We start from the raw sequence: 230686 nt of genomic DNA on the forward strand, positions 1-230686 counted from the left end.
CTTTTTTCATTTTTGCAATCTGTGTGTTAAAGGTAAGAAATTGTCTGCACACAGATCGGGTATTCGCCTACCGCGGGTTCCTCAAATTCCCCGTGCGATTTCTTCTAAATCACACAGAGAATTTCGAGGTATAACTTTAACTTCGTAAGTAGTGAAACCAACTTACACAGTTTTTGTCATAGTCCCTTAGAAATATAGTTGAGATATTATATTTGATACTGGTAGATATTAGCTTCACGATTTTGATCTCTTTTTTCTTCCTTATTTACTTTAACCTCTCTTCTCTCTCACTTCTAAACCTGAATATCTAAACCAATTGCCTCTTGGCGTACCATTGACAGATAAGAGTAACCGTCATTCTGAGCGAGGAACGAGCGAAGAATCTCCCATAGTTTAGGAGATTCTTCGGCTTCGCAGACTGCGCCTCAGAATGACGTAGTAAAAAGATGTCTTTGCCTTTCTGTAAATGCCAAATTTTAAAATCTGAGCATGAGGCGTAATTTTTTCATTAACCTTTCTGTACTTTTTCGTAAATGTTCAATACTCGGCATGACAAGGAAATGCTTCTTTCTATAGCTTACCGACTGGAATTGGATAGCTTTTGGGATACAATTTAATTCGAATGCAGATTTCCTCTCGCTTCTCGCTTCTAATTTATCTTCTCTAAATCCAGCCCCCCTGCATCAAAATCAACAAAAGCGCCTGCTGAATAGCCAAATGTCCATCCTTGTTCACCCACCATTCATCCAAACTATGGGCTCCGCCTCCTTCTCCTCCACGGCCAATGGTCACTGCGGGAATGCCCAATGAAAAGGCCATATTGCTGTTCGTAGAACCGGAACTCAGGACAGGATCATTCCCTGAAAGGTGCTTGGCTATGGCCATGGTCCGCTGAATCAAAGGGGAATCAGGGTCTGCCAATCCACTGGGTCTGTCCCCAACTTTTTCAATATCCACGGTCAAAGCTTTGCCTCGACGGATAATGGCATTTTCTTTTTCCAATCCTTCCTGTATGGACTCCAAAAACAATTGATTGATGCCCTGGAGTTTTTCCTGACTTTCTGAACGCATATCCACCAGCATCCAGGATTCATATGGAATAGAGTTTACCGAGGTACCTCCGCCCAATACAGATACACTATAGGTGGTTTTAGGTCCTTCTTTGGTAAAAGCATCTGCTTTAGGCACAAAGGCAACCACCGCCTGGGCCAAAGCATTGTGTGGATTTCCTATCCCAAATGCCCCATAAGAATGCCCTCCGGGCCCTTTGAAAGTCACCTTATATCTTAAGGAACCAATTCCCCCGTTCACGATATCTTCCAGTCCTCCACCATCAATGGCAATATGGGCCGCTAATGGATGTGCACCCTCCCTAAATAAATACTTCATACCTTTCAGGTCTCCCAGACCTTCTTCTCCAACAGTTCCTGCAAACCAGATATCGTCTTTGGTGCGGATATTTTCATGGACCATGGTTTTGAGTAAAGCCACTACAATAGCCAGGGACCTGTTGGCATCTGTAATACCGGGAGCAAATAAGGTATCCCCTCTTTGCTTGACGGTTACATCGGTGCCAAAAGGAAAAACTGTATCCAAATGCCCTTCCACCAAAAAAGTCTTTTGGCCTTTGGTCCCCTTCCTAAGCCCTATCACATTTCCAACCTCATCTGTCCAGACAGAATCTGCTCCCGCATCCCTTAGCATCTGGGCAAAAACCTTTCCTTTTTCTTCTTCATGATGCGAAGGCGATGGAATTTCGGTCAGGGTAATCATGTCCTGCACGGTTTGTTCATCGATACGAAGGATATAATCAAAAGCCTTTTTTACAGCAGGATCTTGCACCAAAGTTTCTACCTGGTCTTTATAGGATTGCTGAATCACCTGGGCCTGTACAGAAATGGAAATAAGTACACCGAAAGCACTCAATGCGAGGAAATTGATTTTCATAAGGGTTTAATTTGGGGTTTGAAATACTCAAAAAAATAGGTTTATGGCAATACCGTTTGTCAACTTATCCTTTTTCTGAGCTAATGAGATTCATCTCAAGGGAAAATTTGTGAAAAATCAGACAAAACTCTTGACTTAGTTAGTTTTTTTTTAGTTTAATCGAACTAAATCTTTAACCAAAATTTAATAATTATGAAAAATTTATTTTAAGCCTCCCTTCTGACAGTAATGATGTCAGCTGGTATTTGTTTTTCAAGTAATAGTGCATGCGATGTTGATCCAGTTTCAGGATGTCTAATATGTGCTTTCAAAGCAGTTCCTAATAACCCAGGAGCATGTAGAGGAACAGGTGGGGACTGTCCTGATATTCGGTGTGGGGGTTCCCAACAGTAAATCAATCTAAATTATAATCAACTTGTTAATTAATTTTCAAGTTGATTATAATTATTTCAAGATTCTAAAAAATATAGTATATGAGGGTCCTATTTATCTACATTTTGATTATTCCATTATTATTAATCTCATGTGATAATTCCACAATTTCCAAAAATCCGGAAAATCAATTCTTGATTAAATCTAAATCAGTTAAATTTCCACTAGATGAAGTATCCAATTATGAATTTTACATCTATCAGACTGTGGGCGATTCCTTATTGATTTTGAATCAAATCAACTATTCATTGGACATCTACAGTTTATCTGAACAAAGCCTTATTGGCAGAATCAACATTGATAGAGAGGGAATGAATGGAATAGAAAGACTCAATACGTTCTATTATTTTAATCAGGATTCAATTTTTTTATTTTCACAATTTCTTTTGAAGAATTCTCTTATTGTAAATGTAGAAGGGAATATCATAGATAGAGTTAGGCATAATGAATTTAACAGTGACGTGGATGGCTTAATCAACCACGTGGGGACGCCTTCCATGCCAAACATAATATTTGATAATGAATTACACTTTTCAGTCTTTCAATTGACAAATGAAAGTATTGAGAATGATAACTTTATCCATGAACATAGTCTTGATTTAAAATCAGGAAACTTTAAATCATATACTTATATAAAAAAACCTTCCTTCATGCATAACCAAAGGTGGATTGATGAGACCTTTACCAGAATAAAAATTGATAAGGAAGAATGGTTTTTTTCTTGGAATCTATCAGACACAGTTTATTATATCAAAGGGGAAAATGGAGTTTTAATTGAATCAAAAGCAATCCCTATGAATGGAGGCATTAGCACCAACCCAAAACCTGTCCCAAAAGAAAATTATGATGGAAAATGGTTGGAAATGTCATTAGAAGAATATGTATATGGAAAAATTCTATTGGATAAAAACAAAAATATTATGCACAGGCTGAGGTATGTTCCAACAGTCAAACCTAATTTACCAAAAAACTATTCCAATAATCCTTATTTGATAAAGAATTTTGAAATTCTTACTTACAGGCTTGATGGTGAATTTTTAGGTACCACAAGAATCAATTCCGGAACTTATGATCCAAGACTTTTATTTCTCGGCCCAGAAGGCATTTACATACCAAGAATTCATCCCAATTATAAAAATCTAAATGAAGATGAAATAGTATATGATGTATTCAGTGCAGAATAAAATTTCATTTGCTTTAATATTCTTGTTGTTATCCTGTATTGGAAAGCCCAAAAAAACAAATCCGGAACTTGAAAATGTAGTCAAATCGGCTTCCCAATTTGCTATCATTGATCTGGACCGCTGTAATTCCTGCTTTTCAGAATACACTGACAAATTGAATCTTAGCGCAAACGACTCATCTACTCTGGTTATTGTGCTTTCAAATTCCAAGAAAAAAGCCATGCTATTTGGTAATGAAAACAAGATTAAAGTTCTCTGGGACAGTACGCGTTACTTTGAAAATTATTTGGAAAAAAGCAGTTATTATTTCCAAACCAATTCTTCCAAAAAATGAAATCAGCAAAATATTACGTTTGGTGCATCTGTCTTTTTTGCCATCTGATTTTTCAATCTTCCTGCGAAAATCAAAAGGAATCATTTTATGATATTGAGCAAACATTAAAGATTGAAAAAATCAGAAACCCCAATGAACTGCTTGTGTCTTTTCATCAAGATGCTTTTTTTGTCCTCCACAACTTCCGGACACAGCTGGATATATACAGGGATAACAATTTGGATTCAGCCATTCAGCTGGTCGAGATGAAGCAAACTAATGCAGGATTTGAAATCAAAGGGCAATATGTTTCCAAATTAAATTATTTCGACTCGGAGACTCTTGCGATTTTAAAAATCTCCCCAAATGAATTTCATTTTATCGATACTGAAAATCCCTATAATGTCAAAGTATTAACCATAGACACTCCCTCGACCGAATTCATTTCAGATTTTACAAAATTTGATAAAAATCACCTCATTATTGGCACCTTTGAATTCGAAAAACTGAATCAATCCAAAATTTATCTATACAATATTAAAAATCAAACCTCAAAACTCCTGTTTGAAGAAACCTTGGCACACCCTGTTGCGGAGTATATCAAAGTGTTTGTAAAAGACAACAAAATCCATCTTTTGAATCCATTCCATCAAATGCTCCTAACTATGGATAAAAAAGGGAAGCTGCTTTCAAAAAGAAAATTCTCAGTACCTGAAGAAATCAACTATAATTTCACAGAAAACAAGCGGTATGCCACTATGGAGGAATACGCTAAAGCAGAGGTTGATCTACAAGAATACACCAGAGTAATGGATTTTACACTTTACAATGATCAGCTTTATTTAATTATAACCCAGCATTCAGACAGGAAAACATTAAGCAGACATTTGATAAAATGTGCTCTTGATGATACGCCTACAGCAGCATTAATTGATATCCGGCATATGCCCGTTCATTTTGGGCCAAACAACCATTTATTTAATTATTTTGAAAAAGACAGTTTACAATACATAGAAATCACACCACTAAGTTCAGTCTTTTAATAAATTCAAATGGAATGAATTCAAGTCCTCACAAAAGTTTTCTGGAAAAGCTATTATTTCTGTATCTTCCGATATGAAATTTCGCTTCACCTTCCTGATTTTACTTTTAGCTTTGGAAAGCTCCGCACAAAGTCTTTTTAACGGAAAAGACCTCAGCTGTTGGTACATGGATGTACCTGAACTGGACAAAGATTCCTCTTTAAGGAAGCCTTTTATCGTACGGGAGGGGATGTTGGTAAGTCTTGGGACACCATTAGGACACCTTATTACGGAAAAAGAATATGAAAACTACCGCTTGGAAGTAGAATACCGCTTTCCGGGAGCGCCTGGGAATTGTGGCATTTTGGTGCATGCTTCTTCCCACCGATTCCTCTATGACATGTTTCCCAAATCCATAGAAGTACAGATGATGCATGAAAATGCCGGAGATTTTTGGGTAATCGGTGAAGACATTCAGGTTCCGGACATGGAAGCCCGAAGAGGTCCAAGAGAGAACTGGGGAGTAACTGAAGGAAAAGGCCGGAGAATTCTTAACCTCACAGACGGCTCAGAAAAACCTTTAGGAGAATGGAACCATATGCTGATCGAATGCAAAGGAGATGAGGTCAAAGTTTGGGTAAATGGCGACCTGGTCAACCATGGTTTTGGAGCCACCGCCACCAAAGGCAAAATCGCTATTCAGGCAGAAGGAGCAGAAGTGGAGTTTAGGAAGTTGGAGTTGACAAAACTTTAACATGCCACAAAGGCACCAAGTCACAAAGATCCGAAAAGAAAAGACCTTAGTGCCTTAGTGCCTTAGTGTCTTTGTGGCAAAAAAACAAAATTCCTTTAAGGCTTTTCAAAATAATGCCGTCACCTGCATCCTTCCGATATGCACCAGTCTGCCTAATCCTTCGGAGTTTCTACCTTCATAGACCATATTCATCTGTAAACCCTCTCCTATTTTCTGCAGCCAATTCAAAGACCAGGTCACATTATTCCCAATCGTCAAAGCCTGTAACATTTCATAGCCTGTGGGGGTATTGGGCTGACCATTATAGTCGATATAAATATACCTGAAGTTGGCATTGATCGTGGTTTTAATCGCCTTGGCAAATCTAAAGTCAAGACCTGCTTGATGGATCTCCGCCCTTTCATTGAACTCTGTATTGGCCTGATTCACCTTATCCATGTATTGGTACATGATGGTTGTCCTAAACACACTGCTCGGTTGGTAGGCGAATTCCGGCCCGTAACCATACTGCTGAATGGCATAATTGCGGTTGTCCAAAAAATCTGAATTGGCTATCCTATTCCCGGTTTGCCCTATCAAGCGTAAGTTGAGATTTGGATTGATATTGTAACGCGTATTCAACCGCCAATCCTTTTGTATCATATCATCAAATCCTCCCGCCAACAGCTGCTTATTTTGACTATCAAATACCGAAACATCAAAACCATACTTGGCAGAAGAACGGTTAAAGAAGAAAGAAGAACGGATCACCTGCCTGACCGAAATCAGGTCCTCATCCGCAAAGCCCCCCACAAAAGGATTGATCCTGTCCCAAAATTCATTGGAAGTAATCTTCTTCTCAATACTCAGGCTTGTAGTATTGGAAAATTTCTGCAAAAACTGCTTTATTCCCCCTTCTTTTCTCCAGGAATCAGGAAATCTTGCATTGAGGCGATAATTAAAAATTGTTGTATAAGCCTGTACAAACTCAGTGGTAGGCACAAATACCTTTATAAAATTTTTCTCTTCCGGATTGAAAGCCAGGTAAAACTCATTCAACTGCTGAATCCCATCTCCATTGTCATCTCTCCAGGTATGGGTACCTTCTCCTGTAGGTACAGGAAGGAAGACAAACTCCCTGCGGAATTCCCTGCCATTACCCAAGGCATAACTGAGTTCGTTTCGTATAGCTCCTTTGGCCATGGTTCCCAAGTAATCCACCTTTCCCAAAACAGTGGTTTCCTTTTCTCCATCCAGTCTTAAAAACTCCAATTCCCTGTAAGTAAAACTTGCGCTAAGGTCATGCCCTTTGAACCTCCTCTTCAATCCAAACATGGTCTGAAATGCTTCTGTATCAGGAGCCAAAACACCATTCACAGGAAAAAGATCTTCCCTAACTGAAGCATTGATAAAAAAAGAATAAGGCAAAGTATCGTTACTGTTAAGATAGGCCATATGCTCCACAAAGTTCATGGCGGTACTCACCACCGAATCCGTCTCGATATTTCTGACCGCATTTCTATCCAGCATCAGTCTGTAACCGGGAGCCAAAATTTTTGATCTATACTGAACATCACCGGTGTACCTGACCCAGTCTGAATTTAGGTTACGGACATCAGAATCCAGCACAAAAAGCTCATTTTTAAGAAATATCCTTTTTGCCAATTGCTGGTTGAATTTGGCCATATGCTGGGTTCCGGACTGAATGGCTCCACGGTTCCTAAAATTAAAGCGATAGCTCAATTCATTATGCTGGTCCTTCATGAACCCGAAACCGGCATTAAAGATCCGCTCATGTCCAGCTTCAAGCATATCTTCTCTGCTCAAGCTCCAGTCCCGGTCAAACTCTATATACCGTAACCGGTCAATGAAGCTGAAATTATCCGAGTTATATTCAAACTCCGTCAGGGCATTGAAGCGGTAACCTTTTAACTTTTCCAGTGGCCTATTCTCAGAAATGAACCCTGACTTGATACCAAAGCCATTATTCGTCTCATTGTCAATTTCTGAAAATAGGTTTTGATCCACATTGGAAAAAGCCATTTCCGTGTAAACCTGCTCATATGAACTGAGCCTTACCCTCGCCCCTGTAGTAAACATCTGTTTTTTGTTGGGAGCCGGAAGGGGAGATAAAATGGAATAATTCCCCTGGGGAACACCATTGATCCTTGGTCTGAAAACAAATACCGGCCCATTGGCCAATTGCCTGTCCCTTACATAATCCCCGTTGCCTTGGCCCACTTCCGAAAATCCGATAGCAAAATGGGCCTGTTCCGGGTCTGTCGAATATTCATAGAAAACAATGGGGTTACCCTGATCATCTACATCTACCACTCTCCTGTACAATACACGGTTTGGATCAAAAGCTACCGAATCCACCCTTGGAACGGCAGCTGACTCTAAGTCATTTCCGACGGAGGCCAGCAGTCTTTTATCCGCATCGCTGAATTCAAAAAAAAGCGGCCGGTTCCTATTGTCCATCTCCCTATAAAAATTCCAGTAAAGGCTTACCTTGTCGGTTTCCTGTATATGGTTTGCGGTAAGAATAGACCTGGTAAAATTCCTTTCAGCATATTCATAATCGATCCGGATCCTACTGTACTGGGTAATGAGCACATTAGGCGTAAAGGTGATTTCACCCTGATTGTAATCAATCACATAATCATAATTGAAGCCCCTCTGTAGCTGCTTGCCATCCAGAAAAACCCTTTCGGAATTGGCCATGATGATCACAAAGCGCTCGTTCTGAGGCCCTGGTATCCGGTATGGCCCAAGAGTACCCTCTGACACTTCCAGATTAATTGAGGCAAATTTCCCTTTGGCTACCGAAGCTGACCCTTGGGTAGAGGCTCTCCATTTATCTCCTATGGTATAGTTAGTAGTCAATTGTGCACCTTGCACGTTTTTATAATAGCGGAGAAATTCCGACTTGCGTTGTTGCAGGACCACATCTCCAGCGGCAAGGTTGAAGCGGTCATTGTAAAGCTCCACCAAAACATTGTCAAAATCCTGCAACTGCTGTGTATTACCTTCAGGCTGAAAAGGCACATTTTGGTCAGTAATGCTGGCCCTAATATTTAGATTCTCGGAAAGTTCACCGTTCATTTGCAGATTCAATGAAGAATTAACGAATAAATTCTGCGTATTACCGAATGAAATCCCTCTGGTAAGGTTTCCGGACTTGTTGAGGTTGGTAGAAGGGAACAATTCTTCCCTAAAATCAAACAAGGGAGAAGCAGCCATCCTCCTATCTTTGAAATAGGCCATGGAATCATAATCTGCCATCAAAGTTCTCTTTGCGACCCTCTCGTGGAAAGCAAATGGAATGGTCCGATAACATATCACCAAAGAAGCTGGGACATGACCATCAGGTAAATGTATTTTGATTGTACCCGAACTGAGGTGATAAGAAAAATCATAATTTATATCAAGACTGTCATACACCCTGATCGATTCTTCCAAAACAGTTAATGAATCGAGCACAAAAGCCTGGACAGTAATTTCCGCGGAAATAGTCTTACAGGTTTCAGTCTGGGCGATTGCCCAATTGCTGAAATTTACAAGGCATAAAAAGAATACGAAAATGGCACTACCCCTAAGCATAATCCGGCACAAAATACGTACTAAGGTAATTTTTATGAATGAAGAAATAAAATCGGGCAGTTGGACAATAAAAAAATTGAAATAATCCCTTGAAAAAATCAGTTTACAAGATCAAAAGATAAGAAAAAAGATGTCCCTTTCCCCAACTCTGTTTCAAACCATATCCTTCCACCTGCCGTTTCCACCCCCCTTTTGGCAATTGCAAGCCCAAGCCCTGAACCTTCAGATTTAGTGCTGAAATTGGGAATAAAAATCTTTTCTTTTAGGTCTTCAGGAATTCCCTTTCCATTATCCTTTATTTCCAAAATCACCTGACCGTCCTTCTCCTTTAAGAACACCTTGATTTCGGATCTAGCCGGTTCTTCAACTGCCTGAATTCCATTAATGATCAGATTTGAAATTACCCTGCCAAACAGATGGTCATCACCCAATATCTTGAGTCTATCAGAATGGCTCAAATCTTCAAAGCTTATCTTCCCTTTTTCTCTGTTTTTGAATAACTCTAAGGTATCCTGGACAACTTTACGGAAGTCCATCAACTCATTTTTTGGAAGCGGCATCTTGGCAAATGTAGAGAAAGAGGTAGCTATATCACTCAAAGTGTCAACCTGGTGGATCAATGTTTCCACTGGTTTTTTTAGTTTTTTCGGATCTTCAAGTTTCCCTTCTGACTGCAATCTCAGGAGATGTTGTAATGTCAGCTTCATTGGAGTTAATGGGTTCTTGATCTCATGGGCTACTTGTTTGGCCATCTCTCTCCAAGCAGATTCTTTTTCTGTACTCGCCAGAATGTTCTTACTGGCCTCCAGCTTGAACAACATATTATTATATTCGTTGACCAAAAGCCCAATTTCATCATTAGCGGGCCAATACATTGGCTCGTTGTTTTCCAATCCTGTAGCTTTCAGTTTTTGGGTCAAAAGTTTGAAGGGAAATGTCAAGTTCCTAGAAACAAAATAGGAGACGAAAAGAAACATTATGAACACCAACACAAAGATGTTCAAGATATTACTGAGCACATCAGCTATCAATAAATCCAATTCACTTTCTGACTCAAAAAAGGGAATAGCAACAATGGCTTTAATTTCCTGGCCGTCTGAGGATCTAACTGCTGCATAAACAGTCTTATAATTTAACGAGCCCACCTTTTCATTCAAAAGCACCAAGTTATTTTGACCTTCTACTACCTCAACAATAGCTCTTGGATTAATGAATTTGGTAAGAATTCTCTTATCAAAGATATTGGGCTGTGAGCTGGCCTTCAGTAACCCTTCTTTTTCATATACATTGATTTCCAGATTGGTCGTACCTGCAAGACTGTTGACAGCTTCATAAAAATCATCCCTATCAGCTACGCCGGCTAATTGCTTTTCCATTATGGCTGCCAAGTTATCTTTTATTAAAGTAGCCTTTTGAAAATACTGCCTATGCAGCTCCTCCTGGTACGAATTGGTCAATAGCCCTAAAATAATGGCAGATATGATCAAAATTGGGAAAAAGAAAGCGAAATTAAGGTACATCTGCAATTTGGTCGCATAATTGAAATCAAAAGTTTTAAGCCCTCTAACCAAAGCATAAACCACCAGACTGAATAAAGTCAAGAGAATAAATGAAAGGAAAAACAAAGAGATGTCTGCCAAAATATAATATACTGGGTAGATGGGTGAAGATACAATTATGGCCTTATCTTCATTTTTAACTCCCAAATGATGGTATTTCTTTCTATATATACCTGATTTATATAAGCCCGAAAGTTCAATTAATTCATAAAAATCAGCTGCTCTATAATTAAAAACTCCTACTGCATATTGAAGAACTCCATCTTGGAAAAGGGCATAATTGTAATTTTTATCATTCAAGGTAGCCATATAATTCCTGTCCATGAGAAGTTTGGGGAAAACCGCTCCAGGAAGGATCCTTAATTGTTTCAATTCAAGATAGGCTGTTCCTATAAAAACATCATCTTTGTAAAGTGGGATAAATGCAAAGTATTGGTTACTGGCACTTTCTTCATTGCCTTTTATGAAATAAAGGTCTCTTACAGAAGTTGCAAAATCGCTTTTTACATAATTATAGCGAACAGACTCCAAGGATTCCTCATCATTTCTAATCAAAATATTATCCCCTGCAACATTAAAAACCTTAACTTTTAAAGCATATTGGTCAAAGTAAGGCGTCATATGTATCCTTCGGATCTTTCTTTCTATGGGTTCTTTAGATTGAAAAGGATCTGTTATAGCATTTTTAATAAAGAGATCCTCACGGATTCTATTCATTATATCGGATAGGAAAAACTCCGCCATAACGTCATTTTCAATCAATTGCTGGGTACCAAATCTGGTTTTGGATTGTAATTGCTTTTTGAGATAAACATCGTGCACTGCAATACCGGCAATGATAGCTGTAATCAGACATGCAAAAAAGAATGTCAAAAAGGTGTTTAATCCCAGCTTAAAAATATTCTTATGAAGATCGAAAGAAATGATGGAAACCAAAAAAATGATGTGTGCCAAAAAAGCCAATAAATGAACCCAATTGATCCATGCCAGCAGAATGATAATTGGAGAGGCAAAAACTACAAGGACTTTCAAAGCATAGGTCTTTTCTTCTAAGCCTTCATTCAAGACAAGGCTTAGACCTAATATTGAGAAAAGTACATAGGCTCCGGCACCAAAGAAAATAATCAATAAACTTATACCCTTGAGATAATCCAATGAGGGAAGACTAAGGATATTAAGTTCCCATTGTGAATTACTTAATATATCGATATACAAACCATAAAATGCAATCAGCAGGAGCAAGGCAACCGTATAGAGCAAAACATAAAAAAACCATTTGCTGAACTTTTCCTGGACCTTTTTAAACTTTACCAAAAACCCCTCTTTCCTGAACAATCCCAAAATCAAAGCCAGGATGACTGCCAAGCAGACCACATTGAGTAAGAGATCCCCTAAGCTTGGATTAAACCAGGAAGATGCATATTTGGTGGAATCAAATAGTTCATAGTCGAAATAACCTTGGGGAAAATCAAAAAACAGCATAAACCCTCTAATTGAAATCAGAGTCCCTGCAGTGTACAAAATTGCTAAACTTTCTTTCCCTTTATACCATATAGTCCTCACAAAGCCATATCCCAAAATCAGAATCAGAAAAAGCAATGAAAAGAAAAAGACTAATATGGTAAGGTTGTTGGTTTGTTCAATTGGCTGATATCCTTGTTCAAACCTTATTGAAAAAAGGAATTCTCCTTTATCACTTTCAAGATCAAGAAAACCTTCCTCTCTGGTAGGTGAGAGACTCAAAAAATCATTACCAAAAAATTTTTTATTGAATCCTGTCTGTAGGAATTCATTCTGGATCTCCCTTTTGAAGAATAACGGATGTAGCTGTACCAACCAAAACCCTTTTTCATTCCTTGTAAATCTCCTGACTTTTGAGAAGTAAATCCCTTGCCTATCCTCATAGTAATAAGGGTTAGTCATGCCTCTTACCAGATCAAAATCCGGCAATAAAGTAAAATCTGACCAGTAAATGAGCTCACCGTTTTCCCCAAAAATATAATAAGGATGACTGGAGTTAATGCTCATTTTTGAAAATGAAAAAGGATCCTCAGGCCTGTTTTGCATCAAAAGATCTATGAAATCCTTATCAAACTCCTGCAATATCAGGTTGAGCTTTTGTTTGACTGAATAATAGTATTTCTCTGAGCTTCCCTGCTCACTAATGAAAAAATTAAGGGCAAGCAATAAGCCAATACCCAATATTGCCAAGAAAAGGAAAGTTCTTTTTTTCTTTAACATAGGAAGAATAAAAGTAAAAAAGCAAAATTGGATAACCAACTTTGCCTTCTTATATCAGAATTTATCTCCTTGGAAAATAAATTTTGTTTTTCGTTTTTTAGCTGCCCTATACCATAAAAAGCCTATAATAGCAGCTATAAGATAAGGCATCGCAAACAAGTATAGGATACCGGCATTTAGCCCTGCCCCTATACTAGTCTCTCCATTACTTACATTATTTTCAACGGTCGCCCTACACATAGCACATTGGGCCAACAAATCAATGGCATTTGCAAATAATACAAGTGCCAATGTTAAGAAAATATGTTTGATATACTTCATTACTATTAGAAACGTTCCCTTTTACCATTGGGTTTAGAAGTTGTAATACGGGCTGATCATCAAATAAACAACAACCCCTGTAATGGTTACATACAACCAGATAGGATAGGCAAATTTAACAATTTTCCTGTGCTTCAACCTTTGATCTGTGTATCCATAATAGTAAGCAAGTAAAATTGGAAAAAGTGCAATTGCTGCCAAAATAATATGGGTGATCAAAATAAAATAATAGACAGGTCTGATCCATCCTTCTCCACCAAATACAGTACTTTCTGCACTTGCATGGTAAATCACATAGGAAACCAGAAATACTGCTCCCAAGGAAAAAGCGACGGTCATAGAAGTCCGATGATACGCAATATTATTATTTTTAATGAATACCAAAGCGGCTATCAAGGCAAGAGTTGCCGCTGAATTGATAACTGCATTTAGATGAGGAAGAAAATAAACCCAATTGCTGGATAACTCTATTTTTGACGGCATAAATAAAAGGACCGCAACTACAATAGGTACAGCAATAGAAATCACGGTAATCAATCTCAGGATGCCTTTGCTTTCAGACTGCTGAGCTAATCTATTATTTTCCATGCAATAAAATTTTTGTTTCTAAAATCAATCTGTCCACTTCATCTCTATTGGTTCCACTATAATACCCTCTTATCCTTCCAAGTTCATCTACCAAAATAAATTTGTCACTGTGGACAAAATCATCGGGCTGGCCAAATCCATCGATAGTTGGAAGAATAAATCCGCACCTTGCCAGATTATATATCTCATCCTTATTCCCTGTCAGAAAGAACCATTTATCCGGTGTAGCATTATGGCGTTCAGCATACTCCTTCAAAACTTCAGGCGTATCATTTTCAGGATCTATTGATATAGAATAAATCTGAACAAGAGCCTCATTTCTGAAAGCGTCATTCACCCTTTCCATTTCATTGGACATGACAGGACAAATGCTTGGGCAAGAAGTGAAAAAGAAATCAACTATTGTAATTTTTCCTTCCATTTCTTGCCTCCCTCTCTGTCCATTATCTTGACTGGTTAAAAGAAATTCAGGAATATAATGCTGACCTGATTCATTTAACTCACATTCCAGAAAAGGGTTTTCAACCCCGTCTTGAAATAAAACTGGAATATCATAATGATTGGTGCCAAAGGTTTTTAAAAACACTATAATAAGCACCGGTATCATCAAAATACAAACGAGAACTAGCCCTTGCAGAAATCTAATCGTACGCATAATTATCCTTACATCTAAACAAAAAATAAGGTTGAAGATTCACTCTCCAACCTAATTTTTTTCTCTTTTTATGGAAGAATTACCACCTTAAAAGGAAAATATCAGTTCCCTCTCTCATCAAAGCGATCACTAGCCAAACCAGAAATATCAAAGGCACTATGATGGAGTAGAAAAGCGGCTTAGCTTCTTCACCCAAGTGCATGAATTCCATCATGATATATTTTGCCTTCCAAATTGTCAGACCGATAAAGATCAAGTACAACAGGATACCTCTGTCCAAAGTGAAAGCGAACACAAATTCTATGGAGGTCAGGATCAAGAGGATGAAAGCAGTCTTCCAAATCTTCTTGATCTTCTCTTCGTTTCTTGGGATAACCTCAAGCGTAGATTTATTTTCGTGTGAAGCCATTTTATTGTCGTTTAATTTCTTTAGATCAAATAGAAGAATGTAAATACGAATACCCAAACAAGGTCTACAAAGTGCCAGTAAAGACCGATCTTCTCTACCATCTCATAATGACCTCTTCTTTCATAAACTCCTACAGCAGCTTGATAGAAGGCAAGGAACAAAAGGAAAACACCAATAGTAACGTGGAATCCATGAAAACCGGTGATAAAGAAGAACAATTGAGCAAATGCAGCTGGACCATACTCATTAATAAAAAGATTTGCTCCATAAACTGTTTCGGTAACAACCTGTCCCATCTTATTGACAAAAGTCAAAACAGAACCTCCATCAGTACCGTGTATAAAGTGGGTCCATTCCCAAGCCTGACAGCTTAAGAAAGTTATACCGCCTAGTATTGTCCATAACAACCACTTCACTACATCCTTTCTATCATTTCTATGCCCTGCTTCTACTGCAAGTACCATAGTAACGGAACTCATAATCAATATGAAGGTCATTAGACCTACGAAGGCCAGTGGAATATGTACTCCATGGAAAAAAGGGATGGCATCAAAAACCAATTCGGGCACTGGCCAATATTCATTGGAGCCAATGAAGGCATCTTCAGGGCCCAAATATCCAGGATAGCTGACCCTAATGGCAGCATAAGCAATCAAAAAGGCGGCAAAAGTAAAGATATCGGAGAGTAAGAAAAACCACATCATCAGTTTTCCATAACTGGCTTTGAGTGGCTCATTACCACCTCCCCAGATTCCTCTTTTAGGGCTTACGCCCACAGCAGTTGCAGTCGTTGACATATTGTTTGATTTAACTTTATTTTAAGTTTAATGATTCAATAATAAGAACATAAAGAGATAAAGCCAAAGCCCTCCTAAAAAATGCCAATAAGTAACACACATCTCCATGGCATTCATGTTTTTGGAATGAACTTTATATCTAAAGGACGAAATTAATACAATAATTAGAAATATCACACCACTGATTAAGTGGATTGCATGTAATCCAGTGAAAACATAAAGGAATGATCCAGCAGGATTTCCTACAAAGTAGACATCTCGATCCACCAATGCAACCCAGCTGTACCATTGGCAAACAAGAAATACCAACCCAAGAAGTACAGTTAAAAACATTCCTCCTTTTAGTTTTTGAAAATCATCTTTTTTGGCGGCTTGATAGGCAACATGTAATGTCACACTACTCAGTACTATAATAATTGATGTATACCAGAAAATAGAAGGAAGCTCAAATTCCAACCAATTGCCTTCAGCTTGCCTGACAATATAGGCACTTGTCAAAGAGGCGAATATCATCACCACTGACACGATGAAAAGCCAAAGGGCAAATTTCTTTGGGTGCATGGAGATGGGTTGCTCAGCTCCCTCTACATATGCGAATTTTTCTTCCATAATTAAATTTTATCCAACATATAAGCGATTTGGACAATCGGTAAATAAAGAAACGATCCAAACATAATCTTTAGAGCAGATTTTCTGGAACAATCTCTCATCAAGGAAAAGGTCTGCGCCAGAAATAACACACCACAAACTGTAGCCACAATCCCTGAATTAATGCCTGTAAGTCCAAAATAAGTAGGTAGCAAGCCCAATGGAAGTAGAAACAAGGTATAGATCATGATCTGAATGGCGGTATTGAGATCTTTCTTTCCACCACTAGGTAGTAATTTAAACCCAGCTCTTTTGTAATCCTCATCGCTTACCCAGGCTATTGCCCAGAAATGAGGGAACTGCCAGATAAACTGTATACCAAATAGTATCAGCGCCTCATGACCGATTATGCCTGTAGCAGCGGTCCAGCCCAATAACGGAGGCATAGCACCAGGAATCGCACCAATAAATACGGCAATTGGACCAACACGTTTCAATGGAGTGTACACAAAAATGTACAATACCATACTTAAAACACCCAGAGCGGTTGTCAGGGGATTGGTGAAAAACCAAAGAATAGCCACTCCTAACAGTCCTGTCAAGAAAGTAAACCAATAAGCTTCATTTAAAGAAATCTGATTCAATGGTAAAGGCCTGTTTTGCGTCCTTTTCATTAATTTATCCAGATCTTTTTCCAGAATTTCATTAGCCGCACCTGATGCCCCGGTAATTAGAAAACCACCTGCTACCAAGGCAAAGAAACTATTCCATGAAAAGAAGGTTCCCGAATCCCCAAGTATAAAGCCAAAAGCCGCTGAGAAGGTAACCAATGCAGATAGCCTGAATTTGATAAGCTCATAATAAGCCTTAGCCCTTAAAGATAGGACATCAAATAAAGATGCTTCGTAGCTATTTAAAGTTCTCATGAACTGATTTTTTCAACATTTAACTTTTTCTGATCATTGAGCAATAATAGGATCACGAACTGTATTCCTATAATCAATGAACCAAACAATAAATGAAGGGGCTGAATAAATGCAGGAATAGCAAAATATGCCATACCAACCCCAGTAATAATCTCAAATACAATTACCCCAAATAAGACCTGTGACCATTTAAAAAGGCTAACGTTCCTTAGGGTGTATTTATATATTTTGTAGAGAAAGACCAAATGAATACCAAACAGGAGAATTGAATAGGAACGGTGAATAAGAAAAGGAATACCTAACATTGAAATCCACTCTTCACGCATCAGATTCCCCATTTGAAATGCAACATGATCGATTTCTTCTCTAACCTGGGTCCCAAGCACTATTTGTATCAACATTAGTACAAAACCGACCAACATGATATTGAATAAGCTATTAGGCCTATCTGTCTTGTATTTTACCGTGTAGGCAAGCCTATATGACCGGTAATGGATATACAACAATAGGCAAACGATTACCAAAGCCAACACCATATGTAATGAAATCATCCATGGAAGGAGATTGGTAGAAACAACAATCGAACCTATCCAAGCCTGAAACAACACAAGCAATAAATTAAATATTGCCAAGAGGGGAATCCATTTATCTGCTTTCCATAGAGGAAATGATCGGATCATGGTAATCAATACCAATAAACCAATCACTGCACCGATCAATCTATTTACATATTCGATCCATGTCTTGACGGCATTGAACTCCTCTTCAATCAGAATTGAAGGATCATTTTTAACCTCCTCTGCCTTTCGAGCAAATCCAAGCTTATCCAGTTGAGCTGCAAATCTCTCATTCTTAGCTACTCTTTTGGCTAAGTATATCTCCTGATAATCATTTGGGAGCTGATCCACATGTGTAGGTGGAACCCAGCTCCCAAAACATTTAGGCCAATCAGGACATCCCATACCTGAAGCGGTACTTCGGACGATCCCCCCGACCAATATCAGAAAATAAACACCTATCACAGTGATTAAAGAAATCCTGCGAAAGCTGCTTATCGTATTAAGATTCTTTTGATTCATTGGCTACCAAATCAGTTTCTTCATCGGCTATAATTTCTTTCTCCAATTTAACTAGCTCTTGCTCATGTGGCAAATTGGATTCAGGAGTAGCAGACAAAGGAACTGTCTGAGGAATGAAGTCCTCTTTAGCACCTGGTTTGGAATAATCGTATGGCCATCTGTAAACCGCTGGAATTTCGCCTGGCCAGTTACCATGTCCAGGATGAAGCGGTGTAGTCCATTCTAGTGTATTGGATCTCCAAGGGTTTAAAGAAGCCACACGACCTCTAAACATAGAGTAGAAGAAATTGAACAAGAAGATAAACTGGGCAGCAAAAGTAATGATCGCGGCGGCAGATACAAACATGTTCAGATCAGTGTACATATTGGAGAATTCAAAACCTGTCCAAGAATAATATCTTCTAGGGAATCCGGCAATACCGATATAGTGCATTGGGAAAAACACCATATATACGCCGATGAAAGTCAACCAGAAATGAACATAACCCAATCTGGCATCCATCATTCTACCAAACATCTTAGGGAACCAGTGGTAAATACCTGCTACCATTCCAAAGAAGGAGGCAGATCCCATTACCAAGTGGAAGTGTGCTACAACAAAATAGGTGTCATGCAACTGAATATCAATAGCAGAGTTACCTAGAAATATACCTGTAAGACCTCCAGAGATAAAGAAAGAAACCAAACCTATAGAGAACAACATACCAGGAGTAAACACAAGGTTACCTCTCCATAAGGTAGTCAAATAGTTAAATACTTTAACAGCAGAAGGAATAGCAATGATCAAAGTAAGGAACATGAAGATAGAGCCCAAGAAAGGATTCATACCGGACACGAACATATGGTGAGCCCATACCACAAATGAAAGTATGGTAATACCCAACATAGAAATGATCATAGCTTTATATCCGAAGATCGGCTTTCTGGAGTTTGTGGCAATGATCTCTGAAGTTATACCTAGTGCTGGCAACAAAACAATGTAAACTTCAGGGTGACCTAAAAACCAGAATAAATGCTGATAAAGAACCGGGCTACCTCCAGTATTTGGCAAAGCTTCACCGCCTATATAGATATCTGAAAGGTAAAAGCTTGTACCGAAACTTCTGTCAAATACTAAAAGCAATGCGGCAGAGAACAATACTGGGAAAGACAACAAACCAATGATTGCGGTCAGGAAGAAAGCCCAGATAGTCAAAGGAAGTCTTGAGAAAGACATACCTTTTGTTCTGAGGTTAATAACTGTAGTAATATAGTTGATACCTCCTAACAAAGAAGATGCAATGAAGAAGGTCATTGCCACCAACCACAAAGTCATACCCAATCCTGAACCCGGCATAGCTTGCTCAAGCGCAGAAAGAGGCGGATATACTACCCAGCCACCAGAAGCAGGTCCTGTTTCAATAAACAGGGAGATGAACATGATTACGCTGGAAACAAAGAACAACCAATAAGAAAGCATGTTCATGAAACCTGAAGCCATGTCACGTGCTCCGATTTGAAGTGGTATAAGGAAATTGGAAAATGTACCACTCAGTCCTGCTGTAAGCACGAAGAATACCATGATGGTACCGTGCATTGTTACTAAAGCTAGGTAGAATTCTGGATCAAGAGCACCATCAGGAGTAATCCAACCCCCAAGAACAGGCCTTAACCATTCTAATTTCATGTCAGGGAACCCTAGCTGCAACCTGAAGATCAATGATAACAAACCACCAATAATCGCCCAGAACATACCGGTAACCAAAAATTGTTTACCGATCATTTTATGGTCTGTAGTGAAAATATACTTGGTGATAAAATTATCGTGATGCTCATGATCATGATGATCATGGCCTGTAGCACTATGTGTAGCTGTGTGAGCTGTTGCCATATTTTGATAATTTAATTACTTATATTCGCTGATAGTAATCTCAGCTAATTCTTTTAATTCCGCAGGAAGGTCAGCCACTAAAGCAGGGTTATTGACAATGTAAGGCTTTTGATCAGCTAACCATTTTCTATATTCTTCCGGTTCTACAACCCTGATTTCTTTTCTCATAGAGAAGTGCCCTCTTCCACAGATTTCGGTACATGCAATCTCATAAACAAACTCAGGATCGTTCAACTCAGCACGCATTTCCTCAGTAGTCTTGGTCGCAGTAAACCAGAATCTGGTAGGCATACCCGGAACAGCGTCCATTTTCAATCTCATATGTGGAGCAAACACAGAATGCAATACATCTCTTGCCCTGATTTTAAATAATACAGGTTCTCCTTTAGGAATTACAACTACAGGAGAAGAGAAATCATCAAGCGCATTTTTATCTGAGAAATCCACGCCTGAAATATTGCTTGAATTGATTAACCTGTAATCATGCTCCCCTAATACATTATCCATACCTGGATACCTAACCTCCCAAGCAAACTGATATCCCATGATTTCCACAACGTGAGAATTTTCCGGTGCGGGTGCAGTTATATCTGACCAAGCTCTCCAGCCACCAATTACCAATAGGGCCAAAACTACTGCAGGAACGGTAGTCCAAATCAGTTCAAGTTTATTATTCTCAGGGTAGAAAGAGGCTTTTCTATCCTCTTTATATTGATATTTATAAGGGAACCAAAACAGAAGGACATGGGTAATGATAAAAACAATACCAGTCACAGCCATGGTAATCCAGAACAACTCATCTGTAATGACACCATGTTCTGAAGCAACTGGAAGGTTATAATTATCAAATTCTTTGATAGAATACCAGAACATCAGAACAGTCGCTCCAACCAGGAACAAAACGAACATGATGGCGTTAACTTTGTTGCTTCCGGTAGCGATTTTTTTATCGCTTCCTTTGACAACAGAAACTAAAGTCTGTATCCTGTACACCATCCAAATGATGGATAATAACAACAGGATACCAACAGCTATAAGAAATCCGTACATAATGTTAACTTTTTCGGATAATTAAATGTGATGATGATAACTTTCTTCCAACATAGGATGGTTTTTAGCAATTAGGGGCTTTTTGGCTAAAGCACCTAAAGCAACGAGCGTAAATGCTGCACCATAAACCAATAACATACCAATTTCCATCAAACCAAACCCACCATTATGTCCCAACGTTCCAGGCTGAACCATTAAGAAGAAGTCAAACCAATGACCTAATATAATGATTGAGCAGACAACTTTAAGGAAGATCGCATGTCTTTTTGCATCTCTAGTCATTAAAACTAAGAATGGCAGGAAGAAGTTTAAAACTAGATTTACAAAAATAAACGGGCTATACACATCACTCTGCAATCTCTCTACAAAATAAACTGACTCTTCCGGAATATTAGCGTAATAGATCAAAAGGAACTGCGAGAACCAGATATAAGTCCAGAAAATAGAGAAAGCAAATACAAATTTACCCAAATCATGGATATGGTTCTGATTGACCATTTCAAGATATCCTTTTTCCTTAAGAAAAACCACTACCAAAGTAATAGCGGATAGTCCAGCTACAAACCAAGATGCAAACACATACCAGCCGAACATGGTAGAGAACCAATGCGTATCGATTGACATTACCCAGTCCCAAGCTGAAATTGATGAAGAAACAGCAAAGAAAATAATAAACAAAGCAGACCAAGTTCTTAATTTCCTCCAATAACTTGTTCCTCCCTGAATATCTTCTTCAAAAGCCAAGGATTTTAGCTTGTTGAAGAAAAATACCCAGAAACCAAAAAACAAAACCATCCTAAGGATATAGAATATAGGAAATGAGCCATTTTCCATTGGCCAGTAAAAGAAAGCACCTTTCCCATCAATCAGTTTGTCGTACTCAGGGCTATCCTTATCAAAAATGTAGCTATGTGTCCAATGGAAAAGGTCATGATTAGCAACAAAGAAAGTTACAATCATCAATCCTGCAGCAAAAGGCAACCAATTACCAAAAGATAACGGAATCCTCAAGATCGCAGTAGACCATCCAGCTTGAGCCGCGTACTGCAATGCAAAGAAGAACACACCAATGATAGCTATCCCTGTGAAGTAAACGTTATTTATCCACAGGTTAGCAAATAACCTCTGATACCAGTGAAATTCATGTCCTCCAGATTCATTAGCATGATCATGGCCACCGCCCAACATAGCAGTAATAATTCCGAAAGCTAGGATAACCGCTCCTATTACCAAAACGGTCATTATTGACTTTTTCAGCGATGCCGTAAAGTCAAATTTTTGATCCAAATTATAGTTTGAAGTACTATGTGCCATGATTATTGTTTCTGAATTTCTTGTTTGACATAGTGGACAATTTTCCATATCCTCTCTTGGGAAATCTGTGATCCATGAGCTCCCATCCTACCTTTACCTTTCATGATGACATGAAAGATATGGCCTTCAGGAAGATCGATGTAGGCACCGCCTTTAAGATTGGCAACACCACCTACAATTTCACCAGCTTTGCCGTCACCTTCACCATTGGCGCCATGACAGGCAGAGCAATACTGATAATAAAGAACTTTTCCTTCTGCAAGTACCTGATCAGTAAGTTCAATTGGATTTTGGATTTTAGCAGCTTCCTCCAATTCAAATGCCTTGAGTCTATAAGGAAGTGAACCATCTTTTGTCCTTGGAACTGTACCTTCCACAGGCTCCCTCATATTCATACCATGAGGATTATTGATATTGCTGTTAAAGAATTCACCTTTTCCGTCCTCTCTGTTGGAAAGCCAAGAACCTTCCTGTTCGTTTTGGATCTGAGTCAGAGGTTCGTAAGCAACAGAATTATACATCTGAGGAGCATATTCATAACCAGGATGATCTCCGGAAGCACCACAGGAAGCGAGTCCAATCGAGAATCCTGCAATTGCGATTACGTATATAGAATGAGTTATTTTCATGACTTCTATTTACCTATTCAAAACTTTTTTTATTGACTTCTGTAGCACCTGAACTTTTCAGTACCTCAGCAATTTTTCCTTCTCCCAAAGAAGCATTAGTAGCTAAGTCTATGGCCATCACATGCTTATCATCAGTAATCCTCAAATCGAAGATTCTGGGTTGACCCCAAGGCTTAAGGTTGCTGGAAATCATAAATACTCCCACCATTCCAAATGCTGCCAGTAAAACTGTCAATTCAAAGGTAACAGGAATGAAATCCGGAAAAGCAGCATGATCCTTACCTCCAATAATCATTGGCCAGTCAAATTTCATCATATAGAACTGCATGGTCAATGCCAGTATGGTACCTAAAAGCCCAAAAAGGAATGCTGCAATAGGCAATTTGCTTCTTTTATAACCCAAAGCTTCATCAAGACCATGGACCGGAAAAGGTGAGTAAACTTCATGGATTTTAACTCCACTTTCCCTCACTTTGGAAACCGCTTCTAACAATACATCCTCATCTTCATATACACCGAGGACAAAGTTTTTATCTCTTTCCATGTTCTTATTTATTTACTTTTTCAGATGAAGATTTAACAATGGATTTTACTTCTGCCATGTTGATTACAGGGAAAAACTTAGCAAACAACAAAAACAAAGTAAAGAATAAACCGAAGGTAAACAGGTAAACCCCAATATCAGACCAAGTTGGGGAGAACATTGCCCAAGAAGATGGCAAGAAGTCCCTGTGCAATGAGGTTACAATGATCACAAAACGCTCAAACCACATACCTATATTCACTACAATAGACAAAATGAAAGTAGCCACAATAGAGGTTCTGATTTTCTTGATCCAAAATAATTGTGGAGAAATCACATTGCAGGTCATCATTGACCAATACGCCCACCAATAAGGTCCAAAAGCCCTATTGACAAAAGCATACTGCTCTGCAGCCACACCTGAATACCATGCTATAAAGAATTCTGTAATGTAGGCGATACCCACAATTGAACCGGTAATGATGATTACGATATTCATCAATTCAATATGTACAATTGTAATGTAATCTTCCAACTTAAATACTTTCCTGGTAATGATCATCAAAGTCAATACCATAGCAAAACCGGAGAAAATCGCACCGGCCACAAAGTATGGAGGGAAGATTGTTGTGTGCCAACCTGGAATTACAGAGGTAGCAAAGTCAAAGGATACGATAGTATGTACAGAAAGTACAAGAGGCGTAGCCAAACCTGCAAGGATAAGTGCTACTGATTCATATCTGCTCCAAGTTTTTGCAGCCCCATCCCAACCAAATGCTAATGCACCGTAGATGGCCTTTCTAATTCCTGTAGCCCTGTCTCTGATAGTTGCAAAATCTGGAATCAAACCAATATACCAGAAAACTAAGGATACAGAGAAATAAGTTGAGATCGCAAATACGTCCCACAAAAGTGGTGAGTTAAAGTTAACCCACAATGAACCAAAGGTATTTGGCAAAGGAAGTGCCCAATAAGCACCCAACCAAGGACGGCCCATGTGAATAATTGGGAACATAGCAGCACAAATTACAGCGAAAATGGTCATCGCCTCAGCAGCTCTGTTAATAGCCATTCTCCATTTCTGTCTGAACAATAAAAGTACTGCGGAAATCAAAGTACCGGCGTGACCAATACCGACCCACCATACGAAGTTGGTGATATCCCATGCCCAACCGATAGTCTTATTGAGCCCCCACATTCCGATACCTTCCCAAAGAGTGGCCACCAAGGCAAGCCCTCCCAAGACAAGTACGCCCACTGAGACCAAAAGAGCAAGGAGCCAAGCCATACTTGGCTTGCCCTCCACTTGTCTAGAGATATCATGGGTAACATCTTTTAAGGTTTTTCCGCCTGTAATAAGCGGCTCGCGTACGGATGAAGTAACCTGCATATCTTATTATATTAATTTTTACGCTTCTGATTTATCCTTATTTCTGATTTTGGTGAAATACCATACGTTTGGACTAACGTTGATTTCTTCCAACACGTGGTAGGCTCTTTCTTCATTCACTTCTTTCACAGCAGAAATAGTGTCTTCCTGAATTTTAAGCATCTGAGTGATCTTGCTATTTGGATCATTCATATCACCGAATACAATCGCATCGGTAGGACAAGCTGTAGCACATGCAGTGTTGATGTCTCCATCCTGTACTTTTCTACCTTCTTTTTTAGCAGTCAATTTACCGGACTGAATTCTCTGAACACACATTGAGCATTTTTCGATAACACCTCTTGCTCTAACAGTAACATCAGGATTCAGTACCATTTTACCCAAATCATCGTTCTGGGCTACGTTCACTGCCGCGAAATCTTTATTATCATGGTATTTGAACCAGTTGAACCTTCTGACTTTATATGGACAGTTGTTGGCACAATACCTTGTACCTATACATCTGTTGTAAGTCATTTGGTTAAGACCCTCGGAAGAGTGGGTAGTAGCAGCCACTGGACATACAGTCTCACAAGGAGCGTTGTTACAATGCTGGCACATCATCGGTTGGAATGTAACTTCAGGATTGTCTGCTGCCTGTTCCAATTCTTTATTGGAACTGGCTCCTTCAGGAGAGGAATAATACCTATCAATCCTGATCCAGGCCATTTCTCTCCTATTGAGAACTTCCTGCTTACCTACTACAGATACGTTATTCTCAACCTGACAAGCAACAGTACATGCGCCACAGCCGATACAAGAGTTCATATCAATAGCAAGGCCCCAGTGATGTTGACTGTACTGATGGCCCTTCCAAAGAGAAATTTTGGATGGTTTTACGAATTCACCTTCCTTATAAATCTGAGGTTTATATCTACCGGCACTTGCATCTTGCTTGTAATCAGCCAGGGTAGCTTCCTGAATGACAAACTCCCTGCCCATATAGGTATGGTGAGTTTGAGTCTGTGCAATTTTATAAGTGTCCGTAAGTAGCTCAACACTCACTCCCTCAGTAACATCAAAATTCACAAAACCTTTTGAACTATCTAACAGATCGTAAGCATTTACACCAAGACCATTAGCAACTCTTCCAGCTTTACTTCTACCATAACCTAAAGCCAAACCTACTGTACCTTGGGCTTGACCAGGCTGTACCAATACTGGAACAATCAAAGACTTATCACCAACAGTAATTTTTGCCTTTCTGGTTGCACCTTCAACCATTTTTAGACCATGTTCATTAGCCCATTTTTGAGATACGGTAAGGTAATTATCCCAAGTGGCTTTGGAAATTGGGTCAGACATTTCCTGCAACCAAGGGTTGTTGGAATGAGAACCATTACCTATACCAACTTTTGTATATACTGCCAGTTCAACACCGGCATTATCTGCTTTGTAGGATTTAGCAACAGCTGAAGCTGCAACAGCCACATCTGCATTTCCGCTGATTGCGGAAGATGTCGAAGGGGTGGAATATACACCATTAAACAAAGACCTATCCCAGAACTCTTGAAAATTAGAAATCTCAGATTGAGTACCCATTAAGCTAGATCTCCAGTTTTCTTGCAAGTAATCATAGTAGTTAGTACTGATTCCTGCCCAAACCAAGAAGGATTCTTGCGCTTGTCTAGTATTGAAAAGTGGTGAAATAGTGGGCTGAGATAAACTGTATTCCCCTTTTCTTGGATTAAAGTCATTCCAGGATTCTAAGTAATGATGATCTGGAGCGACGTATTGAACCAAAGAGGCTGTTTCATCCATTGTACCATTGGTAGCAATTGAAACTTTTGCCTTAGAGATAGATTCTGCGATTTCAGCTCCCTTAACATAGTCGTAAACAGGATTACAGTTAAAGAAAACTACTGCTCCCACACGGCCACCTTTAAGGTCAGTCACAAACTGGTTCATTTTCGCATCATCACCTTTCCTGAAGTGAGATGGTCTGGAAAAATCAACAGTTACACCATTGTTTTCCAACAAATCATTAATGGCATTGATTACCACCTGAACATTTGGATCATTGGATCCAGATACTACTATTGATTTACCTCTATTTGCCCAAAGTTCTTTTGCAGCTTTTTCTAAATATTCAACTTCTACAGCTGGAGCTGAAACAGTAGTTGCTCCTGCTTGTTTGGCAACGGCATTGTACAAAGCCAATATCGCCAAACCGCTTTGGGAAGGCTTGATAGGAGTCCTGTAGTCAGCATTGGCGCCAGTTAGGGACAAATTGGACTCAAACTGGAAGTGACGGGACATTACTGGCTTCTCTTTGGTAATCTTCCTGCCTTGTACATATTGTTTGGCAAATTCGATTGGAGAAATCCAGGTTCCCAAGAAATCAGCTCCAAAACTTACTATTACAGTCGCTTTGGAGAAATCGTAAGTTGGCAATATGGCAGAACCGTATGTCATTTCAGCAGCTTTGGTAATACCATAACTGGAAACCGGGTCATAAGTAATTACCTCTGCTCCACCAAATGCAGCAGAAAATTCCGCTAATGCCTTTTCTGTAGAAGGAGAGATTATTGTATTAGTAATGACTTTAACAGATCCTGCAGAAGCTAATTTAGATTTAACTTCTGCATCTAGGGCTGCCCATTCGGACTTTTCGCCGTTGATGTATGGATCACTAAGTCTTTGCTTGTCATATAAGGAAAGTACGGAAGCCTCTACAATGGCGTTAGTTCCCCCTTTTGTAATTGGAGAAAGCTCATTTCCATCGATTTTTATTGGTCTTCCTTCTCTGGTTTTTACAACTATTGATGCATAATCACCGCCTGAAGCGAAAGTGGAAGCATAGTAGTTGGGGATAGATGGATTAATATCCACCGGCTTATTTACATAAGGTATGGCCTTTCTAACTGGAGCCTCACAAGCGGCCAATGAAGCCGCTGCCAAACTGAAACCCATCACTTTCAGAAAGTCTCTTCTTGAGGAACCATCCAAATTAGATGGACCCTCAGGAAATTCTCTTTCAGCATTTCTAACAAACGACTCATCGTTTGTCAATTCTTCTAACCCTTTCCAGTAGGTCTTTTTATTTTCTTTCATTGTATATTCAAGAAAAGTAAGTTCTGAATTGATTTAAATTAATAGTGACACTTGGCACACTCCAAACCCCCAATATCCTTCACTTTCAAAGCATTCTTGGAGCCGCTGTGCAATTGTACAAGCTTGTCATAGTACTCGTTGCCTTCTGTACGAATGCTTGTCTGTCTATGACAGTCTATACACCATCCCATAGTAAGTGTACTGTGCTGATAAACTACTTCCATCTCCTCAATAGGACCATGACAGGTCTGACATTCAACACCACCTACAGCTACGTGCTGTGCATGGTTGAAATAAGAAAGATCAGGAAGGTTGTGTACCCTAACCCATTCAATAGGTTTGTTTTCATCTACAGCTGCGTAGATTTTAGCGATTTCAGGAGAAATACCATCCTTACCACCTACATTTTGAATATGCATATGACAGTTCATACAGATGTTGGCAGAAGGAATATTTGCGGATTTACCGATTTCCACTCCAGTATGACAATACTGGCAAGGTATTTCATATTGTCCGGCATGCAATTGATGTGAGAACGCAATAGGCTGCTTAGGAGCATAGCCTTGTTGCACACCAATAGTATAAAGCTCGTCAAGTGCCGTTTTTACTACCAATGCCACAACCAATGCAGTTATTATAATAACAAATGCATCAGATCGGAAGACTTTCTTGAAATCCGATTTTTGGTTGATGAATTCCTGATCAGCTTCATCAAGTGGCTGGGTCTTTAGGTATTTGGTTAGAATTGAAATGATCAATCCCAACACTATAAGGATCAACAACAAAACAATCACGAGGACCGCCAAGATTATCGTAAGATATTCGCTTGGAATACCTGCTCCTCCTGCGGCAACAGACCCTTCACCCCCGGCAGAAGCCACAGCAGCATCCGCCTTGTCACCATATTCTACGTAAGCCAGCAAGTTCATCAAATCATCATCTGATAGGAACTCATGGTTTGGCATAACCAACTGGTTGAATTCGTTGTAAATGGCCACAGCCTGTGCATCACCAGATGCAATCAAAGCTTGCGAATTACGGATGAATTTTTTTGTCCAGTCAATGGATCTCCGGTCAGTCACACCTCTTAGGGCTGGACCTACACTTTTTTGGTCTAGTTTGTGACAGGTTTTACAATTGGCATTGAAAATTGATTTTCCGGCCGCAATTGCTTCTTCGCTATCTGACACTTCGGGATTAGCCGCAAAGACCTGTGTCCCTAGCATGAGGAAGAATAGCATCAGAAGGGTGCTAAGCTTCAACGGAACACTTGTTAATGAGCGCTTGATCGACATATTTATTACTTATTAAACAGTTTGGTGCACGTTTTTTGATAAACACTGCAAATGTACTACCCCAATTCAATTTTTCAAACTTGAACGGAGTAGCTCCAAAAAAAGTTTGCAATAAGGTTTCAATTATATAATCAACTGCTTTTCAGCTTTTTACAACTCATTTCTTGAGCCTAATAGCAATTTAGAATCGTTATAAATAAAATATTATTTGGTGTTTTCTACCAACGGACAGCTACCTACATAAACGGGGCAACATTTTGCATAAAAATTGTTGATAGAAGGAATAAGGAAGGCTTATCAATAACGGATGATTTTGAACTACCTTCCTGAAAACTAAAAGTAGAAAATCACTTTTAATTCCAAATTAATAAACAGACGGGTAGCTGAGGATTAGCAACAAGCCAACGAGGCTTGTCCAGGTGGTTCAACGCCATCTTTGGTCTTGATTTATATCCCAATTTTTTTTGCATTAATTATTTAATTTAAATTAAAATCTACATTTGGGATTTGCTTTGGTTTTTAATATGTCTACATTTGCATTCCGATTACAAAATGGTCGCGTGGCCGAGTGGCTAGGCAGAGGTCTGCAAAACCTTGTACAGCGGTTCGAATCCGCTCGCGACCTCCACAAAAGCATCTCAAAAATGAGATGCTTTTTTATTTTTTTATCCTCCATTCTGCTTTCTAAATTGCCCAAAATCCCTCCACTTGTCATCTGTTCATATCCGCTTTTGGTATATTTTATTGTCATTTTCGCAATATTTGATTAGCTTAAGTTTTCATCAAAAGGGTGGAAAATGACTAAATCAATTGTTTTAGCTGTAAATGGAACAAAAAAAACCATCAATGTAGATCCCGAAGAACCTCTTCTTTATGTACTCAGAGAGGAATTTGGTCTAAATGGCCCCAAATTCGGCTGCGGTCTTCACCAATGCGGTTCTTGCCTGGTACTTGCTAATGGACAAAGCAGTTATACCTGTCGTATACCCTGTTCGGACTTTGAAGGGAAAAAAATCGAAACTATTGAGGGGCTCTCCAAAAAAGGAAAATTGCATTCTTTACAACAATCATTTTTTGAGGTTCAGGCAGCCCAATGCGGCTATTGTGTAAATGGAATGTTGATCAGCGCCTTAGAATTACTCAGAAAAAATCCCAATCCAAATAACCATGAAATAAGAGAGGCTTTGAATAAAGTGATTTGCCGATGTGGTACCCACAGCCGATTTATTAAAGCAGTCAAAAAAGCTGCTGACTCCCAATCAAAATTTTAGGCTATGAAAATTTCAAAAGTTGATAGAAGGGCATTTTTGAAAACCACAGGACATTTACTGATCGGTTTCAATCTCTTCCCATTGGTCAACTGTAGTCCCTACGAAGAAGATTCCAATTTAACAAAGCCTTACAATGGAATCCCTGTTCGGCCTCATGCAGGAAAAGACCTTATAGACTCCTGGATTAGACTGGATGCAGAAGGGCATGTTACGGTCTTAACAGGGAAGAAAGAGTTGGGACAGGGAATCAGAACTGCTTTGATCCAAATTGCTGCAGATGAATTGGAAGTGGATATAAAAAGGTGTCATATTATCAATGGAGATACTGGACAAACTGCCAACGAGGGCTACACTTCAGGAAGCAACTCCATTGAAGGGAGTGGCATTGCTATCAGGCAGGCTGCTGCGGAAGTAAAATTCTTTCTTTTGCAATTGGCTTCAGAAAAACTGCAGGCACCATATGAAAACTTAATGGTGAAGGATGGCTGGATTACCTCACCTGATAAGAAAAAAACCAGCTATTGGGATTTGGTTAATGGAGCCTATTATGAAAAATCCATTACCGGAAAAGCACAGATACTGGATATCAATAAACACAAATATGTAGGAAAACCAATTCCAAGGGAAGATATTCTCCATTTGGTCAAAGGAGATGCACATTTCGTGCATGACCTGAGACTACCAGGAATGGTCCATGCAAGGGTATTGCACCCGCCAAGCTATGGTGCCAAACTTATTTCCATAGATTCAACAGCCGTAAGAGCTCTAACAGGAGTACTCAAGCTCCTGATAGATGGAAGTTTTATAGCAGTAATTGCAGAAAGGGAATATCAAGCTTTAAAGGCTTGGGAAAAACTCAAAGAGGTAACAGTCTGGGAAAAACCAACTATAAACCCCGTTCCTGACCGATTGTTTGCCGATATGCGCAGCAAGACCCAAAAACCGGAAATCATTCAGGAAACCCCAAATATTTCTAAGCAGCTGACCATCTCCCCTATCCGGCTTAAATCCGTCTATCAGCGTCCTTACCAAATGCATGGTTCTGCAGGTCCTTCCTGCGCCTTGGCAAAATGGGAAAATGACCAACTCACCGTCTGGTCACCTACCCAAGGTGTCTATCCATTACAGGCTACATTAGCAGATCTTTTTCAAATGGATAGCGAAAAAATCAGATGTATAGGAATACCAGGATCGGGTTGTTATGGTCATAATGGCGCAGATGATGTCTCTGCTGAAGCTGCCTTGATTGCAAAACACCTGCCGGGGAAACATGTACGTCTGCAGTGGATGCGGGAAGATGAGCACCAATGGGAACCTTATGGTTCAGCGATGATCATGGAACTGGAAGCTGGGGTCTCGAAGGAAGGGTTGATTCAGGTATGGGACAGCAAGATTTGGTCTGATTCACATAGCACGCGACCTCGGGGAGAAGCAGGACATTTTGTTTCAGCCCGGCATTTAGGAAACCCTTTCCCATTTAGAAAAGGTGGATTTTCTGGAGGAGCTTACAGGAATGCTACACCTTTATATGATATACCGGATGTTAGGCTTCAGCTTTTTAATTATGATGGACCTTTGAGGTCCTCTGCCCTCAGGGGTCTTGGAGCATATGCCAATATATTTGCATTGGAATCTTTTATTGATGAACTCGCTAAGGCTTCTGGCGTTGACCCATTTACATTCAGGATCCATAACCTAAAGGATGAAAGGGCTATTGCTGTTTTGGAAAAATTGAAAGAAAAAACCAAATGGAATGCATTGGAGCGATCAAAAAACAAAGGGTATGGAATTGCATTTGCCAAATATAAAAATTCCGCTGCCTATTTTGCGGTGATGGTCGAGGTGGAAAAAATCACTGAAAAAGAGGCTTTCAAATTGAAGAGAATGATCGGTGTGATTGAAGCCGGACAGTGCATCAATCCTGATGGTCTCATCAATCAGACCGAGGGGGGTATGATACAATCTGCCAGTTGGACCTTAATGGAATCAATCAAGTATGATGAAAAAGGAATATTAAGTAAAGATTGGAACAGTTATCCAATCCTGCGGGCCAATGATATACCAGGGGTCGAAGTACATGTCATCAACCGGCCAGAACTCCCTCCTTTGGGTGCTGGGGAAGCGGCCCAAGGGCCAGTGGCGGCAGCCATTGCCAATGCTGTATTTGATTGTACTGGAACAAGGGTTAGGGAATTGCCCATTACAGCAGAAAAGGTAGAAAGGTAGAAAGAGGTTTCAAAAACCTCAAAGGTTAAAAAAAAGTGGCTGCCTTACGACAGCCACTCATTGTATTACTCACAAGATACTCGTCTTGCTTCTTGAGTCTTGAGTCTCGCTTCTCGCTTCTAGTCCCTTACTTTTTCCCGCCTTCCATCTTCTCTTTCAACTCCGCCAAAGCATCAATATCACCGAAGGTGGATTTCTCTGCAGCAGCAGGAGCATCAGCAGGAGCAGCAGCTTGCTTTTTCCCTTTTTTGGGAGCAGCCGCAGCCTTTGCTTCTTCCTTGAAAGTAGCAGTATGGGAAAGAACAATTCTCTTATCGTCCTTGGAGAATTCGGTCACTTTGAAGTCCAAAGATTCACCTACCTCTACCTGAGAACCATCTTCTTTTTCCAAGTTTTTGGAGGTAGCAAAGCCTTCCAATCCGTAAGGAAGTTCAAGCACAGCACCTTTATCATTCTTGGAGTTTACAGTACACTTGTGAACTGAACCTACTGGGAAAACAGTCTCGAAAGTATCCCATGGGTTTTCTTCCAACTGCTTATGACCTAGAGCAAGTCTTCTGTTTTCTACATCAAGTTCCAAAACAATCACATCCAACTCATCTCCTACTTTCACAAACTCAGATGGATGCTTGATTTTCTTGGTCCAAGATAGGTCAGAAACGTGTACCAATCCATCAATACCTTCTTCAAGTTCAAGGAACAAGCCAAAGTTGGTCAGGTTTCTTACCACACCTTTATGCTTGGTACCTACGGCATATTTGGTCACCATGTCACCCTTAGTCCAAGGATCTTCTGTCAATTGTTTAATACCCAATGACATTTTTCTTTCGTCCTTGTCCAAAGTCAATACTACCGCTTCGATTTCATCACCTACTTTTACGAAGTCAGCTGGATTTCTCAAGTGCTGAGACCAGCTCATTTCAGAAACGTGGATCAAACCTTCAACTCCAGGAGCCAATTCCAAGAATGCTCCGTAGTCAGCTACGTTAACGATTTTGCCTTTAACTCTTGAACCTACTTCCAATTCTGCAGAAAGTGCATCCCATGGATGAGCAGTCAGCTGCTTCATACCCAAGGAAATTCTCTTCTTGTCATCATCAAAGTCAAGTACTACCACCTGAACTTTGTCATCCAAGCTTAATACTTCCTCTGGATGGTTGATTCTGCCCCAAGAGATATCAGTAATGTGCAATAGACCATCTACACCACCCAAGTCGATGAACACACCGAAATTGGTCATGTTTTTGATCACGCCTTCCAATACTTGACCTTTCTCAAGGTTGTTCAGGATCTCAGCTTTTTGCTTCTCAAGATCCTTCTCGATCAAGACTTTGTGAGAAACTACTACGTTATCGTTAGTGTGGTTGATTTTAACCACTTTTACTTCCATTTTCTTACCTACATAGACATCAAAATCTCTGATAGGCTTCACGTCAATCTGAGAACCTGGCAAGAAAGCTTCCACACCGTAGATGTCTACAATAAGACCACCTTTGGTTCTTCTTTTTACCAGACCTTCAATTACGCTATCATTAGCCAGGGCGTCTTCGATATCACTCCATGCACGTACCATTCTGGCTTTCTTTCTGGAAAGCACCAACTGGCCCAAAGCATTTTCCTGCTCTTCGATGAACACATCTACTTCATCTCCGATTTTAAGGTCAGGAAGATCACGGAATTCTGAGGCAGGAACTAATCCATCAGACTTGAAACCGATGTTAATGATAATATCTTTATCATTGATTCCTACAACAGTACCTTTGATCACTTCTTTCTCAGTGATTTCATTCAAGGTTCCTGCATAAAGAGCCTCCATTTCAGCTCTCTTGTCCTTGGAATAACCTTCACCAAATCCTCTGGTGTCGAAATCGTCCCAGTTAAACTCTTTTTGTTTTGACATAATATTGATTAACCCTGATTTTCAACAATCCTAGGGTCATCGGATTGAGGTTTTTTAGTGAATGATAAAGTCTCTGATTTTCAAGCCATGAGACCCCGTTCACCCGAACGGACTGCAAAGGTAAGGAATTTTCAAAAATATCAATAACCCTGCTCTTGAAATTCGCAATTTCGGGAATCGATACAATGGATTGCCATTCCGCTTTTTTCAAATCGATCTTTATGATTCTCCCTTCTTCCACAAAAACACCGGCAAGGCCAAAAACACACCAACCACACTAAAAACCAAGCCACCTATAGTTCCGATAGCCAGGGAAAACCAAAAAATCTCATTTTGCCCTTCCATGATAAAGGGAATCAATCCAAAACAGGTAGAGAGTATTGTCAACATAATTGGCACAGCTTTTCCCGCTACTGCTTTGAGGATGTTCCTGTTGTAAAGCCCTTGCCTTCGGTTATTCAGGTCATTGACTATAAAGATGGCTGCATTCACCGCCAAGCCTCCCAGCATCACAAAAGCAGCATAGCCGCCCTGATCAAAATAGAAATCAAAAAGAGAGAAAATCAAAAAGAGTCCAATAAAGGAGATTGGGATTATCAAAATGATATAAAAAGGCTGTTTGAGGTTTTCAAACAATACCGAGGTAATAAAGAAGATCCCTACAATAAGCACCAGAATGAGACTATATTGTCTTTTCGCCTTCTCCCAATTCCAGGACCAGGTCTGCTTGGAAGCGGAATAACCGATGGGCATGATAGCCTTCATTTCCTCTAAGACCTCATCCAGGTATTCATTGCCGAATTTGGCGGAACCCATGTATTCAAAAGCGACCAAACGGATATATTGCCTGTCCTCCTTGTGAAGGGAATTGGTGGTAGTCTCTTTAGTCAGGGAACCAAAATTACTGATCTTGAATATACGATCTTCACCGGTAATGAGACTATTGGATTCCAGATCATATTTCGAGTATCTGGCTGAAGCTCCTTCCCTCACCACCAAACCGTAATTTTTATCCTCCATGGTCAAAAATACCGATGGACCTGTAGGTTTGGACACATCATTAAGGGCAGCAATAACCTGGTACTGATTCGTCCCTCCAAGTGCCATATTGCCCTGATCCAGACGAAGGACATATTCTTCTGTTTTTTCCTCATTCCAACCAAGACGCTCATTGGTATTTACCTCCTGAATCCTGCGATGTTGTAAAAGTTTCTCGGCCAGGATCTCTGCCTGCCGTTCCAGTTCATCATAATTATAGCCTTTCATAGTAACTCGGAAAGTGGGAATCCCCTCCCCTCCTGCCCCTGTAAAGAAGCCCTGTCCCACCCCATAAATTGTCCACCTAGCGCCAGACCAATCGGTGGACTTGACCGACAACCTTCCTTTCAACTGATAAGGAAGGGCAGATTTTTCGTAGGCCTCCTTAAAGGTGATCACAATCTGGGCATACTGTCCTGACTGCACCCAGGTTACAAATTGATCAATCCCCTCCACCCCTTTCAGATAGCCTTCAAATTCCCGCATGATAAAATCCATCTGATCCAAGGTATTTCCAAAAGGCAAACGTGCCGAGACATACAACCTGGTCTTTTCAGCTTCTCGATAAGACGATTTTTCAAACACCCCCCTTACAAACATCCGCAATGATCCTCCCAAATATTTATCTACATGTGGCCGGATTTCTTCCTGATATAGGGTACTTCCAATGGTCTTATTGTACCATTCCTGCCCCTCCCATTTGTTGGGCAGGAAAAATACCGGAATCCCGAAAAGTAGAATCAAAAGGGCAACAAAAGTCTTTCTATAGTTGGCAACAAATCCAATACCTCTCTGAAAAATACGAAAACCCTTAACCCTCCTCCTCAACTGGGACACATTAAGCACCCTACCTTTTTTAGCTTTCTCTCCAAAGAGCAACTGGTACATGGCCGGGGTAAAAAGCAAGGCTACCAATAAAGATACCGCCAGCATCACGGCCACCACCACAGAAAACTCTGTCAGGTTTTTGCGGTCATCCTCCGGAAGGAAAAACACGATCATCAAAGCCGCAATGGTCGTCAAAGATGCAGCCAATAAGGCAAGAAAAACTTTCCTGTTCTTGTGCTTGTGCAGGTGATCGATCATGATGATGGCATTGTCTACAATCAGACCAAAGGAAATGGTCAATCCAGCCAAAGAGTATAAATGGATATCCACTTGCATCAAATAGAGGATAATCCCTGTAATGCTCAGATTGACCACAATCCCTAAGAAAAGGATACTCAGGTAGCGCAGGTTTCTGTTCATCAAAAAAATAAAAACAATCAGGATAAGAATAGAAAGACCGGACCTTTTATAAATCTTATTGAGTTCCTTCTCGAGAAATTCCGTATCATCATTCTCCAGGCGCACTTCAAAGCCTGCCGGCAGTAGGTCCTTAGCACTCTCTATAGCGGCTTTAATATTTTTAGCTAAAAGAACCTTATTTACCCCATCTCTATTGATGATGGAAAGGGTAACCGAGTTTTTTCCGTTGATGCGGTAATAAGAAGTAGCTTCTGCTTCTTCAAGTGTAAGTTGAGCGATATCTTTCAGGAAAATTTCCTTACCCTCACGCGTAGTGACCAACAGATTTTCCAATTGGCCAAGGCTATTGAGTGACCTGTCCACCTGGATAAATAGTGTTTCCTCTCTGGTATTGATAAGGGCACCTGGATAAGACATGCCAAAGGCTCCCCTGATTGCAGATTCCAAGTCTTGCCTGTTCATCTTGAGCGCCTGCAGTTTTTTGATATCATAGGTCACAAAAAGCTGCAGGTCATTGGCACCGCGGATGGTCACTTCCTCAATTTCCTCAAATCGGTTGAGGGTGGATTTAAGTACATCTTCAGCGATTTTTTTGATCTCAAAAGAAGCAAAAGGCCCATTGACAGAGTAAGTAAGAATGGGGGTTTTTTGGTCACTTCTTCGCTCTTCAGACTGGGTGACCAAGGGATAAGAAACTTTGGAATCCAAAGAAGGATAGACCTGCCGGATTATAGAAGCCACTTCAAATTTCTTGAAGTCCATATCCGTGTTTTTATCAAAACGTAAGGTAATAGAGCCCCTGTCGTAATTGGATACCGACTTTATCTTTTTGAGGTCTGCCAATTGGGAGAGCGCTCCTTCCAAGGGGGAGGTAGCCAGTTTTTCCACCAATTCAGGACTGGATCTAGGTACAGAATAACTCACCGTCAATACCGGTTCACGCTCCCGCGGATTCAGGTCCACGGAAAGCCTGGGCACCAAAGCAAATCCGATGATGCTGAGTACTATGAACGCTATGATAATCCTGAATGGTGACATTTTTTTTTGAGACTGTTAGATGCGAGAAGCGAGAGATAAGAATCAAGAAGCGAGAAGCGAGATCGTGAACTGTTACGTCACCCTGAGCAAAGCGAAGGGTCTCCTCTAGAAAACACGTCACCCTTAGAGTAGCAAAGTGTCTCCCCTTCTGTATCCGTCACTCTGAACAATGTGAAGACTCCCCAAAAGCAAAGGGGATTCTTCACCTCCGCAAGCTGCGGTTCAGAATGACGTAAACAACCGTCACCCTGACGAAGGAAGGGTCTCCTATAAATAGGAGATGCTTCGACTCCGCAAGCTCCGCTGCCATTGACAGATAAGAGTAACCGTCATTCTGAGCGAGGAACGAGTGAAGAATCTCCAATAGTTTAGGAGATTCTTCGACTCCGCAGGCTCCGTCTCAGAATGACGTGGAAAACAAGATGTCATTACCTTTCTGTAAATGCCAAGTTTTAAAATCTCAGAATGACGTAAACACCCGTTACTCTGACGAATGGAAAGCCTGCCCCGATCCTTCCGGGGAGCCTCCCAAAATAGAGGAGATCCTTCACTACGTTACCATTGACAGATTACAGTAACCGTCACCCTGAGAGAAGCGAAGGGTCTCCTATTTATGGGGGATTCTTCACCTCCGCAGGCTCCGGTTCAGGATGACGGATCAAGTGATGTCATTGCCTTTCTGTAAATGCAAGATTTTAAAATCTCAGAATGATATAGCATCACCAATTCATCACTTCTTCTCCAAAGTCCTTCCAACTTGGATTTATTTTATTTATCAAATCAATTTTCTTCTTTCTTGTCCATCCCTTCAATTGTTTTTCTCTTATGATTGCTTCTTCTATTGCATGAAAACCTTCATAATAAATTAGTTTTCTAAGGTTATATTTAGTCACAAATGAATTTCGATTCAAACCATTTAGATGTTCATAAAGACGCCTTTGTAAATCATTAGTTACTCCGATATACAGTGTTGTATGATGAGCATTTGTTAAAATGTAAACAGCACCGCCTTTTTGCATTTATAAGTCTAATTTTCTTTGGTTAAAATCACTACACGTCACTCTGAACAAAGTGAAGAGTCCCCAAAAGCAAAGGGGATTCTTCACCTCCGCAAGCTGCGGTTCAGAATGACGTAACCCATCGTCACCCTGACGAAGGAAGGGTCTCCTATAAATAGGAGATGCTTCGACTCCGCAAGCTCCGCTGCCATTGACAGATAAGAGTAACCGTCATTCTGAGCGAGGAACGAGTGAAGAATCTCCAATAGTTTAGGAGATTCTTCGACTCCGCAGGCTCCGTCTCAGAATGACGTGGAAAACAAGATGTCATTACCTTTCTGTAAATGCCAAATTTTAAAATCTCAGAATGACGTAAACACCCGTCACTCTGACGAATAGAAAGCCTGCCCCGATCCTTTCGGGGAGTCTCCCAAAATAGAGGAGAGCCTTCACCTCCGCAAGCTGCGGTTCAGGATGACGGAAACAGCAGTCAGTCCGAAACCAGAGGAGATTCTTCGCTTCCCGCAATTCTGAGGGACAGGCAGTTCTTCACTCATAATGATTATTTTTCACATAATTAATCACTCAATTTCTTTAACCCCTTCAAGCCTCAATTTTGTAGTTTTCACTTGTCAGGAGTTCTTAGTACTTGGTTCATTGTACTTGGTACTTGGTACAATTATATCTTATCTCTTGTTTCTCTTTTTTCAACTTACTTCTTACTACTTTCTCATTACACCGTCTCGTTTCTCGCTTCTCGTCTCTCGCATCTCCCGACAAACCAATACGCCAATGGCACAAAGTACAATGCCGTGAAGGTACCAATGGTAAGGCCGCCGATGACTGAAAAGACCAATGGCCGCTGCAAATCCGCTCCTAATCCTGAACTGAACACCACAGGCAACAAAGCCAGAATAGTTGTTACAGAAGTCATCAAAATGGGTTTCAACCTGATTTCCCCTGCTTCAAACAAGGCCCTGTCCAAAGCCTCCTTCACAGAGTGCGTCGAGGCATATTTTATTCTTAACCTGTTGATGGTATCTATTTTCAAAATTGCATCATTGACCATGATGCCCAACATCACCACCAGGCCAATGGCCGACATCACATTCAAACTTGTTCCTGTGAGCAAAAGCACCAAAAAGGCTCCTGCTATGCCCAATGGCAAAGTGAAAATAACGATCAATGGCTGTACAAAGCTTTCAAACTGGGCTGAAAGGATAAAATACAGCAACAAAACCGCCACCAATAAAATACCTACAAGCTCACTGATGGTCTCCCGATCCTTAAAATACTGACCAAAGAAAGACACACTCAGGTTCCTGTCAGCTCCCCATCGGAAAATATCAGAATTGTAAAACGTAGGATTATCTGATGTAAGCAGGACAGATTGATAAACTCCCCCCTTGTCTGCAGTGACGAACTTATACTGGTTCTCATATTCAAAGCGGATAAAATTGTGGAGCGCGTATTCTACCCCATCTTTTCCCTTAATGGAATTATTTCTCAAGATGGCCTCAAAATCCCTCTTCTCAGCACTGAGTTTGATGGGGGTGATTTCACCAAATCTTTTGATATCGGTGATGGTGAAAGCACCAAACAACCTCCTGACCTGTTCCAAGAGCTCATTGACCTGAATACCATACAACGCCATTCTGGAAGGATCCAGTCGGAAAACTACAGAAGCCTCCTTTTGCAGGCTAGGTCCACGCTCGAACTCTTGGGAAGGAAATTCAAGCAACCAGGCATCCATCCTGTCTTCCTCCACAGGCCGTTTGGTGGTCAAATCCTTCCATCGCACCTCATAATAAGGCAAATTGGAAGCAAATAACTGATCAAAAGCATTGGGAGCATCTGAAATTTCCACTTGTGCATTGGGATAACTTGATTTGAGGAGGGATTGCAACTTAGCCATCTCCTCAGCTTTGGATGCCTGGGTTTCAAAAAGAAAATACAGGTTTGCCTCTTGCAATGAACTTTCTCCATCAAATAAAATAAACTGCCTTACCCCAATATCTGCCTCAGCCTTTTCATAAGTCCCCTGCATGCTTTCCAATATGACCAGAACCCTGTTTTTATTTTGCTCCACCCCGATAGGTTCATTCCAATCGATCCTCACAACTGCGTCAAATTTCTCTATGGGCGGCAATCCCTGAACCTGCAGCAAATAGGCCAACGACAAGCCTGCAGGAATCAAAAGCAGAAAAAACCCAAAACTAAGACCTCGTTTGGAAAATATCTTTACATACAAGCGCTTATATCCTTTCAGAACCGCTTTGAAAAAACGGCTGTCTTCCTCAGGTAATCCTTCCTGGGATTTCTTGTGGAAGAAAAAATGATACAACATGGGAAGCAGAATAAAAGCCACCAATAAGGACACACTAAGGATGGCCGCCACCGACACCGCCTGATCAAAAAACAAGGCCCCGGAAATTCCACTCAGGAAAACCAATGGTACAAAGACAGCCAAGGTAGTCAATACTGAACTGACCAAGGCGGACATTACCTCATTTACCCCTTCTGCGCAGGCATCAAAAATGGCTAAGCCCTCTTTTCTTTTACGGGTAATGTTGTCCAATACAATGATGGAATTATCAATGAGCATCCCCAAACCCAAGGCCAGCCCGGAAAGGGAAATGACATTGATCGAAAGATCGAATATATAGAAAACCAAGAAACTGATCAGCAGAGAGGAAGGCAGAGAAATCCCAATGATAATGGGTGTTCTGTAATTGCCCATAAAAATGAATAGTACCCCAAAAGCAAAAATCCCCCCAAACAACAAAGAAGTCTGCAGGTTACTGATGCCTGCATTAAGGAGAACCGACTGGTCCTGTGTCAGCGCAAAATCCACCTGCGGATAATCCTCCCGAAAGATGTCTATGGCTTCATATATTTTGGGCAACAATTCATTCATCTTGGCCGCCGCCTGTTTGTGCACGGTTATCACCAAGCCCTCCTCTTCCCCGAATAAATGAAAGCCCATCACTTCATTGACCTCATATTGCACCTTTGCTATTTTGCCCAAATCGACAGTGACTCCTTCGGAAGAAGTCACCGGTAATTTCATGATGTCTGCAGGATTATCCACACGTGTTGCCAAGCGCAGGTAATAGCGGAACTGCCCATCTTCCACAGAAATTCCCGGCAGTTCTTCATTGCCAAATTGGATTGCATTGATCACATTTTCCTCAGACATCCCCAAAGCCCTGAGGGCAGCTTTATCGGGGCTGACTGTGATGATCCGTTCTTTCTTGCCATTGATATCCACCAAGGATACCCCTTCCAATTGCTCCAGTCTTTTTTTGAGCACATTTTCAGTGAGGAGACTGACTTCAGTAAAGTCAAAACCCGCTTTGGGAGTTACCTGAACTCTTACCACCGGAATATCATTGGTATTGACCCGAATGACCTGGGGACGGCTTAGATCGGAAGGCAAACTGTTTGTGAGCCTGTCAATTTTTTCGTTGACCTCTATGTAAGCCAGGTCCATGGGCGTATCATAGTCAAAAACCAGGCGGATGGACCCCACCTCGGCGCCCGCTTTGCTGTCCATATCCTCCAGCCCATTGAGCGTCATCAGGCTTTCCCGGATTGGGGAAAGCACATTTTGCTCTATGGCCTCGGGCGAAGCATTGGGATAGTTGACTTTGATGACGATTTGGGGAACATCAATAGGAGGTAAAAGTGAAATGGGCAAGGTTCGGAAAACAATCACCGAAAAGACCATCAAAGCCAAAAAGGTCATAAAAACAGCAATCGGTCTTGCTAATAAAAATCTTACCATGGCTTTACTCTTTGACGATTTGTACAGGTGCCTGATGGGCCAATTGCAGATTATTCGAAGTGATGACCGTCATGCCTGCCTCTATTCCGGAAAGCACTTCCACTTCCCTGCCATTGTCCTTACCTACCTCCACATAATTCCATTTGGATTCATTGTTTTCAATGGTAAATACCACTGGACGGTTGGAACGATACACGAGGGCTTCTTTGGGGACCACCAGGGAATTGTTCTGTGGGGCACGGATGATGGCCCGGGCATTCATGCCGGGAAGCAGGCCTTTGGCCGCACTGACCAGAATCGAAACCTGAACGAGTCCGTTCTCATCTACCTTGGGATTGATGCTTCTTACGGTCCCGGTCAAATCCGGAAAACTTCCGCCAACAGGATAGATTTCAGCCTTTTGCCCTAAAGAGATCAAATTGATATCTGACTCCAAAACCTTCACTTTTAGCTCCAACTGGCCTGTATTGATGATTTCAAACAATTCATCCCCTGCATTAATCAAAGACCCGGTCCTCACTTTTAAATCAGCAATTCTTCCTGATATGGGCGCCTTGATGGTAGATTTCTCCAAGTCCATTTCGGCTTCTTTAAGATCAAGCTCAGCAGCATATAAGCCACTTTTTACTTTTAGATAATCTTCAATTTCTTTTTTCCTTTTTCCGTCATTTCCCTGAAATACTTCCGAAAAACTGAGGGCTTCAGATTGGTAATTTACCTCTGCACTTTTAAGGGCAATTTTGGCTTTTTCAAATTTAAGCTGACTCTCCCTGAGGTCCAATCGGGCCAAAACTTTTCCTTTTTCTACAAAATCACCCTCCCTTAACTTCGAAAGTTCCAATATTCCAGTGCGCTCGGCATTGATTTTAATTTGCTCCAAGGCTTCCATTTTCCCAGTAGCATTGATAAGATAATCGAAAGATTTTCGCTCTGCTTGGGCCACCCGTACAGGTGTGGCGGATACTTCGGCTCGGAAGGATTCCAAAGGCTGGTCCTGACTTTTACCTTCCTCTTCTTTACAGGAACTTAAAAACAAAGCTGAAATCAATAAAAAAAGCTGAAATCTATGAACTCCCATTTTGCTTATGATTAAGAATCCTTAAATAACTAATTTTTTAACTAAAATTCAAAGTCTAGGCTTTGAAAAATTAAGGATTTTAGAAAAATTATAGCATTGATATTATAAGCTCCATGGAATTGAAAATCTATAATCAAGATTGTCATCTTCCCATATGAATTTTATTTCTTTGAATCAATTGAAAAGAACGGCATGCACTTTGCGCAACCTATTTCAAATAAATCTTTTAATTTTGAACTGACTTTGTAAAACTAAAACTTGAAACTATGAAAAAACTACTTGCATTACCCATTCTCTTTTTGGTCATGATGTCTTTGAACCAGGCAAAGGCACAGGAAGTTGGTTTGAGGTTCGGAGATGTTTTAGGAAACAATGTGGCCATTGATGGTATTTTTGCCTTGGGCAAATACAGCAGGGTACATGCTGATTTGGCCTTTGGCAACAGAGGTGTCGGCATGGAGGCGCTGTGGAACTTTATTTACAGGCCTTTGGGAGCTGAGGCTTTCCACTGGTATGTAGGTGTGGGTCCATCCTTGTTGATCGGAGACCCTTTTATTCTTGGTGTCAGTGGTGAAATTGGTTTAGAATACAAATTCAGAGAAGTGCCTTTGGTACTAGGTCTTGACTGGAGGCCAAGAGTCGACATTGTGGAAGTTACTGATTTTAGGCCAGGTGGATTTGGTTTAAATATCCGCTATGCTTTTGGCAGATAAATCAAAAGGCCTTTAATGCAAAAAAACCTGGTTGTAAAGACAGCCAGGTTTTTCTTTAATTCGCAATTTTCATAAAAAAACTTTGCGATTATTTTTTAATTCATTGCCAGTAGGGTAGGTTCCAAGATGAAATTCGGACTGAGGGAAAAAATACAGGGTCTTTCAAAAGGGATTGGATTTTCGTAAAGTCGAAGTCTAAGGTCTTCCGGTTTTTCGTCCTGAAAATGTTCCAACAAAGAAATGATGGTTTCTTCATCCGGTACCTCAACCCTCACTTTGACGATGCCGTCTCTGACCATATCCAGTTCCTGCGCGGCAGCTTTGGAAAGATCAATAATCCTTTTAGAAGATTGGGGAAGACGGTCATTTACTTTCACCCATACTTCTTTCCCATTTTTAAGGTTGGTCACTTTCAACATGGTCCCAAATGGAAGGTATTTATGCGCGGCAGTCAATTCTTCCATATTGTAAACTTCCCCACTTGCTGTTTTTCTTAAGTGGAACTTACGGGCATAAAAACTTGCTACCCCTTCCTGGATTTTCAAACGCTCTTCAACAGGCGGCAAAGAATCATTACTTCCCGCAAAAGCGGCAAATTGAAGAACAAAAACCAAAATAAGTGCAATTAATTTCATGACCTGCGAAAAAGCAATTCACGTACCAAAAACAATCCGTTAACCGGGATTTAATGAATTTTAACAACCCCTCAAGCTTTTTAGAAGTTTGAAGATAGTGAAAATAAATGGGATATAAAAGCATACATTAAAACCTAAAACACTTCTTTTTCAACTGATTAATCAATTCATTTATTTAAAAATTATTATTTGTTACCTAAAATCCCATCCTAAGAAATAAAGAAATAATTAAAAGATACAAAAACATATTTTCTAAGTTTCTATTTAAAATCGGCAAAAGAAATCTTCGGAATCTAATTTAAGAGATTTGACAAAAATCTATCCTTTTTTATTGATTGCCTTCATCGCATCGGTGTGGATTGCATCCTGCCCTTCATCCAGTACAATGAGTAAGTAACGTAAGTCTCCAAAACACAACCTTGCCTCAGCCATTTTTAGGAAATTACTAGCCACGACCAAATTTGAGCTCCTCGAACTAGATAATCCTAATGTGAAACTCAAAGCACAAATTGTCAAAATTAAACTGATTCTTTTCATAATTTTTTATTTAACTAACTAGAATTCAATTATCAATAATCTTTCTCTAAAATCTTTTTAGTTCTAAACTAAAAAACCCTAATCTGATTCCAATAGAATCTTTAGGTTCATTTTTAAAATAACTGGAAAATCCATGTCTTGAAATTTATTTTTTAACTGGATTATTTCAGTCTTGTAACTCTCTAATACAGGCTCATCAGATAAATCGAGCAGTTTAAATAATGGAATAATAAAATAAACAGAATTGCCTTCCACAGCCATGGGACCGGATAAAAAAGAAGTTAGAGGGCTTTCCCTTGTTAGATAAGTTCTATTATTTTGTTTATCAAAAACCCCTACCCTGAAATCAACTATTTTTTGTGAGTTTTTATTTTTTTCCTTGTTCCACCCAAAATAAAGATGGTTTTCTGATTCCTCAAAAAACCGAGTTGGAAATGAAAGTTCTCCAGTGGCTAAGGTTTCGAAAAAGCTATTTAATTGATGTTTTTTATCTTGTGGCCAAATTGGTTGAGAACTTAGGAATTGATACTTGGGAAAATGTTCATCCTGATTTATCTCGTAAATCACTGAATTTGCAGGTTCTTGATACAAAATCCCTCCCTCATAGCCCTTAGTAATGTGACCTGAAATATTTTTGAGGATTATTGGAAACACATCTTTTGGAAAAGGAAAAAGTCTCTTTATGCTTTTCCCTGCACTATCCAACAGCTCAAAATTTGAAAATTCTTCATTAAAGTAGGTTATAGACATACCAATTTTTCCTTTTCCATCAACAGAAAGCATATCAGATTGATTTTTAAGTTTAATTTTTCTTTTAAAATTTCCTTCCAAATCAAAAAATGCCAAGCTTCGTTCTTCAATACTAATAAGAAGTAATTCCCCACTTGCTTCACTTAATGAAAAATCAGCTATATCGGGCAACTCATCAGGCCCACTTCCAAATTTTCCAATTTTTGCAATTTGATAACCATCATTTGACGTTTTTATCAACGTTCCAAATTCCTTGTCCAATAAATAAAAATTTTCCTCTGAAACTTGAAGCCTGTAGATGTCAACAAGAAAATTTTTCTCTTCTATGTTTATTGGTATAATTTCCTTTAGTTCAAATAAACTTTCAATGGGATATTCTTCATGGACATTTACAGTATATTTAGGTAAAGGTTCCGAATTTTTATCTTTTCGGTCTTCATACCTCTTCCCATAACACCCTTGAAAAAAAATTACAATCAGTGTTAACAACAGATACTTCGTGAAAATATTTGATCTGTAATTTCCCTTTCCTAAACCACAAAAAGTTGCTTTCATGCGTCTGCTTTTTTGCACCTAACTATCTGACATCCCATACCAGAAGCTGAACACTCGGTTGCATACATTAAGGCCTCAGGACACCATTTAGGAGTCGGCATCTTCGAATAATTTGTTTGAGCAACTAATTTCTCGCCACTCTTTGAATAGAAAAAACTTAATGTAAAGTTCAGCCCTACTACTAATACTATCATTGCCAATTTTTTCATCATTTCAAAAATTTATTTTCCATTTCGCACCAAGCAGGGCAGGATTACATTCCCTAAAAAGTAATGCTTTCGGAATACCTTAACTTTTCAGACTAAATTTACCCCCCCCCCCGAAATTAAAAAACAAGTTTTCACTAAGTTTTTTTATCAAAATCAAAAATCATCAGACCGCAAAATCTCTAAAGGAATGAAATAGTAATCCAATTTTTCTTCATTGGATTGGTTTTTTGATTTTATAAATAAACCATCAGGATATGAGATAAAAAAAGGACTCATATCAGGGGCCAACCTGTTTAAATGGATTTCTTGGATTTTTTTGCATTTGGAATCAAAAATCTCAAGAAAAAAGTCTGCATTGGAATAGTCTTGATTGATTACTGGCCCTCTCACTAACCTACAAAACCCACCTTCACTCCCAAATTTTTGAATTGCACCAAACTCTACATCTGCTAAAACTTCATCCATAGCTTCCATAACTTTCAAAATGTCAGGATTATTTTCAAGACGAACGTCAACCGTTTTGCTGCTTGGAAACAATTCTGATCCGTTACTAATTTTCTCATATTTGCCTGTATTGCTGTTTAAAATGAAAAAGTCAGCGGAATAATTGAAAGAAATAATCAATTCTTGGTCTATTACATGAATGTACGGAAGCCTTTGATTGGCAATGTAAGTTCCTTGATCGTCAATTAAAATTTGAAATTTTTTAAGCTCCTGGACATCTACCGGATGGGAAATCAGTTCAAGTTCTCCAATCCTTAGATCGAGCTTACATAAAAGCAGTGTATTATCCGCACCGTCAAATACAAAAAAATATAACAGGTCATTTCCTTTATCAAAACTGCTTTGAATCCTTCCAAACAAATTATCAGTTAACCGACCAATGACAAAAGGCCCACTTACTAATGGTCCAATCATCTTTGGAATATTGTAATAAGCAAGATTTGACCCTTCATTTTTTGTAATCACTGCATTGTTTGAAACAAATACTTGATGAGTATCTGTATAAAAAAAGCTCTCAAAATCATTAATTGCCCCAGGTCCTTCTCTTTCCAAATCAATCCCTCTCATCAAATAAAAAAAATCTTTTTCCCTTTTCAAGGTATCAAGACCATGCCGGTAAGGGTTGTAAACAATCACATGGTGATCACCAAAATTATAATAAGTGGGGGGCCAAATCGTATGAGAAGATAAGCCCGTAGCGCCAAAATCAAAACTTCTCTTTTTTATATCCTCCTGAACATCAAAATAGTTTGGCAATTTACCTTCACAGCTTAGCAGATAAACTATTACTAAAAAACAAAGAGGCATTCTCATGACTTAATGCTTTGGTTTTTCAAATACAGCAAAGGCGCCTTCTTCAAATTGCACATAAATCATTTCTCCATCAACTTTTATTCCTTGGGGCAAATACTCCTCTGACTCAGAATGGAATGGCAAATGATATGAATGAAGGTACTTACCGTTAGTCGCGTCATATAAATCCAAGGAAAACGAATCTTTCCCCAAGTTTTTATACGGGACCCCCGAAAGCAGATAAATATATTTACTGTCTACATCAAAATCGAATACGGCTGTTTCAAAAGATACCACCCTTATCATATTTCCTGCCGTCTGTATGTTCCTTCTTGGTACCCGATGGATCATTTCTCCTATGAATTCAAGCCTGTCTTTATTAAAGCAAAGAAATTTGGAATTACCCATTAAAAAATAATAGATTTTATCCCGAAACACTTTTATGCGCCCGTCATAATGCATCCCGGCAGCATCAATTGGGAAAAAAAGTTCATTGATAAATTCAATACTTTTTGAATTCCCCTTGTAATCAATAATTCGGAAATCTAAACCCTGTTTTTTACTTGTAATGAAGAGGTATTCTTCATTACCAATTTTTAACATCTTGTAAATAGCACTCTTCACCTTAAGATTATCTTTCAACTCAAAATTCTGATTAGCAATTGAATACCTTTTCACAGCAAGGGTTCCAACATCAACTATATCGAGATTTCCCTTTTGGTAAAAGAAGTTGATTGGATTCAATAGCTCATTGGGCCCCTCCCCATTTCCAATAGGATATTTTGCAAGAATCTCGCCATTGGCTGAAAGCCGATAAAAGTCCTTTGAAAAAAGTTCCAAAACATAGATCTCTCCTCTTTCAACTGAAAAACCCAAAGGCTCCCCAAAGAAAACAAAACTGTTAATTAGTTTAAGGGTATCAAGAAAATCCCTTTCTTTTAAGACTATAAGATCTTCATTCTGAATATTTATAGGGTAATTGTTTGGATCAATCTCTTTTCTGCTACAAGCTAGAATGAAAACCACAAAACAAACCAAAAAGACATAAATTTTACCAACCATATTAGATCAAATTAAATAACGACTGTCCCTGAAACCCAGGGACAGCCATTTGTGGTTAAAATCTAAAATTATTGCGTAGGTATGCTCCTGTTTGTATAGTGAGTTACTTCCCACTCATAAGCTCCCCACAGAATTGATTTTTTTTCTGTACAGCACATATCCCTACCTCCAGGGCATACATTTACATTGCAACCACCAGAGGCAAAGGCGAAAAATGGAGCTGAAATCGCCAAAAACAGAACCATCAATAAACTCATTAATTTTTTCATAATTTATAAAATTTAATCCCCCCTTTCACACCATGTAGGGCAGGGATACCTTCCCCAAAAAGTAATGTTTCCGGAATACCTTCACTTTTCAGAATAAAATTACCCCCCCCTGAGATTAAAAAGCAAGTTCTCACTAATTTTTTTTTATTAACAAGATAAATTATTGAAAAAGAGTCATAACCAATCATAAAATGAAGGCGATAAAACAAGAAAAATTAATTTCACGGATATTTATCAAAATATTAGGTGGATGTCTAAAAAGCTCACCCTTAATGTCGATGAAACAATAATCGAAAAGGCTAAAGCCTATGCCCATCAGACGGGAAGGAGTCTTTACGGTCTTGTGGAGAATTATTTAAGAGATTTTGTAGCCCGCGAGCAACCAAATAGCCTTATTGATGAAAAAATTTCCAGGCTTTCGGGCAAAATTAAACTCCCCGAAAATTTCAATGAAGAAGAGACATTAAGATCATTCCTTGAAGAAAAAAGCATTTAAATTGAAAATCCCTTTGTGCCTTCCTGGCTTTGTGGCCAAAATTCCATAAAACTTTTCGACTCCGTGCCTTTCTGGCCAAATAATCAAAACACTTCGCGCCTTTGCGCCTTTGCGTGCAGATTGCACATTTTTGACCAACCCATAATAACTTCGTGCCTTCGTGACTTTGTGGCTAAACCATCAAAAACACTTATTTTTAAAACATGAAAATACTCCATACCGCAGACTGGCATTTAGGCAAAAGGTTACAGGAATATTCCCGATTGGAAGAACAAAAGGAAGTCCTCCAGGAAATCGTGGATATTGCTGAAAACGAAGACGTGGACCTTGTCCTGCTCGCAGGGGATATTTTTGACAGCTTCAACCCCAATCATGAAGCGGTCGAACTCCTGTACAAAACCCTCAAAAAACTGTCCAACAATGGCCAAAGACCCATCATCGCCATTTCAGGCAACCATGACTCTACCCAGTTTATCGAAGCTCCCGACCCCTTGGCCAGGGAAATGGGCATTATCTTCTACTCCAAATATGACAGCCTGATTCCTACTGGAACACTCGACAATGGCATACAAATCCTGCAGAGCGAAACTGGATTCATACAACTGAAACTTCCTAAATATGAATTCCCCCTGAGAATTTTACTGGCACCCTATGCCAATGAACTCCTGCTCAAAACGTATTTGGGAGATGGGGATAGGGAAAAGGAGTTTCGGCAACTCATGGCTTCCAAATGGGAAGCACTTGCCAACAAATATTGCGATGAGAAGGGTGTAAACCTGTTTGTAGGTCATTTCTTTTTTACCAAGGAGGGCGAAGCCATGGAGACCGAACCCGAATCGGAAAGGCCCATCCTCCACGTAGGAGGCACACAGGCACTTTACACACATAACATTCCCAACCAAATCCAATATGCAGCATTGGGCCACCTCCACCGCTACCATGCTGTGGCAAAAGAACCCTGCCCAATCGTCTATTCCTCCTCTCCCCTTGCCTACTCCTTTAGCGAAGCAGACCAGGAAAAGCAAGTAGTACTGATTGAAGCCCTACCCGGAAAAGCTGTGAACTATCGCCCCATCGCACTTAAGAAAGGAAGACCGCTTTACAGAAAAACTTTCCACAATCTGGAATCTGCTTTGGAATGGCTAGGAGAAAATCCTTACTGCTTTGTGGAACTGACCTACGTCACTGAAAGTGCCATCGATGCCTCCACCAGAAAAGCCCTGATGAAAGCCCATGACGGAATAGTCAACCTGATCCCCCAGATCAAAAATCCTCTTGGACAGGAAAACCTTAGTCTCAAAGTAGAAGACCTGGAAAAAGACATGCTAAGCCTGTTCAAGATGTATTACCAAAGCGAACGGGGACTGGAACCCAATTCCGATCTGCTCGACCTCTTCAAAGAAGTCATCAGTCAGGAATAAATCAATTGGACAACCCAAAAATCAAATTAAGAATGTCAACTGAAAGAAATTGATATTGGTTGATATTGGATATTAATAGATATTTATTCAGGAAGAGCACATGACCTTACCTGAATTTACCCTCTAGAAAAATTGTGATTAATTATGTAAAAAAATATCCTAATATCCTAATATCTCAATATCTATTAATATCTGTCCCAAAAAGCCAAAAACCATCAAAATCATCAACCACATTTTTAAAAGTTAAATCATGATCCCCCTCCGACTCGAAATAGAAGGACTATACTCTTACAAAGAAAAACAACTCATCGACTTCACTCAGCTAACCGCTGCCGGGCTTTTTGGTATTTTTGGTGCTGTAGGCAGCGGCAAATCTTCCATTTTGGAAGCCATATTGCTCGCACTTTACGGCAGTACCGAAAGGTTGTCCGATCGTGGTGAAAAAAACAGCATGCTCAACCTGCAATCGGAGGCTTTGTTGATTACTTTTGAATTCCTTTCAGGAAAAAATAATTCCCAGACCTATCTCGCCCGCTACTCTGCAAAAAGAAACCCAAAGAATTTTGAGGATGTCAAGCCTGCTGAACATACTTTTTATAAAAAATCTGGAGAGCAGCTGGAACCCATTTCCGAAGGTGCAGAGCAGATTTTGGGCATGAAAAAGGAACATTTCAAGCAGACGGTAATCATACCACAGGGCAAGTTCCGGGAATTCATTGACCTTACCCCCGGCCCAAGGGCCGAGATGATGAAGGAACTGTTTGGTTTGGAGCGCTTCGACCTAGCGTCCAAGACAAGTACCCTCTTGAAGATTACCAGAGAAGAAAAAATCCGTCTGGAAACCCAGTTGCAGGGCTTGGAAGAAATCCATGAGGAGCTATTGAAAGAAAAGGAAATCCTGTTGAAAGCCACCCAAGAGGAAATCCTCCAGCAAAAAAGCACCCTTGAATTAGCAGAACAACTTTTCAAAAAACAGGAGATCCTGAAGGAAAAACACCAGGAATGGAAAAACTTCCAAAGCGAATGGGAAAGTTTGGAGGCCAAAAAACCGGAAATCGAATCCAAGAAAAACCAGTGGAAAGACTTCCTCAAAGCCAAAACTTACTTAAAACCAGTTTGGGAGCAGCTACAGGACCAATATGTAGATGCTGAAAAAAACAGGGTAAGCATAGATAATTGCAGCCGATTCAGGGACAATTACGCCGAAGAAATTCTGGAACATGAAAAAGAGCTCCAGGATCTGAAAGAAAAAGCCGATCAGAAATCTGTCCGAGAGGCCAAAATCCGGGATTTGCAAAAAGTCATTGAGGTCAAGGAGCTGGAAATAGACCTTTTCCATTTGGAGCAGGCCATGGATAACCTCCAGCCAGCACTCGTGGCCAGAAAAACAGCTCTGCAGCAGATAAGCTCGGGCATACAAAACCAGGAAAAAGAACTGGAAAACAGCGGCACGACGGATAGCTCCATGCTTGCTGATTGGAAAAGTGCAGGCAAAGAATGGCAGCAGTTGGGCAGTACTGTCCAGAAAAAACAGGAAGAAAAGACTGCCCTGATGAAGGAAATCAGCCATTTCGAAGAAAAAATCCATGCACTTCAGCGAGGACTGCCAGGAGAACAGGAAAACTTTGATAAGGCGATCGCTACTGCCAAGAACCAACTGCAGCAGTTGGAAAATGAAAAAGACATGCTGGGCAAAAAAGCCGGCCTAGCCACCCATGTGCATCTTTTGGAAGAAGGCAAAGCTTGCCCTTTGTGCGGATCTTTGTCCCATCCCGATCCACTGGAGGCTGAAAAAGAAAGTCAGGCCCTTTCTTCACTCCAAGAACAAATCCAAAACCTTAAAAAGCACCTGGATCACCTACAAACCCAATCCCTACAGCATAGGGAATACAGCATCCACCTCAGCAACTTCAGGGTCCAAAAGGACAAACTGGCCGAAGACTTGGACCAAATGGAAAACCAACTGCAGCTGCTCAGGCAACAGCTTACCCTGCAGGGTATCCCTTCCCAAGAGGAGTTGGCCCGAAAAATCTCCGAAACCGAAAACGCTATCCGAAAAAAGGAGGAAAGTCTGGAAAAACTCAAGGACTTAAGATCCCAATGGGAAAAAGAGAGGGGACTTATGGAAGATGAGGAAAACCGTTTAAGGGCTGCCGAAAATGAAGTGGTAGGAGTCCGAAGCAAAATACTGTCCAAAAAAGAAGAAATCAAGGATCCTGAATTCAGTAAAGCATTCTATCCAAGGCCCAAAGAAAGTATACTACAGGCCATCGAAAAAGTGGAATGGGACATCAAAGAAACCGCCTTCAAACTGGAAGGTAAACTTAAGGTGATCCAGGAAACCAAGAACAAACAAGCCACCAACCTGGCCAACCTTGAAAACTTCGAGAAAAACCTGAAAGAGAACCTCAATAAAATCAAAGACTTGGAGGCTAATTTTGCAAACCTCAAAGTGAAACACGGATTTTCGGACCAAGAGGCTTTGATCGCACTTTTCAACCATTCTCTGGATGCGGACAAAGTGGATACCGAGATCCGTCAATTTGAAGACAGGAGACTTCTGGTGAAAAGCAAACTTCAAGAACTGGAAGGCTTGGAAGGGCTGACCACATTCAGTGAGGAGGCTTTTGCCAAGAGCTGGGAGGCATTGAAGGAAAGCCAGGCACATTTTTCACAAATTCAGAAATCCCAAGCCCTTTTGGAACAGGAAATCAAAACCATCCAAACTAAATTGACAGAAAAAAAGGGCCTACAGGGGCTATTTGCCAAAGTGGAAAACAGGGAATCCGACCTCAAAGAACTGGAAAGGCTATTTAAGGGCAGTGGTTTTGTAAAGTATGTGAGTGCCATTTACCTGAAAGAGCTCTGCCATACCGCCAATGTGCGTTTTATGAAGCTGACCAAAAACAGCCTCAGTCTGGACATCGACGACAACAATACCTTCTGGGTGATAGACTACCTGAACGGGGGCAAAAAGCGCCTGCTGAAAACCCTTTCCGGTGGGCAGACTTTCCAAGCTTCCCTTTGCCTTGCTTTGGCATTGGCCGAAAAAGTCAAGTCACTCAATCAGGCTGATCAATCCTTCTTTTTCTTGGACGAAGGTTTTGGAGCACTTGACAAAAATTCCCTCAGGGTCGTATTCGAAACCCTCAAATCCCTTCGCCACGAAAACCGAATTGTAGGTATCATCTCCCATGTGGAAGAATTGCAGCAGGAAATCGGCGTCTATGCCAAAGTAGAGCTGGATGCGGATAGGGGGAGTTTGGTGGGATATTCTTTTTAGAAGCGAGACGTGAGAAGCGAGAGTTTAGAGGCGAGAAGCGAGAAATAAAGAAACAAGAAACAAGAGGCAAGAATCAAGAAGGGAGAAATCGGAGGAAAGTGGGATGTCGGAAGGCATGACCTAAATCTTGACCCGGTAAATTATTGAAGGGTTGGAATATGACATGGGAAAAGGGGAAGTGCCGTAGGTACGCCCGACAAGAAGACGAATCTAGAAAGGCAGATTTCAGCAAAGGACTGATGGGCCGTCCCGTAATAGCCTAGGGCTCAGCCCTGGGAATTACCAGATAACCCAGGGGTCTGAAGGACCGATCAAAAGGGATAATTTGAAACGGAAATTTCCAAAAATTAAAAATTAATATAAATAAGTCCCGAGATCTGGCTGATCAGAAAAAGCAAGAGGTAAAGCCTTTTGTCCATCTCAAAACGATAGACAATAAAAACGGAAAGAATCAACAAAAATGTCGTCACATAAAGTAGCATGTGTTTGAATCCCGTATCAAACAACAAAACAACCTGAATAGAAAGTAATATGGCTATACCCCAGAATACTGCCGCATAGGAAAATTTAGTACTACTTCCGGAAAGCATATTTTTTACAGCCCCAATTGAAAAACAGAAAACAAAACCGGTTAGACCTATAGCCACCGGCATAGTTCCAAATATTCCAATTAGAAATAGAAATGTGCTCAGAATGGAAAAGACAAAATAAACGGAAAGAAAATTTCTCGAGGTTAAATAATTCATGCTTCAAAATCCTGAAATTAACTGAGATCTACAAACAATACTTCAAAAATTAGTTTATTTACAACGTTATCGGGTAAGTAGAACAAATAAGTAAGAAATAAAAACCTGACCAAAACATGAGGACAATAAAATTACTGTTGGTTTTAACATTACTGCAAGTATCACTAAAATCCTGTAAGCAGCCCTCTGAAGAGACTTCAGCTTCAAATTGGAGTTTGGTCTTGGTGGATTCATTGCAGGTGGAGCATTTGGGAGAAATGATGCTTTTGGACATTTCTCCTAACCATGAGCTATTTCTAACTGCTGACTATCAGAAAAACACCTACTTCCTGATCGACAAGAAAGGCGAAATATTCAGCGAAATAAACAAATCTGGAGATCGGCCTGATTCCTTTGGTTATGCTTTTTCAAAAATGTCATTCTGGGATGATCATATGGTTTTTGTTATCGGATCAAAAGGTCTTAAGTGGTACGATCTGAAAGGGAATGAAGCCAAATTTGTTCCTTTCAATCCTGATTACTCATTGAAGGGAATCTTACGAAATACAGGGAGCGGGCCAATCCTTCTAAAAGATAAGGAAAATACAAAAATCCTTTACCGGGGAGGTGCTGTTAAAGGAAAGCGAACAGCGCCTGGCTATTTGGAAAAAATCAGAGGAGGCACTTTGATTGATCCTGAGACTTTTGATTTGGAGCATATTTTCCCCTTGGAAAAAGATTCACGGTTTTTTGATGGAAAATACTATGATGATGGAGACTTATATTCCCGTATTGTACTGGGAGAAGATTTTATCTATGTCACCTATGATGCCAATCCTGTTTTGTATGCCTATGAAAAAACCTATCCCTATAAATTATCTTTTAAAAAAGAACTTAAACTGATCAACGTGAACCTAAGTGATGGTATTCCGGCCGAATATGTCGATTGGGACCTTTTTGTGGAGCCTTCCAAAGGAGGTATAAGAAGTCTTCAAGTGGACAATAAATATGTTTACCTGATGTATTTCGAAGGGTTGCCAAAAGAAAGAATTATCGAAATTGACCAACTATACGATATAGATGAAAATAAAGCCCAAGCCGAAGAAGAAGCCGAAGTCTACAAAAGGGAAAAAAGAATGAAAGTGTTCACTTTGGAAGGGAATGAATTGACAGATATAAAACTGCCCGATTTTCTGGACAGTTATTTGGGATTTATTGCAAGGGATGGCTTTCTGTATTTCAACAGAGCAGCAAACAATGAAACCGAGGAGGATTTTTATACTTTATATAAACTTCGGTTGGAGCAATAAAAAAAATACTCACTCCATTAAGAAAATTTACTCAATATATTGAGTAAATTTATAAAAACACAATTTATTAATTGATTATCAATAAGTTAAACAAATATTTTTAAGCAATATTAACCAAAAAAGACAGCCAATAGGGCTGTCTTTTTTAAAATAAATCCAATACATCCATTTGTAAAAACTCCTGCCAAGGAATCCCACCTGTGCCTATCACTAATGCTTTGTCAGGGTTGAATTTTTCTTTGAAAGCAATCAAACCTGTCAATCGCCCTGTATGCCCGGATTTTACTTCCAGCCCGATGACTTTTTTCTTGTATTCCAAAACAAAATCCACCTCGTCATTCCCCTCCTTCCAGTAATAGAGAGAAAGCTTTTTGTCTTTAAATACCTGATTGACCAAATGTGCTCCCACAGCCGACTCTACCCACCTTCCCCAAATTTTGGGGGATTCCAGTAGCGTATCCAAACTTTCATCGGATATCCCGGACATGATGGCGGTATTATGGACCTGAAATTTGGGGCTTGAAGCACGCTTCCTTACCATATTGGGACTGTATTTCTCAAGTCCACCAAGAAGTCCTGCATCATTAAGGAGTTCAAGGTAATTTGCCAAAGTGGTGGTGTTGCCCGCTTCAGTCAATTGTCCCATGATCTTGGTAAAACTCAACACCTGACCCGAATAGGAAGAGCCCAACTCAAAGAGCCGCTTCATCAGGGCAGGTTTATCCACGCGGGTCAACATCAGGATGTCTTTGGAAATGCTGGTTTCCAACAATGCGTCACGGACATAGCTTTTCCATCGGTCTTCATCATCTTTTAGCGTGATGGCTCCCGGATAGCCCCCAAACCATACAAATTCCTCAGCTGTCAAACCAAAAGCATCCTTCATTTCCCTGTAAGACCAATGTCCCAAGTAAGTAGCCTCAAATCTTCCAGCCAAGGACTCTGTCAGCCCCTGCTGCAGCATCAGACGCGAAGAACCCAATAGTACCAAGCGGATATCCTGCTCATCGGCACTGTCTTTATCCCACTCTGCCTTGACCTGCTCGCTCCAATTATCAATTTTCTGAACCTCATCGATCACCAACAAAAATGGTTGGTCAGCCTGCTTTGCCTGTTGGAACCTGGCTGCTTCCCATTGTTGGGCAATCCACAACTTATCACTTGCCGGGACAGCATCCGCGGCTACCAATTGCGCAGGGTATTTAAGCTCCCTCATCACCTGTCGGACCAAGGTTGTTTTCCCTACCTGTCTAGGACCATATACCACCTGTATAAACCTCCTAGGTTCATCTTTGAGTCTCTTGAGAAGTATTTTTTTATCTACCCTTTGATAAGACATACTATTGAAAATTAATGAATTGCCAATTTAATCATTCAATTACGTAATTTTACTCATTTTATTGAGTAATTTTTCATTTTATGAGTTAAAATATTGATATACAGATATTTACAAAATAATTTTTAGATCCAAAAAGTAGAGAAAGTTCTATTTAATAATATCCTTCAAATAGTTCAAGGCGTTAAATCTTGACCCAATCACCATAAGCTTCAAACCACTCAACATCCTTAACGTAATCGTAACTATTTGAAAACACTGGTTTTGGTCAAATCTTCTATTTTTATTGAAAAATTCAAAACCCAATGAAAAAGCTCCAAATCCTTTTAATAGCCCTGCTATTTACATCCATAGCATTTGCCCAAGAAAAAGTTAGTGGTATAGTATATGAAGACAGCAATAAAAACGGAAAAAAAGAAAGGAGAGAAAAAGGCATCCCTGGTGTAGCTGTTTCCAATGGAATCCAGGTGGTGCTTACTGATGATAAGGGGAAATACGAAATCCCGATTGCTGAACACCAATCCCTTTTTGTTATCAAACCATCTGACTATGACCTCCCCCATTATGAAAACAATATCCCACAGTTTTATTATATCTATAAGCCGAATGGTTCACCATCAGGCCTGAAGTATCCTGGCGTTGCACCTACTGGACCATTACCAAAATCGATTGCTTTTGGCTTATATCCTTCTGAAAAAGAGTCATCCTTTACTGCTCTGATTTTTGGAGATCCACAACCATATAATGAAAGAGAATTGGAATGGTTCTATGAAGGAATAGTGAAAGAGGTAGAAGGTATTCAAGACATTAGCTTTGGCGCATCCTTGGGGGATCTAGTAGGGGATAGGCCTGACTTTTTTCCAGCATATAAAGACATCATCGGCAAGGTTGGGGTGCCTTGGTTTCAGGTAATGGGGAATCATGATATGAATTTTGATGTCAGTACTGATGAGTTCAGTGATGAATCCTTTACAGCTTCCTTTGGCCCCGCCACTTATGCCTTCAACCATGGAGATGCTCATTTTATCGTCTTAGAAAATATTCTTTACCCAGATCCAAGAGATGGACAGGGCTATTGGGGAGGTCTTAGAAAGGATCAGCTTGCTTTTGTAGAAAACAACTTGAAATTCGTCCCAAAAGACAAGTTAGTGGTCTTATTGATGCATATTCCACTTTTTGAAGAAAATGGAGATAGTTTCCGGGATACAGATCGGGAAAAGCTTTTGGAACTCATCTCCCCATATGCAAATACCCTGTCTCTTTCGGCTCATACCCATTATATGAAACAGACTTTTTTCGATAAAAAAGATGGTTTTCAAGGTGCTAAACCCCATCACCACTTCAACATTGGTACTCCATCAGGAGACTGGTACAGTGGAAAAATATTAGCAGATGGAACTCCTGCTTCCACCATGCGGGATGGTTCTCCAAAAGGATACTTGTTTTTGGAAATCAATGGCTCCGAATATTCCGCTCGCTATAAAGCTGCCGGAAATTCAGCAGATTACCAGATGCAGATCCATGCCCCAAAAGTATTAGTGGAAGGGGTTCGTACCACTGCACAAATTGTAGCCAACTTTTTTACCAGTAGCCCCTCCGATAAAGTCCGCTATAGAATAAATGAGGGAGATTGGAAATCTATGGACAACTTGGAAGGAACAGACCCCAGCTTTTGGTTAGAGGTTATGGAATGGGACACGACAGAAAATTACTTGCCCGGGAGAAGACCATCCAATCCTGCTTTAACGGACCACCTTTGGAGAGCCTCCATGCCAAGCAATCTTTCATCAGGAGAATACATTATTGAAGTTGAAGCTACGGATATGTTTGGAAACAAACACACAGCCAAGCATTCGTTCCAAGTCATCAAACAGCCATAAAAAAATATCCAGGTAGAAGTTCCTGCCTGGATATTTCAAAGTTGGATTAGTATTGGTTTTTACTTTAAGATATTTTCATTCACCCAGTCAATTTCCTCTTGGCGGATGGTATGATTAGTATCTGGAAAGATCAACTTTTTTACATTAGCCCCCATTTTCTCGAATTGTAATGCTGATTCTTCAATTCTGGATAAGGGGACATGCATGTCCTGATAGCTTGAGCCGAAGAATACCGGACAACCATCGAAATCACCTCCATATTTGGAAGGGTTAAATTGCTCTCCTATCAATCCGCCAGTAAAGGCAATTACTCCACCCCATTTCTGAGCCTTTTGGGCTGTATACTCAAGAGATAGGCAAGCTCCTTGGGAAAAACCGATAAAGAAAACCTGTTCTGAATCAAATCCTTTGGCTTTCAAATCCTCCACAATCCCATCCAAAGTTTTCAAAGAATTAGAAAAAGAAGGCTCATTACTTTTATCTGGGGCCATGAAGCTATATGGATACCAAGTATTCCCAGGCGCTTGGGGAGCTACTAAAGCAAAATCATCTAGATGTAAATAGTCTGCCAGGCCAAGAATACTAGCTGTATTCCCTCCTCTACCATGAACCATGACGGCTACTTTCTTTGCCTCTTCCAGCGGTTTACCTCTCAATATTGTTTCAGGCATACTTTTCTACATTTAGGGATACTTTAGCTAAACTTTTCTCAATCTTTTCCCTTTGTGGCTCTGCCCATGTTGGAAGTTTCAATGCCTCTCCTAATAATGCCTCATCTTCATCAATAGCAAAACCTGGTTCATCTGTTGCAATTTCAAACAAAACCCCTCCCGGTTCACGGAAATAAATGGATTTGAAGTAATTTCTGTCCTTAACTTCAGTGACGTGATAACCATTATCTAGAAGCTTATGCTGAATCTCAACTTGGGTTTTTTCATTATCCGTCCTAAAGGCGATATGGTGTACCGTCCCTGCGCTCTGAACACCTTGACGCCCATCTTTATCCACTACAATGTCCACGATATCACCTGGTTTCCCTTTGGTACCATACCTGAATCTCCCATTCTCTTCAGCAATGAACCTATAATCCATGAATTGGGTGAGCAACTTTTCTGTAAGTTCTTTTGCTTTAAGATTTAGGGTAGCTCCGTAGAAGCCCCTGATTGAAAATTCCAACGGGATTGTGCCATAAGTCCAGCCCATTCTTTCATCTTGGTCATTGGCAACAAGCTCTATACCCATTCCATCATGATCCTCAAATCTTATCACTTTTTCACCAAACCTGTTAAGCGGCGTTGAAGTAGGAATATTGAATTTGGCCAATCGATCCATCCAATAAGACATAGCTTTACTGGGAATTGAAAAAGCAGTATAGGTCAATTCACCGGTCCCTTTGGTTCCTTTTCTCGCACCATCAAATGGGAAAGTTGTAAATACAGTACCTGGTGCTCCCAGTTCATCTCCGAAATAGAAATGATATACATCAGGGGCATCAAAGTTGATGGTTTTCTTAACCATCCTTAGACCCAAAACCCCAGTATAGAAGTCAATATTTTTTTGGGGATTGCCTGCAATGGCCGTGATATGATGGATACCAGTGATAAGTGTTGCCATGATAATGAATTTAAGATGATTAATTTTGGTTTCAAGGTTGATTCTTAGCGGCTATTGGAGGACATCTTAAAGGAGATGTCCTGCCAACAACCTTGCTTAATCAAATCAACCAAATCACCTGTTTATTGCTTAACGAGCTGAACGTTCAAAATGATTCTTACTTGATCGGAAACTACCACACTTCCTGCCTCAGTGACAGCATTCCACATCAAACCAAATTCCTTTCTAGAAATTTTACCTTCGATTTCAAACCCTGCCTTAGTATTTCCATAAGGGTCATTGGTGACACCACCTAGATCCACTTCCAGCTCAACTGTTTTTGTGATATCCCTGATTGTCAAATCTCCTTTCAAGGTACTTCCTTCTAAAACACCGGAAAATGACAATTTAGGAAACTTCTCTGCATTGAAGAAATCATCTGACTTCAAGTGACCATCTCTGTCAGATTGGTTGGTATCGATACTGTTGATGTCTGCTGTAAAAGAAACCTTAGCACCATTGAAGTCATCAGAAGTAGTTTCAGCAGCTCCTTCAAACTTTCTGAAATAACCGGTCACGGTTGAAATCACTAAGTGTTTTACTTTAAATGAAATTTCGGAATGTGTTGGGTCAATAACCCATTTTGCAACTGTACTCATAGTTTTAGTTTATTTGTTTTAAGTTAAATTATAATCGCTATATACATTAATTGTCTATACACAAATTTGTTTAATTTTTTTACCCTCTAAGTTTATCCAAGAGAAAATTCAATTGCTCTACTTCTCCTTCACTCAATTGAACCAACTCCCTATTGAGATTATAAATAGCATTCTCTAAATTTTCAAGCACCTCAAGTCCCTTATCAGTAATCAAGATGTCTACCTGTCTTCTATCTGTTGGACATTCCTCCCTTAGTACTAGTTTTTTTTGTTTAAGCTTTTCTACCAACCTGGAAGCATTTGACATTTTGTTCAACATCCGATCCTGAATAGACGACACAGTAATGGGACTTCCATTCTGTCCCCTTAGGATACGGAGCACATTATATTGCTCTGGAGATAATCCAAAGGGCTTGAACAGATTACTTTGCCTGGAAACAATATGACTATGGGTAAACAACAAGTTCACCACAGCTTTGTTGTATGGATCTTTGAATTCCTTTTGCTTGATCGCCTCTTCAATCTTCATAAGATAACCTACTTATGCATTTAATGTATATACACGCAAATGTACGCTAAAGTTCCAATTATTGAAAATTTTTACAATTTTTTTTTAATAATCAGGATAATTGATCCAACCATTCCCTGATAAGCTTATTTATTTCATCAGGTTTTTCAATGCAGCTGCTATGGCCTGCCCCCGGAACCATATGGAGCACCGCATTGGGAATGGACATTTGTATGAATTTTGCTTTTTCGGGTTTTGTTGCCACGTCCTCATCCCCTACAACCACCATGGTAGGACATTGAATGCTACGGATTTCTTCTTCTACTCCTTTTCTGAAAATTACTGCTTCAACAGATTTAGTAATGGATCTTTTATTTGATTGAAGTTCATTTAGCCACTTTTTGTATGCTTCTTTATTTTTGGGGTTCTCCAACCAACTTTGGGCAAACATGATTTTCATAACTTCCTTGGCAACTTTGGGAATCACGCCAAACCATTTTACAATACCGTTCAGAAATTTATATTTGGGTAAATTTTCCACCGGTTCGGGATTAGCAGAAGTTTCTAAAAGGATAAGACTTTTGATTTTATCCGGATATCTGGCTGCCAAACGCATGCCTACAAAGCCCCCCATAGAAAGTCCAACAAAATGGACTGGCTTGCAGGCGACTTTGTCAATCAATTCTAACGCGTCTTGCGTCAATAAATCCATATCATAGGGTCCATCTGGTACTTCGGATTGTCCCTGGCCCCTATGGTCATAGGCTATAACCGTGTATTTTTTTTTCAGGAATTCGATTTGTTCCAAAAACATTTTGTGACTCCACAACAGTCCATGGGCGAATACGATTGTCTCAGGCCCATTACCTTCCTTGACATAGAAAATTTTGGCGTTATTGATCTGAATGTATGGCATAACACTTTCTAATCTAAACTTTTCGCAAAAGTTAATTTATTCTCAATGATTACCGGATTTCCAAATTTACCGCTGTCAGGTTTTCACTCCCGAACCTAGAAACCCTGGTTTCAAATTAAGCAACCCACTATTTTTCCTATTTTCTTACTACCAATCCAATCCGGGTTGCTTCAACTTCCTGGATGCTTCCCTGGCCTTGTGCTGGTTTACAATTGTACGTACATCTTCCAAGAGTTGTTTGGCATCATAAATAATTCCATCTTTCACGGTAAATTTTACGCCACCGACCCTTACCGGTTCGTTGCCATCATTTATCCTGATAGCCCCTGTTCCATACAATACCTTTAGGTTCTGAAGCGGGTTTTCTTCCAAAATCACAAAATCAGCCAGCTTCCCCACTTCTACTGAACCGATTTCCTTATCCCTACCAATGGCCTCTGCTGCCTTCAAGGTCGAAGCCCTGATCACCTCTAATGGGTGAAATCCAGCTTCTCTAAGCAATTCCATTTCCCTGATGTAAGCAAATCCAAACAATTGATAAATGAATCCGGAATCTGATCCAGTGACTACCCTTCCTCCCCTATTTTTGTATTCATTTATAAAGGTCATCCACAAACGGTAATTCTCCTTCCATTGAATTTCCTCCTCTGTCGTCCAATCAAACCAATAGGACCCATGGGATTCTCTGTTAGGGCTGTAAAATCTCCACAAAGAAGGCAAGGTATATTCATCATGCCACTCTGCTCTACGGGCCCTCATCAGATCCCTATTGGCTTCATATATATTGAAAGTTGGTACAATGGTAAAATCAAGATCCAACAACTCCTGCATCACTTTATTCCAATGGTCTGAATAGGGAGGCGCAGCCTGTCTCCACAGCTTTCCTGCTTCAGCAAAGCGATGCTGTTCATTTTGATAATTGTAATCCAAACGGTAATCTTGTATGGTTCTGTCTTCAAACAAAGCCTCTGGAAGACCATACCAGTGCTCCATGGTGGTCAGGCCTGCTCTTGCCGAATGTAGCACATTCCATCTTGCCACATCCATTTGGGCGTGATGCATAGCAGATCTAAGCCCAATCCTCTTATTCTCCTCCAGCGCTGCCTGCATCACCTCCGGTTTGGCCCCAAAAAACTTGATACCATCTCCACCTTTTCTTTTGTTGTCATTGACCCAAGCTATAGCTTCCTCTGCATTGGAAATTGGTCTGAAAGCCCCCTGTCCAAAAACAGTATAAGCCAATAACCTTGGCGCCGTGATAGCATTGGTCGAAGATTTTCTTTTCTGGTCCAAGACCCAGTCCAATCCATTACCTGCAGCAGGATCCCTGACCGTGGTTATTCCATGTGACATCCAGAGTTTGAAAACATATTCAGCTGGTGTTCCCTGTCCGGTACCACCAATATGCCCGTGCATATCAATAAACCCAGGTAACAGGTAATGCCCTTCCAGGTCCATCACTTTATCATTAGCTCCGGCTTGGGGCCTTCTATCTTCCTTGATCGGTAATCCTGGATAACCCACCACCCGTACTTCTGTAATCTTGTTTTTCTCTACCACAATATCCACAGGCCCAATGGGAGGCGCACCAGTACCATCAATTAAGGTCACCCCCCGTATGATCAGTTTATTAAAAGGTCCCTCTCCTTCTTTTCTATCTGGAGCAGGCATAATCTGGGAAAAGGCAACAAAAGGAAAGGCCATCAGGCCCAAAAACAGCAAGATCAAGGATTTCTTCATAGGAGACAGGTGGTTATTAGGCTTAAAATACTGATTTCACAGGTAATAAAAAAACCGCTAATCCCAATTCAGGAAAAAGCGGACCAAACAAAATTCAACCTTTGCTTTTAGCTTAGCGGAAGGTGTATCGTAAACCCAAATTTGCTCTCAGGTTGAAATAGGATTCCACAAATACATTGGGGGTGGCCTCCATCAAAAAGGCAAGCTGCCTGTGGTTTTCAAAGGGCTTGATGGTAAAACCTAAAGGAATACCTACCCTAAAATCATCACTTTCGAAGTAAGCTCCCACCATGAAACCCATGTGAAAATTGAACCACTCCTCACGTACCAGGTTTCTGTGGAATAAAGCCTCAATCCCAAATGGACTGTCCAGCATATCATTGGCACCAAACCTCAACTCCCCAAAGTACTTCTGCTCAATATCGGTCCCAATCGCTACTTGCCCTTTAAGACCAGAATAATAAACACCCGCATGAACCGGTACAATTTTACTTTGTGCCTGCACCTGAATACAAAACAATACTGAAAAAACAACAATTAACAAAAACCGAAATCTTATACGCATATTTTATTTCAATGATGATATACGAAGATAATAGTTTTTTCAAGAATCTAACTATATCAGAAGAATGATTAGCTTTCTTTTTATGAACATGCTTAATTCCCTCTCAATATTTCCATCGGAGCCATTTTAATGATTTTCCTCCCATTGAGCCAGCCAAGTATTACTGTCAATAACGTAATAGACAAATAAATCATCAAAGCCTCCTCATAAGCTCCTCTAAAAGGCAACTCAAAGACAAATCGGCTCAATAAAAAAGTTGCTAAGAATGAAAGCAAAATACCGCTCAATGAAGCCAGGGAACCCAAAAAGAAATACTCCAATGTATTGATTTTGCTGACTGTTCCGCTACTCGCCCCTATAGTTCTCAACAATATACTCTCTCGCATCCTTTGGTATTTACTGATAATCAAGGAAGAAATCAACACCAAAATACCAGTCACAATGCTGAAAAAGGCCATAAATTGAATCACAAAACTGATTTTTCCAAGAATCTCTTCGAGTGTTTCTACAATTGTCCCCAAATTGATCACCGAAATATTGGGATATTCCCGAACTACTTCTGCCTGTACATCTGCTGCCTGTCTGTCGTTTTTGGTTTTGGTGATCAACACATGGAATTTAGGAGCGTTATTCAGCACATTTTCCGGAAAAAGAACCAGAAAGTTGGTTGAAACCTGATTAAATTTTACATCCCTGAGACTACCCACATAGGTTTTGATGGGCCTACCCTGAACATTGAAAATAATCTCATCTCCCAATTTGATTCCTGTCCTCATGGCATAGCCCTGATCCACTGAAACAAAAACGGAATCACCTGATTGCTTAACTTGTTTCAATTCCCCTCTGACAAGGCGCTCCGAACTGATCAAAGTATCGCGATAAGTTACCCTGAACTCCCTGTTATAAAGTCCACGGGATTTTCTTTGATCCTCTGGCAAAGTATCATTGGTTTTTTTGGTGAGTCCATTGATTGATTCCAAACCCATGGTCACTATAGGGACTTGCTGCAAAATAGGAAGCCCATTGGATTTGATTTTTTCAGCAACTGCCTCGATTTGATGGCTCTGAATATCAAAAAGTAACATATTGGGCTGATCCTCTTTGTCTGCAAACTTGGCCTCATCCAATAATTGATTTTGTACAAAAAACAAAGTACTGATCATTGCTGTGCCCAAGCCAATGGTAGCAATCAAAGAAACGGTCTGATTGTTAGGCCGGTACAAGTTGGCAAGTGATTGTCTTATTGTATACCGCAAACTGACAGGAAGTGACCTTTTTATAAGCCACATGATACCCAATGCCACTGACCATAAGGCGAGAAAGGCCAAGATAACGAATCCCGTAAAGCCTAAGGCTTCTTTCCAGCCTTTGAGCAAATAAAAACTAAAAGCAAATACAAAAAGGACAATCCCTCCAATTACCCCCCATCTCCAAACATCCTTCTTAATGCTGGTATCTCCTTCCTCTGGCCTCAAAGTAGCCATGGGTGAAACTTTCCTGATTTTCAATAATGGTAATAGTGCAAAAAGCAAGGCAACCAAAATCCCTGTCAGTATACCAAAGGCAACACTCTTCCATGAAACCTGAACAGTCACATCTAAAGGAAGAAAATCGGCAAAAACCACTGGCAGGACAAACTGCAAAATTGAACCCAAAAATGCCCCAAACAAGGCGCCCATTAATCCCATGATGAGAATTTGAAACAAATAGATAGCAATAGCTGTCCCAGCAGATACGCCCAGACACCTTAAAACTGCCACAGAAGGCAATTTTTCCTTGACAAATACATTCACGGCACTGGCTACACCTACACTACCCAAAAGCAGGGCAATAAAGGCTACCAAACTCAGGAAATTGGACAGGTTTTCAAAGGACCGCCCCGTCTGTCGCTTGCGGTCCTCCATAGTATCCGCATCGATCTTTTGATCCTCCCAACTAGCCTCATTTTGCTTTACTAAGGCATCTACATCCACCCCTTCCTCGAAAAGGTAATAGCGCTGATACCGAAGTCTGCTGCCGTACTGCACCAATCCCGTCTCCTCCAAATATGCCATGGGAATATAGACCGCAGGCGCTACAGTAGCAGTGATTCCACTTTGCCCAGGGACTTTTTGGAGTTCCCCTTCGATCATGAAAGTGAGATTGCCCACTTTTATACTGTCCCCTACCTGAGCATTGAACTGTGCCATCAGGAGTTTTTCGACCAATGCCTTTCTTCCCCCTGCTCGAAAAGTAGCCTCTGCCTCCACCGGTTTGGTTTCCAGTTTCCCGTAGTAAGGAAACTCCCCTTCCAATGCCCTAACCTGGGTCAACCGGCTTTCACCTGTGGCCGGGAATACCACCATACTGGCAAAATTGACCTCATTGGCTACCTGTAAAGCTAAAGTATCCGGGCCTTGGGCACCCATTGGACTACTTTTGCTGAGCACCAGATCTGCGCCCACCAACTCCTTGGATTGCTGATCAATACCCTTTTTAAGGTTTTCTCCAAATGAACTTATCGCCACCAATGCTGCAATCCCCACCACCATGGATGAAGTAAAAAGCAGCAGCCTTGAGAAATTCTTCCTGAAATCCCTGAAGGCCATTTTGACTATCCAGGAAAAATCAAACATGGGTATCCTCCTGTATTCTTCCTCCGCGGATCTGGATGATTCTTTTGGTCCTTTTGGCCAGTTCAGGATCATGTGTGACCAACACCAAAGTAGTACCCTGCTCCTTATTCAGCTCAAAAATCAAGTCCTCAATCATTTCCCCAGTTTCTGTATCCAGATTTCCAGTTGGTTCATCGGCAAAAAGAATTTTGGGCTCATTGGCAAATGCCCTTGCTATAGAAACCCTCTGCTGCTCCCCTCCTGAAAGTTGTGTTGGATAATGGGTCAACCTGTCACCCAAACCAACTTTTTCCAAAAGAGCGGAAGCCTTTTCCCTGGCATCTTTTCGTTTCTTAAGTTCAAGTGGTACCATGACATTTTCCAAGGCGGTCAAGGTGGGCAAGAGCTGGAAATTTTGAAAAATAAAACCCACATACTTATTCCTGACAGCTGCCCTTTGGTCCTCAGAGAGTTTTTCAAAAGCATTGCCATTTAATATAACAGACCCTTCCGTAGCAGAATCCAAACCAGCACAGAGTCCCAGCAGGGTAGTTTTACCACTGCCTGAAGGCCCTACAATTGCAAGGCTTTCTCCTGCTTCAATATCAAAGTTGACACTGTCCAATACAGTGAGTTTTCTGCTTCCACTCTGATAGGTCTTGGAAACTTTTTTTACACTTAAAATGCTCATGAAATGATGTAATATTCTGATTTTTGGAAATAACAATTTGAAACGGATAAAAGGTTTATTCCGTTGGAAATAAAGATAACAGGAAAGGACGAGCTTTGTCTCTTTTGCTACGAAAATTGTAAATTTGAGAAGAAACCGTAAAAAAGGTTTCCATCAGCAATGCAAACTCCATTCACAATAGCACAAACCATGATTAGAAAAATTTCGATCCTTGTGATACTGGCCACGGCCATTTTTTCATGCTCATCACCCAAAGAAGAAAAATCCGCTGAAGTAACTGCAGTCCAAGAGACTGTTGATGAAGGTCCAAAAAAATTGATTCTTTTTTACGGCAACAGCCTGACCGCCGGCTATGGCATTGATGCAGAAGATGCTTTTCCCGGATTGGTACAGCACACCATCGACAGCCTGGATTTAAATTATAAAGTCATCAATGGGGGGCTTAGCGGAGATACTTCTGCAAGCGGACTCACCAGGTTGGATTGGTTCCTGGAAGAAGAACCTGCCATTTTTGTCCTGGAACTTGGAGCAAATGACGGCCTGAGGGGGATAAGCCTTAGCGAAACCAAAAGCAACCTCAAAGCCATTATCCAAAAGGTAAAGAATAAATATCCTGAAACCATCATTCTATTGGCAGGAATGCAGATTCCACCTAACATGGGACCTGAATACATCAATGAATTTGAGCAAATGTACCCTGACATCTCCAAAGAGGAAAATGTCCCACTGATTCCTTTTCTGCTAGAGGGTGTGGCAGGTAATCCGGACCTAAATTTACCGGATGGTATTCATCCCACTGAGGAAGGACACCGTATTGTCTTCACTACAGTCTGGGAACATTTAGTAAAATTAATCTGATGGAAAAAGCAACTCAAAAAGTTTAATATACACTATAATAACTTGACTTTTTCTGCCTTTCATGCTGCATGGATTGGCTTTAAATCATCTATTTTTTTTCTACTGTTTGAATTCAATGATTTTTTTACAAAATTGTAATACGAAAGTCGAAAATTTTGTAAAACATGAGTTTTGAAATCAAATCCTCCGGAGAGGCATATGATGTGATCATAGTGGGATCCGGCGCAGGAGGTGGAATGGCCTCCAAAATTCTTTCAGAAGCAGGACTTTCAGTCGCTGTATTGGAAGCTGGCGGTGACTTTGATCCTGCCAAAGAGGAAGATAGGACCCAATTGAGGCCACCTTGGGAATCTCCAAGAAGAGGAGCAGGAACCCGAATCAGGCCCTTTGGGGATTTTGATCAGGCCATCGGTGGATGGGATATAGAGGGTGAACCTTATACTAGATCAGAAGGAACATCCTTTGACTGGTTCAGGTCAAGGATGCTTGGAGGAAGGACCAACCACTGGGGAAGGATTTCCCTTAGATTTGGCCCCAATGACTTCAAAAGGAAATCTATTGATGGATTAGGAGATGATTGGCCGATAGGATATGACGATATCAAGCCTTACTATGACAAAGTAGACAAGCTCATAGGGGTCTTTGGATCAAAAGAAGGTATTTACAATGAACCGGACGGGTTCTTCCTGCCTCCTCCTAAGCCAAGGCTACACGAGCTTTATTTTATGAAGGGGGCAAAAAAAGTAAATATCCCAATCATACCATCCAGACTTTCCATTCTCACTAGGTCTGTTAACAATGAGCGAGGCGTATGCTTTTTCTGCAGCCAATGCAACAGAGCTTGCCAGGCATATGCCGATTTTTCATCAGGAACAGTTCTGATCAAACCAGCCATGGCTAAAGGAAAAGTCGACCTTTACACGCATGCCATGGTCAGAACAGTTACCACCAATGAAACGGGAAAAGCCACTGGTATTTCCTATATCAGCAAGGTGGATATGAAAGAATACAAGGTTAAGGGGAGGGTAGTCGTTTTGGGGGCCTCTGCCTGTGAATCAGCCCGTATCATGCTGAATTCCAAATCTAAATCCCATCCTAATGGAGTGGGCAACAGCAGCGGAATGGTGGGAAGATACTTACATGACTCTACAGGAGCAGACAGGATGGGTATTTTACCGGAATTGATAGACCGACCAAGATACAATGAAGACGGTGTAGGCGGCATGCATGTGTATACACCTTGGTGGTTGGAGAACAAAAAACTAGACTTTGCAAGAGGCTATCATATTGAATATTGGGGCGGAATGTCCATGCCTTCTTATGGTTTTGGTTCCTCTATGGATACCATGAGAAAATACATCAAAGACGAGTTTGGAAATCCTTCTCCCAATGGCGGATATGGAGAAGGTTTGAAAAAGGATATCCGAAAATTATACGGATCTACCCTGGGCATGTCAGGAAGGGGCGAAAGCATTCCCCAATACAGCAACTATTGCGAGATTGACAACAATGTGGTAGACAAATATGGCATTCCTGTCCTGAAATTTCATTACAAGTGGACAGATCAGGAAATTAAACAGGCGAAACACATGCAGGACACATTTGAAGAGATTCTCACAGAAGCTGGAGCTGTTTTGCTTGGCAAAAAACCGGGACCTGAAACTATGTACGGCTTAGCAGCTCCGGGCAGGATTATCCATGAGGTAGGCACTACCAGAATGGGCAATAATCCAGCTACCTCTGTCCTGAACAGCAACTGCCAAGCCCATGACTGCAAAAACCTTTTTGTAGTGGATGCAGGGCCTTTTGTTTCCCAAGCAGACAAAAACCCAACCTGGACCATTTTGGCCTTGGCCTGGAGGACATCAGAATACATTGTAGATGAATTAAAAAAGAAAAATATTTAATACCGGAGCCATGAACAGAAGAGAAAACCTAAAACTCCTTTTCACCGGATCGCTGGCATCCGGATTACTGTTGACACATTGCAACCCTAAGGATAAAGAAGCGGACTTTTCTCCAAAAATTGCAGGGGGAACACCTGGAGGAAGGATACCAGAAGAAATAGCTAGAGACCATAAATTGCTATCTGAGACTTTTTTTACCGAGGAGGAAAGAAAAAAGCTGGATGTTTTGGTTGATATCATCCTACCTGCAGACCATGAATCAGGAAGTGCAACAGAAGCTGGCGTTCCTGAATTTATTGAGTTTATGATGAAAGAGAATCCAAGTTTTCAAACTCCCGTACGGGGTGGACTCATGTGGCTGGACAATTATAGCATAGACAACTATGGGAAAGTTTTTCTCGAATTATCGGAGAAAGAAAGGCTGGAAGTCATAGATCTGATCGCCTGGCCCGATAAAGCCTCGCCAGAGCTAATTGGTCAGGTACGTTTTTTCAATACCCTTAGAAACTTAACCTCCACAGGCTATTTCACTACTGAAATGGGTTTCAAATATCTTGGCTATAAGGGCAATACTCCCAATGTATGGAATGGCGTGCCTGACGAGGTGTTGAAACAACATGGCTTTGAATACCCTGAAAAATACATGGCACTTTACCTCAAACCAGAAGAGAGGGGAAAAGTTGCTGAATGGGATAATGAGGGAAACCTAATCGGGTAGATCAAAATATTGATATCATGGACTTGGGCAGACAATGCCCAAGTCATTTTTGGTTTCCAAAAACATTTTTTATTATGGAAATGAGGCATTCATGACCTCAAAGTAAAAAATTTTTCAATTCCCTGATTTCTTGCAACCTTTACACAAAAAATAGCATCAAGACAAAGGTTATTTATGCTGAATATGAAACAAGTAAACTTTTCCTTTTTCATTTTATTATTGGCATCCTTGCTTTTTTCCTGTACAAGGACAGTGACCATGAACAGAATGGCGCCTGCTGATATTACAGTACCTTCATATGTACAGCGGATATTGTTGGTAGACAGGACAGCCCCTCAAAATGAAACCGTGTCCGTTATCCAAGGCATCTTAACTGGAGAGGCTCCATTTGAAGTTAAAAATGCTGCAGAGGCCACCTTGACCACTATACAGCAGGAACTTAACCAGTCACCAAGATTTGAGGTGATTAGAGCTAGAGAAAGGTTAGTGGGTGGACTTTTTGCCCAAACTTTCCCTACACCCTTGACCTGGCAGCAAGTAGAAGGTCTTTGTGATCAATACCAAGTTGACGCAATCTTGGTCCTGGAAAAGTTTTCTTCTGACTTTATTGTGACAGATAAAAGGCAGATGATCAAAAAGACTGTTGGAACTGGCAAAGAGGCCAGACAAATTGAAGTGATGGGGGTATACATGGAAGGGTTGGCGTCAGTAAGTGCTGGATTCAGATTTTATGACCCACAATCCAAAAATATTTTTGACCAGATCAATTATGACAAGACCAATCTTTGGTCCGCAGAAGCCGAAACAAGGCTCCAGGCGGCTGCCATGTTGATTGACAAGGTAAGGGCGACGCAGTTTGTTGGAAGAATGGCAGGAGCTAGCTATGCCAGAAGGATAGCCCCTATGCCTATTACCATTACCAGAAGCATGTATGAAAAACCAAGGTCAAATTTTTCCCTTGCAAAGGGCTCTAGGTTAGCTCAGGTTGGGCGATGGGAGGATGCGCTGGAAACTTGGCAGCAGGGCTTAAGCCTACCTCATAGCACCAAAGAAGGAGGAAGATTGGCTTACAATTTGGCCCTTGCCTATGAAGTGTTGGGGGAACTGGAAGAGGCCAGGTATTGGGCAGGAAAGTCATTTACAGAATATGGATTTAAAGAGGGCAGAAATTACGCTGGCAATCTCCAAAGAAGGATTAATCAGGATGCTATTGTAAGGAGCCAACTTGAGCGAAATTAAAATCCAAAGGTTTTTTGATTTCATTAAATTGGTAATCCGATCCAACTAAATTTTTTATTTTGGGTCGAACATTTTGTTTTTCAACCAAGAATATATTAGTTTCATGGAAAACTAATTTTTAATGAAAACAATTTTTAAGACCTTACCCCTTTTAATCATCCTATCGAGCCTAGGACCAATTCATGATACTTTTGGTCAGTTTATTGGTCGGATAGAGATAAAAGGCTTTACCAAAGCATCTGACATCCGTCTTTTGTATGATTATTCTGAAACAGAAGGCTTGATTGAGATAGGAGATGCCTATTCCAAAGCCCGTGGAGTGACTGTGTTTTCAGCCATGAATGACCTGAACAATAGGGCCAGGAAAAAACTTATGGAAGAAGCTTCTGTCAGAGGGGCTTCCCATGTCCTTATTACAAGCAAGATTCCTGATGATGCAGGTATGTTTGGGAGATTGTTCAGTTACCAAGCAGTTTTCTACAGACATCCGGATCTTAAAATTGATCATGAAAAATTAAAGTCCAAAATCAGTGAGCACTCATTAAGAAGCATGAAGAGTTTGGTCACCAATAGAAACCGGTTTGGAGCCCAAAATAAGTTTTCTACAGGCACAGTCAAATTGACTTTGGATTCAGATTTAGAATTTTTTGAGAAAGACAGTAGGATTTTCGGCAGGACTAGGGTATTAAAATCCATTGGAACCGTTTTTGAAGTCAAGACTTTTGAGGTGATCGGAATGAGCGAAGACAGTCTTCTCCTTTCTATTGAATTGAAGGAAAATAAGCAATATGCGGCATACTGGTTTGATTTTGTGAAAAGGTAAATGAAATGACCAAGAGTATTAATTAATCCGATAATTTCAATTTAAATCTTTGGGTTTGTAAAGCTCATTTCTTTAAAATTTTTGATTCTATGAAAAGTTCTGGAAAATTGGTTTTGGACAACCAAAAAAATTACATACTCCTTCTCATAGGAGCCCTGATAATTCTTATGACTATGGCCTGTTCTGGCAATGGAAATAAAGGTTTATCTGAAAATGAGATTGAAAGTTATCAAATTGAAATACTGGATTCTTTAGTAGTGGATTACCTTGGAATGTTATCCTGGTCCCATATCAGTCCGGATGGCCAGAAATTTTTGGCCCTGGATCTTCAGAAATCAGACATAATACTTATTGAGAAGGAAGGCAAAATCATAGAAATTCTCAATAAATCAGGGGATCAACCAGAAAGCATTGGACCGAACTTGATGGGTAGACCACAATTCAGAAATGATACTGAAATTGCGCTTTTGGGAACCAAAGGCTTATTCCTCTTCGATTTTAAGGGCAATTTAAAGCAACAATTCAAACCTGATTTCGATCCTATCATGAATTTCATCATTTTAAATGCTGATGTTTTTCAGTTTAGAGATCCAAATTTTGCCATTGCCTTAATGGCTGGCAGAAACACTGAAGGTTCTGGTTTTTATGAATCTACTGTAGGCACCAAGTTTGAGGCAATTGATCTGAACAGTAGGAAATATTCAGGAATCATTCCTTTCCCTGATAATTCAAGGTTTAAAGTCTCTGAAATTTTCCCTGTCACCAATACCGTCCCTGTACTACGAACCAACAAAGAAGGTCTGTACATTGCCTTTAAAAATGAGCCTAGGATATTTTTCTACAATTGGGAAAATCTGAATAAACCTTCAAAGGAAATCCAATTGCAGATAGACAACTTCCAATTGATCAAAGGAAAGGATCCCAAATCAGTAAATCAAAACATGATCAGTTTTGACACCAGAGAATTTGCTTATGGGGCAATCAACCAACTTATATGGGTGGATGGTCAATTATTGGTCAACTGCAGCTCAGGACTTTCAGATGAGGAATATGAAAGGATCACAAATGGCATCAGTGATTTTCAGGAAATCTTTAATTTGATCAGCGAGAAAAATCAGTCTCAATGGGCGGTTGTATCAGAAGATGGAAATCTTATTCCTGTAGAAATCCCCAATAATCTTGCCAGAATAGAATTTGTAGACAAGGAAGGTAACCTTTGGATCTCCCCAAATAGAAATGAAATGGAAAGGGATTACGAGGTATTGTTTAAGGCGAGGCTGAGATAATCACTTGGCGCTTGGAACTTGGTACTTGGTACAATGTCCCTTTTAAATGCTACTGATTTTACTACCAAGGTCACAAAAACTAACTTCATTAGCTTTTCCTGAAAACTTTAAAATAAAATAAGGGATTGGAAAGCTTTCTTCTTTCAGCTGGACGCCATACCATACGGTTGAGTAAGTTCCAAATGGTTGGGCTGGAGTTGGCCTTTTTCACCACCCAATCAAATAACCAAGGAAAACGGAGCAATCGCTGAATCCTATACGCTATAAGCATCTCCCCTCCGATCTTCTTCCACAACATTTCATCGTAATCCTGATTGTTGCGAAAATCATGATGCCCCCATTTGGAAAGGATAAATTTGGCTGCCAATCTTCCGCTTGTCATGGCAAAGCCTATACCTTCTCCAGTAAAAGGGTCAATCAAGGAGGCCGCATCACCTAACAATAAAAACCTATCCCCACTTACCTTACTTTTTCTTGATCCTAAGGGCAAACCAAAACCTTTGGGCAATTCAAGCGCTTCGGCCTGATCAAATCTTGATGAAAGCCTGGGATGCCGCTCGATAATATCCTCCATTACCTCTTTCAGGTTAATGGACCGTTTTTCAATTTCAGAAGACAGCATCCCGATGCCAACATTGGCCAGGTTGTCGGCCATTGGAAAAATCCAAAAATACCCCGGAAGGATGTCCGGCAAAAAATGAAGTTCAATCAATGGTATATCCCCCTCAAACTTAACATTCCTGTAGTATTGCCTAAGCCCAGCGGAAAAGTGTTTCCTGTTAATTTTATCTCTCCAAAGTTTTCTAGCCAAAATGGAATTGGCCCCATCAGCGCCTAACACCAATTTGGCCTCAATTTTCCTGTCAGCGCAAATGATTTCCACTTTTTCCTTTAGAAAATCCATTTGCTTTACCTCACAATTTTCAAAAACAAAGACATTTTCGGACTTTCTTAAAGGAGCAAGCAAAAAGTTGTCAAAATCTATTCTTTTACTGACATAACCCGGATATTTCAAATTTCCTTCCGTGAATTTTTGTTCATCTGAAAGAAAAAGGTTCAAACGATGGCCTTTGGGAGAAAAGAAACTCAACCCGTCAACGGGATAGGCTTTTTCAGTTGCCTCAAAAAAAGAAAGATCCAGTCCTTTTTCTTCCAGTTTCTTAAGCTCAAAAATGGTGTTCCCGCTCAAGGCATCTCCACAAATCTTGTCCCTAGGAAAACTTTTTTTATCCAAAAGGGCAATCTTGAATCCCTTACCCGCCAAATGCCAGGCTGCCGTCGAGCCGGCCGGACCAGCCCCAATGATAACAATGTCGAATACTCCCAAATCGAACTGAATGTAATAGTCTACCCTATTTAAGCGTAGTAATTTAAAAAAACAAAACAAGGCCGCCCAAAAGGCGGCCTTGTTTGTATTCAAAGTCTGATGTAAAAATCAGTCTGAACTATCTGAGAACATTAAGTCAAATATTAATCGCACGCTATTTGGAAGGTCTTTTAGCAATATAACATGCAATAGCCGCAGAAAACCTCAATCCTAATACAACCTTTGTCTCCATTGTATTTCACCTTCACCTCGATCAAATTTGTTGTCATTAAGGTTTATATCCAATAGAAAGGAATATCATTTAATCTGACCCAACAATTCCTTTACTGCTGCCTCAATCTGGGCATCCTTACCAAATAGAATTTCCTCAAATGGCGTAGCTACTTTGATATCTGGCTCAAGTTGGAGATTTTCCAATGGCCTGTCCTCAGCCACCCCATAGAAGGCAATCATCGGAATACCGAAAACGATGGTTGGATCAATCTGTGTTTCCCACCATACAGCAGTACTGGTACCGGGGACTGGCATACCGATGAGTTTACCGATTCCTTTAGCACGATAAGCATATGGGAAGGCATGGGCATCAGAGTAATTGCTCTCACTCATCAAAACCACGCTCGGCTTGGCCCATTTGTCCCTAGGCTCGCCACCTCTGGTAATAAAACCATAAGGTCTGAAGGTCGCGTAAGGTTTACCATCAAGGAAGTTGGAAAGATCCTCATGCAGCCATCCTCCGCCATTGAATCTGGTGTCCACAATCAATGCTTCCTTGTCTGCATTTTTTCCCAAAACCTCATCATAAACTGTTCTGAAACTGTTATCATTCATACCCTGTACATGGACATAACCAATCCTTCCATTGCTTAACTTGTCCACCATGGCACGCATGCTGTCAGTCCATCTCTTATACAGAAGTGAATTTTCAACAGCTTGGGAAATAGGTTTGACTGTTTCTTCCCATCTTACTTTGGAAATTGGGTCATACATGCTTAAGAGAACAATTTTATCGGCTTTCCTATTGAGAAGCATGTTCCAATCTAAATTCAGTCCGATTTCCACACCATCAATTTTTTCAATGATATGACCTGACTTTATTTTGCTGTCAGCTCTATCCAAAGGACCTCCAGTGATAACCTCTGTGATTTTAAGACCATTCTCTTTTGAGCTTTCATCAAAGAATAAGCCTAGTGAGGCGGTTTGGTCACCATTATCAGCTCTGTGAGAGTACCTGCCTCCTGTATGGGAACCATTCAATTCCCCCAATATCTCGCTCAATAACTCCTGAAAATCATAATTATTGTTGATATGGGGAAGGAAGCGGGCATAGGTAGCTCTGTACATATCCCAATCAATTCCATGAAGTGTAGGATCATAAAACTTCTTCTTCACCTGTCTCCATGCATGATGGAAGATATATTCACGTTCTGAAGTGGCATCCAAAACCATTTCTTCACTGATTCCAATGTTACTTACTTTGCCATTACCTGTCTCAACCTTGGAAAGTCTACCATTTGCCAGGACAAATAAATTTTTGCCGTCTTTGTCCAATTTAATAGTACCTGGTCCCGAATTGGTTTTTGCCAAAGACTTCAATTCTTTGGTACGGGTATCCAATGCCCACACATCATAGCGGTCTTCAAAACTTGCCATGAAATACAGCTTATCGCCATCCGGGGACATATCAAAAGAAGACAGATTGACTGAACCTGTAGTCAATCTTAATTTCCTATTCTCAATACCACTTAGGTCAAGTACAAGCGGACCATCTTCTTTCTTTTTATCCTTATCTTTTTCTTCCTGTTCTTTCAGAAGATCAAATTCCGCTTTGCTCAGCTTGAACCTGTCAAACGCTGCCTTGTCAAAAAACAAAGCGTAAATATCTAATTCCCTAGCACCTTGAAGTGCTAAAGGTTTCTTTCCATCACGGTCATTGGCCCAAATAAGCGCTTTCCCTTTCAAGGCAAACTGTCCTCTGCCGTCCGAAAAACCGGAATTGGTCAAATTAACACCTTCTTTACCTCCTGCAGCATCATATAGGACCATATGACTTGCTCCATAAAGTCCAAGCGAATTTTTAGCAACAATCCACTTGCTGTCGGGACTCCAGGTAAAATCCTGGTCTCCGTCACTGTAGGAGAAATTCTCTCCAGCTGGAATAATGGTTCTGGAAGTTTTATTGGCAATGTTAAATACCTTAAGGATATTTCGTTCTTCCAAATAAGCAATCTCCTTACCATCAGGAGAAACAAGTGGCTGAAATTCATCCTTTTCGGTAGCAATCACCGCTTCTTCCTTGATCAAGGTTGCCACATAGAAATAAGGCTCATCATTTCTGACAATACTTGCCTTAAAAATATCCCAACTTTCGCCTCGCTCACTTGAATAATAAAGTGTACGCCCATCTGCTCCCCAACTTAGCATCCTCTCCTGAGCTGGTGTATTGGTTACTCTTTTGGTCAGATTATTATCAACAGAGGTCACAAAAACTTCTCCTCTAAACACAAAAGCAATCTCTTTACCATTTGGTGAAAGTGCCATTTCAGTAGCTCCGCCGTTGACAGAAACTATTTTTTGATCATATCCCCTAAAGTCAGCAAATATTTTAACAGGAACCTTCACTGGTTGCCCCCCCGGCTCCAAAGTATAGATTTCTCCGTTCCATGTAAATGAGAGCAAATCCTGTTTACTGCTGCTCAAATGCCTTACAGGGTGATCTTTGAAGTGGGTCAATTGGATCTCGGTACCATTACGAAGATCTCTTTTGAAGATATTTTGAGATCCATTCTTTTCACTTAAATAGAAAGCAGAATTGCCATCAGCTGAAAAAAGAGGTTCTCTGTCTTCCCCTTCAAAGTCACTGATCTGGGTATATTTTTGGTTATTTAAATCAAAGACCCAAATATCTCTTGTCACTGAAGAAGTATGTCTTTTCCTCCATTCATCTTCATAACCCTTTCTATCCTGAAAAATGATCCGCTCCCCTTTCGAATCAAAACTGGCATTTTGAAAGCCGGCAGTAGACATCAAAACAGACCTTCCTCCCCCAACAGGGACTTTATAAAGTTTACCAAAGAGTCCCTTGTTTGGAAACCTTACAGAGCTTTGAAGGTCATTTCTTGGTGAACTGAAGATCACCTCACTCCCATCAGGAGTAAAGTCCCATGGAAAATCATTACCGGAGTAAAAAGTCAATCGCTTTGCTTCCCCTCCCTCAGAAGGAATTATGAATACATCAAAATTGCCAAACCGGTCACTAGCAAAAGCAATTTGCTTCCCATCAGGACTCCAAACAGGCATAAAATCATGTGCTTCATGCAAGGTAAGGGGATTAGCTGTTCCACCTTTGGCATCCACTTTAAACAGATCTCCTTTGTAACTGAATACAATTTCTTTGCCATCCGGGGAAATAGCAGGATAACGCAACCATAGTGGTTCTTCCTGGGCATGCAACCTGCCCCCTAGCATCATAAGGATCAAAAACATCCAAATATTTCTCATAATTTGTTGATTTAGTTCTGTCGTTAAAATAATTAAACTTCAAATTTTATCCCATCAAATTCCCATCAATGGTAAAACAATCCATCGAAAGAATCTTTTTTTAAATTTCCTTTGGGCACAAAATTGGTCCCAATAGCAGACCAGGTATAAAAAAACCGCTGAGAACTCAGATTCCCAGCGGTCAATTATACACTTAATAACAAGTGTTGGTATTTAAAGCCTCCTTATTTTTTATGTGGAAAAACAGCAGAATCTCCCAGCTGCTCTTCGATTCTCAACAATTGGTTGTATTTGGCCATCCTATCAGATCTGGAAGCAGAACCGGTTTTGATCTGACCACAATTGGTGGCAACTGCCAAGTCCGCGATAGTTGAATCTTCGGTTTCACCTGATCTGTGAGACATTACAGCTGTAAATCCAGCTTTATGGGCCATGGCTATAGCGTTTAATGTTTCCGTCAAGGTTCCGATCTGATTGACTTTGATCAAAATGGAATTGGCGGATTTTTCCTCAATTCCTCTTTTAAGGAATTTAACGTTGGTAACAAAAAGGTCATCGCCAACCAACTGTACTTTATCACCGATTTTAGCGGTAAGCATAGCCCATCCAGCCCAATCTTCTTCCGCGCAGCCATCTTCAATTGAATCGATAGGATATTTTTCAGTAAGTTCAGCAAGGTATGCTACCTGCTCTTCTCTACTTCTGATTTTTCCGTTAGGTCCTTCGAATTTGGTATAATCATATTTTTCATCCTTGAAGAACTCAGAAGCCGCACAGTCCAAAGCGATGGTGACATCATCACCTGCTTTGTAGCCTGCCTTTGCTATAGCATCCAAAATGCAAGCCAAAGCCTCTTCAGTTCCACCGGAGAAATTTGGAGCGAATCCACCTTCATCGCCTACAGCAGTGCTCAATCCTTTATCATGAAGAATTTTTTTCAAATGGTGAAAAATCTCACATCCCATTTGGATAGCCTCGGAAAAGTTAGCAGCACCCACCGGTCTTACCATAAATTCCTGAAATGCAATAGGAGCATCTGAGTGGGAACCACCATTGATGATATTCATCATAGGTACAGGAAGAGTATTTGCATTGACACCCCCAATGTACCTATACAATGGCTGACCTGCCTCCATTGCTGCTGCCTTGGCTACCGCCAAAGAAACACCAAGGATTGCGTTAGCTCCCAGTTTACTTTTATTCGGTGTACCATCGAGGTCAATCATGATCTGATCGATCAGATTTTGTTCAAAAATACTCAAGCCTACTAATTCAGGCGCAATCACATCATTCACGTTGGAAACAGCTTTTAATACTCCTTTTCCGAGGTATTTAGATTTGTCTCCATCACGGAGTTCTACCGCTTCATTAATGCCGGTAGAGGCACCGCTAGGCACGGCAGCTCTTCCAAATGCCCCTGTTTCAGTAAACACATCCACCTCAATGGTGGGATTACCACGGGAATCTAAAATCTGTCTTGCATGAATAGATTGAATCAAAGTCATAATGTTAAAGGTTTAAGAGTTTTAATTTTTTCGCATTAAAGATATAAAATCATCAAATAAATACCTCGAATCATGAGGACCTGGAGAGGACTCAGGGTGATATTGTACTGAAAATGCAGGTTTTTGTTTCAGGCGGATACCAGCTATTGTATTGTCATTGAGATGAACATGAGTAATTTCAACCAAGTTGCTTTTTTCTACATCCTCTCTTTTTACCACAAATCCGTGATTTTGGGAAGTAATTTCACTTTTGCCGGTAAGTAAATTCTTGATGGGGTGATTCAGTCCTCTGTGTCCATGGTGCATTTTATAAGTGGAAATACCACAGGATTCTGCTAAGATCTGATGACCTAGGCAGATTCCGAAAACAGGTTTGTTGAGATCCAAAATTTCTTTGGTTGTCTTAACAGCATAATCCATTACTGCAGGATCTCCAGGTCCATTGGAAAGGAAATAGCCATCAGGGTTCCAGGCTTCCATTTCTGACAATGTAGTTTTAGCAGGGAAGACCTTACAATAAACCCCTCTTTCAGCGAGATTTCTTAGGATATTCAATTTGATACCAAAATCTAAACAAGCGACTTTAAAAGGAGCATTTTCCTCTCCATAGAAGAATGGTTCTTTGGTACAAACCTGGGAAGACAATTCAAGCCCGTTCATGTCAGGCACAAGGTTCAACTGAGCTTTTAATCCTGCAAGGTCTTCTTCAAATTCAGAGCTGATAATAGCATTCATTGCACCTTTTGACCGGAGGTGTCTTACCAATTTACGGGTATCAATATCTGCAATTCCAGTAATACCATATTTGACCAAGTAATCCTGAAGGGAACCACTTGCGTCAAGTCTGCTATAAACTTCTGAGAAACTATTGACCACTATACCTGCAATTGTAGGATGATCAGATTCCACTTCAGAATCAATTACCCCATAATTACCAATATGTGAGGTAGTGGTCACTACAATTTGTCCGGTATAAGATGGATCTGTGTAAATTTCCTGATAGCCAGTCATACCGGTATTGAAACATATCTCACCGCCATTGGTACCCGGGCTGCCAATAAGTGTGCCCCTAAAGATTGTACCGTCAGCAAGAAGTAGGGTTGCTTTCTGTTTATTCATGATGATTAAATGGACTCGCCAAAGTTAAGGAATTTTAGAGTTTTACTTGTGGTAAAATCAAAAGGATATAAAAAAAGGGATTGAACCAAAGTCCAATCCCCTTATATTTTGAAGTATCCCGCATGAATTATTCAGCAGATTTTTCTTCAGTGTTACCTTCAGTTTTTGAAGCCTCAGCAGCAGGTGCATCAGTAGCTTTACCTGTACCTCTTCTGCTTCTTCTGGTAGTTTTCTTAGCTGGTTTAGCATCTTTCAGCATCAACTCATTGAAATCTACCAACTCGATGATACACATTTCAGCATTATCACCAAGACGGAATCCTGTTTTGATAATTCTTGTATATCCACCGGCTCTGCTACCTACTTTTTCGATCACTTCACCGAACAAAGCTTTGATACCTTCTTTGTTTTTAAGGTAAGAGAAAGCTACCCTTCTATTGTGAGTAGTATCTTCTTTAGCTCTGGTAATCAGAGGCTCTACATATTTTTTAAGCTCCTTAGCCTTGGCAAGCGTTGTAGAAATACGCTTGTGAAGAATCAGGGAGTTAGCCATATTGGAAAGCATGGCCTTCCTGTGACTGGCTGTCCTGCCAAGGTGGTTGAATTTCTTACCGTGTCTCATTTTTATTATTCTTCATCAAGTTTATACTTAGACAAATCCATTCCGAAGGTCAGACCTTTTTCTTGGATCAGCTGCTCAAGCTCAGCCAAAGATTTCTTGCCAAAATTTCTAAATTTCATCATATCAGAAATCTCAAGTTTTGCAAGATCTCCCAAAGTCTTTACATCAGCAGCTTTCAAACAGTTGAAAGCACGCACAGAAAGATCAAGATCTCCTAGAGGAGTTTTCAAAAGCTTTCTCATGTGCAGGTACTCCTCGTCAATTGGTTCTGGCTCGGAAGGTCCTCCAGTATCCAATACCATAGTCTGGTCAGAAAACAACATGAAGTGCTGGATCAGGATTTTTGCTGATTCCTGAAGTGCCTTCTCAGGGTGAATGGAACCGTCTGTGGTCACCTCAATGATGAGTTTTTCAAAGTCGGTTTTTTGCTCAACCCTTGTATTTTCCACGCTGTACTTGACATTTTTGATCGGAGTAAAGATGGCATCAATTGGAATTACACCAAACACCTGCTCTTTCGGCTTTGATTCCTCAGCAGGAAGATAACCTCTACCCTTTTCAACTGTCAATTCGATTTCAAAACTCTTTGTATCATCTAAGTGGCAAATAACCAACTCAGGATTCAAAACCTCAAAGGAAGAGGTGAACTTGGCGATATCTCCAGCAGTGAAAACGGACTGATTTTTAACTTCTACAGTGATTTTTCCGTCGATGGAATCATGCACTTTTTTGAATCTCACTTGTTTCAGATTCAAAATGATATCAGTCACATCTTCAACAACACCCTCGATGGTGGAAAATTCATGAACCACTCCTGGAAGCTTCACGGAAGTGATGGCATAACCTTCAAGAGAGGATAACAAAATTCTCCTCAAGGCATTACCTATAGTAACCCCATAGCCCTTTTCAAGTGGCTTGAAGGTGAACAAACCGTGGAAGTCATCGGCTTTTTCCATCACCACTTTCTCGGGCATTTGAAATGCTAATATGGACATATCAATAGTTCTATTTAAGTCAGAAAGTTTATTATTTAGAGTAAAGTTCGACAATCAGTTGCTCCTTGATATTCTCAGGAATATCTTCTCTTGTAGGAACTGATACAAACTTACCTGCTAAAGAGGCGTTATCCCACTCTAACCAAGGATAACGATTGGATTTGCCTGCCAAGCTGCTGGTGATAGCTTCCAAGGACTTGGAACGCTCTCTTACGCTGATCACATCACCAGGCTTCAAGCTGAAAGAAGGGATGTTGACCACTTCACCATTTACTAGGATATGCTTATGGGAAACCAGTTGTCTAGCACCTCTTCTTGTAGGAGCAATACCCAATCTGTAAACAGTATTATCCAGTCTTGACTCCAGAAGCTGAAGCAAATTTTCACCGGTAATACCTTGTTTTCTTGAAGCAATATCAAACATTTTGGCGAACTGTCTTTCCAATACACCATAGATGTACTTCGCTTTTTGCTTTTCAGCTAACTGAATAGCATATTCAGACTGCTTTTTTCTTCTACCTCTACCATGCTGACCTGGAGGGTAGTTTTTCTTTTGGAGCGCTTTGCTATATCCTTCGATAGGCTCACCGAATCTTCTGGCGATTTTTGCCTTTGGACCTGTATATCTTGCCATGCTGTATTTTCTTTAGTAATTAAACCCTTCTACGTTTTGGAGGACGACATCCATTATGCGGAAGTGGCGTCACATCGATGATCGTAGTAACATCCAAACCAACATTTTGTAAAGTCCTGATGGCTGATTCTCGACCAGCACCCGGTCCTTTTACAAAAACCTCAATTTTTCTCAACCCTAGGTCATAAGCTACCTGGCCACAGTTTTGGGCAGCCATTTGAGCAGCATACGGCGTGTTTTTCTTAGAGCCTCTGAATCCCATTTTACCGGCAGAAGCCCAAGATATCACTTGACCAGAATTATTGGTAATAGAGATGATGATGTTATTGAAAGAAGCTTTAATGTGGGCTTGGCCTACAGCTTCTACTTTCACAACTCTTTTTTTACCTTTAGCTTTATCGTTTCTTTTCTGAGCCATAATCTAATTCAAGATTTATTTAGTCGCTTTCTTCTTGTTAGCAACAGTTTTTCTCTTACCTTTTCTAGTTCTAGCGTTGTTTTTGGTTTTTTGACCTCTAACAGGAAGACCTTTTCTATGTCTCAAACCTCTGTAACAACCTATATCCATCAATCTTTTGATGTTCAACTGAATTTCAGACTTCAATGCACCTTCAGTTCTGAATTCAGCAGCGATGATGTTACGGATTGCTGTGGACTCATCGTCATTCCACTCGCCCACCTTTTTGTCAACGGAAATATTTGCCTTGTTTAGGATAGCTCTTGCAGAGCTTCTACCGATACCGAAAATATAGGTAAGGCCTATTTCACCACGTTTGTTGTCTGGTATGTCAACACCTGCAATTCTTGCCATAATGATTAACCTTGTCTTTGTTTAAACTTAGGATTTTTCTTATTGATGACGTAAAGTTTTCCTTTTCTTCTGATCACCTTACAGTCAGCACTTCTCTTCTTGATTGATGCCTTTACTTTCATGACATTTTATTTATATCTGTAAACGATTCTACCTTTAGTCAGATCGTACGGTGAGAGCTCCAATTTAACTTTGTCTCCCGGAAGGATCTTGATGTAATTCATTCTCATTTTACCGGAAATATGGGCAATCAGTTGGTGTCCATTTTCCAGTTCCACTTTAAACATTGCATTGGACAATGCTTCTATGATCGTACCATCTTGCTCAATAGATGTCTGTTTAGCCATATTTAGAATTTAAAATTTTCTTCTATGTACTGGTGCGTAGTCAAGATTTCGGTTCTGTCCTCAAAGATGGCTACGGTATGCTCATAATGTGCTGAGGGCTTACGATCCGCGGTGCGGATTGTCCAACCATCCCTTTCCTGAACTATGTTTCTGGTACCTAAATTGACCATGGGCTCTATGGCAATGACCAATCCGTCTTTTATCAGTGGGCCACTTCCTTTTTTTCCATAATTGGGTACTTCAGGGGACTCATGTAGGTTCCTACCTAATCCATGACCAACCAATTCTCTGACTACGGTGTATCCTTTAGCCTCCACAAATTTTTGAATTGCATGGCCGATATCACCGATCCTCTTACCAAAAACAGCATTCTCAATACCTAAATAAAGAGAATCTTTGGTCGCTTTGAGTAATGACAATACTTGGGGAGAAACTTCACCGACAGGGTAAGTATAAGCGCAATCGCTATGAAAACCTTGGTGAAAGACTCCACAATCTACTGAGATTATATCGCCATCTTTCAAAACATAGTCACTTGGAAACCCATGTACCACTACTTCATTTACTGAAATACAAAGTGATGCAGGAAATCCATTATAACCTTTAAAAGAAGGTACACCATGATTATCCCTGATGTACTCTTCTGCTATCTTATCCAGGAAGGAAGTCTTCACTCCCTCTTTAATGTATTTTGCTACTTCTCCGTGAGCTTTACCTAATATCTGAGCGCTTTCTTTGATTTTATGGACTTCCTCGGAAGTCTTATAATGAATCATATAGCGGCAGCATAGTTAGAAGGATTGTTTTTCATGTTTCCACTTTTCATCATTCCTTCGTAATGTCTCATCAATAAGTAACTTTCTATTTGTCTGAGGGTATCCATGATCACCCCAACCATAATCAATAAGGACGTACCTCCATAGAACTGGGCAAATTCACCACCGATACCAGCAATAATTGCAAATGCAGGAAGGACAGCTACAATAGACAGTAATATAGACCCTGGCAATGTAATCCTTGAAATGATATTATCAATGAAATCTGCAGTAGGTGCACCCGGCTTGATACCAGGAACAAACCCTCCATTTCTTTTCAGATCTTCCGCTATCTGCTCTGGATTAACCGTAATCGCAGTATAGAAGAAAGTGAAAAGAATGATCATGATTGCAAATACAAGGTTGTACTGCCAAGAGGTAAAATCACTAAAAGTACTTCCTATATAGTTGGCAATATCATTTTCAGCGGACCAAATTTGTGCAATTAGAGCAGGAAGGAACATCAATGACTGGGCAAAGATGATAGGCATAACTCCGGAAGCATTTACCTTGATAGGAATATACTGTCTTTGTCCTCCATATACTTTTCCACCTACTACTTGCTTGGCATATTGTACTGGAATTCTTCTGGTAGCTTCTGTCAATGCTACCACACCTAGCACTACAAAGAACAATACCGCAGCCTCAATCAAGAGTAATAACATTCCAGAAGTTCCTTTAGAGAGTACTTCAGCAATAATAGCACCAGGGAATCTTGAGATAATACCGATCATGATCAGCATAGAAATACCATTACCGATACCCTTTTCGGTTATTTTTTCTCCCAACCACATACAGAACATTGTACCGGCTGAAAGCAATACCAGTGAGCTAAACATAAACAAGGAAGTGCTTACCATGACGGCCCCTGTAGGTAGAATGGTGGCTGTAATATAACCAATCCCTTGAGCTACCGTGATGGCAATGGTCAGAACCCTGGTGATCTGATTAATCCTCTTCCTACCGGATTCTCCTTCCTTCTGAAGCTTTTGAAAGTATGGTACACCAACAGTTAATAACTGCAACACAATAGAAGCAGAAATATATGGCATGATTCCAAGACCAAAGATAGAAGCATTACTGAATGCACCACCTAGGAACGTATCGATCAGGCCAAAGATACCTTCTGGTGCATCACCTAGCTTAGAGGGATCTACACCTGGTAAAACGATAAAAGAACCCAATCTGAATACAATCAGAAAACCGATTGTATTCAAAATTCGGATTCTCAAATCTTCAATAGAAAAGATATTCTTAACTGTTGAGATAAACTTTTTCATTTACTTAAAGCTTGTTTACTGTTCCGCCTACTTTTTCGATAGCTTCAACAGCAGAAGCAGAGAAAGAGTGAGCACTTACGTTTAATTTGGCTGTAAGTTCGCCACTACCTAACACTTTTACAACATCATTTTTAGAAACCAGACCATGAGCAACCAAAGTTTCTACAGAAATGGTATCTAAATTGTGTTGAGCGGCCAATTCTTGAAGCACACTCAAGTTGATAGGTTTATTAACTACTTTGTTCAAGCTTTTGAAACCGAACTTAGGAACCCTTCTTTGAAGAGGCATCTGACCACCTTCAAATCCAAGCTTTGATTTATAACCAGATCTGGATTTGGCACCTTTGTGACCTCTAGTAGAGGTTCCACCTTTACCGGAACCTGGACCACGACCAACTCTTTTTCTGGATTTTACTGAACCTTCAGCAGGTTTAAGTGTATGTAATTTCATAATTAAGCTTCCTCCACTTTTACAAGGTGACTTACTTTTCTTACCATACCAGCAATTGCAGGATTGTTTTCCAATTCTACAGTTCTGTTGATTTTACCAAGTCCTAACGCAATGATCGTAGCTTTTTGATCCTTAGGTCTCTTGATTGTGCTTTTAACCTGAGTTATTTTGATTTTAGCCATCTTATTATCCGTTAAAAACCTTAGACATTTTAACACCTCTTTGTTGGCTCACAGATATCGCATCTCTCAATTGCACAAGTGCATCGATGGTAGCTTTAACCACGTTGTGAGGATTGGAAGACCCTTTGGATTTAGCCAAAACGTCCGTAATACCGGCACTTTCCAAAACAGCACGCATCGCACCACCGGCAATTACACCGGTACCTGCTGCAGCTGGTTTGATAAGAACAAAGCCTCCACCGAATTTACCAAGTTGCTCATGAGGGATTGTTCCTTTCAGAACAGGAACTCTCACAAGATTTTTCTTGGCATCTTCGATACCTTTTGTGATTGCATCGGTTACTTCATTGGCTTTACCCAAACCATAACCTACAACGCCATTACCGTCTCCTACAACCACAATTGCAGAGAAGGAAAATCTTCTACCACCTTTAACTACTTTAGCAACTCGGTTGATAGCGACTACTTTCTCCTTTAATTCTGTATCTGTTGCCCTGATGGGTTTTCTTCTTAACTGAGACATAATATCTATTAAAATTTAAGGCCACCTTCCCTTGCACCATCAGCAAGAGCTTTTACATTACCATGATAAATGTATCCACTTCTGTCGAAAACAACTTCAGTGACACCTTTTGCTACTGCTCTTTCTGCAAGTTTTTTACCTACTTCTTTGGAGACAGTTACGTTTTTGTTGTTCGTGGAACCAAGTTCCTTTGAAGAAGCGTGCGCTAGGGTGTGACCTTTCAGGTCATCGATCAACTGTGCATATATACCAGTATTGCTTTTAAATACTGACAAACGAGGTCTAGAATCAGTACCGGAGATTTTTCTGCGAATACTTTTCTTGATTCTTAGTCTTCTTAGATTCTTATTAAAAGCCATTTCTATTATTTTTTACCAGCAGTTTTACCAGCCTTACGTCTTACAATTTCTCCAACAAAACGTACACCTTTACCTTTGTAAGGTTCAACTTTACGCAACGATTTGATTTTAGCAGCAACTTGGCCAATCAATTCTTTGTCAATACCTTCCAACGTCACCAATGGGTTTTTACCCTTTGGGGTCTCGGTTTTCAAAGCAATTGAATCAGGCAATGCAAAGAAGATGTTGTGTGAATAACCTAGGGAAAGTTCTAAAACCTGTCCTTGGTTAGACGCCTTGTAACCAACACCCACCAGTTCAAGTTCTTTTTTGTATCCTTCAGATACACCAACAACCATGTTGTTGACCAAAGAACGATAAAGGCCGTGTAAAGACTTATGTCTTTTAGAATCTGTAGGTCTCTCGAGAACAATCTCATTGCCCTCTACCTTTACAGCAATGTCAGGATTCACATCCCTACTTAACGTACCCTTGGGACCTTTAACAGTGACAACGTTATGCGCTGACACGTCTACAGTAACACCCGCAGGTATATTTATTGGTTTTTTACCTATTCTTGACATGACGGTTTATTAATATACGTAGCAAAGTACTTCTCCACCAACACCTTCTACTCTAGCTTCTTTGTCGGTCATTACACCTCTAGAAGTAGAAAGGATAGCGATCCCCAAGCCATTGATTACTCTTGGAAGATCTTCATGTTTAACATACTTTCTCAAACCTGGCTTACTTATTCTTGACAGGCTTACAATGGCATTTTGCTTGGTAGAAGGATTATATTTCAAAGCTATTTTGATCGTTCCCTGAGGACCGTTTTCTTCAAATTTATAGTTCTGAATATATCCTTTATCATGAAGCACCTTCGTAATTTCCTTCTTGATATTGGAAGCAGGTATCTCAACGATTCGATGAGAAGCCTTGATGGCATTTCTCAATCTGGTTAGATAATCAGCTATTGGATCAGTCATAATTATATAAGTCTAACTGCACTCTCCCGTTTCGGGCGTGCAAAGTTACACAATGATTTCTAGAATAAAAACTCTTGCTTAAATTTTACCAGCTAGACTTGGTGATACCTGGGATCTTACCAGCAGAAGCCATTTCTCTGAAAGTAACCCTGTTGATACCAAACTTCCTCATGTATCCTTTAGGACGGCCAGTGAGTTTGCATCTGTTGTGGAGCCTTACAGGAGAAGAGTTCTTAGGTAGTTTGTCCAAAGCTTCAAAGTCACCTGCAGCCTTAAGCTCGGCTCTTTTCTTAGCATATTTTGCTACAAGTCTTTCTCTTTTTCTCTCACGAGCTTTAATTGACTCTTTTGCCATATTCTTTCTTAGTTATTTTTGTTAACAAAAGGCATCCCGAAAGCTTTCAACAATGCATAGCTCTCTTCATCTGTCCGAGCAGTGGTTACGAAAGTGATATCCATACCGGATATTTTATTCACTTTTTCAATACTGATTTCAGGGAATATGATCTGCTCAGTCACACCAAGGGTATAATTACCTCTTCCGTCAAATCCTTTATCATTGATACCTTTGAAATCTCTCACACGAGGAAGAGCTACAGTCATCAACCTATCAAGGAACTCATACATCTTGTCTCCTCTTAAGGTTACTTTGGCACCGATTGGCATACCTTCTCTCAACTTAAAGTTGGATACAGAGTTTTTAGCAATGGTAGCTACAGCCTTCTGGCCTGCGATCAGGCTAAGTTCTTCTACACCATGATCTACCAATTTTTTGTCTGCTACCGCTGCACCGATACCTTTGTTGATCACAATCTTGGTCAACTTAGGAACTTGCATTACAGACTTATACTGGAATTTTTCCTTCAAAGCAGGAACAATTTCCGCCTTATATCTTTCCTTAACTCTAGGTTTAGCCATTGATCACCTCCCCTGTTTTCTTAGAATATCTTACTAATTTTCCATTGTCTCCAAGTTTTTTACCAGTCCTGGTAGCTTCACCTGTTTTAGGATCTACCAGCATCAGGTTACTCACGTGGATAGAGGCTTCCTTCTTTTCTATACCTCCTTGAGGGTTTGAAGCAGTAGGTTTCACATGCTTTGTAACCATGTTAAGACCTTCCACCACAGCTCTTCTTTTCTCAAGATTTACAGAAAGGATTTTGCCTGTTTTGCCTTTGTCATCACCTGATAGTACTTTTACAGTATCACCGGTTTTGATATGCAATTTTGGTTGCTTGTTGAATTTTCTTTCCATGATTACAATACTTCTGGGGCCAAAGACACGATTTTCATAAACTGCTTCTCCCTCAATTCTCTGGCAACAGGACCGAAAATACGGGTACCTCTTGGCTCGTCATTATTATTGAGAAGAACGGCAGCATTATCTTCAAAACGGATATAGGAACCGTCTTTTCTTCTTATTTCTTTCTTCGTTCTCACGATAACCGCTTTGGAAACGGTACCTTTTTTCATATTGCTGGAAGAAAGAGCTGACTTTACAGTCACAACCACTTTGTCTCCGATGGAAGCATATCTTTTCTTGGTTCCACCCAAAACACGGATCACAAGCACCTCTTTGGCACCAGAGTTATCCGCAACGCCTAATCTTGATTCTTGTTGTATCATGATTACTTAGCCCTTTCTATAATTTCTACTAATCTCCAACGCTTGTTCTTACTCAGCGGACGAGTTTCGCTAATTCGGACGATATCGCCTTCATGCGCATCATTTTTCTCGTCATGAACCATAAATTTTGTAGTCTTGGCAACAAATTTACCGTAGATGGCATGTTTTACCTTTCTTTCTACGGCAACAGTGATGGACTTATCCATCTTGTTGCTGACTACTTTTCCTATTCTTTCTTTACGAAGATTTCTCTCAGTAGTAGCCATTGTCTTTGTTATTTAGCTAATTGTTTTGCTTTCAAGATCGTTTTCAATCTCGCGATGAAACGTCTTGATTCCTTGATTTTATTAGGATTCTCAATTGGAGAGATAGCATGAGCAAATTTCAACTTGGTCAAGTTTTGTTGCTCAGCGGCTAAACGCTCAACGATTTCACTTTCGGAAAGTGATCTGATTTCTGAGTTTTTCATAGTCTTAATTATCCAACGTAATCTCTACGTACTACGAATTTTGTGCTAACTGGAAGTTTTTGCTGAGCCAATCTCAATGCTTCTGTAGCTACTTCAAGGCTTACACCTGTAGCTTCAAAAAGGATTGTACCTGGCTTGATTACTGCTACCCAATACTCAGGGGCACCTTTACCTTTACCCATACGAACCTCAGCAGGTTTTTTGGTGATAGGTTTGTCAGGGAAGATTCTGATCCAAACCTGACCTTCTCTTTTCATAGCTCTCGTCATGGCAATACGTGCTGCCTCAATCTGACGGGAAGTTATCCATCCAGCTTCAAGGGATTTGATACCAAAGTTACCAAAAGAGAGCGTATGTCCTCTTTGGGCAAGTCCTTTGACTCTCCCCTTGTGCATTTTTCTATATTTAGTTCTTTTCGGCTGTAACATGATTTCTCACTTTAAGGTGAAAATTAGTTATTTCTCTTTCTTCTTTTTGGACCACCTTCTTTTCTCTTACCTCTGGCTGGTTGAGCTTTTGGTTCGTTAAGGGCTGCACCTACATTTGGAGAAAGATCTCTCTTTCCATAAACTTCACCTTTGAAGATCCAAACTTTGATACCAATGATACCATAAACGGTATTGGCTTCAGATACAGCGTAATCGATGTCCGCTCTCAAAGTATGTAAAGGAATTCTACCTTCCTTGTACATCTCTGATCTTGCCATTTCAGCACCGCCTAATCTACCAGATAGTTTTACTTTGATACCTTCTGCTCCGACTCTGATGGCTGCAGCAATTGCTTGCTTCATGGCTCTTCTGAAAGAAATACGGGCTTGTAGTTGTTGAGCAATAGACTCACCCACCAATTTGGCATCCAATTCAGGACGCTTGATTTCAAAGATGTTGATTTGTACATCTTTGTTGGTAAGTTTCTTCAATTCTTCTTTCAACTTGTCTACTTCAGCTCCACCTTTACCAATGACTACTCCTGGACGTGCAGTATGGATAGTAAGGGTAATTCTCTTCAAAGTTCTTTCGATAATAACTTTGGAGATTCCTCCTTTAGGGATTCTGGCGTTGACATATTTTCTGATTTGCTGATCTTCATATAGTTTATCAGCGAAATCTTTGCCACCGTACCAGTTGGATTCCCATCCCTTGATCACTCCAAGCCTAAAACCAATTGGGTTAATCTTTTGTCCCATAGTCTGATTTTAATTTGATTTTTCAGTTGTTTCTACTTCATCAGCGGTAACTCCTGCACTGTAGGCATCTACAATTAGGGTTACATGATTTGATCTTTTACGAATTCTATGCGCTCTACCCTGAGGTGCAGGTCTCAATCTTTTTAGGGTACGACCAGCGTCCACAAAGATTGTTTTTACATATAGATCTGCTTCTTCAAGTTTCGCATCAGGATTTTTTGCCTGCCAATTGGCTACAGCAGAAAGCAGAAGTTTTTCCAATTTAATGGATCCGTGATTTGGGGTAAACTTCAAAATGCTCAATGCCTGGCCTACTCTTTTACCTCTCACGAGGTCAGCTACCAACCGCATTTTGCGGGGAGAAGTAGGAACATTTCTTAATCTTGCTATTGCTTCCATGATTATCTCTTTCCTTTATCTTTTTTGGCAATATGACCTCTAAAGTTTCTTGTAGGTGCAAATTCTCCAAGTTTATGGCCAACCATGTTGTCTGTTACAAACACAGGAATGAATTTATTACCGTTATGCACAGCAAAGGTATGGCCTACGAAATCCGGGGAGATCATAGATCTTCTGGACCAGGTTTTGATCACAGATTTCTTTCCGGATTCGTTCATTGCATCCACTTTTTTGGCCAAGTGATGTTCTATATAAGGACCTTTTTTTAATGAACGTGCCATGATTATTTGGTTCTTTTACTGATAATGAATTTGTTAGAATACTTTTTAGGAGATCTGGTCTTTTTACCTTTGGCAAGCAAACCTTTTCTTGATCTTGGATGACCACCTGAAGAACGGCCTTCACCACCACCCATTGGGTGATCTACAGGGTTCATAGCCACACCTCTTGTTCTTGGTCTTCTGCCCAACCAACGGTTTCTACCAGCCTTTCCTAAAACCACATTCATGTGATCAGCATTGGATACAGTACCTACAGTAGCCATGCAAGTACCTAAGATCAACCTCATCTCGCCTGAAGGAAGTTTTACTGTAACGTATTTTCCTTCTCTTGCTACTACCTGAGCGTATCCACCGGCACTCCTGGCCAATGCTCCGCCTTTTCCAGGCTTCAGTTCAATGTTATGAACGATGGTACCCAATGGGATATTTACCAACATCATTGCATTTCCTACCTCTGGAGCAACTCTCTCTCCGGAAATCACTGTCTGACCGACTTGCAGACCTTCCGGAGCGATAATGTAGGTTTTTGCACCATCTACATAGTACAATAAAGCAATACGCGCACTTCTGTTTGGATCGTATTCAATTGATTTAACTACAGCCGGAACACCAAACTTATCTCTCTTAAAATCAATGATTCTAAGTCTTTGCTTGTGACCACCACCAATATATCTGGAGGTCATTTTACCTACATTATTTCTACCACCTGTCTTTTTCTTAGGAGCCAAAAGAGCTTTTTCAGGCTTTGATGCTGTAATTTCATCAAAAGCTGGAGCTACTCTGAATCTGGTTCCTGGGGTTACAGGTTTTAATTTTTTAACTGCCATGATTCTGATTCAATTAAATTTCTCCGTAAAAATCAATAATTTCACCTTCGGCTATTTTTACAATGGCTTTTTTGTAAGCATTGGTATAACCTGACACTATTCTTGTCTTGGTGTATCTTGTCTTAGGCTTGCCAGCGTATCTCATTGTACGCACATCTTCCACCTTCACACCATACATTTTTTCTACGGCATTTTTGATTTCCGGCTTGGAAGCAGTCTTTTCAACTACAAATCCATAAACGCCTTTTTCGTTCATTGCAGAAATCTTCTCCGTGATCAAAGGTTTCTTTAGTATTTGCATCGTCTTACTTCAATAATAGGGTTTCTAACTTACTTACTGAACCTTCACACAATACCAAATTGTCAGCATGCAACACTTCATAAGTATTTACGCTGTCTACTGTGACCACCTTTGCTTTAGGAAGGTTTCTACTTGAAAGCAATACATTTTTATTTAGCTCAGGAAGAACCAAAAGGGTCTTCTTATCACTAAGGGAAAGACCATTCAACAAGGCTAAATAGTTTTTAGTCTTAGGTGTATCAAAAGATACATCTTCCAAAACCATCAAACCGTTCTCTTTAACTTTGTAAGTAAGGGCTGACTTTCTAGCTAATTGTTTCAACTTTTTGTTCAACTTGAAGGAATAGTCTCTTGGCTTAGGACCAAAAACTCTACCTCCACCTCTGAACAAAGGTGATTTCAATGAACCCGCTCTTGCTCCACCGGTACCTTTTTGCTTCTTGATTTTCTTGGTAGAACCAGCTACTTCATTTCTCTCCTTAGATTTATGAGTTCCTTGTCTCTGGTTAGCCAAATATTGCTTTACATCCAAGTAGATAGCATGATCGTTAGGCTCGATCGCAAAGATCTGATCAGAAAGAGAAATTTTTCTACCTGTTTCTTCGCCGTTATGTTTTAATACTGCTAATTCCATTTTCTTACTTCTCTAAAATAACGAAAGAATTTTTTGGACCAGGGACAGAACCGCTTACAAGTAGAAGGTTCTTCTCAGGATAAATTTTCAGGACTTTAAGGTTCACAACCTTTACTCTGTCACCACCTGTTCTACCCGCCATTCTCATACCTTTGAATACACGAGATGGCCAAGAACAAGCACCAATAGAACCAGGATGTCTCTGTCTGTTGTGCTGACCATGTGTCTGGCCACCAACACCACCGAAACCATGTCTCTTAACGACACCTTGGAACCCTTTACCTTTAGAAGTACCGATAGCATCTACGAAGTCGCCTTCAACAAATACCTCTTCAGCTTTTACGGTGTTACCAAGATTAACCTGACCTTCGAATTCGACTCTAAAGTCTCTGAATTCAACAACTTTCTGCTTTGGCGTCGTGCCGGCCTTCTTAAAATGACCGATCAATGGCTTAGGAGTGTTTTTCTCCTTACGCTCACCGAATGCCAACTGAACAGCGTTGTACCCGTCTGTTTCAACATTTTTTACTTGCGTCACTACGCAAGGACCAGCTTCTATTAGCGTGCATGCGACGTTACGTCCATCGGCACTGAAAATGCTAGTCATTCCTACTTTTTTACCTATTATTCCAGACATCTTCTGTTATATAATAAACTTGAAACCCAAGTGCTTAAACACAAGGGTGCTTTTTAAGGACTGCAAAGTTAGAAATTAAATTCCACCTTACAAACTCCAACTTTAATATTTTCAATTATTTACAAAAATAAATTTGGCACATTCCCTTATCCCAAAGGAACTGGCACTATTTATTTGCTTGCAGGCGCATGTACAAAAGAAAAACCCATCCGCTGTAGCGGACAGGTTTTCCCATCATATCTCAATGCAGTCTGTCAGACTTTGATCTCTACATCAACTCCGCTGGGAAGTTCGATTTTCATCAAAGCATCCACAGTTTTAGAGCTATTGCTGTAGATATCCACCAACCTTTTGTAAGTACAAAGTTGATATTGATCTCTCGCTTTTTTGTTAACGTGAGGAGACTTCAACACAGTGAACTTTTCCTTTTTTGTTGGCAAAGGAATAGGCCCAACTACGATGGCTCCGGTAGCTTTTACCGCTTTTACGATCTTTTCTGATGACTTATCCACCAGGGTGTGATCGTAGGATTTTAATTTTATTCTGATTTTCTGATTCATTTTCTTTCAGGATTTAGGCTTTTTCACCTTTTACTTTCGCAATTACTGCTTCAGCGATGTTGGTAGGCACTGGCTCATAGTGGGAGAATGTCAAGGAAGCTGTTGCTCTACCGGAAGTGATTGTTCTAAGGTCTGTTACATAACCGAACAATTCAGACAACGGTACAGCAGCTTTGACAACGGTAGAAGTACCTTTGGTATCCATACCTTTCATCAAACCTCTTCTTCTGTTCAAGTCCCCTGTGATAGGACCTGTATATTCATCAGGAGTTACCACATCTACTGCCATAATTGGTTCCAACAATTGTGGCCTACACTTCTTAGCGGCTTCTTTGAAACCGATTCTAGCGGCCAATTCGAAGGAAAGTGCATCGGAATCCACATCATGGTAAGAACCGTGGAACAATTTCACCTTCATAGACTCGATTGGATAACCTGCCAAAGGACCATTTTTCATGGCCTCTTGGAAGCCTTTCTGCACAGGAGCGATAAATTCTTTAGGGATCACACCACCTACGATAGCGTTCACAAATTCAAGCCCTGGTTTGATTTCACCTGTTTCAGGATCTGGATCTTTAGGTCCAAGTTCGAATACGATATCTGCGAATTTACCTTTACCACCAGTCTGCTTTTTGTAAACTTCTTTGTGTTCAACAGAACCGAATAGTGCTTCCTTATAAGCAACCTGAGGTGCACCCTGGTTGATTTCAACTTTGAATTCACGCTTCAGACGGTCGATGATGATTTCAAGGTGAAGCTCACCCATACCTCTCAAGATGGTCTGACCAGTTTCGTGGTCAGTATTCACCTGAAGGGTTGGATCCTCTTCTACCAGTTTGGAAATCGCCATACCTAATTTATCCACGTCAGCCTGGGTCTTTGGCTCAATTGCATACCCGATAACCGGATCAGGGAATACCATGGACTCCATAACCACTTTGCGCTTTTCATCACAAAGGGTATCACCTGTTTTGATGTCTTTGAAACCTACTACGGCACCGATATCACCAGCTTCCAATCTCTCGATTTGGTTTTGCTTGTTGGCATGCATCTGGAATACCCTGGAGATACGCTCTTTGTTGCCTGAACGGCTATTGAATACGTATGAACCGGACTCCAATACACCTGAATAGGCCCTGACAAAGCAAAGACGTCCAACGAATGGGTCAGTAGCAATTTTGAAAGCCAATCCAACGAATGGATCATTGAAGTTAGGCTGGATCAAAACCTCTTCTTCAGAATCAAGTTTGGTAGCATAAAGATCGTCTTTGTCCAATGGAGATGGCAACAGTTCCATCACCAAGTCCAACATGGTCTGTACACCTTTGTTTTTGAAAGAAGAACCGCAGACCATAGGAACAATTTTCATGTCGATGGTAGCAGCACGTAATGCCTTCAGGATTTCAGCTTCTGTAATGGAATCTGGATCTTCGAAGAATTTCTCCATCAAAGACTCATCATACTCCGCCACAGCTTCCAAAAGGTGCTCTCTCCACTGGGCTACTTCTTCTTCCATGTCCTCAGGAATTGGAACCACCTCGTAGGTCATTCCAAGGTCCTGCTCATTCCAAACAATAGCTCTATTGTTGATAAGGTCAACAACGCCTTTGAATTTGTCTTCAGCACCGATAGGAAGCTGTAAAGGAACAGCATAGCTTCCTAACATATCTTTCACTTGCTTACAAACATCAAGGAAGTTAGCACCTGCACGGTCCATTTTATTAACGAATCCGATACGGGCTACTCTATAGTTATCAGCCAATCTCCAGTTAGTCTCAGACTGTGGCTCTACACCGTCCACAGCACTGAAAAGGAATACCAATCCGTCCAATACTCTCAAAGAACGGTTTACCTCTACGGTAAAATCCACGTGTCCCGGAGTATCGATGATATTGATCTGGTATTTGTTGTTTCTGTAATTCCAAAAAACTGTAGTAGCAGCGGAAGTAATGGTAATACCTCTTTCCTGCTCCTGCTCCATCCAGTCCATGGTAGCGCCACCTTCGTGAACCTCACCGATCTTGTGAGATTTACCGGCATAATAAAGAATACGTTCTGTGGTAGTTGTTTTACCTGCATCAATGTGCGCAGCAATACCAATGTTCCTTGTGAATCTTAAATCTCTTGCCATTACTGATTAAAATCTAAAGTGTGAGAATGCTTTGTTTGCTTCAGCCATTCTGTGGGTATCATCTTTCTTTTTAACAGCTGCACCTTCTCCTTTAGAAGCGGAGATGATTTCACCTGCAAGTCTATCCATCATGGTCTTCTCACCCCTTTTTCTGGCATAAGTAATCATCCACTTGATACCTAGGGACATTTTTCTTTCAGGTCTAACTTCCATTGGGACCTGGAACGTTGCACCACCAACCCTACGACTCTTCACCTCTACGGATGGAGTAATATTGTTAAGCGCTTTTTTCCAAACCTCAAGACCGTTCTCACCTACTTTTTGTTCTACCTTCTCGATTGCATCGTAGAAGATTTTGTAAGCAATACTCTTCTTACCATCTACCATCAGACAGTTCACGAACTTGGTTACCAAAGTATCGTTGAACTTAGGATCAGGAAGAATATATCTCTTCTTTGGTTTCGCTTTTCTCATTTCTTTGTAATGTTTTTAATTATTTCTTTTTACCTGGTGCAGCTGCTGCTCCTGGTTTTGGTCTCTTAGCACCGTACTTAGAGCGACCTTGCTTACGGTCTTTAACTCCTGCAGTATCCAATGCACCTCTGATAATGTGGTAACGTACACCTGGAAGGTCCTTCACACGACCACCTCTGATCAATACGATAGAGTGCTCCTGTAGATTGTGACCCTCACCTGGGATGTAAGCGTTCACCTCTTTACCATTCGTCAATCTTACCCTGGCCACTTTTCTCATCGCTGAGTTAGGCTTCTTAGGGGTGGTAGTGTACACCCTGGTACAAACACCGCGTCTTTGAGGACAAGCATCCAAAGCTCTTGATTTGGATTTGGTCTCTAGAGTGGTTCTACCTTTTCTTACTAACTGTTGTATAGTAGGCATTAACTGATAGATTTATAAATACTTCCTTTAAACTTGTGAATTTTGGACTGCAAAGGTAGGGAAATCGATAAAACAAACAAAATTAAGCTGTTGTATTTTATTGAATATATTGTTATCGAAAAAAAAAGTCAGAAATATTTTGAAGTTCAAAGAAATAAATAGTTTTAACTATCATTCTAAGCATAGATGAGTTGAAAGGTAAGGGTGAAAAATCTTCCGGAAAAAGATTGTTACTAATAAAACAACATTTTATGAAAAATTTAAACTTCTTGGACTGCTAAAATTTTCGCTATGGGTCTCAATTCCATTAATTTCACTAGCAGGTTGTAATGCAACTAGATATTCCGGCAGTGTCGGTTCACTTTCTTGTAATGCTACATCTTGTACTTGATCTAGACCTGAGATAGCAAATCCTTGGGTAAAATTTAATGGGGTTACAAGTTATTGTTATGGTCAACCGACTCCATAACTATCATTAAATAAACTGTCTTGAAATTTTCAAGGCAGAATTCAAAAAATCAATTGTTTATGATCAAATTTATTTGCCATCTGACTGTATTATTATTTGTTTTAGGTTGTTCAAAAGTTCAAACTGAAAAAATCCAATTATTCCCTACAGAAAAATTTTCAGACTATGATTTTGATTACTTCCTCTCCTCCCTCAGTTCGATGGAGTTTGTCAATGGTACCTTCTATATAACTGAATATGACTATAGCAGATTGTTAATTTTAGATAGAGACTTTTCGAAAAAACTTATTATAGATGATTCGTACGAGGATTCTGGGGTAAGCTATCCTACATTTTCAATCCCCATTAACAACAAAATAGCTGTCTATAATTCAGGCAAACAAAGGATTGATTTTTACACCAATGAAGGGAAATTTGTTGACAATTTATCTTTAAAGGTGAATTCAGAGCTTTTAAATTTTTCTCAGCTAGACAATAAATTAGTCTACTCAATTTTACCAGATGACCTCCAAGGTCAATTTATTATCCATGATCAATACTCACATGAAATAAAAAGGTTTGGAGAATTAACCAACTTTTCATTCAACAAATTCCAAGAAATTCATAACAGCAAAGGTTATATTTTCCCTTTAAAAATGGGATTCATTACGGTTTTACCTACAACAGGTGAAATAACAATTTATGATTCAGATTTAAACTTATCCTATAGTACAAACATTTTAGAGAAAATAAATTTGAAATCTGTCAAGGACAATATTTACAGTTTTTACAAAACGACAACAAACAGCACCATCGATATTGTTTCAGATTGTAAATTATATGATGGCAAACTATTCATATTAATTTACAACAGAAAACCAGAGGAGAGACCTAATCCAAGACAAATTATTGTTTTCAATATTCATCAAAATGAAAAGATATGCTTAGAAAAAATTTATAATATCGGTGAGATAAACAGCTACTATTCAAAAATATGCATAATTCCACCCGACAAAATTGCAGCATTTGAATTGCAGACTAGCGACATTCATATTTTTGAACTGGAATAAAGTGAGGCATAGATTATGCCTCACCAAAGCCCCCACCAAAATTCATTGGGAAATTTGGACCTTCCATACCACCCTGAATCTTGCCAAAAGACTGCTCATATTTTGCAATATTGTCTTTTAAAGCCGCCAAAAGCCTCTTGGCATGATCAGGGGTCATGATAATTCTGGACTTTACTTTTGCCTTAGGCACTCCCGGCATCAAGCGGATAAAATCAATGACAAATTCCGAATTGGAATGGGCAATCATGGCCAAATTGGAATAAATACCTTCTGCTACCTCCTCGGATAATTCCACATTAATTTGCTGATCTTCAGGGTTATTGTTTCCGTCTTTCATCATATTTTGATTAAAAAAGGCCTGTATTTGACTACAGGCCTTTTAGTTTACAAATGATCTTTGATTATTTAACAGCCTCTTTGGACCTTCTGACAGACCTGTCTTTTTCTGAAGACATTCTATCATACTCTTCCTGAGAGCCAACAATAATGTTCTTAAAATGTCTCTGTCCGGTACCTGCAGGGATCAAGTGACCTACGATCACGTTTTCTTTCAAGCCCAAGAGTTCATCACGCTTGCCTCTGATGGCTGCCTCACTCAAGACCTTGGTAGTCTCTTGGAAGGATGCAGCAGAAATAAAGCTTTCAGTTCCCAAAGAAGCAGCAGTAATACCTTGTAGTGTAGGCTGGGAAACAGCTGTCTCGGCATCTCTTACCTGTACCAGTTTCAAATCTTTACGCTTCAGACTGGAATTTTCATCTCTCAGTCTTCTTGCAGTAATGATCATACCCGGCTTCAAAGTAGTGGAATCACCGGCATCCATAACAACCTTCTTATCAAGAATATTGTCATTTTCTTCTCTAAATGCCCACTTATCTACTGTCTGCCCCTGTAGGAAGTTAGTATCACCAGGCTCAAGGATTTCAACTTTCTGCATCATCTGGCTTACAATCACCTCAATATGCTTATCGTTGATTTTCACACCTTGAAGTCGGTAAACTTCCTGGATTTCATTTACCAAATATTCTTGGACAGCGGTAGGTCCTTTAATTGCCAAGATATCACTTGGAGTAATGGCTCCATCTGAAAGTGGCTCTCCCGCTCTGATAAAGTCATTTTCCTGAACAAGGATGTGCTTGGAAAGAGATACCATGTATCTTTTCTTCACACCATCTCTGGATTCAATGAAGATTTCTCTGTTACCACGCTTGATACCACCATAGGTTACTACGCCGTCGATTTCAGAAACAACAGCCGGATTGGATGGGTTTCTTGCCTCAAACAATTCAGTTACTCTTGGAAGACCACCGGTAATATCTCTGGTTTTACCAACCGATCTAGGAATTTTCACAAGGATTTGGCCAGCTTTCACTTTTTCACCTGCCTCTACAGCCAAGTGTGCTCCCACTGGAATGTTGTAAGCTTTGGATTCTTCTCCATAATTTACAACAACAGCCGGGTTTTTGGTCTTATCCTTGGTATCAATGATTACTTTCTCTCTGAAACCTGTCTGATCATCGGCCACTTCTTTGTAAGTTATACCTTCAATAATGGCTTCGAACTCTACAGTTCCATCATATTCAGAAAGAATCACTGCATTATATGGATCCCATGTACACAAAGAATCTCCTTTGGATACTTTTTGTCCATCTTTTACATTCAAGACAGCACCGTAAGGCACATGGTTTGCCACCAATGTCTTGCCTGATTTTGGATCATTGATTCTGATCTCACCGGATCTACCCATAACAATAGATACCGCTTGACCTTCTTTGTTGGTAGTTTCAATCCATCTCAATTCCTCCTCAAACTCAACCACACCGTCAAATTTGGCATTGATACTTGCTTCAACAGAGATGTTGGAAGCTGTACCACCCACGTGGAAGGTTCTAAGAGTAAGCTGAGTACCAGGTTCACCGATGGACTGTGCAGCAATTACACCTACAGATTCACCGGCTTGTACCATTCTACCGGTAGCCAGGTTACGTCCATAACATTTCGCACAGACACCTCTTCTGGTTTCACAGGTCAATACGGAGCGGATCTCAACTTCATCTACAGAAGATTCGTCAACACGCTTCGCGATATCTTCAGTAATCTCGATTCCGGCAGGAATTAGCAATTCTTCTGTAATAGGATCAAATACATCATGTACAGAAACCCTTCCTAAGATTCTTTCAGAAAGTGGTTCTACAATCTCATCATTATCTTTTAGAGCGGAAACTACCAGACCTCTCAAAGTACCGCAATCCTCTTCAGATATGATCATATCTTGAGCTACATCAACCAAACGACGTGTTAAGTAGCCGGCATCTGCAGTTTTCAATGCCGTATCTGCAAGACCTTTACGGGCACCGTGTGTAGAGATAAAGTACTCCAATACATCCAGACCTTCCTTGAAGTTGGAAAGGATTGGGTTTTCGATAATCTCACCCACAGAACCTTGGAGGTTTTTCTGAGGTTTGGCCATTAGACCTCTCATACCACCCAACTGACGGATCTGCTCTCTTGAACCTCTAGCTCCGGAGTGCATCATCATGTAGATGGCGTTGAAGCCTTGCTTGTCCTCCTCCATCTTCTTCATCAGAATATTGGTCAGGTTTGAGTTGGTCCTGGTCCAGATATCGATAACTTGGTTGTATCTTTCATTATCTGTGATCAGACCCATCAAGTAGTTGTTCCATACCTGATCTACTTCTTCCTTGGCCTTGCCAATCAATGGATTTTTCTCATCAGGAATGATAACGTCATTTAGACCCATTGAAAGACCGCCTTGGTAAGCCATTTGGAAACCAAGATTCTTGATGTCATCCAAGAACTGGGCAGTTCTGGCAACACCACATATTTTTACTACCTCAGAAATGATCTGCTGTAGTTTTTTCTTAGTCAATAATTCGTTTACAAATCCTACTTCCTCAGGAACGAATTGGTTGAAGATCAATCTACCTGCAACAGTATCAATAACCTTTTCTTCCAAAGAACCATCTTCATTTCTGACCTTCACTTTACATTTGATCAGGGCATGCTTGGAGATTTGTCCTTCGTTAAGGGCAATGATTACTTCTTCCTCACCGTAGAAGGTCATTCCTTCACCCAAAACAGGCTCTTCAGGAGTGGATTTTTTTCCTTTTGTCACGTAGTACAGACCCAAAACCATGTCTTGGGAAGGAACAGTAATCGGGGCACCATTAGCAGGGTTAAGGATATTGTGTGAAGAAAGCATCAATGTAGATGCCTCCAAAATAGCCTCATGTCCAAGTGGAACGTGAACAGCCATCTGGTCACCGTCAAAATCAGCGTTGAATGCTGTACAAACCAATGGATGCAATTGGATCGCCTTTCCTTCGATCAACTTTGGTTGGAATGCCTGAATACCCAATCTGTGCAATGTTGGGGCACGGTTAAGCAATACAGGGTGTCCTTTCAATACATTTTCAAGGATATCCCACACCACGGGATCTTTTCTGTCAACGATTTTCTTGGCAGATTTTACAGTCTTTACAATACCCCTTTCGATCAGTTTTCTGATGATAAATGGTTTGAAAAGCTCTGCTGCCATATTTTTAGGAAGACCGCACTCATGGAGTTTCAGTTCTGGACCTACTACGATTACCGAACGGCCGGAGTAGTCCACCCTTTTACCCAAAAGGTTTTGACGGAAACGTCCCTGCTTACCTTTCAACATATCGGAAAGTGACTTAAGGGCACGGTTACCATCAGATCTTACCGCGTTTACTTTTCTGGAGTTATCAAACAGAGAATCAACTGCCTCCTGAAGCATCCTTTTTTCGTTTCTCAAAATCACCTCAGGTGCTTTGATATCGATCAATCTCTTCAATCGGTTGTTCCTGATGATTACCCTTCTATATAGGTCATTTAAATCGGATGTTGCAAATCTTCCACCATCCAAAGGAACCAATGGTCTCAATTCAGGCGGAATTACAGGAACCATTCTGACCACCATCCACTCTGGACGGTTTTCGATTCTGGTTCTGGCATCCCTGAAGGCCTCTACTACTTTCAATCGCTTCAAAGCTTCTGCTTTTCTTTGCTGGGAAGTATCGGTAGCTGCCTGATGCCTCAAGCTATAGGAAAGATCATCTAAGTCCAATCTTGCCAAAAGCATTTCCACCGCTTCAGCTCCCATTTTAGCAATGAACTTATTGGGATCATCATCATCCAGCATTTGGTTATCTTTTGGAAGTTTGTCCATGATATCCAAATATTCGTCTTCAGTCAAAAAGTCTAGGTACTGAACCCCATCTTCTGCTTTAAGACCAGCTTGGATGACCACATATCTTTCATAATATACGATTTGATCCAGTTTCTTAGTAGGTAGGCCAAGCAAATAACCGATTTTGTTAGGAAGGGACTTGAAATACCAGATATGCGCCACAGGTACCACAAGTTCAATGTGTCCCATACGCTCTCTTCTCACTTTCTTTTCGGTCACCTCAACACCACATCGGTCACAGATGATGCCTTTATATCTTATGCGCTTGTATTTACCACAATGACACTCCCAGTCTTTGACAGGTCCGAAAATCCTTTCGCAGAACAATCCGCCCATTTCAGGTTTATATGTTCTGTAGTTAATGGTTTCCGGCTGCGTTACTTCACCATGAGAGCTGTCCAGAATAGATTCTGGAGAAGCCAAACTAATAGTGACTCTGGAAAAGTCGTTGTTTAGTTTTTTATTTTTTCTGAACGCCATAATTGTTGAAGGGTATGTTAAGGGCCTTGCGGCCCATTAAATTAAAATTAGTCAAGGGTAATTTCTAGAGCAAGACCTCTCAGCTCATGAACCAATACGTTGAAGGATTCCGGAATATTTGGTTTCGGAAGATTTTCTCCTTTCACGATGGCCTCATAGGCTTTAGCCCTACCTACCACGTCGTCAGATTTCACAGTCAAGATTTCCTGCAACACATGGGATGCACCAAATGCCTCCAATGCCCAAACCTCCATTTCTCCAAAACGCTGACCACCGAACTGGGCTTTACCACCCAAAGGCTGCTGCGTTATCAATGAGTATGGACCTATGGACCTTGCGTGCATTTTGTCATCCACCAAGTGGCCTAGTTTAAGCATATAGGCTATACCTACAGTCACCGGCTGATCAAATTTCTTACCGGTCAACCCATCGTATAGATATGTCCTACCGTAAGCTGGCAATCCTGCTTCTTCCAATTCGGCAGATACCTCTTCCATGGTTGCGCCATCGAAGATTGGAGTAGCATATTTCTTGCCAAGTTTAAATCCTGCCCAAGCCAATACAGTTTCGTATATCTGACCAATGTTCATCCTTGAAGGTACACCCAGAGGGTTCAAAACAATATCCATTGGCGTACCGTCTTCCAAGAATGGCATGTCTTCATCTCTCACGATTCTGGCAACAATACCTTTGTTACCGTGACGTCCTGCCATTTTATCCCCAACTTTCAACTTACGCTTCTTAGCGATGTATACTTTGGCCAATTGAACGATCCCCGCAGGCAATTCGTCTCCCACTTCAAGGGTAAACTTGTCCCTCTTAAATCTACCGGAGATTTCATTCCTTGAGTTAACATAGTTCTTAACCAATTGCTGGATAAGCTTGTTGGTATGTGCATCTTCTGTCCAATCATCCAAGATGATGTCTGAAATCAAGTTAGCCTCTTCAGGCACATTGTAGTTAGACTCATCTCTGTATGGGTTTTTGGATGGGAAGAGATTTTGCTCAATGTTTTTGACATTGAACTTCACTCCTTTGCTTATGATTTCGTCACCAAATTTGTGTTTTACTCCCTGAGAAGTCTTTCCATCAAGCAAAGTCACCAATTTGTTGATCATTTTGGCACGGATGCCCAAAAGATCCTTAGCGTATTGAGACTTCAACTTCTCAACTTCTGCTTTGGATTTCGCTCTAAGGTCCTTGTCTTTTTTAGGTCTGGAGAACAATTTGGTTTCGATAACCACACCGTTCAATGAAGGTGAAGCTTTTAGAGAAGCGTCTTTCACATCACCTGCCTTATCACCAAAGATTGCTCTCAAAAGCTTCTCTTCAGGAGTTGGGTCAGTTTCACCTTTAGGGGTGATTTTACCGATAATGATATCACCTTCTTTTACTTCAGCACCAACACGGATGATACCATTTTCATCCAAATTTTTCACAGCTTCCTCAGACACGTTAGGGATTTCAGAAGTCAATTCTTCTTCACCTCTTTTTGTATCCCTTACTTCAAGCTGGAATTCTTCAATATGGATAGAAGTAAAGATATCTTCTCTTACTACCCTTTCAGAAATTACGATCGCATCCTCGAAGTTATAACCTTGCCAAGGCATATAAGCCACTCTCAGGTTCTTACCCAAGGCTAACTCACCTTTGTTGGTTGAATAACCTTCCACCAAAACCTGGCCTTTTGTTACCCTAGTACCCTTCAACACCAATGGTGAAAGGTTGATAGTTGTATCTTGGTTGGTCCTTCTGAATTTGATCAGGTTATATGTTTTGTACTGGTCACTGAAGTTAACCAATAATTCATCATCAGTAAGATCATACTTAATGGTGATTTTATTGGCATCTACATATTCAACCACACCATCAGCTTCTGCCAAAATAAGTGCTCTGGAATCAGTAGCTGCTTTAGCTTCCAAGCCAGTACCTACAATTGGAGATTCAGGTCTCAACAATGGAACAGCCTGACGCTGCATGTTGGATCCCATCAATGCACGGTTAGCATCATCATGCTCCAAGAATGGAATTAAAGAAGCGGCCACAGATACAATCTGATTTGGCGCGACGTCCATGTAGCTAATTTCTTTTGGTTCCAGCACAGGGAAATCACCTTCAAATCTTGCTTTTACCTTTTCATTGATGAAGTTACCTTCAGTGTCCAAAGGTGCATTAGCTTGGGCGATGTTATTGTCATCCTCTTCTTCAGCAGTAAGGAAGACGATATCAGAAGCATCCATGCTTACTTTTCCATCCTTTACTTTTCTGTAAGGGGTTTCCAAGAAGCCCATGGAATTTACTTTTGCATGAACACATAGGGAAGAAATCAGACCGATGTTTGGTCCTTCCGGTGTTTCGATAGTACAAAGACGGCCATAATGGGTATAGTGAACGTCTCTAACCTCAAATCCGGCTCTTTCTCTGGAAAGACCACCTGGTCCCAATGCAGACAACCTTCTTTTATGCGTAAGTTCTGCAAGAGGGTTGGTCTGGTCCATAAACTGAGAAAGCTGGTTGGTACCAAAGAAGGAATTGATTACAGAAGAAAGCGTACGGGCATTGATAAGATCTACAGGTTTGAAGTCCTCATTGTCCCTTACGTTCATTCTTTCCCGAATGGTTCTGGCCATTCTTGCAAGACCCACACCAAACTGGCTGTAAAGTTGTTCACCTACTGTCCTTACCCTTCTATTGGAAAGGTGGTCAATATCATCCACTACTGCTTTGGAGTTGATCAATCCGATCAAGTATTTAACAATGCTGATGATATCTTCGGTGGTCAGTACAATTTTTAAAGGATCTATATTTAGACCCAATTTTTTATTGATCCTATATCTACCTACTTCACCCAAATCATATCGTTTATCAGAGAAGAAAAGTCCGTGAATTACTTCGCGGGCAGTAGCCTCGTCAGGGGCTTCTGTATTTCTCAATTGACGATAGATTACTTCAACTGCCTCTTTTTCAGAGTTGGAATTATCTTTTTGTAGGGTATTATAGATTATTGAGAAGTCAGCTACATTCACATCTTCTCTATGGAGAATAATGGACTTAGTACCTGAATCAAGGATCAAATCAATATCTTCATCTGTCAGAACGGAATCCCTTTCCAACAAAACTTCATTTCTGTCAATGGAAACTACCTCGCCGGTATCCTCATCTACAAAGTCCTCAACCCATGTTCTAAGCACACGGGCAGCAAGTCTTCTTCCAGCTACTTTCTTGAGATTATTTTTTGTGGCTTCAATTTCTTCTGAAAGCCCAAAAAGATCCAGAATTTCCTTATCAGAACCAAATCCGATAGCTCTTAATAGAGTAGTAACAGGAAACTTTTTCTTACGGTCAATGTAAGCATACATGACATTGTTAATGTCAGTTGCGAATTCTATCCAGCTACCTTTAAAAGGGATAATTCTGGCTGAATACAATTTTGTACCATTGGTATGCTTACTTTGGGCAAAGAACACACCTGGAGATCTGTGAAGTTGGGAAACGATTACCCTTTCAGCACCATTGATAACAAAGGAGCCTTTTTCCGTCATATAAGGCAGGTTTCCTAAGAATACCTCCTGCTCGATCGTTTCGAAATCTTCATTGTCCTCATCATGACAAAGCAATCTAAGCTTTGCTTTGAGTGGTACGGAATAAGTCAATCCTCTATCGATGCATTCCTCTACACTATATTTTGGAGGATCTACTGTATAGTCAATAAATTCAAGGGTGAAATTTTCCCTGGAGTCAGAGATAGGGAAATTTTCAGAAAACACCTTGAAAAGACCATCCTGTCTTCTTTTTTCAGCAGGTGTATCAAGCTGAAAAAAGTCTTTGAATGATTGTAATTGGATATCTAAGAAATCCGGATAGTCTTTGACTACCTTTATTGATGAGAAACTTTTCCTTACGGTTTGATTCTGGATAGCCAAGGCAGTATATGTTTTTAGTGAAAATAAATAACCAAAAGCGACAATTTTCGCTTAGAATAGTGCAATTTTATACCTGTGCACAAACAGGAAAAGACCTGACTATACAGTCAGGTCTAATCGTATAACCATATCCTAAAGTAAGGACAGGTTATTCAAATTACTTAATTTCTACTTCAGCACCAGCTTCTTCAAGAGACTTCTTCAATGCGTCAGCCTCATCTTTAGCGATACCTTCTTTTACTGCTTTAGGAGCGCTGTCAACTAGTTCTTTGGCTTCTTTCAAACCAAGACCTGTCAATTCTTTTACAAGCTTCACAACAGCTAGTTTCTGAGCACCAGCAGATTTCAAAATAACGTCAAAAGAAGTTTTTTCTTCTTCAGCAGCAGCTTCACCAGCACCGGCTCCACCAGCAGCAGCTACCATTACAGCACCAGCTGCAGCAGGCTCAATACCATACTGATCTTTAAGGATATCTGTCAATTCTTTAACTTCTTTTACAGTCAAGTTAACCAACTGTTCTGCAAGTTGTGTAAGATCTGCCATTTTATTTTTAATTTAATTTGTTTTTTGAATGATTTGATAAACTTATTTTTCTTCTCTGTCAGCTAGGGTCTTCAATACACCTGTGATGTTATTTTGACCGCTTTGAAGAGCAGACAGAAGGTTTTTAGCAGGGGACTGCAGCAATCCAATAAGATCACCGATCAATTCCTGCTTAGATTTAAGCGTAGACAACATTTCAAGGTTAGCTTCACCAATGAATACATCAGAATCGATGTAAGCTCCTTTGAATACAGGTCTATACTCTTTTTTACCTTGTTTTTTTCTGAAATCCAACAATACTTTTGCTGGAAGGTTACCGACTTCTTTAGAGAAAATAATACCGGAGAAACCCTTTAAGGCCTTTTCTGCAAAACCTTTGTAGTCCCCATCAAGGGTTTCCAATGCTTTTGCGATCAAAGTGTTTTTGTACACTTTGTATTCAACACCTCTTTCAAAACAAGTTCTTCTGAAAGCATTTACCTCAGCTACTGTGAATCCAGAAGCATCTGTGATATAGAAGTATGGATTTTCTTTGAACTTCTCGGTAAGACTTTCGATTATTTGTGATTTTTCTTCTCTAGTCATGATTAAATACCTTGAATACTTCCTTTATCTACTTTCACTCCAGGAGACATTGTACTGGATAGGTGAATGCTTTTGAAATACGTACCTTTAGATGAAGCAGGCTTAAGCTTTGCAATTGTATTGATAAGCTCTTTTACGTTATCCTGAATTTGTTCAGGGGTGAAAGAAACCTTACCTATACCAGCATGGATGATACCGAATTTATCAACTTTAAAGTCGATTTTACCAGCTTTCACCTCTTTTACTGCTTTACCTACCTCTAAAGTAACAGTTCCGGACTTAGGGTTTGGCATCAAACCTCTTGGACCCAAAACTCTACCTAGTCTACCAACTTTGGCCATTACGTTAGGCATGGTGATAATCACATCGATATCAGTCCAACCACCTTCGATTTTGGCAATATAATCGTCAAGACCCACATAGTCTGCACCAGCTTCCTTAGCTTCTTCTTCTTTGTCAGGCGTGCAAAGCACCAATACCCTCACGTCCTTGCCGGTACCATGAGGAAGTGCAACAACACCTCTCACCATTTGATCAGCTTTCCTTGGATCAACGCCCAAACGGACATCGACATCAACAGAAGCGTCAAATTTTACATTCGTGATTTCTTTTACAATGGAAGTAGCTTCTTCTAGGGAGTACTGCTGGCTTGGGTCGTACTTAGAAAGAGCTTCTTTTTGCTTTTTTGTTAACTTAGCCATAGTATATTAATTATTCCTCCCAAGGAGCTTTACCAGAAACAGTGATACCCATACTTCTAGCGGTACCTGCAATCATTTTCATGGCAGATTCCACTTTGAAAGCGTTTAAGTCAGGCATTTTAACCTGAGCAATTTCCCTAACCTGATCCCAGGTAACGGAACCTACTTTTTTCCTGTTAGGCTCTGCTGAACCACCTTTCAATTTCGCAGCTTCCAACAGCATGTTTGCAGCCGGAGGAGTTTTTACAACGAATTCAAAAGATTTGTCAGAGAAAACAGTAATCAAAACAGGCAATACCTGACCCATTTTGTCTTGGGTACGGGCATTAAACTGCTTACAGAACTCCATGATGTTCAGACCCTTGGAACCAAGAGCCGGACCTACTGGAGGCGATGGGTTTGCCTGGCCACCTTTCACTTGTAATTTCACATAACCAGTGATTTCCTTAGCCATTTCTTAATCTTGTTTTTCTACTTGTATAAAGTTTAATTCGACAGGTGTATTTCGACCGAAGATCTTCACCATTACGTTAAGCTTCTTCTTGTCTTCAAACACCTCTTCTATTGTCCCCGAGAAACCACTAAAGGGACCGTCCATTACTTTTACGGTCTCTCCGACTATAAATGGCGTATCGAGTTTTTCCGCAAACTCATCAATCTCCTCAACACGACCTAAAATCCTGTTGACTTCTGATTGTCGTAATGGCTCAGGGGTTTTGGAAGCTCCCCCTTGGTTTGAACCTAAAAAACCGATCACACCCGGGATACTTGTAATTACGTGATTAGCCTCACCGTGGCTCAAATCCGCATTGACCAAAACATAGCCAGGAAAGAAATTTCTTTCTCTCACTCTCTTTTTGCCATTGCGCATTTCGTAAACTTTCTCGGATGGAATCAATACTTCAGGAATGTATTCCTGAAGTTTGGCCCTGACAATTTCATTGTCCAAGTAAGACTTGGTCTTCTTCTCTTGTCCAGCCACCACCCTAAGTACGTACCACTTATGTTCAGCCATCAGTAATTATAATTCGATTAGAATAGATCGTAAAACCATTTCATCAGATTCTCGAACCCTAGGTCTATCGCACCAATAACCAGAGCGAAGATCAGAGAAGCCACAATCACCAATACGGCGCTGTTTTGTAAAAACGAATAAGAAGGCCAAGTAACCTTGTTCTTCATTTCGTCGATGGATTCGATGACAAAACTTTTAATATTCATGGTTTACTTCATTAATAGCACGGGCAGAGAGATTCGAACTCCCATCAACGGTTTTGGAGACCGCTATTCTGCCATTGAACTATGCCCGTAGAATAATTGGTTCCCAAAAGGAACGCAAAGGTACTTAGATAAGGATTAAGAAACAAATGCGATCCCAAAAAAATTCAGGATCGCATTTGCAATTATATGTATCTCAATGATTAGTCAAGAATTTCAGTTACCTGACCAGCACCTACAGTTCTACCACCTTCACGGATAGCGAAACGTAGACCTTTTTCAAGGGCAACTGCGTTCAACAAATTCACTTCGATTGTTACGTTGTCACCTGGCATAACCATTTCCACGTTCTCAGGAAGTTTGATTTCACCAGTTACGTCTGTAGTTCTCAAGTAGAACTGTGGACGATATTTGTTGAAGAATGGAGTGTGACGTCCACCTTCTTCTTTTGACAATACGTAAACTTCAGCTTTGAAGTGAGCGTGAGGAGTTACAGAACCAGGCTTACAGATAATCATACCTCTTCTGATCTGAGACTTCTCGATACCTCTCAACAACAAACCTACGTTGTCACCAGCTTCACCTCTGTCAAGGATCTTACGGAACATTTCCACACCAGTAACAGTAGATTTCAAGCCTTGAGCACCCATACCGATGATATCTACAGGATCACCAGAGTTGATGATACCTCTTTCAATTCTACCAGTAGCTACAGTACCACGGCCAGTAATAGAGAATACGTCTTCAACAGGCATCAAGAAATCTTTGTCGATTAGACGCTCAGGAAGCGGAATATAGTTATCAACAGCATCCATTAATTGCATAACTGTATCTTCCCACTTAGGCTCACCATTAAGTGCACCTAGTGCAGAACCAGCAATAACTGGAATGTTATCTCCATCAAACTCATAGAAAGAAAGCAATTCTCTTACTTCCATTTCAACAAGTTCAAGAAGTTCTGGATCGTCAACCATGTCCACTTTGTTTAAGAACACTACAAGAGCAGGAACACCTACCTGACGGGCAAGAAGGATGTGCTCTCTAGTTTGTGGCATAGGTCCGTCAGTAGCAGCTACTACAAGGATAGCGCCGTCCATCTGGGCAGCACCGGTAACCATGTTCTTCACATAGTCAGCGTGACCTGGACAGTCAACGTGTGCATAGTGTCTGCTAGCAGTCTGATACTCTACGTGAGAAGTGTTGATGGTGATACCTCTTTCTTTTTCTTCTGGAGCGTTGTCGATAGAAGAGAAATCTCTCATTTCAGAAAGACCTTTCTTAGCCAATACTGCGGTGATGGCAGCAGTCAAAGTAGTCTTTCCATGGTCTACGTGACCAATCGTACCGATATTTACGTGCGGTTTGGAACGGTCAAAGGTTGCTTTTGCCATGCGTGAAAATCCTCTGTTTTAGTTAAAGATATGTTTTATTTTAAATTTCCAATGTTGAAGAGCCAACGACGGGATTTGAACCCGTGACCCCTTCCTTACCAAGGAAGTACTCTACCCCTGAGCTACGTCGGCTGATAACATTAATATGCTATAAAAAGCATAGAGCGGGAGACGAGGCTCGAACCCGCGACCTGCAGCTTGGAAGGCTGCCGCTCTACCAACTGAGCTACTCCCGCTTTTATTGCTATATGCTATAAGCCTTGTAAGACTTCACCTAGATTTGTGGGGGAAACAGGATTCGAACCTGTGAAGACATAAGTCAACGGATTTACAGTCCGTCCCAGTTGGCCGCTTTGGTATTCCCCCAACTGTTTTTTTGCTAAGAATCTGAAGCGCTAGCAGCTTTTAGTATTCTTAACGGATGGCAAAATTATACCCTTTTCGTAAACATTCAAAATTATGGTAAAAATTTTCATTGGATTTTTTTTGACTACCATTTAATCACATAAAAATCAAGGAATTAATTTTCATCCATATAGGAAGATAGGAAAAATTCCATGTATCTTTTGGCAATTACATCCTCTTCCTTTAGCCAAATTCCCCTTGCCCTTTCCAAAACTCCCTCGGCGTCCACAAAACCAAAAAGCCCCATATATGCTGCTATGCGCACATAATTTGCCCTATGACTTTCTGCCAAACAAGCCAGGTTGTCTATTGCAATTTCTGCCCCTTCACCAGGTAGTTTGGTAAAATAATCACCGTAATATCCCAGATAATAATAAAGCGACTGACCTTTAATTTGCTCCAACTTCTCGTGGAACCAATCTCCCTTTCCAGAGACACCCTCACCTATAAAATACTCTGCTAGTGCTACTATCATTCGGATGTTTTTTTCTTCCATGAATCGTGCAGCAACTTCCTCTCTGTTCATGTTTTCTTCCGTATTTAAATAAGCCCCCAATGCTGTCCCCGCTACATAGTAAGAAGGATGGTTCATCCATCTTAAAAAGGAAGGGGAATATTTCTCTCCATCAATTAAGGCAAGTAATTCGACAGCACCCAACCTTACAGTGTTCTTGGGGTCTTTATCCGCAATTTCAAACAACTTTTCTTCCAGATTATCTATAAAAAGCAACCACTCCGGGTGTTGGGCGATTTTCATGATTGATAGTTCCCTAATGGCCCAAAATTCATCTTCCAAACCTTTACCCATCAATTCGGCAACATCCCTATCATCTGCAAACATACTCGCCAGGCTATCCAATGCCTCATAACGGGCAAGTCCCAAATCCGAAATTCTATATTGATTGATGAAATGTTGCTTTCCCCTGTAAGAAATTTTCTCAGCTAGAATTTCAGCCGCCTCATCCACAAAGAGCGTTGTCACCGGCGACCCATTTTCTATTGCAAATTGCTGCCAGGCCTTTTCCAAAATCAATTCCTTTTCGAAGCGCACGCCTTCTTGGTACCAACTCACTTTAAAAGGCAGCTTATATAATGGTGCACTGCTCAGGTCCTGACGTTGGGCAACAGTAAGCAGAAGATTGTCTGCTTGGCTGTAATCGACTTCATATTCCAATACGGGATGACCGGATTGCAAAAACCACTGATTAAAAAACCAATTCAGATCCTTCCCTGTAACCTCTTCAAATGCCAACCTCAAATCATGAACTTCCACCGAACTGAAAGCATGTTTGTTCAGGTAATGATTCAAAGAGGTGAAAAATGCCTCATCTCCAAGATGTCTCCTGAGCATATGCAATATCCTACCACCTTTGGCATAAGAGTGGCTGTCAAACATGTCTTCCCCATTGTCATGATAAAACCGGATGAGATCCACCTTCTTCTCTCTGGATTCTTCCAGGTATTCTTCCATTTCTGCCACATGATGCATATCTGCATCATCTTTACCGTTTTTGTACTCATACCAGAGGTACTCAGAATAATTGGCAAATGCTTCATTTAAAGTGAGATTGGCCCAGGATTCATTGGTGACATAATTGCCAAACCATTGATGGAAAAGCTCATGGGCGATAATACCATCCCATTCGGAATCTATGGCCTCTCTTTCATTGAGGTTTAGCTCTTCCATAAATACTGAAATTGTAGTATTTTCCATTGCACCTGATACGAAGTCTCTGATCACCACCTGATCATACCTTTGCCAGGGATATTTCACTCCCAATAACTCTGAGAAAAACCCGATCATTTCAGGAGTGTTTCCAAATACCTTTTTTGCTCCTTCTTCAAATTCTTTTTCCACATAATAATTGACCTGCATGTCTTTCCAGGTATCCTTTATTTCGGCAAAATCCCCTACAATGACAGCCGCTAGATAAGGAGCATGGGGAAGATCCATCAGCCAATGATCTGTTCTTGTGCCATCCCCGTTTGATTTACTTGATTGCAATACACCATTGCTCAAAGTGCGGTACTTTTCATCAACAGTTAGCTTTATTTCTTGCGTAGCCCTTTCATTGGGGGAGTCTATGGTAGGAAACCATTTTGAATTGTGTTCGGTCTCCCCTTGCGTCCAAATTTGGATAGGCTTATTTTTTTCTTCTCCTCTTGGATTGATAAAATAAAGACCCTTTGTATCTGTGATTGCTCTACTTCCCCCCCCGGCATTTTCATTGGGCCGGGCAGTATATTTAATTTTTACTTTTATGGTGTCTTCCCTCGTCAAAGTCTCCGGCAGATATAGTGTAATCTGCTTTCCGTTGTACCGAAAATTCAGCGCATCATCCTCTTTGGCATTAACCCTCCATGCATTATGGATTTCAAAATCCTTGGCATCTAAAACAAGTTCATTCTGCGAAAAAAAATAGGGCTTCAATGTTAGTTCTGCCAGTCCATAAACCCATTCATTTTCATAATCAAAAGAAAGGTCAAGAAAGGTATGCAATAGATCAAAATCTCTCCTTCTGGTCTCTCTGTATGCTGAAATCTTATTTTCCAGCACTCCAATCAATTCCTGTTGTTTATTTTTAAGTTCAAACTCCGCCACAGAATCGTCCGCCTCTGTGGATAATTTACTTTCTATAATTGTGGTTTTGGTGCTTTGGCAGGACCAAAAAATAAGCCATATAAGGATCAAACTAAGTTTAGACTTCCAGAATCTCATGAAAATGGTTTTTAAAGATTTATCATATATCTTAGCGCAAAATAATAGAAATGTATTCAGTAAGCATTAAAAATTCAGTCTTTGAGGTAGAAAAGTCTAAGGAGCAATTTCTGGTTAACGGAAAAATCCAAGATTGGAGCATCTCAAAAGTCAGGGAAAGGCACTATCATGTTCTTCAGAACGGCAAGTCTTTTAACCTTGAAGTGGTGCAGGTGGATCAGGAAAACAAAACCATCAAACTTAAACTGAACAATAAGCCTTGCGAACTCACACTGAAGGACAAATTTGATATCCTCCTAGAGAAGCTTGGTATGAACATGCAACAACAAAACTCCGCCAAAGACATCAAAGCACCTATGCCCGGCCTGATTTTCGACATCAAGGTTCAGGAAGGTGATGTAGTAAAAAAGGGAGATCCGGTTCTGATCTTGGAAGCAATGAAAATGGAAAATATCTTGAAGTCCCCTGGAGATGGAACTATCAGAACCATCAAAATCAAAAAGGGAGAAAGCGTAGAAAAAAATCAGGTATTGATCCAATTTTAAGGACTGCCTTTTCAGATTTCTTGATGAAGCAGTTATATTTGTCGGGTTTATCAAATCACAAGATCAATCCCAACTCCTTTTTCAAATTCTTAATTCTAAAATGAAATACAACAGAATATTACTCAAACTGAGCGGCGAGGCGCTGATGGGCGAAAAAAACTACGGTATTGATCCCAACAGACTGGAACAATATGCACTGGAAATCAAAAAAGTAAAAGACTTAGGTGTAGAAATCGCCATCGTCATTGGGGGTGGTAATATTTTCAGAGGAGTACAGGCGGAAAAAACAGGTATTGACCGCGTTCAGGGGGATTATATGGGCATGTTGGCTACTTTGATCAATGCCATGGCCCTTCAAAGTGCCCTTGAACAAAACGGTATGTTTACCCGCTTGATGTCCGGCATCAAGGTAGAAAGTGTTTGTGAGCCATTCATCCGAAGAAGGGCCATCAGACACCTTGAGAAAGGAAGAATTGTTATTTTTGGAGCAGGTATTGGCAATCCTTACTTCACCACCGATTCTACAGCTTCTTTGAGGGCCATTGAAATAGAAGCTGATGTGGTTTTGAAAGGCACAAGGGTAGATGGGGTTTATACAGCTGATCCGGAAAAAGACAAAACCGCTACCAAGTATACCCAGCTGTCTTTTCAGGAAGCATATGAAAAAAACCTGAACATCATGGACATGACAGCGTTTACATTGTGTCAGGAAAACAACCTGCCTATTGTAGTATTTGACATGAATAAGCCGGGCAACCTACAAAAGATAGTAGCCGGTGAGGATATAGGAACTTTAATAACTTCAAAATAATCCAGTAACACATGGAAGAGATTCAATTATTCCTGGACGAAGCCAAAGAGATGATGCAAAAAGCAGTAGATCATACTGCGGCAGAATTGGTGAAAATCAGAGCCGGTAAGGCTATGCCTAATATGTTGGACGGAATCATGGTGCCTTATTATGGATCCCCTACTCCCCTTCAACAAGTAGCTTCTGTCACCACTCCTGATGCCAGGACTTTAGCCATCAAACCTTGGGAAAGGAACCTTATTTCTGAAATTGAGCGTGCTATTATTAACTCTGATCTTGGCCTAGCTCCTCAGAATAATGGTGAAATGGTAATCCTTACTATCCCCCCATTAACAGAAGAACGAAGAAAAAACCTGGTAAAACAATCCAAGCAGGAATGTGAAACCGGAAAAGTATCGATCAGGACAGTAAGAAAAGACATCAATGACTCCCTTAAGAAACTCCAAAAAGACGGAGCACCTGAAGATGAGGTCAAAAGGGCTGAAGATGTGGTTCAAAAGTATACTGATCAATATTCTGCCAAAATTGATGAGCTGCTGACCAAAAAAGAGGCAGAAATCATGACAGTCTAAAATAACCCACTCTGTATAAGTTCTTTCAGGAATATCCTGGAAGAACTTTTTTTTTGATCCCTAACCAGATTTATGATGATCAGAACTGAGAAAGAAAAAATGCTTGCCGGAGAATTATACAATAGCAGGGATCCTGAACTATTAGAAAGGTATCATTTTGCCAGATCCCTTCTGTTGGAATTCAATCAGATGAGTTCCAGAAATCTCAAAAGAAAATCTGAAATACTCACTGAGTTGTTGGGCGAAGTTGGTGAAGGAGTCTGGATCGAAGCACCTTTTTATTGCGATTACGGTGAAAATATCAGGCTAGGAAATAACACCTTCCTGAATTTCAATTGCCTGTTGTTAGATGACAACATCATCAGCATTGGAAAGAATGGATTAATTGGCCCCAATGTACAGATCTATACGGCCACCCACCCTTTAGCAGCCAATGAAAGAATTATTGCTGATCCTGAAGAGCGGTATCTTACCCAGACCAAACCTGTACATATAGGTGATAATGTATGGATTGGAGGCAATACCTTGATTATGCCTGGAGTCACTATTGGAAATAATGTGACCATAGGAGCAGGTTCCCTTGTAACCAAAGACATACCCGATAATAGTCTTGCATTGGGAAGCCCCAGCCGGGTGATTAGAAAGTTGTGATTTCAATTTTATTCGCTAAACAGTCCTATGACAGAAGAAAACAAAAATATCCATGACTTCGATTTTGATTTGATCAGTGATTATTTTTCTCAATTTGAAAGACAAGGTCCGGGTAGTCCTGAAGTCACTATCAAGGCCATAAGCTTTGTCGACAACCTGAGCCCTACCTCAAAGATTGCAGATATTGGTTCTGGAACCGGAGGTCAGACCATGGTCTTGGCTCAACATGTACCGGGACAAATCACTGCTATAGATTTGTTCCCAAAATTTATTGATAAATTGAATGCCCTTGCAACTCAGCTCAACTTACAGGATAGGATAAAAGGCATACAGGGATCTATGGAAAACCTTCCCTTTCAGGAGGAAGAATTGGACCTGATCTGGTCAGAAGGAGCCATTTATAATATCGGTTTTGAGAAAGGGCTAAAAGAGTGGAAGAAATTTTTGAAAATAGGAGGCTACATTGCAGTGACTGAGGCTTCCTGGTTTACCGATAGAAGACCAAAAGAAATTCAGGATTTTTGGGATATGGCCTATCCTGAAATTGACATGATCCCCAAAAAAGTTGCCCAGCTCCAAAATGCCGGCTACATTCCTGTGGCGGTTTTTATACTACCTGAGAACTGCTGGACAGACAATTACTATGTCCCTCAAGCCAAAATAATAGAGGATTTTTTAAATAAGCACAAAGGTAACCCCACCGCCGAGGGACTTATCGCTGAGATCAAAAAAGAAATCCGGTTTTATTCCCAATACAAGGAATATTATGGCTATGTATTTTATATAGGGAGAAAGATTTAAACCTCTTGATTATGTGAGGTGGTCAGTAAAGTCACCTCCTATCTTATTATGTTTTAAACAATTCCCTTCACCAACTTCACCAATTTTTCACCTGCCTGATTGGCTACAGCCACTACTTCTTCGTGGGTAAATTCCTTGGCGACTTTTGGAATGCTCTCATTGGTGATTACCGAAAAAGCAATGACCTGTATCCCCATATGATGGGCGGCAATGATCTCCGGAACCGTACTCATTCCCACCGCATCAGCACCAATAATGCGCATGTAACGGATTTCTGATTTTGTCTCCAATTTAGGGCCTTGTACACCTACATATACACCCTTTCTTAGGGGCATATTCCATGATTGAGCCAACTCAAATGCTTTTTGGGACCAACCAAGATCAAGGGGTTCAGACATATCAGGGAATCTTGGTCCAAATTCATCCGGGTTTTTACCTCTTAAGGGATTATCAGGAAGCAAACTGATAATATCCTCAATAAGCATAATATCACCTGCCTCAAAATCAGGGTTCAAACCTCCCGCAGCATTGGTAACAATTAACCTTTCGAGCCCCAACAACCTCAGGACCCGAAGTGGAAATATTACCTTTTCCATACCATAACCTTCATAATAATGAAAGCGGCCATTCATGGCCACGACTTTTTTGCCCTCCAAATACCCAAAAACCAATTCTCCTGAATGGCCTTCAACAGTAGAAACAGGAAAGCCTGGAATTTGGGCATATGGAATTATATGAAGTATGTCTATCTCTTTGGTAAGGCCACCAAGTCCCGACCCTAAGATTATTCCAGTTTCAGGTGCAAATGAGACTTGGTCTTTCAAATATTGCGCAGCTTCTTTTAGCATAAATTTAATTGTACAAAGTACTGTGTACAAAGTACCATGTTGTTTTTATGGGCTATTGTATGTTGTCGAAACCTTAAGCTTTAAAACTTAATCTATGAAACAATTAATTCAAAACTTCAGCACTCCCCTTTTACACTAACTTGACCAATTCACGGATTATCAAACTCATGCCTGGTTCTGCTTTGGCAGCGGCGGCAAGGACTTCTTCTATCCTGACTTTTTTGATATTGCCAGGGGAGCAAAGGTCCGTAATGGCTGATATGGCAAAAACTGGAATATCCATATGTCTGGCCACTATCACTTCCGGAATGGTACTCATCCCAATGGCGTCACCTCCTATTACCCTTAAATAATTGTATTCTGCTTTGGTCTCTAAGTTGGGCCCTTGAACAGCAGCATAAACTCCCTGATGAACATGGATTTGGTTAGCTTCAGCAATCTTCAAAGCCTTTTGTATTAAAGAAAGATCATAGGGCTCAGACATGTCGGGAAATCTTACCCCAAATTCATCTAGGTTTTTACCTCTCAGGGGATTTTCAGGAAAAAGATCGATATGGTCATTGATGATCATCATATCCCCAATTCCAAAATCCGGATTAAGTCCCCCTGCTGCATTGGAAACAAAAAGGTATTGGATACCCAGCTTTTTCATCACTCTAACAGGAAAAGTCACTTCTTTCATTGAATAGCCCTCATAATAATGGAATCTGCCTTGCATGGCTACAACAGATTTACCTGAGAGCTTGCCAATAATGAGTTTCCCTTTATGACTTTCTACAGTGGAAACAGGAAAATACGGAATCTCCTGATAGGAAATCTCCAATTCAATTTCGATGTTATTGATCAACTGACCAAGACCTGTACCTAGGATAATGCCAACATCCAAAGGCGCATTGAATTTTTGTCGGATGTAATCTAAAGCAAAATTAATTTTATCAGTGTATGAAATATTGGATGCGTCATTCATTGTCCTAAAATTTTGACCAAGGTAAGCAATTAAGCTTTTTTGACCATAAATTTTGAACAAATTGGAAACTAATTGACTTTTGAGATTGTATTAAGCAACATACAATCTGACACCCGGTTTTATGATCAAAATTATTGTAGGTACCAATAGAAAAAACTCCATTTCACTAATTATAGCTCAACTTTATCAGGACATACTGACTCAAAAAGGCACTGAATCCGAAATCCTTAACTTAAAGGATTTGCCACATGACTTTGTTTTTTCAGCATTGTACGATAAGAATGGAAAGAATGAACAATACAATGCTTTTCATGAAAAAGTGAAATCAGGAGACAAGTTTGTTTTTATTGTGCCGGAATACAATGGCTCATTTCCTGGAGTCCTTAAGGCATTTATTGACGGGATGACTTACCCCAATTCCTTTAGGAACAAAAAATGTGCATTAGTGGGAATATCTTCTGGAATAGGCGGGGGTGGCATCGCTTTGAGCCACCTCACCGACATCTTCCATTACCTTGGGATGCATGTACTTGCCCTCAAAATTAAACTGGCTAAAATTGAGGAGCATATGTCAGATAACCTGCTCACCAACAGGCTGTACATGGAATTACTTCAGTCCCAGGCGGAAATGTTGATTAACTTCTAAGTTAATCAACATTATCATGTAAGAACCTATTATTCTTTAAGAACTCATTTTCATCCGTCAGGTTGAACCTGGAGATGCTTCTTTCAGAGCTGTGCTGCACATCAGATAATTTGACTTGCTTACGGACATAAGCCGGCACTTCCAGTTTATCCTTGAACTCTTCTGGATTTTGGTTGTAAGACTTCAGGTTTTTAAGGCGTTCAAAACGCTCATAAGCTTTCTGAATGGCTTTTTGTCTCAACTGCTCATAATAGTCATTGCTATAATGGGCAGGTGTTTCTTCTTTCTTTTCTTCTGCAGTTGGAAATACAGGCCTTTCTTCTCTTTCAGAAGGAAGCTCAAAAACCACTTTTTTGGTTTCGGAAGCAGCAGGTACAAATTCGAATTCACTTTCCTCTGGATCTTCCTCCTCGAAGTCAATTACTTTGCTGACCGGTTCAACTTTTTTCTCTTCGAAAGTGGGCTGGGAAAACTCTTCTGATTTTTTTTCTTCATTGGCCGGAGTGAAGATAGGCTTCTGGAATGTGAAGGTAAAAGTCTGACCTGCTCCTGCCAATGCATCCTCATCCACTTTGGAAGTTTTGCCTGATTCCAGGTCAATTACTTTTTTTATAGATTCCTGCTCTCCAATAGAACTCACCTGTTCAACTTTTACTTCAGTTTCTTTGCTTGGCATCACTTCACTAAGTTTGCCCATTTCAAAGCCAGTAGCGATAACTGTTACTCTAATGCCTTTACCAAGTTCTTGATCAATTCCTTGTCCAAAGATCACATCAGCACTATCGCCTGCTCTTTCCTGAATGTATTCTGTAATTTCGCTCAATTCGTCCATTGACAATTCATCTTCTTCCCCAGACATAATGGAAAGCAAAATTTTCTGAGCACCCTTGATATCCACATTGTTGAGCAGTGGAGAAGCGATGGCTTTTTCTGCTGCTCTTATGGCTCTTCCATCACCTTCTTCAGTTGCAGATCCCATTACTGCAGCACCGGCATCTTTCATGACGGTCTTCACATCTTCAAAATCCACATTCACATCTTGGTGTACAGTGATGATTTCAGCGATTGATTTTGCAGCAGTGGTCAATACATTATCTGCTTTGGCAAATGCTGAACGTATGGCCAAGTTCCCATAAATTTCTCTTAATTTATCGTTCAGAATGACCAATACTGTATCGCAGGTTTCTTTTAAAGCTTCTATGCCTTGCTGTGCTGCCTGCATTTTTTTTCTTCCCTCGAATACAAATGGTGCAGTGACAATACCTACAGTAAGGATATCCATGTCCTTTGCAATTTTAGCAATCACAGGGGCAGCTCCAGTACCTGTTCCGCCCCCCATTCCAGCAGTGATAAACACCATTTTGGTGTTATCGGACAATAAGGTTCTGATATCTTCTTTGCTTTCCAGCGCAGCACTTCTTCCTTTTTCAGGATTCGCTCCAGCACCCAAGCCTTCGGTGAGGTTGGCGCCAAGTTGAAGCTTCAATGGAACTGGACTGCTCTTCAATGCCTGGGCATCGGTATTTACAACCACAAACTCGACATCCTTGATGCCCATATTGTACATGTGGTTCACAGCATTGGAACCACCTCCTCCCACTCCAATCACCTTGATGATTGATTTGTGGTTTTTGGGTAAGTCAAATTGGTAATCTTTCATGTTATCTGACGTTTAAAATATGTTGGTGAATGAATTTTCGTTTAAAATCAGTAAGAAGGGAAATGAAAGGCAAGGCCCTTCATCTCCCCGGTATGATAAGCCCTAGTAATTATTATCTTCTTGGATATCACTAGTGATGATATCTTTTAGTTTTACTCTCATTTTGGTGAAAATATTGGATGCCAAGTCATTGGTTTTCATCCTATTTTCCGGTCTGGCCACAGTTTCATTTTCGTAACGCTTTCTGTAAGTCTCTTCTCTTTCGTCAAAGGATTTGAACCCAGCAAGTACCAAGCCTACTGAAGTGGCATACATTGGACTTTTGATCTCATCAATTTTACATTTGCCCAAGTGCTCGTTTGGATAGCCGATACGCGTATCCAATCCGGTCATGTACTCAAAGAGTTGGGCCACGCCGGAAAGCAATGCCCCACCACCTGTCAACACGATTCCTCCTGCCAATTTCTTATAATGCCCACTGGCAACCAGTTCATTTTGTACATGTTCGATGATCTCTTCCATCCTTGCCTGAATGATTGCAGCCAGGTTTTTGATAGAAATTTCTTTTGGCGGCCTATTTCTCAGGCCAGGGATGGAAACAATTTCATTTGGATTGGCCTCTTCAGCTATAGCTCTGCCAAATTTGGTCTTGAGCAGTTCGGCCTGATTGTGAAGTACCATGCATCCTTCTTTGATATCTGAGGTGATGATGTTGCCCCCCAAAGGAATCACAGCAGTATGTCTTATAATGTTATCATAAAATATCGCAATATCCGTAGTTCCTCCTCCTATATCTACCAGACATACCCCAGCTTCTTTATCCTCTTCGCTGAGTACAGAAAGTGAACTTGCCAAAGGTTCAAGAATCAGGTCCTTGGAAACCAGATTGGCTCTCTTTACACATCTATTGATATTGTTGATGGCCGTGGTTTGTGCGGTGATGATATGGAAATCCGCTTCCAGTTTGGAACCGGACATCCCAACTGGATCTTTGATACCGTCTTCATAATCCACCGTATAATCCTGAGGCATAACATGGATGATGGTATTACCAGGAGGCACGACAATGTTCTCCATATCATTGGCAAGACGCCTCACATCCTCGATGGTGATTTCATCCTGGTTGGACTTTCTGATAATAGAGCCGTGCTGTACCGTACTTTTGATGTGCTGACCCGCAATTCCCACGATCACATTGGCAATGTCAACTTCCGCCATATCGGAAGCATCAGAAACTGCCTTTTGAATCGCATTGACAGTCTTATCGATATTGGTGACAATTCCACGGATCACCCCGTCGGAAACCGCCTTACCCATACCCAAAACTTCAAGCTTTCCAAATTCATTCTTGCGGCCTACCACCGCGCAGATTTTGGTTGTACCAATGTCAAGTCCTACAATAAATTTGTCGTTTTCCATAGCATCATCAATTATTCACAAACAATCTGGCCTTTATATTTTATGTTTACTCTGCTGTAAGTATTCCACCCTTTTTTAGGTAATATTTCCTCATAAAAGAGGCTTATCTTTTTGAACTTGTCTTCAATCTCGGTGGCATCTCCAAATTCAATAACCTGCTTGCCAACCTGCTGGTGCAATCTTATATCTCCTTTTCTGGGTATCTCCAATTCAGTAATCTGAGCTTTCCAAAATGGATCCTTATGGATGAACCGGATGAGTTCCATCATTTCAGGAGCCGCTTCTTCCAGGTTTTCTTTATTCAGCAAACTCTCAGCATAGTTCCCATATAAAATCAGAACCCTGGAGGTATACTTACTGGAAGTAGGGAGGATGATACCTTCTGTGGACACATAACCATCTGCTGCCCTGGGCCTACTGATCCTTGCAATTGGAACATGCTGTTCAATTACCACCTTTAAATTGCCCTTTTGGTCACTGAATACTTCCGCATTCTTAACAAAGGGATGACTCTCCACCTTTTTTTCAATGTTGTAAAGGTTGATTTCAGCCAATGTTGTACCCGGTTCAAGAAGTGGAAACTCAGACTTTATAGTCTGAAGGATATCCTTTTCATCTACGAAATACACATCGCTGACACTTTTTACATAAACCTCCACTCCAGCAAGCCTTCTACCTGCACTTTTATTCTCAATAAACCCGATAAACACCACCAGGATCAGCATGAGCACAAAGAACAAAAAGCCTTTTTTAAACCTGATTTTCATGTTGCTTCATCCAGTTTACAATGGGTGCTACCAACCTATCTATGTCTCCGGCACCTATAGTCACCAAAACCTCAATCTTGGCCTGCTTCAGGTAATCCAAAAGCCCTTCTTTGGTCTTAAGAGACTTTCGTGGAGATTGAATATCATCCATCAGCATGGATGCCGTAACTCCCTCTAAGGGGAGTTCCCTAGCTGGATAGATATCCAGCAATATGACTTCATCTGCAAGGGATAGACTTTCCGAAAACCCTTTAGCAAAATCTCTAGTCCTTGTAAAAAGATGAGGTTGAAATACCGCTGTCAACTTTTTATCCGGGTACATGGCTTTAACAGAACTCAAGAAGGCCCTAATCTCTTCAGGATGATGGGCATAATCATCAATGAATACCCTATCCTCTTCCTGAATCCAAATCTCAAATCTTCTCTTTACCCCTTTAAAGCTGGAAAGCCCTTTACGGATTTCTGACTTTGTTAAGCCATAATCCAAAGCTATGGAGATGGCTGCCAAAGCATTTTCCACATTGTGAAAACCGGGCATTTTTAACTCTAAATCTTCTATTTTGGCCTCAGAACTCACATAATCAAAGTGGAAAGCCCCAGGCATTGCCACAATATTTTCAGCCCTAACTTCTCCTTTATCTTTTCCGTAGATGATGGTCTTCCAAGGTTTGGCCTCAGAAATCCCTAACTTTTCAAAAGCTTTGTAATGGATATAAAGGTGCCCTCCATTAGGTAGCAAGGATATAAAAGCCCTAAATCCTTCCATCATATTTGTATCATCACCATAAATATCCAAGTGGTCAGGATCAGCACTTGTAACTACAGCCACATCTGGATAGAGATGAAGAAAGGATCTATCAAACTCATCTGCCTCTACCACTACGGAAGCTTGATCACCTTCCTCATCATGAAGGATCAAGTTACTGTTGTAATTTTGGGTCAGTCCGCCAAGGAAAGCCGCAATATTTTTACCTCCTGACTTAAGAAGATGTGCAATCATGGAAGAAGTAGTCGTCTTTCCGTGTGTTCCTGCCACTGCGATTGTCCGCATCCCAGAGGTAATCATTCCCAAAACCTCTGCCCTCTTTTTAAGCCTGAAGCCGTGGTCCTTGAAATAATTCAACTGCACAGAATCTTTGGGAATTGCCGGCGTCCAAACTATCAGAGAATTTTTTGAATCCTGAAGCACCTTATCAGGCACTGTTTGCATATTGTCCAAATAGGAAATAACCATTCCTTCTGCCTCTAATTCAGCAGTCAGAGGTGATGGCGTACGGTCATAGCCGCTTACTTTGACTCCGATATGGTTAAACCACCTGGCCAAAGCGCTCATACCGATACCACCGATACCTAAGAAATGGACGCTATGTAAGGATTTCAGATTCATGAGATCATGCTTTCCAATTCCTGAATAATTTCTATTGCCGCATTCGGCTTTGCTAATTTTTTTATGTTTTCCCCCATAGTCGCTGCTTTATTTTTATCAGCAAACAAGGGATCTATTGTTTCTTTCAACTTACCTATGGCTTCAGCATCTTTGAGCATAATTGCAGCATTCTCCATAACAAAGGCCATCGCATTTTTGGTCTGATGATCTTCTGCTACATTTGGGGATGGGATAAATACAACAGGTTTACCTACCAAACTCAATTCTGAAACAGATAATGCCCCGGCCCTTGACACAATTAGGTCTGCTACTGCATAAGCCAGGTCCATTTCTTTGATAAATTCTTTGACATGTATATGTTTCAAGGCTGAGATTTTGACTTTTTCATCCATATCCTCAAAGTAGAATTTACCACTTTGCCACAATAGCTGATAACCCTCATCTTCAAATGCCTTCATGTCAGCTAGAACAGCCCTATTTATGGTCCTTGCACCTAAGCTTCCTCCCAATACCAGAACAGTCTTTCTGTCACTTTCCAGTCCAAAATGCTCCAATGCCTTTTCTCTTTTCCCGGAAAGGTCAAGGATGTCCTTCCTTACTGGATTTCCAGTGTACTTAATCTTGTCTTTTGGAAAAAACTTCTCCATCCCAGGGTAAGCTACACATATCTTATTGGCCCTTTTTGCCAATAGCTTATTGGTAAGGCCTGCATAAGAATTCTGTTCCTGGATCAGTGTGGGAATTCCTTTTTTCTGAGAAGCATACAATACCGGCCCACTGGCATAGCCACCTACACCTACTACTGCTATTGGTTCAAAAGTCTTAATGATATCCCCTGCCATTCTCAGGCTTTTGAGAAGTTTAAATGGAAAGCTGAGATTGGAAAGGCTCAAACTTCTTTGTAAACCTGCTACAGGCAATCCTTTGATTTCGTACCCTGCTTCAGGCACTTTGGTCATTTCCATTTTGCCCTCTGCACCTACAAATAGAATCTCAGCCTCAGGATGAAGCTCCCTCCAGGCATTGGCAATGGCAATGGCCGGATAAATATGTCCTCCGGTACCTCCCCCGCTGATGATGATGCTATATGTCTTCTTCTGCTCTTTCACCTTTTAGACAGTTTGGAATGCTTTTCTAGGTTTGTTTTCTTCCCCTGATCCTTCCATTGAGTCACTATGATCTCCTCTGGAAACACTCAATATAATTCCTACTGAAAATCCTGTAAATACCAATGAGGTACCCCCCATACTCAGTAATGGCAATGGCAACCCAGTAATCGGTCCCAATCCTACAGCAACCGCCATATTGACCATGGCCTGTAGTACCAGAGCAAAGCTCAAGCCTGCGGATAACAAACCACCAAATGGTTTAGTAGAACTGGCCACTATCCGCATTCCTCTGTAGAGCAGTGCCAAATACAGGAACAATACTGTAGCACCTCCTATCAATCCATATTCCTCAATAATTATGGCATAAATAAAGTCTGAATATGGATGGGGCAAAGTATTACGCTGCTCTGACTTCCCGGGTCCTTTACCGGCAATACCACCCGTCGAAATGGCTATAAAAGACTGCTCAGCCTGAAAAGGAATTTCATCTGTGGCCACGAACTTCTCAATCCTGGAGAAGAAGGTTCCTCCCCTTTGCCCTAGGAAAACTGATGCCGAAAGGAAAACCAGCCCTACCAGAATTACCGCCATGATAAATTTTGCCGGTACCCTTCCTATAAACATCAGCAGCAGGCAAGTAGAGAACAGCAAAAGTGCTGTAGACATGTTAGCAAATCCGATCAACATCGTAATCAGTCCTATCACCACAATCATCGGTAGAAATGCTTTTTTGAAATCGCCGATATTCTTTTGTTTTTTGGCCAATAGACTGGCCAAAGTAGCTATCAAGGCCAACTTTGCTATATCAGATGGCTGGAATGCTTTATTGATTCCTGGGATAGTCAACCATCGGTTAGCATCATTCACTGTCGATCCAAATGCATAGGTAAAGATCAATAATGGTATAGAAATCAAAAGCAGGAATTTACCAATCAGACCATAATATTTATAGGGGATTTTGTGAGCAACCCACATGACTATCAAACCCATAAATACCATCATTGAATGATCAAGAAGGTATTTTTCGGTATTGCCTCCAGTCTTTTTATATGCCAAAGAACCTGTAGCAGAATACACCACTAGGATACTGATGATCGCCAAAAGGATCACTATTCCCCAAATAATCGGGTCGCCTTTCAGGTTTCTGTCAATCCATTGTTTGAACGATGCCATCATACTGCTGATAATTTCAATTGGTTCACTGCATTCTTGAACTGCTCTCCTCTGTCTTCATAATTCTTGAAAAGGTCAAAGCTGGCACATGCTGGTGAGAGCAGTACCACATCACCTTCTTTTCCGAATTCCAATCCCCATCTTACAGCTTCTGCGATATTTTGGGTTTCTCTGATATCTGGAATAATTCCTGAAAATGCCTTTTTGAGTTTATCATTTTCCACTCCCAAACAGATAAGCATTTTAACTTTATCTTTGGCCAATGGGTAAAGGACCGAATAGTCATTTCCTTTATCCACCCCACCTGCGATCCAAATCAATGGCTGTTTATAGCTCTCCAATGCATAATAAGTAGCATCAACATTAGTACCCTTGCTATCATTGACAAAGCTGACTCCTTGAATTTTGGTTACTGGCTCCATACGGTGGGCTGCATTTTGGAAATCTTTTAATCCTTCCTTAATGGCTTTATCATTCACTCCAGCCAACATTGCTCCCAAAACAGCCATCATGCTGTTCAGCATATTATGCTTTCCTTTTAGGATGATTTCATCAGATTGTATTTCCAATTGACTTCCTGCTACCCTTACATCCAGTTTAATCCCATCAAAATATCCACCCTGAGCTTGTATTTCTTTAACAGATACAGGAAATGCGTTTGCCCTCAACTGCTTCAATCCTCGGCCCCTTCCCGTCAATTCATCCTCAGCAAAAAATATTGCTGCTTCATTTGCCTCCATATTTTTAAAAAGAGACATTTTGGACCGGATGTAATTGTCAACCTGGTATTCGTACCTATCCAAATGGTCGGGAGTAATATTGGTCAACATAGCAATAGCTGGTCTGAACTCCACGAATCCGTCGATCTGGAAACTACTTGTCTCAATTACCCACCAATCTTTATCCCCTTCAGTAAGTTGTCCTGCCCAGCTTTGACCTACATTACCTGCGAGGCCAACATTCAACCCTCCTTTTTTAAGGAGATGATAGGTGAGCAATGTAGTAGTGGTCTTACCATTAGTCCCGGTTATCGCAATGACTTTGCCCTTTGAATAGCGGAAAGCAAATTCAAGCTCATCAATCACAGGGATACCTTTCTCAAGAGCTGCCTTGACTATTGGCACTTTATAAGAAATACCCGGGCTTTTGATAATCTCATCAGAATCAAGAATTCTCTCTTCACTGTGCTTTCCTTCCTCGTAGGGAATTCCTGATTTTTCAAGTACTGCTTTTCTGGCAGTACTTATTGCACCCATATCAGATACCCATACCGCATAGCCCATCTGTCTGGCCAGCAAAGCTGCCCCTATCCCGCTTTCTCCTGCTCCCAATATGGATAACTTTTTGCTCATTTATCTCAATTTCAAAGTAGCCAAAGTAATGATTGCCAACAGTATTCCTACAATCCAAAACCTGGTCACTATCTTAGCTTCATGGATATTTTTCTTCTGGTAATGATGGTGTAAGGGAGACATTAAGAATATCCTTCTACCCTCCCCATATTTCTTTTTGGTATATTTGAAATAACTCACCTGCATGATTACCGACAGGTTTTCAATAACAAAAATACCGCACAACACAGGCAGTAATAATTCCTTTCTCAAAGCCAATGAAAGCACAGCAATCACTCCGCCAAGCATTAGACTGCCAGTATCACCCATAAAAACCTGAGCAGGGTAGGCATTGTACCAAAGGAATCCCACACATGCCCCGACAAATGCAGCACAGAAAATCACCAACTCAGCAGAGTTTGGTATGAAAAACACATTCAAATACTGTGAGAAAATGGCATTACCTGAAATGTATGCAAAGATGGCAATGGCCAAGCCAATGATGGCTGAGGTCCCTGCTGCCAACCCATCGATACCATCTGTAATATTTGCTCCATTTGAAATGGCAGTAATGATGAATATCACAAAAAGAATATAGAGCACAGAAGTAAAGTCCTCTCCAAGAAAACCTAAAAAGTTTTCATAATTGAGCTCATTGTTTTTGAGGAATGGAATGGTTGTTTTAGCTACTTTCACATCCTTGTAAGCAGGAGTCTCCACAACTCCTTCTTCTATGGAAATGGGATTGGTAAATTCTCTTACCACCACTCCTTCGTGAAAGTATAAGGTTGCTCCAACGATTATCCCCACAGTTATCTGCCCTACAATTTTGAACCTTCCGGCAAGTCCCTCTTTATTTTTTCTAAATACTTTAATATAATCATCAATGAAGCCGATTCCACCAAGCCATACCGTAGTAATGAGTAAAAGAACGATATACACATTATTGACATTGGCAAAGAGTAGAGTAGGAATAATGATACCGGCAATAATCATCAATCCACCCATTGTAGGTGTACCCTTCTTTTCTGACTGTCCGGCCAATCCTAGGTCCCTAACTGTTTCTCCAATCTGCTTTTTCCTTATCCAGGCAATTATATTTTTCCCAAAAGTGATGGTTATTATCAGAGACAGCAATGCCGCCATACCAGCCCTAAAGGAGATATACCTGAAAACCCCCGTTCCTGGGATATCCATCACTTTGTCTAAATATTCAAAAATCGGATATAACATATCTTAATTCTAATTCAACAGATTGAGCATTTCTTTTACTACTTCTCTATCATCAAAAGGGTATTTTACTCCTTTGATTTCCTGGTAGGTCTCATGGCCTTTGCCGGCGATGAGAATGATATCTCCTTTTTTGGCCAGTATGCCGGCCGTTTTGATTGCTTCCCTTCTGTCTTCGATAATCATGGTCTTTTTGAAATCCACTGGATTAATCCCCGCTTCCATCTCCCTTAGTATGGCCATAGGCTCCTCATCCCTCGGATTGTCAGAAGTCAAGATGACCTTATCACTGTACTGGGTAGAAATTTTTGCCATTATAGGGCGCTTCGTTCTGTCTCTATTTCCTCCGCAACCTACAACTGTAATGACCTGTTCTCCCCCTGTCCTGACTCCCTGAATGGTTTTTAGCACATTTTCAAGTGCATCAGGTGTATGGGCATAATCAACAATCGCAGTGATCCCATGTATTGTAATCCTGTCAAATCTCCCTTGCGCTCCTTTTATTTTGGAAAGTTGCATCAGTACTTCGTCTTCATCCTCTCCTAAGAGAACAGCCGCTCCATATACTGCCAGAAGGTTATAAGCATTAAACTCCCCTATCATCCGAAACCATATCTGCTTGTTGTTGATATCCAACTCCAACCCTTCAATAGTATTGGAAAGCACCCTGGCTTTAAAGTCTGCAGGATATTTAAGGGCAAAGGTCTGTTTGGTGGATTTACAGTTTTGAAGCATCACCAAAGCCCTTTTATCATCTGCATTGACCAGTGCAAAGGCCTCTTTGGGCAGTTCATCGAAAAGTTTCTTTTTGGCTTTGATGTATGCATCAAAGGTCCCATGGTAATCCAAGTGGTCGTGGCTGATATTGGTAAAAACAGCCCCTGACAGATGAAGCCCTGCCATTCTTTCCTGCACAATGGCATGGGAAGAAGCTTCCATAAATGCATGGGTACAACCGGATTCGACCATCTGCTTCAATAGGGATTGAAGCGCTACTGCATCCGGAGTGGTATGGGTAGCAGGAATTACAGTGTCATTGATCTTGTTTTCTACTGTAGAAAGCAAGCCTACATTGTATCCCATCTCCCTGAATAACTGATAAAGAAGTGTGACGGTACTGGTTTTCCCATTGGTGCCAGTCACCGCCACCAGCTTCAACTTCTCAGATGGATTTTCAAAATAATTGGAAGCCATAACCCCCAAGGCTTTGGAAGAGTCTACGACCTGTACATAAGTGATATTTTCCTGAAGCTGCTTAGGTAGCACCTCACAAACAACACTTGTAGCTCCCTTTTCCAAAGCTGTTTCTATATAATCATGTCCATCCACTTGGGTGCCCCTTATGGCGACAAAGACAGCATTTGATTGGACTTTGCGGCTATCAAAGACAATATCCTTAACCCCCACTTCCATATCGCCTATGGTGGATGTCAAAGAAACTTTATACAATATGTCTTTTAATGCCTTCATTTATCCCAAAACCAAATTGATTACATAATTCTGTTGAACTGGTGTCCCTGGGCTAATAGATTGGTTCTTCACTCTACCTTTACCCTGATAGACTACTCTAAGCCCTTTGTTTTCTAATACATATAAAGCATCCCGCAACGGTAGACCACTCACATCAGGTACAGTGGGGTTCTCTGTAGGATTGGACTTCCACTGAATGGATTTTACTTGGGGAACAGATTTCACCCAGTTATCCCCCTGACCATTATAATGGTTGGAAATCCCAAATTTGTTACAGATCATCTGTAACTCGTCTACTTTTCCTGCTTGTATAAAAGGAAACTCATTTATTCCCTGGGCTAAATAAGTTGGTACCGCCGTTTTTTTATTGAGCTTAAGATCCTGAGCATAAATTTTATCAGCAATCTCTTTGAATACCGGTGCAGAAACATCCCCTCCGTAAGCGTTAAAACCTTTGGGGCTGTCAATCACTACAATAGCACTGTATTTAGGCTTATCTGCTGGGAAGTAACCTGCAAATGAGGTGTAGTAACGCTGGGTGTACCTGCCGTCAATCAACTTTTGAGCTGTTCCGGTTTTACCAGCAATTTTGTAATCACCGGAGAAAATATTTTTTGCAGTTCCGTTATTTACTACCCCTTCTAGAAGCTGCTGCAATGCTTTGATGGTTTTATCTGAAGCAATGGATTTTTTAACTACCTCAGTCTGGAATTTTTTCTCTATTGCATTCCCTTTAGCAATGGCCTGTACTATCATGGGCTTTACCATTTTCCCATTATTCGCCACAGCATTATATAGCGTCAAAGTATGTAATGGGGTCAATTTAGACTCATAGCCTATGGACATCCATGGCAAGGTGGTCCCATACCAATATTTTTCCCCTGGTTTTTTGAAATATGGTGCTCCTTCTCCTCGGAGTTGAAATCCAAGAGGTTGGTCAAGTCCCACTTTTTCAACATAGGCCATAAACCTGGAAGGGCTATGTCCAAAATGTTGATCCACCAATTTGGATATGGCTACATTGGATGACTTTTCAAATGCTTCCTGAACAGTAATCTTTCCATATCCACCCTGCTTCACATCCCTCATGGTGCGGTCATAGAATCGGAAAGTACCGTCACCTGTATCCACAATATCATTGAGCCCGATTTTTCCCTCCTCAAGCAATGCCATAATGCTAATTAATTTGAAGGTAGAACCTGGTTCGGTCAAGCCCTGATCTCCAATAGCGAAGTTGTAGTTTTCACCATAACCATAGCTGCTTTTGTTTTTTTGTAGGTTTGCAATTGCTTTGATATGGCCGGTCTCTACTTCCATGACAATCACACAACCAAATTCCGCATCTTTGTTAATTAATTGCCTTAACAAAGCTGATTCAGCCACATCCTGAATATTTACATCCAGGGTGGTAAAAATATCATAACCATCATCAGGCTTTACATCTTCCGCATCAAATACAGGTTTCCAAGATCCCCCTGCGATTCGCTGAAAAAGAGCTCTTCCATTTTTACCCTCAAGGTATTCATTGAAACTGTATTCAATCCCTACTCCATATTTGTCTTCATTAAGAAAACCTACAGTTCTGCTGGCCAGGTTATTGAAAGGGCGATAGCGCTTTTCAACTTTTTCAAAAATGATTCCTCCTCCCATTCTTCCATTTCTGAATATGGGCCATTGAGACATTTTTTGCATATCCTGATAGCCGATCTGCTTCCTATTCAGAATCAGGTATCTTTTGCCAGTAGTCCTGGCTTCTGTTATCATCCGCTTATAGGTATCCGCAGACCTGTCACGATAGTATGAGGAAAGCAAAAATGCCAAGGAATCAATACCTGCCCTGTAAACTTCCTCTTTGGCAACAATAGGATCCATAACAACCCTATAAAAGGGAAGACTTGTAGCCAATAAACTTCCATCCGCAGCATAAATATTGCCACGGGTTGCACTGACTTGCCTGTATTGGAAGTTAATGGATTCAGATTTTGCCTCCCATTTCTCTCCCTCCACAAATTGCAAATGGACAATCTTATAAAAGATTGCCCCAGCGAGCAATGCGACTGCTACAAAAGCAATCCTTACCCTCAGCACTATGGAACGTTTGATATTCACTTTTTGGCTTTAATCTTTACAGGCGGTTCACTGATTTCCACTATTCCCAATGGGGCGATTTTTTTTGCCACCTCTGATTGTTTACTGCTAAGCATATATTCTGCCTCAAGCGTCGTGACATCAGCGCGTAAGTCTTCCACTTCCCGCTGCATCACTTCAATTTTTCTGATAAGGTTTTCGGCCCTGTGGTTACTCCATATATAAATAAGTGCCAGCAAAGCCACATAAAGGAAAGGTGGCACAAACCTCACCGGTATTCCTTCACCCAAAATTCCGGTCACGTTGAGTTTTTCCTCAATCAGGGTAAAGATGTTTTTACTACTTCCTCTCTTAGAAGAAGTACCCTGCTGCATCTTTTTCCTAAATGTGTTTTCCCTCATCTTACAGTTTTTTCGCTATTCTCAATTTGGCGCTTCGCGCTCTATTGTTTTCTTTTATTTCATCAGCTTCAGCTGTGACCGCCTTTCTTGTTACCGGCTCCAATGGTCTTATTAGGTTACCATAAAAGTCTTTTTCAACTTCTCCCTGGAACTTGCCCTTGTTGATAAAATTCTTGACCAACCTATCTTCCAAGGAGTGATAACTCATGATGACCAATCTTCCGCCGGGCTTTAGGACTTCAACTGCCTGGAGGAGCATTTCTTCTAATGCCCCCAATTCATCATTGACCTCAATCCTCAAAGCCTGAAATACCTGCGCGAAATACTTGAACTCTTTACCTCTCGGTGCAAACTTTTGGAGTAGCCTTTTGAAACTTTCCGTAGTGGTAAATGGCTGAAGCGCCCTTTCTGCTACTACGGCCTGAGCAAGGGTTTTGGCATTTTTAATTTCCCCATAGATCCCAAATATTTTGTGCAGGCGACTTTCCTCGTAGGTATTGAGGACGTCCTTGGCAGAAAGCCCTCCGGATTGACTCATCCGCATATCCAGCTCACCTTCAAATCTTGTAGAAAAACCCCTTTGGGGTTCATCAATCTGATGGGAAGAAATTCCCAGATCAGCCAAAATCCCATCGACTTGTGCCACTCCGTACAGCCTTAGGTATTTTTTAAAATCCCTGAAGTTAGCCTGAACAAAAGTGAATCTGGGATCATCCGGCACATTGGCCTCTGCATCCACATCTTGATCAAATCCATAAAGGTGTCCTTCATTCAACTTCTTTAGGATTTCTTTCGAATGCCCACCCCCACCAAAAGTGAGGTCGACATAGACACCTTTAGGGTCAATAGCCAGTCCTTCAATGCAAGGGCCAAGCATCACTGGAATATGGTAGTTATGAACTGTCATGGGCTATGAAAGGTATTTATCCATCAACTTGGACAGTTCTGCCTGATCGGCCACAATATTTTGACGGTATTTTTCAGGACTCCATATTTCAACAAAGCCACCGACACCGATGATAATCGCATCTTTGTCGATTCCTGCCCATGTCATAAAAGTTTTGGGAATCAAAAAACGTCCTGCATTATCCAGCTCCACCTCAGTCATGCTCTCAAAAAAGCTTCGTTTGATAAGCCTTTGAACCGGGTCGCGGTCCGAAAGCGAATTGACCTGATGTAAAAGTTTTTTAAACTCAACCTGGGTGTACAACGCAAGACAGCCATCGTCTCCTTGACGGAGAATGAGCTCGTTGCCATTGGAGTCCGGAATTGCCGCCTTAATCTTGGCAGGCAAAGCCAGACGCCCTTTGGCATCTACCTTACATTCATACCGACTGTTGAACATTCCCATGGGCTTATCTTGAGTTTGCTTTAAATACAAAAGTAAGAAAAGGTTTCACACGATCCACCACTTTTTCCCACTTTTCTCCACTTTTTTATAAAACTATCCAAAAGTTTGAATTTTCACAACATTTTTGAAAAAAAATCACATAATTTTTACTTGAAATTCAGCAGGTTGTATCTGGTTTAGACAATCAATAAAAACACCGATTTTTTGAAAAAAATAGCATTTTTGAACAAAATTCAAATTTGAACTGAGCTCACAAATGGAGTTTGAGCAAAAATATGGAAGAAAGTGGGAGAAAATCCCAAGAAAAATGAATCCCCCTTCAAAAAACCAGTTAACTGCAACCTATAAGTTAGCTGTTTATGATTTTTTTTACCCATTTAAAAAAATTATAAAGGAGAATTCATTTTACCCTACCATATTTGTAGAGATTTACTTCAAATATAGATTCAGACAATACAAGATCAAGCTATGATACAGCAAAAAATAAGATTGTTCCTATTTATTACCTTCACCCAGATTCTATTTTCTTGCAGTGAAAAGCAGAATTCTACATTTGACTTTCATGGCCAATATAGGGCGGCAGTAGAAATCACTTCTAATCAGGTGCCCTTTTTTCTTAATCTGAAAAAAAGTGGCGAAAAATGGACAGCTGAGATTCTGAATGGAGAAGAAGTTTTAAATTACAATGAGGTATATGTGGAAGGTGATTCTATTAGGATTGTCATGGGAATATTCGATGCTGAGATCAAAGCAAAAATCACTGAGCAGGGCAAACTTCAGGGAGTATTTGTAAAGAATTTCTCCACGGGTTACAGCATTCCTTTTTTAGCTGAAAAAGGGGATTTTCCCCGCTTCCCTACCCAAAAAACAGCGGAGTTTGATTTCAGTGGAAAATGGAAAACTGATTTCGAAGATAGCAATGGAAAAACCTATGAAGCTATAGCGCTCTTTGAACAGGAAGGAAGTAAATTGACCGGAACATTTCTGACAAAACTTGGAGATTATAGGTTTTTGGAAGGAAATGTGGAAGGAAATACCTTTTACCTGAGTGCATTTGATGGCAGCCATGTTTATTATTTTCAAGGGAGCCTTTCAGAAGATGGTACCATAAATGGTAAATTTCGAAGCGGCCCCAAATACCAGGAAACTTTTAGGGCAGAAAGAAATGAATCTTTCGAGCTGCCTGATGCCTATTCTATGAATTACCTTAAGGAGGGCTTCGATAAATTCACCTTTGCTTTTCCTGATGTAGACGGAAAAATAGTCTCATTGGAAGATGACGCTTTCAAAGACAAAGTGGTATTGGTCCAACTTTTTGGAACCTGGTGTCCAAACTGCATGGACGAAACCAAGTTTTTGGCAGAATGGTACAAAAAAAACAAATCCAGAGGTGTAGAGATTATTGCCTTGGCGTTTGAGAGTAAGCCAGATTTTGATTATGCCAGCGGACGGGTAAGAAAAACCAAAGAACGCATGGGGGCAGAGTACACCTTTCTGATTGCAGGAGAAAGTAATAAGGAAAAAGCATCAGAAGCCCTGCCAGCTTTAAATCAGGTAATTGCTTTTCCTACATTAATCTATTTGGACAGATCAGGACAAGTTAGAAAAATCCATACCGGCTTCAGTGGTCCGGGAACAGGTGAATATTACCAGCGATGGGTGGATGAGCATGAAACATTCGTCAATGAACTCCTTTCACAGCGTTAAATAAAATGCTCATTTCAAAAAAAGTCCGGACCTGATGTGATCAGGTCCGGACTTTTTTACCAGGTAACCATAGAAATATAAAATTTCCGTAAGGTTCAAAAGGATTGCATTTCTATTAAGCAAGCTCCAATCTCATGCTTTATGATTTAGGATTGCCAAGCCTGTGATTTACTTCTTCCGCTGTATGGTATATCTTACCAAGTCTTCCAAAGATTGTTTGTATACCGAATCAGGATAATCTTTCAACAAAAGCAATGCCTCCTCAAAAAACCGATTCATCACTTCTGTCGCATAATCCAATCCTCCTGATTTTTTGACAAATGCTATAACCTCATTGACGGCTTTTTTGTCCTCGTTTTTATTTCTAATCAGATAAATAATTTTTCTTTTTTCCAGCCAGGATGCATTATTCAAGGCAAATATCAAAGGCAAGGTCATTTTCTTTTCCTTGATATCTATTCCAAGCGGTTTTCCGATTTCATCCTCTCCATAATCAAAAAGATCATCCTTGATCTGAAAAGCCATTCCTACCTTCTCTCCAAAGACCCTCATTTTTTCGATCAATTCTTGGCTTGCTCCGGATGTGGCAGCACCTACTGCGCAGCAGGAGGCAATCAGGCTGGCTGTTTTTTGTCGGATGATGGTATAGTAAACATCCTCAGTAATATCCAACTTCCTTGCTTTGGCAATCTGCAGCAATTCCCCCTCAGACATTTCCCTAACGGCATTGGAAACAATCTTAAGCAGATCAAAATCATTGTTGTCCACACTGAGCAACAAACCCCTTGAGAGCAAATAGTCCCCAACCAGTACTGCTATTTTATTTTTCCAAAGCGCATTAACTGAAAAAAAGCCTCTCCTGTAATTGGCATCATCCACCACATCATCATGAACAAGAGTAGCAGTATGCAATAGTTCAATTAAAGCTGCCCCCCTGTAAGTGGCCTCTGTGATTCCTCCACTTACACCAGCCGTCAGAAATACAAACATAGGCCGCATCTGCTTCCCTTTTCTCCTGACAATATAATTGGTAATATGATCGAGAAGCTTGACCTTACTTTTCATAAAGTCACGGAATTTCTTCTCGAATTCCTCCATCTCAGTCTGGATCGGAGCTTGTATCTGTTTGAGGTCAGGCTTCATAAAACAATTGTGCTGCAATAATACGATGGATTCACAGTAGGACAAAACCCCTGTTACAATAAATAACCAAAAAAAGGATGGCAGCCATTATTTTGAGCTATATAGGAGTATTTTGAGTCTTTTTCAATTAAATATGATTACCTCACAAAAATCACTCGAATTTTCTTTGAACAAACTAATAAGGTATCGTAGTGAACTGACTATTAATTTTTATTACTAAAAATTTGTGAATAATAATAATAATAATAATAATATTGTACATGCTTTCAAGTGAAAGGAAACTTTGGCCGGAGTTTTTTTTCTATTACTAAATTATCAAAGAAATGAAAAATTTAAGAATGATTCTAATTGTTTTAGGAATGATGTTCCTATTCCCTTATTCCTCTCAAACCTTTGCCTTCGGAGGTGAAGGTGATGCAGTTCAAGGATATGAAAAAGAGGAGCATGAATGCCCTGATTCAGGGTTGGAAACTCATCGATGTAGATGGAACGATGCCGCCTCATGCGATGTCTCCGGACAAATCCCCTGTTAATTTGGTAGAAAAGCTACTTCCACTTGGGAGTAGCTTTCCTCTTTTCAAAAACCAATCTTTATTAGAAAATTATTGTTTTTCATGAAACGTTTATTTATTCTACTAGTTCTTATTGCATGTTTCAGTTGTAGCCAAAAGGAAATGCAAAAGGAAGGTAAAAAGGTCATCAAAGTTTCGTTGGACAATTCTACCCGGGGGAAATTTTCCGACAAGTTTGAATCGATTGAGTATATTTTGCTCAATGCACCCGATAGCACCCCCTTGGTCGGTGCATATAATTTTCACTTCACCGATGATCTTATTTATGTCAGGGATATGGATCTTAACAATGTGATGGTGTTTGACCAAAAAGGCAACCTTAAAAAAGTGATTGGTTCAAGAGGTGAAGGTCCCGGAGAGTTTATCCAAATTGATGAATTTCAGGTGACTGATAATCAACTTTACGTCCAGGACACTTATTTATACAAAAACCTGATATATGATCTGGATGGAAATTTTATCTCCGAAGCAAGGAATGAACTCAACAATGTATCTTTTTACCACCACAAAGACTATTCTTTGTACTTCTTGGGATACTACCCTGACAACGGTAAATATGGATTTTTAAGAAAAGACAACCAAGATGGGAATGTGCAGGGCTTTTATGAAATCCCCGATGAAATTATGGGATTGGGCAGGTTTGCTTCTGCCAATGGATTTATTCAGGACACCTACAATGATAGGCTTTACATTAGTCTGCCCTATATCCCGGAAGTCCTTCAATGGGACAAGGCAACTGGAATAATCACCAATCACCTGGTTTTTGATTTTGGAAAATACAATATGACTCCCAAAGAGAAAGAATTGACTGGTTCAAAAAAACAAGAGGTTCTTTTTAGAGATAATTTGGTTGAGAAGGTTAAATTATTTGTCCCATTCCAAAATGGATATTTTGCTCATTTAAGACAAGGAGAATCAACCGACCATTTTATTTTTCTTGATAAGGAGTTTAGCATTATTTACCAGGCTTATGATCTCCAAAATGACCTTGACGGCATAAGTTTCAAATTCCCTTGGACTTTTACCCACGACAGTATTGTTTTTCTTATCAGATCCAGTAGATTTTACAATTCCTATTTGGAGGAGTATTCCGGAAAAAAAATAGAAGTTAAAAAGGATAGCGTACATGATTTTTTTCAGCAATTCAAACATGAACTAAAAGAGGATAAATGGGTTTTAGCCAAGTTAAAACTAAAATAACTTCATTCATCCCTTTACTAATATTAAGTTTAATAATGATGTTTTATGGATGCCACAATTTTCTACATTTAATAAAAAACAACCTTAAACCCAATTTTTTCTATCTTTGTTTTTTATGTAACCTGGAAAACTCTTGGCAGAAAATTATATCAAGCATAAATATGATCCGATTCTTCCAAAGAAGGATGAATGGCCTGTTGTCAAACTGAGCAAAAGCAGAAAGGACTTTATCAAAAGGGTAGCTGAAGCCAGCAAGAGATCTGTTCTGCAAATCACAGGGGACAATATAGACCTGTTGAAAGAAGAGTTGGAAACAACACTTTACAGGGAAAAACTAAGGATAAAGCAAAATCCTTGGGATGTGGATCCCGATGATGAAAAGGATTTTTGGAGAAAAGTAAAATCCAGTCTTGTTCAGATAAGTGCTGACACCAATACCACCAAAACCCAAAAAAAGAAAAAATACCTTGAGATCTTGGATGATATTACCATGCGCTATTCTGAGGAAATAGCGAGTAACTTTATCCATTCCCATTATAAAGTTACCCGGAGGATAGTCACATTTGGCTTTGCACGTCTTTTGAATGCTGCCAGGGTAAAAGGATTCAGGTCAATATTCAGCAATCAGTATACCCTACAGGATAAAATCCAGATTGTAGGAGAAACAGATCAAATCAGGGAATTGGCTTCAAAAGGTACCATAGTGATGGTTCCTACTCATTTTTCCAATCTGGACAGTATTCTGATAGGTTGGGTAATTTCAGTATTGGGTTTGCCTCCCTTTATATATGGTGCAGGCCTAAACCTATTCAATATCGGAATCTTCGCCTATTTCATGAATGCTTTGGGTGCCTATAAAGTGGACAGGAGGAAGAAGAACCTTCTTTATCTGGAGACACTAAAAACCTATTCTTCTGAAGCCATTCAAGCTGGGGTACATAGCCTTTTCTTTCCTGGTGGAACTCGCTCAAGGAGTGGAATGATCGAAAAGAAACTGAAACTGGGTTTATTAAGCACTGCAGTGGAAGCGCAAAGGGCCAACTATCAGAAAACAAAAAATGAAATGGGGGGGAAAGTATTCATTGTTCCTGTGACCATCAATTACCATTTTGTTTTGGAAGCCCCAAGCTTGATCCAGGAATACCTTTCAATGACTGGCCAGGAGCGGTATTACAAAGAAAGGGATGAGTTTTCTACCTCTTATAAAATTTCAAAATTCCTGGTCAAATTCTTTACAAAAGGTTCTGACATATCGGTCACTATCGGTAAAGCCATGGATGTCATGGGCAATTATGTGGACAATGCAGGAAACAGTTTTGACAGGCATGGCAGAAAAATAAATACCAGAGATTATTTCATTTCCAACGGTATAGTCACAGTGGATACCCAAAGAGAGGAAGAATACACCCATCACCTGGGTAGAAGAATAGTGGAAGAATTCCATTTGAACAACAGGGTATTCAGCTCCCACCTGGTGGCCTTTACAGCTTTCCAAATGATCAAGAGAGGAAATAAAAAGCTTGATCTGTACAACTTATTGAGACTGCCTGAAGAAGATATCTTTATTGTATATGTCGAATTTAAAGAAGCATGCCAGAGGGTATTGGATAAAATTTTTGATCTCGAAGCCGAGGGTAGGCTTCAGGTCGCCCCGCATTTACGGCAGGACATAGACAGCATTATCAGCCATGGCTTGGACAATGTCGGTATGTATCATGCCAAAAGACCATTAATCAAAAACAAAAATGGCAACATTGAAACCCAGGATTTATCGGTTTTATATTTTTACCACAACAGATTGATAGGATATGACCTCGAAAAACTCTTCTAAAGAAAAATCCATTGGGGTAGTGGGCATGGGGAGTTTTGGGACTGCCATTGCCAATATTTTGGCGGAGAAGAGCAATGTGATAGCCTTCGCCAGAAGGGCTGAAGTAGTAGATGAAATCAACCAAAAACATGAGGTTGATGGACTGCCTATTCACCCAGGAATTATAGGGACTATCGATCCTGAGTTTCTGTGCAGATCTTGTGACACCATTTTTTTCATGATTCCTTCTGCAGCATTTCAGGAAGTTATCCGTTCGTTTTCACCTTACCTTTATCCATATCACCTGGTTATTCACGGAACTAAAGGACTATGCCTAGACCTTCCTGAAGGACAAAAATTAGAGGACTTGGGTAAAATCACCCGTGAAAATATACTGACCATGAGTGAGGTAATTCTCAAAGAGACTGTTGCTATACGGGTGGGATGCTTGGCAGGGCCTAATTTGGCCAGGGAATTATACGAAGGTCAGCCAGCTGCAACAGTTGTTGCTAGTAAATATAACGAGGTAATATTGGAAGGTCAGAGGTTACTGAGAACAGACAAATTCCAGGTATATGGCAACTCCGATATAGTTGGTGTTGAATTGAGCGGTGTATTGAAAAACATCATTGCAATAGCAGCCGGAGCCTTAGCTGGAATGGGATTAGGAGAAAATGCAAAAGGGCTATTGATTTCCAGAGGTATGGTTGAGTTGGTTTATTTAGGAAACGCACTAGGAGGGAGTGTCAAATCATTTATCGGATTAGCAGGCATAGGTGACCTTGTAGCCACCTGTAATTCAACCTTATCCAGAAATTACACTGTGGGATACCGTCTTGCTAAGGGAGAAAAACTGGAGGATATTCAGGCTACCATGGAAGAAGTGGCAGAAGGTATCAACACTATCCGTCTAATGAAGGCATTTGTTGAAGGCACCGGAATGAGGGCTCCCATCACAGAAAACCTGTACAAGGTATTATTTGAGGACTTGAAAATAGAAGAAGCCCTACAATATCTGATGAAATACCCCTTCAATGTTGATGTGGATTTTCTTTAATAGAGAATTATTCTTCAGGTTATGGAAGTTTTGTAAATTTTAGAGTCATCCGAAAAAATAATGAAATACTTACCAAGTGTTTAGCACCATTTAGATAATTGCAGCTTTTCTATTCGGGGATAATAAATAACTTATAGGCGATATCAAATTATTATCCTTCATACTACCCTATGCTTAAACGCGGTATCCAGAAATGGGATCTGGTATTTTTGATCATCAACTCTGTTATAGGGGCTGGTATTTTTGCCCTGCCCGCCAAAGTATTCGCCCTTTCTGGAATTTATTCAATTCTGGCCTTTTTGGCTTGTGCATTGGTCATGATGGTGCTGATCTTGGTTTTTGCAGAAGTAAGTTCCAGGTTTGAACAGACAGGAGGACCTTATCTGTATACCCTTAAAGCTTTTGGACCCATTCCCGCATTTGTAATAGGATGGCTCCTGATGCTCACCCGCCTATTTAGCTATGCCACTTTGATCAACCTGTTGGTGCTTTACCTTTCCTTCTTCTCAGATGTTTTCAATCAAACAGAAGTCCGGATAGGAATGATTCTATTCATCACTGGCCTGATTACCTATGTCAATTGGATAGGTGTCAAAAACACAGCAAGGATCAGCAATATTCTTACCGTGGCCAAACTCTTTCCCTTGGCGGTTTTTATTGTAGTTGGTTTGTTTTTTATCGATTTTGACCTGATTGAACCAGGACCATTACCCAGTTGGGAGGATTTCTCAGCCTCTACCCTCTTGTTGATTTTTGCTTTTGGAGGGTTTGAAGCAGGCTTGGTCAATAGTGGGGAAATTGTGGAGCCTAAAAAAAATCTGCCTTTTGGACTGATCACGGCAGCGGCCATCATAGCGGGATTTTATATCATGATCCAAATTGTTTCTATCGGTACTTTACCGGATCTGGCCAACTCCGATAAGCCTTTAGCCGATGCTGCCACTAGCTTTATGGGTTGGTATGGGGGAATGTTTATCACCATTGGAGCGGTGATTTCCATCATGGGAACCTTAAATGTACAGATATTGAGTGGCTCAAGGTTGCCTTTTGCTTTGAGCCTGGAAAATCAATTGCCCAAGTTTTTCGGCAAAGTCCATACGCGATTCGCCACCCCTTTTGTATCTCTTGCCTTTTTTGCATCCTTGGTGGCTTTTGTAGCTATCATGTGGGGCTTTATGAGTTCCTTGGCCGTATCCGTGATTTCGCGCTTGATTCTTTATGGGATGGTTTCCGCAGCATTGATAAAACTCCGGAAAACCCAACCAGAAGGCAATCATTTCAAAATCCCATATGGTAATTATTTGGCCATCACGGGAATTTTAGCTACAATCTGGTTATTGTCCGGAAGTAAGGCTGAAGAAATCTGGGATACTTTGATCTGGACAGGTTTGGGTTTGGGGATTTTCGCCATTCATAGGATTTTTTCTAAATACAAAAGTCGGCTTGAAGAAAATTAGATAGGTTTTTATTAGCTTTAGGTTAAACCTATTGAAAACCTATGAATTACCTCAAAATCTTATTTTTTTTTTACTGCTGGATCATTTCATTTTCTTCACCGGCTCAACTTATCAAAAAAGAGCTCAAACAAGGCGGTACATACAAAGCAAAAATATGGGAGATACATGACTTGATTTTAACAGGCAAAGTAAAAGAAAATGAAAACCCATTTGACATCAAGTTTGGAGCTATTTATACAGGCCCTAATAACCAAGTCATGGATATTCCAGGATTTTATGACGGTAATGGAAAATGGGTCACCCGCTTTTCTGCCTCCACTATTGGCAATTGGGAATTCGAAACTTATTCATCCAAGCCAGAACTGAGTGGACAAAAAGGAACAATCAGCATCACTGAAAGCTCAGGTAATTTGAACAGAGGAGCAGCACAAATAGATCCTCAAAATCCTCAGGCATTTATCTATGAAAATGGGGATTCACACTTTTTTTTGGCTTACGAACTGGACTGGTTATTTGCATTAGATTATGATAATAAAACCGGGATTCCAAGAACTGAAAAAATTTTAGATGATGTGGCGGCAAATGGTTTTAACCATATTGTAATGAATGTGTATGCCTATGATGTAGGTTGGAAGGTTGCAGACAATGTACCTGAGGAATATTTTTTTGGCAGACCTGAGTACGGGATTTTTGAAGGCTGCAATGGGAACCCTGATTTCAGCAGACTAAACCTGGCGCTGTTCCAGCACTTGGACAGGGTATTTGTTGCCATGCAGGGAAGAGGCTTAGATGCCCACCTTATGATCTATGTATGGAACAAAAAAGTCAATTGGCCTGAAATGTACAGCAAAGCAGACAACCTTTATTTTGACTATGTGATCAGTAGGTACCAAGCTTTTAACAATATTATCTGGGATATTTCAAAAGAAGCCTTGGATTATGGCCGTTGTGATATTCCTTATCTTCATGAACGCATTAGCAGGGTAAGGTCAAAGGATGCCTTTAAAAGATTGCTTACTGTACATGACTATGAATACAACTCCAGGCATGAGGACAAAGTTGATTTTGTTTCCATTCAAAGCTGGCGCCCGAATCTATATTCTCTGATGCTTCAAGGTAGGCAGTTTCATAGCAAACCAGTTGTGAATATTGAGCATGGAGGCTATGAAGAAGGACCATTTGGTTCCTTTGTGGGTAATTATACCAATGCAGAAACCTGCTTGGAAAGGACTTATGAATGCATTTTCGCGGGAGTTTATGGTTCTTATTATTGGCAGAATTCAGCCTGGAACATCGTTATTTGGGATGCATTGGATGAAAATAAGGGTTTTGATGCCCCTCGTTATGATTATTATAAACATTTGGCAGCACTCTTCGGAAAATTTAATTTCAATGAATTTAAGCCATCAGTTCCTAAGTTGACTACTAATGACAAGGGAGGCTATGATAACCTGGCGACCAACGGATTTGGATTATATGATGAAAAAGGCAATTACCTGATGCTTATTCCTAAAGAGACCGAAAGGACCAATGTCATCATTCCAAAGCCTGAAAGTGGCAAAATAAAGGTCAGTTGGATGAATCCCTTTACGGGAGAATTCTTTGATATGGGAGTCAGGGAATGGACTGGCTGGATGGAAATGATCAGTCCCTGGCAGTATGAAATGAGTGTTCTGATTATCGAAAACCAAAAACAGGAAAAATGAACACCTATCCAAATAAAATCAAACTGCCCTTTCTAAGCGCAATATTGTTATCGTTGATTTTCGTAACCTATCCTAGTTTTTCCCAAAAACAAAAAGTTTGGTTGGATTCAGATACTGGTAACGAAATGGATGACCTTTATGCCATCGTCCGTTTGTTGAAAGAACCTTCGGTCGAAGTAGTGGGATTGAGCTCGGCCCATTTCAACAATCCGGATCTATTGGTATTCGAAAAATGGAACGCTTATGATACCAAGGGTCTCAACACCCTGGAGGACTCACAAAGGCTGAATGAATTGATCCTTAATACCATGGATATGACCCATATTCCCCATCCCAGAGGAGCAGACAGACAGATTGGAAGGGCCTGGGGCGGAACTGAACCTCGGGATTCTCCCGCAGCCCGGGAAATCATCCAAATTGCCAAATCACTTCCTGAAGGAGAAAAACTGGACATCCTTACTTTAGGAGCATTGACCAATATTGCCTCTGCCATCATTATGGCACCGGAAATTGTTCCTAGAATCAGGGTTTTTGCCCTGGGTGCCAGGTACAATCAACAATCCCGGGCTTGGAGCAAAAATGAATTCAATATCCGCAATGACTTGAATGCATTTGATTATCTTTTGGATCTGAAAGATTTCGACTTTACAATCATGCCACTGGAAACTGCCCTTCCGCTTAAATTTGACCGGGAAGAAACCTATGCAAGGACAAATGACAATATCCCCATAGAAAAAATCCTGGCTGACCGTTGGCGGGAACAGAATCCTCAGGACAAGACCAGGGTAATGTGGGACCTGGCATTGGTAGGTGCCTACCTTCTTCCCCAGTACTCAGAAGTTTTACTGGTCAATAGTCCCCCTGAAAACAAATCATTTACAGTAATGATTTATTCAAAGATAGACAGTGATGCCTTAATGAAAGATTTCTGGAAAATATTAAAGCAATAAGCCCAATGAACATGTTTCGATTAATCGCCTTTGTTGGATTAGGCTGTGCATTTTTAGCCTGCTCCCAAACTGAACAATACCCGCTCCCGGATTATTCTAAATGGGAGCATTTTGGAGGTACCAATGATGCAGCCAGGTATTCTTCCCATTCCCAAATCACTAAGGAAAATGTAAAAAACCTGGAACAGGCTTGGACTTTTCATACGGGAGATGCCACGGAAAGGAGCCAGATTCAGACCCAGCCCATTGTAGTGGATGGGGTTTTATATGGGGTCAGTCCTCAGATCAATGTTTTTGCCCTCAAGGCAGATACAGGAAAGCCACTGTGGCGCTTTAACCCATTTCAATTACTTGGAGGGGAGAATTCCTGGGCCGGGGTCAATAGGGGATTGGCATATTGGGAAGAAGGACAGGATAAAAGGATATTTTTCAGTGCTTCCAATTACCTTATTGCTTTGGAGGCTGAGACAGGGAGGCCCATTGAATCTTTTGGTGAAAAGGGTATGGTAGACCTGAAAAAAGATCTGGATACCGACTTGGAAGATTTTTTACTGGTAAGCAATACTCCCGGAATCATCTACAAGGATAAAATCATCCTTGGCATGCGCCTTTCTGAAGGCTTGGACGCAGCACCTGGACATATAAGGGCTTATAATGTCAAAACGGGAAAAAGAGAATGGATTTTCCATACCATCCCTATGGAGGGACAATATGGATACGACACTTGGGATCCAAATTACATAGAATACATAGGAGGGGCCAATAACTGGGCTGGCATGAGCCTGGATGAAAACAGAGGGATTGTGTATGTCCCTACTGGTTCAGCTACCTATGATTTTTGGGGAGGTTACAGACATGGAGCCAATTTATTTGCCAACTCCCTTATAGCCCTGGATGCCAACACAGGAAAAAGAATATGGCATTTCCAGGGAGTACATCATGATATATGGGATAGAGATTTTCCTGCCAACCCAAACCTCATCCGTATCAAAAAAGATGGAAAATGGATAGATGCTGTAGCTCAGACTTCCAAACAGGGGTATGTGTATGTTTTTGATCGGGTGACAGGTGAACCTGTTTGGCCGATAGAAGAACGTCCAGTCCCACAATCTACCCTTCCGGGAGAAAAAAGTTGGCCTACACAGCCCCACCCCACTTTGCCAGAGCCCTTCATGCGCATGGTGTACACCGAAAATGAAATCTTGCGCCTGACTCCAGAGTGGGAAGCGGATATCAGAGGCAAACTCGATAATGTAAAATTCGGCAACATGTGGCTGCCACCAAGCCATGAACACGGGATAGTCCTATTTCCAGGCATGGACGGTGGTGCAGAATGGGGAGGATCATCCTTTGACCCATTTACCCAAACACTCTATGTCAATGCCAATGAAATCCCTTGGGTGATACGCATGGGGGCCAATCCAAAATCTACCAGTCTGGGGCAGAGCGTTTACGCCAACTATTGCGCCAACTGTCATGGTATGGACCGCAAAGGCAATCCACCTGCATTCCCCTCCTTAATTGGTTTGGATAAAAAATACAATGAAGGCAGTTTGGACAACCTGATCAAAAACGGAAAAGGAGCCATGCCTGCCTTCTCCCATATTGCAGAGAATGAGCGGAAAGCCATGATCGCCTATCTCTTTGGAGAAGAAAAAGAAGATCCTAATGCTAAAAAAGAACTGGAAGGAGGTAAAGAAATGATGACCCCGCAATTTTACATGCAGGGTTATTCCCGTCTGCTGACGGAAGATGGGTATCCAGGAATACAACCTCCCTGGGGTACGCTGACGGCCATTGACATGAATACCGGGAAAATCAAATGGCAATCTGTCTTAGGAGAATTTGAAGAACTTACAGCAAAAGGATTTGCTCCTACAGGTACAGAAAACTATGGAGGTCCAGTGACTACTGCAGGGGGATTGGTCTTCATTGCAGCCACCAAGGACGAGAAAATCAGGGCTTTTGATAAAGATACCGGTAAAATCTTATGGGAGGCCAAACTTCCAGCTGCCGGGCATGCTACCCCGGCGGTCTATTCGGTCAATGGAAAACAGTATGTGGTCATTGCCTGTGGTGGCGGAAAAGGCACCAAATCCGGGGATGCTTATGTTGCTTTTGCTTTACCGGATTGACTGTTAAAGTTTTGAACCACAACCTGTCCTGAAAATCGGGAAAAGGAACAAAAGGTATTCTTTAAGACCTTAACTCTGATAACTTAGTGCGACAAAAAGGCCCGATTTTGATCAATCAAAAGACAAATTTCAGAATAAAAGAAAGCCTGATCACTCAACTTTTACAGGAAGCTGGTGAAAGCAAGGAATAAAATTTGAAGGACAATTGAAAGTTTTTGCTTTACAGAATTGAACAAAAAAGTCTGTGAATCACAACCTTTCCCTAATATCGGGAAAAGATTCAAAAGGGGAACAAAAGGAAAAGCACATACCCCAATAGCGGATGGTTAGGATATTGCAAGACGTATCGGGAAAACTTTTGTGGACTCTTTTTGGTTCAAAAAAATCATTTCGGTTTTTGTCTTGATTACACAAGAAGCAAGACGTGTCTTCGTACTTCGTACTTGGTACTTTGTACCTCTTTTTACCTCCTACCTGAAAAAGGATCACTTCAACTTAACAATCCCAATAACAGGATTCATTACCTCAGAGGCGGATTCCATGAATTCCATGGATTTCGCATAATAGAAGACATTGCTATTGAGGTCTAATGGTCTTAAAACCACTTTATCCCCCTGCTCATCGAAAAATCCTTCATCTAGATTATAACCTTTGGATTTTTTCAGATCATAGAGAAAAAACTTCCTCTTGCTTTCAATGTCATATTCACATAAGAGGTAATCCTTTGACAGGATTATACTGATGATCATTATGGCTTTATTCCCTTTGTCGTCAAAATGGGGAGCCTCAAAATCCAGTTTTATATGGGGAATTAAATTTGAATTATCGATATGAAATAAAGTATCCCTTAAGGTTTTGTCAATAGGTGGTGTAGGCGTGTAAACATAATTTCTATCCCCTACCCTTGAGATAAAGTTCCTGTTATGAAAACCCAAAATCATTCTTTGTTCCAAAACAACCTGCCGTAAGGACAAAGAGTCCGTTACTTCAAGTTGGGGATTCATAGCCAATAAAAACGTTTCATTGGAAAATCTATTTTCAACGGGCCGCATCAGCTGTTCGGTAATGGCATGAAATTCGTTCCCCAGAAAAGTCAGGTAATTCAAATTGTTTGGGAAGGTTCTTTCTTCCAAGAAAACACCTTCCTCAGAGTACACCAATAGTCTTCTTCCATCACTGATATATATCTTCCCTGAGGCTTCATCTATGGTAAATCCGAAGATAGTTTTGGTTTCTCCCGGGCCATCGCCTATCGGTATCAGGTTTTTGATATAGTTTCCTTCAATATCAAAAACCAGAATCTTGTTGTTCCGATCTTTTACAAAAACCTTTTTATCTGAAATTTTAACATCATAAACATTGATGATCAAGGCATTCTCCCTTGTTTCTAAAGGAATAGTTTCAATAGAACCGGCAATAGCTGCCAAGCTAATATCACTATCGGTACTTTGAGGAACTTTAATGATTTTCATTCCTGAATGCTCAGTTTTGGAACAAGCAAAAGTCAAAATGAGCAAAATAATTAATCCGGAAAGCTTTAGGGATTTTTTCTTCATCAAAAATTAATTTTTAAGTAATTAAACCTAAAGATTAAATTTTATAATCACAAAAATTAGGCGACTTTAATTCACGTAAAGACGCAAAGACACTAATTTCTTTACATAAGCTCATTAATTTTTTCCTCAGTCTTATGTCTTTTGTCTTGAATCTTCAAACCTTCTTCCCCAAGATATGCTTCACTATCTGCTCTGCATGTATAATGGAGTTCTCAATAAAAAATTCCCTTGTATTCAATCCCCCACAGACTACGCCGGCCAGATAAACACCGGGTACATTGGACTCCTGATTCGTCTGATCGTAGCAGGGCTGACGCTTTTCATCTAGGCTTAACTCTACGCCCAATTGATCCAAAAGGGCAAAATTGGGCACATAACCTGTCATGGCCAGGACAAAGTCATTTTCAATAGTGACTCCCCCGTTGGGGGTATTAACGACCACTTCCTTTTCCCTGATTTCTTTAACAAGAGAATGGGTAAAGGCTTTGATGGATCCTTCCTTGATACGATTTTCAATATCAGGTTTGACCCAGTATTTGACATTAGGGTCGACACTCTCATCCTTGAGGACCATGGTCACTTCAGCGCCTTTACGCCAGGTTTCCAAGGCTACGTCCACTGCAGAATTTCCTCCTCCTACAACCAATACTTTTTGTCCGATATAGGGCCAGGGTTCTTTGTAATAATGGGTGACTTTTGGGAGTTCCTCCCCGGGAACATTCATCAGATTGGGAAGGTCATAAAATCCGGTAGATAAGATGACATTTTTGGTGATGTATGTATCCTTAGAAGTGATGATTTCAAACAGATTCTGCTCTTTTTTAAGCGTCTTGACTTCTTCATATAACCTGACTTTAAGCTTCCAGGTCTGCGCTACCCTACGGTAATATTCCAAGGCTTCTGTTCGGGTAGGCTTATGGGAAATAGACATAAATGGAATCCCACCCATTTCCAGTTTCTCCGAGGTGGAAAAAAAAGTCATGTTCAGGGGATAATTGAAAAGAGAATTAGTCAAAACACCCTTTTCCACTATGACATAGTTAAGTCCGGCTTTTTCACATTCGATCCCACAGGCGAGCCCGATTGGCCCCCCTCCGATTATCAAAACATCTAAAATCTCTTGATTTTCCATGTTTTTACAACAGGATTAAATATGATTCTGTTCCAAAAAATTTTCCACCTTAAAGTTGAATACAGTATCCTCATGGGTTCCTGCTACCTGATCAAACTTCCTTTCCATTATTTCTACTTCTCCATTATGTTTCCAAAGCAGGACAGTAGAATTTATCGTTCCATAATAATTCCCTACATTGATAAACTGTGCAGATAGAAGCTTCTCTTGCTCAGGTGTTGCCCCGGTATCAGGTAAAATTTCCTGTGGGTCTGTTTCCCTGGACTGCTGGCCAATCATCAGGCTTTCCAGATCAAAGTTGGAATCTTGGATGTGATTACCAAGGCTTTGTTTGGCTTTGACCAACTTGGGCCAAGGGGTTTCCAGCACTGCATTACTCAGCCCATATAGTCCGGGTTTAAGTATTTGGATGCCATCTGTTTTATTGGATAGATAGTAGAGCCCTTCATGATTTCCTACCAAAAGGTTAAAACCATCATAATCCCTCTTTTCCTTTTCGATTTCTTCCAGATAAGAGAAGGGATCCATATCCCCTTCCAGATAATTCTTGACCAAATCACCACGAGACTTGGCATATTTCTCTTTATTTCTCAGATTTCTGAAATTGGTAATGGCTGCAAATCGTCCATTGGGATGCATGCCCAACCAAGTTCCTCCTGCCCGTAGGTCCTTGCCAGCATAAAAACCAGAATCCCATAACTGCAAAGAAGCGGATGGCCTTTCAAAGAATTCGTCTCTGTTGGCCACTAAGATAAATTTATACTCAGGATGATTATCCCAATTAAATGCTAGTAGACACATGTTTGCAAAATAATAAAAAAGGCCGAACTAAGTCGGCCTTTAATTCAAATTATATCGATTTTGAAACGGATAATTTAGGATAATCTGTAAATCCCTTTTCCCCAGGAGTATAAAAAGTGGATTGATCCCAATCTGCCAAAGGCGCATTCTCCGCAAAACGCTCGACCAAATCAGGATTGGAAATAAATGGTTTACCATAGGCCACTGCATCAGCCAATCCCTCCAAAACAACCTGATTACCTTTTTCCTGATCAAAACCTGCATTGATGATCAAAGTGCCTTTGTACATTGGCCTGTACCTTTTGGCAATCTCTTTTTCTGCATAAGGAATTTCGGAAACATCATTGAAAGGTTCTGACAAATGAAGATAGGCCAAATCATATTGATTGAGTTTTTCAATGATGTAATCGAAAGTCGGAATGGTCTCCTCATCCATTGTCATCCCAAAAATGCCGTGAAGTGATGGGTTCAACCTTACCCCAATTCTATTTACAGGCATTACTTCTTTGATGGCATCAATTACTTCAAATAAGATCCTGGCTCTATTTTCAATACTTCCACCATATTCATCTGTCCTTACGTTAGAAGTCCTGTTGAAAAACTGATGCAACAAATAACCATTTGAAGAATGTATTTCCACTCCATCAAAGCCTGCTCTCATCGCATTTTCTGCTGCTTTTTTATAATCAAGGATGGTTTGTTTGATTTCTTCAATCGTCATTTCCTTGGGTGTCTCAGTGTCTTTGAAACCCTCTGGTGTAAAAGACTTGGAATGTGGATTGATGGCAGAAGGCGCATGGGGCAATTCACCACCATGAAAATCAGGATGGGACATTCTACCCACATGCCATAATTGAATAAATATTTTGCCTCCTTTTTCATGCACACCTTCAGTGACTTTTTTCCAACCTTCCACTTGGGCATCAGAATAAATCCCCGGTGTATTCACATATCCTACTGCTTTTTTCGAAATCTGAGCTCCTTCGGAGATGATCAGGCCAGCCGATGACCTTTGTTTATAATATTTTACATGGATATCGAAAGGTGCATTTTCAGGATTGGTTGCCCTGCTTCTTGTCATTGGAGCCATTATTACCCTGTTTTGCAATTCCAAATCTCCCATTTGAAGCTTTTCTAAAAGCGGTTGTCTAGTTATCATAATCTTTGGTTTTTCAAATCTATGTATATACAACTATTGTGACTTAGGCTTAGTTCCATGAAATCCGTAGCAGTTTCATAAATCAGTTAACAGTTTCTTCCTCAGCACTAAAATCATGTTACGAAAAAAATCGTATTAAAATTTTGAAATTACGAACCTATTCGTATAACTTTGTACGAAACGAATCGTATTAATCTTTATGAACACTAAACCCACGGAATCCGAACTAGAAATCTTATCCCTTCTATGGCAAATGAAAAAGGCCACAGTTCGGGAAATCCACGAGAAGTTGGCCGAATCTAAAGATACCGGTTATACGACAACCCTGAAGATCATGCAGATCATGCATAGCAAGGGAATCTTGGGTAGGGATGAGCAAAACCGTACCCACGTGTACTATCCTTTGGTAGAAGAAAAGGCTACCCAGCAAAATCTTGTAAGCAATTTTATGGCCACAGCATTTGGTGGCTCTGCCAAAAACCTGGTCATGCAGGCTTTGGGGCAGGGCAATCCCTCCAAAGAGGAATTAGATGAAATCCGCGCATTTTTGGACCAATTGGAAAAAGACAAATAATGGAATTCTTAGAAAACATGTTTCCAGAACTTTATCTCTATGCCCTTGGATGGATGATCATCCATGCACTTTGGCAAATTGCAGGCATAGGGTTATTGCTATGGCTCGGGCTAAGCATTTTCAGGCATAAAACGGCCGCCTTCAAATACAACCTGAGTTTGGTCATGCTGGCCATGATTCCCATCGCAGCTATCGTAACTTTCGCTTGGAATTTTGACTCCGGACTGCCAGGTGAACATAGTGGATTAAGTGAGGCAGAATGGGCTTACCTAAGTGCTCAACCTGATCTTATTCATCAGTTACAGTTACAAACAGATGCTAAAGCAGATTGGCAGCTATTGAGCAGAAGAATTGAAAAGCACATCCCTACTTTAGTGAATTTATGGATGATTGGGGCTTTCCTTTTTTTCTTCAAAACCGCAAGTAATCTGGCTGACCTGAGGTCTCTCCATCAGAAAAAACACGATTCCATTTCAGATGAATTATCAAGGTTTGTTGAAAAAATAAGCAATCAACTGGCCCTTACCAGACCTATAAAAATACTTTCAAGTAGACATGCAGATGTACCGATGACCTATGGTATCATCAAACCGGTCATTCTTATTCCTTCGGCTTTATTGTTTCAGATGAGCCCTAGGCAATTGGAAGCTATTATTGCTCATGAGTTGGCCCATATCAAAAGGTATGACTACCTGGCAAATCTGATCCAATCCATTTTGGAGATGTTTTTTTTCTTCCATCCGGTTTTCTGGTGGATCAACCATGAGATCAAAAAACAAAGGGAAATGGCTTGCGATGAAATGGCTGTAGCAATTGGAGCAAATCCAAAAGACCTGGCTTATGGATTGGCTAATGTGATCAATCTGGCCCAAAATAAAGCCCCTGAAATGGCCATGGCTGTCGTCAAAAAGCCCAATCCTACTTTGGATAGAATCAAGAAAATCATGGGGGTAAGCCCCTCTCCTACACAACCAACTACTTTAACCACAATTACCATGATGATTACCTTGATACTTGGCGCATCGCTCTTGGTGGGAGCGACTGACCAAAGCAGCGAATCCTCCGAAGATTTGCTTTTAACCCAATCGAAAACACAATCTCTTGATCCTCTTTTCCTATTGGAATTAAGGGAAATAGAACAAGACACAGTCCCTCCACCTAAAGCAGCATTTTTGCATAAGGATTCTATCCACACAGGAGTATTCAGCCCAGACCTTTTGGAACTGTTTGAAATAAACATGGAACCCCTTAAAGATTTGGGAATGCTCTTCAGAGACTTGGATTTTGACATGGGAGGTTTCAGCAGCATGCCACACTTGGAATTAAGGGATATGCCTATGCCCCATTTTAATTTTGACAATATGCCCAAATGGGAAATAGGCCCTGAAATTTTCAAAAAACTAATCCCTGATTCCACCATGCTAAAGGAATTGGCCTTGATCAGAGTTTCTCTTGCTGACAGCACTTTCAAAATGAAATTGGCAGATAAAAGCAAGCTGTCCAAAGAAGAATGGGAGGAATATCAAAAGCTGAAAAATGCTGAATTGGCCAAGAGGAAGGAAATACTTGCTGAACAATTAGAAGCTTTGCAACAGGAGAGAATATCAAAAACCGAGGAATGGAAAAAATCCTTCGAACCCAAAATGAAGGAATTCGAGGAAAAAATGAAAAAATGGGAAAAGGAAAACCAACCTAAAATAGAAGAGTATCAGGCCAGGGTGAAAGCTTGGGAAAAAGAAAACCAGCCCAGGATCGAAGAATTCCAGAGAAAGATGGAAGAATGGCAAAAGGCCAATGAAGAAAAAATGAAAGTTTTCCAGGAAAAAATGGAAGCTTGGCAAAAGAAGCACGAAGCAGAAATGAAAGCACTTGAACAAAAGCTCAAAGATGCAGAGACCAAGAAAAACTAAAACAACATAGAAAATAAAAGGGCCTGTGTAATTCATTGGCCCTTTTTTATAGTATGGAGTTACTTAAATAGGCTCTAAAAGCCCCATAATCATTAGGAAGTCCCTTTGCATTCTTCTCTCCCTTCATAAACTCCTTTAATCGATCAGGTAATTCCAGTTCAATCCCCAAAACTTTATCCACCACAGACTTGAACTTTCCGGGATGAGCCGTTTCCAAAAAAATGCCCACATATTCTCCAGGATTCATTTTGAGGAAATTTCGAAGCCCCAGGTACCCCACTGCCCCATGCGGGTCCAGGATATATCCGGTTTCCTCCATCACTTTTTTCATGGCCTTCGCCGTATCCTCATCATCAAAATAAAAGCCTTTGACTTTTTTCCTAAACAAAGCCTCATCATTTCCATACAAAGCCAACAATCTGTAAAAGTTGCTGGGATTACCAACATCCATGGAATTGCTGATTGTGGAGATGGAGGGCTTGGCCTTAAAATCCAATCCATGCAAAAAATCCGGCACGATCTTATTGATGTTGGTGCTGGCCACAAAAACATCGATTGGAAGCCCCATACGCTCGGCCAAAATACCAGCTCCCAGATTGCCAAAATTTCCACTGGGCACAGATATAGCCAATTTTTTATCCTTTTCCGGAAGCCTGGACCAGGCATAAAAATAATACAGACACTGGGGAATCCATCGGGCAATATTGATGGAATTGGCCGAAGTGAGGAGTATTTTTTCATTCAATTCTTTATCCAAAAAAGCCTCCTTGACCAACCATTGACAATCATCAAATACCCCCTCTACTTCCAGACAATTGATATTTTCTCCCAATGTGGTAAACTGCATCTCCTGCAACTCTGAAACTTTTCCTTTGGGATAAAGTATAATCACTTCCACTCCAGGTACTTTATAAAAACCATTAGCTACTGCCGAACCGGTATCTCCTGAAGTTGCTACCAAAACCTTTACCTTTCTTTCTTCCCCCTCCATGAGTATAGACATCAATTTGGAACAAAATCTTGCTCCAAAATCTTTAAATGCTAAAGTGGGGCCATGGAATAGCTCCAAACTATAAATTCCCTCACTGACTTTTACCAATGGGGCATCAAAGTTTAAGGTATGGTCTACCAGTTTCATGACTTGTTCCTCCCCCAACTCCTCCCCAAACAACTTCCCAATAACCTCATACCCAATTTCCTTAAAACTCATTTCAGAAATCCTTTCAAAGAAAGAAGCAGGTAAAACAGGAATTCTTTCCGGCATATAAAGCCCCTGATCAGGAGCTAAGCCTCGGATGACGGCCTCTTTTAAAGAAACTTTATGCTTGGGATTGTTTGTGCTGTAAAACTGCATGAATATTTAGGAGATGATTTTAGTTATTATTGGTTTTGAAAATTACGGAGTCTGAAGATAAGCCCCTCTGTCATTTACTTCGGAAACATAAATATCCACACCCAATCCAATTTTTTCGAACACTTTTTCACTTTCTTGACTTGCTTTTAAAGCAATATCTTTTCCCTTTGAAAGGATGAAGATGGTAGGACCTGAACCTGAAATTCCTGATCCTAATGCACCGATGGACCGAATAGCTTCCCTTAATTCATAAAACCCTGGAATCAACAGGGCCCTTGATGGCTCTGCAATGACATCTTTCAAAGATCTGCTTATCAGCTCAAAATCACTCTGGAAAAGACCTGCTATAAGTCCAGCTATATTGCCAGATTGTACTACTGATTCCTTCAATGAAATCCGCTGCCGTAGAACGGATCGGGAATCAGCCGTTTTAAGTTCCAAGTGAGGATGCACCAATGTACAGTACAAACCATCTGGAACCGGCAATTTGACTACATCGAGTGGGTCATAGCCCCGAATCAATACAAATCCCCCCAATATGGAAGGGGCGACATTATCTGCATGAGCAGCTCCACAGGCTATCCTCTCAGCCTCCATAGCAAATGGTACCAAATCCTTCTTTTCAAATGGCTTACCCAAAAGTTCATTGGCAGCAACCAATGCTGCTGCAGCACTAGCCGCTGAAGAGCCCATTCCGGAGCCTAAAGGCAATCCTTTATAAAGATGGATATCCATTCCCTGCTTTATCCCTAGGGCATCCAACATAGCTTGAATAGCTACTGAGCAGGTGTTTTTATCCACTTCGACAGGAAGTCTACCATCATCCCCTGTTATTTCTTTGACCTTCAGTTCACCATTATCCGAAAGATTTATTCTAACCCTATCTCCCAATTCATCAATGGCAAATCCAAGGATATCAAATCCACAGGAAACATTGGCCACAGTGGCCGGAGCAAATGCAGTCACCTGTTTCATACCTATCTGGAATAATTACCTAACCTAATGACATCTGCAAATACTCCGGCAGCTGTCACATCTGCTCCTGCACCGGGACCACGGATGATCATAGGGAAATCATGGTAACGTTCTGTAGTAAACAAAATCATATTATCACTTCCTTTAAGTGTATAAAACGGATGGCTACTGTCTAGGGCATTGAGTCCAACTTTGGCTTTACCATTTTCTAAAGTGGCCATAAACCGGAGTTTTTTTCCTTCTGACTTAGCTTTTTGAAGCATTTCGGAAAAAGTTCCATCATGAATTTTTAACCTTGTGAAAAACTCCTCAATATCTTTTGTTTCAATGCAATCTTCGGGCACCATACTTTGAATACTAATGTCTTCAAAATGTAGATCCTGCTCAGCTTCTCTCCCCAGAATTAAAATTTTTCTTCCAACATCCATACCGCTGAGATCATCTCTTGGGTCCGGTTCTGTATATCCTTTTTCCTTGGCCAACCTAACAACCTCACTAAATGATAGACCATTTTCAAACTCTGAGAAAATATAGTTCATGGATCCACTCAATACAGCTTCAATCCGTATGACTTTGTCTCCACTGAGCATCAGGTCCTGAAGGGTGTTGATTACAGGTAGTCCCGCTGCCACATTGGTTTCATAGAGAAATTTTACCCCTCTCTTGTAAGCAAGTTTTTTAAGTGCTTTGTATTTTTCCAAAGAACCTGAGTTAGCTTTTTTGTTTGGAGTAACAATCGGAACACTTGCCTCTAATACACGTTCATACACATCGGCAACATTTTGACTCGCAGTACAGTCCACAAAAACGGAATTTGAAAAATTCATTTCCTCCATTTGTTGGATAAATTTTTCCAGATCCATAGGTTTGGAATCTGGTGCATTTTCTGGATTTGGACAATTTCTAAGGTCAAAGCCATCTTCATGAAATGCCATAAACCTGGAATTTGCTATTCCGTGGATCTGAATATCCAGGTCATTTTCTCTTTGCAGTTTTTCTCTTTGATTGGCAATCATCTTGATCAATGCCTTTCCTATAAGGCCTACACCCACCAAAAAGAGGTGAAGCACTTTATTATCCGAAAGAAAGAATGATTCATGAAGGACGTTTAGGGCTTTTTGAAGGTCTGCCTGAGAGACAACAGCAGAAATGTTCAATTCAGAGCTGCCCTGAGCAATAGCATAGACGTTGATATTATTCCTGCCCAAAGACTGAAACATTCTTCCGCTGGCACCAGGGTTATGTTTCATATTTTCTCCAACCACTGCCACCACTGACATGTCTGGGACCACTACCACAGGATCCATTTCTCCATTTTTTATTTCATAGAGAAATTCCTTTTCTATCGCCTCTTTAGCCCTGGGCACTTCTAAGCTACGGATAGCCACACAAATGCTATGCTCCGAAGAAGCCTGGCTGATCAATAACACATGAATGTTGGCATCAGCAAGAGCTCCGAAAACCCTCCTGCTTACACCTACTAACTCAATTAATCCGGATCCCTCAATATTCAAAAGGGAGACACCTGACATGGAAGATATTCCCTTGATGAGTTTTCCACTCGGTCCCTCTCCATTGATCAAAGTACCAGGATTTGCGGGATCAAAAGTGTTTTTAATATATATCGGAATTCCCTTCTTCATTGCAGGCTGCATGGTAGCAGGGAAAATCACTTTGGCTCCAAAATGGGATAATTCCATGGCCTCACTGTAAGTTAGCTGAGGAATGGTAAAAGCTGTATACACTAACCTCGGGTCAGCAGTCAATACCCCGGAAACATCTGTCCATATTTCTAAACTTTCTGCCTGTAGGGCAGACGCAAAAATGGCCGCTGTGTAATCCGATCCACTTCTACCCAAGGTGGTAGTCTCTCCCTTTTCTGTGGAACCGATAAATCCGGTAATTACTTTAAGCCCTGGATGTTGATGAAAATAATCAAGTATCAGATCATTGGTAGCAGAAAAATCCACCTTGGCATTCCCAAACCTATCATTCGTCCTGACTACAGCCCTTGCATCGAGGTATATAGCTTGAAACCCCTCAACTTTCATTGCTTCAGTTAGAATAAAAGCAGACAATCTTTCTCCAAAACTGGCTACATAATCCAATGTCCTTGGGGAACATTCTTTGATCAAAAATATACCGTGAAACAGATCCTCCAATTCATTGAATCTCACTTTGACAAAAGTCAACACTGTAGATTGCAATTGAATGGGAATAAGCTGCTTGACTGCCTCAAAATGCCTGTCCTCCAAAGCCTTGACCTCATCCACATAAGTACGGTCACCTTGCCTTGCCTTTTCGGCTGAATTTAATAAAATCTCCGTAACCCCTCCAAAAGCAGAAAAAACAACGGCAAATTCGCCCTTATTTTGTTGAGATCTTAAAATCTTAAATACTTTGAGAATGTTTTCTTTATTAGCGACGGAAGAACCTCCAAATTTTAAAATTTTCATTTTTTTGCGACTTAATGGGATGAGTAAATAGAGTAAACCTGGCCAAAAATGGCCTTTTGAAAAGGGCTATATGTAAAAGGAATAACGGGATTACCCCGTAATGGTGGTGTAAAAAAAATACATGGAAAACACCATCCCCATACCAGAGGCAAGACCCAACCACCAAGTAGTAGGATTCGCAGAAAGTACAATATTTACAGCTCTGGACATGTTGTGAAATTTAACAGGACAATCTTAATGACAAAATTCCTAAATCAAAAATTATTTTTATGGTTTTTGCAAATTATTAAGATATTTTTTGGCAATACATCAAAAATACAAAGGCATTTTTACCAGTTCCAAAAGTTTTGAGTCAATTTACCAAGACTTAAAAAAGTAGCCAAATTTGATGAAATTTGGCTACTACAATCATTTGCAGCCATCTTTCCTCCTCGTATCGATTACATAGGTAATTTTCCATCCTTCGGGAGTATTTATGAGCTGGAATGAGTTGACCCCGCAATGGCTAAAACTGTCATTGACATAAAATTCATATATAGTCCAAGCTGATGCCATTTGACCGTCGATTTTGATCTGGTATTCCAAGATTCTTTCATCAAGGGTAGTACCCACTGGGGTAGCGGCAATCCTATTGATAAAATCAGCTACGGAATTAGAGCCTAACCTTGCACCTGACTCCCCTGCTATCACAGTCTGCATACTGGCTTCCGGGTGAAAAGACATTTTCACCATTTCCGGATCTTTGTTTTTCATACCTTCAAACATAGAGGCGATCACTTTTTCGACTTCTTTTTCCTCTTGGGCCTGAAGAGTTTGAATTACAAAGAGGAAAGATAAAACTAGAACGAGTATTTTTTTCATTAGTGTCTGGAAATGGTACCACCGGTACTTGTTTTAACATTGATTTCATTTGGATTGCCTCTGTAAAAGATTTTTCCGGCTGTAGCTGCAGAACCTTCAATTTTTCCTGAAGTCCTAAAATATACGGTTGAAGCAGTGTTTGCCAAAACTTCAACCTGATCGGCCCTTAAATTTTGCCCATCAACTTCTGCATTAGTAAAGGCCCTAATTCCTAGACCTTCAACTTTTCCGGTTACAAAGATTTTTGCATTGGTAGCTGCTTCTATATTGAGTACATCAGCCTCCACTTCTACTTCAAGGTAGGCACTTGTAGATGCGAATAAATATGCCTCCGAGGCTTCAATCGGGCTTTTGGCAATCACCCTCGCACTAGTCAAAGCTTCAATTCCTTGAATATCTTTATAGGTCACTTTTGCTTCAACATTGTGGTTTCTGAAATTCCCCCTTGCCAATCGGATTTCCAATGTTTCATCAACGATGGATGTCTCCACCTTTCCGAGTTCAATACCCGAAACAGTAAGTTCAACCTTATTCTCAGTGCCTTTTACCAATTCTACTTTGATGGCATTTGAAACCTTCACCGCATTAAATGTTTTGAGGCTTCTGGTTTCACTATTTGTCTGGGCCAGAATTACCCCAGAGGCAAAGAAAAAGGTCAATATCAATACTATGCGTTTTGTTTTCATATTTGAAAATCATTTTGGTTATATTCCTCCATAAAGCTTAAAGGTCATGTTCCTTAAAGCAGGATTATTGATTGCATAATGCATAGCCTCGGCGATTTCTGAAGGCCCGACCCACTGCGTAAAATCCGCATCAGGCATGGACTCTCTATTCTGAGGCGTATCAATAATGCTGGGAACAAATATATGCGCCCTAATCCTGGTCCCCTTTGACTCTTCTGCCACATAATTAGCCAGCCCGATTACCATATTCTTACTCAAAGCGTATGCCACAACATTTTTTCCGTCCTGCGTCTGAAGTGCAGGTCGGGCTCCCACAAAAAGAAAACTTCCAAAATCTGCTTTTTTCATAAAAGGAAGGAAGTTTTTGACCATATTGAATGCTGAATAAAAATTCAATCGGATCATCCTTTCGAGGTCCTCAATGGAAGTATTCTCTATATCTCCCATTGCAAAACCGCCCACCAATAGTGCGATAGCGTCCACTTCGCCATACTGCATCTGGTATTCTGTAGCAAATTCCCGGACTGCATCAGGATCAATCACATCAACTTCATATACATCATCTGCTTCTTCCACTTCTTGTCCGGAGTCGGGTTGGATAATGGCAATAATTCTATAACCCTCCCTCTTAAATTTACTTACCACCTCTAAACCCAAATTTCCTGCGGCACCTGTGATGATTATATTCCTTTCCATATTTACTTTTGTTTGTTTTTAGTCATATTATAAAATTCAACCCTGTCATGCTCCAATCTAAATCAGTTTTTAGACTTGCTGAAATTAAGAAATTCCGAATTTTCATCATTAAATTGATGATCTACCTCTCCCTTTTTTTACTCAACAACATATCAGATGCATTTATTGAATGGACATCGGCCAAGGTTGGGCTTGACAATATTATTACAGCACTACTTTTTCTTCTTGGAGCAAATATCCTCATTTCCCTCGCAAGAATAATCACTGCAAGGATTTATCTAAGAAAACAAAGCGAAGAACATCTTCATCCCAATTTTCTTTTGGGAATTTCCTGGATTTCCAATATACTAAATTCAGTTGTATTCATCTCTGCACTTATTATGGCATTTGGATTGAGGCCTGTTGAATTCTTGACAAGTTTAACCATTGTGGCAGCAGCGATTGCTATCATCTCCAAAGATTATATCACCAATACGATCAATGGTCTGATTATCATGTTTACAGATCAGTTTTCTTTAGGTGACACCATCAAAATCAATGATCAGAAAGGGATCATAAAAGACATCACTTTGATGAATACTGTCCTTAAAAGGGATGATGGATTGACCATGATGATCCCCAACAATCTCATGCTAGGCACTCATGTCATCAACTACAGGTTTACGGACCGCAAGGATGTTGAGTTTTTATTTGAGGTCCCAATAGAATTCCAAATGGGACTAAAAGAAATCAAAGAAAAAATTGAACCCAAGCTTTCAAAACGATTGAAATCAAAAGAAATTTCGAAATTCATTGTTGGACTGAATGGAGTGTTCAGAGAAAAAATTGCATTTAAAATCATTGTAGGGATTGCTCCTGAAAGAGAACCAGAAATCAGGGAAGAGTTCGATGAAATCTTATTAGAACTTCTGTATGAAAAACAGGGAAAATTACTTTGATCTGGTATATCAGGTCGTTAAACTCATTCCAAAAGGAAGAGTGACATCCTATGGAGCCATAGCCAATTACCTAGGATTAAAAAGCGGGGCCCGTATGGTTGGTTATGCGATGAATGCTTCACATAGCCAACCGGATATACCGGCGCACAGGGTTGTCAATAGAAATGGAGTGCTCACAGGTAAACATCACTTTAAAGATTCAAGTTATATGCAAGAGCAGTTGGAAAGGGAAGGAATTCTGGTAAAAAATGATAAAATCATAGATTTCGAGAATGTGTTTTGGGATCCAAACGAGTTAACAATTTGAAGTATTTTTCACCATTTTAAGGTGTTAACCGATAAAATAAGATTTTTTTCGACATTTTTTCCGAAAAACAGATAAATGTGTATGCTTTTTGCAACACAATCCGATGTATAAAATTGTTTGACTTATGGACAATGGATTGAAAAGCCACATAGCGGAAAATCTCCGTAAACATAGGGTGTTGAGGGGATACACACAGGAATACATCGCAGAGTACTTAGGCAAAAAAGATTATACTGCGTATTCCCGGTACGAGCAGGGTAGATCCAACCTAAAAATGGAAGACGCAATAAGGTTGGCCGAGCTATATGAAGTAGATGTTCAAGAACTTATTTCAGTTGCTCCTAGCGTACAATGCACTAACGAAAACCATAAAAAAACAAATGGTAATGGGCAGATCTCTGTATTAGTAGATCTGGATGGAAGTCAAATCAGCCTTGAAAACAGCATTTCTAAACTAAAGAAAATCAATGATCTGATAGCAAGGCAGGAAATTTAATTTTTCCGTCTGATTAAACACAAACCTAAGAACATCAAAAGACCGTTGAGTATCAGAATTTCAAAACCAAACTTATAGCCCCAAAGCAATTTTTCTGAGTTCTGACTGATTACAAAAGCCAAAACAGGCGCTGAAATAGCCAGATATGGAACTAGTTTGTCATTTATATTCCATCTGGTAAACAAACCAAATGAATACAGACCCAATAAAGGACCATAAGTATAACCTGCAATGATAAATACTGCATTGATCACACTTTGGTCATTGATCCATCTGAAAATCAGGATGACAAGAAACATCAACATGGTAAAACCCAGGTGAACTTTTTTCCTTACAGCCACTTGCTTTTCTTTCGGGTACTTTTTTTCAATCTCCAAAAAATCAAAACAAAAGGATGTGGTAAGAGCTGTTAAAGTCGAATCCGCACTGGAATATGCAGCTGCTGTTATTCCAAGAACAAAAATAATTCCTGCAAAGGCTGTGAAATGCTGAGTGGCAAGAAATGGATAAAGATCATCTGTCCTGGAAGGAATGGCCAAACCTTTGATTTCTGCATATTGATAGAGCAAAACTCCCAGTGATAAGAATAAGAGATTAACAAATACCAAGATTATGGTAAACCAAAACATGTTTTTCTGTGCATCACCAATATTCCTGCAAGTCAGGTTTTTTTGCATCATATCCTGATCTAATCCAGTCATTACGATAGTAATAAATGCCCCGGAAGCAAACTGTTTGAAAAAATTAGTACCTGACTGCCAGTTCCAATTGAAAATCTCAGAACGTGAGTCAGCGGCAACTGTTGCGACAAGCTCCTGTAAGCCAAAGATCCCAAGGTCTTTTGCCACCAAATAAATGCTGACCAATACTGCTAAAAGCATAAAAAGAGTTTGAAGCGTATCCGTCCACACCACCGTCTTGATACCTCCTCTATGCGTATATAACCAAATCAACGATACAGTAATCAATACAGAAACCCAAAACGGAACTCCCCAAGAATCAAACAAAATCAACTGTAAAACTCCTGCTACCAAAAATACCCTGATCGAAGAGCCCAAGGTTCTGGACAAAATAAAAAAGAATGCTCCTGTTTTGTAAGACCAAAATCCAAATCTTTCCTCCAGATAACTATAAATGGAAACCAAATTGAGCCGATAATAAAGCGGAAGCAATACCTTGGCAATTGTAAAATAGCCCAGTGTATATCCCAAAACTACCTGAAAATAGTGAAACTGGGAATTACCAATTTCGCCGGGGACTGAAATAAATGTCACACCTGACAATGATGCCCCTATCATTCCAAAAGCAACAAGAAACCAAGGGGATTGCCTATCTCCGGTAAAAAATGTTTCTGAAGAAACTTTTCTGGAGGTAAACCAGGAAATCAAAAACAAGAGGGCAAAATATGATGTTATGACGAATAAAACTAACTTTGAATCCATATTATCAAAAGGTGAGCATGATGCTAAATTGTCCATAATAATTAAATTTGCAAAATGAATTACCATACAGAAACTTATCCTATGTTAGAAGAAGTTGAAGTATTGTTAGATGAGTTGGTAGATACCGATGAGTGTGAGTTGGTGGTATTCAATGACGATATCAATACTTTCGACCATGTCATCAAGGTACTGATCAAAGTATGCCAACACACCCCGGAGCAAGCCGAACAATGCACGCTGATCATTCATTATAAAGGAAAATGTACCGTCAAGAAGGGTAGCAGATCCAAATTAAAACCTATGTGCGAGGCCATCTTGGATTCCGGAATCCAAGCGGCTATCATCTAAAATCCCAAAGGAGTGAATTTCCCTTCCAAACTTATTGAAAACGCTGTCAATGAGATCAGCAAACTTCCCGGTATAGGTAAAAAAACTGCACTTAGACTTGCCCTGCATCTTTTGAAACAAAAAGAAAATTTCACTGAAGATCTGACGGCTGCTTTAACTGATTTACGGAAGGAAGTCAAATATTGTCAAATATGCCACAATATTTCTGATACAGATATTTGCTCAATCTGTTCCAGCCATAGAAGAGATAAAAGCATCATATGTGTTGTGGAAGATATCCCAGATGTACTCGCCATTGAAAATACAGCCCAATACAATGGTCTTTACCATGTATTAGGTGGGGTCATTTCCCCGATACAAGGAATCGGTCCTGAGGACCTGAAAATAGAAGCATTAATCCAAAGAATTTCAGAAACTGAAGGCGAAAAGGTAACTGAAGTAATTTTGGCCTTACCTGCCACCATGGAAGGTGATACTACTTCTTTTTTTATCACAAGAAAGCTTAAGGAATTTGGTATTAAAGTAAGTACCATTGCAAGAGGGATCCCAATCGGTGGGGAACTGGAGTACACAGATGAAATCACTCTAGGCAGAAGCATTCTTACCAGAGTAAATTATTCTGCAGATTAATTTTTTTATTTTGCGCAAATCAAATCGCTTTCTATATTTGCAGACCCAATAGGGAATTAGATTCCTGAAAGGGTTCTTGACAAGTGTGTCTCGATAGGAGTAGAATATGAGATTATTTGGAACTCCTATAAAATGAAATAATGGGGAATTAGCTCAGTTGGCTAGAGCGCTACACTGGCAGTGTAGAGGTCATCGGTTCGAATCCGTTATTCTCCACAAAGGCCTGCAGTAACTGCGGGCCTTTTTTATTATTATACATGTACTTTTTTTATTTGCTTTATGCTTCGAAATTTAATTTAAGAAGAGTTTCCACAGAGATATATCCTTTTGCTTGCTCAAATATTGCTCCAAAACAGGCTTAAATTCCTCTGACATAGACAACAGGAAAAAGTTCTCAAATCCATATCGGCTCATCATTGCATGAAGCGCATCTCCGCAATTAGGATATAGGAGCATATGATCCCCCAATTCCTCATTCTGATAGTCCTCAATTGACTTAAAACCCAAATAATGCTCCCCCTCCTCCAAAAAGAAATAAACGCATTCCTCTCCGGCTTGCTTTTTAAAGAGCTGGACCTTCACGTTTTGCCACTTGAATGACGCGATCTCTTCGAGCTGAATGTTCAGATGATAATTTTCTAAGATATTCTCTAAAACCATCCACATATCAGAAACCAATTCTTCTGAGAAAAAGTAAGCCTCTCCGGCCAATTTTTTCCTTCTTTCAGCTTCTTCCAATTCCACTGCCAAACTGATCAACTCCGTACGGAAGCCCAATTGATTCGCTTTCTGCAAAAGATCTAAAAATTCGTCCTGATCCTCACCTATAATATTGTATTCCACTACCAGATCTTTTCCATCGAACAAAGCAAAAATACCCTTATCTACCATCTTATTGATGATAGAAAGCCTTTTCTCCCCATAATTTTCATCTTTCAAAGGCTCCAAATCACCAAACCTGCGCATGCTTTCAGCAGCCATATCCAAGATATAATATTTACCTCGGTCAAAATATCTTTTCCAAATGAAGGTACTTTTACCTGCACCGGGTATTCCACTCACAAAAATAATGCTGTTCATAGTTTTTTATTTTTACTGTAATCCCACATTAGTTTCCAAATTTTATGGTATACTGAGAATTTATCCCGTTGCGATTGAATTTGGGCAATCTCATTCTTAAAATTTGGATAAGTAATTTCCTTTATTTTTTCTGCAAAAATTGCAGCCATCTCCCTTTTGGGAACCAATACCCTAAAGCGGTAATCCGCATCGGGAGTCTCCAATATTCTCTCCTCTGTAAACAAACTGAGCAGGTCCATTTTGACCCTTGCACGGACCATTAAAGTGTCCATAAGGTCACGATGTTGCACGATAGAAACAAATCCATCTTTTGACGCTATCCACATATTGAATTATTTTGTTTTGAACTTTGAGGGTCAGGAAAAAATCATGAAAGAATCAAATCTAAAACCAGTATTTTTTTAACTCCTACCTGACAACAAGACTAATTTACCAAGAGAACTCATTTCAAAAAAAATTATTGACACAAATTGTCTAGATATGATTTCGATTCAGGGCGCCAACCAAGTACTGGACCAATTTTCCGCTTCTTTTGTAAACCTTATCCTCAAATGCTCCAAACCATTAAGTTGAAGGGCTTCAATGGAGAAAGGCTCCACTTTGATCACCAAAAAATTCAGACTGCTTGATAAATCCTCATTCCATGAAAATGCGTCTTCAGGATGATGAATGGGAGTTCCAGGTTGGATCAAGGCGTTGTATGCTGTTCTGGCATCTCCCAGAACCCTCTTCCAGTGCATTGAGGCTTGGGAGTCTAGATGATGGAGAAAGGCTCTACCTGCTATCCGAACTTGGACTCTTTTAAGTGGATGGTAAAAAAGTAGGGAAACATTCGGATTAACCTGAATACTCTTTACTTTTAATGACCTTTCATCAGTGTAAAAGAATAGATTGAGGTCATTATCAACTTCCCTTATAACAACATACCGTAAATCCGGCCTCATTCCCTCTACTGTTCCTAAAACCCCATAACTGTAAGGATGCATTTTATCCGTAGCACCACTATTCAGTTCATGTATGATTTTAGAAAAAATTTCTGATGGATGATCCCTTAAATCAATCAACATTTATAAAGAGGTATTTTGGCCTTTATTAATTTTTTTTATATGATTATCTACAATTATACTTCTAACTGAATTTCACAGAATTTGCCGGAAAATTAGAATCAATCTTCAAGAATAGCTTATCCACCGAGGCAAATCCAATATCAACTAACATCAGTATGGGTAAAAACCGCCTTTATAATGATTACTGTTATCATTGCGGAAATCCATAATTTTTATTTTACAAACGGGTAATCCTATATAATTGTTGAGAGATTATGCACCCCTACACCTAGAATACATCTCATCTTTGAATTTTTTGTCACTTTTCAATACATCAAAAAACTCCTTAATATACTGCTTCATAGCTGGAATCTCTTTAGGATTAAGATGCACGGCAGCTTGATCAAAAGCTTCCCAAACTAGGGTCTCCCTTTCAAGATAATAAGCCCTTACATATTGAAAAAGACTCTCATCCCGACAGAAACCCCTATAAAGTCTCTGTCTCACTGAATTAATATTCAATTTTTCACTGACTGTAGCATATTGTGCATTGACCATTCCTGTCATATCAAAATCATAACATAATGGTATATATGCGGCATTGGGGAGCTGCATAATGGTCACGTTATGCTGAACAGCTGCTGACCAATCAGTATTCCCAATAAAGTATTGAAAGAAATCATGAACTACTGATGCGGTATCTTGAAGCCTCATAGGATTCATTTCTCTGCCTTTATGCAACTTGCCTCCGAATCTATCTGCCACCAAACCATCATCCTCGATAAATATTGCCCTTATATCATAGCCTTTTTGTTGCTTGGAGCCTTCATCTGTAAGATTAAGATTAATCAATCTTGAATTAAAGTGATAAGGGCTTAATGGCTCATATAATTTGTAACAAATGTATTCTTTGACCAAAAAATCGTTGGCATCCCTAGCATTTTGACATGGCAGAACAACCTTTAAGGTTTTGTTTCCTTCAAAAAGCGTACCCTTTACCTCTTTTTTCTTCATATGAACTTTGAGTGGCGTAAAGAAACACTGTTCTCTCCTAAAATTTCCCCGGCCACGAGCGACAACTGGTATAGAATCCCAAGCTTGGCCGTTCTCCCTATAATGCAAGAAACCTGATTTTCCCTCCTCATCGGACTTTCTTGATTTCACCTCTTTAAAAGAATAGCTTAACCTAACATCCAATAGCTTATCATCTTGAAAAAGTGATGCTTTTTTTAATTCCTGCTGAGACCATGAAAGGTTACTCCACCCAAATGAAAACAAAAGAAATATGGTGAAAATTGACCCCATACCCAGGGACCTTTTAATGCAGTTTCCATTAAAATTAGATTCCAAAAAAAAGAAATGAAGTTCCATAAGCAAAGCGTTTTAAGTTCAAGGAAAATTTAAATCAAACACACTTAAATTCAGACAGTTACAACCCATCTTTAATTTAGAAAAAATCAAGGGAAAGGTAGATCAGAAATGAGAAAACACCAATTGCCAAACCTAACAGAAAGACATTGTATGCGTAACCTAATAGATTATATTTGTTCTTAAGCACCTTGCCCTGATAATACAATGTGACTGCCATATGGCTATTTAATTCATTTCGGGAAGGCAAAATCTTCTCCAATTCCTCCAAATAAGCCTCTTTGGAGTATGCTGAACTTTCACCAAAGAATAAAAGACTTCCAAGTTTAGGCCTGTCTTCCACTGCCTTATTATCAACTATTTTGGGCTTCGCTGCTTGCACACCTAAAATAGTAGAAATGAAACAGGTGATTAAAATGAGCACTAATGGAAATATTAGTTTTGAACCATAAAGATCAAGATTATTGGAAATTGTCCCATATCCCGAAATCGCTATAATTGAAGAAATGACAAGTGCATTGATACTAATGACCATATTTGCTTTGTTGTCAGCAATCTGAAGGAGGTTACAATTATTTTTAAATGCTACTCTAAAAAAAGTCTGCCTCTCTCTTTCAGCTTTTTCTTTTTTGACTGATAATTCTTCCTGCATAAATATTTGATTTCAGGTAATTAATTTACAAAAAATTTCACCTCAACAGCTAATTTGCAAAATAAAGATGAAAAAAGCATTTTGAAATAACAGAACATCCAATCTCATTCAAAAATATTGAAGCCAAATCCTCCAAAAAATAAAAAAGGCGTATATCAGATTTATACGCCTTTTGACAAATCAAAGACAGCTTTTTTATACTGTAACCACATCTACATTTTTGAAATACACTTGCTTATCTGCATCCAAATCGACCAAAACGGCTGAATCACTCTTAATATATCCTGCTAAAATCTGCTTGGACAACTCATTGAGAATCAGTCGCTGTATGGTACGCTTTAGTGGTCTTGCACCAAACTGCGGATCAAACCCAACTTCTCCAAGGAAATCCAGCACTTCCTGAGTGGCTTCGATTTCGATATTGGACTCGGCCAATCTCTTCTGGATTTCTTTCCATTGTATATCCACGATCTTTCTAGTCACTGATTTGTTGAGAGGCTCAAACATGATGACCTCATCTATCCTATTGAGGAATTCAGGTCTGACCGATTTCTTTAACAAATCGAACACCTCGGATTTGGTTTTTTCCATGACAACTTCTTTGTTCCATTCCTCCATTTCAGCAAACCTTTCTTGGATCATATGGGAACCTATATTGGTAGTAAGAATGATAATAGTGTTTTTAAAATTGGCTACCCTGCCTTTGTTGTCGGTCAATCTTCCATCATCCAAAACCTGAAGGAGGATATTGAATACATCCGGGTGTGCTTTTTCAATCTCATCCAGCAAAACTACAGAATAGGGCTTACGCCTTACAGCCTCAGTCAATTGTCCACCTTCATCATATCCTACATACCCCGGAGGCGCTCCCACCAATCTTGATACTGCATGCCTTTCCTGATATTCGGACATATCTATCCTCACCATTGCATTCTCGTCATTGAAGAGATATTCTGCCAATGCTTTAGCTAATTCTGTCTTACCTACACCGGTTGTCCCCATAAAGATAAAGGACCCAATGGGGCGTTTTGGATCTTGCAATCCCGCTCTGCTTCTTCTTACCGCATCGGAAAGTGCAATAATGGCTTCACTTTGTCCAGCTACCCGCTTACCTAATTCATCTTCAAGGTGAAGGAGTTTCTCGCGCTCACTCTGTATCATCTTGGAAAGTGGAATTCCCGTCCACTTTGACACTACTGCAGCAATATCTTCATTATCAACCTCCTCTTTGAGCAAAGGTGAACCCTGCTGCATTTTATCCAACTGCTGCTTGAAGGCTTCCAGCTTTTTCTCCGCATCAACTATTTTACCGTAACGGATTTCGGCTACCTTGCCAAAATCACCTGCACGTTCCGCCTGTTCGGCTTCCAATTTCAACTTATCAATATTTTCCTTTTCAGTTCTGATACCTGTTATCACAGACTTTTCAGACTCCCACTTGGCCTTTACAGACTGTCTTTTCTCGGAAAGATCTGCAATTTCTTTGCTTAGAACAGCTTCCTTGTCCTTATTATTCTCCCTCCTAATAGCCTCCCGCTCAATTTCCAACTGCATTATCCTTCTATTGAGCTCATCCAGCTCCTGCGGCAATGAATCGATTTCCATCCTCAATTTAGCAGCTGCCTCATCCATGAGATCAATGGCCTTATCTGGAAGAAAACGATCGGAGATATATCTCTGTGAAAGTTCGACCGCTGCAATAACCGCATCGTCCTTAATTCTCACACCATGGTGCAGTTCGTATTTATCCTTGATCCCCCTGAGAATGGAAATAGCATCTGCTGAATCAGGCTCATCGACCATAACTGCCTGAAACCTTCTCTCTAATGCCTTGTCTTTCTCGATATATTTTTGATATTCTTTGAGGGTAGTGGCACCTATTGCATGCAGCTCGCCCCTCGCAAGAGCAGGCTTCAATAAGTTTGCTGCATCCATGGCTCCTTCCCCTCCCCCTCCTGCACCGATCAGGGTATGGATCTCATCAATAAAAAGAATAATCTCCCCATCAGAATCCGTGACTTCTTTAATAACGGCCTTCAGTCTTTCCTCAAACTCCCCCTTGTACTTGGCTCCTGCTACAAGCAGGCCCATATCCAGGGAAATGATGGTTTTGGATTTAAGATTTTCCGGAACGTCACCACTGATAATCCTCTGGGCAAGACCTTCCACGATAGCAGTTTTACCCACACCAGGCTCACCTAAAAGAATGGGATTGTTTTTTGTTCGACGGGCAAGAATCTGTAAAACCCTTCGTATCTCTTCATCTCGGCCAATGACGGGGTCAATTTTGCCCTTTTTGGCGAGTTCATTTAGGTTTTTGGAATATTTCTCCAAAGCCCTGTATTTGGATTCGGCGTTTTGGTCTGTCACTTTATTTCCTTTTCTTAATTCCTTGATTGCTTCAATCAGAGCTTTTTCAGTAATACCCTGATCTTTTAATATTTGAGCTGCTCTATCACTACCAGCTAAAATTCCCAAAAGAAGATGTTCTATGGCTACAAATTCGTCACCAAAAGTTTTGAGATAATCTTTGGCTTTAGACAGAACCTGATTGGCCGCACTGGACAGATAGGGCTGCTGCCCACTTACCTTGGGAAGAGCTTTGATATTCTCATCGGTTTTCTGCATCAACAAATCCTTATTGACCCCCAGTTTCTTGAGCAGAAAATCAGTTACGTTTTCATCCTCTGAAAATATCCCCTTAAGTAAATGTGAGGGCTCTATGACCTGTTGCTGTTGTGCCATTGCCAATTCTGCGGCTTTTTGGATGGCCTCCTGTGATTTAATGGTAAATTGATTGAAATCCATGGTTATAGTTGGTTAATTTCCCCTACACAATAATTATTGTGGGAGCCAAATGCATTATATCAAATTTACCACCAAAGCAAAAAATAAATATAAAGCGGAAATTTTGTCTCATAATTGAGCTCAGAAATGCAAAAACAAGACTTTTTGACACATTTATTGCAATTGTTCTGCGTCTAATTTTAGCCAACAACCATTTAAATGATTGGTTTTGCTGACCAATTACAAAATTGGACAATGACTGCCATATCTTTTACAAATATTTTAGGTATCGAATAAATAAGAAAAAAGTCAAGTCTCAGAAATTGCAATTTTTTAATTTAAAAGAAATTGGTTTCCTCAGCCAGTTCAGAATATTTACTTAGAAATTGGGTTTACTTTAATTAAATTTTTTTGAAAAATTAATTCTGATATTTTTACAGAGTATTATCCTCTAAATTAAAAAGATAAATATTAATTTGCTTGTTGAAATTGATAAATATGGAGATTCAATTCGCTTACAACCCATTCGCATTCCCGATAATTTTAACGAGCCTTATTTTTCTTGGGTTATATTTACATTCTGTAAGAAAATCAAACCAGCTTGGAGAAAAGTATTTTTCTTATCTCATGATAAGTTGCTTTTTTTACTCATTTTTTTACGGAGTAGAATTAATGGGAGGCACTCCTGGGACCATAAAACTCTTTTACACTTTAGAATTTTTAGGAGGCGTTTTTATTTCACCCTTGCTTTTGTTATTTGTTCTAAAATATTCAGACGGAGCAGAAATTATCAACAAGAATTGGATTAAAATATTATTCGCAATCTCCGGTCTGTTCTTGATATTCGTTTTCACAAATGATTGGCACCAACTTTTTTATTACGAGATAAGCACCAAATTTAACGGGTATTTCACATCGGTATCCATTGACCCCAATTTCCTTCACTGGTTTTATGTCATTTACAACACCTTACTCATCATCACTTCAAACATCCTATTGATAAGGATGATGTTCTCTGTTCCGGCAATTTACAGGGGACAGGTATTGATAATGCTATTGGGTACATTTATTCCATGGATAGCCTATATCATCATGGTTTTTGGCTTTTACCCATTTGGTTTGGATCCAGTACCTTTCTTTCTTGCCATCAGTGCAATTCTATTATACTGGGCTTTATTTAAGCACAAACTATTCAGAATCAACCCTATTGCGTTCAAAACAATATTCGAAAATCTTTCAGATGGGATTTTGATAATTGAAGAAAACGGTGAAATAATCGCTCAAAATAAGAGATCTCAAAAAATCCTCGAAATTATTTTCCCCAATAAGAAATTCAATACTATTCACCAGATCAATCAGAATTGGCCTGAATTGGCAGAACTTTTTCTTCCGGTCCAATCCAAAAAATGGGTTGAATTTTTCTTGGAGAATGATAGTAGGTATTATATGGCTTTTTTAAAAAAGATCACCGAAGGCGATAATTTAAATCAAAAAAGCACGCAATATTTATTTTTCAGAGATATAACCACTCAAAAACAGGCTGAAGAAAGAATTCGTGCCAATGAACAAAAGCTCCAAAGTATAAATACATCCCTTCTTAGAAATGAAAAAATGCTAACATCAATAGCATTTGCTACCAAGGAGTTATTATCAAATGCAGATTTTCAAAAAGCTACCCAAAAAGCTATAACTATACTAGGGGATGGAGCAGGGGCAGACAGGGCTTACCTTTTTGAAAACAACATGGACGAGGAGGGAAATTATTACAGTTCTCAGCGCTTTGAATGGAGTGCCATGGGGGTTCCACCAGAAATTGACAATCCTGAATTACAAAACCTTCCTATAAGTTTATTCGGAGAATCAATGAAGTTTCTCCTGGAAAATGAAGTTTATTTCAATATAGTAAACAAAATAGAAGATGAAGGATTGAAAGGACTTTTGGAAAGTCAGGGTATCAAATCCATCCTCCTCATTCCAATTTTTGTTGAAAAAAGATTCTGGGGATTTGTTGGCTTCGATGATTGCCAAAAAGAAAGGGAATGGAGTGAAGCTGAAACTGCATTGTTGATCAGTTTTGCAGAAAGTATCTCCAATGCCATAGAACGCAAAAACATGGAACAAAATTTAAGGATTTCCATGCAGCAGGCAAACGAGGCAAGTGTAGCAAAATCAGAATTCCTTGCAAACATGAGCCATGAAATCCGGACTCCCCTGAACGGAGTAATTGGTTTTTCGGATCTTTTGATGAAAACTAACCTGGATGAAACCCAAAGAGAGTTCATTCAATCCATAATGCAGTCTGGAAAACTACTTTTGGACTTGATCAATGATATTCTGGATTTTTCAAAAATTGAAGCAGGAAAACTTGAATTAAGCCCCACAAAAGCCAGCTTGAACACCTTGGCTAAAGAAACTTTAAAATTGATTGAACCATCTATTGATAGTAAGAACATTGCCTTAAAGCTCAATATTCCCGCAGCTATACCAAATAGGGTATTGGTGGATGCTATTAGACTGAAACAGGTCATGATCAACTTACTGAGTAATGCTTCTAAATTTACCCATAAAGGTGAAATTGAACTGTCCATTAAAAACCTTGGACTCAGTAATGACGGGAAAATTGCCGACCTTGAATTTTCAGTCAGGGATACAGGTATAGGTATCTCTAAAGAAAAAGAAAAAGTAATTTTTGAAGCATTTGCTCAAGAAGACAACTCCACTACCAGAAAATATGGCGGAACCGGATTGGGTCTTTCCATTAGCAATAAAATTCTGCAGTTGATGGAATCCCACCTCGAACTTGAAACTGAACTTGGAAAGGGAAGCCACTTCTTTTTTAAGTTAAGCCTCCCAATAGTCGAGGAAAATGAAATTTCAGAAGAAGAAATAGTAAGAGTCAGGCCAAAAAGAACAGATATATTGGTTCAACAAAACTCACATTTTACTAATGAGGTTTTGAAAATTCTGTTGGTGGATGACAATCCGGTCAACATGTTACTGGCTAAGACTATAGTTAAAAATTTATTGCCAGGTTGCAAAATTTTGGAAGCCAAAAATGGTAAAGAGGCAGTTGAGCTATTTTCAAATGAAAATCCTTCCATGATTTTTATGGATATTCAAATGCCGGAAATGAGCGGTTATGAAGCTACTATAGCAATTCGCCAAATTGAAAATAATACCAGAAGGGTCCCAATTGTGGCTCTAACGGCAGGTACAGTCAAAGGAGAATTTGAAAGGTGTATTGAAGTTGGCATGGATAACTACCTCTCCAAGCCTGTGGTAGTGGCAGATATACAGGAAATGCTGGATAAATACATTGGAACCCAGAAAAAAGAAGAAGATAAAAAAGTACTGTCAAGATTGAATGAATTTCGGAAATCAGATCCCGATTTTTTCAGACAATTGCTTGAAGTCAGCCTTCAGAATATAGAAAAAATTAAAGAGGATCTCGAAGACACCCTTAAAGAAGGGAACCTTAAAACAGTCAAACAAGCTTGTCATGCACTTAAAGGAGTTGCATTGAATCTTGATTTCGAACATTTGGCTGTATTATGTGCCTCAGTTGAAGCTTTTGAAGATTTGGAAAAAGAAAGTAACCAAGCAACTTTCCGAAAAATCCAGGAAGAAGCCGACAAAACTATGTCAGAATTGAAAAAAGAACTTGAAGTTTTGAAATAATAAAAAAGGGAGCTTCCAAAGCTCCCTTTTTTTATAAACCTGCTACAGATTCCACGTCTTTCCAAACACGGAAGAAATTTTTGGAACAGATTTTCTCAATATCTTCTTTAGAATACCCCCTTTTAAGTAACTCAGCAATGATATTAGGATACATGGATGCATCTTTCAGGCCTTCAGGAAGTGTATCACCTACCCCATCAAAATCAGATCCAAGCCCCACATAATCAATCCCAACGAGTTGCACCACATGATCAATATGATCAACGACCTTGGAAACATGAACTACAGGCACTTTCTCAGCAGCATAAGCTTTCATATACTCACGGGCTTTATCATCTCTAAAACTAAGGTTGTTTTCTTTCAGCCATTCCTGCATATGTGCTCTAACGGCAGAATTAGCATCTGCATAAGCCTGATCCAAAAAACTTCCTCCAAAAGTGATCATCACTACCCCATTTTTCTCTGCAATCTTTTTGATGATTTCATCAGATACATTCCTTTCAAATCCCGGAGTAAAGGACCTTACAGAGCTATGCGTAGCAACAATTGGAGCTATGGAAACCTCAGCAACATCAAAAAAAGTCTTGTCTGTAATATGGGAGACATCCACAATCATACCTAAACGGTTCATCTCCTTGACCACCTCTTTACCAAATTCACTCAATCCTCCATGGGTCTCCGAATCGTCATAGGAAGAATCGCCCACCAAATTATCCTTACCATGGGTAAGAGTCATATACCTGATGCCTTTATTATAAAAATAAGAAAGGTTAGAAAGGTCATCTTCAATAGCTGCGGCATTCTCTATACCCATTGGAAGGGACAATAAACCCTTTTTGAAATTTGCTTCAATTTCTTCTGGTGATCTTGCCAATGCCAATTTATCCGGCCAGGTATTGACCATCCTTTCGACCATCATGATCAATGTATCTGCCAATACTTTAGCTCCTCCGGTTTCTTGATAAGTAGCCGGAATATAAATTGCCATAAACGGTGCATCAACACCTCCTTCTTTTGCCCTGACATAATCAATATTTCCCTGATCGCTCCTAGTCATAAAATCAAAAACCTCCCCTCTCATATCATGCCCCATATTGTACATTCTAAAGGGAAGATCCATATGTCCGTCCACTATAATTGTATTTAGCGCTATCTCTTTTGCGATTTCCAGTCTTTCCTCATCTGTCAAAGCTGTATAATCAATTTTTTCGGCTTTAGGGGAGGTGCAGGCCCATGCAAATCCCAGCCCAAGGATAATGAGTAGTTTATTTTTCATCATATTTGGAGTTTAAACCTAAAATAAGGTTTTGGAAAAGCTTATTAACTTGAAGATTTATAAGCGGTCAAATAATGGTAATGGAAAGTGGATAATGCAGCTTAAATTTTCTTAGGAACATTACACATTGACGTTTCAGGGAAGAAACCCAAAACAGAAATTGGGTTTCTTAGCATTTTAATTCATTATTTGTCCTTACCTTTATAATTATTACAGTATCAAGACCTTTGAGTTGTGGGGAAATAAATTGCCACCATCACCTGAAGGCAACCTTTATTATGAACAAATCAGATAAAATCGATTACGAATTAGAAAAAAACATGGAAGTCATCTCACAGTTGGATGGCTATGTCAATCACGCAGTAGAAAATATCCTAGTCAACCCGGATGAATGCTGGCAGCCTTCAGATTTTTTACCTGATATGGGGCAACCTGATGCATTTGAAGAAGTGAAAAAACTTCAGGAAAGGGCTGCAAATATTCCAGATACAGTCATTACTTCCTTAATAGGGAATATGATAACGGAAGAGGCGCTTCCAAGCTATCAGACTTATTTCAACCTGTTGGAAGGCATCAATGTTGAAGGAAGTCTTTTGAGCAATTCAGGCTGGGTAAAATGGTCCAAAGCTTGGACTGCTGAAGAAAACAGGCATGGTGACCTCCTTAACAAATACCTCTATCTCTCAGGTAGGGCTGATATGAAAAAAGTGGAACAAACAATTCATAGATTGATTTACAATGGTTTTGATCCAAGATCAGAGAAAGATCCATATCAGGCCATCATTTACACTTCATTTCAAGAAAGGGCAACTAAAATCTCTCATGTAAACACAGGTAAACTTGCGGATAAAGCAGGTGACGAAGTGCTTTCAAGAATATGTAAGACCATCGCAGGAGATGAGGCCAGACATGAAAAGGCTTATAAAAACTTCATGTCCCAGATTTTTGAAATCGACCCAAGCGGCGCCATACTTGCATTTGAAAAAATGATGAGAAAACAGATTGTCATGCCTGCTGTCTTGATGGGGACAGGAAGCTCCAATCCTTCCCTTTTTGACCAATTTTCTGCCATCACCCAAAAAATTGGAATATATACAGGCTGGGATTATGCAAGGATTATTGATCATTTGGTCAAACTTTGGAACATCGAAAATCTGACAGGACTATCTGATATGGCAGCTAAAGCGCAGGATTATCTATCCAATCTATCTGAAAGGTATATGAGATTGGCAGACCGAATGAAAGCCCCTGATGAGGTTTCTTTAGCCTGGTTAAAATAAAATCAACGAGCCTGAATTTTTTTCAGGCTTTTTTTTTTGCTTACTCGGAACAATTTGGAGTAAAATCGAATTACTTGTATATACATTTATCAAGAATGAGAACGATTAAGGAAATCCATAAAGCCAATTATCATCCCATTGCGGACCTGCTGACTTATAATCCATTACCATCTCCCAAATTAAGGCAGATTGATCCATTTATTTTTCTCAACCATCATGGTTTTCAAAAATATGCCCCCAACAACAATGGTCTACCTTTTGGTCCCCATCCCCACCGAGGGATGGAAACTGTCACATTTATTTTAGAAGGGGACATCATGCATATGGATTCCGGAGGACATGAATCAGTAATCGAATCAGGAGGGGTACAGTGGATGACAGCAGGAAAAGGTCTTATACATGCTGAAGTGTCTTCCAACAAGTTTAAAAAAGAAGGAGGAAATCTTGAAATTCTTCAGCTTTGGGTAAATCTCCCTGCAAGTTTAAAAATGACTGAGCCAAGATATCTGGGATTGCAAAAAGAAGATATCACTTCATTTACTATTGACAATGAAAAAGTAAAGGTTCAGCTGATTTCAGGAGAATGGGATGATAAAATGGGTTCTTTCCCTACCCTTTTTCCTATTTTCATGAGCACTATCTCCATGGTAAAATCAGGCAAGGTCATAAAAAACATCCCTTCCACGGAAAATATTTTTTTCTATATCGTCCGTGGCAAAGTAAAGATACAAGGTGAAGAAATTCCCTTTCGAAATTTAGTTGAATTTAACAATGATGGAGAAATCCTAAAATTTGAAGCAACAGAAGACGCAGTGGTTATTCTTGGCCATGCAGCACCCTTCAAGGAACCAATGGTAGCCCAAGGACCATTTGTAATGAATACTCAGGAAGAAATCATGCAGGCATATAGAGATTACCAATCAGGTAAGTTCGGTACCTGGAATCATTGAAATCTTTTTTCAGGTTTGGTTTATAATGAAAAAAGCCTTGAGGAATACCCAAGGCTTTTTCTTTTTCTATTCTTTGGATTAAAGGTCAATACCCATGAAAGACATGAAGGCAATACCCATCAATCCTGTCAATAACATAGTTATACCTAAACCTTTCAAGCCGCTTGGCACATTTGAATACTTCAACTTTTCTCTGATGGCCGCCAAAGCTACAATAGCAAGAAAGAAACCTGTACCGGAACCAAATCCATAAACAGTAGCTTCTGCCAAAGTATAATCTCTCTGTGCCATAAATAGGGAACCACCTAAAATCGCACAGTTTACAGCGATCAAAGGAAGAAAAATACCTAAAGCTCCATAAAGAGCAGGGGCAAATTTCTCAACGACCATTTCCACCAACTGAACCATTGCTGCGATAATAGCAATGAACATGATAAACCTTAAAAATGAAAGGTCAACAGTGGCAAAAGAGGCACCTAACCAAGTTAAAGCACCTTCTTTTAATACAAATTCATTCAATAACCAGTTGGTAGGTGCAGTTACTGTTAACACAAAGATAACTGCAGCTCCCAGACCCAAGGCTGTACTTACTTTTTTGGAAACGGCCAAGAAGGAACACATTCCCAAGAAGTAAGCAAATACCATGTTATCAATAAATATCGATTTAATTCCTAGACTAATTAATTCCATGACAATGCTTTATTAGTGTTCAACATAACCGGTTTTGGTACGCTGTACCCAGATGATCAATCCAAGGATGATAAAGGCTCCTACCGGAGATACCATCAGACCATTAGTAGCCAAGCTGAAACCTTCTCCAAATAATCCGGAGATAGCATCATAAACCTGAACTCCAAATACTGATCCTGACCCTAGCAACTCCCTGAAGAAAGCAACTGCCAAGATAATCCATGAATAACCCAATGCCGAACCAAAACCATCCAAGATGGAATCATATGGTTTGTTGCCCAAGGCAAACGCCTCCAAACGACCCATTACGATACAGTTGGTAATGATCAGCCCCACGAACACGGAAAGTTCTTTGTACATATCAAAAGCAAAAGCTTTCAACAATTCGTTAACCAATGTAACCAAAGACGCTACAACAGCCAACTGAACGATGATCCTTACTCTCGTAGGAATGGTGTTTCTCATCAAAGAAATAGTAAGATTGGCCATTACCATTACAAATATTACGGAGATGGCCATAACCAATGTAGGTTGCATCTGAGTTGTTACCGCCAGAGCCGAGCAGATTCCTAATACCTGAATGGTAATCGGGTTGTTGTCCACCAAAGGATCGGTAATAAATTTCTTTCTTCTCTTAGACAGTAGACCCTCAGCGGGTTTTTTTACTTCTGCCTGTGCTGTTTCTGTACTCATTATAGATAAATTATAATGTTCGAAATTAATTTAAAGCAACAACTTCTGATGACTTAGAAGCTTTCAATTTGTCAAAATATGCCTTGTAAAACCTCAAGTAATTGTTCAACATCGCATTGACACCATTGGCTGTAATGGTAGCACCGGAAAGACCGTCTACTTTGTGCAACTCACTGGAATAATCTTTTCCTTCACCTTTTTGCATGGCTACAGACTGAAAATTACCTGAATCATCAAAAATCTGCTTGCCCTGAAAACGGTTCTGAACTGCTCCTTCTGTAATTCTGGCACCCAAACCTGGAGTCTCACCTTTGTGCCCGAAAGTTACACCTGCGATTGTATTCAGGTCTGTATCCAAAGCCAGGAAGCCCCAGATTTCATCCCAAAGGCCGGCACCATAAACCTGAACGATGTATGCTTCAACAGCATCCGGATTACCTTCTTTGTGGAATACGAAGATGGGATATTGTCTCTTTTCAGGCGCCATTTTATAATTCTTAGCCACATTTACGTTCTCAGCAATAATCGGGTTACCGTCTGAGTCTTTCTCAAGAAGATTGCCTTCTATATCCACTACTTTGGAAGAAATCCTATTATCGTAGTAAGCAAGAATTTCATCAGCTTTCATATTGCGTAGCTGAGAGGCATCCAATACAGCACCAAGAATTTGTTTTTTCGTATCCAATTCCACGGCTTTTTTCTGGATTGGAGCCAAAACCTGTGAAGTACCTGAAAGCAGCAATCCAAGAACTACCGTAAGGATTACTGAAAAGGTAATGATATAAGCATTAGACTGTTGCACGTTGTAACCTCCTTTTCTTATTAGCTTTTACTACATAATAGTCAATCAATGGGGCAAATACGTTCATAAATAGTACTGCCAACATAATGCCTTCCGGATAAGCTGGGTTGGTCACCCTGATGATTACAGTGAGTACACCGATCAAGAAACCGTATATCCATTTTCCAACCTCCGTTTGTGCTGCTGAAACTGGATCTGTTGCCATAAATACCACTCCAAAAGCCAATCCACCCACGACCCAATGGTATTCAGGGGCCATAGCCATATACTCATTCACAGCGAAAAGGTTCATCACCAAACCCATTACGTAAGCACCGGCAAATCCACTTACAATTATCTTCCATGAAGCTACACCGGTAGCAATTAAAATTGCTGCACCGATTAATGCCATCAAGGTGGATGTTTCACCTATAGATCCTGGGATCCATCCAATGAATAGGTTCATGAAGCTGAACATTCCATCACCTAATACTGTATTATGTTCGGCCAAAGCTTCAGTTACGGGCTGTCCCTCTACACCAGCGTTATAGGCAACAGCCAAAGCAGTAGCACCTGAAAATCCATCAACAGGAGTTTTATCTCCCAAATATGTCCAAACCTGATCACCAGAAATCTGTGCCGGGTAGGCAAAGTACAAGAATGCCCTGGCTGTCATAGCAACGTTTAGGATGTTCATGCCTGTTCCTCCAAACACCTCTTTTGCAATTACCACTGCAAATACTGTAGCCAAAGCAACTTGCCATAACGGCAGAGTAGCAGGGACTACCAATGGAATCAACATACCGGTTACCAGGAACCCTTCATTGATAGGGTGTTTTCTTACAACAGCAAAAGCTGCTTCTACCAAACCACCTGCAGCATAAGCTACGATTACGATTGGCAATACCAACTCAAGACCTATAAGAAGTTTTGGTCCAAAATCTTCCCATAATCCAGCAGTCTGGCCAGTAGCCAGAAAATGCTGATGTCCTGTATTATAGATACCAAACAACAAACAAGGAATCATGGCAATCACTACTGTGATCATCATCCTTTTAAGGTCAATGGCATCTTTAACTTGAGTTCCTTTTATACCTGCTGTATGGTTGGGTTTGAACAGGAATGTTTCTCCCGCCTCATACAGGTAATACAGGTTCTCAAATTTTCCACCTTTATGAAAAAGCGGTTTCTGCTTATCCAACAGATCTCTTAGAAACTTCATATTGATTAGCTGTATTGAATTAAATCTATCCCTTTTCTAACTATTTCCTGAACCGGATGTTTGGATACGTCCACAAACTCACAAAGCGCCAAATCTTCTTCAACAACCTCGTAAATTCCAAGTTCCTCCATTTCATCAAAATCTTCTGCCAAGATGGCTTTCAACAGGTAAACCGGAAGAATGTCCATAGGGGTTACGCTTTCAAACACTCCTGTTTGAACAAATGCCCTCTCCTCACCATTGGTATTGGTATCCAAAACATATTCCTTATTAGGGCTGAGGAATGACAATAAGCCCAAAGCCCTATGGTAGCTGAGTCTGCTGGAAGTTGGTTTCATCCAGCCCAAAAACTCATACTGATCCCCTTCAGGAAGTAGGGTTATTTGCTGATGGTAAAACCCAAGATATCCATCCTTATTGATTCTTTCTCCTGTAAGTACGTTTCCAGAAACTACACGAATATTATCCTGCTTGGTATTACCAGATACCATTGTGTCAACACAGGCACCAAGGAATGTTTTCACATAACCGCTCTTCGCTGCTTCAGATCCAGTGACAGCAACAAGTTTGGAAGCATCATACTTGCCTTCCAAAAACAGCTTGCCAATTTGTACGACCCCGTAAGGATTAATTGTCCACACGATATCTCCTTTATTTATAGGGTCAATATGGTGGATTTGAACACCTACATTGCCTGCAGGATGTGGTCCGCTGAATTTGTTGAGTTCAACTCCTTTTGCATTTGCAAAAACCGAAGGAATTGCACTTTCTCCATTCACATTCAAGTGAATTTTTCCGGAGGTCAGTTTGGACAAGATATCAATACCTGCCTGGAAGTTACTTTCTTCCCCCTGAAGCAGGAAACCATAGTCCGGTGCCAAAGGATGGGAATCAAAACCGGAGATGAAGATGGATTTTGGAGTATCTTCCGGATTGGCAACAATACCGAAAGGTCTTTGAATAATCTGAGGCCAAACTCCACTCTTACACATTTGTTCAATGGCGTCGTTTTTGCTCAATGATTTCAAAGAATCCCCTGAGAATTTATCGAATGATTCATAGCTGATATATGCATCAGCGAGGATTTTGATTTCTAAAAGCTTTCTTCTATCCCCTCTTTTAATTTCAACAATTTCACCAGAAACAGGAGCACAATATTGCACCTTTTCCATGGCCTTGTCAAACAAAATCGGAGTCCCTGCTTTGACTGTATCACCTTCATTTACAGTTACTTTTGGCCTCTGCATACCGATGAAATCGGTAGGCTTAATGGCAAAAGTTTTAGCGGGCTTGAAGTCCGCAAGCTGCTTTTCAGCCTCACCTACGAGCTTAATATCGAATCCCTTCTTAAGCTTTACTGTTTTTGACATATGATTATATAAACTGTATGATCCTTTGAAAAACGGCTCAAATCTAATAAAATAGATCAGTTATTAGAATATTATTTTGGGAATATTTGTGCCCAATGACACAGACATCCGCATTTTTATATTAACGGTAATCTCAGGAATTTTCCAACATCAAGTCCTGCTCAAGGGACTGGATATGTTGCATAACCTGCTCCATCAGCCACATGGGTGTTGAGGTGGCTCCACAAATCCCTACTTTATCATTAGGTTTAAACCAGGAAGGGTCAATCTCGGTTTCGTTTTCTACGAAATAACTTCTTTCATTTTCAATTTTACAGACCTGGTACAGAGCTCTGCCGTTGGAACTCTTCTTACCAGAAACGAAAATGATAACGTCATTTTCTTGTGAAAAACGCTGCAACTGTGGTTCTCTGTTTGACACCTGTCTGCAAATTGAATCGTTGGCATAGAAATCCACCTCATTCAATTCCCCTTTGGCAGCGACTATTCTTTCTTCGATTTTGGATTTAAGTTCATAAAACCCCTTAGTACTTTTGGTGGTCTGGCTAAATAGGGTAACCGGTCGGGAATAATCTATTTTATCCAGGTCCTTGTCTTCCATGACCACAATAGCCTTTTCAAGTGTTTGACCGGTCAGTCCGATAACTTCTGCATGGCCTTTTTTCCCATAAATCACTATCTGGCCTTGTTCCTTTTCCATTTTATCAAAGGCCGTCTTGACCCTATGTTGAAGTTTCAACACCACCGGACAGGAGGCATCTATGAGCTCAATATTATTTTCTATGGCAAGTTTGTATGTTTCGGGAGGCTCCCCATGTGCACGGATGAGTACCTTACAATCGCTGAGCTCCTGAAGTTGTTCACGGTCTATCACGACCAGCCCCTTTTTCCTCAACCTCTTGACTTCCATGTCATTATGGACAATGTCTCCCAAACAGTAAAGTCTATCAGACACATCCATCTCATCTTCTGCCATTTTGATGGCAAATTCGACCCCAAAACAATACCCGGAATTCTTATCAATGCTTACTTCCATAAGTTCTACTGTATTGACCTATCCTCTCGTTGGCCAGTTCCATAATTTTTTTTACCTGGTCATCAAAGTCCAAGTAACTTGTATCCACATCTACTGCATCTTCTGCCCGGACCAAGGGACTTTCTGCCCTTGTGGAGTCAACCTTATCTCTTTCATCAAGATTACGGATGATTTCCTCCAAAGTTACCTCTTGACCATTATCAATCAATTCTTTTTGTCTTCTTTTTGCCCGAATTTCAAGGTCTGCCGTCATGAATACCTTTAATTCTGCATCCGGAAAAACCACCGTTCCGATATCCCTTCCGTCCATCACCACACCTTTGGATCTACCCAATTGCTGTTGTTGATATACCAACTCCCTCCTGACTTCCTTTATTTTGGATACCTCACTTACAAAATCGGAAACCTCCATACTTCGGATTTTCTGCTCAACATTTTCACCATTCAAATAGGTCTCCTGCAATCCGGTACGGGTATTAGTATGAAAAGAAATCTCAAGATGTTTTAATGCTTTATTTATGGTGTCAATATCAGATAGATCAACTCGTTGTTGAAGAAAATATAAAGTGGCAGCTCTATACATGGCACCTGAGTCTATATAGGTGTAGCCTAAATTTTTTGCCACTGCCTTGGCAGTAGAACTTTTTCCGCACCCAGAATACCCGTCTATTGCAATCACTATTTTCTGCATGAAATAAAAGTAGCCTAAGGCTTTTTTTAATTATAGGCGCAAATATAGTAGTTTTAAATCTAAAATTAGACAGTTTGAAATGGATTACTTTTGTTTGTAAGGGTATTTCATTTTTGCATTGAAATTTGAAAATCAAGAATTTAATCAAGAGGCATTTATGGGCAATTTTAAGCTTTCCGGTCATCTCGTGGACATCAAAAAAAGGGTGATTTTTCCGGCAGAAATCGAAGTGGATAGGAAAAAAATAATATCTATAAGAAAAATAAATCCGGAACCAGGCCTACCCTTTATCCTTCCGGGATTTATTGATGCCCATGTCCATGTGGAATCCTCTATGCTGGTTCCATCTGAATTTGCAAGGCTGGCAGTATGTCATGGAACAGTAGCCACGATCTCAGACCCTCATGAGATAGCTAATGTATGTGGAATGGATGGCATCAACTTTATGGTGGAAAACGGCAATCAAGTACCGTTTAAATTTTATTTCGGTGCTCCTTCCTGTGTTCCTGCCACACCTTTTGAAACTGCAGGAGCAGAAATTTTAGCCAATGACATCGATAAGCTGCTCAAAAGAGAAGAAATAGTCTATTTGGCGGAAATGATGAATTGGCCTGGAACCGTAAACAGGGATCCTGAAGTAATGGAAAAAATCAATCTCGCAAAAAAATACGGAAAACCTGTGGACGGACATGCTCCTGGTCTAAGAGGCGAAATTGCAGCAAAATATGCAAGCGCCGGTATCACCACAGACCATGAATGCTTCAGTTTGGAGGAAGCAATTGATAAAGCTGAATTAGGAATGAAAATCGCAATCAGGGAGGGAAGTGCGGCCAAAAACTTTGAGGCCCTGATAGACATTATCGATAAATATCCTGACCTTGTTATGTTCTGCTCTGATGACAAGCATCCTGATAATCTAGCAATTGGACATATCAATGAACTAGTAGTAAGGGCGATAGCCAAAGGAAAAGACCTTTTCGATGTGCTTAAAGCCGCCTGCATTACCCCAATAGAACATTACAGGATGAATGTGGGACAATTGAGAATCAGCGATCCGGCAGATTTCATCCTTGTTGAAGACTTAAAGGCATTCAAGGTATTGGCTACTTATATTGAAGGGAAAAAGGTTTCTGAAAATGGCAAAACCTTAATTAAACCCGTCAAAAGTGAAATTATCAATAATTTCAACATAGGTCCAAAACTAGAAAGTGACTTTGAAATCAATGCAAAAAGTACAAAGATAAGAGTTATCGAAGCCCTTGACGGGCAATTGATCACTCCAGAAATCCAAGGGGAAATCCTTACAGAAAATGGATTGGCAAAATCGAATCCCAAGGAGGACATACTGAAAATATCCGTGGTCAACCGCTATAAAGATTCCCATCCTTCTATTGCATTCATCAAAAATATTGGATTGAAACAGGGAGCCATAGCCTCATCTGTGGGCCATGACTCACATAATATAATAGTTGTCGGTGTGGATGACGCTTCCATGTGCAGGGCGGTCAACTTGCTTGTAGAGGCTAAAGGGGGGATTTCAGCTGTAGGTCCTGACGAAGAACAGGTACTTCCCCTGCCTGTTGCGGGGCTAATGTCCCCTGCCGATGGCTATGAAATTGCCAAAGCCTATACAGAAATAGACAGATTAGCCAAAAAACTGGGATCAAACCTGAAATCACCTTTCATGACCTTGAGTTTTATGGCCTTATTGGTGATACCTGATCTAAAATTAAGTGATAAAGGGCTTTTCAGTGGGCAAAAATTTGAGTTCACAGACCTATTCTTATCATAAGATCTGACCTCCTGCAAAATTTTTCCAAAAAATTTAACCAAAATAAAATTTTAAAATTTACAGACAAAAAAACTATATATTTTGATTAAACAAAAACCTGCTCCAGTATATAAAATACAAGTGTGATAATACAAAAGACTATACAATAAGTATTCTTTAGAAAGAAACCATTCTTATTGACAACAAGTTAATATCTTAGTAGAGAATAAACCCAAATTAACTTAGATATGATGAATTTTGAGCTCAATGAGAATCAGTTAATGATTGCTCAGATGATCAGAGACTTTGGAGCTAAAGAGATTACTCCCTTTCGAAAGGACTGGGATGACCAACAGTATTTTCCGCTTGAATTGTTTAAAAAACTGGGAGAACTTGGCTTAATGGGTGTTTTGGTACCTGCAGAATATGGAGGCTCTGGCTTCGGATACTTTGAATATGTGACCGCTATCGCCGAACTGGCCAAGCTAGACCCTGCCATTGGTCTTTCCATGGCCGCCCACAATTCTCTATGCACCGGACATATAATGATGTTTGGCAGTGAAGAACAAAAAAAGAAATATCTTCCAAAATTGGCCAGCTGTGAATTTTTAGGGGCATGGGGACTGACGGAACCAAATACTGGTTCTGATGCAGGCAATATGAGGACCGTCGCGGTTAATGACGGTGATCATTACATTATTAATGGGGCAAAAAATTTCATTACCCATGGTTATTCATGTGATGTTGCTGTAGTAATAGCGAGGACTGGTGAAATAGGCGACTCTCATGGCATGACTGCTTTTGTAATAGAAAAAGGCACACCTGGTTTTAGAGGAGGTAGAAAAGAGGACAAACTGGGTATGAGGGCTTCTGAAACTGCTGAGCTAATTTTTGAAGATTGCAAGGTGCATAAAAGCCAAGTATTGGGAGAAGTAGGAAATGGTTTTATCCAATCAATGAAAATATTGGACGGCGGACGCATCTCCATTGCTGCCCTATCTCTTGGTATTGCAGAAGGGGCATTGGAAGAAGCTATTCAATATTCCAAAGAAAGACAGCAGTTCAACCAACCTATAAGCAGGTTTCAGGGAATATCATTCAAATTGGCTGATATGGCCACACAGGTTGAAGCAGCAAGGCTTTTGACTTTTAAGGCCGCAGATCTTAAAAACAGAGGCCAAAAAGTTACGCTTGAGGGGGCTCAGGCTAAATATTACGCATCAGAAGTAGCTGTTTCAGTGGCTAATGAAGCTGTACAGATTTTTGGTGGTTATGGCTTTACCAAGGATTACCCTGTTGAAAAATATTATAGGGATGCAAAACTCTGTACGATTGGAGAAGGAACTTCCGAAATCCAGAAAATTGTGATTTCGAGGGAAGTACTTAGAAAATAATTCATTCTTGTCCCAAATGCATAAAGCTTTTATATCTTTCACGCAGCAGTAAAATGAAAAACTAAAGACTGCTGCGTGATCCTATTTCCCAACCCCCTTTTGCATTATTCTCCACCTATAACCATTCCCTGAGACAAAAATATCAGCAGGAGATTATTAATGCTAAGCCATCATTTTCCTTGGCTATTTCCCCAGGTCCCATTGGAATTCTTTGTTTTCAATCACAATTAAACCAAATAACCTACTCAACTTAAACCAATTCCAACAATTCCTTTCTATTCTTAATTTCCCTTATCCTAAAAAAAGAGGTATTTTCCTTTTAATGATTCATGCTTTGGCCTAATTTTTCCAGACCCTATGCTTTAGCGCTTCATTTAGGTTCATCCCTTGCCGCAAGAGTTCTAACTGAATCATAATTAGCAATTCAAATCCCACTCAACATTTTAAAATTTAGTGAATTATAGTACTGGATGGCTATTTCTCATCAGCATTCATCTTATAAAAAACTTAAAGAAATGATCCTGGAGTTTTCAGACTCATTTCAATTGATAGCGAAATTGGAATACCCGGTTATTTTATACACTACTTAATTCAGCAATTCTTTACGAGATCTTACTTCTGAAATCTCATTTTTCTATTAAACTTTTTACATGGTCCCCAAAAATCTACCCTTCCCCTTTTCATCCTACCGTTTTACTATTATCTTCCCCAACACCTTTCATTAAAATTTCAAAACCAAACTATGAATAGAGCAATATACCTGTTAATACCGGTTTTTATAGTTTTATCTTGCCGGACAAAGCAAGATAATGGCCAACTTATTTGGTCCGAGGAGTTTGATTATGAAGGTCTTCCCGATCACTCAAAGTGGTCCTATGATGTGGGAGACCATGGTTGGGGCAACAATGAACTTCAGTTTTACACCCAGGAAAATCAAAGAAACTCCCGGGTGGAAAAAGGCATATTGATTATTGAGGCCCATCAAGATAGTACTTATGAAAAAGGGTATAGCTCTGCCCGCTTGCATACAAAGGGAAAAGCATACTGGAAATATGCTTATATTGAAGTAAAAGCCAAACTACCTAAAGGAGTTGGAACCTGGCCTGCTATATGGATGCTCCCGGAAGAAAATAAATATGGCGGTTGGCCAAAAAGCGGAGAAATAGATATCATGGAACATGTGGGCTTTGATCAGGGAAATGTTCACGGCACCGTGCACACGGAAGCGTTTAATCATACCAAAGGCACACAAAAAGGAATGCAGATCAATGTTAACAACTGCTCTGAAGTTTTCCATGTCTATGGCATAGACTGGAGGAAAGACAGGATTGATTTTTACCTCAACGGGGAAAAATACCATACATTTGACAATTCGGGTAATGACTGGAAAGAGTGGCCTTTTGACCATCATTTTCACTTGATACTCAATATCGCCGTTGGAGGCAACTGGGGAGGAGCGAAAGGAGTAGATCCTGATATTTGGCCCCAACGAATGGAAATAGATTACGTAAGGGTGTATGCTTCCAAACCAGATAAGTACTAATTCTATAAGCTGCAGCACTAAATTTGGAATCAATGAATGCAGATTTGTCCTAATTTTACATCATGGAAGTAAAAGCAATTGCCAAGAATTTCGATTTATGGAGCTTATTGAAAATTAGTAGGCCTGTTAATTTATTTATCCTTGCTTTTGCTCAGGTCATGACTGCTGTTTTTTTAGTAGAGACAAACCAGCAAGGCTTACCGGTTCTGCAGGATTTCAAACTTTACCTCTTGATCCTTTCTACAGTAATGGTTGCCGCAGCCGGTTACATGATAAATGACTATTATGATGTCAAAATTGACTTTGTTAATAAACCAAAAGAGGTAATTATAGGCAGGTCCATGAAAAGAAGAGTGGCCTTACTTTACCATTCCTTTCTCAATTTTACAGCAATTGGTCTTGGTTGGCTGATCTCTCCAAGGATAGCATTGGTCATTTTTAGCGCTGCTTTCCTTTTATGGTTATACAGCAATCTATTGAAGCGCTTACCTTTTATTGGGAATTTTACAGTAGCATTATTGACCGGTTCCTCCATTTGGTTGGTTAGCTTCTATTACCAAAAATCAGAACTTTTGGTTTTGACTTATGCAATTTTTGCTTTTTTCATAAACCTGATCAGGGAAATTATCAAAGACATAGAGGACAGGGATGGTGACAGAAGGCATGGCTGCAAAACACTTCCCATAGTGTTGGGGTTTAGAAACACCAAGAAGGTAATATTTGCTATCGCATTGATATTCGTCTGTTCTATTTTGCTGGTAACCTTCAAGATCAATAACCCCAAACTTTATTATTACTTTGGCATTTTAAGTATTTTGTTCATGATCTTCTTGTACAGAATCTACACAGCTGACAGAAAAAAACATTTTACCCAACTGAGCCTGCTTAACAAGGCATTGATGTTTGCCGGTATTTTGAGTATGATTTTTTTATAGACTTTTAAATCCCAAGTCATAAAGTAACAATCCATTAGCGGAGGCATGTCTGACAAGGGGATTTTTATCCTTAGACTGTAGAGCAGTTCTAATATCTTCAAGGCTTAATCTTCCCATTCCCAGTTCCACCAAGGCAGAAACCATCATCCTGACCTGGTACCGCAAAAACCCATCACCTCTCACTTTATATATAAGCGCATTTTCAGGGACCAAGGTTTGACCGGTATGGGGGTGGAAAATAATTTCAGATTCAAAAATATTTCGTTGGTAGTTCTCTGAAATCTTATCAATAGAGCAAAACCTCCTGAAATCATGCTGCCCCTTAAAAAGACTTGCTGCCTCCTGCATCTTGGCCGGATCTGGTTTACCGGGGAAGTACCCAAAATTAGCAGAAGCAAATGGGTGGAATTTTTCCCCAAATGCCATTTGAAAATGGTATTCTTTCCATGAAATATCCTGGATAATATTAAAAGAATTGGCTACCTGCTGAAAAGAAAGCAGGCGGATATCAGCAGGGAGACTTTCATTGACTTTTTCTAAAAAGTCCACTTGCTCCAAAGGTCTTCTTAAGAAAAGTTGGAATGCTCCCCTTTCACAGGAAACTCCTGAATCTGTTCGACTTGCCCCAAGCAGGGTAAAATCCTCATGATCCAGAACATAGCGGATACCTCTTTCGATTGTACCTTGTACGGTCTTGATCCCCTTTTGCTTTTGCCAACCTGCATAGCGCAGACCTAGGTATTGGAGATAGAAAAGATAAGAATAGGGTCTGGATTGCATCAGGCAAAACTCGTCCAAAAAAACGTAATCTCATTCTTGAAAAGAAAAAAAGATAACAAAAACACTTTGATTTTCTGAGATTTTAAAAAATTATCAATCTTTTTATCAATTCGAGACCAATAAAAAATTCAGTCTAAAATAATGGGGTTTAGAGGAAAGATATTGTTAAATGATAAAAAATCTCAAAAAAAAACAATAAAACAAAAAAAATATTAAAAACGCACTTAAAAAACGTTTTATTGCTTTTTATTTACTTTTTTTTGCATTTCATTAACTTTTTAATAAATTAGTATTAATAAAATCTAACCCAAATGAGAACACAAAACTTTGCAAGAAACCTAAACTGGGTTTGGGTTCTTGTCCTTGCTGCATTTTTTACAGCATGTAGCCAAATGGACGGCATTGAGCCTGACAGTAATTCTTTAGAAGGTAAAAGTGATAAGCTTTTTAGATTGAACCCTTTCGGAAATGGATTGGAGAATGCCAAAACTGCTTCCTCACCAATTTCAGATGGGGATATTACACCTGATATTATTGAAGGTGCTAATCCTGGTGGAAATAGAACTTGTGACGAAGTAGCAACAGCATATAGTAATGCTGACCGTACCGTGACATTTTCAAATTCTTTTGATCAAATTAATGCAGTAGACTTTGATGAAAATACAGCTACTTTTGGAGCAATAACAGCTACGACAGATGGAACTTATGTTTCTTGGACTATTGACGTTCCTGCTGGGTATTGCGTTAAATATGTTGCAGCGGTAGTTAAAGGTTCTAATGATGCCAATGTTTATTTCTACGAAGGAGATGTCAGAAGTGACTCTGGATTGGCTTCACCAATGGCTGGCGGTAGTGGCGGTCCTGCTGAATTAAGTAACCTAAGGTTCTGTTATACACTTGAACCTTGCGAAGACGAGCCTTGCTTTGAATGGAAAGGGGAAACTGCGACAGGTGATGGTAACCGTTTTGCAAATAGCAGTAACTGGTTTATGTGGAACAATTACACAACAGATCCAATTAAATTGATAGCTGGTCAAAACATGGAAGCTGGTTCAATCCAAATGGGACCTATATCTAATGGAAACATCACTATTACCATTACTCTTGATGAAGGCTGGAGATTCAAAACAGTGGGTGAGACTATTGTGAGTGATGCTGTAAAAGTTCTTGCCTATCTAAATCCACCTACTAGTTTTAATGGATTTGGAAATGATGTAAGAAACATAAGATACTTACGTGCTAACTTCAATGGAGATGTCGCAACAATAACCGTTCCTGCTGCTGGTTCCTACTTCATCCACGTAGATGTTGAGTGGGAAAAAGAAATTGAATGCCCAGTTGATGAAGATTAATAGAAATTTTTAAACATTAAAAATCCAAACCCTGGTAGCTTAAGTTACCAGGGTTTTTGCTTTTGAGCTGATTAGGGAAATCAATAATCCCAAACCTCCTCCTTCAAAACAAGTCCCCCAACCAAATACCGCCTCTCCTTCTCACCTCGACGAAGTAGAGGTCTGTCTTAAAGGTACCAGCACCAATAGATTTCTCTCTGCGTTCGAAATGACAAGGAAAAGCCTATGGCAGTAATGATCCGTCAGAGCAAGGATAGGTTCAATCCAAAAATCCTGTCGGTTAAAACAAGGATTCCTAATTAAAACCACCTCTCCTTGTCACTCCGACGGCAGGAGGAGTCTGCATGAGTAGAAAAAAGGAATTTAGATTTCTCCTTTCAGTCGAAATGACAAGGAAAAGCCCATGTCACCAGTGATCCGTCAGAGCAAGGATAGGTTCAATCCAAAAATCCTGTCGGTTAAAACAAGGATTCCTAATTAAAACCACCTCTCCTTGTCACTCCGACGGCAGGAGGAGTCTGCATGAGTAGAAAAAAGGAATTTAGATTTCTCCTTTCAGTCGAAATGACAAGGAAAAGCCCATGTCATCAGTAATCCATCAGAGCAAGGATAGGTTCAATTCAAAAATCCTGTCGGTTAAAACAAGGATTCCTAATTAAAACCACCTCTCCTTGTCACTCCGATGGCAAGAGGAGTCTGCATGAGTAGAAAAAAGGAATTTAGATTTCTCCTTTCAGTCGAAATGACAAGGAAAAGCCCATGTCATCAGTGATCCGTCAGAGCAAGGATAGGTTCAATCCAAAAATCCTGTCCGTCAAAGGAAGGAAATCTACAAACCAAAATACCCTATCCCCTAAATCAAGGAATACTTCTTTGAATTGCCTCTCCTTGTCACCTCGACGAAGGAGAGGTCTATGACCATTAGTAAACGAATAGATTTCTCATATTTCCAGTCAAAATGACAAGGAAAAGCCCATGTCACCAGTGATCCGTCAGAGCAAGGATAGGTTCAATCCAAAAATCCTGTCGGTTAAAACAAGGGTTCCTAATTAAAACCACCTCTCCTTGTCACTCCGATGGCAGGAGGAGTCTGCATGAGTAGAAAAAAGGAATTTAGATTTCTCCTTTCAGTCGGAATGACAAGGAAAAGCCCCTGTCACCAGTGATCCGTCAGAGCAAGGATAGGTTCAATTCAAAAATCCTGTCCGTCAAAGGAAGGAAATCTACAATCCAAAATACCCTATCCCCTAAAGCAAGGAATACTTCTTTGAATTGCCTCTCCTTGTCAACTCGACGAAGGAGAGGTCTATGACCATTAGTAAACGAATAGATTTCTCCTCTTTCCATTCGAAATGACAAGGAAAAGCCTATGTCACCAGTGATCCGTCAGAGCAAGGATAGGTTCAATTCAAAAATCCTGTCCGTCAAAGGAAGGAAATCTACAATCCAAAATACCCTATCCCCTAAAGCAAGGAATACTTCTTTGAATTGCCTCTCCTTGTCACCTCGACGAAGGAGAGGTCTATGACTATTAGTAAACGAATAGATTTCTCATATTTCCATTCGAAATGACAAGGAAAAGCCTATGGCAGTAGTGATCCGTCAGAGCAAGGATAGGTTCAATCCAAAAACTCTGTCCGTCAAAGGAAGGAAATCTACAAACCAAAATACCCTATCCCCTTAAACAAGGAATACTTCTTTGAATTGCCTCTTCTTGTCACCTCGACGAAGGAGAGGTCTATGACCATTAGTAAACGAATAGATTTCTCCTTTCAGTCGAAATGACAAGGAAAAGCCCATGTCACCAGTGATCCATCAGAGCAAGGATAGGTTCAATTCAAAAATCCTGTCGGTTAAAACAAGGATTCCTATTTAAAACCACCTCTCATTGTCACTCCGACGGCAGGAGGAGTCTGTATGAGTAGAAAAAAGGAATTTAGATTTCTCCTTTCAGTCGAAATGACAAAGAAAAGCCCATGTCACCAGTGATCCGTCAGAGCAAGGATAGGTTCAATCCAAAAACCTTAATGAACCCCTAAAATCCCTTAACTTCTCAATTGTTCAATTCTTACCTAAATCCAAATTCTCTAATCTCTCGCTTCTCATCTCTCGCTTCTCAAACATTAGCTGCCAACCAATCCCCCACCTCGGAAGTCTTATACGCTTTCCCGCCTTCGGCAATGTCTTCTGTCACCACTCCTTCAGCCAGGGACTTGTTCACCACATCGGTGATGGCCTGAGCCTCTGCTTTAAGACCAAAGGCATAATCAAACATCATCGCTGCTGACAATACCGTGGCCAAAGGATTTGCAATGTCTTTCCCTGCAGCTTGTGGATAGGACCCATGGATTGGCTCAAACAATTTATTTACCGTGCCCAAAGATGCTGAAGGCATCAATCCCATGGAACCTGAAATAACCGAAGCCTCATCGGTCAAAATATCCCCAAAAAGATTCTCTGTAATCAAAACATCATAGGCCTTGGGCCATTGGATCAAGCGCATGGCCACTGCATCAACAAATTCATACTCTACCTTTACATCAGGATATTCCGGAGCCAGCTCCTGTACGGTCTCCCGCCACAACCTGGAAGTAGCCAATACATTAGCCTTATCCACACAGGTCAGTAATTTCCTCCTTTTTTGGGCCGCTTCGAAACCCATTCTAGCCAAACGGGTGATCTCTTCTTTGGAATACACATTTGTATCGAAAGCTTTGGTCCCCTGCTCATTCCTACCTCTTGGTTCACCGAAATAAACCCCACCGGTCAATTCTCTGAAAAACACAAAATCCACCCCTTCAACCCTTTCGATTTTTAATGGTGATTTATGGATCAATGAAGGAAAGGTGAAAGTCGGTCTGACATTGGCAAACAGACCCAACTTTTGACGCATCCTCAATAAGCCCTGCTCCGGCCTGACCTTAGCCTTGGGATCATTGTCATATTTGGGATCCCCAATGGCACCAAAAAGCACCGCATCCGCCCTAAGGCAGACATCATGGGTGCTATCTGGATAAGGATCACCTATCAGGTCGATAGCTGTGGCCCCAACGGGTGCCTCTTCAAAATGGATCGTATGTCCGAATTTCTTTCCTACTGCCTTGACCACTTTTACGGCCTGTGCAATTACCTCCGGTCCGATGCCGTCACCCGGCAACAGCGCGATGTTCATTTCCATATAATGTAGTATTTTCTTTTTCTGGGTTAATTTCCTGTCCTTTCAAAGAACCTGTATTTCCTTTGTCCAATTGTTCTATAATGTTTAGCATTTTTTCTGTGGCCTTCAATGCTGCCACGGTCTGATCGCTGTCCAAACCTTTGGTTTTGAAAATCCTTCCGTAGTCCCAAGTGATAACAGTTTCTACAAAGGCGTCAGTTTTCCCTCCCGGTGGAATGGTCACATGATAATTGATCAGCTTGGGAAGTTCCTTGTTGAGGGATCTGTATATTTTCCTCAGGGCTTTCATGAAAGCATCATACTGACCATCTCCCGCGGATCCTTCCTCGTAACTTTGACCATAAATATTCATTTTCAACTGAACCGTGGGCTTCAATCCCATGGAATGGCTCAGGTTATAACCTTCAATGAAAATATTATGGGTGATAGAAGTATTCTGCAATACATCTGAAATGATATACGGTAGATCTTCAGTTGTTACACGTTCTTTTTTGTCCCCCAATTCGATAATCCTTTGGGTCACCTTAGTCAGTTCGTCAGGCTCAAGTGAAATGCCGAGTTCCTGTAAATTTTTAACTATATTGGCCTTTCCAGAAGTCTTACCCAAAGCATATTTCCGTTGCCTTCCGAATCGTTCTGGCAAAAGGTCATTGAAATAAAGATTCTTCTTATTGTCTCCATCGGCATGGATCCCTGCGGTTTGGGTAAACACGTTTTCACCTACTACAGGTTTATTGGCAGGAATATGTTGTCCGGAAAACTGCTCAACCAATTTACTCACCCTATAAATCCTGTTTTCACGGATATTCAATTTAAAATCAGTAAAATCTTTAATCACAGCTATGACGGACTCCAATGGGGCATTACCAGCCCTTTCACCGAGTCCGTTGACCGTGGTATGAATACCTTTGACTCCATTATAAATCGCCTCGAGGACATTTGCGACAGAAAGGTCATAATCATTATGCGCATGAAAATCAAAATGCACATCTGGAAATTCTGAAGTGATCAGGCGTATGAAATGGGAAACCTCTCTGGGATTCAAAAGCCCTAAGGTGTCCGGCAGCATAATTCTTCGGACTTTTAACTCTGCAAGCATGCCAATCAGATCCATAGTATAATCCATGGAATTGCGCATACCATTTGACCAATCTTCCAGGTACACATTGACACTTATGCCCTTCGAACGGGCGTAATGAACACAATCCTGAATTTCCTGAAAATGCTGCTCCTTGGACTTGCGGAGTTGATGCACCAAATGGTTCAAAGAACCTTTAGTCAGAAGGTTTAGCACTTGACCCCCAGCTGCCGCGATCCAATCTACTGATACTGGAGTGTCCACAAATCCCAAAACCTCCACTTGGTCCAAAAAACCTTTTTCAGACGCCCATTGGGCAATCCTTTTCACCCCTTCCATTTCTCCCTCAGAAACCCTGGCTGAGGCTACCTCAATCCTGTCCACCTTCAATTCCTCCAATAGCCACTTGGCGATCTGAAGTTTCTCAGAAGGCAAAAAGGAAACGCCAGAGGTCTGTTCCCCATCCCTCAGGGTAGTATCCATGATCTCTATTTTCCTTTGATAACCCATATTGGTTAATGATTAGTGATGAGTGTGGAGTGTTGAGTATGAAGTGGGAAGTGATGAGTTATTAGGGAACAGGTATTGGTTAATTGGGGAAACATTTAAGGATAAGCTATTGATACTCATTCCTCATTCTCCATTCTCCATTCCTCATTCTTAATGAACCCCTTAATGGCTCAAATCTTGTCCGACTTACTAAATCCCACTTTCCAAATCCCCCTTACTTTCCCTCCGCAAACTCCTCTATCTCTACTTTGATATTCAATAGGTAATCAATATCGTCAAAGCCATTTTTCATATTTTCCTTTTTGTAGGCATTGATTTCAAAAGATTCCGATTCACCAGAAGGAACTAAGGTGATTTTTTGTTTATCAAGATCAATTTCTACTTCTGCCAGAGGATTAGCTTCCACTGCAGCAAAGATCTTGTCCAGAAACCCGGGGCTCACTGTCACAGGAAGCACACCGATATTTAGGCAATTGTTTTTGAAAATATCCGCAAAGAAAGAAGAAACAACACAGCGGAATCCATAATCATAAATAGCCCATACTGCATGTTCTCTACTTGATCCAGAACCAAAATTTTTACCTGCCACCAGGATTTTGCCCTTATAAGTTGGGTTGTTCAGCACAAAATCCTTCTTTGGATTCCCTTCTACATCATAGCGCCAATCTCTGAAAAGGTTATCCCCAAATCCCTCCCTTTCCGTGGCCTTTAGGAACCTGGCTGGAATGATCTGGTCTGTATCCACATTCTCAGTCGGAAGGGGTACCACTGTACTTCTCAATACATTAAATCTATCGTAAGGCATAGTTTTCTGGTTTAAGCGTTAGAAAATGTCACGGGGATCAGTGATTTCTCCGGTGACGGCTACGGCAGCCACGGTCAATGGGCTTGCCAAAAGGGTTCGGGCACCAGGCCCCTGTCGACCTTCGAAATTCCTATTCGAAGTGGATACTGCATATTTCCCGGCAGGGATCTTGTCATCATTCATAGCAAGACAGGCAGAACAACCAGGTTGACGCAGTTCAAATCCGGCCTCTTCCAGGATCTTTACCAAACCCTCCTCATGGGCCATTTTCTCCACTTCTCTTGAACCAGGAACAATCCAGGCTGTGATATTATCAGCTTTTCTTTTTCCTTTGACAAAATTGGCCACAGCACGGATATCCTCAATTCTGCCATTGGTACAACTGCCCACAAATACATAATCTACTTTTTTCCCTTTGATTGGCTCACCTGGGGCAAAACCCATATAATCCAAAGATTTCAGGTAAGAGGTCTTATTGCTTCCTTCCATCCCCTCAGTTGTAGGTATCCTGTCAATAACCTTGATGCCCATACCCGGATTAGTGCCATAGGTGATCATCGGCTCGATATCATTGCCATCAAAATGATACTCCTTATCAAATACCGCTCCCTCATCGGTTTTTAGCGTTTTCCAATGGGTAACGGCATTGTCCCAATCTGCTCCTTTAGGGGAATACTGTCTGCCTTTGAGGTAATTGAAGGTGGTTTCGTCAGGAGCAATCAACCCACCTCTGGCCCCCATTTCAATACTCATATTGCAGATTGTCATACGGGCCTCCATACTGAGGTTACGGATAGCCGAACCTGCATATTCCACAAAATAACCTGTAGCACCGGCAGCAGATATTTTGGCAATGATGTAAAGAATGATATCCTTGGATGTCACTCCCTTACCCAACTCCCCATCTACTGTGATCCGCATTTTTTTGGGTTTGGATTGCATGATACATTGAGTAGCCAAAACCATCTCCACCTCAGAAGTCCCGATTCCAAAGGCGATGGCGCCGAAAGCACCATGGGTAGAAGTATGGCTGTCTCCACATACAATGGTCATCCCTGGCTGGGTCACTCCGAGTTCAGGACCTATCACATGGACAATACCATGATGTGCGGAGCCCAAATCATGCAGCTCAATGTTGTATTTTTTACAATTTTCCCTCAGCTTTTCTACCTGCATGCGGGAAAGTTTATCCTTGATAGTCTTATCCTGGTCCACAGTGGGAACATTGTGGTCCGGAGTAGCAATGGTCTTTTCGGGATAGAGCACTCCTATGCCTCTTTTTTCTAAGTTGAGGAAGGCAACCGGACTGGTCACCTCATGAATAAAATGTTTGTCTATGAAGAAGACATCCGGACCACTGGGAACCGAGCGGACTACGTGTGCATCCCAAATTTTATCAAATAATGTTTTCTTTTCCATGTTAATCGATGGTCACTTTGTCTTTGACAGGGATTTTGTTTAAGGCATCCACAAAAGCCTGAGCAGAAGCCAGTACAATATCTGAATTGGAAGCAAATCCATAAAAGGGTTTGTCTCCCTGCATCAGCCTCATATGGACTTTTGCCACATCATCACTCCCAGCTGTAATTGCCTGAATGAGAAACTCTTCCAGTACATACTGGGGCTTTACAATCTTTTCAATGGCTTTTAAAACAGCATCTACAGGTCCATTTCCTGTCGAGCTTGCTTCAAATGGTTTATCCCCTATTTTAAGTTTTACATTGGCTTTAATTGAGCCATTGGATTGATAGCTGACTTCCTGAAGTTCGATAAATGTAGATTCGTCAATATATTTTCCAACAAGCTCCAGAAGATCTTTGGGACCTATATCCCTTTTGGAATCTGCCAATAAAAGGAAATCTTCATAAACTTTGTTCAAATCTTCTCCTTCAAGAACTACGCCCAAATTGTCCAAATGGTGTTTCAGCGCTGCCCTTCCACTCCTTGCGGTAAGAACAATTGATGATTCATGCACCCCTACCTCTTTTGGATCAATGATCTCATAGTTTTCTCTATGCTTCAACACACCGTCCTGATGGATACCGGAAGAGTGAGCAAATGCATTTCTTCCTACAATAGCCTTATTTGGCTGCACTGGCATGTTCATCAGTTTGGAGATCAGGCGGCTTGTACCATAAATTTTTTCAGTTTTTATATCGGTATGGACAGGAATGCTCTGATGGCATTTAATGGTCATAACCACTTCTTCCAAGGAAGTATTCCCTGCCCTTTCACCGATACCGTTGATCGTTAACTCTGCCTGTCTGGCCCCGTTTTGGATGCCGGAGATCGTATTGGCAGTAGCCATACCAAGATCATTGTGACAATGGGTAGAAATGATGGCTTTTTCTATGTTAGAAACATTTTCCTTAAGGTAGCGGATAATTGCACCATATTGTTCAGGAAGACAATAGCCGGTTGTATCCGGAATATTTACTACTGTTGCGCCGGCTTTGATGGCCTCTTCAATGATCTTTGCAAGAAAAGGAAGTTCAGCCCTTCCGGCATCTTCGGCGTAAAACTCTACATCCTCCACGAAGCGTTTGGCAAATTTTACTGCCTTTACCCCCCTTTCGATAATGTTTTCCGGTGTGGATCTTAATTTATATTGAATATGATAAGGCGACACCCCTATACCCGTATGGATTCGTCCTTTTTTGGCGTATTTGAGGGCAGCCGCAGCTACTTCTATATCCTTCTCCACAGCTCTGGAAAGGGCGCAGATGATAGGATTAGAAACCGCTTTTGAAATTTCAACCACGGAATTGAAATCACCAGGGCTGGAAATAGGAAATCCAGCTTCAATGATATCTACTCCCAGTGCTTCCAAAGCCTTAGCCACCACTATCTTTTCCTGGGTGTTCAACTGGCAACCAGGTACCTGTTCCCCGTCACGGAGTGTGGTATCGAATATCCATAGCTTTTCACTCATAGTTTTATCAGTTATTTTCTGGTCTCAATTTTCTGACGACGGCTCCAGCCTGCCACATTTCAGATTCTCTTAATTCTTTCAATTCGGCTTCCAGTTTTTCCCTGTAATCAGGTTTGGAATTGGAATCAATGGATTTTTGTGCTTCTTTTCCTGACTTTACACTGCTATAAAGCTCTTCGAAAACAGGTTTTGTTGCATCTCGGAATGGTTTCCACCAATCCAGGGCACCTCTTTGTGCGGTAGTAGAACAATTCGCATACATCCAATCCATACCATTTTCTGCCACCAAAGGCATTAAGCTTTGGGTCAATTCCTCAACCGTTTCATTGAATGCTTCGGAAGGGGTATGTCCATTGGCCCTCAGAACTTCGTATTGTGCTGCAAATATCCCTTGGATGGCGCCCATCAAGGTTCCTCTTTCACCGGTAAGGTCAGAAGTCACTTCACGATAGAAATCTGTTTCAAACAGGTAACCTGATCCCACACCAATACCCAGAGCAATGACCCTGTCTTTTGCTTTGCCTGTAGCATCCTGATAGATGGCATAGGAAGAGTTTAGACCCCTGCCTTCAACAAACATCCTTCTTAATGATGTCCCTGATCCTTTTGGTGCAACCAAGATCACATCCACATCTGCAGGAGGGATAATTCCTGTTTTCTCTTTATAAGTAATACCAAATCCATGAGAGAAGTAAAGTGCTTTTCCTGGGGACAGATATTTTTTGACAGTGGGCCAAAGACTAATCTGACCAGCATCAGAAAGCAGGAATTGAAGGATAGTGCCTTTTTGGCAGGCTTCTTCAATTTCAAACAAAGTTTCTCCAGGTATCCAGCCATCTGCTACTGCTTTGTCCCAGGTCTTGGAGTTTTTTCTTTGGCCTACGATGACATTAAAGCCATTGTCTTTGAGATTCAGTGCCTGTCCAGGCCCTTGGACACCATAGCCAATGACAGCGATCACTTCATTTTTCAATACTTCTCTGGCTTTCTCCAAAGGAAACTCTTCTCTGGTTACTACATTTTCTTCTACTGATCCGAATTTCAGTTTCATAGTGTTAATGATTATAGGTTTGATTATTTAAATACTCTTGAACAGAAAATTTAGGTTTGGCAATAGCCACCCTTCCCGAACGGGAAAACTCCAACAGATTGAAAGGCTTTAAAATCTCCAATAAAGCTTGGGTATCCTCCTTATGACCTGTAAATTCTATAACGACAAATTCTTTTTCTGCTGCAATAATATGGGCATTGAACTGCCGGATAACTTTTTCAAGTCCCGGATCCAAGTTTTCCGTAGGCACTTTGTACAAAGCAATTTCCTGGTAGACCACCTCATCATCCTTGAAATAGTAAGCTTTGATTACATCTACCACTTTTTCAATCTGCTTGGTCAGTTGAACAATTTGCTCTTCGGTAACAGTCGCCTCTATAGTAATTTTATGGATACCGTCCAGTCTGCTTTCAGAGGCAGTAAGGGCATCAATATTGATCCCTCTTCGGGTAAATATAATGGTGATCCTGTTAAGGATTCCGATGAAATTTTCTGTATAAACTAATATGGTATATCGATTCATAAATGCCGGTCCTGGATTAGCTCAATCTTACTTCTTCCACAGAGCATCCTGTGGCGATCATCGGGAAAACATTGTCCTCTTTTTCAACTACGACCTCAAGGAAATAAGGACCTTGATGCAACAACATCTCTGCCACTGCAGATTCGAGATCATCTCTCTCAGTGACTTTTCTTGCTCTAAAGCTGTAAGCCTCTGCAATTTTTATGAAGTCAGGATTCTCAAGCTCTGTAAAGGAGTAGCGTTTATCAAAAAACAATTGCTGCCATTGGCGTACCATGCCCAGATAGTTGTTATTCAACAAAACCACTTTTACGGGAGCTTTGGTCTGCATAATTGTACCCAATTCCTGAATGGTCATTTGAATACCACCATCTCCGACCACACAGATGACCTGTCTATTATAATTATGCAGCTGGGCTCCAAGTGCAGCAGGCAAAGCAAAACCCATAGTCCCTAATCCTCCTGAAGTGACCTGAGTACGGGTAGTTTTGTAGTCAAAATACCTCCAAGCTATCATCTGATGTTGTCCCACATCGGTGACCAATACCGCATCTTGTTCTTTGAACTGATTAATTAAGTGGATTACTTCACCCATATGCAATCCCCCGTGTGTCCCATGAAGATCATTCGCTATAACAGCTTTTTTTTCTTCATTTTCCAGTTCTCTGAACCTACTCATCCATTCTGGATGTTCATTTGCTTTTACAGCCTTGGTCAAGAGGGAAAGACTTGCTTTACAGTCACCTTGTAAAGCAACAGTTGTTTTCACATTCTTATCTATTTCGGAAGGATCCAGTTCCAAATGAATCACCTTTGCCTGTTTGGCATAACGCTTCAGATCACCGGTCACCCTGTCATCGAATCGCATCCCCACAGCAATCAGCACATCACACTGGTTGGTCAATAAATTGGGGGCATAATTTCCATGCATACCCAGTTTCCCTACGTAGGAGGGATGGCATTGAGACAAAGCTCCCGATCCCAACAAGGTAGAAGCAGCAGGAATTCCAGTTTTGTCCAAGAAAGCTTTCAATTCAGCTTCTGCATTGGCTAAAACCACGCCCTGCCCAAATAAAACATAGGGCCTCTGAGCTGAATTGATAAGTGATGCAGCATCGATCACGGCCTGCTCATCAATTCTCACATAGGGTTTGTAGGACCTTACAGATTCACAGTGTACATAATTGAACTCTCCAAACTCCACTTGTGCATTTTTGGTAATATCCACTAACACCGGGCCTGGTCTTCCGGTCTTGGCTATATGGAATGCCTTTGCTATAGCTGGTGCAATATCCGCCACTCTTCTGACCTGAATATTCCATTTGGTCCCGGGCATTGAGAGTCCAACTACATCAGTCTCCTGAAAAGCATCCGAACCCAATAAATGTGCCGCAACCTGACCTGTAATACAGACCAAAGGAGTACTATCTATCAGTGCATCAGCTAGACCAGTAATAAGGTTGGTTGCCCCAGGACCCGAAGTCACCAGTACCACTCCTGCATTCCCAGAAACCCGGGCATAGCCTTGAGCGGCATGTATGGCCCCCTGCTCATGCCGGGTCAGCACATGCTTTATCTGGTCACTGTAATCGTATAGGGCATCATATACCGGCATGATGGCGCCTCCAGGATAACCGAAAATATATTCTGCATTTTCGGCGATCAGGGATCTGACTACGATATCTGCTCCTCTAATCATGATGTTTTGGATTTTGATTTATTTGTCGGTTACGCATCCCTCAGAAGCGGAGGCAACAAGTTTATTGTATTTTTTCAGTGTACCTTGAAGATCGGAAAGGTCTTTGTTTTTCCAATTTTTCCTTCTCTCTGCCAGTTCCACGTCCGTCAAAGCCACATTCAAAGTAAGAGTATCTGCATCAATAGTGATGATATCTCCGTCCTGGACCATGGCTATTGGCCCTCCGGAATAAGCTTCTGGAGTCACATGACCCACCACAAAACCGTGAGTACCTCCAGAGAATCTGCCATCAGTTATAAGAGCCACATCAGATCCAAGTCCAGCTCCGATAATCATGGAAGTAGGTTTCAACATCTCAGGCATACCAGGTCCGCCTTTGGGGCCTATATAGCGGATGACGATTACCTCTCCTTTATTTACAAGTTTATTTTTGATGCCTTCATTGGCCTCCAGCTCGGAATCAAATACCCTAGCAGGTCCTGTGAATGACTTCCCTTCTTTTCCTGATATTTTGGCCACAGCACCCTCTGGAGCAAGATTACCTTTTAGAACACAGAGGTGGCCTGTTTCTTTGAGGGGCTTTTCAATTGGGTGAATCACATTGACCACAGAAGGAACTACAGGTTCAATATCCGCAAGATTTTCTTCTAAAGTCTTTCCTGTAACAGTAATACAATCCCCGTGCAGCATGCCATTAATGAGCAGGTATTTCATAAATGCAGGCAAACCGCCCTGTTCAAAAAGATCCTCCATCAGATATTTTCCTGAAGGTTTGAAATCCCCCAAAAGTGGCGTCTCATGATTTACCCGCTTAAAGTCTTCTAAAGTAAAATCAATTCCTGCTGTTTTGGCGATGGCAAGGATATGCAATACAGCATTGGTACTGCCACCTAACGCTACTGCAACACGGACGGCATTTTCCAAACTCTTTTTGGTGACTATATCCTTGGGTTTAATGTCTTTTTCCAGAAGTATCTTGATATACTCAGATACCACCTGACATTCTTTTAATTTTTCAGGAGCAGTTGCAGGAGTGGAAGAACTGTACGGAAGGGACATCCCCATGGCTTCTATAGCAGAAGACATGGTGTTTGCAGTGTACATTCCGCCACAGGCTCCGGCTCCGGGACAGGCATTTTGTATGACACCTTGGTAATCTTCATCATTCATCTCCCCTTTGATCCGCTTTCCATATGCTTCAAAGGCAGAAACAATATTTAGTTTTTCTCCTTTATAATTTCCGGAACGGATTGTACCCCCATATACCATGATGGAAGGGCGGTTGATCCTCAACATGCCCATGACAGCTCCCGGCATATTCTTATCACATCCTGCCACAGCAACACAGGCATCAAACGAATGGCCGAGAATAAAGGATTCTATAGAGTCAGCGATGATTTCTCTGGACACGAGGGAATATCTCATTCCAGATGTCCCCATTGAAATACCATCAGAAATACCCATGGTATTAAAAACCAAACCGGTCAGATCATGAGCTTTAGAAGCTTGCTTGATCAGACCGGCAAAATCATTCAGGTGCATATTGCAAGGGTTGCTTTCATAGCCACAACTTGCTATCCCCAAAAAGGGCTGGTTCATCTGTTTATCAGACATCCCTGTGGCATACAACATGGCCTTACCAGCAGGATGCTCCTCATTCTGACTGATTTCCCAACTGTGTTTTTTCAATTTCATATGGGTATTAATAGGTCTTATAGGTTTATAAAAAAAGTGCCCCATTTACTGAGGCACTTAACATTGTATGGTTGTTTGTTAAAATAGTCTAGCGCCCCTTCATTTATTACAAATGAGAATAATAAAGCTTAAAGGAGTGACTATTTCTAACATGCGGTTATGGTTCTGTTTGATTGATGTCTCAAAATTAAGCTTGAATTCTGATAGAAACAATATTTAATTTCATTTTTTATGCACTAAATTGATTTATTATGTATGTTAAAAATTTTATTGCAGAATTTTATTCCTTATTTATCGCTAATCGCCTTTATAAAATGAATTATGATTTGCGCTTTTCAAAAAAATCGAAATTTTGTTCCGATTTTTAGTAATTTCAAGAAATCAGTATTTTTTTTGTTTTTTTAATAATCACAAAAATACAGTATCGTAAATTTTTCAATAAAACTGTTTTTTGACTGAAATCTGAAAAATGAAAGTTTACAAATATTATTCACATATTTACGTCATAAAATAGCCTGCAAAACATGATTTGCTTTCCGAACGCCAAAATTAACCTAGGCCTTCATATTACTTCCAAAAGAAATGATGGGTACCATGAAATAGAAACCTGTATGGTTCCCATTCCCCTGTTTGATATCCTAGAGATGATGGAGTCCAAGAAAACAGTCTTTGAGACATCTGGACTTTCTATACCTGGAGAAGAGAAAGACAACCTTATACTTAAAGCATTAAAACTGCTACGAAAGGATTTCAATGATCTTCCAAATGTCCAAATTCATCTGCATAAAAACATCCCAATGGGTGCTGGTCTTGGCGGTGGATCAGCCGATGCGGCATTTGCCTTGACCCTTATGAACCGGCTTTTTGAATTACATTTGGAGGATTGGCTTCTAGAAGACTTTGCGGCTCAGTTGGGAAGTGACTGTCCTTTTTTTATCGAAAACACTCCCAAGATAGCTACAGGAAGAGGTGAGATCTTGGAGACAGTGGATGTGGACCTGAAGGGAAACCATTTACTGCTGATCAAGCCTAACATACATATAGGCACTAAAGAAGCTTATGCAGGAGTGAAACCTCAAGCAGCTAAATTCCCCCTTAAGGAAATTTTGAAGGACAAAAGCTCCTGGAAAGAAAAACTTGTCAATGATTTTGAGTCCAGCATATTTCCCCAATATCCAGAAATAGCTAAAATAAAGGCTGAATTATATGAAATGGGTGCCTACTATGCAGCGATGTCAGGTTCAGGATCAACCCTATTTGGACTGTTCAAAGAAATTCCTCCAAAGAGCACCTGGCCAACGGAATACTTTGTCTTTGAAGGGCTTGTATAGATGATATTTGCACTTTATATTTACAAAAGATAAATATAAAATGGCAACAATCACGACTTCTCTTCCCGATGAGCTCATCCAAAAGCTTTCTGAGCATGCCAAAACATTGGATATGCCCAAAAACAAACTGATAGAAACAGCCTTGAGACTCTATCTGGATCATCTCAAAAGGGCTACCTATGTAAAATCCTATAAAGCTGCAGGTCAGGATCAAGATATATTGTCCATAGCAGAAGAGGGAATGGAAGAATATCTGAAGCAACTGGAAGATGAAACAAGGTGAGATCTGGCATGCAGACCTAAACCCTGTTAAGGGGTCTGAGCAAGCAGGCTTTAGACCAGTAGTAATCATCAGCGGCAATCTCCTCAATAAATACCTAAAGGTTGTCATCACCGTGCCATTGACAACAAAAATCAAAAGTTACCAAGGCAATCCCATTCTCCAGCCCAGCCCCATCAACAACCTAAAAGCAGCTTCCGAAATGATGATTTTCCACATCCGATCGATTTCCAAGGAGCGGTTGGTAGAAAAGATTGGAGAAATTTCTGAGGCAGAATTGAAGCAAGCTCTGGAGACACTGCAGGATATTACGACTTTGCATTGACAAACTCCCTAAAATTACTTCTATTGACCAAGGTATTTTGACTTTGATAAGCCTTAGTAAAGGTCTTTGGGAAGTTTACACGTCGCTTGGGGTTCCATTTGAATTCATAGGCATGTAGTTGTCCGGCTAGCTCTTCTACATAATCAATCTCCTGTTGTTGTTTGGTTCTCCAAAAATAAGTCCGTGCCAAGCCTTTGGTATATGAATTTACTTTTAAGCGTTCACTTATCAGAAAATTTTCCCATAAAGCCCCAACATCCTGCCTTGCTGCCAATGGGGTAAAATCTCTAATAATCGCATTTCTTATACCATTATCATAAAAGTAAATTTTCTTTGCTGTTTTGATTTCGGTCCTGAGGTTTTTGCTATAGGAGGATAGACTAAAAATCACAAACGCCTTTTCCAGCACATCAATGTAAGAAGCGACAGTTTTCGGGTCTGCACCGACTGTCTCCCCCAATTCTTTGTATTTCACCTCATTGCCCACTTGAAAAGCCAAGGCTTCAAGGATGTTTTGTACCAGCTTGGGCTTTTTTAGATTCCCATAGATCAAAACGTCTTTGTAGAGATAGCTTTCTGCCAATTCCTTAAGCACTTCCTCCTCTTGCGAAGCCTGCTTGATGACATCTGGGTAAAATCCATACACCATCCTGTTTTCCAAACTTTGTTCCGCTTTCAAATAGCCAACCTCTTTTTCATACTCCTGCCAGGATATTGGCCACAAGTGAAACGTCCATTTCCTTCCCGTAAGGGGTTCTTGGATTTTTTCATTGAGTTCAAATGCCGAAGAACCACTCAGCACCAATTGGACATGTTTGAACTGATCCACGATTATCTTTGATTTTAACCCAATTGCACTGATACGTTGGGCCTCGTCTATATACACTATTTTATTATCCGCGATAATGGTACGCAAAGTCTCCGTATTCGCATGTTCAAGAATATGCTGTATTGTAGGATCGTCACAGTCCAGGTATAAAAACTTTTCTTCCCTACCCCTCAGGATGGTTTCAATTAAGGTAGTTTTCCCAACTTGTCTAGGCCCCAACAATACAATCGCTTTTCCGGAGAAAAACTTTTTTTGAATTGACGCTTGTATGGATCGTTCAAAATTCATAAAATCAGTCTTTTAGAAACATAAATACAGCACAAATTTAAATCATATTCCCGTAAAGTTATGACTTTAAAGTATTTCATTCCCGTAAAGTTATAACTTTAAAGGATTTTATTCCTGTAAAGTCACATTTTTAGAGCCCACTCAGGAATAAACTCAAACTGTAAGCTAGTGGTCAATCTGAAAATTCTTTATGCTTCAATTGAAAAAAAAAAACTAAACCTAGGTAAGTCAGAAACCTAATGCTCCAGGATTAATAATAATTCTTAAAAATCAATTTTCTTCTCTCATGCCCTTAACAGCTTATTCCCTTTGGACTTTCTTCTCAGGTAATAATTGTACACAGGATAAATCAGCACAGACACCAAAATAATCAAGGTGCCCAAATAAAACCCACCGGTCATTTTTTCCTTTTCCCCAAAAATCAGCACTGCCAAAATAATCCCATACACCGGCTCCAAATTGATGGTCAGGTTAACCGCAAAGGCCGTAATCCTGCGCATCAGTTCTACAGATACAGAAAAAGCAAAGACGGTACAGACGCCTCCCAATAAAATCAACCAAAGCCAATCCATTGCCTTTGGAACCATCTGAAGCCCCTCATCGGCAAAGAAATAAGCATAGAAAGGAAGCAATAAGCCCGAAAAAAGGAACGCCCCGAACATTTCATAGAAGGTCAGTACAAAGGGATTGTGCTGCTTGGCAAACCTTCCATTGATAACCGTAAAAACTGCGCTAAGGAAAGCCGAAGCAATGGCCATCAGCAAACCCAACCAATAGTCCAGCTCAAAACGGAAAATTACATAAAGCCCCACTATCACCAACAATCCCAAAAAAATTTCAAAGCCTTTTACTTTTCTCTTATTGGCAATCGGTTCCAACAAAGCAGTCCATAAGGAAGTAGTCGCCATACCTGCCAGACAAACAGATGCTGTAGAAACCCTCGCCGCCCCAAAAAACAGGACCCAGTGCAAAGAAATGATAAAGCCTGTGGCAATTATTTTGAGCAAAGCCCCTTGGGAAACCCGTATCGGTGTTTTTCTCCACAAAAACATCAATCCTAATATACCTGTGGCTATCAGCGTGCGGTAAAATACAATCTCCAAAGAAGGAATACTGATCAATAAGCCCAAAATGGCCGTAAATCCCCAAATCAGTACGATGAAATGGAGCATCAAATAATCTTTAACAGGGGAATCCGGCTGCATCTTATCTGGGCACTGTTTTGTAAAGGACCAATCCTGTGAGGGCAAAAGAAATATTGGGAATCCAGACAGCAAACAAAGGATAGGCTGTTCCCGCCTCAGCAAAAGTTCTGGACAACAAAAACATAATGATATAAATAAAGGCCAACAAAAAGCCTAAGGCAATCTGGAAACCGGAACCTCCCCTCGTCTTCCTTGAGGAAACAATCACACCGATAAAAGTCAGAATGACAGCTGCAAAAGGAGACATGAAGCGCACATACCTTTCAATCTTATAATAATTGACATTGTCTGCTCCTCTTTCTTCTAAAACCTGAATTTGTCTGGTAAGGTCCGGGAGTTTAAGTGTCTCATGATGATTGACAGGTAAGTCAAAATCATTGGGAGTGATAGAAAGCAATGTATCTAGGGATTCCCCAACGGTATAATTCTCCCCCCACTCATGAAGCTCTCTCAACCTCCAGTTTTTTACCGACCAGGAATTGATTGCTGTATCCCAGACAATCCTGTCAGCTGATAGCTTGGCGATCAATACTCCATCTCTGATTTGCTCTAGAGTAAAATTGTAACCTGTATTTCCCGAAGTATAATATCTGGAAATATAAGCATATACATCAGGAGCCACCTTGATATGGATATTACTTTCGGTGTAAAACTTGGTTTCCTCCAGCCATCTGGATTTAAACTCTGTCACCCCCGCTGTAGCACCAGGGAGAATCCATCCATTCATGAAGAAACTGACCAATCCGATCAGCATAGCTCCAAACAAGAAAGGAACCAACATCCTTACAAAGGAAACCCCGCTGCTTAGTATGGCAATAATTTCTGTCCTTCCGGCCATTTTGGAGGTTATAAAAATGACCGAAATAAACACTGTGATGGGAGTGAGTAAATTGTTCAGGTACAAACCATAGTTGCCTAGATAAATCAAAATCTCTTTAGCAGGAACCTGATTTCGGATAAACTTGTCATTCTTTTCGGTAAAGTCCAAAACCAAGACAATAAGAATCAGCATCAAGACTACGAAAATATAGGTCTTGAGAAAATCCTTGATGATTAATTTATCCAGTATCTTCATATTACAGTCTTCTGCTGACTTTTTCTACCATTTGGTTCTTCCATACGGCAAAATCACCTGCAATGATATGTTCCCTTGCTTGGCCAACCAACCATAAATAAAAGCTTAAATTATGAATACTGGCAATCTGTGCAGCCAAAATTTCTTTGGCAATGGTCAGATGGCGGAGATAGGCCTTAGAATAAAATGAACTCACATAAGAATTGATGTGGGGATCGATAGGACTGAAATCATCTTTCCACTTCTCATTACGGATATTGATGATGCCTTCCGAAGTAAACAGCATTCCATTTCTTGCATTACGGGTAGGCATCACACAGTCAAACATATCCACACCCAATGCTATCCCTTCCAAAATATTGGCAGGAGTCCCCACCCCCATAAGATACCTCGGTTTGTCCTTAGGCAGGATGTCGGTCACCATATCGGTCATGGCATACATTTCCTCTACTGGCTCCCCTACTGATAATCCGCCAATGGCATTGCCCTCCCTTTCACAGGAAGCAACAAACTCTGCGGATTGTTTTCTAAGTTCAGGGAATACAGATCCCTGGACGATAGGGAAAAGCGTTTGGCTATATCCGTATTTTCCTTCTGTATTGTCAAATCTGTCGATGCAGCGCTTCAACCAGCGATGGGTGAGTTCCATGGATTTTCTGGCATAGGCAAAATCACAGGGATAAGGAGGGCATTCATCAAATGCCATGATAATATCCGCTCCAATGATCCGCTGAATGTCCATGACCCGCTCTGGACTGAACAAATGTTTGGAACCATCAATATGGGACTTGAACACCGCCCCTTCTTCGGTCAATTTACGGTTTTCGGCCAGGGAAAAAACCTGATACCCCCCACTGTCAGTGAGGATAGGTTTGGACCAACCATTAAACTTATGCAGACCTCCCGCCTTCTCCAGTATATCCAATCCGGGCCTCAGGTACAAATGATAGGTATTTCCCAAAATAATCTGGGCCTTGACATCATATATCAACTCACGCTGATGGACAGCCTTTACCGAACCTGCAGTTCCCACAGGCATAAAAATTGGGGTTTGGATATCCCCATGATCAGTTTTGATCGTACCTGCCCTGGCTTTACTCTTACTGTCTGTGTGCTCTAATCTAAATTTCATCTTAATAAATTGATCATTAAGCGCCTTTTCTTTGCTCCTTAAAGATTGATATTTAATTGCGGACACAAAAATATAAGCTTATTCTTAATCCATGCTCAATTTGATTTTATATTTGCCCCGCTAAAAGAATGGGAATGCTTACAAATATTGTATCGGTAATATTTTTGATTGCGGTTGGCGTGCAAATTTTTTACATATTGATCATTTTTGGTCGGATGTCTTTCTTTTATAAAAGGAAAATCAAAGATCCCCTTTCCAATCCGGAAGGGGTAACTGTCATTGTTGCTGCCCACAATGAGAAGGAGAATTTAAAAAAACTAATCCCGGCAGTTTGCGAACAAGATTACCCCAACTTTGATGTCATGATCATCAACGACCGCTCCTGGGATGGTACCCGCGGCTTGTTGGAGGAAATGATGTCCCAGTACCCAAAATTAAGAACCGTTACCATAGAATATACCCCGGACCATGTCACTGCCAAAAAATATGCCCTGACCTTGGGTATCAAAGTGGCAAAAAATGACGTCCTGTTGCTGACAGACGCAGACTGCATCCCAAAAAGCAACAAATGGATAGAATTGATGACAGCACCGGTTAGAAATGAAGGAAAAACATTCTCCTTGGGTTTTTCACAGTACAATTATGGCAAAGGGCTACTTAACCAGTGGATTCAGTTCGAAACACTCTGGACAGGTCTCCAATTTCTGGCCTTTGCGATTTGGAAATCCCCATTTATGGGAATAGGAAGAAACCTAAGTTACCGCAGAAGTTTTTTCATGGATAAAAAGGCCTTCAAAGGGCTATGGCAGATCAATGGCGGGGATGATGACTTATTTGTCAACCAATATGCCAACGGTAAAAACACCGCGGTGGTGATCAGCCCTGAAAGCATCACACTTTCCACGCCAAAAACCAGCTGGAAATCCTATTTTATCCAGAAAAAAAGACATTTTCATGCAGGCAAATATTACCAAGCGGGAGATAAATTGAAGATAGGAATTTACAGTTTCACACACCTTATTTTTTGGGTTACTGGAATTTATTTGTTAATCCTTCTAGGTTTAGAACAAAACTGGGAACATTTTTCGGTCTTTTTAGGTATAATTATTGTCCGGTCCATACTGTTGACTTCAGTATTTACCTCGGCGAGAAAAAAACTGGAAGGCAAAACCAAAGTGTTTTGGACAGGATTCTTCGACCTGATGTATTTGGGTTACTTTTGGATTCTTGGCGCGTTAGGGTACCAATCAAAAAAAGTTAGATGGAAGTAAACGACAGAGGATTTTCCAACAAAGCATTAGAGGATTTCGATCTTATCGATAAGGCCGTGATCGAAAAAGATCAGCAGGCTTTTGCTACCTTGATGAAGCGCTATAAAAAGGCGGTTTATTTCATGATCCTCAAAATGATCAGGGATGCGGATGACGCCGAAGACCTGACCATGGAAGCCTTTGCCAAAGCTTTTAGAAATCTACACAAATTCAAGAAAGACTATACTTTCTCCACCTGGCTGTTCCGTATTGCCACCAACAATACCATTGACTTTATCCGAAAAAAGAAACTCAAAACCATGAGCCTCAACAGCACCATGAGTGATGACAGTGGCAATTCGGTCAATATCGATGTAGAGGATGATGAGAATAACCCTCAGGATGAGTTCATCAAATCCCAAAGGATTGAGATGGTCAGGATATTCGTGGACAAGCTGCCTGCCAAATACCGTAAACTGGTACAGTTAAGGTATTTTGACGAACTGTCCTATGAAGAGATTGCGGTAGAACTGGACAAGCCTTTGGGAACAGTCAAGGCACAGCTTCACCGGTCACGTGAATTACTGTATGAAATTGCCTCTGGTAAGGAAGGACATATTTGATTCTCAATATTTAACACCCGGATTTTTAAAATTTCAAAAAAATCAAGCTTTTAGTAAAAATGAAATTGAATTTGCAAACTTAGAAATACGTTAAAAATTCCATACTCTATTTTTAAGGTAAATTGCAAACTTGAAGACTTTCATAATTTTTTATCTTTCTCAAAGTCTATTATTATTTAATTGTATATAGAATCATGACTTGGATAAAAAGTTTCTTTTAAAATTGGTGTCAAAATATTAGAAAATGACATTAATTAAGATTTTTCAATCTTTCCTTTGCATAATAATAATATATTTACATAATTAGTTCTATCCACTAAACAAATAAAACTATGAGAAAACTAATTTATTCATGCACCATTTTAACACTACTGTTTTTCAGTAGTTTTATTTCATCTTCGGTAATGGCCCAAGATGAAAACCTTCCAGGAACAGAATATTATATTGCCTAAGAAAGGTGTGGTGCAGATGGTCCAATTGTTATCAAGTGCAGGCTTTCAGGGTCAGATCCTTGTGGTGCCGGAGACCAAGAACCTTGTCCTTAAATCACACAGGTGTGACTTCTTAATGGAAGTCACACTATTTGAATAAAGTGTTTAATTTTCGCATCTTCCTCTTAAAAAAAAGAGTTTAAAAATTTAAAAAATAGCTGAATACCTAATGTTCACTATTTTACAGTTACACAATTATAGCTTTTATCAAATTCAAATTGGTCAATGGAAAAGCATCCAAATCCGATAAAAACATGATAAAGAAAATTCTAACCTGTTTAATATTCTATTCTTTGTTTTTTTCATGCAATAATCAGCAAAATAGAATTCCAGAAATTAATGTTTCTGAAAGCTTCCAAGAAATGAACCTTTCAAAAATTGGGAAAAGTTCAAAAATTATAAGGTTAAAAACTTTACAGCCCATCCATACTCCCACAGATATTTTAGTGACCCAATCAAATATTTATCTTTTTGATCAAAACCATTCTGGTATTCTTATCCAATTTGACCACGATGGTAATCTTCTTAACAAAGTAGGATTTTATGGAGATCAAATTATCTCTCTTAATGGAATAACTAATTATTTCACGGAGAAAGATTCGCTTTTTGTCCTGATAAACGGTGAATCAATTTATACTTTTGACCACAATCTAAAACCGTTTTTCTTAAAAAAACTATCGAATAGAGCTGGGTTCATCCAAAAGATAGGTGAGAAATATATGATGTATAACAATAACCTGTCCCCTGAAATACCTTTTCAGGTTTTTACTTTGAATTCTAAGGGAATCCAAAGTAAATCCATTCCTAAAGCCCCAAAAACTTTTAATCCTTATTTCAAGGCATACTCCCCATTTGCAAGCCAAGAGGGAAAGACTTTAACTTCCTTTCCATTTAACGATACACTTTACTTAGCTAGTGAAGATTTTACTTTCAAACCTTTTTCAAAGGTGAATTTTGGGAAAAGGAAAATCCCTGATGATTTTTTTGTCAATGTAGAAAATGGATATCAATTCTATGAAAAGCTATCAAATAGTGATACCTACTCACTCCATGAAGGCTTGTACTTTGGAAAGGAAGATCAACTGATAGCCACCGTTTTTCATGCATTGCATTATTACCCCTTAGTAATAGAGCTAAATTCTTCCAAGGCGCAGATGATTTCCTGTTTTTCGGATGATATGACCACAGGTTTAAAAGTCAGAAATAAAAGTTTTGCTGATCAAAATCAGATAGTTTTTGGGGTTTCCGGAGAAACAATTCACGAACAATTCGATAGCTTAAACAAAGAATTTAGAAAATCCTTGCCTTCTGATTACCAGAATTATTTTTATTTATTAATAATCGAAATTTAAATAATTTAGCAAAATATAGGTTAAATTACCTCTACTGCATTAGGCGATAATGGTTTATTTCATGATCCTCAAAATGATCAGGGATGCGGATGACGCCGAAGACCTGACCATGGAAGCCTTTGCCAAAGCTTTTAGAAATCTACACAAATTCAAGAAAGACTATACTTTCTCCACCTGGCTGTTCCGCATTGCCACCAACAATACCATTGACTTTATCCGAAAAAAGAAACTCAAAACCATGAGCCTCAACAGCACCATGAGTGATGACAGTGGCAATTCGGTCAATATCGATGTAGAGGATGATGAGAATAACCCTCAGGATGAGTTCATCAAATCCCAAAGGATTGAGATGGTCAGGATATTCGTGGACAAGCTGCCTGCCAAATACCGTAAACTGGTACAGTTAAGGTACTTTGACGAACTGTCCTATGAAGAGATTGCGGTAGAACTGGACAAGCCTTTGGGAACAGTCAAGGCACAGTTGCACAGGTCACGTGAATTACTGTATGAAATTGCCTCAGGAAAGGCAGGGCATATTTAAATCCGGAACAAAAATCCGCAATTTCTTAGGGAGCATTTCCATTTTCAAAGGCGTGTAGCCTACAAATTCTCCATCCATATCTATAGGCATGGGGATTTTTGAATCAATTTCACATTGCTCTGCCTTCAGGTATTTAATTTGGGCATGCTCCAATTTTTCTCCTCTCCTTAATTTGGGAAGATTTCTCAAAAAGTCCGAAATCCCAACCTTACCAATTATCACCAGCTCGGCCAAACCATCCACCAATTTTGCTCTTGGGGCGATGACAATTCCACTGGCAAAATAACTGCCATTGGCCATACAGACACTCATAATATCCCCTTTGTAAGTCCATTTTGGGGTCGTAATTTCAATGGATTCAGCCGAAAATTTCCATAGTGAACGAACAATGGCCAAAAAATAGGTCAAATTGGCGCCAAGATAAACGGGACTTGTCCTGATCATCTGTGTTGCCAATCCTCCAAGTCCTATATCCGCAATATTGATAAAATACCTTGTAACTTGCTGGTGATGATCACTATCATTAAAAGCCAGAAAACCCACATCCACCAAGGCATACTTTTGATTAACAATACTTTTAAATAATGAATAGACATCTTTTTTGATCCCTAAACTTCTGACCAAATCATTTCCCCTACCCAAAGGGATAACCCCTATTGGGACCGGTTGAATGGAATCAAAGCTTAAATTCCCGTTGACCACTTCGTGCACAGTACCATCTCCTCCTACCGCAACCAAGTAATCCGTTCCCTCCTTTAGCGCCTCCCGGGTAAGTGCTATCGCATCCTTTTCCTTGGAGGTAATCCTAAAATCAAGCCGGAATTCTTTTCCAAAAACTTCGACTAGCTGATTTTGCAAAACATTTAATTTTCTTGTTTTGCCATGGATGATAAAGGAAAGTTTTTTCATTTCATTCATGATACAAGCTAAGGGTTTAACCTAAAGATAAGCAATAAAAAAATTTACCCTAATAAGATCTCCCTAAGCTTTATTCGCTGAAAAATAGTGCCTGAATCCCTGTTTTTTGATTCCAAATTCTCAAGGTATTTCCCTCAATTGAAAAGTCGACGGTATCTTTTACATGGAGAATGGCATTCAAACTATCATACTTATGAAGACTGTTCAGTGAATTGGTGATAAAATTATCCCTATCGCGATTAGACGGGCCTGGATGGCTTGTCAAGGGAATAATTCCCGAAAAGATCACCAATTGATTGGAATTGAGTCTAGAATACAACTTCACCCCATCGCCTGGTCTTTTGGATACCCAAACCGCTCCGCTCAGTTCAAAGTATCTGGCATCAGGATCACCCAATGAAATGAATAATGGATCACCATCCTGTCTGTCTTTCCTAAAACTCAAAGTGACATATTGGTCTTCACAGGAAGGAGTTGAATATATCTCATCCCTTTCATTCAAAAAACCAACAAATCTCCATATAGTATCTTCAAATCCAGGACCTGAAGCTTTCTTTTCCCAAGCAATATGACAATTTTCTAATTTTTTAAGGTCCTTGAGATCAAATGGAAGCCCTGTAAGCTCATCCAAAGGATCCGTCGTTTTGATGTCCCCCGAAACCACCACATGCAGACTAGACCTAAGCGACCTTTGCCCAAAATTTCTAAATGAAGAATAATAAGACAAACCGCAAACCTCAGGTCCACGAGTACCATATCCATATCCCACATATTTCCCGATAAATTCACAGATCAGTTCCTCGTTATTGGGGCTTAAAATCATATTATCCTCCGCATCGAACAGCCTCAACAAAAACAGGTATTTTACTTGGCCGTCAACAAGTTCTTTCCTTTCTGCATCTAAATAGGCCAACCTTTCAGATAGCACAATGAGAGTTTCCCGTTCATCGAAAGGTTTTGGCGTAATATTTTCAAGATCCTCTTTTTCAACAAGGGAACAGGAAAAAGCAAATCCCATAGCAAAAAACAGCCATCTTCTCATAAAAATAAATTTAACCTAAGATACTGATAAAAAGCACCTTAAGCAATAGTCAACCTTACAAAAACAATTTCTTATCCCTGATATACTCTTCTACCGGCTGCGGCAACAAATATTTCACGGAATGGCCATTTTTAATCGATTCTCTTATAAAAGTTGCTGAAATATCCATTAGCGGTGCCTCCACAAACTGAATATTGGCGTGGATCAATTCTTTCTTTTCACCCGGACGGGGGTAAACATACAGGCCATAATGTTCAAGGATCTGCTCATAATTTTTCCACTTGTGAAAATGGGTCAAATTATCCCCTCCAATGATCAATTTGAATTGATGCTGGGGAAATTTATCAGAAAGGTAAGTGAGGGTATCAATGGTAAAGCTTGGCTTTGGCATGTGGAATTCCACATCGGAAGCCCTAAAATAAAAATGATCGGCGATGGCGAGCTCTACCATCTTTAGCCGATCAAATTCATGAAGTAATGACTTTTGTTTCTTAAAGGGATTCTGAGGACTTACCACAAACCAAACTTCATCCAAATCAGTCCTGTCCTGCATCACATTGGCGATGACCAAATGGCCGATGTGAATAGGATTAAAAGATCCGAAAAAAAGACCGATTTTCAAAGTGATAAAGGATTATTTCGATAGGAATTCACCTACTAATTTTTCGGCTTCAGCAAATGACTTGTCCATGCTGTCATTGACAATGGTCACATCAAACTTATCTTCAAAACTCATTTCGAATTTGGCTTTGTAAAGCCTCCTCGAAAGACTTTCCTCGGATTCTGTTCCTCTGTCCTTGAGCCTATCTTTGAGGATATCCATGGAAGGCACCTTGACAAATATGGCCAATGCCCTGTCACCAAAATATTTTTTTAAATTCAGTCCCCCCTTCACATCCACATCAAAAATAACGTGTTTCCCTTCATTCCAAAGCCTCTGGATTTCTTCTTTCAATGTTCCATAGAAATTGCCTTCATACACCTCTTCCCACTCTATGAAAGCATCTTCATCAATTTTTTTCTTGAATTCTTCAGGACTCAAAAAATAATAATCTTTTCCATGTTGTTCTGTCCTACCCCTTTTGTCACGGGTAGAAGCAGAAATCGAAAAACCAAGCTCTGGGAATTTACCTAGCAAATGCCTGACAATTGTTGTTTTCCCAGATCCTGATGGAGCCGAAAAAATAATCGCTTTTCCTGTGGCCATGAATGCTTATTTTATTTCCTGCACTTTTTTCCGGATGTTTTCCAACAAATCCTGAGGTGTGATCTGATGGCAGCATTTGGTTTTCAGCAGCTCTTTAATGGCCATTTCCAAGTGAAAATGCCTGTAGCAGGGCTCACATTTTTCCAGCTTTTCCTTCAATATCCTATCTGCCTCAGGGATATTTTCCCCGTCTAGGATACTCTCCAAAAGCTGGAAGCACTTGCTCTGTTCAGCACAGTTCGTCTTCTTTTCTCCTGCCGATGATAAATTATAATCCATTGTACGCTATTATAAAACTTTCTTGATGATCAAAACCTCTAATTCTTATCCCGGACATTCTATTTATTCTTCCTCATCCGTGTTATACCCCATAGTCTGCGCATAGGAACGTAATTTCTCCTTCAATAAGTTCCTGGCCCTGTGCAATCTGGACCTTACAGTCCCAATCGGAATATCCAGAATCTTGGCCATTTCCTCATAAGTGAATCCTTCGAGGTCACATAAAATGATCACGGTTCTGAAATCTACGGCCAAACTGTTCAGCGCGTTGGAGATCTCATCTCCCAGCATATCTTTTACAGCATCTACCCTCAGGTCTGTGGTACTGGTATAATCAACATCATCTGAGTTGTAATAAGTTTCCACATCCTGATAATCCACTTTTGCAGGCTGCTTGCTCTTTTTACGGTAATCATTGATGAAAGAGTTTTTCAGGATCCTAAAAAGCCAGGCTTTTGCGTTGGTTCCCTGCTCAAAAGAGTTGATAAAGCGGTATGCCTTCAGGTAGGTATCCTGTACCAAATCCTTGGCATCATCTTCGTCAAAGGTCAACCTATAGGCAAAATTGTACATAGAATCTATGTGGGGCATAAATTCCCTGTCAAATATTTGGTTCTTTTCCTTGTCGGAATATTTTTTGCGCTGCACTTCAGACATAAGTTCCAAAAGTAATCAATGGTTAAATTTATCACTAATTTTTTTGAATAAAGTCAGGGCTTTTAGCTTATTTTGAAAGCTCTCAAAGAATCACAACAAGCCCGCGGCATGTTTCTATTCAGACTCTTATCTCATTTGCCTTTATCTGTACTCTATGCTTTTACAGATATCCTGTATCTATTTGGGTACCATGTTTTGAAATACAGACAAAAAGTCATCTTAAGCAATCTCAAACATGCCTTTCCTGAAAAAAGCACTGAAGAAAGAAAGCAGATCGCCAAAAAGTTTTTCAGAAACCTGACAGATTCCTTTGCGGAAACCATTAGGCTATTCACGATGGACAAAAATGAAATAAAACAAAGATTCAGGATTGAGCATCCCGAAATCATCAAAGAAAGGCTGGACAATGGAGAAATTGTCTTGGGACTGACTGCGCACTTTTTTCACTGGGAAGGACAGGTTTTGGCTTTTAAGGCCCAGGTAGATTCCAGACTGGAGACTGTCTACACCAAGGTTAACAACGCTTTCTTTGAAAATCTGATGAGGAATATCCGAGGCCGGTTTGGAGGGTATCTGGTAGAAAAATCAGAATTCACCCGCCACTACCTCAAAGAAAGGAATACTGTAAGACTCATTGGCCTGGCAGCGGATCAGCGACCCGGAAACAGGGATATCCGGTATTGGACGGAATTCATGCACAGGGAAACGGCTTTCTATGAAGGGCCAGAAAAAATGGCGAAGCGCTATGGACATACTGCTGTATTTGCTAAAGTCACCAAACCAAAAAGGGGGCACTATGTGTACAGCTATCAGCTGCTTGACGCCCCACCCTATGATGGAAGGACTGAACACAGCATCACAGACAAATTTATCCGCCTTACGGAAGAAAACATCAGGACAGAACCTGCTT

The 230686-nt window shown here is 40.3% G+C and carries 206 protein-coding genes, 6 tRNA genes and 1 pseudogene (1 of these 213 cut by a window edge); 58 read left to right on the forward strand and 155 right to left on the reverse strand.

What is annotated here, in order from left to right:
• Positions 1-663: 663 nt before the first annotated feature.
• Entirely contained in the window at positions 664-1947 is a 1284-nt protein-coding gene (locus CLV48_RS06915; protein WP_106566560.1) for a M20/M25/M40 family metallo-hydrolase, read from the reverse strand.
• Between the two features lie 566 nt (positions 1948-2513).
• On the opposite strand from CLV48_RS06915, the gene CLV48_RS06920 reads away from it, so the two are divergent.
• The 3 genes from CLV48_RS06920 (at position 2514) to CLV48_RS06935 (ending at position 5652) form a co-directional block, all read left to right on the forward strand.
• Positions 2514-3563 carry a DUF4221 family protein gene (locus CLV48_RS06920; RefSeq protein ID WP_245889508.1) on the forward strand — a complete coding sequence of 350 codons (1050 nt, stop codon included), beginning with the start codon at positions 2514-2516 and terminating at the stop codon, positions 3561-3563.
• 330 nt (positions 3564-3893) lie between these two features.
• Positions 3894-4919: a hypothetical protein gene (locus CLV48_RS06930; protein ID WP_106566563.1), complete on the forward strand. Its 1026-nt coding sequence runs from the start codon at positions 3894-3896 to the stop codon at positions 4917-4919.
• Between the two features lie 73 nt (positions 4920-4992).
• A complete protein-coding gene (locus tag CLV48_RS06935; protein ID WP_106566564.1) occupies positions 4993-5652 on the forward strand; it encodes a 3-keto-disaccharide hydrolase in 660 nt (219 codons plus the stop codon).
• Positions 5653-5757: 105 nt separating this feature from the next.
• Here the strand turns inward: CLV48_RS06935 and CLV48_RS06940 are convergent, their stop codons facing one another.
• The 18 genes from CLV48_RS06940 to CLV48_RS07025 all read right to left on the reverse strand — a co-directional run bounded on the left by CLV48_RS06940 (position 5758) and on the right by CLV48_RS07025 (position 29561).
• A complete protein-coding gene (locus CLV48_RS06940; protein ID WP_106566565.1) occupies positions 5758-9234 on the reverse strand; it encodes a hypothetical protein in 3477 nt (1158 codons plus the stop codon).
• 98 nt (positions 9235-9332) lie between these two features.
• Positions 9333-13034, reverse strand: a complete 3702-nt coding sequence (locus CLV48_RS06945; RefSeq protein WP_106566566.1) for a sensor histidine kinase — start codon at positions 13032-13034, stop codon at positions 9333-9335.
• 54 nt (positions 13035-13088) lie between these two features.
• Positions 13089-13355, reverse strand: a complete 267-nt coding sequence (locus CLV48_RS06950; RefSeq protein WP_170068993.1) for a hypothetical protein — start codon at positions 13353-13355, stop codon at positions 13089-13091.
• A 33-nt stretch (positions 13356-13388) separates the two neighbouring features.
• On the reverse strand, positions 13389-13943 hold the full coding sequence (locus CLV48_RS06955) for a DUF420 domain-containing protein (RefSeq protein ID WP_106566567.1): 555 nt from the start codon (positions 13941-13943) through the stop codon (positions 13389-13391).
• Positions 13933-14598: an SCO family protein gene (locus CLV48_RS06960; RefSeq protein ID WP_106566568.1), complete on the reverse strand. Its 666-nt coding sequence runs from the start codon at positions 14596-14598 to the stop codon at positions 13933-13935. The genes CLV48_RS06955 and CLV48_RS06960 overlap by 11 nt, the downstream gene beginning before the upstream one ends.
• 79 nt (positions 14599-14677) lie before the next feature.
• Positions 14678-15007: a cytochrome C oxidase subunit IV family protein gene (locus tag CLV48_RS06965; RefSeq protein ID WP_106566569.1), complete on the reverse strand. Its 330-nt coding sequence runs from the start codon at positions 15005-15007 to the stop codon at positions 14678-14680.
• A 20-nt stretch (positions 15008-15027) separates the two neighbouring features.
• Positions 15028-15804: a cytochrome c oxidase subunit 3 gene (locus CLV48_RS06970; protein WP_106566570.1), complete on the reverse strand. Its 777-nt coding sequence runs from the start codon at positions 15802-15804 to the stop codon at positions 15028-15030.
• Between the two features lie 27 nt (positions 15805-15831).
• Complete coding sequence (locus CLV48_RS06975) at positions 15832-16413, reverse strand: cytochrome c oxidase subunit 3 (RefSeq protein WP_106566571.1); 582 nt, start codon at positions 16411-16413, stop codon at positions 15832-15834.
• Between the two features lie 2 nt (positions 16414-16415).
• Positions 16416-17318, reverse strand: coding sequence for a heme o synthase (gene cyoE, locus CLV48_RS06980; RefSeq protein WP_106566572.1), 903 nt, complete (start codon positions 17316-17318; stop codon positions 16416-16418).
• Positions 17315-18397 (reverse strand): COX15/CtaA family protein, encoded by a 1083-nt coding sequence (locus tag CLV48_RS06985; protein WP_106566573.1) that lies wholly within the window; start codon positions 18395-18397, stop codon positions 17315-17317. Before CLV48_RS06985 ends, cyoE begins: the two co-directional genes overlap by 4 nt.
• The gene (locus CLV48_RS06990) at positions 18378-20267 is read right to left on the reverse strand and encodes a cytochrome c oxidase subunit I (protein ID WP_106566574.1); all 1890 of its coding nucleotides are present in this window, start codon (positions 20265-20267) and stop codon (positions 18378-18380) included. Before CLV48_RS06990 ends, CLV48_RS06985 begins: the two co-directional genes overlap by 20 nt.
• A gap of 15 nt (positions 20268-20282) precedes the next feature.
• Complete coding sequence (locus tag CLV48_RS06995) at positions 20283-21317, reverse strand: cytochrome c oxidase subunit II (protein WP_106566575.1); 1035 nt, start codon at positions 21315-21317, stop codon at positions 20283-20285.
• 21 nt (positions 21318-21338) lie between these two features.
• Positions 21339-22631, reverse strand: a complete 1293-nt coding sequence (locus CLV48_RS07000; RefSeq protein ID WP_106566576.1) for a quinol:cytochrome C oxidoreductase — start codon at positions 22629-22631, stop codon at positions 21339-21341.
• 2 nt (positions 22632-22633) lie between these two features.
• Positions 22634-23260 (reverse strand): c-type cytochrome, encoded by a 627-nt coding sequence (locus tag CLV48_RS07005; protein ID WP_106566577.1) that lies wholly within the window; start codon positions 23258-23260, stop codon positions 22634-22636.
• A gap of 13 nt (positions 23261-23273) precedes the next feature.
• Positions 23274-23804 (reverse strand): DUF3341 domain-containing protein, encoded by a 531-nt coding sequence (locus CLV48_RS07010; RefSeq protein ID WP_106566578.1) that lies wholly within the window; start codon positions 23802-23804, stop codon positions 23274-23276.
• 4 nt (positions 23805-23808) lie between these two features.
• Positions 23809-25173 (reverse strand): NrfD/PsrC family molybdoenzyme membrane anchor subunit, encoded by a 1365-nt coding sequence (nrfD, locus tag CLV48_RS07015; RefSeq protein ID WP_106566579.1) that lies wholly within the window; start codon positions 25171-25173, stop codon positions 23809-23811.
• 18 nt (positions 25174-25191) lie between these two features.
• Entirely contained in the window at positions 25192-28266 is a 3075-nt protein-coding gene (locus CLV48_RS07020; protein ID WP_106566580.1) for a TAT-variant-translocated molybdopterin oxidoreductase, read from the reverse strand.
• A 38-nt stretch (positions 28267-28304) separates the two neighbouring features.
• Positions 28305-29561, reverse strand: coding sequence for a c-type cytochrome (locus CLV48_RS07025; RefSeq protein WP_106566581.1), 1257 nt, complete (start codon positions 29559-29561; stop codon positions 28305-28307).
• Positions 29562-30115: 554 nt separating this feature from the next.
• Between CLV48_RS07025 and CLV48_RS07030 the strand changes: the two genes are divergently transcribed.
• The 3 genes from CLV48_RS07030 (at position 30116) to CLV48_RS07040 (ending at position 33058) form a co-directional block, all read left to right on the forward strand.
• Positions 30116-30189: transfer RNA gene (locus tag CLV48_RS07030), tRNA-Cys, on the forward strand.
• 169 nt (positions 30190-30358) lie between these two features.
• A complete protein-coding gene (locus CLV48_RS07035) occupies positions 30359-30832 on the forward strand; it encodes a (2Fe-2S)-binding protein (protein ID WP_106566582.1) in 474 nt (157 codons plus the stop codon).
• A gap of 3 nt (positions 30833-30835) precedes the next feature.
• Positions 30836-33058 (forward strand): xanthine dehydrogenase family protein molybdopterin-binding subunit, encoded by a 2223-nt coding sequence (locus CLV48_RS07040; RefSeq protein ID WP_106566583.1) that lies wholly within the window; start codon positions 30836-30838, stop codon positions 33056-33058.
• Between the two features lie 127 nt (positions 33059-33185).
• Here CLV48_RS07040 and rpsA read toward each other — a convergent pair whose 3' ends face one another.
• From rpsA to CLV48_RS07065, 5 genes are all read right to left on the reverse strand, one after another.
• The gene (gene rpsA, locus CLV48_RS07045; RefSeq protein ID WP_106566584.1) at positions 33186-34958 is read right to left on the reverse strand and encodes a 30S ribosomal protein S1; all 1773 of its coding nucleotides are present in this window, start codon (positions 34956-34958) and stop codon (positions 33186-33188) included.
• A 219-nt stretch (positions 34959-35177) separates the two neighbouring features.
• Positions 35178-38282, reverse strand: coding sequence for an efflux RND transporter permease subunit (locus CLV48_RS07055; protein ID WP_106566586.1), 3105 nt, complete (start codon positions 38280-38282; stop codon positions 35178-35180).
• A 719-nt stretch (positions 38283-39001) separates the two neighbouring features.
• Positions 39002-39301 (reverse strand): GIY-YIG nuclease family protein, encoded by a 300-nt coding sequence (locus CLV48_RS20645; protein ID WP_211299914.1) that lies wholly within the window; start codon positions 39299-39301, stop codon positions 39002-39004.
• Positions 39302-40013: 712 nt separating this feature from the next.
• A complete protein-coding gene (locus tag CLV48_RS07060; RefSeq protein ID WP_106566587.1) occupies positions 40014-43067 on the reverse strand; it encodes an efflux RND transporter permease subunit in 3054 nt (1017 codons plus the stop codon).
• 4 nt (positions 43068-43071) lie between these two features.
• Entirely contained in the window at positions 43072-44145 is a 1074-nt protein-coding gene (locus CLV48_RS07065) for an efflux RND transporter periplasmic adaptor subunit (protein ID WP_106566588.1), read from the reverse strand.
• A gap of 266 nt (positions 44146-44411) precedes the next feature.
• Between CLV48_RS07065 and CLV48_RS07070 the strand changes: the two genes are divergently transcribed.
• Positions 44412-44858 carry an outer membrane insertion C- signal gene (locus CLV48_RS07070; RefSeq protein ID WP_106566589.1) on the forward strand — a complete coding sequence of 149 codons (447 nt, stop codon included), beginning with the start codon at positions 44412-44414 and terminating at the stop codon, positions 44856-44858.
• Between the two features lie 95 nt (positions 44859-44953).
• Here the strand turns inward: CLV48_RS07070 and CLV48_RS07075 are convergent, their stop codons facing one another.
• The 6 genes from CLV48_RS07075 to CLV48_RS07100 form a co-directional block, all read right to left on the reverse strand.
• Positions 44954-45493 (reverse strand): septal ring lytic transglycosylase RlpA family protein, encoded by a 540-nt coding sequence (locus CLV48_RS07075; protein WP_106566590.1) that lies wholly within the window; start codon positions 45491-45493, stop codon positions 44954-44956.
• 318 nt (positions 45494-45811) lie between these two features.
• The gene (locus CLV48_RS20380; RefSeq protein ID WP_146140075.1) at positions 45812-46030 is read right to left on the reverse strand and encodes a hypothetical protein; all 219 of its coding nucleotides are present in this window, start codon (positions 46028-46030) and stop codon (positions 45812-45814) included.
• A gap of 78 nt (positions 46031-46108) precedes the next feature.
• Positions 46109-47335 carry a 6-bladed beta-propeller gene (locus CLV48_RS07080; RefSeq protein WP_106566591.1) on the reverse strand — a complete coding sequence of 409 codons (1227 nt, stop codon included), beginning with the start codon at positions 47333-47335 and terminating at the stop codon, positions 46109-46111.
• Between the two features lie 362 nt (positions 47336-47697).
• Positions 47698-48861, reverse strand: a complete 1164-nt coding sequence (locus CLV48_RS07090; protein ID WP_146140076.1) for a hypothetical protein — start codon at positions 48859-48861, stop codon at positions 47698-47700.
• A 3-nt stretch (positions 48862-48864) separates the two neighbouring features.
• The gene (locus CLV48_RS07095) at positions 48865-49902 is read right to left on the reverse strand and encodes a hypothetical protein (protein WP_106566594.1); all 1038 of its coding nucleotides are present in this window, start codon (positions 49900-49902) and stop codon (positions 48865-48867) included.
• 68 nt (positions 49903-49970) lie between these two features.
• Complete coding sequence (locus CLV48_RS07100) at positions 49971-50171, reverse strand: hypothetical protein (RefSeq protein ID WP_106566595.1); 201 nt, start codon at positions 50169-50171, stop codon at positions 49971-49973.
• 250 nt (positions 50172-50421) lie between these two features.
• Between CLV48_RS07100 and CLV48_RS07110 the strand changes: the two genes are divergently transcribed.
• The 3 genes from CLV48_RS07110 to CLV48_RS07120 all read left to right on the forward strand — a co-directional run bounded on the left by CLV48_RS07110 (position 50422) and on the right by CLV48_RS07120 (position 55371).
• Entirely contained in the window at positions 50422-50667 is a 246-nt protein-coding gene (locus tag CLV48_RS07110; RefSeq protein ID WP_106566597.1) for a DUF6364 family protein, read from the forward strand.
• Between the two features lie 203 nt (positions 50668-50870).
• Complete coding sequence (locus tag CLV48_RS07115) at positions 50871-52088, forward strand: metallophosphoesterase family protein (protein WP_106566598.1); 1218 nt, start codon at positions 50871-50873, stop codon at positions 52086-52088.
• 250 nt (positions 52089-52338) lie between these two features.
• Positions 52339-55371 carry an SbcC/MukB-like Walker B domain-containing protein gene (locus tag CLV48_RS07120; protein WP_106566599.1) on the forward strand — a complete coding sequence of 1011 codons (3033 nt, stop codon included), beginning with the start codon at positions 52339-52341 and terminating at the stop codon, positions 55369-55371.
• 347 nt (positions 55372-55718) lie between these two features.
• Here CLV48_RS07120 and CLV48_RS07125 read toward each other — a convergent pair whose 3' ends face one another.
• Complete coding sequence (locus tag CLV48_RS07125; RefSeq protein WP_146140077.1) at positions 55719-56117, reverse strand: hypothetical protein; 399 nt, start codon at positions 56115-56117, stop codon at positions 55719-55721.
• Between the two features lie 116 nt (positions 56118-56233).
• On the opposite strand from CLV48_RS07125, the gene CLV48_RS07130 reads away from it, so the two are divergent.
• Positions 56234-57406 (forward strand): hypothetical protein, encoded by a 1173-nt coding sequence (locus tag CLV48_RS07130; RefSeq protein ID WP_106566601.1) that lies wholly within the window; start codon positions 56234-56236, stop codon positions 57404-57406.
• 145 nt (positions 57407-57551) lie between these two features.
• Here CLV48_RS07130 and CLV48_RS07135 read toward each other — a convergent pair whose 3' ends face one another.
• Positions 57552-58745 (reverse strand): ATP-binding protein, encoded by a 1194-nt coding sequence (locus CLV48_RS07135; protein WP_106566602.1) that lies wholly within the window; start codon positions 58743-58745, stop codon positions 57552-57554.
• 302 nt (positions 58746-59047) lie between these two features.
• On the opposite strand from CLV48_RS07135, the gene CLV48_RS07140 reads away from it, so the two are divergent.
• Complete coding sequence (locus CLV48_RS07140; RefSeq protein ID WP_106566603.1) at positions 59048-60622, forward strand: calcineurin-like phosphoesterase C-terminal domain-containing protein; 1575 nt, start codon at positions 59048-59050, stop codon at positions 60620-60622.
• Positions 60623-60681: 59 nt separating this feature from the next.
• On the opposite strand, the gene CLV48_RS07145 is transcribed toward CLV48_RS07140, so the two are convergent.
• From CLV48_RS07145 to CLV48_RS07185, 9 genes are all read right to left on the reverse strand, one after another.
• Positions 60682-61293, reverse strand: a complete 612-nt coding sequence (locus CLV48_RS07145; protein WP_106566604.1) for an alpha/beta hydrolase — start codon at positions 61291-61293, stop codon at positions 60682-60684.
• On the reverse strand, positions 61286-62236 hold the full coding sequence (locus CLV48_RS07150; RefSeq protein WP_106566605.1) for a ring-cleaving dioxygenase: 951 nt from the start codon (positions 62234-62236) through the stop codon (positions 61286-61288). Before CLV48_RS07150 ends, CLV48_RS07145 begins: the two co-directional genes overlap by 8 nt.
• A gap of 122 nt (positions 62237-62358) precedes the next feature.
• Positions 62359-62874 carry a YceI family protein gene (locus CLV48_RS07155; RefSeq protein WP_106566606.1) on the reverse strand — a complete coding sequence of 172 codons (516 nt, stop codon included), beginning with the start codon at positions 62872-62874 and terminating at the stop codon, positions 62359-62361.
• A 79-nt stretch (positions 62875-62953) separates the two neighbouring features.
• Positions 62954-63403 carry a MarR family winged helix-turn-helix transcriptional regulator gene (locus CLV48_RS07160; RefSeq protein WP_106566607.1) on the reverse strand — a complete coding sequence of 150 codons (450 nt, stop codon included), beginning with the start codon at positions 63401-63403 and terminating at the stop codon, positions 62954-62956.
• A gap of 91 nt (positions 63404-63494) precedes the next feature.
• Positions 63495-64298, reverse strand: a complete 804-nt coding sequence (locus CLV48_RS07165; protein ID WP_106566608.1) for an alpha/beta fold hydrolase — start codon at positions 64296-64298, stop codon at positions 63495-63497.
• 147 nt (positions 64299-64445) lie between these two features.
• Complete coding sequence (locus CLV48_RS07170) at positions 64446-66038, reverse strand: amidohydrolase family protein (RefSeq protein WP_106566609.1); 1593 nt, start codon at positions 66036-66038, stop codon at positions 64446-64448.
• Between the two features lie 112 nt (positions 66039-66150).
• Entirely contained in the window at positions 66151-66603 is a 453-nt protein-coding gene (locus CLV48_RS07175) for a hypothetical protein (protein ID WP_106566610.1), read from the reverse strand.
• A 92-nt stretch (positions 66604-66695) separates the two neighbouring features.
• Positions 66696-69218 (reverse strand): ABC transporter permease, encoded by a 2523-nt coding sequence (locus CLV48_RS07180; protein ID WP_106566875.1) that lies wholly within the window; start codon positions 69216-69218, stop codon positions 66696-66698.
• Positions 69211-69888, reverse strand: coding sequence for an ABC transporter ATP-binding protein (locus CLV48_RS07185; RefSeq protein ID WP_106566611.1), 678 nt, complete (start codon positions 69886-69888; stop codon positions 69211-69213). The genes CLV48_RS07180 and CLV48_RS07185 overlap by 8 nt, the downstream gene beginning before the upstream one ends.
• A 189-nt stretch (positions 69889-70077) precedes the next feature.
• Here CLV48_RS07185 and CLV48_RS07190 point away from each other — a divergent pair, with 189 nt between their 5' ends.
• From CLV48_RS07190 to CLV48_RS07215, 6 genes are all read left to right on the forward strand, one after another.
• On the forward strand, positions 70078-70746 hold the full coding sequence (locus CLV48_RS07190; RefSeq protein WP_106566876.1) for an arylesterase: 669 nt from the start codon (positions 70078-70080) through the stop codon (positions 70744-70746).
• 164 nt (positions 70747-70910) lie between these two features.
• Complete coding sequence (locus CLV48_RS07195) at positions 70911-72653, forward strand: GMC family oxidoreductase (RefSeq protein WP_106566612.1); 1743 nt, start codon at positions 70911-70913, stop codon at positions 72651-72653.
• Positions 72654-72663: 10 nt separating this feature from the next.
• On the forward strand, positions 72664-73371 hold the full coding sequence (locus CLV48_RS07200) for a gluconate 2-dehydrogenase subunit 3 family protein (RefSeq protein ID WP_106566613.1): 708 nt from the start codon (positions 72664-72666) through the stop codon (positions 73369-73371).
• A gap of 183 nt (positions 73372-73554) precedes the next feature.
• On the forward strand, positions 73555-74610 hold the full coding sequence (locus CLV48_RS07205; RefSeq protein WP_106566877.1) for a DUF6340 family protein: 1056 nt from the start codon (positions 73555-73557) through the stop codon (positions 74608-74610).
• 121 nt (positions 74611-74731) lie between these two features.
• Entirely contained in the window at positions 74732-75433 is a 702-nt protein-coding gene (locus tag CLV48_RS07210; protein WP_106566614.1) for a hypothetical protein, read from the forward strand.
• A gap of 89 nt (positions 75434-75522) precedes the next feature.
• Entirely contained in the window at positions 75523-76719 is a 1197-nt protein-coding gene (locus CLV48_RS07215; protein WP_211299916.1) for a hypothetical protein, read from the forward strand.
• A gap of 88 nt (positions 76720-76807) precedes the next feature.
• Here CLV48_RS07215 and CLV48_RS07220 read toward each other — a convergent pair whose 3' ends face one another.
• The 37 genes from CLV48_RS07220 to rpsL form a co-directional block, all read right to left on the reverse strand.
• Entirely contained in the window at positions 76808-78139 is a 1332-nt protein-coding gene (locus CLV48_RS07220; protein WP_106566615.1) for a geranylgeranyl reductase family protein, read from the reverse strand.
• Between the two features lie 204 nt (positions 78140-78343).
• Entirely contained in the window at positions 78344-81544 is a 3201-nt protein-coding gene (locus tag CLV48_RS07225; RefSeq protein WP_106566616.1) for a S41 family peptidase, read from the reverse strand.
• A 224-nt stretch (positions 81545-81768) separates the two neighbouring features.
• Positions 81769-83049, reverse strand: coding sequence for a phosphopyruvate hydratase (gene eno, locus CLV48_RS07230; RefSeq protein WP_106566617.1), 1281 nt, complete (start codon positions 83047-83049; stop codon positions 81769-81771).
• A gap of 21 nt (positions 83050-83070) precedes the next feature.
• The gene (gene carA / locus CLV48_RS07235; protein ID WP_106566618.1) at positions 83071-84168 is read right to left on the reverse strand and encodes a glutamine-hydrolyzing carbamoyl-phosphate synthase small subunit; all 1098 of its coding nucleotides are present in this window, start codon (positions 84166-84168) and stop codon (positions 83071-83073) included.
• Between the two features lie 127 nt (positions 84169-84295).
• A complete protein-coding gene (rplQ, locus tag CLV48_RS07240) occupies positions 84296-84790 on the reverse strand; it encodes a 50S ribosomal protein L17 (protein WP_106566619.1) in 495 nt (164 codons plus the stop codon).
• Positions 84791-84795: 5 nt separating this feature from the next.
• A complete protein-coding gene (locus CLV48_RS07245; protein ID WP_106566620.1) occupies positions 84796-85785 on the reverse strand; it encodes a DNA-directed RNA polymerase subunit alpha in 990 nt (329 codons plus the stop codon).
• Between the two features lie 31 nt (positions 85786-85816).
• Positions 85817-86419 carry a 30S ribosomal protein S4 gene (gene rpsD, locus CLV48_RS07250; protein WP_106566621.1) on the reverse strand — a complete coding sequence of 201 codons (603 nt, stop codon included), beginning with the start codon at positions 86417-86419 and terminating at the stop codon, positions 85817-85819.
• 19 nt (positions 86420-86438) lie between these two features.
• On the reverse strand, positions 86439-86837 hold the full coding sequence (gene rpsK / locus CLV48_RS07255; RefSeq protein ID WP_009034192.1) for a 30S ribosomal protein S11: 399 nt from the start codon (positions 86835-86837) through the stop codon (positions 86439-86441).
• Positions 86838-86852: 15 nt separating this feature from the next.
• On the reverse strand, positions 86853-87230 hold the full coding sequence (gene rpsM / locus CLV48_RS07260) for a 30S ribosomal protein S13 (RefSeq protein WP_106566622.1): 378 nt from the start codon (positions 87228-87230) through the stop codon (positions 86853-86855).
• 5 nt (positions 87231-87235) lie between these two features.
• A complete protein-coding gene (gene ykgO / locus CLV48_RS07265) occupies positions 87236-87352 on the reverse strand; it encodes a type B 50S ribosomal protein L36 (RefSeq protein ID WP_009053196.1) in 117 nt (38 codons plus the stop codon).
• A gap of 6 nt (positions 87353-87358) precedes the next feature.
• Positions 87359-87577: a translation initiation factor IF-1 gene (gene infA, locus CLV48_RS07270; protein WP_009183359.1), complete on the reverse strand. Its 219-nt coding sequence runs from the start codon at positions 87575-87577 to the stop codon at positions 87359-87361.
• Positions 87578-87579: 2 nt separating this feature from the next.
• Positions 87580-88353: a type I methionyl aminopeptidase gene (gene map / locus CLV48_RS07275; protein WP_106566623.1), complete on the reverse strand. Its 774-nt coding sequence runs from the start codon at positions 88351-88353 to the stop codon at positions 87580-87582.
• Complete coding sequence (gene secY, locus CLV48_RS07280; protein WP_106566624.1) at positions 88350-89672, reverse strand: preprotein translocase subunit SecY; 1323 nt, start codon at positions 89670-89672, stop codon at positions 88350-88352. Before secY ends, map begins: the two co-directional genes overlap by 4 nt.
• A gap of 4 nt (positions 89673-89676) precedes the next feature.
• Positions 89677-90123 (reverse strand): 50S ribosomal protein L15, encoded by a 447-nt coding sequence (gene rplO, locus CLV48_RS07285; RefSeq protein ID WP_106566625.1) that lies wholly within the window; start codon positions 90121-90123, stop codon positions 89677-89679.
• A 2-nt stretch (positions 90124-90125) separates the two neighbouring features.
• Positions 90126-90305, reverse strand: coding sequence for a 50S ribosomal protein L30 (rpmD, locus tag CLV48_RS07290; RefSeq protein WP_106566626.1), 180 nt, complete (start codon positions 90303-90305; stop codon positions 90126-90128).
• 4 nt (positions 90306-90309) lie between these two features.
• Positions 90310-90828 (reverse strand): 30S ribosomal protein S5, encoded by a 519-nt coding sequence (gene rpsE / locus CLV48_RS07295; RefSeq protein ID WP_106566627.1) that lies wholly within the window; start codon positions 90826-90828, stop codon positions 90310-90312.
• Positions 90829-90836: 8 nt separating this feature from the next.
• Positions 90837-91187 carry a 50S ribosomal protein L18 gene (gene rplR, locus CLV48_RS07300; RefSeq protein ID WP_106566628.1) on the reverse strand — a complete coding sequence of 117 codons (351 nt, stop codon included), beginning with the start codon at positions 91185-91187 and terminating at the stop codon, positions 90837-90839.
• Between the two features lie 5 nt (positions 91188-91192).
• Entirely contained in the window at positions 91193-91750 is a 558-nt protein-coding gene (rplF, locus tag CLV48_RS07305; RefSeq protein WP_106566629.1) for a 50S ribosomal protein L6, read from the reverse strand.
• A gap of 9 nt (positions 91751-91759) precedes the next feature.
• Positions 91760-92155, reverse strand: coding sequence for a 30S ribosomal protein S8 (gene rpsH, locus CLV48_RS07310; protein WP_106566630.1), 396 nt, complete (start codon positions 92153-92155; stop codon positions 91760-91762).
• A gap of 85 nt (positions 92156-92240) precedes the next feature.
• Positions 92241-92510: a 30S ribosomal protein S14 gene (rpsN, locus tag CLV48_RS07315; RefSeq protein ID WP_106566631.1), complete on the reverse strand. Its 270-nt coding sequence runs from the start codon at positions 92508-92510 to the stop codon at positions 92241-92243.
• Positions 92511-92518: 8 nt separating this feature from the next.
• Positions 92519-93073: a 50S ribosomal protein L5 gene (gene rplE / locus CLV48_RS07320; RefSeq protein WP_106566632.1), complete on the reverse strand. Its 555-nt coding sequence runs from the start codon at positions 93071-93073 to the stop codon at positions 92519-92521.
• Positions 93066-93410, reverse strand: a complete 345-nt coding sequence (gene rplX, locus CLV48_RS07325) for a 50S ribosomal protein L24 (RefSeq protein ID WP_106566633.1) — start codon at positions 93408-93410, stop codon at positions 93066-93068. Before rplX ends, rplE begins: the two co-directional genes overlap by 8 nt.
• A 2-nt stretch (positions 93411-93412) precedes the next feature.
• A complete protein-coding gene (gene rplN / locus CLV48_RS07330) occupies positions 93413-93781 on the reverse strand; it encodes a 50S ribosomal protein L14 (RefSeq protein WP_009183371.1) in 369 nt (122 codons plus the stop codon).
• Between the two features lie 2 nt (positions 93782-93783).
• On the reverse strand, positions 93784-94047 hold the full coding sequence (gene rpsQ / locus CLV48_RS07335; protein WP_106566634.1) for a 30S ribosomal protein S17: 264 nt from the start codon (positions 94045-94047) through the stop codon (positions 93784-93786).
• An 8-nt stretch (positions 94048-94055) separates the two neighbouring features.
• Positions 94056-94250, reverse strand: a complete 195-nt coding sequence (gene rpmC, locus CLV48_RS07340) for a 50S ribosomal protein L29 (RefSeq protein ID WP_106566635.1) — start codon at positions 94248-94250, stop codon at positions 94056-94058.
• Between the two features lie 8 nt (positions 94251-94258).
• Complete coding sequence (rplP, locus tag CLV48_RS07345) at positions 94259-94678, reverse strand: 50S ribosomal protein L16 (RefSeq protein ID WP_106566636.1); 420 nt, start codon at positions 94676-94678, stop codon at positions 94259-94261.
• A 23-nt stretch (positions 94679-94701) separates the two neighbouring features.
• Positions 94702-95436, reverse strand: coding sequence for a 30S ribosomal protein S3 (gene rpsC / locus CLV48_RS07350; RefSeq protein WP_106566637.1), 735 nt, complete (start codon positions 95434-95436; stop codon positions 94702-94704).
• A gap of 9 nt (positions 95437-95445) precedes the next feature.
• Positions 95446-95835 (reverse strand): 50S ribosomal protein L22, encoded by a 390-nt coding sequence (rplV, locus tag CLV48_RS07355; protein ID WP_106566638.1) that lies wholly within the window; start codon positions 95833-95835, stop codon positions 95446-95448.
• A 2-nt stretch (positions 95836-95837) separates the two neighbouring features.
• Positions 95838-96116, reverse strand: a complete 279-nt coding sequence (gene rpsS / locus CLV48_RS07360) for a 30S ribosomal protein S19 (protein WP_106566639.1) — start codon at positions 96114-96116, stop codon at positions 95838-95840.
• Between the two features lie 2 nt (positions 96117-96118).
• Positions 96119-96943, reverse strand: coding sequence for a 50S ribosomal protein L2 (gene rplB, locus CLV48_RS07365; protein WP_106566640.1), 825 nt, complete (start codon positions 96941-96943; stop codon positions 96119-96121).
• A 13-nt stretch (positions 96944-96956) separates the two neighbouring features.
• The gene (gene rplW / locus CLV48_RS07370; protein WP_106566641.1) at positions 96957-97244 is read right to left on the reverse strand and encodes a 50S ribosomal protein L23; all 288 of its coding nucleotides are present in this window, start codon (positions 97242-97244) and stop codon (positions 96957-96959) included.
• Between the two features lie 4 nt (positions 97245-97248).
• Positions 97249-97878, reverse strand: coding sequence for a 50S ribosomal protein L4 (gene rplD, locus CLV48_RS07375; protein WP_106566642.1), 630 nt, complete (start codon positions 97876-97878; stop codon positions 97249-97251).
• Between the two features lie 4 nt (positions 97879-97882).
• Complete coding sequence (gene rplC / locus CLV48_RS07380; protein ID WP_106566643.1) at positions 97883-98515, reverse strand: 50S ribosomal protein L3; 633 nt, start codon at positions 98513-98515, stop codon at positions 97883-97885.
• A gap of 254 nt (positions 98516-98769) precedes the next feature.
• Complete coding sequence (rpsJ, locus tag CLV48_RS07385; RefSeq protein ID WP_106566644.1) at positions 98770-99075, reverse strand: 30S ribosomal protein S10; 306 nt, start codon at positions 99073-99075, stop codon at positions 98770-98772.
• A gap of 13 nt (positions 99076-99088) precedes the next feature.
• A complete protein-coding gene (gene fusA / locus CLV48_RS07390; protein ID WP_106566645.1) occupies positions 99089-101206 on the reverse strand; it encodes an elongation factor G in 2118 nt (705 codons plus the stop codon).
• A gap of 6 nt (positions 101207-101212) precedes the next feature.
• Positions 101213-101680 (reverse strand): 30S ribosomal protein S7, encoded by a 468-nt coding sequence (rpsG, locus tag CLV48_RS07395; protein ID WP_106566646.1) that lies wholly within the window; start codon positions 101678-101680, stop codon positions 101213-101215.
• A gap of 19 nt (positions 101681-101699) precedes the next feature.
• Positions 101700-102104 (reverse strand): 30S ribosomal protein S12, encoded by a 405-nt coding sequence (gene rpsL, locus CLV48_RS07400; protein ID WP_106566647.1) that lies wholly within the window; start codon positions 102102-102104, stop codon positions 101700-101702.
• A 528-nt stretch (positions 102105-102632) separates the two neighbouring features.
• On the opposite strand from rpsL, the gene CLV48_RS07405 reads away from it, so the two are divergent.
• Positions 102633-103622: an NHL repeat-containing protein gene (locus CLV48_RS07405; RefSeq protein WP_106566648.1), complete on the forward strand. Its 990-nt coding sequence runs from the start codon at positions 102633-102635 to the stop codon at positions 103620-103622.
• 13 nt (positions 103623-103635) lie between these two features.
• Here the strand turns inward: CLV48_RS07405 and CLV48_RS07410 are convergent, their stop codons facing one another.
• The 15 genes from CLV48_RS07410 to CLV48_RS07480 form a co-directional block, all read right to left on the reverse strand.
• Complete coding sequence (locus CLV48_RS07410) at positions 103636-103959, reverse strand: DUF3467 domain-containing protein (RefSeq protein ID WP_106566649.1); 324 nt, start codon at positions 103957-103959, stop codon at positions 103636-103638.
• Between the two features lie 64 nt (positions 103960-104023).
• On the reverse strand, positions 104024-108334 hold the full coding sequence (gene rpoC, locus CLV48_RS07415) for a DNA-directed RNA polymerase subunit beta' (protein WP_106566650.1): 4311 nt from the start codon (positions 108332-108334) through the stop codon (positions 104024-104026).
• Between the two features lie 47 nt (positions 108335-108381).
• The gene (gene rpoB, locus CLV48_RS07420) at positions 108382-112257 is read right to left on the reverse strand and encodes a DNA-directed RNA polymerase subunit beta (RefSeq protein WP_106566651.1); all 3876 of its coding nucleotides are present in this window, start codon (positions 112255-112257) and stop codon (positions 108382-108384) included.
• A 157-nt stretch (positions 112258-112414) separates the two neighbouring features.
• Positions 112415-112801 (reverse strand): 50S ribosomal protein L7/L12, encoded by a 387-nt coding sequence (gene rplL / locus CLV48_RS07425; protein ID WP_106566652.1) that lies wholly within the window; start codon positions 112799-112801, stop codon positions 112415-112417.
• A gap of 42 nt (positions 112802-112843) precedes the next feature.
• Positions 112844-113386, reverse strand: coding sequence for a 50S ribosomal protein L10 (gene rplJ, locus CLV48_RS07430; protein ID WP_106566653.1), 543 nt, complete (start codon positions 113384-113386; stop codon positions 112844-112846).
• 2 nt (positions 113387-113388) lie between these two features.
• Positions 113389-114087, reverse strand: coding sequence for a 50S ribosomal protein L1 (gene rplA / locus CLV48_RS07435; RefSeq protein ID WP_106566654.1), 699 nt, complete (start codon positions 114085-114087; stop codon positions 113389-113391).
• Between the two features lie 10 nt (positions 114088-114097).
• Entirely contained in the window at positions 114098-114541 is a 444-nt protein-coding gene (rplK, locus tag CLV48_RS07440) for a 50S ribosomal protein L11 (protein ID WP_106566655.1), read from the reverse strand.
• Positions 114542-114544: 3 nt separating this feature from the next.
• Entirely contained in the window at positions 114545-115102 is a 558-nt protein-coding gene (nusG, locus tag CLV48_RS07445; protein ID WP_106566656.1) for a transcription termination/antitermination protein NusG, read from the reverse strand.
• Between the two features lie 17 nt (positions 115103-115119).
• The gene (secE, locus tag CLV48_RS07450) at positions 115120-115308 is read right to left on the reverse strand and encodes a preprotein translocase subunit SecE (protein ID WP_106566657.1); all 189 of its coding nucleotides are present in this window, start codon (positions 115306-115308) and stop codon (positions 115120-115122) included.
• Between the two features lie 18 nt (positions 115309-115326).
• Positions 115327-115397: transfer RNA gene (locus CLV48_RS07455), tRNA-Trp, on the reverse strand.
• 111 nt (positions 115398-115508) lie between these two features.
• Positions 115509-116696, reverse strand: coding sequence for an elongation factor Tu (gene tuf, locus CLV48_RS07460; protein WP_106566658.1), 1188 nt, complete (start codon positions 116694-116696; stop codon positions 115509-115511).
• 60 nt (positions 116697-116756) lie between these two features.
• Positions 116757-116828: transfer RNA gene (locus CLV48_RS07465), tRNA-Thr, on the reverse strand.
• Between the two features lie 31 nt (positions 116829-116859).
• Positions 116860-116932, reverse strand: a tRNA-Gly gene (locus CLV48_RS07470).
• Positions 116933-116979: 47 nt separating this feature from the next.
• A tRNA-Tyr gene (locus CLV48_RS07475) sits at positions 116980-117062 on the reverse strand.
• A gap of 154 nt (positions 117063-117216) precedes the next feature.
• A complete protein-coding gene (locus CLV48_RS07480) occupies positions 117217-119820 on the reverse strand; it encodes a M1 family metallopeptidase (RefSeq protein WP_106566659.1) in 2604 nt (867 codons plus the stop codon).
• Between the two features lie 50 nt (positions 119821-119870).
• Here CLV48_RS07480 and CLV48_RS07485 point away from each other — a divergent pair, with 50 nt between their 5' ends.
• The 5 genes from CLV48_RS07485 to CLV48_RS07505 all read left to right on the forward strand — a co-directional run bounded on the left by CLV48_RS07485 (position 119871) and on the right by CLV48_RS07505 (position 123200).
• Entirely contained in the window at positions 119871-120365 is a 495-nt protein-coding gene (locus CLV48_RS07485) for an acyl-CoA carboxylase biotin carboxyl carrier protein subunit (protein WP_106566660.1), read from the forward strand.
• A 100-nt stretch (positions 120366-120465) separates the two neighbouring features.
• Entirely contained in the window at positions 120466-121176 is a 711-nt protein-coding gene (pyrH, locus tag CLV48_RS07490) for a UMP kinase (protein ID WP_106566661.1), read from the forward strand.
• Positions 121177-121187: 11 nt separating this feature from the next.
• Complete coding sequence (gene frr, locus CLV48_RS07495) at positions 121188-121748, forward strand: ribosome recycling factor (RefSeq protein WP_106566662.1); 561 nt, start codon at positions 121188-121190, stop codon at positions 121746-121748.
• Between the two features lie 72 nt (positions 121749-121820).
• Complete coding sequence (locus tag CLV48_RS07500) at positions 121821-122399, forward strand: sugar O-acetyltransferase (protein ID WP_281261104.1); 579 nt, start codon at positions 121821-121823, stop codon at positions 122397-122399.
• Between the two features lie 27 nt (positions 122400-122426).
• Positions 122427-123200, forward strand: a complete 774-nt coding sequence (locus CLV48_RS07505) for a class I SAM-dependent methyltransferase (RefSeq protein WP_106566663.1) — start codon at positions 122427-122429, stop codon at positions 123198-123200.
• A gap of 53 nt (positions 123201-123253) precedes the next feature.
• Here CLV48_RS07505 and CLV48_RS07510 read toward each other — a convergent pair whose 3' ends face one another.
• Together CLV48_RS07510 and CLV48_RS07515 are read right to left on the reverse strand one after the other, a co-directional pair.
• Positions 123254-124048 (reverse strand): purine-nucleoside phosphorylase, encoded by a 795-nt coding sequence (locus tag CLV48_RS07510; protein ID WP_106566664.1) that lies wholly within the window; start codon positions 124046-124048, stop codon positions 123254-123256.
• Between the two features lie 130 nt (positions 124049-124178).
• Positions 124179-125015 carry a purine-nucleoside phosphorylase gene (locus CLV48_RS07515; RefSeq protein ID WP_106566665.1) on the reverse strand — a complete coding sequence of 279 codons (837 nt, stop codon included), beginning with the start codon at positions 125013-125015 and terminating at the stop codon, positions 124179-124181.
• A gap of 121 nt (positions 125016-125136) precedes the next feature.
• Between CLV48_RS07515 and CLV48_RS07520 the strand changes: the two genes are divergently transcribed.
• Positions 125137-125661, forward strand: coding sequence for an NADPH-dependent FMN reductase (locus tag CLV48_RS07520; RefSeq protein WP_106566666.1), 525 nt, complete (start codon positions 125137-125139; stop codon positions 125659-125661).
• 1 nt (position 125662) lies between these two features.
• Here CLV48_RS07520 and ftsZ read toward each other — a convergent pair whose 3' ends face one another.
• The 13 genes from ftsZ to mraZ all read right to left on the reverse strand — a co-directional run bounded on the left by ftsZ (position 125663) and on the right by mraZ (position 141047).
• Complete coding sequence (ftsZ, locus tag CLV48_RS07525) at positions 125663-127321, reverse strand: cell division protein FtsZ (RefSeq protein ID WP_106566667.1); 1659 nt, start codon at positions 127319-127321, stop codon at positions 125663-125665.
• A 102-nt stretch (positions 127322-127423) separates the two neighbouring features.
• Positions 127424-128740 carry a cell division protein FtsA gene (ftsA, locus tag CLV48_RS07530; protein WP_106566668.1) on the reverse strand — a complete coding sequence of 439 codons (1317 nt, stop codon included), beginning with the start codon at positions 128738-128740 and terminating at the stop codon, positions 127424-127426.
• A gap of 11 nt (positions 128741-128751) precedes the next feature.
• On the reverse strand, positions 128752-129507 hold the full coding sequence (locus CLV48_RS07535; protein ID WP_106566669.1) for a cell division protein FtsQ/DivIB: 756 nt from the start codon (positions 129505-129507) through the stop codon (positions 128752-128754).
• The gene (gene murC, locus CLV48_RS07540) at positions 129491-130894 is read right to left on the reverse strand and encodes a UDP-N-acetylmuramate--L-alanine ligase (protein WP_106566670.1); all 1404 of its coding nucleotides are present in this window, start codon (positions 130892-130894) and stop codon (positions 129491-129493) included. The genes CLV48_RS07535 and murC overlap by 17 nt, the downstream gene beginning before the upstream one ends.
• The gene (gene murG, locus CLV48_RS07545; protein WP_106566671.1) at positions 130891-132003 is read right to left on the reverse strand and encodes an undecaprenyldiphospho-muramoylpentapeptide beta-N-acetylglucosaminyltransferase; all 1113 of its coding nucleotides are present in this window, start codon (positions 132001-132003) and stop codon (positions 130891-130893) included. Before murG ends, murC begins: the two co-directional genes overlap by 4 nt.
• Positions 132004-132006: 3 nt before the next feature.
• Positions 132007-133176 (reverse strand): FtsW/RodA/SpoVE family cell cycle protein, encoded by a 1170-nt coding sequence (locus tag CLV48_RS07550; RefSeq protein WP_414734315.1) that lies wholly within the window; start codon positions 133174-133176, stop codon positions 132007-132009.
• The gene (gene murD / locus CLV48_RS07555) at positions 133176-134528 is read right to left on the reverse strand and encodes a UDP-N-acetylmuramoyl-L-alanine--D-glutamate ligase (RefSeq protein WP_106566673.1); all 1353 of its coding nucleotides are present in this window, start codon (positions 134526-134528) and stop codon (positions 133176-133178) included. The genes CLV48_RS07550 and murD overlap by 1 nt, the downstream gene beginning before the upstream one ends.
• Positions 134529-135740 carry a phospho-N-acetylmuramoyl-pentapeptide-transferase gene (gene mraY / locus CLV48_RS07560; RefSeq protein ID WP_106566674.1) on the reverse strand — a complete coding sequence of 404 codons (1212 nt, stop codon included), beginning with the start codon at positions 135738-135740 and terminating at the stop codon, positions 134529-134531. It lies immediately after the preceding gene.
• A gap of 9 nt (positions 135741-135749) precedes the next feature.
• Entirely contained in the window at positions 135750-137207 is a 1458-nt protein-coding gene (locus CLV48_RS07565; protein ID WP_106566675.1) for a UDP-N-acetylmuramoyl-L-alanyl-D-glutamate--2,6-diaminopimelate ligase, read from the reverse strand.
• Positions 137208-139316 carry a penicillin-binding protein gene (locus CLV48_RS07570; protein ID WP_106566676.1) on the reverse strand — a complete coding sequence of 703 codons (2109 nt, stop codon included), beginning with the start codon at positions 139314-139316 and terminating at the stop codon, positions 137208-137210. It abuts the gene before it with no gap.
• Positions 139313-139696 carry an FtsL-like putative cell division protein gene (locus CLV48_RS07575; RefSeq protein ID WP_106566677.1) on the reverse strand — a complete coding sequence of 128 codons (384 nt, stop codon included), beginning with the start codon at positions 139694-139696 and terminating at the stop codon, positions 139313-139315. The genes CLV48_RS07570 and CLV48_RS07575 overlap by 4 nt, the downstream gene beginning before the upstream one ends.
• 1 nt (position 139697) lies before the next feature.
• A complete protein-coding gene (rsmH, locus tag CLV48_RS07580) occupies positions 139698-140603 on the reverse strand; it encodes a 16S rRNA (cytosine(1402)-N(4))-methyltransferase RsmH (RefSeq protein WP_106566678.1) in 906 nt (301 codons plus the stop codon).
• A gap of 3 nt (positions 140604-140606) precedes the next feature.
• On the reverse strand, positions 140607-141047 hold the full coding sequence (mraZ, locus tag CLV48_RS07585; protein ID WP_106566679.1) for a division/cell wall cluster transcriptional repressor MraZ: 441 nt from the start codon (positions 141045-141047) through the stop codon (positions 140607-140609).
• A gap of 468 nt (positions 141048-141515) precedes the next feature.
• Between mraZ and CLV48_RS07595 the strand changes: the two genes are divergently transcribed.
• The gene (locus tag CLV48_RS07595; protein ID WP_106566681.1) at positions 141516-142754 is read left to right on the forward strand and encodes a TlpA disulfide reductase family protein; all 1239 of its coding nucleotides are present in this window, start codon (positions 141516-141518) and stop codon (positions 142752-142754) included.
• Positions 142755-142922: 168 nt separating this feature from the next.
• On the opposite strand, the gene CLV48_RS07600 is transcribed toward CLV48_RS07595, so the two are convergent.
• The gene (locus CLV48_RS07600) at positions 142923-143897 is read right to left on the reverse strand and encodes a polyprenyl synthetase family protein (protein WP_106566682.1); all 975 of its coding nucleotides are present in this window, start codon (positions 143895-143897) and stop codon (positions 142923-142925) included.
• Positions 143898-144326: 429 nt separating this feature from the next.
• Here CLV48_RS07600 and CLV48_RS07605 point away from each other — a divergent pair, with 429 nt between their 5' ends.
• From CLV48_RS07605 to CLV48_RS07640, 8 genes are all read left to right on the forward strand, one after another.
• Complete coding sequence (locus CLV48_RS07605; protein WP_146140078.1) at positions 144327-144515, forward strand: hypothetical protein; 189 nt, start codon at positions 144327-144329, stop codon at positions 144513-144515.
• Entirely contained in the window at positions 144512-145669 is a 1158-nt protein-coding gene (locus tag CLV48_RS07610) for a 6-bladed beta-propeller (protein ID WP_106566684.1), read from the forward strand. The genes CLV48_RS07605 and CLV48_RS07610 overlap by 4 nt, the downstream gene beginning before the upstream one ends.
• Before the next feature lie 133 nt (positions 145670-145802).
• Positions 145803-147500 (forward strand): 1-acyl-sn-glycerol-3-phosphate acyltransferase, encoded by a 1698-nt coding sequence (locus CLV48_RS07615; RefSeq protein WP_106566685.1) that lies wholly within the window; start codon positions 145803-145805, stop codon positions 147498-147500.
• Positions 147478-148536 (forward strand): NAD(P)H-dependent glycerol-3-phosphate dehydrogenase, encoded by a 1059-nt coding sequence (locus tag CLV48_RS07620; protein ID WP_106566686.1) that lies wholly within the window; start codon positions 147478-147480, stop codon positions 148534-148536. Before CLV48_RS07615 ends, CLV48_RS07620 begins: the two co-directional genes overlap by 23 nt.
• 170 nt (positions 148537-148706) lie before the next feature.
• Positions 148707-149993, forward strand: coding sequence for an APC family permease (locus CLV48_RS07625; RefSeq protein WP_106566687.1), 1287 nt, complete (start codon positions 148707-148709; stop codon positions 149991-149993).
• 41 nt (positions 149994-150034) lie between these two features.
• On the forward strand, positions 150035-151699 hold the full coding sequence (locus CLV48_RS07630) for a DUF5060 domain-containing protein (RefSeq protein WP_106566688.1): 1665 nt from the start codon (positions 150035-150037) through the stop codon (positions 151697-151699).
• A complete protein-coding gene (locus CLV48_RS07635) occupies positions 151696-152649 on the forward strand; it encodes a nucleoside hydrolase (RefSeq protein ID WP_106566689.1) in 954 nt (317 codons plus the stop codon). Before CLV48_RS07630 ends, CLV48_RS07635 begins: the two co-directional genes overlap by 4 nt.
• An 11-nt stretch (positions 152650-152660) precedes the next feature.
• On the forward strand, positions 152661-154784 hold the full coding sequence (locus CLV48_RS07640) for an outer membrane protein assembly factor BamB family protein (protein WP_245889509.1): 2124 nt from the start codon (positions 152661-152663) through the stop codon (positions 154782-154784).
• A gap of 485 nt (positions 154785-155269) precedes the next feature.
• Here CLV48_RS07640 and CLV48_RS07645 read toward each other — a convergent pair whose 3' ends face one another.
• The 4 genes from CLV48_RS07645 to CLV48_RS07660 all read right to left on the reverse strand — a co-directional run bounded on the left by CLV48_RS07645 (position 155270) and on the right by CLV48_RS07660 (position 159432).
• Positions 155270-156340, reverse strand: a complete 1071-nt coding sequence (locus CLV48_RS07645; RefSeq protein ID WP_106566691.1) for a 6-bladed beta-propeller — start codon at positions 156338-156340, stop codon at positions 155270-155272.
• 154 nt (positions 156341-156494) lie between these two features.
• On the reverse strand, positions 156495-157472 hold the full coding sequence (locus tag CLV48_RS07650; protein ID WP_106566692.1) for a YpdA family putative bacillithiol disulfide reductase: 978 nt from the start codon (positions 157470-157472) through the stop codon (positions 156495-156497).
• Positions 157473-157487: 15 nt separating this feature from the next.
• A complete protein-coding gene (locus CLV48_RS07655; protein ID WP_106566693.1) occupies positions 157488-158273 on the reverse strand; it encodes an NRDE family protein in 786 nt (261 codons plus the stop codon).
• A 49-nt stretch (positions 158274-158322) separates the two neighbouring features.
• Positions 158323-159432, reverse strand: coding sequence for an alkene reductase (locus tag CLV48_RS07660; protein WP_106566694.1), 1110 nt, complete (start codon positions 159430-159432; stop codon positions 158323-158325).
• A 199-nt stretch (positions 159433-159631) separates the two neighbouring features.
• Here CLV48_RS07660 and CLV48_RS07665 point away from each other — a divergent pair, with 199 nt between their 5' ends.
• Together CLV48_RS07665 and CLV48_RS07670 are read left to right on the forward strand one after the other, a co-directional pair.
• The gene (locus tag CLV48_RS07665; protein ID WP_106566695.1) at positions 159632-160006 is read left to right on the forward strand and encodes a BlaI/MecI/CopY family transcriptional regulator; all 375 of its coding nucleotides are present in this window, start codon (positions 159632-159634) and stop codon (positions 160004-160006) included.
• Complete coding sequence (locus tag CLV48_RS07670; protein WP_106566696.1) at positions 160006-161916, forward strand: M56 family metallopeptidase; 1911 nt, start codon at positions 160006-160008, stop codon at positions 161914-161916. The genes CLV48_RS07665 and CLV48_RS07670 overlap by 1 nt, the downstream gene beginning before the upstream one ends.
• A 46-nt stretch (positions 161917-161962) precedes the next feature.
• Here CLV48_RS07670 and thrC read toward each other — a convergent pair whose 3' ends face one another.
• From thrC to CLV48_RS07700, 6 genes are all read right to left on the reverse strand, one after another.
• Positions 161963-163270 (reverse strand): threonine synthase, encoded by a 1308-nt coding sequence (thrC, locus tag CLV48_RS07675; protein ID WP_106566697.1) that lies wholly within the window; start codon positions 163268-163270, stop codon positions 161963-161965.
• Positions 163271-163312: 42 nt separating this feature from the next.
• Positions 163313-164245, reverse strand: a complete 933-nt coding sequence (locus CLV48_RS07680; protein WP_106566698.1) for a homoserine kinase — start codon at positions 164243-164245, stop codon at positions 163313-163315.
• A 2-nt stretch (positions 164246-164247) separates the two neighbouring features.
• Positions 164248-166701, reverse strand: a complete 2454-nt coding sequence (thrA, locus tag CLV48_RS07685) for a bifunctional aspartate kinase/homoserine dehydrogenase I (protein ID WP_106566699.1) — start codon at positions 166699-166701, stop codon at positions 164248-164250.
• A 408-nt stretch (positions 166702-167109) separates the two neighbouring features.
• Positions 167110-167562 carry a nuclear transport factor 2 family protein gene (locus tag CLV48_RS07690; RefSeq protein WP_106566700.1) on the reverse strand — a complete coding sequence of 151 codons (453 nt, stop codon included), beginning with the start codon at positions 167560-167562 and terminating at the stop codon, positions 167110-167112.
• Positions 167562-168248 carry a head GIN domain-containing protein gene (locus CLV48_RS07695; protein ID WP_106566701.1) on the reverse strand — a complete coding sequence of 229 codons (687 nt, stop codon included), beginning with the start codon at positions 168246-168248 and terminating at the stop codon, positions 167562-167564. The genes CLV48_RS07690 and CLV48_RS07695 overlap by 1 nt, the downstream gene beginning before the upstream one ends.
• An 18-nt stretch (positions 168249-168266) precedes the next feature.
• Complete coding sequence (locus CLV48_RS07700) at positions 168267-168944, reverse strand: SDR family NAD(P)-dependent oxidoreductase (protein WP_106566702.1); 678 nt, start codon at positions 168942-168944, stop codon at positions 168267-168269.
• Positions 168945-168991: 47 nt separating this feature from the next.
• Between CLV48_RS07700 and CLV48_RS07705 the strand changes: the two genes are divergently transcribed.
• The 3 genes from CLV48_RS07705 to CLV48_RS07715 all read left to right on the forward strand — a co-directional run bounded on the left by CLV48_RS07705 (position 168992) and on the right by CLV48_RS07715 (position 170685).
• The gene (locus CLV48_RS07705; protein WP_106566703.1) at positions 168992-169882 is read left to right on the forward strand and encodes a mechanosensitive ion channel family protein; all 891 of its coding nucleotides are present in this window, start codon (positions 168992-168994) and stop codon (positions 169880-169882) included.
• Positions 169857-170189, forward strand: coding sequence for an MGMT family protein (locus tag CLV48_RS07710; RefSeq protein ID WP_106566704.1), 333 nt, complete (start codon positions 169857-169859; stop codon positions 170187-170189). Before CLV48_RS07705 ends, CLV48_RS07710 begins: the two co-directional genes overlap by 26 nt.
• A gap of 124 nt (positions 170190-170313) precedes the next feature.
• On the forward strand, positions 170314-170685 hold the full coding sequence (locus CLV48_RS07715) for a helix-turn-helix domain-containing protein (RefSeq protein ID WP_106566705.1): 372 nt from the start codon (positions 170314-170316) through the stop codon (positions 170683-170685).
• On the opposite strand, the gene CLV48_RS07720 is transcribed toward CLV48_RS07715, so the two are convergent.
• Positions 170682-172127, reverse strand: coding sequence for a sodium:solute symporter (locus CLV48_RS07720; RefSeq protein ID WP_106566879.1), 1446 nt, complete (start codon positions 172125-172127; stop codon positions 170682-170684). The genes CLV48_RS07715 and CLV48_RS07720 overlap by 4 nt on opposite strands.
• A gap of 54 nt (positions 172128-172181) precedes the next feature.
• Here CLV48_RS07720 and CLV48_RS07725 point away from each other — a divergent pair, with 54 nt between their 5' ends.
• The 3 genes from CLV48_RS07725 to CLV48_RS07735 all read left to right on the forward strand — a co-directional run bounded on the left by CLV48_RS07725 (position 172182) and on the right by CLV48_RS07735 (position 173321).
• On the forward strand, positions 172182-172475 hold the full coding sequence (locus tag CLV48_RS07725) for an ATP-dependent Clp protease adaptor ClpS (RefSeq protein ID WP_106566706.1): 294 nt from the start codon (positions 172182-172184) through the stop codon (positions 172473-172475).
• Positions 172476-172487: 12 nt separating this feature from the next.
• A complete protein-coding gene (gene recR, locus CLV48_RS07730) occupies positions 172488-173105 on the forward strand; it encodes a recombination mediator RecR (RefSeq protein ID WP_106566707.1) in 618 nt (205 codons plus the stop codon).
• Between the two features lie 142 nt (positions 173106-173247).
• Positions 173248-173321: transfer RNA gene (locus CLV48_RS07735), tRNA-Ala, on the forward strand.
• A gap of 75 nt (positions 173322-173396) precedes the next feature.
• On the opposite strand, the gene CLV48_RS07740 is transcribed toward CLV48_RS07735, so the two are convergent.
• The 6 genes from CLV48_RS07740 to clpB all read right to left on the reverse strand — a co-directional run bounded on the left by CLV48_RS07740 (position 173397) and on the right by clpB (position 180059).
• Positions 173397-174185, reverse strand: a complete 789-nt coding sequence (locus CLV48_RS07740; protein ID WP_106566708.1) for an ATP-binding protein — start codon at positions 174183-174185, stop codon at positions 173397-173399.
• Positions 174182-174511 (reverse strand): hypothetical protein, encoded by a 330-nt coding sequence (locus tag CLV48_RS07745; protein WP_146140079.1) that lies wholly within the window; start codon positions 174509-174511, stop codon positions 174182-174184. The genes CLV48_RS07740 and CLV48_RS07745 overlap by 4 nt, the downstream gene beginning before the upstream one ends.
• A gap of 165 nt (positions 174512-174676) precedes the next feature.
• Positions 174677-175252 (reverse strand): pyridoxamine 5'-phosphate oxidase family protein, encoded by a 576-nt coding sequence (locus CLV48_RS07750; RefSeq protein WP_106566710.1) that lies wholly within the window; start codon positions 175250-175252, stop codon positions 174677-174679.
• A gap of 252 nt (positions 175253-175504) precedes the next feature.
• The gene (locus tag CLV48_RS07755) at positions 175505-176602 is read right to left on the reverse strand and encodes a hypothetical protein (RefSeq protein WP_211299917.1); all 1098 of its coding nucleotides are present in this window, start codon (positions 176600-176602) and stop codon (positions 175505-175507) included.
• A gap of 76 nt (positions 176603-176678) precedes the next feature.
• Positions 176679-177251, reverse strand: a complete 573-nt coding sequence (locus CLV48_RS07760) for a Pycsar system effector family protein (RefSeq protein WP_106566711.1) — start codon at positions 177249-177251, stop codon at positions 176679-176681.
• Positions 177252-177446: 195 nt separating this feature from the next.
• Positions 177447-180059, reverse strand: coding sequence for an ATP-dependent chaperone ClpB (gene clpB / locus CLV48_RS07765; protein ID WP_106566712.1), 2613 nt, complete (start codon positions 180057-180059; stop codon positions 177447-177449).
• A 477-nt stretch (positions 180060-180536) separates the two neighbouring features.
• Here clpB and CLV48_RS07770 point away from each other — a divergent pair, with 477 nt between their 5' ends.
• On the forward strand, positions 180537-183716 hold the full coding sequence (locus CLV48_RS07770) for a histidine kinase N-terminal 7TM domain-containing protein (RefSeq protein ID WP_106566713.1): 3180 nt from the start codon (positions 180537-180539) through the stop codon (positions 183714-183716).
• A 31-nt stretch (positions 183717-183747) separates the two neighbouring features.
• On the opposite strand, the gene CLV48_RS07775 is transcribed toward CLV48_RS07770, so the two are convergent.
• Positions 183748-184992: a dipeptidase gene (locus CLV48_RS07775; RefSeq protein ID WP_425430711.1), complete on the reverse strand. Its 1245-nt coding sequence runs from the start codon at positions 184990-184992 to the stop codon at positions 183748-183750.
• A 278-nt stretch (positions 184993-185270) separates the two neighbouring features.
• On the opposite strand from CLV48_RS07775, the gene CLV48_RS07780 reads away from it, so the two are divergent.
• The gene (locus CLV48_RS07780) at positions 185271-186272 is read left to right on the forward strand and encodes an acyl-ACP desaturase (RefSeq protein WP_106566715.1); all 1002 of its coding nucleotides are present in this window, start codon (positions 185271-185273) and stop codon (positions 186270-186272) included.
• Positions 186273-186367: 95 nt separating this feature from the next.
• A complete protein-coding gene (locus CLV48_RS07785; RefSeq protein ID WP_106566716.1) occupies positions 186368-187222 on the forward strand; it encodes a pirin family protein in 855 nt (284 codons plus the stop codon).
• A 78-nt stretch (positions 187223-187300) separates the two neighbouring features.
• Here the strand turns inward: CLV48_RS07785 and nqrE are convergent, their stop codons facing one another.
• The 7 genes from nqrE to cmk form a co-directional block, all read right to left on the reverse strand.
• Positions 187301-187912, reverse strand: a complete 612-nt coding sequence (gene nqrE / locus CLV48_RS07790) for an NADH:ubiquinone reductase (Na(+)-transporting) subunit E (protein WP_106566717.1) — start codon at positions 187910-187912, stop codon at positions 187301-187303.
• A 12-nt stretch (positions 187913-187924) separates the two neighbouring features.
• Positions 187925-188605 carry an NADH:ubiquinone reductase (Na(+)-transporting) subunit D gene (locus tag CLV48_RS07795; protein WP_106566718.1) on the reverse strand — a complete coding sequence of 227 codons (681 nt, stop codon included), beginning with the start codon at positions 188603-188605 and terminating at the stop codon, positions 187925-187927.
• A 25-nt stretch (positions 188606-188630) separates the two neighbouring features.
• Complete coding sequence (gene nqrC / locus CLV48_RS07800) at positions 188631-189407, reverse strand: NADH:ubiquinone reductase (Na(+)-transporting) subunit C (protein ID WP_106566719.1); 777 nt, start codon at positions 189405-189407, stop codon at positions 188631-188633.
• Positions 189394-190608, reverse strand: coding sequence for an NADH:ubiquinone reductase (Na(+)-transporting) subunit B (locus tag CLV48_RS07805; RefSeq protein ID WP_106566720.1), 1215 nt, complete (start codon positions 190606-190608; stop codon positions 189394-189396). The genes nqrC and CLV48_RS07805 overlap by 14 nt, the downstream gene beginning before the upstream one ends.
• 5 nt (positions 190609-190613) lie before the next feature.
• Positions 190614-191978 (reverse strand): Na(+)-translocating NADH-quinone reductase subunit A, encoded by a 1365-nt coding sequence (locus tag CLV48_RS07810; protein ID WP_106566721.1) that lies wholly within the window; start codon positions 191976-191978, stop codon positions 190614-190616.
• 133 nt (positions 191979-192111) lie between these two features.
• Positions 192112-193014, reverse strand: coding sequence for a 4-hydroxy-3-methylbut-2-enyl diphosphate reductase (locus tag CLV48_RS07815; RefSeq protein ID WP_106566722.1), 903 nt, complete (start codon positions 193012-193014; stop codon positions 192112-192114).
• The gene (cmk, locus tag CLV48_RS07820; protein WP_106566723.1) at positions 192998-193705 is read right to left on the reverse strand and encodes a (d)CMP kinase; all 708 of its coding nucleotides are present in this window, start codon (positions 193703-193705) and stop codon (positions 192998-193000) included. Before cmk ends, CLV48_RS07815 begins: the two co-directional genes overlap by 17 nt.
• A 157-nt stretch (positions 193706-193862) precedes the next feature.
• Between cmk and ade the strand changes: the two genes are divergently transcribed.
• The 4 genes from ade (at position 193863) to CLV48_RS07840 (ending at position 199348) form a co-directional block, all read left to right on the forward strand.
• Positions 193863-195497 carry an adenine deaminase gene (ade, locus tag CLV48_RS07825; RefSeq protein ID WP_106566880.1) on the forward strand — a complete coding sequence of 545 codons (1635 nt, stop codon included), beginning with the start codon at positions 193863-193865 and terminating at the stop codon, positions 195495-195497.
• Between the two features lie 230 nt (positions 195498-195727).
• The gene (locus CLV48_RS07830; protein WP_106566724.1) at positions 195728-196870 is read left to right on the forward strand and encodes an acyl-CoA dehydrogenase family protein; all 1143 of its coding nucleotides are present in this window, start codon (positions 195728-195730) and stop codon (positions 196868-196870) included.
• Between the two features lie 742 nt (positions 196871-197612).
• Positions 197613-198413 carry a glycoside hydrolase family 16 protein gene (locus CLV48_RS07835; RefSeq protein ID WP_106566725.1) on the forward strand — a complete coding sequence of 267 codons (801 nt, stop codon included), beginning with the start codon at positions 197613-197615 and terminating at the stop codon, positions 198411-198413.
• A gap of 62 nt (positions 198414-198475) precedes the next feature.
• Complete coding sequence (locus CLV48_RS07840) at positions 198476-199348, forward strand: geranylgeranylglycerol-phosphate geranylgeranyltransferase (RefSeq protein ID WP_106566726.1); 873 nt, start codon at positions 198476-198478, stop codon at positions 199346-199348.
• On the opposite strand, the gene truA is transcribed toward CLV48_RS07840, so the two are convergent.
• Complete coding sequence (gene truA, locus CLV48_RS07845; protein WP_106566727.1) at positions 199343-200128, reverse strand: tRNA pseudouridine(38-40) synthase TruA; 786 nt, start codon at positions 200126-200128, stop codon at positions 199343-199345. The two genes, CLV48_RS07840 and truA, sit on opposite strands and share 6 nt — an antisense overlap.
• 311 nt (positions 200129-200439) lie before the next feature.
• On the opposite strand from truA, the gene CLV48_RS07850 reads away from it, so the two are divergent.
• Positions 200440-201480: a hypothetical protein gene (locus tag CLV48_RS07850; RefSeq protein WP_106566728.1), complete on the forward strand. Its 1041-nt coding sequence runs from the start codon at positions 200440-200442 to the stop codon at positions 201478-201480.
• 1170 nt (positions 201481-202650) lie between these two features.
• Here the strand turns inward: CLV48_RS07850 and CLV48_RS20520 are convergent.
• The 10 genes from CLV48_RS20520 to ilvD all read right to left on the reverse strand — a co-directional run bounded on the left by CLV48_RS20520 (position 202651) and on the right by ilvD (position 214951).
• Positions 202651-202827, reverse strand: a complete 177-nt coding sequence (locus tag CLV48_RS20520) for a hypothetical protein (RefSeq protein ID WP_170068994.1) — start codon at positions 202825-202827, stop codon at positions 202651-202653.
• A 769-nt stretch (positions 202828-203596) separates the two neighbouring features.
• Positions 203597-204658 carry a 3-isopropylmalate dehydrogenase gene (gene leuB, locus CLV48_RS07855; protein ID WP_106566729.1) on the reverse strand — a complete coding sequence of 354 codons (1062 nt, stop codon included), beginning with the start codon at positions 204656-204658 and terminating at the stop codon, positions 203597-203599.
• Positions 204627-206246: an alpha-isopropylmalate synthase regulatory domain-containing protein gene (locus CLV48_RS07860; protein WP_106566730.1), complete on the reverse strand. Its 1620-nt coding sequence runs from the start codon at positions 206244-206246 to the stop codon at positions 204627-204629. The genes leuB and CLV48_RS07860 overlap by 32 nt, the downstream gene beginning before the upstream one ends.
• A 214-nt stretch (positions 206247-206460) precedes the next feature.
• Positions 206461-207051, reverse strand: a complete 591-nt coding sequence (leuD, locus tag CLV48_RS07865) for a 3-isopropylmalate dehydratase small subunit (protein WP_106566731.1) — start codon at positions 207049-207051, stop codon at positions 206461-206463.
• A gap of 18 nt (positions 207052-207069) precedes the next feature.
• Entirely contained in the window at positions 207070-208470 is a 1401-nt protein-coding gene (leuC, locus tag CLV48_RS07870; RefSeq protein WP_106566732.1) for a 3-isopropylmalate dehydratase large subunit, read from the reverse strand.
• Between the two features lies 1 nt (position 208471).
• Positions 208472-209983: a 2-isopropylmalate synthase gene (locus CLV48_RS07875; RefSeq protein ID WP_106566733.1), complete on the reverse strand. Its 1512-nt coding sequence runs from the start codon at positions 209981-209983 to the stop codon at positions 208472-208474.
• A gap of 7 nt (positions 209984-209990) precedes the next feature.
• Positions 209991-211034, reverse strand: a complete 1044-nt coding sequence (gene ilvC / locus CLV48_RS07880; RefSeq protein ID WP_106566734.1) for a ketol-acid reductoisomerase — start codon at positions 211032-211034, stop codon at positions 209991-209993.
• A gap of 4 nt (positions 211035-211038) precedes the next feature.
• Positions 211039-211557: an acetolactate synthase small subunit gene (gene ilvN, locus CLV48_RS07885; RefSeq protein WP_106566735.1), complete on the reverse strand. Its 519-nt coding sequence runs from the start codon at positions 211555-211557 to the stop codon at positions 211039-211041.
• A gap of 16 nt (positions 211558-211573) precedes the next feature.
• Positions 211574-213256, reverse strand: a complete 1683-nt coding sequence (gene ilvB / locus CLV48_RS07890) for a biosynthetic-type acetolactate synthase large subunit (RefSeq protein ID WP_106566736.1) — start codon at positions 213254-213256, stop codon at positions 211574-211576.
• 18 nt (positions 213257-213274) lie between these two features.
• Positions 213275-214951, reverse strand: coding sequence for a dihydroxy-acid dehydratase (gene ilvD / locus CLV48_RS07895; RefSeq protein WP_106566881.1), 1677 nt, complete (start codon positions 214949-214951; stop codon positions 213275-213277).
• A gap of 524 nt (positions 214952-215475) precedes the next feature.
• Here ilvD and ispE point away from each other — a divergent pair.
• From ispE to CLV48_RS07910, 3 genes are read left to right on the forward strand one after another with little or no spacing between them, the layout of a single operon-like run.
• A complete protein-coding gene (gene ispE / locus CLV48_RS07900) occupies positions 215476-216282 on the forward strand; it encodes a 4-(cytidine 5'-diphospho)-2-C-methyl-D-erythritol kinase (protein ID WP_106566737.1) in 807 nt (268 codons plus the stop codon).
• Between the two features lie 40 nt (positions 216283-216322).
• Positions 216323-216565, forward strand: a complete 243-nt coding sequence (locus CLV48_RS07905; protein ID WP_106566738.1) for a ribbon-helix-helix protein, CopG family — start codon at positions 216323-216325, stop codon at positions 216563-216565.
• The gene (locus CLV48_RS07910; RefSeq protein ID WP_106566739.1) at positions 216552-216887 is read left to right on the forward strand and encodes a type II toxin-antitoxin system PemK/MazF family toxin; all 336 of its coding nucleotides are present in this window, start codon (positions 216552-216554) and stop codon (positions 216885-216887) included. The genes CLV48_RS07905 and CLV48_RS07910 overlap by 14 nt, the downstream gene beginning before the upstream one ends.
• Here the strand turns inward: CLV48_RS07910 and CLV48_RS07915 are convergent.
• The 4 genes from CLV48_RS07915 to tgt all read right to left on the reverse strand — a co-directional run bounded on the left by CLV48_RS07915 (position 216871) and on the right by tgt (position 221416).
• The gene (locus CLV48_RS07915) at positions 216871-218004 is read right to left on the reverse strand and encodes an ATP-binding protein (RefSeq protein ID WP_106566740.1); all 1134 of its coding nucleotides are present in this window, start codon (positions 218002-218004) and stop codon (positions 216871-216873) included. The genes CLV48_RS07910 and CLV48_RS07915 overlap by 17 nt on opposite strands.
• Positions 218005-218288: 284 nt before the next feature.
• Positions 218289-219209 (reverse strand): DMT family transporter, encoded by a 921-nt coding sequence (locus CLV48_RS07920; RefSeq protein WP_106566741.1) that lies wholly within the window; start codon positions 219207-219209, stop codon positions 218289-218291.
• A gap of 1 nt (position 219210) precedes the next feature.
• A complete protein-coding gene (locus tag CLV48_RS07925; RefSeq protein WP_106566742.1) occupies positions 219211-220284 on the reverse strand; it encodes an LptF/LptG family permease in 1074 nt (357 codons plus the stop codon).
• Between the two features lies 1 nt (position 220285).
• Positions 220286-221416, reverse strand: coding sequence for a tRNA guanosine(34) transglycosylase Tgt (gene tgt, locus CLV48_RS07930; protein WP_106566743.1), 1131 nt, complete (start codon positions 221414-221416; stop codon positions 220286-220288).
• A 134-nt stretch (positions 221417-221550) separates the two neighbouring features.
• On the opposite strand from tgt, the gene CLV48_RS07935 reads away from it, so the two are divergent.
• The 4 genes and pseudogenes from CLV48_RS07935 to CLV48_RS07950 form a co-directional block, all read left to right on the forward strand.
• Complete coding sequence (locus CLV48_RS07935) at positions 221551-222687, forward strand: glycosyltransferase (protein WP_106566882.1); 1137 nt, start codon at positions 221551-221553, stop codon at positions 222685-222687.
• Positions 222678-223289 (forward strand): RNA polymerase sigma factor, encoded by a 612-nt coding sequence (locus tag CLV48_RS07940; protein ID WP_106566744.1) that lies wholly within the window; start codon positions 222678-222680, stop codon positions 223287-223289. The genes CLV48_RS07935 and CLV48_RS07940 overlap by 10 nt, the downstream gene beginning before the upstream one ends.
• 853 nt (positions 223290-224142) lie before the next feature.
• A complete protein-coding gene (locus tag CLV48_RS07945) occupies positions 224143-225132 on the forward strand; it encodes a hypothetical protein (RefSeq protein ID WP_146140080.1) in 990 nt (329 codons plus the stop codon).
• A 52-nt stretch (positions 225133-225184) separates the two neighbouring features.
• Positions 225185-225673: pseudogene (locus tag CLV48_RS07950) on the forward strand (sigma-70 family RNA polymerase sigma factor); the annotation flags it as partial.
• On the opposite strand, the gene CLV48_RS07955 reads toward CLV48_RS07950, so the two are convergent.
• From CLV48_RS07955 to CLV48_RS07980, 6 genes are all read right to left on the reverse strand, one after another.
• Complete coding sequence (locus CLV48_RS07955) at positions 225650-226591, reverse strand: diacylglycerol/lipid kinase family protein (RefSeq protein WP_106566746.1); 942 nt, start codon at positions 226589-226591, stop codon at positions 225650-225652. The pseudogene CLV48_RS07950 and the gene CLV48_RS07955 sit on opposite strands and share 24 nt — an antisense overlap.
• 70 nt (positions 226592-226661) lie before the next feature.
• Entirely contained in the window at positions 226662-227633 is a 972-nt protein-coding gene (locus CLV48_RS07960; RefSeq protein ID WP_106566747.1) for a hypothetical protein, read from the reverse strand.
• Positions 227634-227688: 55 nt separating this feature from the next.
• Positions 227689-228255: a nicotinate (nicotinamide) nucleotide adenylyltransferase gene (gene nadD / locus CLV48_RS07965; RefSeq protein WP_106566748.1), complete on the reverse strand. Its 567-nt coding sequence runs from the start codon at positions 228253-228255 to the stop codon at positions 227689-227691.
• 12 nt (positions 228256-228267) lie between these two features.
• Positions 228268-228840 carry a guanylate kinase gene (gene gmk, locus CLV48_RS07970; RefSeq protein ID WP_106566749.1) on the reverse strand — a complete coding sequence of 191 codons (573 nt, stop codon included), beginning with the start codon at positions 228838-228840 and terminating at the stop codon, positions 228268-228270.
• 6 nt (positions 228841-228846) lie between these two features.
• The gene (locus tag CLV48_RS07975) at positions 228847-229119 is read right to left on the reverse strand and encodes an anti-sigma factor (protein WP_106566750.1); all 273 of its coding nucleotides are present in this window, start codon (positions 229117-229119) and stop codon (positions 228847-228849) included.
• 63 nt (positions 229120-229182) lie between these two features.
• Entirely contained in the window at positions 229183-229776 is a 594-nt protein-coding gene (locus CLV48_RS07980; protein ID WP_106566751.1) for a sigma-70 family RNA polymerase sigma factor, read from the reverse strand.
• A 108-nt stretch (positions 229777-229884) separates the two neighbouring features.
• Here CLV48_RS07980 and CLV48_RS07985 point away from each other — a divergent pair, with 108 nt between their 5' ends.
• A protein-coding gene (locus CLV48_RS07985) for a lysophospholipid acyltransferase family protein (RefSeq protein WP_106566752.1) crosses the window boundary here: on the forward strand, positions 229885-230686 show its 5' portion. 47 nt of this gene lie beyond the right edge of the window; the window shows 802 of its 849 coding nt (coding positions 1-802); its start codon is at positions 229885-229887; its stop codon lies beyond the right edge, outside the window.

The organism is Cecembia rubra (assembly GCF_003014575.1).
GTDB lineage: Bacteria > Bacteroidota > Bacteroidia > Cytophagales > Cyclobacteriaceae > Cecembia_A > Cecembia_A rubra.

Coding starts and splice junctions, on each gene's coding strand:
- CLV48_RS06915 (WP_106566560.1), bottom strand. CDS start 1,947: ATGAAAATCAATTTCCTCGCATTGAGTGCTTTCGGTGTACTTATTTCC.
- CLV48_RS06930 (WP_106566563.1), top strand. CDS start 3,894: ATGAAATCAGCAAAATATTACGTTTGGTGCATCTGTCTTTTTTGCCAT.
- CLV48_RS06935 (WP_106566564.1), top strand. CDS start 4,993: ATGAAATTTCGCTTCACCTTCCTGATTTTACTTTTAGCTTTGGAAAGC.
- CLV48_RS06940 (WP_106566565.1), bottom strand. CDS start 9,234: ATGCTTAGGGGTAGTGCCATTTTCGTATTCTTTTTATGCCTTGTAAAT.
- CLV48_RS06945 (WP_106566566.1), bottom strand. CDS start 13,034: ATGTTAAAGAAAAAAAGAACTTTCCTTTTCTTGGCAATATTGGGTATT.
- CLV48_RS06950 (WP_170068993.1), bottom strand. CDS start 13,355: ATGAAGTATATCAAACATATTTTCTTAACATTGGCACTTGTATTATTT.
- CLV48_RS06955 (WP_106566567.1), bottom strand. CDS start 13,943: ATGGAAAATAATAGATTAGCTCAGCAGTCTGAAAGCAAAGGCATCCTG.
- CLV48_RS06960 (WP_106566568.1), bottom strand. CDS start 14,598: ATGCGTACGATTAGATTTCTGCAAGGGCTAGTTCTCGTTTGTATTTTG.
- CLV48_RS06965 (WP_106566569.1), bottom strand. CDS start 15,007: ATGGCTTCACACGAAAATAAATCTACGCTTGAGGTTATCCCAAGAAAC.
- CLV48_RS06970 (WP_106566570.1), bottom strand. CDS start 15,804: ATGTCAACGACTGCAACTGCTGTGGGCGTAAGCCCTAAAAGAGGAATC.
- CLV48_RS06975 (WP_106566571.1), bottom strand. CDS start 16,413: ATGGAAGAAAAATTCGCATATGTAGAGGGAGCTGAGCAACCCATCTCC.
- cyoE (WP_106566572.1), bottom strand. CDS start 17,318: ATGAGAACTTTAAATAGCTACGAAGCATCTTTATTTGATGTCCTATCT.
- CLV48_RS06985 (WP_106566573.1), bottom strand. CDS start 18,397: ATGAATCAAAAGAATCTTAATACGATAAGCAGCTTTCGCAGGATTTCT.
- CLV48_RS06990 (WP_106566574.1), bottom strand. CDS start 20,267: ATGGCAACAGCTCACACAGCTACACATAGTGCTACAGGCCATGATCAT.
- CLV48_RS06995 (WP_106566575.1), bottom strand. CDS start 21,317: ATGTACGGATTTCTTATAGCTGTTGGTATCCTGTTGTTATTATCCATC.
- CLV48_RS07000 (WP_106566576.1), bottom strand. CDS start 22,631: ATGGCACATAGTACTTCAAACTATAATTTGGATCAAAAATTTGACTTT.
- CLV48_RS07005 (WP_106566577.1), bottom strand. CDS start 23,260: ATGAAAATAACTCATTCTATATACGTAATCGCAATTGCAGGATTCTCG.
- CLV48_RS07010 (WP_106566578.1), bottom strand. CDS start 23,804: ATGGAAAGAGATAAAAACTTTGTCCTCGGTGTATATGAAGATGAGGAT.
- nrfD (WP_106566579.1), bottom strand. CDS start 25,173: ATGCAGGTTACTTCATCCGTACGCGAGCCGCTTATTACAGGCGGAAAA.
- CLV48_RS07020 (WP_106566580.1), bottom strand. CDS start 28,266: ATGAAAGAAAATAAAAAGACCTACTGGAAAGGGTTAGAAGAATTGACA.
- CLV48_RS07025 (WP_106566581.1), bottom strand. CDS start 29,561: ATGTCGATCAAGCGCTCATTAACAAGTGTTCCGTTGAAGCTTAGCACC.
- CLV48_RS07035 (WP_106566582.1), top strand. CDS start 30,359: ATGACTAAATCAATTGTTTTAGCTGTAAATGGAACAAAAAAAACCATC.
- CLV48_RS07040 (WP_106566583.1), top strand. CDS start 30,836: ATGAAAATTTCAAAAGTTGATAGAAGGGCATTTTTGAAAACCACAGGA.
- rpsA (WP_106566584.1), bottom strand. CDS start 34,958: ATGTCAAAACAAAAAGAGTTTAACTGGGACGATTTCGACACCAGAGGA.
- CLV48_RS07055 (WP_106566586.1), bottom strand. CDS start 38,282: ATGTCACCATTCAGGATTATCATAGCGTTCATAGTACTCAGCATCATC.
- CLV48_RS20645 (WP_211299914.1), bottom strand. CDS start 39,301: ATGCAAAAAGGCGGTGCTGTTTACATTTTAACAAATGCTCATCATACA.
- CLV48_RS07060 (WP_106566587.1), bottom strand. CDS start 43,067: ATGGTAAGATTTTTATTAGCAAGACCGATTGCTGTTTTTATGACCTTT.
- CLV48_RS07065 (WP_106566588.1), bottom strand. CDS start 44,145: ATGGGAGTTCATAGATTTCAGCTTTTTTTATTGATTTCAGCTTTGTTT.
- CLV48_RS07070 (WP_106566589.1), top strand. CDS start 44,412: ATGAAAAAACTACTTGCATTACCCATTCTCTTTTTGGTCATGATGTCT.
- CLV48_RS07075 (WP_106566590.1), bottom strand. CDS start 45,493: ATGAAATTAATTGCACTTATTTTGGTTTTTGTTCTTCAATTTGCCGCT.
- CLV48_RS20380 (WP_146140075.1), bottom strand. CDS start 46,030: ATGAAAAGAATCAGTTTAATTTTGACAATTTGTGCTTTGAGTTTCACA.
- CLV48_RS07080 (WP_106566591.1), bottom strand. CDS start 47,335: ATGAAAGCAACTTTTTGTGGTTTAGGAAAGGGAAATTACAGATCAAAT.
- CLV48_RS07090 (WP_146140076.1), bottom strand. CDS start 48,861: ATGAGAATGCCTCTTTGTTTTTTAGTAATAGTTTATCTGCTAAGCTGT.
- CLV48_RS07095 (WP_106566594.1), bottom strand. CDS start 49,902: ATGGTTGGTAAAATTTATGTCTTTTTGGTTTGTTTTGTGGTTTTCATT.
- CLV48_RS07100 (WP_106566595.1), bottom strand. CDS start 50,171: ATGAAAAAATTAATGAGTTTATTGATGGTTCTGTTTTTGGCGATTTCA.
- CLV48_RS07110 (WP_106566597.1), top strand. CDS start 50,422: ATGTCTAAAAAGCTCACCCTTAATGTCGATGAAACAATAATCGAAAAG.
- CLV48_RS07115 (WP_106566598.1), top strand. CDS start 50,871: ATGAAAATACTCCATACCGCAGACTGGCATTTAGGCAAAAGGTTACAG.
- CLV48_RS07120 (WP_106566599.1), top strand. CDS start 52,339: ATGATCCCCCTCCGACTCGAAATAGAAGGACTATACTCTTACAAAGAA.
- CLV48_RS07125 (WP_146140077.1), bottom strand. CDS start 56,117: ATGAATTATTTAACCTCGAGAAATTTTCTTTCCGTTTATTTTGTCTTT.
- CLV48_RS07130 (WP_106566601.1), top strand. CDS start 56,234: ATGAGGACAATAAAATTACTGTTGGTTTTAACATTACTGCAAGTATCA.
- CLV48_RS07135 (WP_106566602.1), bottom strand. CDS start 58,745: ATGTCTTATCAAAGGGTAGATAAAAAAATACTTCTCAAGAGACTCAAA.
- CLV48_RS07140 (WP_106566603.1), top strand. CDS start 59,048: ATGAAAAAGCTCCAAATCCTTTTAATAGCCCTGCTATTTACATCCATA.
- CLV48_RS07145 (WP_106566604.1), bottom strand. CDS start 61,293: ATGCCTGAAACAATATTGAGAGGTAAACCGCTGGAAGAGGCAAAGAAA.
- CLV48_RS07150 (WP_106566605.1), bottom strand. CDS start 62,236: ATGGCAACACTTATCACTGGTATCCATCATATCACGGCCATTGCAGGC.
- CLV48_RS07155 (WP_106566606.1), bottom strand. CDS start 62,874: ATGAGTACAGTTGCAAAATGGGTTATTGACCCAACACATTCCGAAATT.
- CLV48_RS07160 (WP_106566607.1), bottom strand. CDS start 63,403: ATGAAGATTGAAGAGGCGATCAAGCAAAAGGAATTCAAAGATCCATAC.
- CLV48_RS07165 (WP_106566608.1), bottom strand. CDS start 64,298: ATGCCATACATTCAGATCAATAACGCCAAAATTTTCTATGTCAAGGAA.
- CLV48_RS07170 (WP_106566609.1), bottom strand. CDS start 66,038: ATGAAGAAATCCTTGATCTTGCTGTTTTTGGGCCTGATGGCCTTTCCT.
- CLV48_RS07175 (WP_106566610.1), bottom strand. CDS start 66,603: ATGCGTATAAGATTTCGGTTTTTGTTAATTGTTGTTTTTTCAGTATTG.
- CLV48_RS07180 (WP_106566875.1), bottom strand. CDS start 69,218: ATGTTTGATTTTTCCTGGATAGTCAAAATGGCCTTCAGGGATTTCAGG.
- CLV48_RS07185 (WP_106566611.1), bottom strand. CDS start 69,888: ATGAGCATTTTAAGTGTAAAAAAAGTTTCCAAGACCTATCAGAGTGGA.
- CLV48_RS07190 (WP_106566876.1), top strand. CDS start 70,078: ATGATTAGAAAAATTTCGATCCTTGTGATACTGGCCACGGCCATTTTT.
- CLV48_RS07195 (WP_106566612.1), top strand. CDS start 70,911: ATGAGTTTTGAAATCAAATCCTCCGGAGAGGCATATGATGTGATCATA.
- CLV48_RS07200 (WP_106566613.1), top strand. CDS start 72,664: ATGAACAGAAGAGAAAACCTAAAACTCCTTTTCACCGGATCGCTGGCA.
- CLV48_RS07205 (WP_106566877.1), top strand. CDS start 73,555: ATGAAACAAGTAAACTTTTCCTTTTTCATTTTATTATTGGCATCCTTG.
- CLV48_RS07210 (WP_106566614.1), top strand. CDS start 74,732: ATGAAAACAATTTTTAAGACCTTACCCCTTTTAATCATCCTATCGAGC.
- CLV48_RS07215 (WP_211299916.1), top strand. CDS start 75,523: ATGAAAAGTTCTGGAAAATTGGTTTTGGACAACCAAAAAAATTACATA.
- CLV48_RS07225 (WP_106566616.1), bottom strand. CDS start 81,544: ATGAGAAATATTTGGATGTTTTTGATCCTTATGATGCTAGGGGGCAGG.
- eno (WP_106566617.1), bottom strand. CDS start 83,049: ATGACTTTGATTCAATCTATTCATGCAAGACAGATTTTAGATTCCCGT.
- carA (WP_106566618.1), bottom strand. CDS start 84,168: ATGAATAAACAGAAAGCAACCCTACTTCTTGCTGACGGTACAATCTTT.
- rplQ (WP_106566619.1), bottom strand. CDS start 84,790: ATGAGACACGGTAAGAAATTCAACCACCTTGGCAGGACAGCCAGTCAC.
- CLV48_RS07245 (WP_106566620.1), bottom strand. CDS start 85,785: ATGTCCATATTAGCATTTCAAATGCCCGAGAAAGTGGTGATGGAAAAA.
- rpsD (WP_106566621.1), bottom strand. CDS start 86,419: ATGGCAAGATATACAGGTCCAAAGGCAAAAATCGCCAGAAGATTCGGT.
- rpsK (WP_009034192.1), bottom strand. CDS start 86,837: ATGGCTCAGAAAAGAAACGATAAAGCTAAAGGTAAAAAAAGAGTTGTG.
- rpsM (WP_106566622.1), bottom strand. CDS start 87,230: ATGGCAAGAATTGCAGGTGTTGACATACCAGACAACAAACGTGGTGAA.
- ykgO (WP_009053196.1), bottom strand. CDS start 87,352: ATGAAAGTAAAGGCATCAATCAAGAAGAGAAGTGCTGACTGTAAGGTG.
- infA (WP_009183359.1), bottom strand. CDS start 87,577: ATGGCTAAACAGACATCTATTGAGCAAGATGGTACGATCATAGAAGCA.
- map (WP_106566623.1), bottom strand. CDS start 88,353: ATGATTCATTATAAGACTTCCGAGGAAGTCCATAAAATCAAAGAAAGC.
- secY (WP_106566624.1), bottom strand. CDS start 89,672: ATGAAAAAGTTTATCTCAACAGTTAAGAATATCTTTTCTATTGAAGAT.
- rplO (WP_106566625.1), bottom strand. CDS start 90,123: ATGAAATTACATACACTTAAACCTGCTGAAGGTTCAGTAAAATCCAGA.
- rpmD (WP_106566626.1), bottom strand. CDS start 90,305: ATGGCTAAAATCAAAATAACTCAGGTTAAAAGCACAATCAAGAGACCT.
- rpsE (WP_106566627.1), bottom strand. CDS start 90,828: ATGTCTCAGTTAAGAAGAAAACCCATCAGGGCAACAGATACAGAATTA.
- rplR (WP_106566628.1), bottom strand. CDS start 91,187: ATGGCTTTTAATAAGAATCTAAGAAGACTAAGAATCAAGAAAAGTATT.
- rplF (WP_106566629.1), bottom strand. CDS start 91,750: ATGTCAAGAATAGGTAAAAAACCAATAAATATACCTGCGGGTGTTACT.
- rpsH (WP_106566630.1), bottom strand. CDS start 92,155: ATGACTGATCCAATAGCTGATTATCTAACCAGATTGAGAAATGCCATC.
- rpsN (WP_106566631.1), bottom strand. CDS start 92,510: ATGGCAAAAGAGTCAATTAAAGCTCGTGAGAGAAAAAGAGAAAGACTT.
- rplE (WP_106566632.1), bottom strand. CDS start 93,073: ATGGCTAAACCTAGAGTTAAGGAAAGATATAAGGCGGAAATTGTTCCT.
- rplX (WP_106566633.1), bottom strand. CDS start 93,410: ATGGAAAGAAAATTCAACAAGCAACCAAAATTGCATATCAAAACCGGT.
- rplN (WP_009183371.1), bottom strand. CDS start 93,781: ATGATACAACAAGAATCAAGATTAGGCGTTGCGGATAACTCTGGTGCC.
- rpsQ (WP_106566634.1), bottom strand. CDS start 94,047: ATGGCTACTACTGAGAGAAATCTTCGTAAAGAAAGAATAGGAAAAGTA.
- rpmC (WP_106566635.1), bottom strand. CDS start 94,250: ATGAAAAACTCAGAAATCAGATCACTTTCCGAAAGTGAAATCGTTGAG.
- rplP (WP_106566636.1), bottom strand. CDS start 94,678: ATGTTACAGCCGAAAAGAACTAAATATAGAAAAATGCACAAGGGGAGA.
- rpsC (WP_106566637.1), bottom strand. CDS start 95,436: ATGGGACAAAAGATTAACCCAATTGGTTTTAGGCTTGGAGTGATCAAG.
- rplV (WP_106566638.1), bottom strand. CDS start 95,835: ATGGAAGCAATAGCAAGATTAAGAAATGTTCCTACTTCTCCCCGCAAA.
- rpsS (WP_106566639.1), bottom strand. CDS start 96,116: ATGGCACGTTCATTAAAAAAAGGTCCTTATATAGAACATCACTTGGCC.
- rplB (WP_106566640.1), bottom strand. CDS start 96,943: ATGGCAGTTAAAAAATTAAAACCTGTAACCCCAGGAACCAGATTCAGA.
- rplW (WP_106566641.1), bottom strand. CDS start 97,244: ATGCAAATACTAAAGAAACCTTTGATCACGGAGAAGATTTCTGCAATG.
- rplD (WP_106566642.1), bottom strand. CDS start 97,878: ATGGAATTAGCAGTATTAAAACATAACGGCGAAGAAACAGGTAGAAAA.
- rplC (WP_106566643.1), bottom strand. CDS start 98,515: ATGTCTGGAATAATAGGTAAAAAAGTAGGAATGACTAGCATTTTCAGT.
- rpsJ (WP_106566644.1), bottom strand. CDS start 99,075: ATGAATCAGAAAATCAGAATAAAATTAAAATCCTACGATCACACCCTG.
- fusA (WP_106566645.1), bottom strand. CDS start 101,206: ATGGCAAGAGATTTAAGATTCACAAGGAACATTGGTATTGCTGCGCAC.
- rpsG (WP_106566646.1), bottom strand. CDS start 101,680: ATGAGAAAAGCGAAACCAAAGAAGAGATATATTCTTCCTGATCCTAAG.
- rpsL (WP_106566647.1), bottom strand. CDS start 102,104: ATGCCTACTATACAACAGTTAGTAAGAAAAGGTAGAACCACTCTAGAG.
- CLV48_RS07405 (WP_106566648.1), top strand. CDS start 102,633: ATGATCAAATTTATTTGCCATCTGACTGTATTATTATTTGTTTTAGGT.
- CLV48_RS07410 (WP_106566649.1), bottom strand. CDS start 103,959: ATGAAAGACGGAAACAATAACCCTGAAGATCAGCAAATTAATGTGGAA.
- rpoC (WP_106566650.1), bottom strand. CDS start 108,334: ATGGCGTTCAGAAAAAATAAAAAACTAAACAACGACTTTTCCAGAGTC.
- rplL (WP_106566652.1), bottom strand. CDS start 112,801: ATGGCAGATCTTACACAACTTGCAGAACAGTTGGTTAACTTGACTGTA.
- rplJ (WP_106566653.1), bottom strand. CDS start 113,386: ATGACTAGAGAAGAAAAATCACAAATAATCGAAAGTCTTACCGAGAAG.
- rplA (WP_106566654.1), bottom strand. CDS start 114,087: ATGGCTAAGTTAACAAAAAAGCAAAAAGAAGCTCTTTCTAAGTACGAC.
- rplK (WP_106566655.1), bottom strand. CDS start 114,541: ATGGCTAAGGAAATCACTGGTTATGTGAAATTACAAGTGAAAGGTGGC.
- nusG (WP_106566656.1), bottom strand. CDS start 115,102: ATGGCTGAACATAAGTGGTACGTACTTAGGGTGGTGGCTGGACAAGAG.
- secE (WP_106566657.1), bottom strand. CDS start 115,308: ATGAATATTAAAAGTTTTGTCATCGAATCCATCGACGAAATGAAGAAC.
- tuf (WP_106566658.1), bottom strand. CDS start 116,696: ATGGCAAAAGCAACCTTTGACCGTTCCAAACCGCACGTAAATATCGGT.
- CLV48_RS07480 (WP_106566659.1), bottom strand. CDS start 119,820: ATGAGATTCTGGAAGTCTAAACTTAGTTTGATCCTTATATGGCTTATT.
- CLV48_RS07485 (WP_106566660.1), top strand. CDS start 119,871: ATGTATTCAGTAAGCATTAAAAATTCAGTCTTTGAGGTAGAAAAGTCT.
- pyrH (WP_106566661.1), top strand. CDS start 120,466: ATGAAATACAACAGAATATTACTCAAACTGAGCGGCGAGGCGCTGATG.
- frr (WP_106566662.1), top strand. CDS start 121,188: ATGGAAGAGATTCAATTATTCCTGGACGAAGCCAAAGAGATGATGCAA.
- CLV48_RS07500 (WP_281261104.1), top strand. CDS start 121,821: ATGATGATCAGAACTGAGAAAGAAAAAATGCTTGCCGGAGAATTATAC.
- CLV48_RS07505 (WP_106566663.1), top strand. CDS start 122,427: ATGACAGAAGAAAACAAAAATATCCATGACTTCGATTTTGATTTGATC.
- CLV48_RS07510 (WP_106566664.1), bottom strand. CDS start 124,048: ATGCTAAAAGAAGCTGCGCAATATTTGAAAGACCAAGTCTCATTTGCA.
- CLV48_RS07515 (WP_106566665.1), bottom strand. CDS start 125,015: ATGAATGACGCATCCAATATTTCATACACTGATAAAATTAATTTTGCT.
- CLV48_RS07520 (WP_106566666.1), top strand. CDS start 125,137: ATGATCAAAATTATTGTAGGTACCAATAGAAAAAACTCCATTTCACTA.
- ftsZ (WP_106566667.1), bottom strand. CDS start 127,321: ATGAAAGATTACCAATTTGACTTACCCAAAAACCACAAATCAATCATC.
- ftsA (WP_106566668.1), bottom strand. CDS start 128,740: ATGGAAAACGACAAATTTATTGTAGGACTTGACATTGGTACAACCAAA.
- CLV48_RS07535 (WP_106566669.1), bottom strand. CDS start 129,507: ATGAAAATCAGGTTTAAAAAAGGCTTTTTGTTCTTTGTGCTCATGCTG.
- murC (WP_106566670.1), bottom strand. CDS start 130,894: ATGAATCTGAAATCCTTACATAGCGTCCATTTCTTAGGTATCGGTGGT.
- CLV48_RS07550 (WP_414734315.1), bottom strand. CDS start 133,176: ATGGCATCGTTCAAACAATGGATTGACAGAAACCTGAAAGGCGACCCG.
- murD (WP_106566673.1), bottom strand. CDS start 134,528: ATGAGCAAAAAGTTATCCATATTGGGAGCAGGAGAAAGCGGGATAGGG.
- mraY (WP_106566674.1), bottom strand. CDS start 135,740: ATGTTATATCCGATTTTTGAATATTTAGACAAAGTGATGGATATCCCA.
- CLV48_RS07565 (WP_106566675.1), bottom strand. CDS start 137,207: ATGAAGGCATTAAAAGACATATTGTATAAAGTTTCTTTGACATCCACC.
- CLV48_RS07575 (WP_106566677.1), bottom strand. CDS start 139,696: ATGAGGGAAAACACATTTAGGAAAAAGATGCAGCAGGGTACTTCTTCT.
- rsmH (WP_106566678.1), bottom strand. CDS start 140,603: ATGACAGTTCATAACTACCATATTCCAGTGATGCTTGGCCCTTGCATT.
- mraZ (WP_106566679.1), bottom strand. CDS start 141,047: ATGGGAATGTTCAACAGTCGGTATGAATGTAAGGTAGATGCCAAAGGG.
- CLV48_RS07595 (WP_106566681.1), top strand. CDS start 141,516: ATGATACAGCAAAAAATAAGATTGTTCCTATTTATTACCTTCACCCAG.
- CLV48_RS07600 (WP_106566682.1), bottom strand. CDS start 143,897: ATGAAGCCTGACCTCAAACAGATACAAGCTCCGATCCAGACTGAGATG.
- CLV48_RS07605 (WP_146140078.1), top strand. CDS start 144,327: ATGAAAAAGAGGAGCATGAATGCCCTGATTCAGGGTTGGAAACTCATC.
- CLV48_RS07610 (WP_106566684.1), top strand. CDS start 144,512: ATGAAACGTTTATTTATTCTACTAGTTCTTATTGCATGTTTCAGTTGT.
- CLV48_RS07620 (WP_106566686.1), top strand. CDS start 147,478: ATGACCTCGAAAAACTCTTCTAAAGAAAAATCCATTGGGGTAGTGGGC.
- CLV48_RS07625 (WP_106566687.1), top strand. CDS start 148,707: ATGCTTAAACGCGGTATCCAGAAATGGGATCTGGTATTTTTGATCATC.
- CLV48_RS07630 (WP_106566688.1), top strand. CDS start 150,035: ATGAATTACCTCAAAATCTTATTTTTTTTTTACTGCTGGATCATTTCA.
- CLV48_RS07635 (WP_106566689.1), top strand. CDS start 151,696: ATGAACACCTATCCAAATAAAATCAAACTGCCCTTTCTAAGCGCAATA.
- CLV48_RS07640 (WP_245889509.1), top strand. CDS start 152,661: ATGTTTCGATTAATCGCCTTTGTTGGATTAGGCTGTGCATTTTTAGCC.
- CLV48_RS07645 (WP_106566691.1), bottom strand. CDS start 156,340: ATGAAGAAAAAATCCCTAAAGCTTTCCGGATTAATTATTTTGCTCATT.
- CLV48_RS07650 (WP_106566692.1), bottom strand. CDS start 157,472: ATGGAAAATCAAGAGATTTTAGATGTTTTGATAATCGGAGGGGGGCCA.
- CLV48_RS07655 (WP_106566693.1), bottom strand. CDS start 158,273: ATGTGTCTACTAGCATTTAATTGGGATAATCATCCTGAGTATAAATTT.
- CLV48_RS07660 (WP_106566694.1), bottom strand. CDS start 159,432: ATGATAACTAGACAACCGCTTTTAGAAAAGCTTCAAATGGGAGATTTG.
- CLV48_RS07665 (WP_106566695.1), top strand. CDS start 159,632: ATGAACACTAAACCCACGGAATCCGAACTAGAAATCTTATCCCTTCTA.
- CLV48_RS07670 (WP_106566696.1), top strand. CDS start 160,006: ATGGAATTCTTAGAAAACATGTTTCCAGAACTTTATCTCTATGCCCTT.
- thrC (WP_106566697.1), bottom strand. CDS start 163,270: ATGCAGTTTTACAGCACAAACAATCCCAAGCATAAAGTTTCTTTAAAA.
- CLV48_RS07680 (WP_106566698.1), bottom strand. CDS start 164,245: ATGAAACAGGTGACTGCATTTGCTCCGGCCACTGTGGCCAATGTTTCC.
- thrA (WP_106566699.1), bottom strand. CDS start 166,701: ATGAAAATTTTAAAATTTGGAGGTTCTTCCGTCGCTAATAAAGAAAAC.
- CLV48_RS07690 (WP_106566700.1), bottom strand. CDS start 167,562: ATGAAAAAAATACTCGTTCTAGTTTTATCTTTCCTCTTTGTAATTCAA.
- CLV48_RS07695 (WP_106566701.1), bottom strand. CDS start 168,248: ATGAAAACAAAACGCATAGTATTGATATTGACCTTTTTCTTTGCCTCT.
- CLV48_RS07700 (WP_106566702.1), bottom strand. CDS start 168,944: ATGGAAAGGAATATAATCATCACAGGTGCCGCAGGAAATTTGGGTTTA.
- CLV48_RS07705 (WP_106566703.1), top strand. CDS start 168,992: ATGCTCCAATCTAAATCAGTTTTTAGACTTGCTGAAATTAAGAAATTC.
- CLV48_RS07710 (WP_106566704.1), top strand. CDS start 169,857: ATGAAAAACAGGGAAAATTACTTTGATCTGGTATATCAGGTCGTTAAA.
- CLV48_RS07715 (WP_106566705.1), top strand. CDS start 170,314: ATGGACAATGGATTGAAAAGCCACATAGCGGAAAATCTCCGTAAACAT.
- CLV48_RS07720 (WP_106566879.1), bottom strand. CDS start 172,127: ATGGATTCAAAGTTAGTTTTATTCGTCATAACATCATATTTTGCCCTC.
- CLV48_RS07725 (WP_106566706.1), top strand. CDS start 172,182: ATGAATTACCATACAGAAACTTATCCTATGTTAGAAGAAGTTGAAGTA.
- CLV48_RS07740 (WP_106566708.1), bottom strand. CDS start 174,185: ATGAACAGCATTATTTTTGTGAGTGGAATACCCGGTGCAGGTAAAAGT.
- CLV48_RS07745 (WP_146140079.1), bottom strand. CDS start 174,511: ATGTGGATAGCGTCAAAAGATGGATTTGTTTCTATCGTGCAACATCGT.
- CLV48_RS07750 (WP_106566710.1), bottom strand. CDS start 175,252: ATGTTGATTGATTTAAGGGATCATCCATCAGAAATTTTTTCTAAAATC.
- CLV48_RS07755 (WP_211299917.1), bottom strand. CDS start 176,602: ATGGAACTTCATTTCTTTTTTTTGGAATCTAATTTTAATGGAAACTGC.
- CLV48_RS07760 (WP_106566711.1), bottom strand. CDS start 177,251: ATGCAGGAAGAATTATCAGTCAAAAAAGAAAAAGCTGAAAGAGAGAGG.
- clpB (WP_106566712.1), bottom strand. CDS start 180,059: ATGGATTTCAATCAATTTACCATTAAATCACAGGAGGCCATCCAAAAA.
- CLV48_RS07770 (WP_106566713.1), top strand. CDS start 180,537: ATGGAGATTCAATTCGCTTACAACCCATTCGCATTCCCGATAATTTTA.
- CLV48_RS07775 (WP_425430711.1), bottom strand. CDS start 184,992: ATGAAAAATAAACTACTCATTATCCTTGGGCTGGGATTTGCATGGGCC.
- CLV48_RS07780 (WP_106566715.1), top strand. CDS start 185,271: ATGAACAAATCAGATAAAATCGATTACGAATTAGAAAAAAACATGGAA.
- CLV48_RS07785 (WP_106566716.1), top strand. CDS start 186,368: ATGAGAACGATTAAGGAAATCCATAAAGCCAATTATCATCCCATTGCG.
- nqrE (WP_106566717.1), bottom strand. CDS start 187,912: ATGGAATTAATTAGTCTAGGAATTAAATCGATATTTATTGATAACATG.
- CLV48_RS07795 (WP_106566718.1), bottom strand. CDS start 188,605: ATGAGTACAGAAACAGCACAGGCAGAAGTAAAAAAACCCGCTGAGGGT.
- CLV48_RS07805 (WP_106566720.1), bottom strand. CDS start 190,608: ATGAAGTTTCTAAGAGATCTGTTGGATAAGCAGAAACCGCTTTTTCAT.
- CLV48_RS07810 (WP_106566721.1), bottom strand. CDS start 191,978: ATGTCAAAAACAGTAAAGCTTAAGAAGGGATTCGATATTAAGCTCGTA.
- CLV48_RS07815 (WP_106566722.1), bottom strand. CDS start 193,014: ATGGAAGTAAGCATTGATAAGAATTCCGGGTATTGTTTTGGGGTCGAA.
- cmk (WP_106566723.1), bottom strand. CDS start 193,705: ATGCAGAAAATAGTGATTGCAATAGACGGGTATTCTGGGTGCGGAAAA.
- ade (WP_106566880.1), top strand. CDS start 193,863: ATGGGCAATTTTAAGCTTTCCGGTCATCTCGTGGACATCAAAAAAAGG.
- CLV48_RS07830 (WP_106566724.1), top strand. CDS start 195,728: ATGAATTTTGAGCTCAATGAGAATCAGTTAATGATTGCTCAGATGATC.
- CLV48_RS07835 (WP_106566725.1), top strand. CDS start 197,613: ATGAATAGAGCAATATACCTGTTAATACCGGTTTTTATAGTTTTATCT.
- CLV48_RS07840 (WP_106566726.1), top strand. CDS start 198,476: ATGGAAGTAAAAGCAATTGCCAAGAATTTCGATTTATGGAGCTTATTG.
- truA (WP_106566727.1), bottom strand. CDS start 200,128: ATGCAATCCAGACCCTATTCTTATCTTTTCTATCTCCAATACCTAGGT.
- CLV48_RS07850 (WP_106566728.1), top strand. CDS start 200,440: ATGAGAACACAAAACTTTGCAAGAAACCTAAACTGGGTTTGGGTTCTT.
- CLV48_RS20520 (WP_170068994.1), bottom strand. CDS start 202,827: ATGGAAAGAGGAGAAATCTATTCGTTTACTAATGGTCATAGACCTCTC.
- leuB (WP_106566729.1), bottom strand. CDS start 204,658: ATGGAAATGAACATCGCGCTGTTGCCGGGTGACGGCATCGGACCGGAG.
- CLV48_RS07860 (WP_106566730.1), bottom strand. CDS start 206,246: ATGGGTTATCAAAGGAAAATAGAGATCATGGATACTACCCTGAGGGAT.
- leuD (WP_106566731.1), bottom strand. CDS start 207,051: ATGCCTTACGATAGATTTAATGTATTGAGAAGTACAGTGGTACCCCTT.
- leuC (WP_106566732.1), bottom strand. CDS start 208,470: ATGGAAAAGAAAACATTATTTGATAAAATTTGGGATGCACACGTAGTC.
- CLV48_RS07875 (WP_106566733.1), bottom strand. CDS start 209,983: ATGAGTGAAAAGCTATGGATATTCGATACCACACTCCGTGACGGGGAA.
- ilvC (WP_106566734.1), bottom strand. CDS start 211,034: ATGAAACTGAAATTCGGATCAGTAGAAGAAAATGTAGTAACCAGAGAA.
- ilvN (WP_106566735.1), bottom strand. CDS start 211,557: ATGAATCGATATACCATATTAGTTTATACAGAAAATTTCATCGGAATC.
- ilvB (WP_106566736.1), bottom strand. CDS start 213,256: ATGATTAGAGGAGCAGATATCGTAGTCAGATCCCTGATCGCCGAAAAT.
- ilvD (WP_106566881.1), bottom strand. CDS start 214,951: ATGAAATTGAAAAAACACAGTTGGGAAATCAGTCAGAATGAGGAGCAT.
- ispE (WP_106566737.1), top strand. CDS start 215,476: ATGATTTGCTTTCCGAACGCCAAAATTAACCTAGGCCTTCATATTACT.
- CLV48_RS07905 (WP_106566738.1), top strand. CDS start 216,323: ATGGCAACAATCACGACTTCTCTTCCCGATGAGCTCATCCAAAAGCTT.
- CLV48_RS07910 (WP_106566739.1), top strand. CDS start 216,552: ATGAAACAAGGTGAGATCTGGCATGCAGACCTAAACCCTGTTAAGGGG.
- CLV48_RS07915 (WP_106566740.1), bottom strand. CDS start 218,004: ATGAATTTTGAACGATCCATACAAGCGTCAATTCAAAAAAAGTTTTTC.
- CLV48_RS07920 (WP_106566741.1), bottom strand. CDS start 219,209: ATGCAGCCGGATTCCCCTGTTAAAGATTATTTGATGCTCCATTTCATC.
- CLV48_RS07925 (WP_106566742.1), bottom strand. CDS start 220,284: ATGAAGATACTGGATAAATTAATCATCAAGGATTTTCTCAAGACCTAT.
- tgt (WP_106566743.1), bottom strand. CDS start 221,416: ATGAAATTTAGATTAGAGCACACAGACAGTAAGAGTAAAGCCAGGGCA.
- CLV48_RS07935 (WP_106566882.1), top strand. CDS start 221,551: ATGCTTACAAATATTGTATCGGTAATATTTTTGATTGCGGTTGGCGTG.
- CLV48_RS07940 (WP_106566744.1), top strand. CDS start 222,678: ATGGAAGTAAACGACAGAGGATTTTCCAACAAAGCATTAGAGGATTTC.
- CLV48_RS07945 (WP_146140080.1), top strand. CDS start 224,143: ATGAACCTTTCAAAAATTGGGAAAAGTTCAAAAATTATAAGGTTAAAA.
- CLV48_RS07955 (WP_106566746.1), bottom strand. CDS start 226,591: ATGAATGAAATGAAAAAACTTTCCTTTATCATCCATGGCAAAACAAGA.
- CLV48_RS07960 (WP_106566747.1), bottom strand. CDS start 227,633: ATGAGAAGATGGCTGTTTTTTGCTATGGGATTTGCTTTTTCCTGTTCC.
- gmk (WP_106566749.1), bottom strand. CDS start 228,840: ATGGCCACAGGAAAAGCGATTATTTTTTCGGCTCCATCAGGATCTGGG.
- CLV48_RS07975 (WP_106566750.1), bottom strand. CDS start 229,119: ATGGATTATAATTTATCATCGGCAGGAGAAAAGAAGACGAACTGTGCT.
- CLV48_RS07980 (WP_106566751.1), bottom strand. CDS start 229,776: ATGTCTGAAGTGCAGCGCAAAAAATATTCCGACAAGGAAAAGAACCAA.